This is a genomic window from Nocardioides solisilvae, assembly GCF_003194625.1.
Classification (GTDB): Bacteria; Actinomycetota; Actinomycetes; order Propionibacteriales; family Nocardioidaceae; genus Nocardioides; species Nocardioides solisilvae.
The window spans coordinates 1-224,710 of record NZ_QHKX01000003.1 but is presented as its reverse complement, the minus strand read 5'-3'; the positions used below and the strand labels follow the sequence as shown (position 1 = coordinate 224,710).

Annotated in this window: 212 protein-coding genes, 5 tRNA genes and 3 pseudogenes; 144 read left to right on the top strand and 76 right to left on the bottom strand. The window is 73.6% G+C overall.

Going from position 1 to position 224,710, the window contains the following annotated elements; all coding sequences use genetic code 11:
• The first annotated feature begins 64 nt into the window (after nt 1–64).
• The 6 genes from DNK53_RS12415 (at nt 65) to DNK53_RS12390 (ending at nt 5,570) form a co-directional block, all read left to right on the top strand.
• Nucleotides 65–496: a molybdenum cofactor biosynthesis protein MoaE gene (locus DNK53_RS12415; protein ID WP_110182656.1), complete on the top strand. Its 432-nt coding sequence runs from the start codon at nt 65–67 to the stop codon at nt 494–496.
• A gap of 101 nt (nt 497–597) precedes the next feature.
• Entirely contained in the window at nt 598–855 is a 258-nt protein-coding gene (locus DNK53_RS12410) for a hypothetical protein (RefSeq protein WP_239456510.1), read from the top strand.
• A gap of 26 nt (nt 856–881) precedes the next feature.
• Nucleotides 882–1,934, top strand: coding sequence for a YlbL family protein (locus DNK53_RS12405; protein WP_110182655.1), 1,053 nt, complete (start codon nt 882–884; stop codon nt 1,932–1,934).
• A complete protein-coding gene (locus DNK53_RS12400; RefSeq protein ID WP_204163908.1) occupies nt 1,931–2,500 on the top strand; it encodes a PPA1309 family protein in 570 nt (189 codons plus the stop codon). The genes DNK53_RS12405 and DNK53_RS12400 overlap by 4 nt, the downstream gene beginning before the upstream one ends.
• A 5-nt stretch (nt 2,501–2,505) precedes the next feature.
• On the top strand, nt 2,506–5,445 hold the full coding sequence (locus DNK53_RS12395) for a UPF0182 family membrane protein (protein ID WP_110182654.1): 2,940 nt from the start codon (nt 2,506–2,508) through the stop codon (nt 5,443–5,445).
• Nucleotides 5,446–5,496: 51 nt separating this feature from the next.
• A tRNA-Met gene (locus DNK53_RS12390) sits at nt 5,497–5,570 on the top strand.
• A gap of 117 nt (nt 5,571–5,687) precedes the next feature.
• Here the strand turns inward: DNK53_RS12390 and DNK53_RS12385 are convergent.
• A complete protein-coding gene (locus DNK53_RS12385) occupies nt 5,688–5,891 on the bottom strand; it encodes a YgaP family membrane protein (RefSeq protein WP_110182653.1) in 204 nt (67 codons plus the stop codon).
• Between the two features lie 74 nt (nt 5,892–5,965).
• Nucleotides 5,966–6,166, bottom strand: a complete 201-nt coding sequence (locus DNK53_RS12380; RefSeq protein WP_110182652.1) for a hypothetical protein — start codon at nt 6,164–6,166, stop codon at nt 5,966–5,968.
• A gap of 190 nt (nt 6,167–6,356) precedes the next feature.
• On the opposite strand from DNK53_RS12380, the gene DNK53_RS12375 reads away from it, so the two are divergent.
• The 8 genes from DNK53_RS12375 (at nt 6,357) to DNK53_RS12335 (ending at nt 12,026) form a co-directional block, all read left to right on the top strand.
• A complete protein-coding gene (locus tag DNK53_RS12375) occupies nt 6,357–6,797 on the top strand; it encodes a DUF2185 domain-containing protein (RefSeq protein ID WP_110182651.1) in 441 nt (146 codons plus the stop codon).
• A gap of 3 nt (nt 6,798–6,800) precedes the next feature.
• Nucleotides 6,801–7,457, top strand: a complete 657-nt coding sequence (locus DNK53_RS12370; protein ID WP_110182650.1) for a TetR/AcrR family transcriptional regulator — start codon at nt 6,801–6,803, stop codon at nt 7,455–7,457.
• A 78-nt stretch (nt 7,458–7,535) separates the two neighbouring features.
• Nucleotides 7,536–9,254 carry a phytoene desaturase family protein gene (locus tag DNK53_RS12365; protein WP_110182649.1) on the top strand — a complete coding sequence of 573 codons (1,719 nt, stop codon included), beginning with the start codon at nt 7,536–7,538 and terminating at the stop codon, nt 9,252–9,254.
• A gap of 103 nt (nt 9,255–9,357) precedes the next feature.
• Nucleotides 9,358–9,666, top strand: a complete 309-nt coding sequence (locus DNK53_RS12360) for a DUF6506 family protein (RefSeq protein ID WP_110182648.1) — start codon at nt 9,358–9,360, stop codon at nt 9,664–9,666.
• A 255-nt stretch (nt 9,667–9,921) separates the two neighbouring features.
• On the top strand, nt 9,922–10,311 hold the full coding sequence (gene trxA, locus DNK53_RS12350) for a thioredoxin (protein ID WP_110182646.1): 390 nt from the start codon (nt 9,922–9,924) through the stop codon (nt 10,309–10,311).
• Nucleotides 10,311–10,721: a DUF302 domain-containing protein gene (locus DNK53_RS12345; protein WP_110182645.1), complete on the top strand. Its 411-nt coding sequence runs from the start codon at nt 10,311–10,313 to the stop codon at nt 10,719–10,721. The genes trxA and DNK53_RS12345 overlap by 1 nt, the downstream gene beginning before the upstream one ends.
• Complete coding sequence (locus tag DNK53_RS12340) at nt 10,721–10,984, top strand: metal-sensitive transcriptional regulator (protein WP_110182644.1); 264 nt, start codon at nt 10,721–10,723, stop codon at nt 10,982–10,984. Before DNK53_RS12345 ends, DNK53_RS12340 begins: the two co-directional genes overlap by 1 nt.
• A gap of 73 nt (nt 10,985–11,057) precedes the next feature.
• Nucleotides 11,058–12,026: a hypothetical protein gene (locus DNK53_RS12335; RefSeq protein ID WP_162599918.1), complete on the top strand. Its 969-nt coding sequence runs from the start codon at nt 11,058–11,060 to the stop codon at nt 12,024–12,026.
• Here the strand turns inward: DNK53_RS12335 and DNK53_RS12330 are convergent.
• The gene (locus DNK53_RS12330; RefSeq protein ID WP_110182642.1) at nt 12,023–12,523 is read right to left on the bottom strand and encodes an O-acetyl-ADP-ribose deacetylase; all 501 of its coding nucleotides are present in this window, start codon (nt 12,521–12,523) and stop codon (nt 12,023–12,025) included. The two genes, DNK53_RS12335 and DNK53_RS12330, sit on opposite strands and share 4 nt — an antisense overlap.
• Nucleotides 12,524–12,556: 33 nt before the next feature.
• Between DNK53_RS12330 and DNK53_RS12325 the strand changes: the two genes are divergently transcribed.
• Nucleotides 12,557–13,630, top strand: a complete 1,074-nt coding sequence (locus DNK53_RS12325) for a spore photoproduct lyase family protein (RefSeq protein ID WP_110182641.1) — start codon at nt 12,557–12,559, stop codon at nt 13,628–13,630.
• Nucleotides 13,631–13,716: 86 nt separating this feature from the next.
• Complete coding sequence (locus DNK53_RS12320; protein WP_110182640.1) at nt 13,717–15,216, top strand: MDR family MFS transporter; 1,500 nt, start codon at nt 13,717–13,719, stop codon at nt 15,214–15,216.
• Between the two features lie 50 nt (nt 15,217–15,266).
• Here the strand turns inward: DNK53_RS12320 and DNK53_RS18105 are convergent.
• A pseudogene (locus DNK53_RS18105) lies at nt 15,267–16,676 on the bottom strand (gamma-glutamyltransferase family protein).
• A 152-nt stretch (nt 16,677–16,828) separates the two neighbouring features.
• Between DNK53_RS18105 and DNK53_RS18100 the strand changes: the two are divergent.
• Together DNK53_RS18100 and glsA are read left to right on the top strand one after the other, a co-directional pair.
• On the top strand, nt 16,829–17,029 hold the full coding sequence (locus DNK53_RS18100; RefSeq protein WP_239456570.1) for a hypothetical protein: 201 nt from the start codon (nt 16,829–16,831) through the stop codon (nt 17,027–17,029).
• Between the two features lie 249 nt (nt 17,030–17,278).
• On the top strand, nt 17,279–18,211 hold the full coding sequence (gene glsA, locus DNK53_RS12300) for a glutaminase A (RefSeq protein ID WP_110182636.1): 933 nt from the start codon (nt 17,279–17,281) through the stop codon (nt 18,209–18,211).
• A gap of 20 nt (nt 18,212–18,231) precedes the next feature.
• On the opposite strand, the gene DNK53_RS12295 is transcribed toward glsA, so the two are convergent.
• From DNK53_RS12295 to DNK53_RS12280, 4 genes are read right to left on the bottom strand one after another with little or no spacing between them, the layout of a single operon-like run.
• Entirely contained in the window at nt 18,232–19,290 is a 1,059-nt protein-coding gene (locus DNK53_RS12295) for a sulfate/molybdate ABC transporter ATP-binding protein (protein WP_110182635.1), read from the bottom strand.
• Nucleotides 19,287–20,081 carry an ABC transporter permease gene (locus DNK53_RS12290; RefSeq protein WP_110182634.1) on the bottom strand — a complete coding sequence of 265 codons (795 nt, stop codon included), beginning with the start codon at nt 20,079–20,081 and terminating at the stop codon, nt 19,287–19,289. The genes DNK53_RS12295 and DNK53_RS12290 overlap by 4 nt, the downstream gene beginning before the upstream one ends.
• The gene (gene modA, locus DNK53_RS12285) at nt 20,078–20,845 is read right to left on the bottom strand and encodes a molybdate ABC transporter substrate-binding protein (RefSeq protein ID WP_110182633.1); all 768 of its coding nucleotides are present in this window, start codon (nt 20,843–20,845) and stop codon (nt 20,078–20,080) included. Before modA ends, DNK53_RS12290 begins: the two co-directional genes overlap by 4 nt.
• Nucleotides 20,842–21,246, bottom strand: coding sequence for a TOBE domain-containing protein (locus DNK53_RS12280; RefSeq protein WP_110183131.1), 405 nt, complete (start codon nt 21,244–21,246; stop codon nt 20,842–20,844). Before DNK53_RS12280 ends, modA begins: the two co-directional genes overlap by 4 nt.
• A gap of 108 nt (nt 21,247–21,354) precedes the next feature.
• Here DNK53_RS12280 and DNK53_RS12275 point away from each other — a divergent pair, with 108 nt between their 5' ends.
• From DNK53_RS12275 to DNK53_RS12250, 6 genes are all read left to right on the top strand, one after another.
• Complete coding sequence (locus tag DNK53_RS12275) at nt 21,355–22,854, top strand: DUF3375 domain-containing protein (protein ID WP_110182632.1); 1,500 nt, start codon at nt 21,355–21,357, stop codon at nt 22,852–22,854.
• Nucleotides 22,854–23,615, top strand: a complete 762-nt coding sequence (locus tag DNK53_RS12270) for a DUF4194 domain-containing protein (protein WP_110182631.1) — start codon at nt 22,854–22,856, stop codon at nt 23,613–23,615. The genes DNK53_RS12275 and DNK53_RS12270 overlap by 1 nt, the downstream gene beginning before the upstream one ends.
• Complete coding sequence (locus DNK53_RS12265; RefSeq protein ID WP_204163906.1) at nt 23,612–27,151, top strand: ATP-binding protein; 3,540 nt, start codon at nt 23,612–23,614, stop codon at nt 27,149–27,151. The genes DNK53_RS12270 and DNK53_RS12265 overlap by 4 nt, the downstream gene beginning before the upstream one ends.
• Before the next feature lie 81 nt (nt 27,152–27,232).
• Nucleotides 27,233–27,565, top strand: coding sequence for a hypothetical protein (locus DNK53_RS12260; RefSeq protein WP_110182630.1), 333 nt, complete (start codon nt 27,233–27,235; stop codon nt 27,563–27,565).
• Nucleotides 27,566–27,652: 87 nt separating this feature from the next.
• The gene (locus DNK53_RS12255; protein WP_110182629.1) at nt 27,653–29,329 is read left to right on the top strand and encodes a long-chain-fatty-acid--CoA ligase; all 1,677 of its coding nucleotides are present in this window, start codon (nt 27,653–27,655) and stop codon (nt 29,327–29,329) included.
• 102 nt (nt 29,330–29,431) lie between these two features.
• Nucleotides 29,432–31,642: a catalase gene (locus tag DNK53_RS12250; RefSeq protein WP_110182628.1), complete on the top strand. Its 2,211-nt coding sequence runs from the start codon at nt 29,432–29,434 to the stop codon at nt 31,640–31,642.
• Between the two features lie 22 nt (nt 31,643–31,664).
• On the opposite strand, the gene DNK53_RS12245 is transcribed toward DNK53_RS12250, so the two are convergent.
• The 3 genes from DNK53_RS12245 to DNK53_RS12235 all read right to left on the bottom strand — a co-directional run bounded on the left by DNK53_RS12245 (nt 31,665) and on the right by DNK53_RS12235 (nt 34,762).
• Nucleotides 31,665–32,687 (bottom strand): response regulator, encoded by a 1,023-nt coding sequence (locus DNK53_RS12245; RefSeq protein ID WP_110182627.1) that lies wholly within the window; start codon nt 32,685–32,687, stop codon nt 31,665–31,667.
• 99 nt (nt 32,688–32,786) lie between these two features.
• Nucleotides 32,787–34,295 carry an MXAN_6640 family putative metalloprotease gene (locus tag DNK53_RS12240; RefSeq protein WP_162599916.1) on the bottom strand — a complete coding sequence of 503 codons (1,509 nt, stop codon included), beginning with the start codon at nt 34,293–34,295 and terminating at the stop codon, nt 32,787–32,789.
• Nucleotides 34,296–34,366: 71 nt separating this feature from the next.
• Nucleotides 34,367–34,762: an FAD synthase family protein gene (locus DNK53_RS12235; protein ID WP_110182625.1), complete on the bottom strand. Its 396-nt coding sequence runs from the start codon at nt 34,760–34,762 to the stop codon at nt 34,367–34,369.
• 38 nt (nt 34,763–34,800) lie between these two features.
• Between DNK53_RS12235 and DNK53_RS12230 the strand changes: the two genes are divergently transcribed.
• Nucleotides 34,801–36,135: a DUF445 domain-containing protein gene (locus DNK53_RS12230; RefSeq protein WP_110182624.1), complete on the top strand. Its 1,335-nt coding sequence runs from the start codon at nt 34,801–34,803 to the stop codon at nt 36,133–36,135.
• A gap of 48 nt (nt 36,136–36,183) precedes the next feature.
• Nucleotides 36,184–36,456, top strand: coding sequence for an RNA-binding S4 domain-containing protein (locus tag DNK53_RS12225; protein WP_204163905.1), 273 nt, complete (start codon nt 36,184–36,186; stop codon nt 36,454–36,456).
• Between the two features lie 22 nt (nt 36,457–36,478).
• Here the strand turns inward: DNK53_RS12225 and DNK53_RS12220 are convergent, their stop codons facing one another.
• The 5 genes from DNK53_RS12220 to aroA form a co-directional block, all read right to left on the bottom strand.
• Nucleotides 36,479–36,847, bottom strand: coding sequence for an FKBP-type peptidyl-prolyl cis-trans isomerase (locus tag DNK53_RS12220; RefSeq protein WP_110182622.1), 369 nt, complete (start codon nt 36,845–36,847; stop codon nt 36,479–36,481).
• 59 nt (nt 36,848–36,906) lie between these two features.
• The gene (locus tag DNK53_RS12215) at nt 36,907–37,338 is read right to left on the bottom strand and encodes a CBS domain-containing protein (protein WP_110182621.1); all 432 of its coding nucleotides are present in this window, start codon (nt 37,336–37,338) and stop codon (nt 36,907–36,909) included.
• 149 nt (nt 37,339–37,487) lie between these two features.
• Complete coding sequence (hisN, locus tag DNK53_RS12210; protein WP_110182620.1) at nt 37,488–38,372, bottom strand: histidinol-phosphatase; 885 nt, start codon at nt 38,370–38,372, stop codon at nt 37,488–37,490.
• Between the two features lie 52 nt (nt 38,373–38,424).
• Nucleotides 38,425–39,420 carry a ribosome small subunit-dependent GTPase A gene (rsgA, locus tag DNK53_RS12205; protein WP_110182619.1) on the bottom strand — a complete coding sequence of 332 codons (996 nt, stop codon included), beginning with the start codon at nt 39,418–39,420 and terminating at the stop codon, nt 38,425–38,427.
• Entirely contained in the window at nt 39,414–40,709 is a 1,296-nt protein-coding gene (aroA, locus tag DNK53_RS12200; RefSeq protein ID WP_239456509.1) for a 3-phosphoshikimate 1-carboxyvinyltransferase, read from the bottom strand. The genes rsgA and aroA overlap by 7 nt, the downstream gene beginning before the upstream one ends.
• Before the next feature lie 38 nt (nt 40,710–40,747).
• Between aroA and DNK53_RS12195 the strand changes: the two genes are divergently transcribed.
• The 4 genes from DNK53_RS12195 to rsrA all read left to right on the top strand — a co-directional run bounded on the left by DNK53_RS12195 (nt 40,748) and on the right by rsrA (nt 43,154).
• Nucleotides 40,748–41,560: an SOS response-associated peptidase gene (locus tag DNK53_RS12195; RefSeq protein ID WP_110182617.1), complete on the top strand. Its 813-nt coding sequence runs from the start codon at nt 40,748–40,750 to the stop codon at nt 41,558–41,560.
• Entirely contained in the window at nt 41,557–42,216 is a 660-nt protein-coding gene (locus DNK53_RS12190) for an alpha/beta hydrolase family protein (RefSeq protein WP_110182616.1), read from the top strand. Before DNK53_RS12195 ends, DNK53_RS12190 begins: the two co-directional genes overlap by 4 nt.
• A gap of 66 nt (nt 42,217–42,282) precedes the next feature.
• Nucleotides 42,283–42,897, top strand: coding sequence for a sigma-70 family RNA polymerase sigma factor (locus DNK53_RS12185; protein WP_110183129.1), 615 nt, complete (start codon nt 42,283–42,285; stop codon nt 42,895–42,897).
• The gene (gene rsrA / locus DNK53_RS12180; RefSeq protein ID WP_110182615.1) at nt 42,894–43,154 is read left to right on the top strand and encodes a mycothiol system anti-sigma-R factor; all 261 of its coding nucleotides are present in this window, start codon (nt 42,894–42,896) and stop codon (nt 43,152–43,154) included. The genes DNK53_RS12185 and rsrA overlap by 4 nt, the downstream gene beginning before the upstream one ends.
• A 126-nt stretch (nt 43,155–43,280) precedes the next feature.
• On the opposite strand, the gene DNK53_RS18500 is transcribed toward rsrA, so the two are convergent.
• The 4 genes from DNK53_RS18500 to DNK53_RS12165 are packed head-to-tail and all read right to left on the bottom strand — an operon-like array spanning nt 43,281 to nt 46,371.
• The gene (locus DNK53_RS18500; RefSeq protein WP_369759046.1) at nt 43,281–43,355 is read right to left on the bottom strand and encodes a 50S ribosomal protein bL37; all 75 of its coding nucleotides are present in this window, start codon (nt 43,353–43,355) and stop codon (nt 43,281–43,283) included.
• 50 nt (nt 43,356–43,405) lie between these two features.
• On the bottom strand, nt 43,406–43,810 hold the full coding sequence (locus DNK53_RS12175) for a thioesterase family protein (RefSeq protein ID WP_110182614.1): 405 nt from the start codon (nt 43,808–43,810) through the stop codon (nt 43,406–43,408).
• The gene (locus DNK53_RS12170; RefSeq protein ID WP_110182613.1) at nt 43,810–45,468 is read right to left on the bottom strand and encodes an acetolactate synthase; all 1,659 of its coding nucleotides are present in this window, start codon (nt 45,466–45,468) and stop codon (nt 43,810–43,812) included. The genes DNK53_RS12175 and DNK53_RS12170 overlap by 1 nt, the downstream gene beginning before the upstream one ends.
• A 42-nt stretch (nt 45,469–45,510) precedes the next feature.
• Nucleotides 45,511–46,371, bottom strand: a complete 861-nt coding sequence (locus tag DNK53_RS12165; protein ID WP_110182612.1) for a DUF2785 domain-containing protein — start codon at nt 46,369–46,371, stop codon at nt 45,511–45,513.
• 121 nt (nt 46,372–46,492) lie between these two features.
• Between DNK53_RS12165 and DNK53_RS12160 the strand changes: the two genes are divergently transcribed.
• Nucleotides 46,493–47,980, top strand: coding sequence for a sensor histidine kinase (locus DNK53_RS12160; RefSeq protein ID WP_204163904.1), 1,488 nt, complete (start codon nt 46,493–46,495; stop codon nt 47,978–47,980).
• Nucleotides 47,981–47,995: 15 nt separating this feature from the next.
• Here DNK53_RS12160 and DNK53_RS12155 read toward each other — a convergent pair whose 3' ends face one another.
• On the bottom strand, nt 47,996–48,247 hold the full coding sequence (locus DNK53_RS12155; protein ID WP_110182611.1) for a WhiB family transcriptional regulator: 252 nt from the start codon (nt 48,245–48,247) through the stop codon (nt 47,996–47,998).
• Nucleotides 48,248–48,432: 185 nt separating this feature from the next.
• Between DNK53_RS12155 and DNK53_RS12150 the strand changes: the two genes are divergently transcribed.
• Nucleotides 48,433–48,819 carry a hypothetical protein gene (locus tag DNK53_RS12150; protein ID WP_110182610.1) on the top strand — a complete coding sequence of 129 codons (387 nt, stop codon included), beginning with the start codon at nt 48,433–48,435 and terminating at the stop codon, nt 48,817–48,819.
• Nucleotides 48,820–48,893: 74 nt separating this feature from the next.
• On the opposite strand, the gene DNK53_RS12145 is transcribed toward DNK53_RS12150, so the two are convergent.
• From DNK53_RS12145 to sodN, 3 genes are all read right to left on the bottom strand, one after another.
• Nucleotides 48,894–49,697 (bottom strand): RNA polymerase sigma factor SigF, encoded by an 804-nt coding sequence (locus DNK53_RS12145; RefSeq protein WP_110182609.1) that lies wholly within the window; start codon nt 49,695–49,697, stop codon nt 48,894–48,896.
• Nucleotide 49,698: 1 nt separating this feature from the next.
• Entirely contained in the window at nt 49,699–50,103 is a 405-nt protein-coding gene (locus DNK53_RS12140) for an ATP-binding protein (protein ID WP_110182608.1), read from the bottom strand.
• A 95-nt stretch (nt 50,104–50,198) separates the two neighbouring features.
• The gene (gene sodN / locus DNK53_RS12135; RefSeq protein ID WP_110182607.1) at nt 50,199–50,600 is read right to left on the bottom strand and encodes a superoxide dismutase, Ni; all 402 of its coding nucleotides are present in this window, start codon (nt 50,598–50,600) and stop codon (nt 50,199–50,201) included.
• A gap of 67 nt (nt 50,601–50,667) precedes the next feature.
• Between sodN and DNK53_RS12130 the strand changes: the two genes are divergently transcribed.
• The 5 genes from DNK53_RS12130 (at nt 50,668) to gdhA (ending at nt 55,415) form a co-directional block, all read left to right on the top strand.
• A complete protein-coding gene (locus tag DNK53_RS12130; RefSeq protein ID WP_239456508.1) occupies nt 50,668–51,075 on the top strand; it encodes a S24/S26 family peptidase in 408 nt (135 codons plus the stop codon).
• Complete coding sequence (locus DNK53_RS12125) at nt 51,068–52,255, top strand: NAD(P)-dependent malic enzyme (RefSeq protein WP_110182605.1); 1,188 nt, start codon at nt 51,068–51,070, stop codon at nt 52,253–52,255. Before DNK53_RS12130 ends, DNK53_RS12125 begins: the two co-directional genes overlap by 8 nt.
• Before the next feature lie 68 nt (nt 52,256–52,323).
• On the top strand, nt 52,324–53,301 hold the full coding sequence (locus DNK53_RS12120) for a zinc-binding dehydrogenase (protein ID WP_110182604.1): 978 nt from the start codon (nt 52,324–52,326) through the stop codon (nt 53,299–53,301).
• On the top strand, nt 53,298–54,008 hold the full coding sequence (locus DNK53_RS12115) for an SDR family oxidoreductase (protein WP_110182603.1): 711 nt from the start codon (nt 53,298–53,300) through the stop codon (nt 54,006–54,008). The genes DNK53_RS12120 and DNK53_RS12115 overlap by 4 nt, the downstream gene beginning before the upstream one ends.
• 66 nt (nt 54,009–54,074) lie before the next feature.
• Nucleotides 54,075–55,415 (top strand): NADP-specific glutamate dehydrogenase, encoded by a 1,341-nt coding sequence (gdhA, locus tag DNK53_RS12110; RefSeq protein ID WP_239456558.1) that lies wholly within the window; start codon nt 54,075–54,077, stop codon nt 55,413–55,415.
• Between the two features lie 21 nt (nt 55,416–55,436).
• On the opposite strand, the gene DNK53_RS12105 is transcribed toward gdhA, so the two are convergent.
• Genes DNK53_RS12105 through DNK53_RS12100 form a run of 3 tightly spaced genes read right to left on the bottom strand, consistent with a single transcriptional unit; the run spans nt 55,437 to nt 60,064 of the window.
• The gene (locus DNK53_RS12105; protein WP_110182601.1) at nt 55,437–56,021 is read right to left on the bottom strand and encodes an acetoacetate decarboxylase family protein; all 585 of its coding nucleotides are present in this window, start codon (nt 56,019–56,021) and stop codon (nt 55,437–55,439) included.
• Nucleotides 56,022–56,056: 35 nt separating this feature from the next.
• Complete coding sequence (locus DNK53_RS17815) at nt 56,057–56,233, bottom strand: DUF6104 family protein (RefSeq protein ID WP_204163903.1); 177 nt, start codon at nt 56,231–56,233, stop codon at nt 56,057–56,059.
• 12 nt (nt 56,234–56,245) lie between these two features.
• Complete coding sequence (locus tag DNK53_RS12100) at nt 56,246–60,064, bottom strand: multifunctional oxoglutarate decarboxylase/oxoglutarate dehydrogenase thiamine pyrophosphate-binding subunit/dihydrolipoyllysine-residue succinyltransferase subunit (RefSeq protein WP_110182600.1); 3,819 nt, start codon at nt 60,062–60,064, stop codon at nt 56,246–56,248.
• 153 nt (nt 60,065–60,217) lie between these two features.
• Between DNK53_RS12100 and DNK53_RS12095 the strand changes: the two genes are divergently transcribed.
• Together DNK53_RS12095 and DNK53_RS12090 are read left to right on the top strand one after the other, a co-directional pair.
• Nucleotides 60,218–60,856 (top strand): hypothetical protein, encoded by a 639-nt coding sequence (locus tag DNK53_RS12095; protein ID WP_162599915.1) that lies wholly within the window; start codon nt 60,218–60,220, stop codon nt 60,854–60,856.
• Entirely contained in the window at nt 60,853–61,764 is a 912-nt protein-coding gene (locus DNK53_RS12090; protein WP_110182598.1) for an LCP family protein, read from the top strand. The genes DNK53_RS12095 and DNK53_RS12090 overlap by 4 nt, the downstream gene beginning before the upstream one ends.
• 73 nt (nt 61,765–61,837) lie before the next feature.
• On the opposite strand, the gene DNK53_RS12085 is transcribed toward DNK53_RS12090, so the two are convergent.
• Nucleotides 61,838–61,910: transfer RNA gene (locus DNK53_RS12085), tRNA-Arg, on the bottom strand.
• A gap of 83 nt (nt 61,911–61,993) precedes the next feature.
• Between DNK53_RS12085 and argS the strand changes: the two genes are divergently transcribed.
• The 25 genes from argS to DNK53_RS11960 all read left to right on the top strand — a co-directional run bounded on the left by argS (nt 61,994) and on the right by DNK53_RS11960 (nt 86,274).
• The gene (gene argS / locus DNK53_RS12080) at nt 61,994–63,673 is read left to right on the top strand and encodes an arginine--tRNA ligase (protein ID WP_110182597.1); all 1,680 of its coding nucleotides are present in this window, start codon (nt 61,994–61,996) and stop codon (nt 63,671–63,673) included.
• Complete coding sequence (gene lysA, locus DNK53_RS12075) at nt 63,670–65,085, top strand: diaminopimelate decarboxylase (RefSeq protein WP_110182596.1); 1,416 nt, start codon at nt 63,670–63,672, stop codon at nt 65,083–65,085. The genes argS and lysA overlap by 4 nt, the downstream gene beginning before the upstream one ends.
• A complete protein-coding gene (locus tag DNK53_RS12070) occupies nt 65,082–66,374 on the top strand; it encodes a homoserine dehydrogenase (RefSeq protein WP_110182595.1) in 1,293 nt (430 codons plus the stop codon). Before lysA ends, DNK53_RS12070 begins: the two co-directional genes overlap by 4 nt.
• On the top strand, nt 66,371–67,438 hold the full coding sequence (thrC, locus tag DNK53_RS12065) for a threonine synthase (RefSeq protein ID WP_110182594.1): 1,068 nt from the start codon (nt 66,371–66,373) through the stop codon (nt 67,436–67,438). Before DNK53_RS12070 ends, thrC begins: the two co-directional genes overlap by 4 nt.
• 2 nt (nt 67,439–67,440) lie before the next feature.
• The gene (thrB, locus tag DNK53_RS12060; RefSeq protein ID WP_110182593.1) at nt 67,441–68,346 is read left to right on the top strand and encodes a homoserine kinase; all 906 of its coding nucleotides are present in this window, start codon (nt 67,441–67,443) and stop codon (nt 68,344–68,346) included.
• A gap of 177 nt (nt 68,347–68,523) precedes the next feature.
• Nucleotides 68,524–70,554, top strand: a complete 2,031-nt coding sequence (rho, locus tag DNK53_RS12055; RefSeq protein ID WP_110182592.1) for a transcription termination factor Rho — start codon at nt 68,524–68,526, stop codon at nt 70,552–70,554.
• Nucleotides 70,555–70,693: 139 nt separating this feature from the next.
• Nucleotides 70,694–71,065, top strand: coding sequence for a response regulator transcription factor (locus DNK53_RS12050; protein ID WP_110182591.1), 372 nt, complete (start codon nt 70,694–70,696; stop codon nt 71,063–71,065).
• A 7-nt stretch (nt 71,066–71,072) separates the two neighbouring features.
• Nucleotides 71,073–72,137, top strand: coding sequence for a HEAT repeat domain-containing protein (locus DNK53_RS12045; RefSeq protein ID WP_110182590.1), 1,065 nt, complete (start codon nt 71,073–71,075; stop codon nt 72,135–72,137).
• Entirely contained in the window at nt 72,130–73,635 is a 1,506-nt protein-coding gene (locus tag DNK53_RS12040; RefSeq protein WP_204163902.1) for a glycosyltransferase family 2 protein, read from the top strand. Before DNK53_RS12045 ends, DNK53_RS12040 begins: the two co-directional genes overlap by 8 nt.
• Before the next feature lie 100 nt (nt 73,636–73,735).
• Entirely contained in the window at nt 73,736–73,951 is a 216-nt protein-coding gene (gene rpmE / locus DNK53_RS12035; protein ID WP_110182589.1) for a 50S ribosomal protein L31, read from the top strand.
• 110 nt (nt 73,952–74,061) lie between these two features.
• The gene (gene prfA, locus DNK53_RS12030) at nt 74,062–75,135 is read left to right on the top strand and encodes a peptide chain release factor 1 (RefSeq protein ID WP_110182588.1); all 1,074 of its coding nucleotides are present in this window, start codon (nt 74,062–74,064) and stop codon (nt 75,133–75,135) included.
• Complete coding sequence (gene prmC / locus DNK53_RS12025) at nt 75,132–75,992, top strand: peptide chain release factor N(5)-glutamine methyltransferase (protein WP_110182587.1); 861 nt, start codon at nt 75,132–75,134, stop codon at nt 75,990–75,992. Before prfA ends, prmC begins: the two co-directional genes overlap by 4 nt.
• Before the next feature lie 5 nt (nt 75,993–75,997).
• Nucleotides 75,998–76,669: an L-threonylcarbamoyladenylate synthase gene (locus DNK53_RS12020; RefSeq protein WP_275425756.1), complete on the top strand. Its 672-nt coding sequence runs from the start codon at nt 75,998–76,000 to the stop codon at nt 76,667–76,669.
• Nucleotides 76,669–77,805, top strand: coding sequence for a glycosyltransferase family 4 protein (locus tag DNK53_RS12015; protein WP_110182585.1), 1,137 nt, complete (start codon nt 76,669–76,671; stop codon nt 77,803–77,805). Before DNK53_RS12020 ends, DNK53_RS12015 begins: the two co-directional genes overlap by 1 nt.
• 103 nt (nt 77,806–77,908) lie before the next feature.
• Entirely contained in the window at nt 77,909–78,379 is a 471-nt protein-coding gene (locus DNK53_RS12010; RefSeq protein ID WP_110182584.1) for a hypothetical protein, read from the top strand.
• Nucleotides 78,380–78,409: 30 nt separating this feature from the next.
• The gene (locus tag DNK53_RS12005; protein ID WP_110182583.1) at nt 78,410–78,664 is read left to right on the top strand and encodes an AtpZ/AtpI family protein; all 255 of its coding nucleotides are present in this window, start codon (nt 78,410–78,412) and stop codon (nt 78,662–78,664) included.
• Nucleotides 78,665–78,695: 31 nt separating this feature from the next.
• Nucleotides 78,696–79,532, top strand: a complete 837-nt coding sequence (atpB, locus tag DNK53_RS12000) for a F0F1 ATP synthase subunit A (protein ID WP_338041027.1) — start codon at nt 78,696–78,698, stop codon at nt 79,530–79,532.
• A 94-nt stretch (nt 79,533–79,626) separates the two neighbouring features.
• Entirely contained in the window at nt 79,627–79,830 is a 204-nt protein-coding gene (locus DNK53_RS11995; protein ID WP_275425755.1) for an ATP synthase F0 subunit C, read from the top strand.
• 47 nt (nt 79,831–79,877) lie between these two features.
• Nucleotides 79,878–80,408 carry a F0F1 ATP synthase subunit B gene (locus DNK53_RS11990; RefSeq protein WP_110182581.1) on the top strand — a complete coding sequence of 177 codons (531 nt, stop codon included), beginning with the start codon at nt 79,878–79,880 and terminating at the stop codon, nt 80,406–80,408.
• Nucleotides 80,408–81,217 (top strand): F0F1 ATP synthase subunit delta, encoded by an 810-nt coding sequence (locus DNK53_RS11985; RefSeq protein WP_110182580.1) that lies wholly within the window; start codon nt 80,408–80,410, stop codon nt 81,215–81,217. The genes DNK53_RS11990 and DNK53_RS11985 overlap by 1 nt, the downstream gene beginning before the upstream one ends.
• A gap of 59 nt (nt 81,218–81,276) precedes the next feature.
• Entirely contained in the window at nt 81,277–82,917 is a 1,641-nt protein-coding gene (gene atpA, locus DNK53_RS11980; protein ID WP_110182579.1) for a F0F1 ATP synthase subunit alpha, read from the top strand.
• Between the two features lie 2 nt (nt 82,918–82,919).
• On the top strand, nt 82,920–83,852 hold the full coding sequence (locus tag DNK53_RS11975; protein WP_110182578.1) for a F0F1 ATP synthase subunit gamma: 933 nt from the start codon (nt 82,920–82,922) through the stop codon (nt 83,850–83,852).
• A 19-nt stretch (nt 83,853–83,871) separates the two neighbouring features.
• Nucleotides 83,872–85,329: a F0F1 ATP synthase subunit beta gene (gene atpD / locus DNK53_RS11970; protein ID WP_110182577.1), complete on the top strand. Its 1,458-nt coding sequence runs from the start codon at nt 83,872–83,874 to the stop codon at nt 85,327–85,329.
• Nucleotides 85,329–85,727, top strand: coding sequence for a F0F1 ATP synthase subunit epsilon (locus tag DNK53_RS11965; RefSeq protein WP_110183126.1), 399 nt, complete (start codon nt 85,329–85,331; stop codon nt 85,725–85,727). The genes atpD and DNK53_RS11965 overlap by 1 nt, the downstream gene beginning before the upstream one ends.
• A 94-nt stretch (nt 85,728–85,821) precedes the next feature.
• A complete protein-coding gene (locus tag DNK53_RS11960) occupies nt 85,822–86,274 on the top strand; it encodes a DUF2550 domain-containing protein (RefSeq protein WP_110182576.1) in 453 nt (150 codons plus the stop codon).
• Between the two features lie 15 nt (nt 86,275–86,289).
• Here DNK53_RS11960 and DNK53_RS11955 read toward each other — a convergent pair whose 3' ends face one another.
• On the bottom strand, nt 86,290–86,865 hold the full coding sequence (locus DNK53_RS11955) for a cob(I)yrinic acid a,c-diamide adenosyltransferase (RefSeq protein WP_110182575.1): 576 nt from the start codon (nt 86,863–86,865) through the stop codon (nt 86,290–86,292).
• Between the two features lie 319 nt (nt 86,866–87,184).
• Between DNK53_RS11955 and DNK53_RS11950 the strand changes: the two genes are divergently transcribed.
• From DNK53_RS11950 to DNK53_RS11940, 3 genes are all read left to right on the top strand, one after another.
• On the top strand, nt 87,185–87,496 hold the full coding sequence (locus tag DNK53_RS11950; RefSeq protein ID WP_110182574.1) for an STAS domain-containing protein: 312 nt from the start codon (nt 87,185–87,187) through the stop codon (nt 87,494–87,496).
• 96 nt (nt 87,497–87,592) lie between these two features.
• Complete coding sequence (locus tag DNK53_RS11945) at nt 87,593–89,602, top strand: protein meaA (RefSeq protein ID WP_110182573.1); 2,010 nt, start codon at nt 87,593–87,595, stop codon at nt 89,600–89,602.
• Nucleotides 89,603–89,682: 80 nt separating this feature from the next.
• Nucleotides 89,683–89,898, top strand: a complete 216-nt coding sequence (locus DNK53_RS11940) for a hypothetical protein (RefSeq protein ID WP_110182572.1) — start codon at nt 89,683–89,685, stop codon at nt 89,896–89,898.
• Nucleotides 89,899–89,949: 51 nt separating this feature from the next.
• On the opposite strand, the gene nucS is transcribed toward DNK53_RS11940, so the two are convergent.
• Nucleotides 89,950–90,642, bottom strand: a complete 693-nt coding sequence (nucS, locus tag DNK53_RS11935; RefSeq protein ID WP_110182571.1) for an endonuclease NucS — start codon at nt 90,640–90,642, stop codon at nt 89,950–89,952.
• Between the two features lie 89 nt (nt 90,643–90,731).
• On the opposite strand from nucS, the gene DNK53_RS11930 reads away from it, so the two are divergent.
• The gene (locus tag DNK53_RS11930; protein WP_110182570.1) at nt 90,732–91,916 is read left to right on the top strand and encodes a 3-hydroxyacyl-CoA dehydrogenase family protein; all 1,185 of its coding nucleotides are present in this window, start codon (nt 90,732–90,734) and stop codon (nt 91,914–91,916) included.
• A 108-nt stretch (nt 91,917–92,024) separates the two neighbouring features.
• On the opposite strand, the gene DNK53_RS11925 is transcribed toward DNK53_RS11930, so the two are convergent.
• Nucleotides 92,025–94,433, bottom strand: a complete 2,409-nt coding sequence (locus DNK53_RS11925) for a LuxR C-terminal-related transcriptional regulator (RefSeq protein ID WP_162599914.1) — start codon at nt 94,431–94,433, stop codon at nt 92,025–92,027.
• Between the two features lie 265 nt (nt 94,434–94,698).
• Here DNK53_RS11925 and DNK53_RS11920 point away from each other — a divergent pair, with 265 nt between their 5' ends.
• Together DNK53_RS11920 and DNK53_RS11915 are read left to right on the top strand one after the other, a co-directional pair.
• On the top strand, nt 94,699–95,460 hold the full coding sequence (locus DNK53_RS11920) for a hypothetical protein (protein ID WP_110182568.1): 762 nt from the start codon (nt 94,699–94,701) through the stop codon (nt 95,458–95,460).
• 1 nt (nt 95,461) lies between these two features.
• Nucleotides 95,462–96,274 (top strand): alpha/beta fold hydrolase, encoded by an 813-nt coding sequence (locus tag DNK53_RS11915; protein WP_110182567.1) that lies wholly within the window; start codon nt 95,462–95,464, stop codon nt 96,272–96,274.
• A 68-nt stretch (nt 96,275–96,342) separates the two neighbouring features.
• Here the strand turns inward: DNK53_RS11915 and DNK53_RS11910 are convergent, their stop codons facing one another.
• The 3 genes from DNK53_RS11910 to mce form a co-directional block, all read right to left on the bottom strand.
• Entirely contained in the window at nt 96,343–97,662 is a 1,320-nt protein-coding gene (locus DNK53_RS11910) for a coiled-coil domain-containing protein (RefSeq protein WP_110182566.1), read from the bottom strand.
• Nucleotides 97,663–97,824: 162 nt separating this feature from the next.
• Complete coding sequence (ccrA, locus tag DNK53_RS11905) at nt 97,825–99,165, bottom strand: crotonyl-CoA carboxylase/reductase (protein WP_110182565.1); 1,341 nt, start codon at nt 99,163–99,165, stop codon at nt 97,825–97,827.
• A 120-nt stretch (nt 99,166–99,285) separates the two neighbouring features.
• Nucleotides 99,286–99,735, bottom strand: a complete 450-nt coding sequence (gene mce, locus DNK53_RS11900; RefSeq protein ID WP_110182564.1) for a methylmalonyl-CoA epimerase — start codon at nt 99,733–99,735, stop codon at nt 99,286–99,288.
• Nucleotides 99,736–99,862: 127 nt separating this feature from the next.
• Here mce and DNK53_RS11895 point away from each other — a divergent pair, with 127 nt between their 5' ends.
• The 4 genes from DNK53_RS11895 (at nt 99,863) to DNK53_RS11885 (ending at nt 102,890) form a co-directional block, all read left to right on the top strand.
• A complete protein-coding gene (locus DNK53_RS11895) occupies nt 99,863–101,056 on the top strand; it encodes an acetyl-CoA C-acetyltransferase (RefSeq protein WP_110182563.1) in 1,194 nt (397 codons plus the stop codon).
• On the top strand, nt 101,053–102,033 hold the full coding sequence (meaB, locus tag DNK53_RS11890) for a methylmalonyl Co-A mutase-associated GTPase MeaB (RefSeq protein ID WP_110182562.1): 981 nt from the start codon (nt 101,053–101,055) through the stop codon (nt 102,031–102,033). Before DNK53_RS11895 ends, meaB begins: the two co-directional genes overlap by 4 nt.
• Before the next feature lie 151 nt (nt 102,034–102,184).
• The gene (locus DNK53_RS17555) at nt 102,185–102,352 is read left to right on the top strand and encodes a hypothetical protein (RefSeq protein WP_162599913.1); all 168 of its coding nucleotides are present in this window, start codon (nt 102,185–102,187) and stop codon (nt 102,350–102,352) included.
• Between the two features lie 25 nt (nt 102,353–102,377).
• Nucleotides 102,378–102,890, top strand: coding sequence for a PH domain-containing protein (locus DNK53_RS11885; RefSeq protein WP_110182561.1), 513 nt, complete (start codon nt 102,378–102,380; stop codon nt 102,888–102,890).
• A gap of 6 nt (nt 102,891–102,896) precedes the next feature.
• Here the strand turns inward: DNK53_RS11885 and DNK53_RS11880 are convergent, their stop codons facing one another.
• Entirely contained in the window at nt 102,897–103,637 is a 741-nt protein-coding gene (locus DNK53_RS11880; RefSeq protein WP_162599912.1) for an SDR family NAD(P)-dependent oxidoreductase, read from the bottom strand.
• Nucleotides 103,638–103,791: 154 nt separating this feature from the next.
• Here DNK53_RS11880 and DNK53_RS11875 point away from each other — a divergent pair, with 154 nt between their 5' ends.
• Complete coding sequence (locus tag DNK53_RS11875; RefSeq protein ID WP_110182559.1) at nt 103,792–105,000, top strand: acetyl-CoA hydrolase/transferase family protein; 1,209 nt, start codon at nt 103,792–103,794, stop codon at nt 104,998–105,000.
• An 8-nt stretch (nt 105,001–105,008) separates the two neighbouring features.
• Here DNK53_RS11875 and DNK53_RS11870 read toward each other — a convergent pair whose 3' ends face one another.
• On the bottom strand, nt 105,009–107,093 hold the full coding sequence (locus DNK53_RS11870) for an ATP-binding protein (RefSeq protein WP_110182558.1): 2,085 nt from the start codon (nt 107,091–107,093) through the stop codon (nt 105,009–105,011).
• 99 nt (nt 107,094–107,192) lie between these two features.
• On the opposite strand from DNK53_RS11870, the gene DNK53_RS11865 reads away from it, so the two are divergent.
• On the top strand, nt 107,193–108,152 hold the full coding sequence (locus DNK53_RS11865; RefSeq protein ID WP_110182557.1) for a co-chaperone YbbN: 960 nt from the start codon (nt 107,193–107,195) through the stop codon (nt 108,150–108,152).
• Nucleotides 108,153–108,213: 61 nt separating this feature from the next.
• Here the strand turns inward: DNK53_RS11865 and ppdK are convergent, their stop codons facing one another.
• From ppdK to DNK53_RS11835, 6 genes and pseudogenes are all read right to left on the bottom strand, one after another.
• Entirely contained in the window at nt 108,214–110,877 is a 2,664-nt protein-coding gene (ppdK, locus tag DNK53_RS11860) for a pyruvate, phosphate dikinase (RefSeq protein WP_110182556.1), read from the bottom strand.
• 59 nt (nt 110,878–110,936) lie between these two features.
• Entirely contained in the window at nt 110,937–111,713 is a 777-nt protein-coding gene (locus tag DNK53_RS11855) for an NUDIX hydrolase (protein ID WP_110182555.1), read from the bottom strand.
• 124 nt (nt 111,714–111,837) lie between these two features.
• Nucleotides 111,838–113,736, bottom strand: a pseudogene (glgB, locus tag DNK53_RS11850) (1,4-alpha-glucan branching protein GlgB); the annotation flags it as partial.
• A complete protein-coding gene (locus tag DNK53_RS11845) occupies nt 113,733–115,187 on the bottom strand; it encodes a maltokinase N-terminal cap-like domain-containing protein (RefSeq protein WP_162599911.1) in 1,455 nt (484 codons plus the stop codon). The gene DNK53_RS11845 and the pseudogene glgB, both read right to left, overlap by 4 nt.
• Nucleotides 115,184–116,908, bottom strand: a complete 1,725-nt coding sequence (gene treS / locus DNK53_RS11840; protein ID WP_239456557.1) for a maltose alpha-D-glucosyltransferase — start codon at nt 116,906–116,908, stop codon at nt 115,184–115,186. Before treS ends, DNK53_RS11845 begins: the two co-directional genes overlap by 4 nt.
• A 20-nt stretch (nt 116,909–116,928) precedes the next feature.
• Complete coding sequence (locus DNK53_RS11835) at nt 116,929–118,923, bottom strand: alpha-1,4-glucan--maltose-1-phosphate maltosyltransferase (RefSeq protein WP_110183125.1); 1,995 nt, start codon at nt 118,921–118,923, stop codon at nt 116,929–116,931.
• Between the two features lie 159 nt (nt 118,924–119,082).
• Here DNK53_RS11835 and glgP point away from each other — a divergent pair, with 159 nt between their 5' ends.
• The 4 genes from glgP (at nt 119,083) to DNK53_RS11815 (ending at nt 125,241) form a co-directional block, all read left to right on the top strand.
• Complete coding sequence (gene glgP / locus DNK53_RS11830; protein ID WP_110182552.1) at nt 119,083–121,695, top strand: alpha-glucan family phosphorylase; 2,613 nt, start codon at nt 119,083–119,085, stop codon at nt 121,693–121,695.
• 93 nt (nt 121,696–121,788) lie between these two features.
• Nucleotides 121,789–122,514, top strand: a complete 726-nt coding sequence (locus DNK53_RS11825) for a hypothetical protein (protein WP_204163901.1) — start codon at nt 121,789–121,791, stop codon at nt 122,512–122,514.
• A gap of 116 nt (nt 122,515–122,630) precedes the next feature.
• Nucleotides 122,631–124,580 carry a sensor histidine kinase gene (locus DNK53_RS11820; RefSeq protein WP_204163900.1) on the top strand — a complete coding sequence of 650 codons (1,950 nt, stop codon included), beginning with the start codon at nt 122,631–122,633 and terminating at the stop codon, nt 124,578–124,580.
• Complete coding sequence (locus DNK53_RS11815) at nt 124,573–125,241, top strand: response regulator transcription factor (protein WP_204163899.1); 669 nt, start codon at nt 124,573–124,575, stop codon at nt 125,239–125,241. The genes DNK53_RS11820 and DNK53_RS11815 overlap by 8 nt, the downstream gene beginning before the upstream one ends.
• A gap of 10 nt (nt 125,242–125,251) precedes the next feature.
• Here the strand turns inward: DNK53_RS11815 and glgX are convergent, their stop codons facing one another.
• Entirely contained in the window at nt 125,252–127,405 is a 2,154-nt protein-coding gene (gene glgX, locus DNK53_RS11810) for a glycogen debranching protein GlgX (RefSeq protein WP_110182550.1), read from the bottom strand.
• Between the two features lie 121 nt (nt 127,406–127,526).
• On the opposite strand from glgX, the gene DNK53_RS11805 reads away from it, so the two are divergent.
• From DNK53_RS11805 to DNK53_RS18385, 9 genes are all read left to right on the top strand, one after another.
• Complete coding sequence (locus DNK53_RS11805) at nt 127,527–128,306, top strand: enoyl-CoA hydratase/isomerase family protein (protein WP_110182549.1); 780 nt, start codon at nt 127,527–127,529, stop codon at nt 128,304–128,306.
• A 21-nt stretch (nt 128,307–128,327) separates the two neighbouring features.
• Nucleotides 128,328–128,672, top strand: a complete 345-nt coding sequence (locus tag DNK53_RS11800; protein WP_110182548.1) for a hypothetical protein — start codon at nt 128,328–128,330, stop codon at nt 128,670–128,672.
• Nucleotides 128,673–128,797: 125 nt separating this feature from the next.
• The gene (locus DNK53_RS11795) at nt 128,798–129,676 is read left to right on the top strand and encodes a hypothetical protein (RefSeq protein ID WP_110182547.1); all 879 of its coding nucleotides are present in this window, start codon (nt 128,798–128,800) and stop codon (nt 129,674–129,676) included.
• Between the two features lie 240 nt (nt 129,677–129,916).
• Nucleotides 129,917–131,026 (top strand): hypothetical protein, encoded by a 1,110-nt coding sequence (locus tag DNK53_RS17550; RefSeq protein WP_162599910.1) that lies wholly within the window; start codon nt 129,917–129,919, stop codon nt 131,024–131,026.
• Between the two features lie 198 nt (nt 131,027–131,224).
• The gene (locus DNK53_RS18390; protein ID WP_110182546.1) at nt 131,225–132,118 is read left to right on the top strand and encodes a hypothetical protein; all 894 of its coding nucleotides are present in this window, start codon (nt 131,225–131,227) and stop codon (nt 132,116–132,118) included.
• A 194-nt stretch (nt 132,119–132,312) separates the two neighbouring features.
• A complete protein-coding gene (locus DNK53_RS17810) occupies nt 132,313–133,416 on the top strand; it encodes an Ig-like domain-containing protein (RefSeq protein ID WP_110182545.1) in 1,104 nt (367 codons plus the stop codon).
• 163 nt (nt 133,417–133,579) lie between these two features.
• Nucleotides 133,580–134,350 (top strand): electron transfer flavoprotein subunit beta/FixA family protein, encoded by a 771-nt coding sequence (locus DNK53_RS11775; protein ID WP_239456506.1) that lies wholly within the window; start codon nt 133,580–133,582, stop codon nt 134,348–134,350.
• Nucleotides 134,351–134,364: 14 nt separating this feature from the next.
• The gene (locus DNK53_RS11770; protein WP_110182543.1) at nt 134,365–135,318 is read left to right on the top strand and encodes an electron transfer flavoprotein subunit alpha/FixB family protein; all 954 of its coding nucleotides are present in this window, start codon (nt 134,365–134,367) and stop codon (nt 135,316–135,318) included.
• Nucleotides 135,319–135,419: 101 nt separating this feature from the next.
• Entirely contained in the window at nt 135,420–138,356 is a 2,937-nt protein-coding gene (locus DNK53_RS18385) for a DEAD/DEAH box helicase family protein (protein ID WP_110182542.1), read from the top strand.
• Here the strand turns inward: DNK53_RS18385 and DNK53_RS11760 are convergent.
• Nucleotides 138,325–138,915 (bottom strand): SGNH/GDSL hydrolase family protein, encoded by a 591-nt coding sequence (locus tag DNK53_RS11760; RefSeq protein ID WP_110182541.1) that lies wholly within the window; start codon nt 138,913–138,915, stop codon nt 138,325–138,327. The two genes, DNK53_RS18385 and DNK53_RS11760, sit on opposite strands and share 32 nt — an antisense overlap.
• Before the next feature lie 7 nt (nt 138,916–138,922).
• Nucleotides 138,923–140,521, bottom strand: coding sequence for a lysyl oxidase family protein (locus DNK53_RS11755; protein ID WP_110182540.1), 1,599 nt, complete (start codon nt 140,519–140,521; stop codon nt 138,923–138,925).
• 72 nt (nt 140,522–140,593) lie between these two features.
• Between DNK53_RS11755 and DNK53_RS11750 the strand changes: the two genes are divergently transcribed.
• From DNK53_RS11750 to DNK53_RS11725, 7 genes are all read left to right on the top strand, one after another.
• Nucleotides 140,594–141,844 carry a glutamate-5-semialdehyde dehydrogenase gene (locus tag DNK53_RS11750; protein ID WP_110182539.1) on the top strand — a complete coding sequence of 417 codons (1,251 nt, stop codon included), beginning with the start codon at nt 140,594–140,596 and terminating at the stop codon, nt 141,842–141,844.
• Between the two features lie 47 nt (nt 141,845–141,891).
• Nucleotides 141,892–142,041, top strand: a complete 150-nt coding sequence (locus DNK53_RS17805; protein ID WP_204163898.1) for a hypothetical protein — start codon at nt 141,892–141,894, stop codon at nt 142,039–142,041.
• Between the two features lie 2 nt (nt 142,042–142,043).
• The gene (nadD, locus tag DNK53_RS11745) at nt 142,044–142,664 is read left to right on the top strand and encodes a nicotinate-nucleotide adenylyltransferase (RefSeq protein ID WP_275425754.1); all 621 of its coding nucleotides are present in this window, start codon (nt 142,044–142,046) and stop codon (nt 142,662–142,664) included.
• Nucleotides 142,661–143,029, top strand: a complete 369-nt coding sequence (gene rsfS / locus DNK53_RS11740) for a ribosome silencing factor (RefSeq protein WP_110182537.1) — start codon at nt 142,661–142,663, stop codon at nt 143,027–143,029. The genes nadD and rsfS overlap by 4 nt, the downstream gene beginning before the upstream one ends.
• Complete coding sequence (locus DNK53_RS11735; RefSeq protein ID WP_110182536.1) at nt 143,022–143,648, top strand: histidine phosphatase family protein; 627 nt, start codon at nt 143,022–143,024, stop codon at nt 143,646–143,648. The genes rsfS and DNK53_RS11735 overlap by 8 nt, the downstream gene beginning before the upstream one ends.
• Nucleotides 143,649–143,719: 71 nt before the next feature.
• A tRNA-Ala gene (locus DNK53_RS11730) sits at nt 143,720–143,792 on the top strand.
• A 74-nt stretch (nt 143,793–143,866) separates the two neighbouring features.
• Nucleotides 143,867–144,286, top strand: coding sequence for a hypothetical protein (locus tag DNK53_RS11725; protein WP_110182535.1), 420 nt, complete (start codon nt 143,867–143,869; stop codon nt 144,284–144,286).
• 7 nt (nt 144,287–144,293) lie between these two features.
• On the opposite strand, the gene DNK53_RS11720 is transcribed toward DNK53_RS11725, so the two are convergent.
• Together DNK53_RS11720 and DNK53_RS11715 are read right to left on the bottom strand one after the other, a co-directional pair.
• On the bottom strand, nt 144,294–144,911 hold the full coding sequence (locus DNK53_RS11720) for an FMN reductase (RefSeq protein WP_110182534.1): 618 nt from the start codon (nt 144,909–144,911) through the stop codon (nt 144,294–144,296).
• The gene (locus tag DNK53_RS11715) at nt 144,908–146,074 is read right to left on the bottom strand and encodes an LLM class flavin-dependent oxidoreductase (protein WP_110182533.1); all 1,167 of its coding nucleotides are present in this window, start codon (nt 146,072–146,074) and stop codon (nt 144,908–144,910) included. Before DNK53_RS11715 ends, DNK53_RS11720 begins: the two co-directional genes overlap by 4 nt.
• Before the next feature lie 100 nt (nt 146,075–146,174).
• Here DNK53_RS11715 and DNK53_RS11710 point away from each other — a divergent pair, with 100 nt between their 5' ends.
• On the top strand, nt 146,175–146,627 hold the full coding sequence (locus tag DNK53_RS11710) for a MarR family winged helix-turn-helix transcriptional regulator (RefSeq protein ID WP_110182532.1): 453 nt from the start codon (nt 146,175–146,177) through the stop codon (nt 146,625–146,627).
• An 18-nt stretch (nt 146,628–146,645) separates the two neighbouring features.
• On the opposite strand, the gene DNK53_RS11705 is transcribed toward DNK53_RS11710, so the two are convergent.
• Entirely contained in the window at nt 146,646–147,122 is a 477-nt protein-coding gene (locus tag DNK53_RS11705) for a (2Fe-2S)-binding protein (protein WP_110182531.1), read from the bottom strand.
• Between the two features lie 9 nt (nt 147,123–147,131).
• Nucleotides 147,132–149,375, bottom strand: a complete 2,244-nt coding sequence (locus tag DNK53_RS11700) for a molybdopterin cofactor-binding domain-containing protein (protein ID WP_239456505.1) — start codon at nt 149,373–149,375, stop codon at nt 147,132–147,134.
• Between the two features lie 276 nt (nt 149,376–149,651).
• On the opposite strand from DNK53_RS11700, the gene DNK53_RS11695 reads away from it, so the two are divergent.
• Both DNK53_RS11695 and DNK53_RS11690 read left to right on the top strand, forming a co-directional pair.
• Complete coding sequence (locus DNK53_RS11695) at nt 149,652–150,032, top strand: DUF4870 domain-containing protein (protein ID WP_204163896.1); 381 nt, start codon at nt 149,652–149,654, stop codon at nt 150,030–150,032.
• A 1-nt stretch (nt 150,033) separates the two neighbouring features.
• On the top strand, nt 150,034–151,122 hold the full coding sequence (locus DNK53_RS11690) for an FUSC family protein (protein ID WP_110182528.1): 1,089 nt from the start codon (nt 150,034–150,036) through the stop codon (nt 151,120–151,122).
• On the opposite strand, the gene leuE is transcribed toward DNK53_RS11690, so the two are convergent.
• On the bottom strand, nt 151,119–151,772 hold the full coding sequence (leuE, locus tag DNK53_RS11685; protein WP_110182527.1) for a leucine efflux protein LeuE: 654 nt from the start codon (nt 151,770–151,772) through the stop codon (nt 151,119–151,121). The genes DNK53_RS11690 and leuE overlap by 4 nt on opposite strands.
• A 150-nt stretch (nt 151,773–151,922) precedes the next feature.
• Between leuE and leuS the strand changes: the two genes are divergently transcribed.
• The 5 genes from leuS (at nt 151,923) to holA (ending at nt 159,845) form a co-directional block, all read left to right on the top strand.
• On the top strand, nt 151,923–154,430 hold the full coding sequence (gene leuS, locus DNK53_RS11680; RefSeq protein ID WP_110182526.1) for a leucine--tRNA ligase: 2,508 nt from the start codon (nt 151,923–151,925) through the stop codon (nt 154,428–154,430).
• 28 nt (nt 154,431–154,458) lie between these two features.
• Complete coding sequence (locus DNK53_RS11675; RefSeq protein ID WP_110182525.1) at nt 154,459–155,313, top strand: DegV family protein; 855 nt, start codon at nt 154,459–154,461, stop codon at nt 155,311–155,313.
• Between the two features lie 83 nt (nt 155,314–155,396).
• Complete coding sequence (locus DNK53_RS11670) at nt 155,397–156,476, top strand: helix-hairpin-helix domain-containing protein (protein WP_110183122.1); 1,080 nt, start codon at nt 155,397–155,399, stop codon at nt 156,474–156,476.
• A 98-nt stretch (nt 156,477–156,574) separates the two neighbouring features.
• On the top strand, nt 156,575–158,827 hold the full coding sequence (locus DNK53_RS11665) for a ComEC/Rec2 family competence protein (RefSeq protein WP_239456504.1): 2,253 nt from the start codon (nt 156,575–156,577) through the stop codon (nt 158,825–158,827).
• Nucleotides 158,828–158,858: 31 nt separating this feature from the next.
• Nucleotides 158,859–159,845, top strand: coding sequence for a DNA polymerase III subunit delta (gene holA / locus DNK53_RS11660; RefSeq protein WP_110182523.1), 987 nt, complete (start codon nt 158,859–158,861; stop codon nt 159,843–159,845).
• 121 nt (nt 159,846–159,966) lie between these two features.
• On the opposite strand, the gene rpsT is transcribed toward holA, so the two are convergent.
• Both rpsT and DNK53_RS11650 read right to left on the bottom strand, forming a co-directional pair.
• Complete coding sequence (gene rpsT, locus DNK53_RS11655; RefSeq protein ID WP_110182522.1) at nt 159,967–160,227, bottom strand: 30S ribosomal protein S20; 261 nt, start codon at nt 160,225–160,227, stop codon at nt 159,967–159,969.
• 129 nt (nt 160,228–160,356) lie between these two features.
• Nucleotides 160,357–161,352 carry a phosphotransferase family protein gene (locus DNK53_RS11650; RefSeq protein WP_110182521.1) on the bottom strand — a complete coding sequence of 332 codons (996 nt, stop codon included), beginning with the start codon at nt 161,350–161,352 and terminating at the stop codon, nt 160,357–160,359.
• 145 nt (nt 161,353–161,497) lie between these two features.
• On the opposite strand from DNK53_RS11650, the gene lepA reads away from it, so the two are divergent.
• From lepA to hemW, 5 genes are all read left to right on the top strand, one after another.
• Nucleotides 161,498–163,375, top strand: coding sequence for a translation elongation factor 4 (lepA, locus tag DNK53_RS11645; RefSeq protein ID WP_204163895.1), 1,878 nt, complete (start codon nt 161,498–161,500; stop codon nt 163,373–163,375).
• Nucleotides 163,376–164,251: an aminoglycoside phosphotransferase family protein gene (locus DNK53_RS11640; protein WP_110182520.1), complete on the top strand. Its 876-nt coding sequence runs from the start codon at nt 163,376–163,378 to the stop codon at nt 164,249–164,251.
• Between the two features lie 34 nt (nt 164,252–164,285).
• Complete coding sequence (locus tag DNK53_RS11635; protein ID WP_110182519.1) at nt 164,286–164,945, top strand: MOSC domain-containing protein; 660 nt, start codon at nt 164,286–164,288, stop codon at nt 164,943–164,945.
• 163 nt (nt 164,946–165,108) lie between these two features.
• Complete coding sequence (locus DNK53_RS11630) at nt 165,109–166,932, top strand: AMP-dependent synthetase/ligase (RefSeq protein WP_110182518.1); 1,824 nt, start codon at nt 165,109–165,111, stop codon at nt 166,930–166,932.
• Nucleotides 166,933–167,061: 129 nt separating this feature from the next.
• Nucleotides 167,062–168,282, top strand: a complete 1,221-nt coding sequence (hemW, locus tag DNK53_RS11625) for a radical SAM family heme chaperone HemW (RefSeq protein WP_110182517.1) — start codon at nt 167,062–167,064, stop codon at nt 168,280–168,282.
• Between the two features lie 47 nt (nt 168,283–168,329).
• Here the strand turns inward: hemW and DNK53_RS11620 are convergent, their stop codons facing one another.
• The 3 genes from DNK53_RS11620 to DNK53_RS11610 all read right to left on the bottom strand — a co-directional run bounded on the left by DNK53_RS11620 (nt 168,330) and on the right by DNK53_RS11610 (nt 170,452).
• Complete coding sequence (locus DNK53_RS11620) at nt 168,330–169,184, bottom strand: DUF3097 domain-containing protein (RefSeq protein ID WP_110182516.1); 855 nt, start codon at nt 169,182–169,184, stop codon at nt 168,330–168,332.
• A 110-nt stretch (nt 169,185–169,294) separates the two neighbouring features.
• Nucleotides 169,295–169,654, bottom strand: a complete 360-nt coding sequence (locus DNK53_RS11615) for a hypothetical protein (protein ID WP_110182515.1) — start codon at nt 169,652–169,654, stop codon at nt 169,295–169,297.
• A gap of 36 nt (nt 169,655–169,690) precedes the next feature.
• Entirely contained in the window at nt 169,691–170,452 is a 762-nt protein-coding gene (locus tag DNK53_RS11610) for an MBL fold metallo-hydrolase (RefSeq protein ID WP_110182514.1), read from the bottom strand.
• 114 nt (nt 170,453–170,566) lie between these two features.
• On the opposite strand from DNK53_RS11610, the gene hrcA reads away from it, so the two are divergent.
• From hrcA to DNK53_RS11595, 3 genes are read left to right on the top strand one after another with little or no spacing between them, the layout of a single operon-like run.
• On the top strand, nt 170,567–171,598 hold the full coding sequence (gene hrcA, locus DNK53_RS11605; RefSeq protein WP_110182513.1) for a heat-inducible transcriptional repressor HrcA: 1,032 nt from the start codon (nt 170,567–170,569) through the stop codon (nt 171,596–171,598).
• 52 nt (nt 171,599–171,650) lie between these two features.
• The gene (gene dnaJ, locus DNK53_RS11600; protein WP_110182512.1) at nt 171,651–172,820 is read left to right on the top strand and encodes a molecular chaperone DnaJ; all 1,170 of its coding nucleotides are present in this window, start codon (nt 171,651–171,653) and stop codon (nt 172,818–172,820) included.
• 14 nt (nt 172,821–172,834) lie between these two features.
• Entirely contained in the window at nt 172,835–173,572 is a 738-nt protein-coding gene (locus tag DNK53_RS11595; RefSeq protein ID WP_110182511.1) for a 16S rRNA (uracil(1498)-N(3))-methyltransferase, read from the top strand.
• A 22-nt stretch (nt 173,573–173,594) separates the two neighbouring features.
• Here DNK53_RS11595 and DNK53_RS11590 read toward each other — a convergent pair whose 3' ends face one another.
• Complete coding sequence (locus DNK53_RS11590; protein ID WP_110182510.1) at nt 173,595–174,554, bottom strand: Gmad2 immunoglobulin-like domain-containing protein; 960 nt, start codon at nt 174,552–174,554, stop codon at nt 173,595–173,597.
• A 121-nt stretch (nt 174,555–174,675) separates the two neighbouring features.
• On the opposite strand from DNK53_RS11590, the gene DNK53_RS11585 reads away from it, so the two are divergent.
• From DNK53_RS11585 to era, 10 genes are all read left to right on the top strand, one after another.
• Nucleotides 174,676–175,044 carry a histidine triad nucleotide-binding protein gene (locus tag DNK53_RS11585; protein ID WP_110182509.1) on the top strand — a complete coding sequence of 123 codons (369 nt, stop codon included), beginning with the start codon at nt 174,676–174,678 and terminating at the stop codon, nt 175,042–175,044.
• Nucleotides 175,041–176,276, top strand: a complete 1,236-nt coding sequence (locus tag DNK53_RS11580; protein WP_110182508.1) for a hypothetical protein — start codon at nt 175,041–175,043, stop codon at nt 176,274–176,276. The genes DNK53_RS11585 and DNK53_RS11580 overlap by 4 nt, the downstream gene beginning before the upstream one ends.
• A gap of 106 nt (nt 176,277–176,382) precedes the next feature.
• Nucleotides 176,383–177,393 (top strand): PhoH family protein, encoded by a 1,011-nt coding sequence (locus tag DNK53_RS11575; protein WP_110182507.1) that lies wholly within the window; start codon nt 176,383–176,385, stop codon nt 177,391–177,393.
• Entirely contained in the window at nt 177,390–177,863 is a 474-nt protein-coding gene (gene ybeY, locus DNK53_RS11570) for an rRNA maturation RNase YbeY (RefSeq protein ID WP_110182506.1), read from the top strand. Before DNK53_RS11575 ends, ybeY begins: the two co-directional genes overlap by 4 nt.
• 28 nt (nt 177,864–177,891) lie before the next feature.
• Nucleotides 177,892–179,274, top strand: a complete 1,383-nt coding sequence (locus tag DNK53_RS11565) for a hemolysin family protein (protein WP_239456503.1) — start codon at nt 177,892–177,894, stop codon at nt 179,272–179,274.
• Nucleotides 179,255–179,641, top strand: a complete 387-nt coding sequence (locus tag DNK53_RS11560; protein ID WP_110182505.1) for a cytidine deaminase — start codon at nt 179,255–179,257, stop codon at nt 179,639–179,641. The genes DNK53_RS11565 and DNK53_RS11560 overlap by 20 nt, the downstream gene beginning before the upstream one ends.
• Nucleotides 179,642–179,680: 39 nt before the next feature.
• A complete protein-coding gene (locus tag DNK53_RS11555; protein WP_239456502.1) occupies nt 179,681–181,051 on the top strand; it encodes an FAD-binding oxidoreductase in 1,371 nt (456 codons plus the stop codon).
• On the top strand, nt 181,048–182,334 hold the full coding sequence (locus tag DNK53_RS11550) for a class I SAM-dependent methyltransferase (protein WP_110182504.1): 1,287 nt from the start codon (nt 181,048–181,050) through the stop codon (nt 182,332–182,334). The genes DNK53_RS11555 and DNK53_RS11550 overlap by 4 nt, the downstream gene beginning before the upstream one ends.
• Before the next feature lie 24 nt (nt 182,335–182,358).
• Nucleotides 182,359–183,141: a siderophore-interacting protein gene (locus tag DNK53_RS11545; protein ID WP_110182503.1), complete on the top strand. Its 783-nt coding sequence runs from the start codon at nt 182,359–182,361 to the stop codon at nt 183,139–183,141.
• Nucleotides 183,138–184,079 (top strand): GTPase Era, encoded by a 942-nt coding sequence (gene era / locus DNK53_RS11540; RefSeq protein ID WP_110182502.1) that lies wholly within the window; start codon nt 183,138–183,140, stop codon nt 184,077–184,079. Before DNK53_RS11545 ends, era begins: the two co-directional genes overlap by 4 nt.
• A 13-nt stretch (nt 184,080–184,092) precedes the next feature.
• Here era and DNK53_RS11535 read toward each other — a convergent pair whose 3' ends face one another.
• Nucleotides 184,093–184,929 carry a septum formation family protein gene (locus tag DNK53_RS11535; protein WP_110182501.1) on the bottom strand — a complete coding sequence of 279 codons (837 nt, stop codon included), beginning with the start codon at nt 184,927–184,929 and terminating at the stop codon, nt 184,093–184,095.
• Complete coding sequence (locus DNK53_RS11530) at nt 184,926–185,414, bottom strand: flavodoxin family protein (RefSeq protein WP_110182500.1); 489 nt, start codon at nt 185,412–185,414, stop codon at nt 184,926–184,928. The genes DNK53_RS11535 and DNK53_RS11530 overlap by 4 nt, the downstream gene beginning before the upstream one ends.
• 191 nt (nt 185,415–185,605) lie before the next feature.
• On the opposite strand from DNK53_RS11530, the gene leuA reads away from it, so the two are divergent.
• Complete coding sequence (gene leuA, locus DNK53_RS11525) at nt 185,606–187,375, top strand: 2-isopropylmalate synthase (protein WP_110182499.1); 1,770 nt, start codon at nt 185,606–185,608, stop codon at nt 187,373–187,375.
• Here the strand turns inward: leuA and DNK53_RS11520 are convergent.
• Nucleotides 187,362–190,136 (bottom strand): sensor histidine kinase, encoded by a 2,775-nt coding sequence (locus DNK53_RS11520; protein WP_110182498.1) that lies wholly within the window; start codon nt 190,134–190,136, stop codon nt 187,362–187,364. The genes leuA and DNK53_RS11520 overlap by 14 nt on opposite strands.
• A gap of 78 nt (nt 190,137–190,214) precedes the next feature.
• Here DNK53_RS11520 and DNK53_RS11515 point away from each other — a divergent pair, with 78 nt between their 5' ends.
• Both DNK53_RS11515 and recO read left to right on the top strand, forming a co-directional pair.
• A complete protein-coding gene (locus DNK53_RS11515; protein WP_110182497.1) occupies nt 190,215–191,072 on the top strand; it encodes an alpha/beta fold hydrolase in 858 nt (285 codons plus the stop codon).
• A gap of 30 nt (nt 191,073–191,102) precedes the next feature.
• Nucleotides 191,103–191,831 (top strand): DNA repair protein RecO, encoded by a 729-nt coding sequence (recO, locus tag DNK53_RS11510; protein WP_110182496.1) that lies wholly within the window; start codon nt 191,103–191,105, stop codon nt 191,829–191,831.
• A gap of 30 nt (nt 191,832–191,861) precedes the next feature.
• Here recO and DNK53_RS11505 read toward each other — a convergent pair whose 3' ends face one another.
• The 5 genes from DNK53_RS11505 to DNK53_RS11485 are packed head-to-tail and all read right to left on the bottom strand — an operon-like array spanning nt 191,862 to nt 195,884.
• On the bottom strand, nt 191,862–192,638 hold the full coding sequence (locus DNK53_RS11505) for an isoprenyl transferase (RefSeq protein ID WP_110182495.1): 777 nt from the start codon (nt 192,636–192,638) through the stop codon (nt 191,862–191,864).
• A 10-nt stretch (nt 192,639–192,648) separates the two neighbouring features.
• Nucleotides 192,649–193,071 carry a Fur family transcriptional regulator gene (locus tag DNK53_RS11500; protein ID WP_110182494.1) on the bottom strand — a complete coding sequence of 141 codons (423 nt, stop codon included), beginning with the start codon at nt 193,069–193,071 and terminating at the stop codon, nt 192,649–192,651.
• A gap of 1 nt (nt 193,072) precedes the next feature.
• Complete coding sequence (locus DNK53_RS11495; protein WP_239456501.1) at nt 193,073–194,083, bottom strand: metal ABC transporter permease; 1,011 nt, start codon at nt 194,081–194,083, stop codon at nt 193,073–193,075.
• Nucleotides 194,080–194,907 (bottom strand): metal ABC transporter ATP-binding protein, encoded by an 828-nt coding sequence (locus DNK53_RS11490; RefSeq protein ID WP_110182493.1) that lies wholly within the window; start codon nt 194,905–194,907, stop codon nt 194,080–194,082. The genes DNK53_RS11495 and DNK53_RS11490 overlap by 4 nt, the downstream gene beginning before the upstream one ends.
• Entirely contained in the window at nt 194,901–195,884 is a 984-nt protein-coding gene (locus DNK53_RS11485; protein WP_162599909.1) for a metal ABC transporter substrate-binding protein, read from the bottom strand. Before DNK53_RS11485 ends, DNK53_RS11490 begins: the two co-directional genes overlap by 7 nt.
• A 60-nt stretch (nt 195,885–195,944) precedes the next feature.
• Here DNK53_RS11485 and DNK53_RS11480 point away from each other — a divergent pair, with 60 nt between their 5' ends.
• From DNK53_RS11480 to DNK53_RS11460, 5 genes are all read left to right on the top strand, one after another.
• Nucleotides 195,945–196,265: an antibiotic biosynthesis monooxygenase family protein gene (locus DNK53_RS11480; protein ID WP_110182491.1), complete on the top strand. Its 321-nt coding sequence runs from the start codon at nt 195,945–195,947 to the stop codon at nt 196,263–196,265.
• Nucleotides 196,266–196,314: 49 nt separating this feature from the next.
• On the top strand, nt 196,315–197,715 hold the full coding sequence (locus DNK53_RS11475) for a glycine--tRNA ligase (protein ID WP_110182490.1): 1,401 nt from the start codon (nt 196,315–196,317) through the stop codon (nt 197,713–197,715).
• 51 nt (nt 197,716–197,766) lie between these two features.
• The gene (gene dusB / locus DNK53_RS11470; protein ID WP_110183117.1) at nt 197,767–198,915 is read left to right on the top strand and encodes a tRNA dihydrouridine synthase DusB; all 1,149 of its coding nucleotides are present in this window, start codon (nt 197,767–197,769) and stop codon (nt 198,913–198,915) included.
• 182 nt (nt 198,916–199,097) lie between these two features.
• A complete protein-coding gene (locus tag DNK53_RS11465; protein WP_110182489.1) occupies nt 199,098–199,976 on the top strand; it encodes a VldE C-terminal domain-containing protein in 879 nt (292 codons plus the stop codon).
• Between the two features lie 58 nt (nt 199,977–200,034).
• Nucleotides 200,035–201,297: a deoxyguanosinetriphosphate triphosphohydrolase gene (locus DNK53_RS11460; RefSeq protein WP_110182488.1), complete on the top strand. Its 1,263-nt coding sequence runs from the start codon at nt 200,035–200,037 to the stop codon at nt 201,295–201,297.
• A 32-nt stretch (nt 201,298–201,329) separates the two neighbouring features.
• On the opposite strand, the gene DNK53_RS17800 is transcribed toward DNK53_RS11460, so the two are convergent.
• The 4 genes from DNK53_RS17800 to DNK53_RS11440 all read right to left on the bottom strand — a co-directional run bounded on the left by DNK53_RS17800 (nt 201,330) and on the right by DNK53_RS11440 (nt 203,485).
• Nucleotides 201,330–201,683, bottom strand: coding sequence for a hypothetical protein (locus DNK53_RS17800; RefSeq protein WP_204163969.1), 354 nt, complete (start codon nt 201,681–201,683; stop codon nt 201,330–201,332).
• 107 nt (nt 201,684–201,790) lie between these two features.
• Nucleotides 201,791–202,831, bottom strand: a complete 1,041-nt coding sequence (locus DNK53_RS11450; RefSeq protein ID WP_239456500.1) for a YihY/virulence factor BrkB family protein — start codon at nt 202,829–202,831, stop codon at nt 201,791–201,793.
• The gene (locus tag DNK53_RS11445; protein WP_110182486.1) at nt 202,828–203,058 is read right to left on the bottom strand and encodes a DUF3618 domain-containing protein; all 231 of its coding nucleotides are present in this window, start codon (nt 203,056–203,058) and stop codon (nt 202,828–202,830) included. Before DNK53_RS11445 ends, DNK53_RS11450 begins: the two co-directional genes overlap by 4 nt.
• Nucleotides 203,051–203,485: a phage holin family protein gene (locus DNK53_RS11440; RefSeq protein ID WP_110182485.1), complete on the bottom strand. Its 435-nt coding sequence runs from the start codon at nt 203,483–203,485 to the stop codon at nt 203,051–203,053. Before DNK53_RS11440 ends, DNK53_RS11445 begins: the two co-directional genes overlap by 8 nt.
• A gap of 51 nt (nt 203,486–203,536) precedes the next feature.
• On the opposite strand from DNK53_RS11440, the gene dnaG reads away from it, so the two are divergent.
• From dnaG to DNK53_RS11390, 10 genes are all read left to right on the top strand, one after another.
• On the top strand, nt 203,537–205,474 hold the full coding sequence (gene dnaG / locus DNK53_RS11435) for a DNA primase (protein ID WP_110182484.1): 1,938 nt from the start codon (nt 203,537–203,539) through the stop codon (nt 205,472–205,474).
• A 4-nt stretch (nt 205,475–205,478) separates the two neighbouring features.
• The gene (locus DNK53_RS11430) at nt 205,479–205,997 is read left to right on the top strand and encodes a hypothetical protein (RefSeq protein ID WP_110182483.1); all 519 of its coding nucleotides are present in this window, start codon (nt 205,479–205,481) and stop codon (nt 205,995–205,997) included.
• A gap of 72 nt (nt 205,998–206,069) precedes the next feature.
• Nucleotides 206,070–206,142 (top strand) — tRNA-Asn (locus DNK53_RS11425).
• Between the two features lie 160 nt (nt 206,143–206,302).
• A complete protein-coding gene (locus DNK53_RS11420; RefSeq protein ID WP_110182482.1) occupies nt 206,303–208,282 on the top strand; it encodes a CotH kinase family protein in 1,980 nt (659 codons plus the stop codon).
• Between the two features lie 48 nt (nt 208,283–208,330).
• Nucleotides 208,331–208,873: a hypothetical protein gene (locus tag DNK53_RS17540; RefSeq protein ID WP_162599908.1), complete on the top strand. Its 543-nt coding sequence runs from the start codon at nt 208,331–208,333 to the stop codon at nt 208,871–208,873.
• Nucleotides 208,870–209,823: an ABC transporter ATP-binding protein gene (locus DNK53_RS11410; protein ID WP_204163894.1), complete on the top strand. Its 954-nt coding sequence runs from the start codon at nt 208,870–208,872 to the stop codon at nt 209,821–209,823. Before DNK53_RS17540 ends, DNK53_RS11410 begins: the two co-directional genes overlap by 4 nt.
• Nucleotides 209,820–210,707 carry an ABC transporter permease gene (locus tag DNK53_RS11405; RefSeq protein ID WP_110182481.1) on the top strand — a complete coding sequence of 296 codons (888 nt, stop codon included), beginning with the start codon at nt 209,820–209,822 and terminating at the stop codon, nt 210,705–210,707. Before DNK53_RS11410 ends, DNK53_RS11405 begins: the two co-directional genes overlap by 4 nt.
• Entirely contained in the window at nt 210,704–211,624 is a 921-nt protein-coding gene (locus DNK53_RS11400) for an ABC transporter ATP-binding protein (RefSeq protein WP_110182480.1), read from the top strand. Before DNK53_RS11405 ends, DNK53_RS11400 begins: the two co-directional genes overlap by 4 nt.
• Complete coding sequence (locus tag DNK53_RS11395) at nt 211,621–212,328, top strand: ABC transporter permease (protein ID WP_110182479.1); 708 nt, start codon at nt 211,621–211,623, stop codon at nt 212,326–212,328. Before DNK53_RS11400 ends, DNK53_RS11395 begins: the two co-directional genes overlap by 4 nt.
• 45 nt (nt 212,329–212,373) lie before the next feature.
• Nucleotides 212,374–212,709 carry a hypothetical protein gene (locus DNK53_RS11390; RefSeq protein WP_110182478.1) on the top strand — a complete coding sequence of 112 codons (336 nt, stop codon included), beginning with the start codon at nt 212,374–212,376 and terminating at the stop codon, nt 212,707–212,709.
• Nucleotides 212,710–212,715: 6 nt separating this feature from the next.
• On the opposite strand, the gene DNK53_RS11385 is transcribed toward DNK53_RS11390, so the two are convergent.
• Complete coding sequence (locus tag DNK53_RS11385) at nt 212,716–213,603, bottom strand: SGNH/GDSL hydrolase family protein (RefSeq protein ID WP_110183115.1); 888 nt, start codon at nt 213,601–213,603, stop codon at nt 212,716–212,718.
• A gap of 78 nt (nt 213,604–213,681) precedes the next feature.
• Here DNK53_RS11385 and mptB point away from each other — a divergent pair.
• Nucleotides 213,682–215,363: pseudogene (gene mptB / locus DNK53_RS18550) on the top strand (polyprenol phosphomannose-dependent alpha 1,6 mannosyltransferase MptB).
• Here mptB and DNK53_RS11365 read toward each other — a convergent pair.
• Nucleotides 215,284–216,411, bottom strand: a complete 1,128-nt coding sequence (locus DNK53_RS11365) for a glycosyltransferase (protein ID WP_110182474.1) — start codon at nt 216,409–216,411, stop codon at nt 215,284–215,286. The pseudogene mptB and the gene DNK53_RS11365 sit on opposite strands and share 80 nt — an antisense overlap.
• A gap of 1 nt (nt 216,412) precedes the next feature.
• Nucleotides 216,413–217,534, bottom strand: a complete 1,122-nt coding sequence (locus DNK53_RS11360; protein WP_110182473.1) for a glycosyltransferase family 4 protein — start codon at nt 217,532–217,534, stop codon at nt 216,413–216,415.
• 99 nt (nt 217,535–217,633) lie between these two features.
• Between DNK53_RS11360 and DNK53_RS11355 the strand changes: the two genes are divergently transcribed.
• Nucleotides 217,634–218,350 carry a lysoplasmalogenase gene (locus DNK53_RS11355; protein ID WP_110182472.1) on the top strand — a complete coding sequence of 239 codons (717 nt, stop codon included), beginning with the start codon at nt 217,634–217,636 and terminating at the stop codon, nt 218,348–218,350.
• Here the strand turns inward: DNK53_RS11355 and DNK53_RS11350 are convergent.
• On the bottom strand, nt 218,301–219,041 hold the full coding sequence (locus tag DNK53_RS11350) for a PIG-L deacetylase family protein (RefSeq protein ID WP_110182471.1): 741 nt from the start codon (nt 219,039–219,041) through the stop codon (nt 218,301–218,303). The two genes, DNK53_RS11355 and DNK53_RS11350, sit on opposite strands and share 50 nt — an antisense overlap.
• 29 nt (nt 219,042–219,070) lie before the next feature.
• On the opposite strand from DNK53_RS11350, the gene DNK53_RS11345 reads away from it, so the two are divergent.
• Nucleotides 219,071–219,144, top strand: a tRNA-Ile gene (locus DNK53_RS11345).
• A 63-nt stretch (nt 219,145–219,207) separates the two neighbouring features.
• Here DNK53_RS11345 and DNK53_RS11340 read toward each other — a convergent pair.
• From DNK53_RS11340 to DNK53_RS11325, 4 genes are all read right to left on the bottom strand, one after another.
• Complete coding sequence (locus tag DNK53_RS11340; protein ID WP_110182470.1) at nt 219,208–219,834, bottom strand: DUF3618 domain-containing protein; 627 nt, start codon at nt 219,832–219,834, stop codon at nt 219,208–219,210.
• On the bottom strand, nt 219,810–220,265 hold the full coding sequence (locus DNK53_RS11335) for a phage holin family protein (RefSeq protein ID WP_110182469.1): 456 nt from the start codon (nt 220,263–220,265) through the stop codon (nt 219,810–219,812). Before DNK53_RS11335 ends, DNK53_RS11340 begins: the two co-directional genes overlap by 25 nt.
• Complete coding sequence (locus DNK53_RS11330; RefSeq protein ID WP_110182468.1) at nt 220,262–221,068, bottom strand: hypothetical protein; 807 nt, start codon at nt 221,066–221,068, stop codon at nt 220,262–220,264. Before DNK53_RS11330 ends, DNK53_RS11335 begins: the two co-directional genes overlap by 4 nt.
• 76 nt (nt 221,069–221,144) lie before the next feature.
• On the bottom strand, nt 221,145–222,677 hold the full coding sequence (locus DNK53_RS11325; protein ID WP_110182467.1) for a serine/threonine-protein kinase: 1,533 nt from the start codon (nt 222,675–222,677) through the stop codon (nt 221,145–221,147).
• Between the two features lie 99 nt (nt 222,678–222,776).
• On the opposite strand from DNK53_RS11325, the gene tyrS reads away from it, so the two are divergent.
• On the top strand, nt 222,777–224,042 hold the full coding sequence (gene tyrS, locus DNK53_RS11320; RefSeq protein ID WP_110182466.1) for a tyrosine--tRNA ligase: 1,266 nt from the start codon (nt 222,777–222,779) through the stop codon (nt 224,040–224,042).
• Nucleotides 224,043–224,710: the final 668 nt, after the last annotated feature.

Genomic DNA, 224,710 nt, shown 5'->3' with positions numbered 1-224,710 from the left:
CACCGGCCCCGGGCGCAGCTCCGCCGGTCTCCCGCGCGCGACCGGTGCGGCCTAGAGTGGCGACGTGAGCGCTCCCGACGTCGTACGCCTGGTCGACCTGCGGGAGACCCCGCTCGACGTCGCGGAGGTGCTGGCCGCCCTCGACGAGCCGGCGGCAGGGGGCCTGACCCTCTTCGTCGGGCGGGTGCGCGACCACGACGGCGGCAAGGGGGTGCAGCGGCTGGACTACTCGGCCCACCCCAGCGCCCTGGACCGCCTGCGCGAGGTCGCCGACCGCATCGCCGCGGAGCACGACGTGCTCGGCGTGGCGGCGGTGCACCGGGTCGGCACGCTGGAGATCGGCGACCTCGCCGTGGTGGTCGCCACGGCCGCGGCCCACCGCGACGAGGCGTTCCGTGCCTCGCGGGCGCTGATCGACACCCTCAAGGCCGAGGTGCCGGTGTGGAAGCACCAGCGGTTCGACGACGGCGACGAGGAGTGGGTCGGCACCCCCTGAGCGACCGGAGCGTCGGGGCGGACCGAGCGCCCGGGCAGCCAGGCAGCAGCCCTCCGGCGTGGCTGGGTCGCGGACGGGCGGTGGCTCCCTACGCTGGGCGGGTGGAGATCCTGTGGTGGCTGGTGCCGTCCCTCGTGGTGACGTGCGTGGCCATGCTCTGGGTCGGCTGGCTGGGGCGGGAGGGGCGCGGCGAGGTCGACCGCGAGGTGGCGCTGCAGCGGCTGGCCCGCGAGCTCTCCCGGGACCGCCCCACCCCGGCGCGGCCGGAGGCACGGCAGCGGGACCGCAGCACCGGCATCGCCGTCCGACAGGCGCGCGGTGCCCAGCCTCCGGGACGTCCCACCCGGCGCGTCTCGTAGTTGCCGGGGTTTGAGAGGCTGGGCCCATGAGTCAGCGGACCTGGGCGGGAGTCCTCGCCGTGCCGTTGCTCATCGGCCTCTGGGCCGCCGTCGTCCTCACGCCCCTGCCCTACGTCACCTACGAGCCCGGCATCACCGTCGACGTCCTCGGCGAGGAGGACGGCCGGGAGATCGTGCAGGTGGAGGGCGAGCAGACCTACCGCGACGACGGCGAGCTGCGCCTGACCACCGTCTACGTGTCCCGCCCCCAGGCCGACGTCAACCTCTTCGAGGTGGTCGAGGCCTGGTTCGACGACGACGCGGCGGTCCTGCCGTACGACGCCGTCTACGCCCCCGACACCACTCCCGAGGAGTCCGAGCGGCGGGGTGCCGCCCAGATGGTCTCCTCCCAGGACACCGCGATCGCCCTGGCGCTGCGCGAGCTCGGGCACGAGGTGTCGGAGGTGGTCGAGGTCGTCGAGGTCAGCGACACGCTGCCGGCCGCCGGTCGGCTCGAGGTCCGCGACGTGCTGCTGGAGGTGGCCGACCGGGAGGTCTCCTCGCCCCAGGACGTGGTCGCCGCCGTGGACGACGCCCGGCCGGGGGAGCCGCTGGAGTTCGTGGTCGAGCGCGACGGGCAGCGGCGGACCGTGGAGGTCACGCCTGCCGAGGTCGACGGCGACCTGCGCGTCGGCATCACCCCGGCGCCGGGCTACGCCTTCCCCTTCGACGTCTCGGTGCGGGTCGACCCGGCGATCGGCGGTCCCAGCGCGGGCCTGCTCTTCGCGCTGTCGGTCTACGACACCCTGACCCCCGGCTCGCTGACCGGGGGCGAGGTCGTCGCCGGCACCGGCACCCTCGACCCCGAGGGCGCGGTCGGGCCGATCGGCGGGATCGCCCAGAAGATCGCCGCCGCCCGCGAGACCGGTGCCGCGCTCTTCCTCGTGCCGCCCGACAACTGCGAGGAGGCCGCGGGCGCGGCCGCCGGCGACATGCGCCTCGTCCGCGCCGAGTCCCTGCGCTCCACCCTCGACGCCATCTCCGCCTGGGTCGAGGACCCGGACGCCGACCTGCCGACCTGTGAGAGGAGCGCCGAGTGAGCGACCCGACGAGCGTGACCGAGGACCCGTCGGTCCCCGACCCCGCCCTGGCCGCCGCCGTGCTGGAGATCGAGACCCACGTGGCGGAGCAGGGGTGGGACCAGCCCGCCCGGCTCTACGCGCTGGTCGAGACAGCCCGGATCGTGGAGAACGAGCCCGAGCTGGCCCGCGTCATGGGGCTGGACGAGTCGTCGGCCCAGGGGTCGCTGACCCCGGTGGAGCAGGAGCCGGGGCGCGCCGACCGGCCGCTCGAGGCGCTGCTGGAGGAGATCGCGTGGCCCCCGACCGTGGACGGCGCCGCGGTGGTGCTGGAGCGCCTCGTCCTGCCGCCGGGGCTGGATGCCGAGATTCCCGAGGACCCCGTCGAGGCCGGCGAGTTCGCGCGCAACCACCCGCTGCGCCAGGAGGTGCGCCTGGTCGCCGGCGTGACCCGCAGCGGGGGCAGCTACTGCGCCATGCGCCTGCGCGCCCACGACGACCCGCAGGCGGTCGTGCCCGGCACCGATCTGGTGCCCGGGCTGATCGCCCTGCTCAGCAGCACGTTCGAGGATGAGGAGTCCCAGTGAGTGGAATGTTCGGCCAGCCGGCCCGACCTCCGGCGCAGCCGTCGGCGGCGCCGAAGCGTTCGCGGGCGTTGGTGATCACGGCCGCGATCCTGCTGGTGCTCTTCCTCGCGCTGACGGCGTTCTCGGCGTTCTGGACCGAGAAGCTGTGGTTCGGCTCGTTCGGCTACGGCGAGGTCTTCACCACCTTGCTGTGGACGCGGGTCGGCCTCTTCGCCGTCTTCGGCCTGGTCATGGGGGGCGTCGTCGCCCTCAACATGTACCTCGCGCACCGGTTCCGGCCGGTCTTCCGCCCGAGCTCGCTGGAGCAGGACAGCCTCGACCGCTACCGGCAGGCCGTCGACCCGGTCAAGGGCTGGCTGCTGCTGGGCGTCTCGGTCGTCATCGGCCTCTTCGCCGGCGCCTCGGCGGCGGGGCAGTGGCGGCAGTACGCGCTGTGGCGCAACGGGACCGAGTTCGGCGAGACCGACCCCTTCTTCAGCCGTGACGTCGGCTTCTACGTCTTCGACCTGCCCTGGTGGCACTTCCTCACCGACTACGTGATGGCGCTGGCCATCCTCGGCCTGCTGTCGGCCGCCGTCGTGCACTACCTGTACGGCGGCATCAAGCTGCAGGTCAGCCGCGACCGGCTCAGCCCCGCGGCGCAGGGCCAGTTCTCCGCGCTGCTCGGCCTCTTCGTGCTGGCCAAGGGGGTCGACTACTGGCTCGACCGCTTCGACCTGCTCAACGAGGACGGCAGCCTCTTCACCGGCATGGGCTTCACCGACGAGAACGCGGTGCTGCCCGCCAAGAACATCCTGCTGTGGATCGCGGTCATCTGCGCGCTCCTCTTCTTCCTCAACATCTGGCGGCGCACCTGGGTGCTGCCGTCGGTGGGCGTCGCGCTGCTGGCGCTCTCGGCGATCCTCCTCGGCCTGGTCTGGCCCGGCGCGGTGCAGCGGTTCCAGGTCTCGCCGAGCGAGGCCGACCGCGAGGCGCCGTACATCGAGAAGAACATCGACGCCACCCGCAAGGCCTACGACATCGACGACGTCGAGGTGAACCGCTACACCTCCAACCCCGACCTCGAGGCCGAGCTGGCCACCCTCGACGAGGAGACCTCGTCGGTGCCGCTGGTCGACCCGCAGCTGGTGCGCCCCACCTTCGAGCAGCAGCAGCAGGTGCGCGCCTACTACTCGGTGGCCGAGGTCCTCGACGTCGACCGCTACCTGCTCGGCGGCGAGGAGCGGGCCGTCGTGCTGGGCGTCCGCGAGCTCGACCAGGAGGGCCTGGCCGACTCCGCCCGCAACTGGAACAACCTGCACACCGTCTACACCCACGGCACCGGCATGATCGCCGCCTACGCCAACCAGCGGCCCGGCGACAACCGCAACCAGGCCGGCGGGATCCAGTGGGCCGAGGGCCAGGAGGACAACCAGAGCGCCCTGACCGAGCTGGAGGAGGGCGGCTACGAGCAGCGGGTCTACTTCGGCGAGACGAGCCCGTCGTACTCCATCGTCGGCAACGCCGACGGTCGCGACGTCGAGCTGGACCTGCCGCGCGGCGAGGAGGACACCAGCCAGACGACCACCTACGACGGCAAGGGCGGCGTCGAGGTCGGCGGCCTGTTCCGGAAGGTGCTGTACGCCGTGAAGTACGGCGAGCCCAACATCCTGCTCTCCTCGCGGGTCAACGAGAACAGCAAGATCCTCTACGACCGCAACCCCCGCACCATGGTGGAGAAGGTGGCCCCGTGGCTCACGGTCGACGCCGACCCCTACCCGGTGGTGATCGACGGCCGGGTCCAGTGGATCCTCGACGGCTACACCGTCACCGACCAGTACCCGCTCTCGCAGCGTGAGTCCTTCGAGGACATGACCGACGACTCGCTCCAGCAGGCGCCGGGCTTCCAGACGCTGCCGACCGACGAGATCAATTACGCGCGGAACGCGGTGAAGGCGACCGTGGACGCCTACGACGGCACGATCCGGCTCTACGAGTGGGACACCGAGGACCCGATCCTCCAGGCGTGGCGCGGGGTCTTCCCCGACGTCGTGCGGGACCGCGAGGAGATCCCGGAGGCGCTCGAGGCGCACCTGCGCTACCCCGAGGACCTCTTCAAGGCGCAGCGGTTCCAGCTGGCCCGCTACCACGTGACGGACCCGAAGGACTGGTACGCCGAGAACAACCGCTGGGAGGTCCCGGAGGACCCCAACGCCGCCGGCAACCTGCAGCCGCCGTACCGCTTCTTCCTCAACCCGCAGCGCGCCGCCGGCGAGGACACCGGCGACGACTCGGAGGCCACGGACACCGACGACCAGGTCTGGTCGCTCTCCTCGGTCTACGTGCCGCGTGGCAAGAGCAACCTGGCCGCGTTCGTGTCGGTCAACTCCGACGCCCGGAGCCCGGAGTACGGCAAGATCCAGGCGCTCGAGCTCGCCGACGAGCGGACCAACGGCCCGACCCAGGTGGCCAACGAGATCGCCTCCGACGAGGACGTCCGCGACGAGCTCTTCTCCTTCGACCAGGGCGGGATCAACCCGCGGTACGGCAACCTGCTCACGATGCCGGTCGGCAACGGGCTGATGTACGTCCAGCCGCTGTACGCCGCGCGCGACACCTCGGAGTCGGCCTACCCGATCCTCAGCTTCGTGCTCGTCTCCTACGGCGGTCGCGTCGGCATCGACACGACCCTCCGCGGGGCGATCGCCGACGTGCTGGGTGTGGAGGACGAGGAGTCGGCCACGCCGCCGCCCGACACGGGGGAGACCCCCGAGGGCGAGGAGACCCCGCCGGAGGGCGGGTCGGTCAGCCAGCAGGTGCGCCGCCTGCTCGACCGCGCCGCCACCGCCTTCGAGGAGGCCAACGCGGCCCAGCGCGAGGGCGACACGGTGGGTTGGGCCGAGGCGCTCGACGAGGCCCAGGCGCTCGTAGAGGAGGCCGCCGAGCTCTACGAGTCGGGGAACTGACCCCCCCGATTTGGCTCCGCCCCGCGGATCACGTAATGTTCTGTTCACCGACGCGGGGTGGAGCAGCTCGGTAGCTCGCTGGGCTCATAACCCAGAGGTCGCAGGTTCAAATCCTGCCCCCGCTACAAGGACGAGAGGCCCTCACAGTCTGACTGTGAGGGCCTCTCGCACGTCCGGGGGTTGTCGGGCTGCCGCGGCACCGCGGCAGCCGCTCCACGCCGGGATCGCCGACGTGGGCCCGGTCACCGGAAGGCGCAGCCCGCGCTCACGTCGAAGCGCCGCAGGACGGTGGCGGCGGGGCAGAAGCCGGTGACGGCGGACTGCAGCAGGTTGGCACCGACGAAGCCGGTGAGCAGCAGCCACCACGGCGAGACGAGGGCGGCGAGCAGGGCGCTCAGCAGCGTCATGGTGCCCGCGAGGGCGAGGACGGCGCGGTCGAGGTTCATCCGGGGTCGGGTCCGTTCAGGTGGAGGGGAGGGTGGGAGGCGCCGGGGGAAGCGCCCCCCACCCGGTCAGGGGGTCAGCGGCCGAAGATCCGCGACATGAAGCCGCCGTTCCCGGAGCCGGCCCGGGCGGCCTTGGCCGCGGCCTGCTCAGTGGGCGTGTGCTGGCCGTCGCACCACTGGTCGCGCGGCACCGAGGCCTTGACGTTGCCGACGTGCTGGCCGCAGCCGGCCCAGGTGGTCTTGCCGCAGGTCTTGCAGGTGGTCGGTCGGCACATGCGGGTGGCTCCTTCGTGGGGGACTGCACTACTGCTACTCCCCAACTAGAACACCCCCGGGGGTATTCATCAAGTCGAGGATGCCGAGGGCATCGGGGTCCGAGGTTGACGACCCGCCCCACGGATGTGCAGGTTGTCTCCTGCCCGCGCGCACCCGCTCGCGGCACCGGGACGTCCAGGGGGTCGGGGCATGGGGTGGCTGAGGCGCAGGCCGTCCGGGGAGGACTCCGAGGCCACGGAGGAGGCGGGCGGCCAGGAGCGGCTCGACGCGATCGAGTTCATCCCGCGGGCCGGCGCGTGCGTGGCGTCCGGCAACGTCCTCTCCGGGGCCGGACGGGTGCGGTGGATGGTCCGTGAGGAGTCGAGCGCTCCCGCGGACAACGGGTGGCGCATCTTCAGCCACCTGGACACCGAGGAGTACCTCGACGACCCCGAAAACCTCCACGTCGCCGACTTCAACGCGGTCTGCATGCTCGAGCCCGCGCTCATCGGCATCTGGGACCTGCCGGTCGGCTCCGACCTGCAGCTGGTGGTCGACGAGGCCGGCATCCACGTCGTCGACACCCCCACCGGGCGAGAGGTCCCGCGCGAGGAGCTCCACGACCCGACCACGGGCCGGCGACCGCGGTGAGCCGTGGCTGACGAGCGGGCCGGCGCGGCGGCGACCGACGCCGCGGCCCGCGGGGCCCGCCGCCGCGAGCGAACCCGCGCCCTCGTCCTCGACGCGGCCGAGCGGCTCCTGGCCGACCGCTCCGGCGACGACGTGCGGGTGGAGGACGTCGCGGCGCGCGCGGGCATCTCGCCGGCGTCGGTCTACGTGCACTTCGGCACCAAGGACGGGCTGATGGCGGCCGTCGCCGAACGCGTCCTGGGGGTCGCCACCGACGCCCTGCGGTCGGCGTACGCCGCCGAGACGACGCCGCTGGAGCGGTTCGCCGGCGTCGGGGCGGCCTACCTGCGGCTGCTGCTCGACCACCCCGCGGTGCTGCGGTACCTCGCGGTGACGGGGGAGCGGGGCGCGCGGTCGCCGGTGGAGGAGGCGGTGGCGACGCGCTTCGGCGAGCTGCGCGCGGAGTTCGAGCAGAGCATCCGCGAAGCCGTCGAGACCGGCGCGATCCGCTCCGTCGACCCCGAGCAGCTCTCCTGGTTCCTCTTCGGCGCCTGGAACGGCGTCGCGGCGCTGGCCCTGCGCCGGGACGGGCTGGCGCTGGCGCCCGAGCGGGTGGAGGCGACCGTGGTGGAGGCCGGGCTCGTCCTCCTCGAGGGGCTGTTGGGGTCGCAGGACGACTGAGCGCGCCGACTGGCGCCGTACGGACCCGAGGCGGTTAACTGGAGTGCGACTCCAGAACACTCACGAGAGCGGTGCCGCATGACGCAGACGAGCACGGGCCGGACGCCGGCGCAGTCGCACGAGACCGACGGCGCCGTGCCGGACCCCGAGGTGTGGGACGTCGTGGTCATCGGGGCGGGGCCCGGCGGGCTGACCTGCGCGGCCTACCTGGCTGCCAACGGCAAGCGGGTGCTCGTGCTCGAGGCCAACCAGGTCGTCGGCGGCAGCACGCAGGTCTTCCGCCGCGCGGGCAACAAGTTCGAGTTCGACGTCGGCACCCACTACGTGGGCGAGTGCGGGCCGGGCGGCCGGATGCAGACCACGCTCCGGGGCCTGTCGCTCACCGAGCGGATCAACTGGCTGCGGCAGCGCCCCGAGGGCCACTGCCAGATCATGGTCCCCGGCACGACCTTCCAGACGCCGACCGGCTGGGACACCTACCTCGAGCGCCTCGTCGCCGCCTTCCCCGACGAGGAGGAGGGGCTGCGCCGCTGCGTCACGATCATGCGGGGCATCGCCACCAACGACCGCCGCTTCAAGCGGCCCCTCGCCCTGCTGCGCTGGGGGATCCGCCCGATCACGACCCTGATGAGGGCCTGCGGGCTCAGCGCCGACGCGCAGGCCGTGATCCTGGCCGAGAACGGCGACTACACCTGGCCGCCGCACCGCACCCCCGCGGCGTTCCACGCCGGCTTCCTCGACCACTACCTGCAGGCGGGCGCCTACTACCCGCGCGGGGGCGGCCAGGTGATCGGCGCGCACCTGACCGACGTCGTGCTGACCCACGGCGGGCGCGTCCGGACCAAGACGCGGGTCGAGAAGGTGCTGGTCGAGGACGGCCGCGCGGTCGGCGTGCGGATCGCCGGGGGCGAGGAGATCAGGTCGGACGTCGTGGTCTCGGCCGCGGACTACAAGCGGACCTGGTCCGAGCTGGTCGACGACGAGCACCTGACGCGGCGGCTGCGGCGTCGCGTGCGCAACCTCGAGATGACGCTGCCGATGTTCGCCGTCTACGTGGCCCTCGACGTCGACCTGCGCGAGCGCGACACCCCGCCGCTGGCGTGGGTCTGGCCCACCAACGACGTCGACGGCTACTACCGCGAGGTGGCGGCGGGCCGGTGCCCGGACAAGATGCCGGTCGGGATCAGCTGCCCCACCGCGAAGGACCCGGAGGGCACCCACTCCGCCCCGCCCGGCTACTCCACGCTCGAGCTGGTCAGCTGGGCACCGAAGGAGTACGCCTTCTGGCACGTCGACTCCGACCCGACCGAGGGCGCGCGCTACGGCCGCGACGAGCGCTACCTGGCCCTCAAGGAGGAGCTGACCCAGCGGGTGCTCGACACCGCCGAGCTGATGATCCCCGACATCCGCGAGCGGCTCGTCTTCTGCGAGGCCTCGACGCCGATCACCCAGGAGCGGTTCACGCTCACCAGCGACGGCAACTGCTACGGCGTGGCCCCGCTGCTGCGCAACCTCGGGCCGTTCCGTCCCCGGGTGAAGACCCACATCCCCGGCCTGTTCCTGGCCGGGAACAGCACGCAGTACCTCTTCGGGATCAACGCCACGATGCACGGCGGGATGGGGACGGCGGGGGCGATCCTCGGGCGGGACCTCTTCCAGGAGGTGCGCGACGGGGCCGTCTTCGTCGACGAGTCGCGTCTCACCCCGGTCACCGAGGACTTCGACCCGCTGCTGGCCTCGAAGCCCGGCTCGGCGATCCGGCGTTCCGTGCGCCGGCGTCCACGCACGCACGCCTGAGCCACCCCGGCGCCGGCCGCTGCTAGCGTCCCGTCCGTCCTCACCCGAGGGCGGGCGGGGGCGCCCCAGGGGCACCTCGGCCCTGCGACGACGGGGGACACACATGGCACTCGACCACTTCGGCTTCATCTTCACCGGGCGCGGCATGGACCCGCAGCAGCACCGCAGCGTGCTCGAGCAGGACGACTTCCGCACGGTCGTCGTGGGGGTCTCCACCCCCGACCAGGGCGTCGACGTGGCGCGACAGATGGTGGCCGACGGCGTGCAGCTCATCGAGCTGTGCGGCGGCTTCGGTCCGGTCTGGACCGCCCGGATCCTCGAGGCCACCGACGGGGCGGTCCCGGTCGGCGCGGTCGGCTACGGCCCCGAGTCCATCGACGGGATGGCCCGGCTCTTCCCGCCGACCGACTGAAGCAGGCGCGGCCCGGAAGTGAGGGGGGTCACCTCCGGGCCGCGGAGGCGGCCCGTGCCGACCCGGTCGGCCAGGCGGGCCCCGGCGACGGCGGCCAGCGCGGACGCGGCGGTGAGCGCGAGGACGAGCCACCAGTCGGGGCTGGCGTCCGCGCCGGCCCGGACGGCCAGCGCGGAGGCGCTCCGGAATACCAAGGGGGGTATGCTCGTTGTGCTGGCAACACCCCGTCCGGGAACGTCACGTCAGGGAGGGCCCATGGCCACCACCGACCTCGGTGCAGCGAACTTCGAGAGCACCGTCCACGACCACGACATCGTCCTCGTCGACTTCTGGGCGGGCTGGTGCGGCCCGTGCCGCATGTTCGCCCCGGTCTACGAGAAGGCCTCCGAGGCGCACCCCGACATCGTCTTCGGCAAGGTCGACACCGAGGCGGAGCAAGCGCTCGCCGCAGCGGCGCAGATCTCCTCCATCCCGACCCTCATGGCGTTCAAGGGCGGTCACCTGGTCTTCTCCCAGCCCGGCGCCCTCCCCGCCGCAGCCCTGGAGCAGGTCATCGCCGCCGTGCGCGACCTCGACGTCGAGGCGGCCCTGGCCCAGCAGTCCGGGCAGTCCGGGCAGTCCGCCGAGCAGGATCGGAGCGCCTGATGGCCGGCTACACCATCGCCACGACGCTGTCGCGGCCCTACGACGCCGCGGTCGAGGCGGTGCGCGCCGCCCTGGCGGACCAGGGGTTCGGCATCCTCACCGAGATCGACCTGAGGGCCACCCTCAAGACCAAGCTCGACGTCGACGTGGCGCCCCAGGTGATCCTGGGTGCCTGCCGCCCGCCGCTGGCCTACGAGGCGCTCACCGCCGAGCCCTCCATCGCCGCGGTCCTGCCGTGCAACGTGGTGGTCCGTGCGGTGGACGAGGCGACCACCGCGGTCGAGGCCTTCGACCCCGACGCCATGATGGGCCTCGCGGACAACGCGGCCCTGCACGCCGTGGCCGCGGACGCCAAGCAGAGGATCACCGCGGCGCTCGCGGCACTCGACGCCGCCGAGACGGAGGACTGATGGAGCTCGACCCGACCGAGATGACCCCGGTCATCAACCGCATCAAGCGCGCCCGCGGGCAGCTCGACGGCGTGCTGCGGATGCTCGAGGAGGGCCGGGACTGCGAGGACGTCGTCACCCAGCTCGCCGCGGTCTCCAAGGCGCTCGACCGCGCCGGCTTCGCCGTCGTCGCCACCGGTCTGCAGCACTGCCTGACGGCCGGTGACGGGGTGGACAGCGTCGACGTGAAGAAGATGGAGAAGCTCTTCCTGTCCCTCGCCTGAGCTGCTCCGCGCCCGTAGTCGGGGCCGCTGGACGGTGCGTCGACCCGGGCCCGGATCTGGGATGCTCGCGCCCATGACCCGACGTCCCGGACCCGGCGCCCGCGCCCGGACGGCGGGGGGCGTCGCGCTCGCCGCCGTCGTCCTCGCCGGCTGCAGCCTGCTCGGACCGCCCGACCCCGACAGTCCCGAGGGGCGGGTGGAGGTCCTGGTGGAGGCCCTGGTCGCCGCGGACCGCGACGCCCTGCTGGAGGTCCTCGACGACGAGCGGTTCTCGACGTCGACCGCGCTCCTCACCGACGAGGTGCTCGCCCAGGGCGTCTTCGCGGGTCGGGAGGTCGACGTCGAGACGACGAACCGGCACCTCGGCGCCAGGGAGTTCGCCCTGCGGCTCGAGGAGCAGGACGAGGACGAGAGGCCGTGGCTGGAGCCGGGGTTCACCTCCTCGGGCGACCCGGTGGGCCTGGTGCTGCCCACCGTCACCCTCCAGGGGCGCGGCGTGCACGCGCTGCGGGTCGGCGACCAGACCATCGAGGTGGGTCCGCTCCCGCCGGAGGGCACCTCCTTCTACCTGCCCCCGGGTGAGGTGGAGCTCGCCGCCGTGGGTGGCGAGCGGTACGTCGAGCGGGAACCCCCCGAGCGGATCGACACCCGCGAGCTGCTCGGGCGGCGCGAGCGCGACCTCGGAGGGCGGCTGACCCCTGAGGCGAGGGCGGTCGTGCGGAAGGAGGTGGCGGAGCACCTCGACCGCTGCACCGGCACGTTCCGTCGGGACCGGCCGAGCGCGTGCCCGCTCCGCAAGGCGTGGATCGGCGGGCTCGCCGAGGAGACCTGGACCGTCGACGGCGTCCCGCGGGTCGACATCCGTGCGGGCCTCGACGCCTGGTACTTCTCCACGCGCGGCCGGCTCCGGGCCACGATGCGGGGCACCTACGTCCCGCTCGGGGGCGGGCCGGCGGTCCCGGCCGCCGACGCCTTCCCCGTGCGGATCGACGGCACCGTCGAGGTGCGCGGCGGCCGGCTCGTCGTGCGGGTGCAGGGCTAGCTCGTGCGCGTGGCCGCGAGCAGGGCGTCGTACGTCCCCCGGCCGAACGCCACCATCCGCGCCTCCTCCACATGCGTGCGGGCGGACCGCAGGACCTCCAGGGCGGCGGCGATGGCGTCGTCCTTCGGCCAGCCGTAGACCCCGGCGCTCACCAGGGGGAACGCGACGCTGCGGGCGCCCAGCTCGTCGGCCACCTCCAGCGCCCGGCGGTAGCAGGAGGTGAGCAGCGAGCGGTCCCGCTCGCCGCGGGCGTGGTTCGGGCCCACCACGTGGATCACCCAGCGGGCCGGCATCCGACCCGCGGTTGTCCAGCCGGCGTCCCCGGTGGCCAGCCCGTCCGGGAACCGGCGGCGGCAGTCCTCGAGCACCTCCGGACCGCCGGCCGCGTGGATCGCCCCGTCCACACCACCACCGCCCCGCATCGCCCGGTTGGCGGCGTTGACCACCGCGTCGACGTCCTGCGCGGTGATGTCACCCTCGACGACCGTGATCTCCATGCCCCCACGCTAGGCGGGCTAGCCTCGGGCGGGATGCCCCGCACACCAGCCGAGCGGATGCTCGACGTCCGCACGATCTTCCACGAGCCGTCGGTGCCCGACCACCCGCGCGGCGCGCAGGTGCTCGCGCGCTTCCCCGACGCCGAGCGGGTCGAGGTGCCCTCCCACCAGCAGGTTCCCGGGCTCTACGGCAACCCGGGCGGGGTGCAGGACTGGATCCGCAACAAGCGCCAGGTGCTGGTGCTGGGGGAGAAGAAGAGCCTGTCGGCCCGGCCCAACGGGCGCTCGGCCGACTTCATCGCCCCCTCGACCTCCAACGGGTGCGCGATGGCCTGCGCCTACTGCTACGTGCCGCGCCGCAAGGGCTACGCCAACCCGATCACCGTCTTCGTCAACGTCGACCGGATCGCCCGCTACCTCGAGGGGCACGTGCGTCGGCAGGGGCCGAAGCCGCAGCCCAACCAGTGCGACCCCGTCGACTGGGTCTACGACGTCGGTGAGAACGGCGACTGCAGCGTCGACGCGCTGGTCAGCGACAACGTCCGCGACCTCGTCGACCTCTTCGGCCGCCTCGACGGCGCGAAGGCCAGCTTCGCCACCAAGTTCGTCAACCGCGACCTCCTGGGCTGGGAGCCGCACGGGGGCACGAGGGTCCGGTTCTCGCTCATGCCGGCCGAGCGGGCGAGGTTGCTGGACCTGCGCACCACGCCTGTGGCGGAGCGGATCGCCGCCATCGACGACTTCGTCGCCGCCGGCTACGAGGTGCACCTCAACCTCAGCCCCGTGGTGGTGCACGAGGGGTGGCAGGAGGAGTGGCGCGAGCTGCTGCGCCAGGTGGCCGACGGGGTGGGCCCCGCAGCGAGGGCCCAGCTCGCGGCCGAGATCATCTTCCTCACCCACCACGAGGGGCTGCACGAGGTCAACCTCGGCTGGCACCCGCAGGCCGAGGAGTGGCTGTGGCGTCCCGACCTGCAGGAGCCCAAGCGGAGCCAGAGCGGCCAGGACAACGTCCGCTACCGGGCGGCGTGGAAGGCGCGCTGGGTGCAGCAGCTGCGGGAGATGGTGGCCGAGGAGCTGCCGGGGTGCCGGATCCGCTACGCCTTCTGAGCCCGAGGGAACAGATCGTGGTGAGAACACGTTCCACTCCCCGGTCGTGCCCGCAGGACGGCTGACGATCCACAGGAAGAGCCTTTGTGACCGCCACCGCCCCGAGCCCAGCCGGCCCGACTCCCGCCTCGGCCCCCTCGCAGGACGACGAGCCGCACGTCGGTCGCCTGATCGCGCTGCTGGTCGGCGCGGCGTTCGTCGTGATCCTCAACGAGACGATCATGAGCGTGGCCTTGCCCCACCTCATGGTCGAGTTCGACGTCGCGGCGACCACTGCCCAGTGGATGACCACCGCGTTCATGCTCACCATGGCCGTGGTGATCCCGGTGACGGGCTACCTGATGACGCGGCTCTCCCTGCGCACCGTCTTCCTCGCGGCGATGTCGAGCTTCCTGGTCGGCACCGTGGTCGCGGCGCTCGCGCCCGTCTTTCCGGTGCTGGTCGCGGGCCGCGTCGTCCAGGCCGTCGGCACCGCCCTGATGATGCCGCTGCTCTTCACGACCGTGCTCAACGTCGTGGCCCCCGAGCGGCGCGGCCGCACCATGGGCGTCATCTCGATCGTCATCGCCGTGGCCCCCGCCGTGGGCCCGACCGTCGGCGGCGTGGTCCTCGACCAGCTGAGCTGGCGCTGGATGTTCTGGCTGGTGCTGCCGATCGCCGTGCTGGCCACCGTCTTCGGCGGGCTGTGGATCCGCAACGTCACCGAGCCGCGGGACGTGCCGCTCGACGTGCTCTCCGTCGTCCTCTCCGCCCTCGGCTTCGCCGGCCTGGTCTTCGGGCTCAGCAGCATCGGCGAGGCCGCGGAGGGCGAGCCGCTGCTGCCGATCTGGATCCCGCTCACCGTGGGCCTGCTCTCGCTCGCCGTCTTCGCGGTGCGCCAGACCCGGCTGGGCGACCGGGCGCTGCTGGACCTGCGCGCCTTCCTCACCCCGGCGTTCACCCTCGCCACGGTGCTGGTGGCGGTCAGCATGATGGCGCTCTTCGGGACGCTCATCCTGCTGCCGATCTACCTGCAGAACGTGCTGGGCAGGACCCCGCTGGAGGCCGGGCTGATGCTGCTGCCCGGAGGCCTGACCCTCGGGGCCCTCGGCCTGGTGGTCGGTGGCCTCTTCGACCGCTACGGACCGCGGCCGCTGGTGCCGCCGGGCGCGGTCGTGGCCAGCGCCGCCCTGTGGGGGATGACCACCCTCGACGCCGCCAGCTCGGTGCCGGCCGTCATCGGCTGGCACGTGCTCCTCAACGTGGGCCTGTCGTTCATGTTCTCCCCGCTGCTCACCGCCGCGCTCGGCTCGCTGCCGCAGGTGCTCTACTCGCACGGCAGCGCCATCGTCAGCACCCTCCAGCAGGTCGCCGGCGCGGCCGGCACCGCGCTCTTCATCACGGTGATGACCCGCACCGCTGCGGCCGGCGTCGAGGCCGGCGGGACCGGGGTGGCGCCGCTCCAGGACGGCATCCACGCCGCGCTGCTCTGGGGTGCCTCCATCAGCCTGGTCGCCGTCGTCGGCACGCTGCTGGTGCGCCGCCCCGAGCCGGTCCCCGCCCCGCCCGTGCCCGAGCGGGACGCGCTGGTCGACGCCGGGGTCTGACCCGCCCCCGAGGGGCTCCCACGGCTCCACAGCTACTTGCGAGGGGCGGGTCAGCGGGTGAGGGCGGTCGTGCTCTCGTGGGGGTCGGCGCCGGCCTGGACGGTGCCGTCGGGGAGACGACGGACGCTGCCGACGCCGCCCATCACGTGGTCCCAGCGGTCGACCCGGCGGACGGTGTAGCCCCGCGCCTCCAGGCCGGCGTGCAGCTCGTCGTAGAGCTCGCCCTCCAGCTCGACGGTGCGGGGCTCGGTGACGTGGGGGGTGAACGAGCTGGGGAAGTTGAGCGACCGGAACCGCGGCGCCTCGACCGCCTCCTGCAGGTCCATCCCGAAGACCAGCACGTCGAGCAGGACCTGCACGTTGGTCTGCGCCTGCACGTCGCCGCCCGGCGTCCCCATCGAGATCTGGCCGCCGTCGGCCTCGTCGACCATCACGGCGTGCGGGGTGATCCGGGGCCGCTTGCCCGGCTCGAGCCGGTTGGCGCTGTCGGGGTCGAGGCTGAACTGGGTCATCCGGTTGCCCAGCGTGAGCCCCGTGCCGGGGACCATCGGGGTCAGCGGGAAGTCGCTCGGCGTCAGCGTCACCGAGCTGCCCTCGGCATCGACGACGGCGAGGTGCGTGGTGTCCTTGCCGAGCAGCGATGCAGGGGTGTGCGGCCGGGCGGCGGTGGCGACGCGGCCGGGGTCGGGCGTGCCGTCGTACGCCGTGTCGCCGAGCTCGGCGCGTCGCCGGGCGGCGTGCTCGGGCGAGAGCAGCTGCTCGACCGGCACGTCGACGAACGCCTCGTCGGCGACGTGCTCCTCGCGGTCGGCCATCGCCAGGTCGATGGCCTGCAGCACGGTGTGCACGTACTCCTCCGATCCCCGGCCCATCGCCTCCAGGTCGACCCCCTCGAGGATCTCCAGCACCATCGGCACGACGATTCCCTGGCTCCAGGTGCGGTTGGTGCGGATCGTGTGGCCCCGGAACTCCGACTCGAGCGGCTCCTCCCACTCGCCCCGGTAGCCGGCCAGGTCCTCGGCCGTGAAGAGGCCGTCCTCCTCGTCGTGCATCTCGAGGATCGCCTCGGCGACGGGGCCGGCCTAGAAGTGGTCCCGGACGGCACGCAACCCGTCGCCGCGGTCCCCGCCGGCGGCGAGGGCCCGCTGCTCCGCCTCGCCCAGCTCCTCGAGGGTGTCGGCGAGGTCGGGCCGGACGAAGCGGTCACCGACGTGGACGGGGCGCCACCACTCCTTGCGCGTGTAGACCTCCGCGTTGTACGGCATCAGGAACTGGAAGCCGATCCGCTCGACCAGCGAGAAGTCGAGGTTGGCCGCCATCACCTCGTGCACCGGGGACCCCTCCCGGGCGAGCGCCACCGCGGGGGCCGCCAGCTCGGCGAAGCCCATGGTGCCGTGCGCGTCCAGCAGGGCCAGCAGCACGTCGGGGGAGGCCGGGAGCAGCTGGGCCCAGACGTCCATCTCGGGCACCTCCTCCCAGCCGCGCTCCGGAACCGCTCCAGGGTCGCGCCGCCGGGGCGGTGCCGGCCCCGGTGTAGCTGGAGACCTCGCCGGTGCGGCCGTCGCGGTGCAGCACCGGGGCGACGCCGGGGAACCCCGCCGCCTCTCCGAAGGTGACGTTGAGGGCGAGCAGGCCGGCCACGGCGGCGTCGGCGGCGTTGCCGCCGGCGCCCAGGACGTCGCGCATCGCCTCCGCCGCCCACGGGGTGCCGGCCACGACGGCGTACTCCTCGCCGGTCGCCAGCGGCCTGCTCACGCCCTTCGGGCTGTCGAAGGGCATCGGGTCGCGCGGCCCCTTGGGCAGCGCCCAGTAGGCGCAGCCCAGCACGAGGGCCTGGGCCAGCAGGCCCAGGCCGATCCGTCGCGACCAGCGCCTCAGGCGGGAGCGGGCGGGGTGCCGGGGTGGGCGGGGTCCGACGGCGCGCGGGCACCTCCGTGGCTGGGCCGGGCGTCCGGCACGGGCAGGGGAGGCCACTGTGCCCGATCGGCCGCCCCCGCGGCCGCCGCTCCGCACCCGCGGGACCGTCCCGTTTGCGGCGGAGGTCCGACGGGCACGTCCGGGCGTGGTCCCCGACGCGCAGGAGCTGCAGGAGCAACTCGAGGAGGAGCGCCGGCGCCTGCTCGACGACACCTCCGGCGACGTCGGCGACCCCAGCCTCGACGAGGACGACCACGACCGCTTCGCGCTCGCCGCGCACGCGGTCGACGGGACGTCGGCGGCGACCGCGGAGGCAGAGGTGGCCTTCCCGGTGCAGTCGGTGGTGAAGCCGTTCGTGTACGCCGTGGCGCTGGCCGACGACCGGGAAGCGGTGCACCGCGCCGTGGGGGTCGAGCCCACCGGCGAGCCCTTCGACGCGCTGGTCCTGGAGCTGGAGACCGGGCGCCCGCCCAACCCGATGGTCAACGCCGGGGCGCTGATGGCGGCGTCGCTGGTCGCCGGCTCCGGCGTGGGGGAGAAGGTGGAGCGGGTCCGTGCCGCCTGCTCCGCGGCGGCCGGGCGCGAGCTGGTGGTCGACGAGGAGGTCGTGCGCGCCGAGCTCGAGGAGGCCGACCGCAACCGCGCCCTCGCCCACCTGATGCGCGGTGGCGGGATGCTGCCGGTCCCCGTGGACGACGCCGTCGAGGTGCTGGCGCGGGTCTGCGCGATCTCCGTGACCACCGCCGACCTCGCCACCATGGCCGGGACGCTCGCGGCGTGGGGACGGCGCCCGGGCTCCGACGAGCGGGTGCTGCCGGCCGTCGTGGTGACCGAGGTGCTGAGCGTGATGGCCACCTGCGGGATGTACGACGGCAGCGGGCGCTGGATCCATCGGGCCGGTCTGCCCGCGAAGTCCGGCGTGAGCGGCGGCCTGCTCGCCGTGGCCCCCGGGCACCTGGGACTCGCCGCGTGGAGCCCGCGCCTCGACGAGCAGGGCAACACCGTGCGCGGCCTGCAGGCCGGGGAGGCGCTCTCGGAGGCATGGGGGCTGCACCCCTACGGGCCGCCACCGGGCTGACCGCCGGGAGACAGGGAGAGTCAGGTGCCGTAGACCGCGACCTCGTGCGCCTTGACCGCGAGGACGACCCGGCGCCCCGGGGCGAGGTCCAGGTCGGCGACGGCCCGCGGCGTCACGTCGGCCGCGAGCGCGCCCGCCCGGATCCGGACCTGCCCGCCCCGCGGCTCCAGCTCGGTGACCACCACCGACAGGGCGTTGCGCGGGCTGCCGCCGGGCTCGGCGAGGAAGACCGAGACGGCCTGCGGCTCGAAGACCGCGACGCTCGCGTCGCCGTCGCGGAGGGCGGGGCCGTGCGCCATCCCCTCGATGCGGAGCCCGTCGGGGGAGTGCAGCGCCCCGTCGCGCCAGGCGCCACGGACCAGGTTGAGGCCGGCCACCCGGGCCGCGAAGTCGCTGCGCGGCCGGGCCAGCACGTCGCCGGTGGCTCCCTGCTCCACCACCCGGCCCGCGTCGAGGACCACGACCCGGTCGGCGAGCAGCACCGCGTCGAGCACGTCGTGGGTCACCAGCAGCACCGTCCGGTCGGCGAGGACGCGACGCAGCACCTGCCGCAGCGCCGGGGTCACGCCGACGTCGAGCGCCGCCATCGGCTCGTCGAGGAGGAGCAGCGCGGGCTCGGCCGCCAGCGCCCGGGCCAGCGCGACCCGCTGGGCCTGGCCGCCGGAGAGCTGGCGGGGACGGCGGTGGGCGAGGTCCTCTGCCCCCACCGCGGCGAGCCACCGCCGGGCGGCATCCCGCGCCGTACGCCGTCCGGCCCCGGCGCTGCGCGGCCCGAAGGCCACGTTGTCGAGCGCGTCCAGGTGCGGGAAGAGCGAGGCGTCCTGGGCCAGCAGCGCGGTCCGCCGGTCGTGCGGCGGCACCTGGACCCTGCGTCGCGCCCCGGGGGCGGCGTCGGTGAGCACCCGGCCGTCGAGGACCACGCGTCCCGCGTCGGGCACCACGAGGCCGGCCGCGACGGAGAGCACGGTCGACTTCCCGGCGCCGTTGGGACCCAGCAGCGCCACCGTCTCCCCGGCTCCCACCTCCAGCTCGACCTCGACGTCGCGGGCGGGCACCCGCGCGGCCAGCTCCAGGGTCATCGGGCCCGTCCCGCCTGCCGGGTCAGGCCGACCACCAGGACCGCGACCGCCACGAGGACCAGCGAGAGCGCCACCGCCGCGTCGGCATCGGTCTCGCGGCGCAGGTAGATCTCGAGCGGCAGCGTCCGGGTCACCCCCTGCAGGCTGCCCGCGAAGGTCAGCGTCGCACCGAACTCGCCGAGCGACCGGGCGAAGGCGAGCACGGCCCCGGAGACCAGGCCCGGCAGCACCAGGGGGAGCGTCACCCGACGCAGCACCGTGGTGGGGCGGGCCCCCAGCGACGCGGCGACGACCTCGTAGCGCTGTCCCGCCGAACGCAGCGCCCCCTCGAGGCTGACCACGAGGAAGGGCAGCGCCACGAAGACCTGGGCGAGGACCACGGCGGTGGTCGAGAAGGCCACCTGCACGCCGAGCACCTCGAAGGTACGGCCGAGCAGCCCACGGCGGCCGAACGTGTAGAGCAGGGCGATCCCGCCCACCACCGGCGGCAGGACCAGCGGGAGCAGGACCAGGGCGCGCAGCAGCCCCTGGCCGCGGAAGTCGGTCCGGGCCAGGACGACCGCCATCGGCGTGCCCAGCAGCACGCAGACGACGGTGCTGGCGGTCGCGGTGCGCAGGCTCAGGCCGAGCGCGTCCCGGGACGCCTCCGAGGTGACCAGGCCCCAGAAGTCGGCCCACGGGGTCCGCAGCAGGAGCGCGACCAGGGGCAGCAGCACCACCCCGGCGCCGAGCAGGGCCGGCAGGTAGAGCCACCGCGGCACCCCGACGTGGGCGGCCGCCGGCCTCCTCACCGCCCGCCCCGCGCCGGCAGGAACCCGGCGTCGGCCAGCGCCCGCTGTCCGGTGGGTCCGGTGAGCAGCGCGACGAAGTCGGCCGCGAGCCCCGGCTCGTCGGCGCCGGCGACGGGGACCACGGGGTAGACGTTGGGGGCGACCCCCTCGTCGGCCAGCGCGATCCCCTCCACGGCGTCGCCCGCGGCCAGCACGTCGGTGGCGTAGACCAGGCCGGCGTCCGCCTCGCCGGAGGTGACCTTGGCGAGCACGTCGGTCACCGACCGCTCCTCGCTCACCGGGGACAGCGTCACCCCGGCCGCCCCGGCCAGCCGTGCCGAGGCTGCGCCGCACGGCACCTCGGGGGCGCAGAGCACCAGGGCCAGGCCGGGGCGGGCGAGGTCGGCGAGGGACCGTACGCCGGCGGGGTTGCCGGGCGGGACGGCGAGCTGCAGGCGGTTGGCGGCGAAGGGGACGGGGTCGCCGTCGGCGAGGTCGGCGTCGACCAGGCGCTGCATGGTCTCCTCGTCGGCCGTGGCCAGCACGTCGGCCGGCGCCCCCGCCTCGACCTGCGCGACCAGGTCGGAGGAGCCGGCCAGCGACAGCCGGACCCGCACGCCCTCGTGCTCGGCCTCGAAGGTCTCGGCGACCTGCTCGAACGGGCCGGCGAGCGAGGCGGCGGCGAAGACGGTGAGCTCGGTGCCGTCGCCCCCGGTGCCCCCGTCGCCGGCGGCGCCGCACCCCGCGGCCACCAGCACGACCGCGGCCACCAGCGGGGCCCTCATCCCGCGTCCCGCGGCGTCTCGACGATGACGGTCGTGGACTTGACCACCGCCACGGCGACGGAGCCGAGCTCGAGGCCGAGGTCGCGGACCGACTCGCTGCTCATCAGCGACACCACGCGGAACGGGCCGCACTGCAGCTCGACCTGCGCCATCACGTCGTCGACCTTGAGGTCGGTGACCAGGCCGACGAAGCGGTTGCGGGCCGAGCTGGCCAGGCCGTCGGGCTGCCCCGGCAGGACGGCCTGCTGCCGCGCCACCCGGGCGACGTCGTACCCGTCGACGACCTTGCGGCCGGCCTCGTCGACGTCGGCGGCGAGCAGCCCGCGCTCGATCCAGCGGCGCACGGTGTCGTCGCTGACGCCGAGGTAGCCCGCGGCTTCGCTGATCCTCATCTGCGGCATGTCGGCCACTCTAGAGCCGCATGTGCGGGAGCGCACCCCCCGCTTTCGAGCGCCGGGCGGCTCCGGTGGGATGCTGTCGCGTCGATCAGGAGCAACGAGGGAGCACGGATGAGCGAGGTCGCCGCCGAGCTGGCACGCGTCCGCGCCGACTTCCGGCAGCCCACCCTCACCCTGCTCCACCAGCGGCAGGCCCCGGTGGTGATCGCGGTCTTCCGTGCCGTCTTCGGCCGGGACAACCGCCCCGTCCCCACGGCGAGGCTGCACGCCCAGGTCGAGGACCACCTCGCCCAGCTGCGCGCCGCCGGGGACGCCGACGTCCCGACCGGCACGGGACGCGAGGTGTGCCTGCGCTGGATGCGCGGCCGGTGGCTGGTCCGGACCCTCGACGACTCCGGCCGCGAGGTCTACTCGCTCACCTCGCACGCCCAGCAGGCGCTCGAGCTCGTCAAGAGCCTGTCGCGGGACCGCTCGACCCTCAGCGAGCACCGGATCGCCACGCTGCTCAGCACCGTGCGGCGCTTCAACAGCGAAGCGAACCCCGACCGGACCTCCCGGGTCACGCTGCTCAACGCCGAGATCGCCCGGCTCACCGCCGAGCGCGACCGGCTCGTCGACGGCGCCGACATCGAGCCGGCCACCCCCGACTACATGCTGGAGGGGTTCACCGAGCTCCAGCTGCTGGTCTCCGCGCTCCCCAGCGACTTCGCGCGCGTCGAGGAGCGGTTCGCCGAGATCCGCGCCGAGATCCTGGCCTCGTTCCGGGCCGAGCCGCGCCCGGCCGGCGAGGTGATCGACGACTACCTGGCCCGGGCCGACGCGCTCATGACCGCGACCCCCGAGGGGCGCGCCTTCGAGGGGGCGTTCGCCCTGCTCCGCGACGACGAGATGGTCGGTCGGCTGCGCGAGGACCTCACGGCCCTGCTCGACCACCCGCTCGCCGACCGGCTGCTCGCCGACGCGGAGCGCGGCGAGCTGCGGGCCACCGTGCGGCTCATCCGCGAGGGGCTGGACCGGGTGCTGGCCCAGCGCTCCCGGGTCACCTCGGCGCTCAAGGAGTACATCCTCGCCCACGACGTGACCCGCGACCGGGAGCTCGAGCAGGTGCTGCGCCAGGTCGAGTCGGAGCTGGCGACCTGGATGGCCACCTCGGGCCCACGGGCCACCGTCGGCCTCCCGCTGCTGCCGGCACGCGCCGAGGTGGAGCACCTGCGCGAACGGTTCCACGACCCCGCCGACGACGTGGCGCCCGAGCGGCTCGCGGACGCCCCGCAGGCCCGGGGGAGCGGTCCCGGCTACGAGGAGCTCCTGGCGCTGGGCGGCCCGTCGCTGGGCGACCTCCGGGAGCGGCTCGACCACGCCCTGACCGCCCTCGACCCGGCGGCCTCGCTGGGCGACCTCTTCGACTCCCTCGAGCCGGCCCTGCGCCGCCCGGTGGAGGTCCTCGGCCTCCTCCACCTCGCGGCCGACCGGTCGCTCGACGCCGACGGGGGCACGGAGACCTACCGGGCGCGTCGGGCCGACGGCACGGAGCGGGTCTTCGAGGTGCCGCGCGTCCCGCTGCCCGACCCCGACCTCGACCCGACCTCGACCCCGCTGGAGGAGCGCTGATGACGACGGTGGAGACCGACGAGCCCGACGCGACGGACGTGGTGGACGTGCTCGACGACGAGGTCGAGGAGTCCGAAGGGCTCGAGGAGCTCGAAGCGCCCCACGACACCGCCTCGGTCTCGCTCTTCGAGGGCGACGAGGGCAGTCTCGAGCTGCCGGTCCGGCGTGCCCTCGTCACCCTGCTCAAGCAGCGCTTCGTCAGCGCCCGGACCCACCCGCACGTGTGGCGCGTGGTGGTGGAGCAGGAGCGGCTCGTCCGCTCCCGGCTCAACGACCTCTTCCTCGAGCTCCAGGTCGACCCCGTCCGCGAGGTGGCCTGGAAGCGCCAGGCGGTCCCGGAGACGGGCGGCCGCTTCCCGACGCTCCTGCACGACGTCGCCTGGAGCCGCGAGGAGACCATCGTCCTCGTGCACCTGCGGGACCGCTACCGGGTCGCGACGGCCGCGGGGGAGGAGCGGGTCCACGTGGACCGCGAGGACCTGGTCGAGCACGTCGCCGGCTTCCGCCCGCCGCACGCGACCGACCTGGCCGGCGACGAGAAGCGCGCCCGCAACGCGGTCGCCAGCATCAACAAGGCGGGGCTGCTGGTCGGCGCCCCGACCGACCACCGGTTCGAGGTCAGCGAGGCCATCGAGTCGCTGCTCCCGGTCGAGCGGCTGCGCGAGCTCCTCGAGGAGCTGCGTCGTACCAACGACCCCGACGCCGCCGCGCAGGCCGACCCGGCCGACGAGCCGCTCTTCGCCGAGGAGGCGCAGGCATGACCCAGGAGACCGAGCCGCGGACCGACGTCGACCTCGAGGACGACCTCGAGGACGACCTCGACGTCGACATCGAGGGGGACCTCGACGACGCGCTGGAGCGCGAGGCTGGGGCGCTCGCCGAGGAGGCGGGGCACGCCGGCGGCCTCTTCGCCCGCGAGAGCGTGGTCACGCCCTCCGACGACACCCGCCAGTGGCGGGCCGAGGTCCTGCAGCTGGTCAACTGGGGCGGCTTCTCGGGCCGCGTCGCGATCGACCTGAGCGCGGACACCACGATGATCTCCGGGGCCTCGGGCGTCGGCAAGAGCACGGTCCTCGACGCCTACACCGCGCTGATGATGCCGTCGGACACCAAGTTCAACGGCGCCTCCAACGACGCCACCGCCGGACGGGCCCGCAGCCTGGGCCAGCGCAACCTCCTCTCCTACCTGCGCGGCGCCGTCGACCTCGTCGACGACCCGCGCACGGGCCGCCCGACCGAGCGGCTGCTGCGCGGCCGCGGCAGCGACACCTGGGGCGCGGTCGCGGTCACCTTCGTCGACGACGGGGGGCGCCGGTTCACGGTGCTGCGCACCTACTACGTGCCGCGCCGCGCCACCCGCTCCAGCGAGGTCCAGATGCAGCTGGTCACCCTCGACGCGCCGCTGGACTGCGCGGCGCTGGAGGCCGCCGTCCCCGACCGGTTCCACGGCGCCACCCTGAAGAAGCTGCACCCCGGGCTCCGGGTCCACCGCACGTACGCCGAGTTCGCCGCGACCCTGCACGCGCGCCTGGGCATCGGCGCGGGCGGCGACGGTGCCAAGGCGCTGCGGCTGCTGGCCCGGATCCAGGCCGGCAACCAGGTGCGCAGCGTCGACGAGCTCTACAAGGAGATGGTCCTCGAGCGGCCCGCGACCTACGCCGCCGCCGACCGGGCGGTGGAGCACTTCGACGACCTCGAGTCCGCCTACCTCGCGATGCGCACCGAGGAGCAGAAGCAGGAGCTGCTCGCCCCGATCGTCGAGCTGGCCGCCCGCCGGGCCGCCGCCCGGGCGACCTCGGCGGAGCTCGACGCCTTCGGCGTGACGGCGCGGGGCGACACCCCGGTCCGGCTGTGGATGCTGCGCACCCATGCACGCCTGCTGGGCACGGCGGTGCAGGCCAACCGCGCCGAGCGCGCCCGGGTCTCCGACCGGCTGAAGTCGGCGACGCGCTCCGTGGCGTCGCTGGCCGCCGACCTGGAGGCCGCCAAGGAGCAGCACCGCGAGGCCGGCGGCGCCACCCTCGAGCGCCTGGCCGCGGAGGTGGAGCGGGAGGAGGCGCTGCTCGCCGAGCGCGTCTCCCGCCGCGACGCCCTGCTGGGCCGGGTCGCCGCGCTCCTCGACGACGACGTCGACGTGCCCGAGGCGCTGGCGAGCCGGGAGGGCTACCACGACCTCGTCGACCGCTCCGAGCGGTGGCTCGCGGGCCACGCCGACGAGGTCGCCGGGCTGGTCGCCGAGCGCGACCGCGTCATGGCGGCACGGTTCCCGCTGCTGGAGCGGCGCCGGGCGCTGACCGACGAGCGTTCCTCGCTGGCCGGGCGGACCGGGCGGGTCCCGGCCCACCTCCACGCGATGCGCCACGAGGTGGCCCGGGCCAGCGGGCTCGACCCGGCGGACCTGCCCTTCGTCGCCGAGCTGGTCGACGTCGCGCCGGGGGAGGAACGGTGGCGGCTGGCGGTCGAGACCGTCCTGGGTGCCTCGGCCCGCGTCATGCTCGTGCCGCTGGAGCGGCTCGAGGAGCTCTCGCGCGCCATCGACTCGGTCTCCCTGCGGGGTCGCCTGGTCTTCGAGGGCGCCGAGACCGGGCTGCCCGCCCTCCCGGCCGCCGACCCCGCCCGGGTCGCCGGCAAGCTCGTCTTCGCCGACTCGCCGTTCCGTGGCTGGGTGCAGGCGCACGTCGCCCACCCCTCCCGCGACGCCCTCTGCGTGACCGACCCCGCCGACCTCGCCCGCGGCGGGCACAGGGTGACCGCGGCGGGCCAGACCCGTCAGGGCCGCCGGGGCGCGCACGGCCGCGCCGAGCAGCGCAGCATCCTGGGCTTCGGTGCCGGCGACTCCGTGGCCGAGCTCGACCGCGAGCTCGACGAGGTGGAGGAGGCGCTCACCGACCTCGACGGCCGCCTGGCCGACGTCGAGCAGGCCACCCGGCTCCTCGACCTGCGCCGGGCCGCGCACGAGGCGCTGCGCAGCCACGGGTACGACGACCTCGACGTCCCCGCGTCCCGCGAGCGGCTCGCCGAGCTCGGGCGCCGCCGGGAGGCGGCGCTGGGGGACGACGCCGGACTCGCCGACGTGGAGGAGCGCATCCGCGACCTCGAGGCCGACCTCGAGGAGGCCAGGCGCGGGCGCTACCAGCTCGAGGAGCGGCGCGGCGCGCTCGACACCGCCCACGGCGAGATGGTGGAGGCCGAGGACCAGGTCAACGACGAGCTGGAGCGGATGGAGCGCGCCGGCACGGTCGTCCTCACCCCCGAGCAGGAGCAGCGGCTCGACGAGGAGATGGCGGCCGCCTGCGCGCCCGACGACGCCGGCGACCTCGACCGCTTCCACGAGAACGCGGGCCGCCTCCAGGCCCGGCTCCACGGCGAGGTCGCGCACGCCCAGGTCGAGGTCGAGCACGCCGAGCGCGAGCTGGCCGGCATCTTCCGCGCCTACCAGCTGCAGTGGGAGGACCCCAACCTCGGCACCACCGCCGACTCCTACGCCGACTACGCCCGGATCCTGGCCGACATCGAGGCCACCGGACTGGCGCAGCGCCGGCAGGAGTGGCGGCGCCGGCTCACCGAGTGGAGCGGTCAGGACCTCGTCCCGCTGGCGGGGGCGATGGCCTCGTCGGTCGAGGAGATCGAGGACCGCCTCGAGCCGATCAACGCGATCCTGCGGCGGCTGGAGTTCGGCGCCGAGAAGGACCGGCTGCGGATCCGGCTCCGGCGGCTGGCGCCCGCCCACGTGCAGACGTTCCTCAAGGACCTGCGCGCCCTCTCCCGGGGCTCCGCGCAGGGGTTGTCGGAGGAGGAGATGCAGGCCCGGTTCGCCGAGCTGCGCCGCTTCATGGCCCAGCTGCGGCCGACGGAGGCCGGTGCCGACGGTGCCGACCGCGACCGGTTGCTCGACGTCCGGCGACACGTGGAGATCAGCGCCGAGCGCTACGACCGCACCACCGGCGAGCTGCGCTCGACCTACCGGACGCTGGGGGAGAAGAGCGGCGGCGAGAGCCAGGAGCTGGTCGCCTTCATCGTCGGCTCCGCCCTGCGGTTCCGGCTGGGCGACGAGCTCCGCTCGCGGCCGCGGTTCGCGCCCGTGCTGCTGGACGAGGGCTTCGTCAAGGCCGACTCCGAGTTCGCCGGTCGCGCCGTCCAGGCCTGGCGCGGTCTCGGCTTCCAGCTGGTGATCGGCGTCCCGCTCGACAAGGTGACCGGCCTGGAGCCCCACATGGAGACCCTGCTGCTGGTCACCAAGGACACCGAGACCCACCTCTCGGCGGTCCACGTCATCCGGGACGCGGGGGCGCGCTGACGGTCGAGCGGTCTGGACCGTCGGGGGCCATTTCGGGTCTTTCGCCACGGGCGCCCGGGGCGGCGACCTAGCGTCTTCCACGTGTCCATCGAGCTGACGGCCGACCCGGCCCAGACCCCGGTCGTGGCGCGTCGCACCCGCGAGCGCCACGAGTTCCCCGTGCGCTCGGTGCTGCACTCCTGGGCGGGCCTGGGCGACGACGTCCGCCGGGACCTGCGGCGCTCGCTGCCCGCCCCGGTGGGCCCCGCCCTGATGCGGCTGGTCGACCCGCTGGGGATGCACGGGCACTCGGACGCCGTGGCGCTGGCCGAGGCGTTCCGCCAGCTCGACGAGGACGACGTGGAGGAGCTGAGCGGGACCATGCCGTTCCCGCTCTTCTGGGCGGTCGCGCGCCTCGCGCAGAACCTGCGCTGACCCTCCCTCGCCGACCCCGCCGCCGGGGACGGATACCGTGGGGCGACGCGGCGACCGCCGCGCAGGCACCCGGACGAGGACACCCGCATGAGCACGACACCCCGCTGGGCCGACGCGTACGGACCGGGGGTGCCGCTCCGCCTCGAGTACGGCGACACCACCGTCGTGGACCTCCTCGACGGGGCGGTGCGCGACCACGGCGACCGGGACGCCCTCGACTTCCTGGGCCGCACGACGCGCTGGGCCGACCTGGCCCGGCAGGTCGAGCGCGTCGCCGGGGGGTTGCGCGACCTGGGGGTCGGGCCGGGCGACCGCGTGGCCCTCGTGATGCCGAACTGCCCGCAGAACGTCGTGGCCTTCCTGGCGACGCTGCGGCTGGGGGCCACCGCCGTGGAGCACAACCCGCTCTACACCGCCCACGAGCTGCAGCGCCCCTTCGCCGACCACGGCGCGCGGGTGGCGGTCGTGTGGGACAAGGCGGTCCCCGTCGTGGAGGCGCTGCGCGGCTCCTGCGCGCTGGAGCACGTGGTCGCGGTCGACCTCACCGCCGAGCTGCCCTGGCCCAAGCGACTGGCGCTGCGCCTCCCGGTCGCGAAGGCGCGGAAGGCGCGCGAGCAGCTCACCGCCCCGGCCCCCGGGGCCGTGCCGTGGGGGCGGCTCGCCGGGGCCGCCCCGCTCCCGGCCGACCACCCCCGTCCCGCGCCGGACGACGTGGCGCTGCTGCTCTACACGTCGGGCACGACGGGTGCCCCGAAGGGCGTCGAGCTGCGGCACCGCAACCTCGTCGCCAACGTGACGCAGGGCCGGGCCTGGGTGCCGGGGCTGCGCCCGGGCGAGGAGACCTTCCTGGTCCCGCTGCCCCTCTTCCACGCGTACGGCGTCACGGTCAGCCTGCTGCTCGGGGTCGCGCTGGCCGCCCGTCTGGTCCTGCTGCCCAAGCCGGAGACCGACCTGGTGATGGAGGCGATCGGGCGCCGGACGCCGACCTTCCTCCCGGCCGTGCCGCCGCTGTACCGGCGGATCCTCGACGAGGCGGAGCGGCGCGGCGTCTCGCTGCAGGGCATCCGGTTCAGCCTGTCGGGGGCGATGCCGCTCTCGGCGGAGCTCGTCGAGGACTGGGAGCGCGCGACCGGCGGCCTCCTCGTCGAGGGGTACGGCCTCACCGAGACCTCCCCGGTGATCGTCGGCAACCCGATGTCCGCCGACCGCCGGCCCGGCGCGATCGGGGTGCCCTTCCCCGACACCGAGGTGCGGGTGGTCGACCGCGAGGACCCCGACCGCGAGGTGCCGCTGGGAGAGAGCGGCGAGCTGCTCGTCCGCGGGCCCCAGGTCTTCTCCGGCTACCGGGGGCTGCCCGAGGAGACGGCGGCGGCCTTCCACGACGGGTGGTTCCGCACCGGCGACGTGGTGACGATGGCGCCCGACGGCTTCCTGACGGTGGTCGACCGGGTGAAGGAGATCATCATCACCGGCGGTTTCAACGTCTACCCCTCCGAGGTGGAGGCGGTGGTCCGCGAGCTCGACGAGGTGGCGGACTGCGCGGTGGTCGGGCTGCCCACCGGCGACGGCGGCGAGCAGGTGGTCGCGGCCGTCGTGGCCGCGGAGGGCGCGGAGGTCGACCCCGACCGGGTCCGGGACCACGTGCGCCACGAGCTCACCCCTTACAAGGTGCCCCGACGGGTGGTGGTCGTCGACGAGCTGCCCACCAACCCGATGGGGAAGGTGCTGCGCCGAGAGGTCGCCGCTCGGCTCCGGGAGGGCTGAGCGCCGCGCACGCCTCGGCTCGCTGGACAGGTCGCGAAGCCTTGTGGTGCCGTCGGGGGGAGTGGGTACGGGCTGGCGTCCGCACCTACTCGGAGGAGCACCATGTCGAAGAAGGACCAGCACGTCCCCGGCGCGCCCGGCGTCGACTCCCCGTCGCTCACCGAGCCGACGGAACCCCGCGAGCCGCTGCCGCCCAAGCCCGACCAGCGCCAGCCCGCGCTCGGCACCGCGACCGGCCGCCGGGTCGGCGACGAGACGGGCGCCCGCACCCAGCAGGGCGCGTTCCTGACCACGTCGACCGGCACCCGGCTGCGCGACACCGACCACTCGCTCAAGGCCGGGGAGCGCGGCCCCACCCTGCTGCAGGACCACCACCTGCGGGAGAAGATCACCCACTTCGACCACGAGCGGATCCCCGAGCGGGTGGTGCACGCCCGCGGGGCGGGGGCGCACGGGGTCTTCGAGGGCTACGGGACCGCCGAGAGCATCACGATGGCCGGGCTGTTCGCGAAGGGGAAGCGGACCCCGGTCTTCACGCGCTTCTCCACCGTGCTGGGCTCCCGCGGCTCCGCGGACACGGTGCGTGACACCCGCGGCTTCGCCACGAAGTTCTACACCGACGAGGGGGTCTGGGACCTCGTCGGCAACAACATGCCGGTCTTCTTCATTCAGGACGGCATCAAGTTCCCCGACATCGTCCACGCCGGCAAGCCGCACCCCGACCGCGAGATCCCGCAGGCCCAGAGCGCCCACGACACCTTCTGGGACTTCGTCTCGCTCCACACCGAGGCCCAGCACCACGCCCTGTGGAACATGTCGGACCGCGGCATCCCGCGCTCCTACCGGATGATGGAGGGCTTCGGGGTCCACACCTTCCGCCTGGTCAACGCCCAGGGCGAGACGTCGCTGGTGAAGTTCCACTGGAAGCCGAAGCTGGGCGTCCACTCCCTCACCTGGGAGGAGGCGCAGATGATCAACGGGATCGACCCCGACTTCCACCGCCGCGACCTGTACGACGCCATCGAGGCGGGCGCCTTCCCGGAGTGGGAGCTGGGGGTCCAGGTCTTCCCCGACGAGCCCGACCAGATGTTCGGCGACATCGACCTGCTCGACCCGACCAAGATCGTTCCCGAGGAGCTGGCCCCGGTGCAGCCGATCGGCCGGCTGGTGCTCGACGCCAACCCGACGAACTTCTTCGCCGAGGTCGAGCAGGTGGCCTTCCACGTCGGGCACACCGTGCCGGGGATCGACTTCACCGACGACCCGCTGCTGCAGACCCGGCTCTTCTCCTACGTCGACACCCAGCTGTCGCGGCTGGGCGGGCCCAACTTCAACCAGATCCCGATCAACCGCACCCACGCACCGGTCAACGACATGCTGCGCGACGGCTTCCACCAGCACGCCGTGCACGCCGGCGTGGCGCCGTACAAGCCGAACTCGCTCGACGGGGGCTGCCCCTTCCATGCCGGGGCCGACCTCGACGACGAGCAGACGCGGGCCTTCGTGGACGCCGCGGTGACGGTGGCGGCCGCGGTCAAGACCCGCGGCAACCCCGCGACGTACGACGACCACTTCAGCCAGGCGCGCCTCTTCTGGCGGTCGATGACCCCGGTGGAGCAGGAGCACATCATCCGGGCCTACTCCTTCGAGCTCGGCAAGTGCTACGAGCAGGCGGTCAAGGAGCGCCAGCTCCAGGCCCTGGCCAACATCGACCCGGTGCTCTGCCAGGAGGTCGCGACCGCCCTCGGCCTGCCCGCACCCGCGCCGACGGAGGCGCTGGACGCCGCCGAGCCCAGCCCCGCCCTGTCGCAGGTCGGTGGCGAGTGGCCGCCGGACGGCCGGGTCGTCGGCATCCTCCTGGGCGAGGACGCCGACATGAAGGAGGTCGCGACGGTCCGCGCCGCGGTCCACGAGTCGGGGATGGTGGCCTTCCTCATCGGCCCGCACGGCGGGACCATCGACGGGATGCCGATGCAGCGCTCCCTGGCCACCGGGCGCTCGGTGGAGCTGGACGCGCTGCTGGTCGCGTCCAAACCGGCCCCCGCCCCGGACGCCCTCACCGTGCGGGACGAGAAGGCCGGGGCGCCCGCCTTCACCTCCGACCCGCGGGCGGTGATGATGGTCCAGGAGTGCTTCCGGCACTCGAAGGCCGTCGGGGCCTGGGGTGCCGGGGTGGAGCTCCTCGACGAGGCGGGCGTCTCCGGCGCGGTCGGGGTCGTGAGCGCCGACAGCGGCTCCGCGGCGCTCACGCAGCTGAGCGCCCTGATGGCCGAGCACCGGGTCTGGGGCCGGTTCGCCACGCAGGTGGGCTGAGGCGTCACGCGGGCGGTCCGGGTCAGCGCGCCAGGACCGCCCGCACCACCTCGGGCAGCCGCATCGTGAAGCCCTTCTCGACGTAGTGGACCGCGCCCAGCGCGAGGGCGCGGGCCCCGAGGCCGTCCTCGTCGAAGGCGGAGACCACCACGACCCTGCTGCCGGGCGAGGCGCGCAGGATCAGCGGCAGCGCCTGGAGCCCGTCCATCACGGGCATGGCCACGTCGAGCAGCACGACGTCGGGGGTCAGCTCGGCCGCCAGCCGCACCGCCTCGTGCCCGTCGGCGGCCTCGCCCACCACCTCGAGGTCGGGGCACGCCTGCAGCTGCACCACGAAGAGCTCGCGCAGGTCGCGGTCGTCGTCCACCACCAGGACCCGCGTGCGCGTCCCCTCCGGAGCGGAGCCGGCGAGACTGCCCGTCGTCGGGGCGTCGGATGGCGGGCTCGAGGGCGCCGAGCGGACCAGGTCGCCAGGGGCCAAGGGGCCGTCGAGCGGGCTGAGCCAGTCGTCGATGAGCCGGCGCGCGGCCGAGAGGGTCTGCTCCAGCAGTCCCACGGCCCGGTCGGTGTCCCCCTGCTCGAGCGCGTGGGCGGTGGCGGTGAGCGTCTGCACCACCGTGTCGTTGAGCTCGAGCGCCTGCCGCCGGCGGACCTCCGACTCGCGGAGCCGACCGGCGAGGAGCTCCCGCTCCAGACGGTCGTGGGCGTCGCGCAGGAAGACGGCGTGCAGCGTGTCGTCCCCCTCCGAGCGCAGGGGAGCGGTGACCACGTCGAGCAGGAGGGCGCGCCCGTCCAGGCCCGTCGCCCGGGTCGGCTCGCCGAGCGGCCCGACGGGAGGCTCCAGGTCGGCCGTGCCGAGCGCGTCGACCGTGTCGGCCGGCAGGACCTGCGAGAGGAGGCAGCCGCGGGGATCGGCCCCCAGCAGCTCGGCGGCCCGGCCGTTGGCGCGGAGCACCGTCCCGGCGGCCCCCACGACCAGGATGGCCTCGGGAGAGGCCTGCACCAGGTCCTGGAGGGTGCGGTCACCGGGGGCGAGGCGGTCCATGGCCCGAAACTAGACCGCGCCGCGCCGACCGGTCATCACGTACTTGGGTGAACTTGGGTGAACTCGGGCGAGCCCGGGTCGCCCGACCCATCAGCACACCTAGCGGATGGCTCGCGCCACGACCCGGAACCGCTGGCGGTCGTCGACGGGGGTCCCGCCGCAGGCCCAGGCGCCGGAGCGATCGCAGCCCCGGTAGCGCGTCGAGGCGTTGGCCAGGACGAGCACGACCCGGCGTACCCGGGCGCGGCGCAGGTCGACCACCCGCGAGCCCACGCCCTTGCCGTTCAGCCGGACCTCCAGGCGCGCCACGCCGCCCCCGCGCCGGAAGACGAGCAGGCTGGCGGCCGGTGCGGCCGGGCGCGGGCGCCCGGTGACGACCCGGACCCGCAGGCGTCGCCGCTTCGGCAGGTCGGCCGCGGCACGCAGCTGGACCGTGTGGGCCGCGAGGTGCGGCACCCGGACCGAGAGCCGCGTCGGTCGGCCGGTCCGGACCCGGGCCCTGGTCCCCAGGGGGGCCTTAGGGTAGGAGCGCCCCTCGGGGTAGGCACGGCGGGGGGTCAGGTTGCCCTCCACGAACCGCAGGTAGAACCGGCCCCACTGCTCGCCGCGGGACGACACGTAGGACCTCAGGCCCTGGACGGAGTACTCGTCGGGAGCCCCCGACGAGGCCTCGAGCCGCTCCCACACCCCGCGCACGGCGTCCACCCCGAACCGCTGCGCCAGCCGCTGCACGAAGATCCAGTTGCCGTAGGCGGCCAGGTCGGAGGAGAAGGAGTCCAGCGGCGTGCCCGGCCGTCCCAGCTGGCCGGACCGCAGGAACTGGCGGTTGTCGTCGATCCCGTCGGCGACCTGCTCCTCCATCCAGGTCGCCGAGGCCTCCATCCACCACAGGTCCTCGCGGACGTCGAGGTTGAACTGGATCGCGTGGAAGAACTCGTGGGCGGCGGTGACCTCGAGGCTGGCGGCGGGGGAGCGCGCGAAGCCTGCCATGTCGTTGTCGAGCACGCAGTAGGACTGCGCGCGTCCCGGGTGGCCGGGGACCCGCTCCTCGGGGACGCAGTAGCCGTAGAAGCCCTGGGCGGAGATGTTGGCGAGGTAGACGTCGAAGCGCGCGTCGCCCCCCGCCGTCCCGTCGGGTGCCGGGGCGCGGTAGCCCATCTCGTCGACCTGTCGCGTCCACACGGACTCGAACGTCGCCAGGGTGCGCTCCGCCCACTCGGGGGTGGCGCGGTCGGGTCCGCTCTCCACGAAGGTGACGCACACCCGGGCGGCGCACCGCTGCGCGGGGGGGAGCGCGGGGTCGTAGGAGGCGTAGGCGTCCTTGCCCGGCGTGGTCGGGCGGGCGAGGACGGCGTCGGCCGCCCGCCGCCCGGTGCGGTCCAGCCCGGGCCGGGCCAGGTAGACGTCGCGCAGCACCATCGTGGGCTCGGCCGCGGCGGAGCCACCGGTGCGCCGGTCGGCGGCGTCCCCGACGTCGGGAAGGCCCGGGGCGGCCGGGGCGGTCGCTGGGACCACGTGGTCCGTGGGCGCCGGGGCGGGGACCGCGGCCGGGGTCGCCGGGGCGAGCAGGGCCAGGACGGCCGTCAGCACGGCGGCGGTACGACGCAAGGATTCCCCTCGGGGCCGGGTGTGTCGGGGACAGGCTACGTGCCCGCGCCGCGACGGGTGGGCCGTCGGGGCTAGAGGTCGGCGATGTGCTCGATGATCGCCGTCGTGGAGATGGCGGGGGTGCGGGGCAGGTAGACGACCTCGCACACGTCGCCGAGGTCGTCGAACCTGCCGGCCCAGTCGTCGCCCATCACCAGGACGTCGGCCCCGTGCTCGAGGACGTAGTCGCGCTTCTGCTCGAGGCTCTCCTCGACGAAGACCTCGTCGACGACCTTGAGCGCCGCGACGATGGCCAGCCGCTCGCCCTGGCTGAAGACCGGGACCCGGCCCTTCTTGCGCTCGTTGAGGGCGTCGGCGGAGACCCCCACCACGAGGCGGTCGCCGAGGGCGGCGGCCCGCTCCAGCACCCGCAGGTGACCGACGTGGAAGACGTCGAAGGTGCCGAACGTGATGACGGTGCGTGGCATGGGCGGCATTGTGGCACGCACTGACAGGATGGGCCGCGATGAACGAGACCCCCGGGCGTCGCCCCGCCACCGACCCGCACCCCGCCCCGCCGTCCGCCCCGCCGTCCGGCCCGGCCCTGGGCATCGTCACGCCGCAGCCCGAGGCCGACGAGCGGCGCCGGGTCGGCCTGCGCCGGATGCGGACCGTGGCGGTCTCGCTGCTGGTCCTGGCCGCCGCGGTCTACGTCGCCACCCTGGGGCAGGACGGCTTCTGGGGCTTCGTCAACGCCGGCGCCGAGGCGTCGATGGTGGGCGCGATCGCCGACTGGTTCGCCGTGACCGCCCTCTTCCGGCACCCGCTCGGCATCCCGGTGCCGCACACGGCGCTGATCCCACGCCGCAAGGACGAGCTGGGTCGCAGCCTGGAGGAGTTCGTCGGGGAGAACTTCCTGCAGGAGGAGATCATCAGGGACCGGGTGGCCCACGCGGCGGTCGCCTCCCGGGTGGGCGTCTGGCTCGCCGACCCCGCGCATGCGCGCCGGGTGGTCGACGAGGTGGCGGAGGTGGCCGCGATCGGCCTGTCGAAGGTCCGGGACGAGCACGTCGCCGACCTGGTCACCCAGGCCCTGGTGCCGCGGTTCCGCGACGAGCCGGTGGCCCCGCTCGCGGGGGCGCTGCTGGCGGAGGTGGTCCGCGACGGCACCCACCACGGCCTGGTCGACCTCGGGCTGGTCGAGCTGCACCGCTGGCTGGTCCGTAACCCCGAGACGTTCACCGAGGTGCTCTCGGCGCGGGCCCCCTGGTGGACGCCGCCCCGGCTCAACGAGGCCGTCACGCACCGGGTGCACGCCGAGGCCGTGCGGTGGCTGGAGGACATCCGCGACGACCCCGCGCACCACGCCCGCGAGGCGCTCGACTCGATGCTGTCGCAGCTGGCCCAGGACCTCCTCCACGACCCGGTCACGCGGGAGCGCGCCGAGCGGCTCAAGGAGCGCCTGCTGGACCACCCCCAGGTCAGCGCCACGGCGGTCTCGCTGTGGAACTCGCTGCGCCGCGCCTTCCTGGGCTCGCTGCGCGACCCCCGGGGCGAGGTCCGCCGACGGGCCGTCGCCGAGCTGACGGCGTTCGGCTCCCGGCTCGGCGAGGACGCGGCGCTGCGGGAGCGGCTCGACCGGGGCGCCGCCGACCTGGTGGTCTTCGGCGTCGAGCGGTACGGCGCGGAGCTGACCGCCGTCATCACCCACACCGTCCAGCGCTGGGACGGCCGCGAGGCGGCGGAGCGGATCGAGCTGCACGTCGGCCGCGACCTGCAGTTCATCCGGATCAACGGCACCCTCGTCGGTGGCCTGGTGGGGGTGCTGATCCACACCGCGAGCGTGCTGCTCGGTCACTGACCTCGGCGGGCGGCCGGACACCGCGGCCGGGGTGGGAGGATGTGGCCCATGAGTGCCGAGCCGATGGACGTGCCGATCCGCGACGAGTCGATCCGGCTCGGCCAGTTCCTCAAGCTCGCCAACCTGGTCGACCACGGCGCGGAGGCCAAGCCGCTGGTGACCGGCGGCCAGGTCCTCGTCAACGGCGAGGTGGAGCTGCGCCGCGGGCGCCAGCTGGTCGTGGGCGACGTCGTCCAGCTCGTCGACGCCGGCTCCGGGGACGCCGCAGGGCAGGCCGTCCGGGTCGCCACGGGCGACGTGGCGGACGACCTGCCCTGGTAGGCGGGCTCGGGCGGGTGCCGGCTCAGCGCACCTCGAGGAGGTCCACGACGAAGATCAGGGTCTCGCCGGGAGCGATGGCGCCGGGGGCGCCGCGGTCGCCGTAGGCCAGGTGCGGCGGGATGACCAGCCGCCGGCGGCCGCCGACCTTCATCCCCTGCACCCCCTGGTCCCACCCGGAGATGACCTGGCCGATGCCGAGCCGGAACTGCAGCGGGGTGCCGCGGTTGTAGGAGGCGTCGAACTCCTCCCCGGTCGAGTGCGCGACGCCGACGTAGTGGACCGAGACGGTGTGGCCGGCAGCGGCCTCCGCCCCGTCGCCCTCGACCAGGTCGGTGACCTCCAGGTCGGTGGGCGCCTCGCCCATGTGCGGGTCGACCTCGGGCTTCTGCATGGACGTGCCTGCCTTCCGTGCCGGCCCCGGGCCGGCGGTGTCGGCCGAGCGGGGGTCGCTCAGCTCTGGTGGACGTAGCTGTCGAGCTGGTCGCGTTCGAACTCCAGCTCCTGGATCCGATTCTTCACCACGTCGCCGATGCTGATGACGCCGACCAGCCGTCCGTCGGCCAGGACCGGCACGTGCCGGATCCGCTGCTCGGTCATCACGGCCATCAGGTCGTCGACCGTGTGGTGGGCGTCGCAGGTGTGGACGTCGCTGGTCATCAGGTCGGCGACCGTGCGATCCAGCGCCCCCGGGTCGCGGTGCAGCGCCCGCACCACGTCGCGCTCGCTCACGATCCCGTCGAGGGACCCGCCGTCCCGGCTCACCACCAGCGCGCCCACGTTGTGCTCGGCGAGCAGGCCGAGCAGGTCCCGGACGCCCGCGTCCGGCGAGATCGTGAGGACCTCGTGGATCGCCTTGCCCTTGAGTACGTCATGGATGCGCATCGCTGACCTCCGTAGCGGCCTGGTGGGTTGCTCCTGCGCGACACGCTAACCGCCCGCGGCGCGCTTGGACAGGGCGGCGGCCCGGGCGTGGGCAGAGCCGCCCGGCCGGCGCCCGTGCGGCGCGGCCGACGGGCGGGGACGCAGCGGGCTCAGACCGGGGGTCGGCGGCGCAGCTCGTGCACCGACCCCGGGCCGGGACGCCGGGCGTCGGGGTCCCCGTCGTCGTCGGGCGAGGCCCCGAGGAAGGCCAGGGCGGCCTCGTGCAGGTGGCCGTTGGAGGCGATGGCGTTGCCGCCGAAGGGACCGTCGTCGCCCGCCAGCGACGTGAACCGGCCCCCGGCCTCCCGCACGATCACGTCGAGCGCTGCCATGTCGTAGAGCTCCAGCTCGGGCTCGGCGGCCAGGTCGACGGCGCCCTCGGCCAGCAGCATGTAGGACCAGAAGTCGCCGTAGGCCCGGGTCCGCCAGCAGCGGCGGGAGAGCGCGAGGAAGTCCTCGAGGCGGCCGCGGTCCTCCCAGCCCGACAGGGAGCTGTAGGAGAGGGAGGCGTCCTCGAGGCGGCGCACGTCGGAGACCTCGCAGCGGGTCGCCTTGAGCAGGGAGCGGCCGGTCCAGGCGCCGTGGCCCACCGACGCCCACCAGCGACGCTGCAGCTGCGGGGCGGAGACGACGCCCAGCACGACCTCCTCGTCGACCACGAGCGCGATCAGGGTGGCCCAGACCGGCACGCCCCGGACGAAGTTCTTGGTGCCGTCGATGGGGTCGACCACCCACCGGCGCTGGCTGTGGCCGGTGGAGCCCTGCTCCTCGCCCAGCACGGCGTCGCGGGAGCGGACCCGGGACAGGGTCCGGCGGATCCCCTCCTCGACGTCGCGGTCCGCGTCGGTGACCGGCGTGAGGTCGGGCTTGCTCATCACGTGCAGGTCGAGCGCCTTGAACCGCGCGACGGTCAGGGAGTCCGCGTCGTCGGCCAGCAGGTGGGCGAGCCTGAGGTCGTCTGTGTAGTCGGGGGAGCCTGCTCCGGGGGTGGGCATGGGGGACAGGCTATTCCCCTCCCGCGCCGGGGGCGGGCGGGCGCGTCCCGGCTCAGTCCTCGGGACGTCGCTCGCGGGCCGCGAGGAGGCGCCGGAAGGAGTCGACCCGCTCGGGCTCGGCCTCGCCCGCGGCCATGGCCTCGTCGAGCCCGCACTCCGGCTCGTCGCCGCCGTGGGTGCAGCCGCGCGGGCAGCCCTCGGTCATCTCGTCGAGGTCGGGGAACGCCTCGATGAGCCGGGTCGGGTCGACGTGGGCCAGCCCGAAGGAGCGGATGCCCGGGGTGTCGATGATCCAGCCCTCGTCGTCGGGCAGCGCGAGGAGGTAGGCGGAGGTGGAGGTGTGCCGGCCCCGCCCCGTGACCGCGTTGACGTGCCCGACCTCGCGACCGGCGTCCGGGACCAGGGCGTTGACCAGGGTGGACTTGCCGACCCCGCTGTGGCCGACCAGGACGCTGGTCCGGCCGCGCAGCCGGTCGCGGACCGCGGAGAGGTCGTCGCCGCGCCGCGTCACCACCCACGGCACCCCCAGGGAGCGGTAGGTGGAGAGCAGCACCTCGGGGTTGGCCAGGTCGGCCTTGGTGAGGCAGAGCAGCGGCGCCATCCCCGCGTCGTACGCCGCGACCAGCGCGCGGTCGATCAGCCGCGGCCGGGGCTCGGGGTCGGCGAGGGCGGCCACCACCACCAGCTGGTCGGCGTTGGCCACGACGACCCGCTCGACCGGGTCGTCGTCGTCGGCGGTGCGCCGCAGCGTGGTGGTGCGGGGCACCACCTCGACGATCCGGGCCAGCGACCCGTCCCGGCCCGAGACGTCGCCGACGACGCGGACCCGGTCGCCGACCACCACGCCCTTGCGGCCCAGCGGGCGCGACTTCATCGCCGTCACCGGGCGCCCCTCGACCAGCAGCGTGAAGCGGCCGCGGTCGACGGTGACCACGACGCCGTCGACGGCGTCGTCGTAGGTGGGCCGCTCCTTGGTGCGCGGCCGGGTCCGGCGCCGCGGGCGCTCGTAGTGCTCGTGGTCGTGCTCGCCGTAGCGGCTCCTCACCACGGGGCCGCCCCGAGGAGCCCCGCCCAGGTCGCCGCGAAGTCGGGGAAGGTCTTGCCGGTGGTGGCGACGTCCTCCACGAGCACCCCGTCGACGGCGGCGCCGAGGATCACCCCGGCGTGCGCCATCCGGTGGTCGGCGTAGGTCCGGAAGACGCCGCCGTGCAAGGGGGCGGGGACGAACGCCAGGCCGTCGGGCTGCTCGGTGACGTTGGCGCCCAGCGCCGACAGCTCGGTGGCGAGTGCGGCGATCCGGTCGGTCTCGTGGGCCCGGATGTGGGCGACGCCGTGCAGCCGCGAGGGGGAGCCCGCCAGCGCGCAGAGCGCGGCCACCGCGGGGGTCAGCTCACCGACGTCGTGGAGGTCCAGGTCGACCCCGACGAGCCGCTCGGGCCCGACGACCTCCAGGCCCTCCTCCACCCAGCCGACCTCGCAGCCCATGAGGGAGAGCACCTCGCGCAGCACGTCGCCGGCCTGGGTGGTGGCGCGCGGCCAGCCGCGGACCACCACGCGGCCGCCGGAGACGGCGGCCAGCGCGAGGAACGGCGCGGCGTTGGAGAGGTCGGGCTCGATCTCGTGGTCGGCCGCGCGGACCGGGCCGGGTCGGACCTCCCAGCGGTCGGCGTCGGAGTCGTCCACCTCGACCCCGTGGTGCCGCAGCGCGGCCACGGTCATGTCGACGTGGGGGAGCGAGGGGACGGGCTTCCCCTCGTGGACCACGACGACGCCCTCGTCGAAGCGGGCGGCGGCGAGCAGGAGCGCCGAGACGAACTGGGAGGAGCCGGAGGCGTCGAGCAGCACCTTGCCGCCGCGCACCCGGCCGGCCCCGTGGACGGTGAAGGGGAGCGCCCCGCGCCCCTCGTCGTCGAGGTCGACGCCGAGCCCGCGCAGGGCCGTGAGCACCTCGCCCACCGGCCGGACCCGCATGTGGGGGTCGCCGTCGAAGGTGGTGCTGCCGGTGGCCAGGGCCGCCACCGGCGGCACGAACCGCATGACGGTGCCGGCGAGGCCGCAGTCGACCGCCCCGCCCCCGTGCAGCGGGCCGGGCGTGACCACCCAGTCGTCGCCCGACGTGTCGACCTCCGCGCCGAGCGCGTCCAGCGCGGCGGCCATCAGCAGCGTGTCCCGGGAGCGCAGCGCCCCGCGGAGGGTGCCGGGCCCGTCGGCCAGGGCGGCGAGGACCAGGGCGCGGTTGGTGAGGGACTTGCTGCCCGGCAGGGAGACGGTGAGGTCGACCGGCCGCGCGGCGCGCGGGGCCGGCCAAGGGTCCTGGACGGGCACGGGTGTGGTCACGGGGCCACCCTAGTGGCGCTGCCTCTAGGGTGGCCTGCATGTGCGGCCGCTACGCGTCCAGCCGACGCCCCGAGGACCTGGTGGAGGAGTTCGAGGTCGCCACGTCTCGGGTGCCCGCGCCCCTGGCCGCCGACTGGAACGTCGCCCCCACCAAGGAGGTGTACGCCGTCCTGGAGAGGCCGCCGCGGAGCACCGGGAGAGACGAGGAGCCGGCCGAGCGCCAGCTGCGGGTGCTGACCTGGGGGCTCGTGCCCTCGTGGGCCAAGGACCCGTCGATCGGCAACCGGATGATCAACGCCCGCGTCGAGACGGTGGCCGAGAAGCCCGCCTTCCGCAAGGCGTTCGCCGCCCGGCGCTGCCTGCTCCCCGCCGACGGCTACTACGAGTGGTACCCCACGTCGGCGCTGACCAGGGCCGGCAAGCCGGCCAAGCAGCCCTTCTTCATCCGCCCCCGCGACCACGGGGTGCTGGCCATGGCGGGGCTCTACGAGATCTGGCGCGACCCGACCCGCGACGAGGACGACCCCGCCCGCTTCCGCTGGACCTGCACGGTCCTGACGACCGAGGCCGAGGACGACCTGGGCCACATCCACGACCGGATGCCCCTCACGGTGGACCGGGAGCGGTGGGCCGAGTGGCTCGACCCGACGGCGTCGGGCGCCGACCTCCGGGGGCTGCTGACCCCGGCGGCTCCCGGGCGGCTCGAGGCCTACCCGGTCGCCACGCTGGTGAGCAACGTGCGCAACAACGGCCCCGAGCTGGTGGAGCCGCTGCCGCTGGAGGACCTCGACCCCGACGTCGTCGACGAGGTGGAGGCGCGCCGCGTGCCGGCCGCCGGGGAGGCGTCGTGAGCGGCGTGGAGCGGATCGTCCCGACCCCCCAGGGGGAGGCGCGGCTGGTCACCCACCGGTCGCGGCACCCGGTGGCGACGCTGCTGCTGAGCCACGGGGCGGGCGGCGGGATCGAGGCCCCCGACCTGCAGGCCCTCGCCCACGCGCTGCCCCGCGCCGGGGTGAGCGTGGTGCTGCTCGAGCAGCCGTGGCGGCGGGCCGGCCGTCGGCTCGCCGGTCCGCCGGCGACGCTGGACTCCGCGCTGCAGGCCGCGTCCGACCAGCTGCGGGTCCGCACCCCGCTGGTGGTGGGCGGACGGTCCGCCGGGGCCCGGTCGGCCGCCCGCACCGCCCGCCGGCTGGGCGCCTCGGGGGTGCTGGCCCTCGCCTTCCCGCTGCACCCGCCCGGGCGACCGGAGCGCTCGCGGCTCGACGAGCTGCTCGGGGCCGGCCTGCCCACGCTCGTGGTCCAGGGGGAGCGGGACCCGTTCGGCCGCCCGGAGGAGCTGCCCGACGACCTGCCGCCGACGGTCGACGTGTGCGTGGTGCCGGGCGGGGACCACTCCTTCAAGGTGCCGGCGCGCGGGCCGCTGTCGGCCGAGGAGGCGCTGGCGGTGGTGGTCGAGGCGACGCTGGAGTGGATCGTCCGGGAGGTCGCCGGGAATGGAGCGGGGTAGGGCGACGTTGAACTCCTCGTGCTCGCCATCGTCCCCGAGTCCGAGGCCCCGCTAGTGTGGGACCCGATGACTGACTCCCTCGCCGAAGAGACCGACGCGCAGCGCACCGCGCGCTTCGAGCGCGACGCGCTGCAGCACCTCGACCAGCTGTACTCGGCCGCCATGCGGATGACCCGCAACCCCGCCGACGCCGAGGACCTCGTGCAGGAGACGTTCGCCAAGGCGTTCGCCTCGTTCCACCAGTTCCGGCCGGGGACCAACCTCAAGGCCTGGCTCTACCGGATCCTCACCAACACGTTCATCAACACCTACCGCAAGAAGCAGCGGCAGCCCCAGCAGTCGATGGCCGAGGACGTCGAGGACTGGCAGCTCGCGCGCGCCGAGTCGCACACCTCGAGCGGGCTGAAGTCCGCGGAGACCGAGGCGCTGGAGCACCTCCCCGACTCCCAGGTGAAGGACGCCCTGCAGCGGCTGCCGGAGGAGTTCCGGCTCGCGGTCTACCTCGCCGACGTGGAGGGGTTCCCCTACAAGGAGATCGCCGAGATCATGGAGACGCCGATCGGGACGGTGATGTCCCGGCTGCACCGGGGGCGCCGCCAGCTGCGCGACATGCTCTCCGACTACGTCGCGGAGAACGGCCTGACCTCCGCGGGCCGGGCCGGGAAGGGGAAGGACACATGAGCCACGAGCACGGCGAGGACTGCGCCGACTACCTCGAGCGGATCGTCTACTTCCTCGACAACGAGCTGGACGACGCCGACTGCGCCGCGGTGCAGCAGCACCTCGACGAGTGCGGGCCCTGCCTGAGCCGCTTCGACCTCCAGCGCACCGTGAAGTCCGTCGTTGCCCGGTCCTGCCGGGAGCAGGCCCCCTCGGGGCTGCGCGAGCGCGTGCTCATGCAGATCCGCGAGGTCCAGGTCCGCATCACCGAGGCCTGACCCCGGGCCCGGCGGCCCGAGCAGGGGCCCGCGGCCGGGCCGTGCACGGAGAAGCAGCGAACCCCCGGCCGGGCGGCTGGGGGTTCGTTGTCCTCCACGCCGCGGCGTGGAGCGAGCTGGGTGCGCTCAGGCGTTGGGGCGCTTGCCGTGGTTCGCGCCCTTCTTCTTGCGAGCGCGGCGCTTGCGGCCGGTCTTGCCCATGGTGTCCTCCTGCGGTCGGGTCGGCCCCTCGCTCGACGGAGGGCCGAGGGTCAGTCTCTCAAACCCGGGGCCGGCGGGGAAATCCGGGCCAGGAACCGGTCGGTGTCCACCACCGCCCGGGTGACCTCGCCCGAGCCCACCACCTTGCCGGGACGCCCCTGCTCCACGTGCCTGGCCGAGACCGAGAAGCGGTGCAGGCGACCGTCGACGTAGGTGCTGGTCGCCTCCACCTCGACGACCTGTCCGACGGGGCTCGGGGCCAGGTGCTCGACCTGGACCCGGGTGCCCACGCTGGTCGAGCCCGGCGCCAGGCCCGGCTCGAGGGCGGCGCAGGTCGCCGCCTCGAGCCAGGCCAGGAGCCGCGGCGTGCCCAGCACCGGCAGGGTGCCGCTGCCGACCGCCTCGGCCGTGTCGGCCTCGGTGACGGTGAAGCGCAGGGTCGCCGAGGTGGACATCAGATGCCGAACGTGTTGCGCGGGTAGGCGGCGTCGACGTCGGTGATGACGTTGACCAGGTAGGGCACCCCCGACGCGTAGGCCCGGTCGAGCGCGGGGCCGATCTGCCTCGGGTCCGTGACCGTCTCGCCGGCGCCCCCGAGCGCCTTGACCACCTCGTCGTACCCCGTCCGGTGGCCGAGGTCGGCGGCCACGTCGTAGCCGTAGAGCATCTGCATGGGGCCCTTCTCCAGGCCCCAGGCCGAGTTGTTGCCCATCACCATGACGACCGGGAGGTCGTGGCGGACCAGGGTGTCGACGTCCATCAGCGAGAAGCCGGCCGCGCCGTCGCCGAGCAGCAGCGTGACCTGCGCCGACGGGCGGGCCAGGCGGGCGGCGATGGCGGAGCCGAGCCCGGCGCCCAGACAGCCGTAGGGGCCGGGGTCGAGCCAGCCGCCGGGCCGCTTGGGCTCGACGAACTTGCCCGCGAAGCTGACGAAGTCGCCCCCGTCGCCGATCACCACCGAGTCGTCGGCGAGCCGGGGGACCAGCTCTCCGTAGATCCGCGCGGGGTGGATCGGGTCGGCCTCGGCGGTCAGCAGGGTCCGGTCCCGCTCCGCGGTCGCCGCGACGGTCGCCTGCAGGTCGGAGACCCACGCGGCCCAGTCGGGCCGGGTGCCCGCCCGGTCCAGGGCGGCCGCGATGCCGTCCAGCACCAGAGCCAGGTCGCCGCTCGCCGAGTCGGCGAGCTGGGCGTGGGCCGAGACCTGGCCGGGGGAGTCCGCGACGTGCACGACCTGGGCGGGGGGAGCCCCGTCCTTCCCGCCGAAGACGCCGTACCCGAGCCGGAAGTCGAGGGGCGTGCCGACGACGACGACCAGGTCGGCCGTGCCGAGCGCCTGCCCGCGCGCCTTGGTGACCAGCAGCGGGTGCCCGCCCGGCACCACGCCGCGGCCCATGCCGTTGGTCAGGGTCGGCACGCCGGCGGACTCCACCAGCCGCAGCGCGGCCTCCTCGGCGCCGTCCGCCCAGACGTCGGTGCCCAGCACCAGGACCGGCCGGCTCGCCCGCGCCAGGAGGGCGGCGATCCGGGCCACGGCGTCGGGGTCGGGCTCGACCGGGGCGGCCGGCCCGCCGGCCGGCACGGTGCCGGTGGCCGAGTTGAAGAACTCGTCCATCGGCACGTCGACGAAGACCGGGCCGCGGTGCGAGCTGCCGGCGACGCGGAACGCCTCGTCCATGCCGCCCAGCACGTCGCCCGCGGTCGGGAGGGTGCGGGCCATCTTGGCCACCGGGGCGATGATCGGCGGCTGGTCGAGCTCCTGGAGGGAGCCGGTGCCCCAGCGGTTCTGGGGGGCGCGGCCGCCGACCACGACCATGGGGGAGCCGGCGAACTGGGCCTGGGCGATCGCGCTGATGCCGTTGGTGACGCCGGGCCCCGCGGTGAGCACGGCCAGGCCGGGGACCCGGGTCAGCTTGCCGGTGGCCTCCGCGGCGAAGGCCGCGGTCTGCTCGTGCCGCACGTCGAGGAGGCGCATCGGCGGGTCGGCCTTGACCGCCCCGTCGTACATCGGGAACACGTGCGCGCCCGACAGGGTGAACATGGTCTCGACACCGTGCGCTCGGGCGGCCGCGACGGCCAGCTCGCCGGCGTGGCCGGAGATCGTCTCGTCAGTCATGTGACGCAGGTTACTCGCACGTAGGGCGGAACGCGCGACTGGTCAGGACAGGTCGTGGGCGTTGGTGCTGCGCAGGGCGTCGACCACGACGAGCAGCAGGTCCGACCGCGCGGGGGGCGGCTCGGCCGACAGCAGGAGCTGCAGGTGGAGGGCGCGGAGGAACGCCTGGCAGGCGGCCGAGCGCGCGTAGGGGTCCTCGTCGGGCCCGGCCCCGTGCAGGAGGGCGTGCGGCGAGGCGTGCACCGCGATCCGGGCGATCCACGGCTCGAGCACCCGGACGGGGACCAGGTCGCGGCGCAGCACCGCCATCGTGGCGCGGGCCAGACGGTCGGGCCCGCCGTCGGAGGTGGGTGTGCGGGTCGCGACCAGCCGGTCGGCCACCACGTCGAGGAGGACGGTCTGCTCGGGCACGTCGAGGTGGGGCGACCCGGCCAGCGCCGCCAACGCGTCGGCGCCGTGGGCGACCGCGCGGGCCCACCCGTGCCCGGGCACCCAGCCGCGCAGGTCGCGCTCCCTGACCAGCCAGGCCGCGACCCGGTCGCCCCAGCGCAGGACCTGGTCGGCCGGCAGCAGGCGCTCGGTGGTGTCGCGGGCCAGGACGTCGGCCAGGACCCGCACCGACCAGCTGCGACGGAAGACCGAGTCCGTCCCCTGCTCCCCGAGGCCGACCTCCAGCCCCGTCGCCATGCCGTCGCCGAGCCCGGCGAGGAGGTCGTCGTAGACGCCGCGGCGCAGCCAGGTGGTGAGCGCCGGGTAGGCGATCCCGTCGCGCTGCTCGGCGTCGGGGGAGCCCAGCATCGTGGTGAGCTCGGCGGTCAGGTCGTCCAGCGGCCGGTCGGTCGGCACCCCGAGGCCGTCCCGGACGACCGCGCGCCAGTACGCCCTCGTCGTCCCGCTCGACATCCCGCTCGACACCCCGACGGCACCCCCCTCGCACGGACCATCCTGCCAGCGGTGCCCCACCGGCGGTCCGGGCGGGTGGCGGGCGGCCGGGGCGGGCCCGGCGTGGGCCTAGGGTGGCGAGGTGCCCTCGCTGACCGAACTGGTGCGTGCCCACACCGACCTCGACGCCGACGACGTGGGCTGGCTGTCGCTGCTGATGGCCGACTGGCAGATCATCGCCGACCTCTCCTTCGCCGACCTGGTGCTGTGGCTGCCCGACCGGGAGGGGCGCGGGTTCTGGGCCGGGGGGCAGATGCGGCCCACCACCGGGCCGACGGCGCTCGTGGACGACGTGGTCGGCACCTTCGTCCCCGCGGGACGCCGGCGGATGCTGGACGAGGCCCTGGCCCAGGGCCGGTTGGTCCGCGAGGGCGACCCGGAGTGGCGCGACGACGTCCCGGTGCGGGTCGAGACGATCCCGGTCCGCCGGGCCGGGCGGGTGATCGCGGTGATCGCCCGCAACACCAACCTGCTGGGCGTCCGCACCCCGAGCCGCCTGGAGCTGGCCTACCTCGAGACCGCCTCCGACCTCACGCAGATGATCGCCCAGGGTCACTTCCCCCACACGGGGCAGCGCAGCGACGACGTCGACGCACCCCGCGTGGGCGACGGCTTCCTGAGGGTCGACGCCGCCGGGCGGGTGGTCTACGCCAGCCCCAACGCGCTCTCGGTCTACCGCCGGCTCGGCCTGACCGGCGACCTCGCAGGGGTGGTCCTGGCCGACCTGACCCGCAGCCTGGTGCCGCCCCGTCGCCGACCCGACGAGGAGACGCTGAGCGCCGTGCTCGGCGGCCGGGCGCACCGGGACACGGAGGTCGTCACCGACGACGTCTCGGTCGTCGTCAGGTCGGTGCCGCTGCGCCGGCGCGGGCAGCACATCGGGGCCCTGGTGCTGTTGCGCGACGTCACGGCCCTGCGGCGGCGCGAGCGCGAGCTGGTCACCAAGGACGCGACGATCCGGGAGATCCACCACCGGGTGAAGAACAACCTGCAGACCGTGGCGGCCCTGCTCCGGCTCCAGGCGCGGCGGATCGGCCAGCCCGAGGCGCGCCAGGCCCTGGAGGAGGCGGTACGCCGGGTGGGCTCGATCGCGATCGTCCACGAGACGCTCAGCCAGACGGTCGAGGAGGACGTCGACTTCGACGAGATCGCGGACCGGCTGGGCCGCATGGTGACCGACGTGAGCCTCGCCGGCGAGCGGGTGCGGGTGAGGCGGGTCGGTTCCTTCGGACGCCTGGACTCCGAGCAGGCGACGCCGCTCGCCATGGTGCTCACCGAGGTGCTGCAGAACGCCGTGGAGCACGGCTTCGGCGAGGAGGCCGACGGGGCCGATGGCTCGATCGTCGTGGAGGCCCGCGCCGGCGCCGGCCGGCTCCACCTGGTCGTCACCGACGACGGCGTGGGCCTGCCCCCCGACTTCGACCTGGACGTCTCGACCAACCTCGGCCTGTCGATCGTGCGGACCCTCGTGGAGTCCGAGCTCGGCGGGCGGCTCTCCTTGGGCCCCGGCCCGACGGGGGGCACCCGGGTGGCGGTGGAGGTCCCGCTCGACCAGGTGGGCGGGGCCTGACGCGTGCGGCCGGGGTCAGGCCGTGCGGACCCGGGCCCGCGCGTTGCGTCGCTTCAGGGCGCGGCGCTCGTCCTCGCTGAGCCCACCCCAGACGCCGTGGTCCTGGCCGGCCTCGAGGGCCCACGCCAGGCAGGGCTCGCGGACCTCGCACCGACGGCACACCTGCTTGGCCTCCTCGATCTGGAGGATCGCCGGGCCCGTGTTGCCGATCGGGAAGAACAGCTCGGGGTCCTCGTCGAGACAGGCAGAGCGGTGGCGCCAATCCATGGCTGAGGGTTCCTCGTTCCTGGGGTCGGGTGGCGACGGGCCACGGCGGGCGGTCGCGGGCAGAGAGCGGGGCGGTGTCGCACGACTGGGAACGCCGTGACAAGCGCGTCACCAAGACTCGCAAGAGATCTGCCCGCGCACAACCCCTTCGGGGCGTCACATCGGTCACAACTACAGTGAAGAGAGTGAAGATCTCCCTCCCGGTGCCCGTCCCCCTGGCCCTCGCCCTGCTCCTGGTCGTCGTCGAGGCCGCGGTGATGGGCGTGCTGGCGGTGCTGGAGCTGTTCTCGCTCGACGGGGACCGGCTGGCGATGGGCCTCACCACGACGCTGTTCTTCGCCGGGTACGCCGTCGCCCTGCTCGCGTGCGCCCGCGCCACGTGGCGCCGGGAGACGTGGGGCCGGAGCCCGCTCGTGCTGGCGCAGCTGATCCAGCTCGGGGTGGCGTGGAGCTGGTTCGGCGGGAACCCGGAGCTGTCGACCGTGCTCGCCGTCGTGGCCGCGGCCGTGCTGGCCGGGATCTTCGCGCCAGCCAGCCTGCGGGCGCTGGAGCCCTCGGACGAGCACGCCTGAGACCGCCCGAGCCGGGTGCCCGGTCCTGCGTGCCGGGCCCTGCGTGCCGGGTCCTGCGTGCCGGTCCTGAGGGCCTAGTCCTGCTCGAGGGAGGAACGCAGCTGGTCCAGGGTCCGGTTGAGCAGGCGGGAGACGTGCATCTGCGAGACGCCGATCTCGCTGGCGATCTGCGACTGGGTCATGTTGCGGAAGAAGCGGAGCAGCAGGATCTTCTTCTCCCGGGCGCCGAGGCCGGCGAGCAGCGGCTTGATGGACTCGCGGATCTCCACGTGCTCGAGGTTGGTGTCGTCGGAGCCGAGGGCGTCGAGGATCGAGGGGCTGCTCTCGTCGTGCTCGTCGCCCGCGTCCAGCGAGAGGGTGGAGTAGGCGTTCGACGACTCGATGCCCTCGACGATCTCCTCGACGGTGCACCCGATGGCGTCCGCCAGCTCGCGCGGGGTGGGGGAGCGGCCGAGCGACTGGCTCAGCTCGGCGGTGGTCGTGCCGATCTGCATCCGCAGCTCCTGGAGCCGGCGGGGCACCCGGATCGCCCAGCCCTTGTCCCGGAAGTGGCGCTTGATCTCCCCGATGATCGTGGGCGTGGCGTAGGTCGAGAACTCGACCCCGCGGTCGGTCTCGAAGCGGTCGACGGCCTTGATCAGGCCGATCGTGCCGACCTGGACGAGGTCCTCGTACGGCTCGCCGCGGTTGCGGAAGCGTCGGGCGCAGTGCTCGACGAGCGCCAGGTGGAGGTGGACGAGGTCGTCGCGGGCGCCGGCCGCCTCGGGCGACTGGTCGTCGGCGCCGTGCAGCCGGGCGAAGAGCTCCGCGCTGCGTCGACGGGTCGCGTCGAGCGCGTCGGGTGCTGCCTCGTCGGAGTCCCCCTTCTCCTCGGCCATCTCAGAGGTCGGGCTCGCCCACGCTCGAGGCCATCGAGAGCCGCACCGTCAGCTGGCCGTCGTCGGAGTAGACCTCGGTCTCGCCGGCCAGGGTGCTGAGCACCTGCCAGGCGAAGGAGTCGGTGTCGGACTCCGGGGGGTGCGACGACTGGACCGAGATCTCGATCGCCATCGCGTGCGGGTCGAGGAAGAACCGGCAGGTGAGGTCGGAGTCGGGGTCGGCCTCGGGCAGGACCATGGCGCTGGCCTCGCCGATCGCGATGCGGAGGTCCTCGATGTCGTCCAGGGTGAAGTCGAGTCGCGCGGCGAGGCCGGCGGTGGTCGTGCGCAGCACGGAGGCGTAGGCGCCGTCGGCGGGGAGGCGGAGCTCGACCTCGGCCTTGCGAGCGGTGCTGCTGTCACTCATCGTCGTGTCTCTCGTCCTGATCCGTCGAACCGTGCCCAGACCCTAGTGGGGCGCCCGTCCCTCGGACGAAGCGCCCCACCGGGTGTCCAGACCGGTCAGGCCTTCTTGGTCTCCCAGAAGATGTCGGCGATCTCGTCGATCTTCGCGAGCAGCTCGTCGGCCTTGGCGGCGTCGAGCTCGCCCTTGGTGCCGGCGGCGCCGGCCAGCTTGGTGGCCTCGTTGACGAGGGTGTGGAGCTGGGGGTACTTCTCGAAGTGCGGGGGCTTGAAGTAGTCGGTCCACAGCACCCACAGGTGGTGCTTGACGAGCTCGGAACGCTGCTCCTTGATGAGGATGGCGCGGGTGCGGAAGTCGGGGTCGTCGTTGTCGGCGACCTTGGCGATGAGCGCCTTGATCGACTCCGCCTCGATGCGGGCCTGCGCGGGGTCGTAGACACCGCAGGGCAGGTCGCAGTGGGCGGACGCGTCCACGGTGGGGGCGATGAAGCGGGAGAGCATCAGACGTTCCTCTCGGTTCGTGCAGCGTGTGGTGCAGCCGTCTTGGTCGACTGCGACACTACTCCGCGTGAGCGGCACCGGTCAGGGGGGAGGTACCCCGTCCGCAAGGAGCCATGCGGTCGGGCTGGCCCGGGTGCGCGGCGGCTCGATGGAGCCGGTGCTGCGTCCCGGCGACCGGGTCCTGGTCCGCTACGGCGTCCCGCCCCGGGCCGGCGACCTCGTCCTGGCCACCCTGGCCGACGGGACGCTGGCCGTGAAGCGGGCCGACTCGCGCCGGGCCCTGCGGGACGGGTCGCCGGGGTGGTGGCTGCTCAGCGAGGACCAGGAGGTGGGGGTCGACTCCCGGCACCGGGGCCCGGTCCCCGAGGCCGCCGTCCACGGCGTCGTCCGGGCCCGCGTCTGGCCGCGGCCGCGGCTCTTCGGACGCCGTCGTCGGCCCGCGGAGGGGGCGTGGAAGAATCGGCGGCATGGTTGACGCACCGAATCCGGCCCACCCGTTCCTCGGCGATCCGGTGTTCGACCTCCACGTAGGCGGCAAGCTCGAGACCGTCTCCACGGTCGAGCTCGACGGCCCCGACGCCCTGTCCCTGGCCTACACCCCCGGGGTGGCCCGCGTCTGCGAGGCGATCGCCGAGGACCCCTCGATGACCCAGCACTACACGTGGGTCCCCAACACCGTCGCGGTCGTCACCGACGGCACCGCCGTCCTGGGCCTGGGCGACATCGGCCCCGCCGCGGCGATGCCCGTGATGGAGGGCAAGGCCGTGCTCTTCAAGCAGTTCGGCGGCGTGGACGCCGTCCCGATCTGCCTGGCCACCACCGACGTCGAGGAGATCATCGAGACCGTCGCGCGGCTCGCGCCGAGCTTCGGCGGGATCAACCTCGAGGACATCTCCGCCCCGCGCTGCTTCGAGATCGAGGACCGGCTCAAGGAGCTGCTCGACATCCCCGTCTTCCACGACGACCAGCACGGGACGGCCGTGGTCGCCCTCGCCTCCCTCAAGAACGCGCTGCGCCTGACCGGGCGGACCCCGCAGGGGACGCGGGTCGTGATCTCCGGGGCCGGCGCGGCGGGCGTCGCGGTGGCCCGGATCCTCCTCGAGGCGGGGATCGAGGACCTCGCCATCGTCGACCGGCAGGGGGTGCTCAACTCCGAGCGCGCCGACCTGACCCCGGTCAAGGCCGCGCTCGCCCGCGACACCGCCGACCGGTTCGGGCGCAGCGGCAGCCTCGCTCAGGTGATGCAGGGCGCCGACGTCTACATCGGCGTCTCCGGCGGCACGGTCCCGGAGGAGGTCGTGGCCACGATGGCCGACGACGCCATCATCTTCGGGCTCGCCAACCCGCACCCCGAGGTCCACCCCGACGTCGCCCACCGCCACGCGCGGGTCGTGGCCACCGGGCGCTCCGACTTCCCCAACCAGATCAACAACGTGCTCGCCTTCCCGGGCATCTTCCGCGGCGCGTTCGACGTGCACGCCACGGCGATCACCGAGGGCATGAAGCTGGCGGCGGCGGACGCCCTCGCCGACCTGGTCGGCGACGACCTGGCGCCCGACCTGGTGATCCCCTCGCCGTTCGACCCCCGGGTCGGGCCCGCGGTGCGGGCCGCGGTCGCCGAGGCGGCCCGGCGCGACGGCGTCGCCCGACGCTGACCGGGGTGCCCCGTCTGCCCCGTGGGCTGGCGACGGGGTGCGGGTGAGCGCGGGTTAACCTCGGGGACATGTTCGCCGTCTACGCCAGCTCGTTCGCCCCGCGCGACTCCGCCGACCCGCTCGCCGGCCTCGTCGTGGGGGAGCGGCCCGACCCCGTCGCCCCCGAGGGGTGGACCACGGTGACCGTCAAGGCGGCGTCGCTGAACCACCACGACCTCTGGTCGCTGCAGGGCGTGGGGCTGCGCGAGGAGGCGCTGCCGATGATCCTGGGCTGCGACGCGGCCGGCCTCGACGAGGACGGCAACGAGGTCGTGGTGCACGCCGTCATCAGCGACCCCGACTGGGCGGGCGACGAGACGCTGGACCCGCGCCGGTCGCTGCTCTCGGAGCGCCACCAGGGCACCTTCGCCGACAAGGTCGTGGTGCCGCGGCGCAACGTCGTGCCCAAGCCCGAGTCGCTGTCGTTCGCGGAGGCCGCCTGCCTGCCCACCGCCTGGCTCACGGCGTACCGGATGCTCTTCACCCAGGGCGACCTCAAGGCCGGCGACTCGGTGCTGGTGCAGGGTGCCGGCGGTGGCGTGGCCACGGCCCTCATCATCCTGGCGCGCGCGGCCGGCCTCCGGGTCCTGGCGACGTCCCGCGACGAGGCGAAGCGCGCCCGCGCCCTGGAGATCGGGGCGCACGAGGTCTTCGAGTCGGGTGCCCGGCTGCCCGCCAAGGTCGACGCCGTCATGGAGACGGTCGGCCGGGCCACCTGGTCGCACTCCGTCCGGGCGCTGCGCCCGGGCGGCCGGATCGTGATCAGCGGCACCACGAGCGGGCCGCAGCTGGACGACGCCGAGCTGACCCGCATCTTCTTCCTGCAGCTGCAGGTGATCGGCTCCACGATGGGCACGAGGGCCGAGCTCGCCTCGCTCGTGCAGATGCTGGACGCGACCGGCACCAGGCCGCTCGTCGACCGGACCGTCCCGATGGAGGACGCCCGGGACGCGTTCGAGGCGATGCGCCGGGGCGACCTCTTCGGCAAGGTCGTGCTGACGCGATGACGGCTCCGCGCACCCACCTCGTCACCGGTGCGGGCTCGGGCATCGGCCGGGCGCTCGCCCGGCGGCTGGCCGCGCGCGGGGACCGGCTCGTCCTCCTGGCCCGCACCCACTCGCGCGCCGACGAGATCCAGGCCGACCTGCCCGGGCACGCCTGCCACGTGGTGGACCTGGCGCAGCCCGACGCCGTCGTGACCGCCGGGACGCTGCTGGCGGAGACCGAGCGGTTCGACTCGGTCGTCCACTGCGCCGGGGTGGTCCACCTCGGCCCCGTCGCCACGCTCAACCACGACGCCTGGCAGGAGCAGATCCAGGTCAACCTGACGGCCCCCGCCCGGTTGACCCGCGCGGTCCTGCCCGCCCTGCGCGCGGCCCGGGGGACCCTCGTGCTGGTCAACTCCACCGCGATCATGTCGGCCAACCCCGGCTGGTCGGCGTACGCCGCCTCCAAGGCCGGGCTGCGCGCCTTCGCCGACGCCGTGCGCGCCGAGGAGGCCGAGCACGGCGTCCGCGTCACCTCCGTCTACCCCAGCCGGACCGCCACCCCCATGCAGGCGCGCGTGCACCGTCAGGAGGGCAGGGCCTACGACGAGGGAGTCTTCGTCAGCCCCGAGTCGGTCGCCGAGACCATCTGCCACGTGATCGACCTCCCGGCCGACTCGACCATCCCGGACCTCACCGTCCGCACCGCGCCGCGCCCGTCGGCCTGACCGCACGCCCGAGGGCGTCCCCCTCGGGGCGCGCTCCCAAGGAAACAGAGAGACACCGTGAGCCAACTGCACCCCGCCCTCCAGCCCGTCTACGCCGAGGTCCTGCACCGCAACCAGGGCGAGCTGGAGTTCCACCAGGCCGTCCACGAGGTGCTCGAGAGCCTCAGCCCGGTGGTCGAGAAGCGCCCCGAGTACGTCGAGGCCTCGATCATCGAGCGGATCTGCGAGCCCGAGCGGCAGATCATCTTCCGGGTGCCGTGGGTCGACGACCAGGGCACGGTCCGGATCAACCGCGGCTTCCGCGTGGAGTTCAACTCCGCCCTCGGTCCCTACAAGGGCGGGCTCCGCTTCCACCCGAGCGTCTACCTCGGGATCGTGAAGTTCCTCGGCTTCGAGCAGATCTTCAAGAACGCCCTCACGGGGATGCCGATCGGCGGCGGCAAGGGTGGCTCCGACTTCGACCCCAAGGGTCGCTCGGAGGGCGAGATCATGCGCTTCTGCCAGTCCTTCATGACCGAGCTCTACCGTCACCTGGGCGAGTACACCGACGTCCCTGCCGGTGACACGGGCGTGGGGGGCCGGGAGATCGGCTACCTCTTCGGCCAGTACAAGCGGATCACCAACCGCTACGAGTCCGGCGTGCTGACGGGCAAGGGGATCACCTGGGGCGGCTCGCGGGCGCGCACCGAGGCGACCGGCTATGGCACCGTCTTCTTCGTCGACGAGATGCTGCGGGCCCGCGGCTCCTCCTTCGACGGCAAGCGCGTGGTCGTCTCCGGCTCCGGCAACGTCGCGATCTACGCCGTGCAGAAGGTTCACCAGCTCGGCGGCACCGTCGTCGCGGTCTCCGACTCCGGCGGCTACGTCGTCGACGAGGCGGGCATCGACCTCGACCTGCTGCGCGAGGTCAAGGAGGTGCGACGCGAGCGGGTCAGCGAGTACGCCGAGCTGCGCGGCAACGGCGCCCGGCACATCGCCGGTGGCTCCATCTGGGACGTGCCGTGCGACGTCGCCCTGCCCTGCGCGACCCAGAACGAGCTCCCGGAGGAGGCCGCCCGCACGCTCGTGGCGAACGGCGTCCAGGTCGTCGCGGAGGGCGCCAACATGCCCACGACGCCGGGCGCCGTGGCGCTGCTGCGCCAGGCCGGCGTGCTCTTCGCCCCCGGCAAGGCCGCCAACGCCGGCGGTGTGGCCACGAGCGCGCTGGAGATGCAGCAGAACGCCTCCCGCGACCGGTGGACCTTCGAGCACACCGAGGAGCGGCTGGCCGACATCATGGCCGGCATCCACCTCCAGTGCGTCACCACCGCCGACGAGTACGGCGTCCCGGGGGACTACGTGGCCGGGGCCAACATCTCCGGCTTCTGCCAGGTCGCCGACGCGATGCTGGCGATGGGCGTCATCTGACCCCGGTGAACCCACCAGCCGTCACTCGAAGGTGACGGCGAAGTCCCGGAGCCGGAACGACAGGAACGGGTGCCGGCCGGCGAGCCAGCCGAGGGGGCCCCGCGCGTCGAACGACCAGTGCGCCAGGGCGGGGAGGCCACGGGCGCTGCCCTGCACGGTGGCCACGCGGGTGCCTGCTGCCAGGGTCGGCTGCCGGGTGCTGCCCCGCAGCGGTCCGCGCAGCGCGAGCGCCGAGGTGTCGAGGAACTCGGCCGTCGCCAGCGGCTGGCCGCCGCCGTCGGCGGCGCTCCAGAAGGTCCGGTCGACCAGGCCGAGCCCGCCGGGGGCGTGGGTGAAGGTCGCCATCTCCTTCGGCAGGTCCCAGAGCGCGCGCCCGCCCTCCCGCGAGGTCTCCGAGTCCACCCAGAGGTCCCGGACCCGCAGGGCCAGCCCGCCCTCGTCGGCCCGCCGGGCGACGAGCAGCTCGGAGTAGTCGAGCGTCCCGCCGGGCCGGTACTCCACGAAGGCGACCGCGAAGACGCCCGCCCGCTCCCCGGGGGGCTCGGCTCGGAAGAGCGAGCCCCACAGGTGGCCGCGCAGGTGCCAGGGGGGTGACGGGAACGCCATCCGGCTCTCCTCCAGTCGTCGGAGCGGTGCTCCGGTCAGTCCTCGGGGTCGTCCTCGCGGGCCAGCCAGGTGGCGAACCGCTCCACCGCCGTCTCGAACTCGGGGTGCACGTCGGTGAACTGCTGCAGCCGGTCGGCGACCCACGCCAGGGTGACCTCCTCGTCACCCCGGCGTCGCTCGAGCTCCTCGATCCCGCGGTCGGTGAAGTACATCGCCGGGGCCGCTCAGTAGTCGGTCGCCCGGGCCGAGGCCGGGGCGAACGCCTCCGCCAGGAGGCCCTTCTGCTCCTCGGTGTGGCGCTTCAGCGTGCCCACCGACGGCGAGGCGGACGCCGGGCGGGTGACCGGCTGCACCTCGACCCCCAGCTCGGACCACACGTTGAGCGCGTAGTGCGGCCACGGGCCCATGTTGCGCGGCTCGTCCTGCACCCAGCGGACCGTCTTGAGGTGGGGGTAGCGCGAGAGCTCCGCCCGGATCTCCTCGACCGGCCGCGGGTAGAGCTGCTCCACCCGGCCGATCGCGAACTTCCCGCCGTCCTCCCGCTTGCGCCGCTCCACCACGAGATCCCAGGTGATCCGGCCCGAGCACAGCAGCAGCGTCTCGACCTGCGAGGCGTCGACCTCGTCGTCGCCGATGAACGGCCGGAAGGTGCCCTCGGTGAAGTCGCTCGGCTGGGACGCCGCCTCCTTGCGCTTGAGCATCGACTTGGGCGTGAAGACGACCAGGGGACGGTGCTCCTCGCCGAGGGAGTGGCGGCGCAGCAGGTGGAAGTGGGAGGCCGGGGTGGAGGGCTGGGCCACCACCATCGCGTCCTCGGCGCACATGGTGAGGAAGCGCTCGATCCGGGCCGAGGAGTGGTCCGGGCCCTGGCCCTCGTAGCCGTGGGGGAGCAGGAGCACGACGCCCGACTGCTGCTGCCACTTGGTCTCGCCCGCGGAGATGAACTCGTCGATCACCGTCTGCGCGCCGTTGACGAAGTCGCCGAACTGCGCCTCCCAGAGGACCAGCGCGTCGGGGCGGGCCACCGAGTAGCCGTACTCGAAGCCGAGCGCGGCGTACTCCGACAGCAGCGAGTCGTAGACGTAGAACTTCGCCTGGTCCTCGCTGAGGTTGGTCAGCGGGGTCCACTCGTCGGCGTTCTTGCGGTCGATGATCGTGGCGAACCGCTGGACGAACGTGCCGCGACGCGAGTCCTGGCCGGCCAGCCGCACCGGGCGGCCGTCCATGAGCAGGGAGCCGAACGCGAGGATCTCGCCGGTGCCCCAGTCGATCGGGCCGTCGGTGATCGCCGCCGCCCGGCGCTGCAGCTGGGGCATCACCTTCGGGTGGACGGTGAACCCCTCGGGGGGCGTGATGTAGGCGTCGGAGATCCGCTTGAGGACCTCGGCGCTGATCGCGGTCGAGCGCGTCCCGGCCGACTTCTCGGGGTAGTCGGGCACGGTCGTCCACTCGGACGGCTGCGCCGTCGCCTCGCGGACCTCCGTGAAGACGCGCTCCAGCTGCTGCTGGTAGTCGCGCAGGACCTGCTCGGCCTCCTCCAGCGTGATGTCGCCGCGGCCGATCAGGGACTCGGTGTAGAGCTTGCGCACCGACCGCTTCTGCTCGATCAGGTCGTACATCAGCGGCTGGGTGTACGACGGGTCGTCGCCCTCGTTGTGCCCGCGCCGGCGGTAGCAGACCAGGTCGATGACGACGTCCTTGTTGAACGCCTGGCGGTACTCGAAGGCCAGCCGGGCGACCCGGATGCAGGCCTCGGGGTCGTCGCCGTTGACGTGGAAGATCGGCGCCTGCACCATCCGGGCCACGTCGGTCGCGTAGAGCGAGGAGCGCGACGAGCCGGGGGAGGTGGTGAAGCCGACCTGGTTGTTGACGACCACGTGCACGGTGCCACCGGTGCGGTAGCCGCGCAGCTGGGAGAGGTTGAGCGTCTCCGCCACCACGCCCTGGCCGGCGAAGGCCGCGTCGCCGTGGATCAGCAGCGGGAGCACGGGGTACTCCGCGCCGCGGTCCAGCACGTCCTGCTTGGCGCGCGCGATGCCCTCCAGCACCGGGTCGACCGCCTCGAGGTGCGACGGGTTGGCCGCCACCGACACCTTGACGGTGTCGCCGCGACCCGAGACGAACTCGCCCTCGGCGCCGAGGTGGTACTTCACGTCGCCGGAGCCCTGGACCGTGCGCGGGTCGATGTTGCCCTCGAACTCGCGGAAGATCTGGGAGTAGCTCTTGCCGACGATGTTGGCCAGCACGTTGAGGCGGCCGCGGTGCGCCATGCCGATGGTGACCTCGTCGAGGCCGGCCTCGGCGGCAGCCTCGCACACCTCGTCGACCAGCGGGATGGTGGTCTCGCCACCCTCGAGGGAGAAGCGCTTCTGGCCGACGAACTTGGTCTGCAGGAAGGTCTCGAACGCCTCGGCCTGGTTGAGCTTGAGCAGGATCCGCAGCTGCTCCTCGCGGGGCGTCTTGGTGTGCGGCTGCTCCACGCGCTGCTGGATCCAGCGGCGCTGCTCCGGGTCCATGATGTGCATGTACTCGATGCCGATGGTGCGGCAGTAGGAGTCGCGCAGGATCCCGAGGATGTCGCGCAGCTTCATGAAGCGCCGGCCCTCGCCACCGAACGAGCCGGTGGCGAACTCGCGGTCGAGGTCCCACAGCGTCAGCCCGTGGGACTCGATCTGCAGGTCGGGGTGCGAGCGCTGGCGGTACTCCAGCGGGTCGGTGTCGGCCATCATGTGGCCGCGCACGCGGTAGGCGTGGATCAGCTCGAGGATCCTGGCCTGCTTGCTGATGTCCTCGTCGTGGCTGGTGGCGATGTCCGCGGACCAGCGCACGGGCTCGTAGGGGATCCGCAACGAGCGGAAGATCTCGTCGTAGAAGCCGTCCTCGCCCAGCAGCAGCGCGTGCAGCCGCTTGAGGAACTCGCCCGACTGCGCGCCCTGGATCACCCGGTGGTCGTAGGTCGACGTCAGCGTCATGACCTTGCTGATGGCGTTGCGCGCGATCGCCTCGGCCGACGCGCCCTGCCACTCTGCGGGGTACTCCATCGCGCCGACGCCGATGATCGCGCCCTGGCCCTTCATCAGCCGCGGCACCGAGTGCACCGTGCCGATGCCGCCCGGGTTGGTCAGCGAGATGGTGGTGCCCTGGAAGTCCGCCACGCCGAGCTTGCCGTCGCGGGCCTTGCGGACGATCTCCTCGTACGCCGTCCAGAAGCCCGCGAAGTCCATCGTCTCGGCGGCCTTGATCGACGGCACGAGCAGCTGGCGGCTGCCGTCCTTCTTCGGGACGTCGATGGCCAGGCCGAGGTTCACGTGCGCCGGGGTGATCAGGTTGGGCTTGCCGTCGACCACGTCGTAGCCGACGTTCATCTCGGGCATGGCCTTGACCGCCTGCACCATGGCGTAGCCGATGAGGTGGGTGAAGGAGACCTTGCCGCCGCGGGCGCGGGCGAGGTGGTTGTTGATGACCGTGCGGTTGTCCCACAGCAGCTTGACCGGCACCGAGCGCACGGAGGTGGCCGTGGGCACGGTGAGCGAGACGTCCATGTTCTGCGCGGTGCGCGCCGGGGCGCCGCGGAGCACGGTGTAGGTGGGCTCGTCGCTGGCCTCGGCCGGCGCCGAGGGGCGCGCGTCCTTGGCGACCGGCTCGGCGGTGCCCGCGGCGGGCTCGGCCGCGGCGGCGGCGGGGCGGGGCTTCGCCTTCGGCGTGGGGGTGCTCTGCTCGGCCTTCGGCTGCGGGGCCTGCTCCTGCTTCGCTGCGGGCTGCGACGTGGCCGACTGCGCCTGCGGCTGGGACTGCGGCTGCGACTGGGCCGGAGCGGCGACCTTCGCCGGGGCCGGGGTGGCGGCCTTCGCGGGCGCCTGCTCGGCGCCGTTGGCGCCGGATCCGCCGCCGTGCTCCTTGAAGTAGTCGACCCACGCGGGGCCGACGCTGGCCGGGTCCTTCTGGTACTGCTCGTACATCTCCTCGACCAGCCACTCGTTGGCGCCGAAGCCGGCGTCCGCGGAGGAGCTGGAGGGCTGGTCAGGGGTGGGGGACTGCGGCACGGCTTGGTTCGCCTCTTCCGGGTCAGCGCGCGGTTATGGGATGAGTCGCCGTCAAGGCTAGACCCCCCGCTCCACAAATGCAGTGGCAAGGGTGGTCTTTGGGGCAGGGTGTCCCCGACGCCGTACCCGTCCCCCCGCCGGAGAACCCCTGCCGTGGCCCGTCCCGTCCCTCGTCCTGCTCGTCCCGCCGCCCGCGCGCTGCTCGTGCCGACCCTCGCGACCGCCCTGCTGCTGGGCGCCTGCTCCGGCGACCCGGGGGAGCCGGCCGGCGACCCGCCGGAGGTCGCCGCGTCGTCCCCCGGCCCCGACCCGGCCGGCTCCGCCGAGCCCGCGCCGGTGCCCACCAGGCACCTCGTCGGCCAGGTCGTCGGACGGCTTCCCGCGCCCGCGCGCAAGCGGCTCGTCCGACGGGTCGGCCTCGTCGTCGACGGCTGGCTGGACGCCGGCTTCACCGACGGACCGTTCCCGCGCGAGGTGACGGGGGCGTGGTCCGGCTTCACCCCGGGGGCGGCCCGACGGGCCCGCGCCGACCGGGGACTCACGACGCTCGGCGACCTCGCCGGACGGATCGACGGGGTGCGGGTGACCAAGCGGGCGGTCCGCTACGTCGTGCTGGCGCCCGACGGCCGGGCGGTGGGGGCGACGGCCAGGCTCACCCTCGACCTGCACACCTCCGGCGAGGTGGAGCGCAAGGTCCGGCTCCGGGGCCGGCTGCTGCTCACGCCCGTGCGCACCCGAGGGGGCACCCGGTGGCGGATCTTCGGCCACGACCTGACCCGGGAGCGGACATGAGGTGGCCCGCCAGGAGGTGGCGCGTCCTGCGCCCCCTCGTCCTCGGCGTCGTCCTCGCCGTCCTCGGGCTGGTCGTGCCCGACGCGTCCGTCGCGCCCACCCGGCTCGAGCTGGTGGAGGTGCGCCGCTCCCAGGGCGTCGACCTGAGTCCCGAGGTCACCTGGATCCTCGCGCTCGGCTCGGACGCGCGTCCCGGCCAGGAGATGACGCGCACCCGCGCCGACGCGATCCAGCTGGTCGGGATCAACACCCGCACCGGAGCCGCCGCGGCGATCGGCGTGCCGCGCGACGCGTGGGTGCCGGTCCCCGGCCACGGCCGGACCCGGGTCAACGCCGGGCTGGTGCACGGCGGCCCGCAGCTGATGGCGCGGACCGTGCAGGGGCTGACGGGGGTCGAGCCCGACTACGTCATGGTCACCCGGTTCCCGTTCTTCGAGCAGATGGTCGACGACATCGGGGGGATCACGGTGCACAACCCGCGCCGGTTCGCCGACCCCGACCTGAAGCGCGAGGGCTTCGCGCGCGGCCGGATCCGGCTCGGCGGCTACGACGCGATGGCGTTCAGCCGGATCCGCAAGGGGCTCCCCGACGGGGACTTCGGACGCTCCGCCAACCAGCAGCGCACCCTGCGCGGCATCCACGCGCGGATCGTGCAGGCCAAGGACCGGCCCGGCTTCCTCGAGCGGGGCGTGATGACCGTGCTGCGGCACACCCGCACCGACGCCTCGCCGGCCGAGCTCTTCCGGATCGCCCAGGCGGTCGCCGCGGTGCGCCCCCGGGCGGTGACCACCTGCGTGGTGCCGGGCCGGCTCGGCTTCGCGGGCTCGGCCAGCGTCGTCTTCCCCGACGTCGCCACGGCGCGGCGCTGGGGCGCCGACGCCCGGCGGGACGCCACGCTGCGCTGCTGAGCGGGGCGTTCGGCACCGGGTCCCGGGACGCGACGAGGCCCCGACCGCGTGCGGTCGGGGCCTCGTCGTGCTGCGCCTCCGGCAGGATTCGAACCTGCGGCACCTGGTACCGGAAACCAGTGCTCTATCCCCTGAGCTACGGAGGCAGTGCGTCGGGACGACGCGAGCAGGGAGACTACCTGTCGAACCTGCCGGAGTGGAAACCGGGACCCGCGGATAGGCTTGACGGGTGACCCCGGACCAGCTCTCCACGACCATCGTCAGCGCCCTCGAGTCCCTCGTGGCCGAGGGCGCGGTGACGTTGCCCGACGGCGTCCCGGGGTCGGTCACGGTCGAGCGCCCCCGGCAGCAGGGGCACGGCGACTACGCCACCAACGTCGCGCTGCAGCTGGGCAAGAAGGCCGGGACCAACCCCCGCGCCCTGGGCGAGCTGCTGGCCGCCCGGCTGCGCGAGGCCGACGGAGTGGGCGCCGTCGAGGTGGCGGGCCCGGGCTTCCTCAACATCACCGTGGAGGCCGGCGCCCAGGGCCGCGTCGCGGCCGACGTGGTCGCGGCCGGGGCGTCGTACGGCACCACCCGGACGCTCGCCGGCCAGCGGATCAACGTGGAGTTCATCTCCGCCAACCCGACCGGTCCCCTCCACCTCGGGCACACCCGATGGGCGGTGCTCGGCGACGCCATCGGCCGGGTGCTCCAGGCCGCCGGGGCGGATGTCACCCGCGAGTTCTACGTCAACGACCGCGGCGTCCAGATGAACCACTTCGCCGCCTCGATCGTCGCCGCCGCCCTCGGCGAGCCGACGCCCGAGGACGGCTACGCCGGCGCCTACGTCCAGGACCTCGCCAAGGCCGTCGAGGCCGCCAGCCCGGGGATCTTCGACCTGCCGGCTGACGAGCGGCTCGCCGCCGTCCGGGCGAAGGGCTACGAGCTGCAGCTGGCCGAGCAGCAGCAGCAGCTCGAGCTCTTCAACACCCACTTCGACGTCTGGTTCTCCGAGACCAGCCTGCACGACGGGGGAGAGGTCCCCGAGACGCTCGCCCGCCTCAAGGGCCTGGGCCACGTCTTCGAGGAGGGCGGCGCGCTCTGGATGCGCACCACCGACTTCGGCGACGACAAGGACCGCGTGCTCATCAAGTCCGACGGCGAGCTGACCTACTTCGCCTCCGACACCGCCTACTACCTCAACAAGCGGGCGCGGGGCTTCGACCACTGCATCTACCTGCTCGGCGCCGACCACCACGGCTACGTCGGCCGGCTCAGGGCGATGGCGGCCTGCGTCGGGGACGACCCCGCGCTGACCCTGGACGTGATGATCGGCCAGCTCGTCAAGATCCTCCGCGACGGCGAGGAGCTGCGGCTCTCCAAGCGGGCCGGCACCATCGTCACGCTCACCGAGCTGGTCGAGGAGATCGGGGTCGACGCGCTGCGCTACTCGCTGGCGCGCTACCCGGCCGACAGCCCGCTGACCCTGGACGTCGCCGAGATCACCAAGGCGTCGGCCGACAACCCGGTCTACTACGTCCAGTACGGCCACGCCCGGACCTGCCGGATGATGGAGAACGCCGGCCAGCTCGGGATGTCCCTGCCCGAGGACCCCGCGGTCGGCTTCGACCCCGCCCTGCTCTCCCACGAGCTCGAGGGTCGCCTGCTGCGTGCGCTCGCGGAGTTCCCGCGGGTGGTGGCCAGCGCCGCGGAGCTGCGCGAGCCGCATCGGGTCGCCCGCTACCTCGAGGACATGACCTCGGTCTTCAACAAGTGGTACGACACCCGCGAGTGCCGGATGCTCCCGCAGGGCGACGAGCAGCCCGGCCCGGTCAACCGGGCCCGGCTCGTGCTCGTGGCCGCCACCCGCACGGTGCTGGCCAACGGCCTGGGTCTGCTCGGCGTCTCCGCCCCGGAGCGGATGTGAGCACCACCCACGAGGCCGGGTGGGCGCACGCCCCCGGCGCCCTCCGCGGTCCGTCCTGGCTCCGGGAGCCCGCCGACCCCAACGCGCTGGTGCCCCACCTGTGGTCCCGCACGGCCCGCAAGGTCGACGGCGTCCTGCAGGTCGGCGGCATCCCCGTCACCGAGCTGGCCGCGCAGCACGGCACCCCGGCCTACGTCCTGGACGAGGACGACTTCCGGGCCCGCGCCCGGGCGTTCCGCGAGGCGTTCTCCGACTTCGACGTCTTCTACGCCGGCAAGGCCTTCCTCAGCACCGCCGTGGCGCGCTGGGTGGCCGAGGAGGGGCTGCACCTCGACGTCTGCAGCGCCGGCGAGCTGCTGGTCGCCGAGCGGGCCGGCTTCGACATGGCCCGGGTCGGCTACCACGGCAACAACAAGTCGGAGGCCGAGCTCGCGCGGGCCGTCCGGCTCGGCGTGGGCCGCATCATCGTCGACTCCTTCGACGAGGTGGAGCGCCTGACCCGCCTCACCGCCGAGGGCCCCGACCGGCCCGACCGCCTCGTCCGGGTGATGGTCCGGGTGACCGCCGGTGTCGAGGCCCACACCCACGAGTACATCGCGACCGCCCACGAGGACCAGAAGTTCGGCTTCTCCATCACCTCGGGCGACGCGCTCGAGGCGGTACGCCGGGTGCAGGAGGCGCCGGCGCTGGAGCTCCGCGGGCTGCACTCGCACATCGGGAGCCAGATCTTCGACTCCTCCGGCTTCGAGGTCGCCGCCCGCCGGGTGCTGGCGCTGCACGCCCGGGTCCGCGACGAGCTGGGCGTCGTGATGCCGGAGACCGACCTCGGGGGCGGGTTCGGGATCGCCTACACCACCCAGGACGACCCGGCGGAGCCCGCGCGGCTGGCCGCGGAGATGCGGGCGATCGTCGAGCACGAGTGCCGGGCGCTCGGCCTCGACGTGCCGCGGCTCTCGATCGAGCCGGGCCGCGCGATCGTCGGCCCGTCGATGTGCACGATCTACACGGTCGGCACGGTCAAGGAGGTGGCGCTGGACGGCGGCGCCCGGCGCACCTACGTGAGCGTCGACGGCGGGATGAGCGACAACATCCGCACCGCGCTCTACGACGCCGACTACTCCTGCACGCTGGCCGGCCGCGACTCCGGCGCTGCCGGGCGGCTCTCCCGGGTCGTGGGCAAGCACTGCGAGGCGGGCGACGTCGTGGTGAAGGACGAGTTCCTCCCCGCCGACGTCGCCCCCGGCGACCTGCTGGCGGTCCCGGCGACCGGCGCCTACTGCCGCTCCCTGGCCTCCAACTACAACCATGCCCTGCGGCCCCCCGTGGTCGCGGTCCGAGACGGCGCCTCGCGCGTCGTCGTACGACGTGAGACTGAGGAAGACCTGTTGGCGACCGACGTGGGTGACGAATGAGCGACAAACGGCTGAAGGTGGCACTCCTGGGCTTCGGCTCGGTGGGTGCCCAGGTCTTCCGCCTCCTGACCGAGCACGCCGACGACCTGGCGGCGCGGGTGGGCGTTCCCCTCGAGCTCGTCGGCGTCGCGGTGCGCCGCCTCGAGGCGCCTCGCGACGTCGAGGTGCCCGCGGGCCTGCTGACCACGGACGCCGAGGGCCTCGTCTCCCGCGACGACGTCGACCTCGTCGTCGAGGTGATCGGCGGCATCGAGCCCGCCCGCTCCCTGATCCTGCGGGCGCTCGAGAACGGCGCGTCCGTCGTCACCGCCAACAAGGCCCTGCTGGCCGAGGACGGTCCCACGCTCTTCGAGGCGGCGGCCAAGGCCGACCGCGACCTCTACTACGAGGCCTCGGTGGCCGCGGCGATCCCGATCCTCCGGCCGCTGCGCGAGTCGCTCTCCGGCGACCGCGTCACCCGGGTGCTGGGCATCGTCAACGGCACGACCAACTTCATCCTCGACAAGATGGACACCTCCGGCGCGGGCTTCTCCGAGGCGCTGGAGGAGGCCCAGGAGCTCGGGTACGCCGAGGCGGACCCGACGGCCGACGTCGAGGGGTTCGACGCCGCGGCCAAGGCCGCGATCCTGGCCAGCCTGGCCTTCCACACGCGCGTCACCGCCGCCGACGTGCACCGGGAGGGGATCACCGAGGTGACCGCCGCCGACGTGGCCTCGGCCCGCGACATGGGCGCCGTGGTCAAGCTGCTGGCGATCGCGGAGCTGGCCGACGACCAGGTCTCCGTGCGGGTTCACCCCGCGATGATCCCCAGGTCCCACCCGCTCGCGAGCGTGCGCGAGGCCTACAACGCGGTCTTCGTCGAGTCCGAGGCCGCCGGGCAGCTCATGTTCTACGGTCCGGGCGCCGGCGGCGCCCCCACCGCGTCCGCCGTCCTGGGCGACCTGGTGACGGTCGCGCGCAACCGGCTGGCCGGCACCACGGGCGCCGGGGAGTCGGCGTACGCCGAGCGGGCCGTGCGCCCGATGGGGGAGACCCGCACCCGCTACCACGTCGCCATCGACGTGGAGGACCGCGCCGGCGTCCTGGCGGACGTCGCCCACGCCTTCGCCGAGCACGACGTCTCCATCCAGACGGTGCGGCAGGAGGGGCGCGGGGCGGACGCCCAGCTCGTCGTGGTCTCCCACCAGGCCACCGACGCACAGCTGGCGGCGACCGTGGAGCAGCTGAGGCAGATGACGATCGTCCGCGAGGTCACCTCGGTGATGCGGGTGGAAGGAGACGCGGAGTGAGTGCCCACCAGTGGCGAGGCGTGATCGAGGAGTACCGCGACCTCCTGGACATCCCCGAGGGCACGCCGGCGGTCACCCTCGGCGAGGGCGGGACGGCGCTGGTCGACTCCCAGTGGCTCTCCGGCCTCACCGGCGGCCGGGTCTGGCTCAAGGTCGAGGGCGACAACCCCACCGGCTCCTTCAAGGACCGCGGGATGACCACCGCGATCTCCGTGGCGCGGCACGAGGGCGCCGAGGCGGTCGTCTGCGCGTCGACCGGCAACACCTCGGCCTCGATGGCCGCCTACGCCGCCAAGGCGGGGCTCAAGCCGCTGGTGCTGGTGCCCGAGGGCAAGATCTCCGCGGGCAAGATGGCCCAGGCGATCATGCACGGCGCGCAGGTGATCATGGTGCGCGGCAACTTCGACGACTGCCTGCGGCTCTCCCGCGGGCTGGCCGACGCCTACCCGGTCGCCCTCGTCAACTCGGTCAACCCCGTCCGGCTCGAGGGCCAGAAGACCGCCGCCTTCGAGGTGGTCGACCGCCTCGGTGACGCCCCCGACGTCCACCTCCTCCCGGTCGGCAACGCCGGCAACATCTCGGCGTACTGGCTGGGCTACCGGCAGTACGCCGACCTCGGGCAGAGCACCCGCAAGCCCGTGATGCGAGCCTTCCAGGCCGAGGGCGCCGCCCCGCTCGTCACCGGCGAGCCGTTCCCGCACCCCGAGACGCGCGCGACCGCGATCCGCATCGGCAACCCGGCCTCCTGGAAGCTCGCCGTGGCCGCCGCCGAGGAGTCGGGTGGCCGCTTCGCCTCGGTCACCGACGAGCAGATCCTCTCGGCCCAGCGCGAGCTGGCACGGCGCGACGGCGTCTTCGTCGAGCCCGCCTCCGCGGCGGGGGTCGCCGGCATGCTCCAGGAGCTGGAGCAGGGCGAGTCGTACGCCGGCCAGACGGTGGTCGTCACCGTCACCGGCCACGGGCTCAAGGACACCGACACCGCGCTCGAGGGGATCGGCCCCGTCGTCGACACGGTCGTCGACGCGCAGGTGGAGGCGGCGGCCGTCGCGGCCGGGCTGGCCTGAGCGTGGCGACCTTCGTGGCGGGGCCCGTGCGGGTCACCGTGCCCGCGACCTCGGCCAACCTCGGTCCCGGCTTCGACACCCTGGGCCTCGCCCTGGCGCTGCGTGACGAGCTGGTGGCCGAGGTGACCTCCGGCGGCCTCGACGTGACGGTCGAGGGCGAGGGCAGCGACGGCGTGCCGCTCGACGAGCGCCACCTGGTGGTCCGGGCGATGCGGGCCGGCTTCGCGGCCATGGACGCCGAGCCCCCGGGGCTGGCCCTCGCCTGCCGCAACGCGATCCCGCACGCCCGCGGGCTGGGTTCGTCCTCGGCCGCGATCGTCGGCGGGCTGGTCCTGGCCCGGGCGCTGGTCGCCGGGGGCGCGCTGCTGCTCGACGACGAGGTGCTGCTGGCGATCGCCGCCGACCTGGAGGGGCACCCCGACAACGTCGCGCCCGCGCTGCACGGCGGGTTCACCATCTCCGGGCGCCACGAGGACCGCTGGTTCAGCGTGCAGGCGACCGTGGACCCGCGCCTCACCACCGTCGCGTTCGTCCCGCCCGAGCCGGTCTCCACCGAGGCGGCCCGGGGCCTGCTGCCCGCCCAGGTGCCGCACGCGGACGCGGCGCGGAACGCCGGGCGGGCCGCCCTCCTCGTCGCGGCGCTCGCCGGACGACCCGAGAGCCTGCTGGTCGCGACCGAGGACCTGCTCCACCAGGAGCAGCGGGAGCCGGCGATGCCGGCGACGCTCGCGCTCGTCCACGCGCTCCGCGACACGGGGGTCCCGGCGGTGGTCTCCGGCGCAGGCCCCACGGTGCTGGCCCTCACCGACGCCGCCTCGGTCCCCGGCCTCCTCCGGCGGGCCCCTCGCGGGTGGCGGGCGGAGCACCTCGAGGTCTCCGGCCAGGGAGCCTTGGTCGTCGAGGGCTGACCCGGTGCTACCGTGAGCCCGCGCCACTCGGCGTACGCACCGGTCCTGGTGGTCGAACGCCGGCGGTGCAGCACTCCTCCCGGCTCGTCCCTGGCCCGCGGGCCCTGGATCGTCCGGGGCGGGACTCCTCGACACGCCCGCGGCTGGGCCGCGCGGCACTGACACGGCAGGACTGACGTGAGCGAAACCCCGGACCCGACCGGAACCACCGACGCGGCCCCGAGCGGCGCCGCGCCCCGCAAGCGTGCGGGCAGCCTCAACGGCATGCTGCTGGCAGACCTCAAGGCGATGGCCCAGCAGCTCGGGATCCCCGGCGCCAGCGGGATGCGCAAGGCCCAGCTGGTCGAGGCGATCAAGGGACTGGGGACGCCCACCGGCCGGAAGTCCGGAGCGCCCGCGAACGGTGCGCCGGAGGCGGCCGAGCAGGCGCCGCGGCAGGCCCGGCAGGCAGAGCGAGCCCCCGAGCAGGCGGCCGACCAGGCGTCCGACCAGGCGTCCGACCAGGCGTCCGAGCGAGCCCCGCAGCAGCGCCAGCAGGACGGGGAGCGGGAGGCCACCGAGGGCGAGGGCAACCGCGTGGTCACCACCACCCGGCGGGAGCGCACCCGTCAGCGCCAGCGTGCCGCCGGCGGCCAGGACGCGGGGGAGCAGCACGAGAAGAAGGGCCAGGAGGCTCGGGAGCCGGCGCAGCAGGACAGGCAGCAGGACAAGCAGGACAAGCAGGACAAGCAGGACAAGCAGGCTCAGCAGGAGAAGGGCGACCGGCAGGGCCGCCAGCATGACAGGCAGGGCCAGCAGGACAGGCAGGGTCAGCAGGACCGGCAGGACCGGCAGGGTCAGGACCGGCAGGGCCGGCAGCAGGACCGGCAGGACCGGCAGGACCAGCAGGACAGGCAGGGCCGCCAGGACCAGCAGGACCGGCGCAGCCGCGCCGACGCCGACGAGCACGACGACCACGGGGACGAGGAGGGCGGCAGCCGGCGGAACCGCCGCCGCCGTGGCCGGGACCGGGAGCGGCAGCCGGCCGGGCGCGCGGGTCGGGGCGAGCCGGACACCACGATCCTCGAGGACGACGTGCTGGTCCCTGCGGCCGGCATCCTGGACGTCCTGGAGAACTACGCCTTCGTGCGGACCAGCGGCTACCTGCCCGGCACCGACGACGTCTACCTGTCGCTCGCGATGGTGCGCAAGTACGGCCTGCGCCGGGGCGACGCCGTCGTGGGCCAGGTGCGCCAGCCCCGCGAGGGGGAGCGGCGCGAGAAGTTCAACCCCATGGTGCGGATCGACACCGTCAACGGGACCGACCCCGAGGCGTCCCGCGAGCGGCCCGACTTCGCCTCCTCCACCCCGGTCCACCCCACGGAGCGGCTGCGGCTCGAGACCGGGCCCGACGACCTGGTGGGCCGGACGGTCGACCTCCTCGCGCCGCTGGGCAAGGGCCAGCGCGGCCTGGTGGTCGCACCCCCCGAGGCCGGCCGCACCACCGTCGTGCAGGCGGTCGCGGCGTCCGTGAGCGCCAACCACCCTGAGTGCCACCTCATGGTCGTGCTGGTCGACGAGCGGCCGGAGGAGGTGACCGACTTCCAGCGGGCCGTCCGCGGCGAGGTGATCGCCTCCACCTTCGACCGGCCGGCGGCCGACCACACGACGCTGGCCGAGCTCGCCGTGGAGCGTGCGAAGCGGCTCGTCGAGCTCGGGCACGACGTGGTCCTGCTCCTGGACAGCCTGACCCGCCTCGGCCGGGCCTACGACGCGACGGCGCCCTCGGGCGGCCGGACCCTGGCGGCCGGCGTCGACGCCGCCTCGCTGCACCCGCCGAAGCGCCTCTTCGGCGCGGCGCGCAACGTGGAGGACGGCGGCTCGCTCACCATCCTCGCGACGGCGGTGGACAGCGGCTCCCCGGTCGACGACGTCCTCCTGGACGAGTTCCGGGGTACCGCCAGCATGACGCTTCGCCTCGTGCTCGACCCGGCGGGGCAGGGCCCCGTCCCCGCGGTCGACGTGGCGCGCTCCGGCACCCGGCACGAGGAGCTCCTGCTCGGGGGGGAGGAGCTCACGATCGTGCGCACGCTCCGCCGCTCCCTCGCCGGGATGGAGGCGCGCGAGGCGCGTGAGCTGCTGGTCGACCGGCTGCGCGGGACCCAGAGCAACATCGAGCTCCTCACGTGGGTGCAGAAGTCGGGACCGGACCTGGCGAAGCGGTCCTGACCCGAGCGCCATACCTATATCCATACCCTTTATTGAGTAACGTGGGGCGCGGTGCGCCCCACGTTGCCGTTTCCGCCCGGCGCGGAGCCGCAACACCTACGCTGGGAGCACAGTCCCAGCAGGAGGAACACGAAGACCCATGGCACGCATCCTTGTCGCCGACGACGACGTCGACATCCGAGAGCTCGTGGAGTTCAAGCTCTCCACCCTGGGCCACGACGTGGTCGCCGTCGCCGACGGCGCCTCCGCGGTCGACGAGGTGCAGCGCCAGCGTCCCGACCTGGCCGTGCTGGACGTCATGATGCCGGGCATGTCCGGCCTCGACGCGGTCCGCGTGATCCGCAACGACCCCTCGCTCTCCGACCTGCCGGTCATCCTGCTCACGGCGCGGGCCCAGGAGTCCGACGTCGAGACCGGGTTCGACTCCGGGGCCGACGACTACATCACCAAGCCCTTCAGCCCCCGCGAGCTGGCCTCGCGCGTCCAGGCACTGCTGACGCGGGCCCGATGACCTTCGCATGACCCTCGAGCGGCTCGCATGGGTCGCGGCGCTGGCCTGCGGGGTGCTCTGCCTCGCGGTGGTGGTCCTGCTCGTCGTCGTCCGCCTGATCCGGGACCGGCGCGAGGAGCGGCGGCTCCGCACCCGTGCGCCTGTCTGGAACCAGGTGCTGCTGCTGACCCTCGGTGACCCCGAGGAGGTCGAGGCCGCGACGCTGGCCCTGCTGCGCACCAGCCGGAGCCAGCGGACCGCCGTCTTCGACGACGCCTTCGCGCTGGTGCCCAAGCTCAAGGGGGACGCCCGGGACCGGCTCCGCCAGCTGATGCGCGACTGGGGGTCGCTGCACGACGCCCAGCGGCTGGCGGCCAGCGGCTCCGTGGTCCGGCGTTGCCGCGGGATGTACCAGCTGGGGATCCTCGCCGACCCGGCGAGCCTGCCCCGGCTGCTGCGCGGGCTGCAGGACACCGAGTTCGCCGGCCGTCGCAGCGCGATGCTGGCGCTGGCGTCCTACCAGGGCGACGAGGTGGTGCAGGCGCTGCTCGACGCGGCGGCCGGCGAGGTCCGGCTCCGCCACGACTTCCTGGCCACCGTCGACCGCATCGGCGGATCCGCCGTGCCCGTCCTGGAGAAGGCGCTGGCCGGGGACGGTTCCGAGTCGCCGGTCGACCAGCGTCGCCAGTTCCTCGCGGCCGAGGCCCTCGGCCTCGTCGGCGGGCACTCGGCGGTGCCGACCCTCCAGGCGGCCCTCGGCTCCGGCTCCGACGAGCTCGTCGTCGCCTGCGCGAACGCCCTGGGCGACCTCGGCTCGCACACCTCGGTGATGTCGCTGGCCGAGCTGCTGGACCACGACTCCACCGAGGTCCGACGCACCGCGGCCGAGGCCCTCGGGATGATCGGCGGCCCGGGCAGCGTGGCCTTCCTGGCCGCCGGCCTGCGCGACCCCCAGGTCGAGGTGGCGCGGGCGGCCGCCCAGGCGCTGGAGCGCTGCGGCCACGCCGGGCGTCGCACCCTCGAGGCGAGCGCGGCCCACCCCGTCGTCCGGGAGACCCTGGCCCTGCGCAGGCTGGTGACGGCCGGTGGCTGACCTGGTCCCCCTGGTGGAGTCGGTGGTCCTGTGGTCGGCGGCGCTCTTCGCGGCCTACTCGGTGCTGATCAACGCCAGCTTCGTGCTGCTCACCGTGCTCGCGCTGGTCGACCTCAGCGCCCACCGCCGCCGCCTGGCGTACGCCGGCTACGACGAGTGGTTCCTGGACCCGCACGCCCGGGGGGTCTCGGTGCTGATGCCGGCCCACGACGAGGCGCAGACGATCGTCACGTCGGTGATGGCGATGACCTCCCTGCGCTACCCCGACTTCGAGGTCGTGGTCGTCGACGACGGCTCGACCGACGACACCTCGGCCCGGCTCATCGAGGCCTTCGCCATGCAGGAGGTGCCGCTGGTCCCCTCCGGCGACATCGAGACCCGCGGCGAGGTGCTCTCCACCTGGGTGAGCACCCAGGGTCGGCGCAATCTCGCGCTCGTGGTCAAGACCAACGGGGGCAAGGCCGACGCCCTCAACGTGGGCATCAACTACGCCCGCAAGGAGCTGGTCTGCATGGTCGACGCCGACTCGCTCCTGGACCCCGACGCGCTGCTCAACGTCGCCCGGCCCTTCGCCGACGACCCGGGGCACGTCGTCGCCGCGGGGGGAGTGGTGCGGGTCGCCAACGGCTCCCGCGTGGACCGGGGCCGCGTCATCGACATCAAGATGCCCCGCACCTGGCTCTCGCGGATCCAGGTCGTGGAGTACCTCCGGGCGTTCCTCGTCGGCCGCTCCGGCTGGAGCCGCGCGGGTGGCCTGCTCGTCATCTCGGGGGCCTTCGGCGCCTTCCGCCGGGACGTGCTGCTCGAGGTGGACGGGCTCTCGGTCGACACCATCGGCGAGGACGCCGAGCTCGTGGTGCGGCTGCACCGGCACCTGGGCGACACCGACCGGCACGCCGGGGTGGTCTTCGTGCCCGAGCCGGTGGCGTGGACGGAGGCGCCGACCACCCGCGCCGTGCTCCGCAAGCAGCGTCGCCGATGGCACCGCGGGCTCGCCGAGATCATGTGGCGCCACAAGAGGATGCTGCTGCGGCCGCGCTACGGCGTGGTGGGGGTGATCGCGATGCCGTGGTTCGTGGTCTTCGAGCTCCTGGCGCCGGTGGTGGAGGTGCTGGGGCTGCTCCTCATGGTGTTCCTGGGCGGGTCGCTGGTGGCCGAGGCGTGGTGGGCGCCCGGCTGGGACGTGGTCAACCTGCCCGTCGTGGTCCTGCTGCTCACGGCCTCGATCCTGTTCGCGGTGCTCGTCACGCTGATCGCGCTGCTGGCCGAGGAGCTGACCTTCCGTCGCTACCGCGGGATGCCCGACCTCGCGAGGGCCGTCTGGGCGGCGGTGGAGGAGAACTTCGGCTACCGCCAGCTCAACGCCTTCTGGCGGCTGGGCGGGCTGCTCGAGGCGGTGCGGCGCACGCGGCACGACTGGGGCCGGATGGAGCGCACCGGTTTCGGCGACCTCGACGAGGCGCGACGACGGCGGGACGAGACCTCGGGAACACCCTGATTTCCGCCTGCGTTGCAGCGGGTGGCACACTGGTGTGTCGGTTCCGGTTCACGTGCCTGCACCAGGCGGCACGACCCGGCGACCTCGAGAGGACACGGACATGCAGAAGGACATCCACCCGGAGTACGTCGAGACCCAGGTCACCTGCACCTGCGGCGCGTCGTTCACCACCCGCAGCACTGCCACGTCGGGGCGCATGCACGCCGACGTCTGCTCGCAGTGCCACCCGTTCTACACCGGCAAGCAGAAGATCCTCGACACCGGTGGCCGCGTGGCCCGGTTCGAGGCCCGCTACGCCAAGGCTGCCAAGAAGTAGCCGCTCCACGGACGCCGGTCCCCACCTGGGTGTGGGTGACCGGCGTTCGTGATTTCCGCAGCCCGGGCCGCCGCCCGGGCCGCCACGCAGACGCGACCGAGGAGGAGCCGGTGTTCGAGGCCGTCGAGGGCCTGGTGCGGGAGCACGCCGAGCTGGAGCAGCGGCTGGGCGCCCCCGAGACCCACGCAGACCAGCGCCTGGCCAAGACGCTCAACCAGCGCTACGCCGAGCTCTCGTCGGTGCTCGCCGCCTGGCGGGAGTGGCAGGGGCTGGGCGACGACGTCGAGGCCGCCCGCGAGCTCGCCGGGCAGGACCCCGAGTTCGCGGCCGAGGCGGAGGCGCTGCTCGAGCGCCGGGGCGTCGCGGAGGAGCGGCTGCGGCGGCTGCTGGTCCCGCGCGACCCGGCCGACGCCAAGGACGCGATCCTCGAGGTGAAGTCGGGGGAGGGCGGCGAGGAGTCCGCGCTCTTCGCGGGCGACCTGCTGCGGATGTACACCCGCTTCGCGGAGCAGCGCGGCTGGCGGACCGAGGTCCTCGACGCCAACGAGTCGGACCTCGGGGGCTACAAGTCCGTGACGGTCGCCGTGAAGGCCAAGGGGACGCCGGAGCCGGGCGAGGCGCCGTACGGGATGCTCAAGTTCGAGGGCGGCGTCCACCGGGTGCAGCGGATCCCCGTGACCGAGTCCCAGGGCCGGGTGCACACCTCCGCGGCCGGGGTCCTCGTGCTTCCGGAGGCCGAGCAGGTCGACGTGGTGGTCGACGACAACGACCTCCGCGTCGACGTCTTCCGCAGCTCGGGCCCCGGCGGCCAGAGCGTCAACACCACCGACTCCGCCGTGCGGATCACCCACGTCCCCACCGGCATCGTCGTGAGCTGCCAGAACGAGAAGTCGCAGCTGCAGAACAAGGAGCAGGCGATGCGCATCCTGCGGGCCCGGCTGCTGGCCGCGGCGCAGGCCGACGCCGACGCCGAGGCCAGCGAGGCCCGGCGCAGCCAGGTGCGCACCGTCGACCGGTCGGAGCGGATCCGCACCTACAACTTCCCCGAGAACCGGATCAGCGACCACCGCACCGGCTACAAGGCTCACAACCTCGACCAGGTCCTCGACGGAGACCTGGGACCGGTCCTGGCCAGCTGCCTGGACGCGGACCTCGCCGCGCGGCTCGACGAGCTGGAGCAATGAGCGCGCACGCGGCGCGGGACCTGCGACGGTCGGGGGCGGCGCGGCTGCGGGAGGCTGGGGTGGCCAGTCCCGACCGGGACGCCGACGAGCTCCTGGCCCACGCGGCGGGGGTCCCGCTGGGGCGGCTGGTCCTCCTGGACGAGGTGCCGGCCGCGGTGGCCGCGGCGTACGACGCCCTGGTGGCGCGCCGGTGCGCCCGCGAGCCGCTGCAGCACCTCACCGGGTCCGCCGGCTTCCGCCACGTCGAGCTGGCCGTCGGGCCCGGCGTCTTCGTGCCCCGCCCGGAGACCGAGCTGCTCGCGGGCTGGGCGATCGAGGAGGCCGGACGGACGGCGGCGTCCGGGAGGGCGCCGGTGGTGGTCGACCTCTGCACCGGCTCGGGGGCGATCGCCCGGGCGGTGGCCGACGAGGTGCCGGCCGCACGGGTGCACGCCGTCGAGCTCGACCCGGCGGCGCACGCGTGGGCCGCCCGCAACCTCGCCGGGACCTCGGTCGACCTCAGGCTGGGCGACATGGCCGACGCCTTCGAGGAGCTGGCCGGCACGGTCGACGTGGTGGTCTGCAACCCGCCGTACATCCCGCTCGAGGCGTGGGAGTCGGTGTCGGTGGAGGCGCGCGACCACGACCCCCACCTGGCCCTCTTCTCCGGGCAGGACGGCCTCGACGCCATGCGCGTGCTCGAGCGGCGGGCGGCGCGGCTGCTGGCGCCCGGCGGGGCCGTCGGGGCCGAGCACGCGGACGCCCAGGGCGAGAGCGCCCCCGCGGTCTTCGTCGCGGCGGGACGGTGGCGCGAGGTGCGCGACCACCACGACCTGGCCGGTCGCCCGCGCTTCGTGACGGCGCGACTGGCACGATGACCACCATGCGACTCCCGACCTCCACCTACGCCGAGCGGGAGGCGGCCGTCGAGGCCGCCAGCCTGGCCGTCCGCCAGGGCGAGCTCGTCGTGATCCCCACCGACACCGTCTACGGCGTGGGGGCCGACGCCTTCGACGCGGGCGCCGTGCGCGCGCTGCTCGCGGCCAAGGGGCGCGGACGGGAGAAGCCGCCCCCGGTCCTGGTCAGCAGCGCCACCACGCTGGAGGCGCTCGCCACGCGGGTGCCGCGCTACGCCCACCTGCTCGTCGAGGCGTTCTGGCCGGGTCCGCTGACGCTCGTGTGCCACCAGCAGCCCTCGCTCCAGTGGGACCTGGGGGAGACCCGCGGCACCGTCGCGGTGCGGATGCCGGACGACCCCGTCGCCCTCGCCGTCCTTGAGCGCACCGGCCCGCTCGCCGTGAGCTCGGCCAACCTCACCGGCGAGCCGCCCGCCCGCGACGCCGACGAGGCCGAGCGGATGCTCGGCGGGCGGGTCGAGGTGGTCGTCGACGGCGGTCCGTCGCGGGGCGGCGAGCCCTCGACGATCGTCGACGCCACCGGCACCCGTCCCGCGGTGCTCCGCTGGGGGGCGCTCGACGCCGCGGCGCTGGACGAGGTGCTCGAGCCGCTCGGCCTCTCCGTCGGCACGGTCGCCGACGACGCGGACGGGGACTGATGCGCGAGTACCTCCTGGTCTTCCTCGTCGCGGCGGCGAGCACCTACCTGCTCACCGTCATCGCCCGCGAGATCGCGCTGCGCACCGGCGCCGTGGCGGCCGTGCGCGACCGCGACGTGCACGACGAGCCGATCCCGTACCTCGGGGGGCTCGCCATGCTCGGCGGCCTGGTCGCGGCGTACGCCGTGGCGCGCGAGCTGCCCTTCCTCTCCCGCAGCGACCCCTTCGTCTTCCGCGACGTCGCGGTGGTGCTCGGGGCCGGGGCGCTGATCTGCGCCGTGGGGGTGCTCGACGACATCTTCGACATCGACGCCCTCACGAAGTTCGGCGGCCAGGTGCTGGCCGCCGGGCTGCTCGTCTTCTTCGACGTGAAGTTCTACTTCTTCCCCGACAGCGGGGGAGGGCAGCTCGCGCTGGACCCGGCCCAGGGCGCGATCCTCACGGTGGTGGTGGTCGTCGCCACGGTCAACGCCGTGAACTTCGTCGACGGCCTCGACGGGCTGGCGTCGGGGGTGGTCGGCATCGGCGCCTGCGCCTTCTTCCTCTTCTGCTACCAGCTCTCCGACCTCAACGGCGTCACGCTGGCGACGACCGGCGCCCTCCTCAGCGCCGCGCTGGCCGGTGCCTGCGCGGGCTTCCTGCCGCACAACTTCCACCCCGCCCGCCTCTTCATGGGGGACAGCGGGTCGATGCTGCTGGGGCTCGTGCTCTCCGCGAGCGCGCTGGCGCTCACGGGGCAGTTCCAGGGCTCGGCCATCTCCTTCGGCCGGGAGGGCGCAGCCGCCGGCTGGGTGGTCATGCTGCCCCTGCTCCTCCCCGTCTCCCTGCTGCTGGTGCCGATGGCCGACCTGGTGCTGGCGGTGGTCCGCCGGACGAGGGCGGGTCGCTCGCCCTTCGCGCCCGACAAGCAGCACCTGCACCACCGCCTCCTGGAGATCGGGCACTCCCAGCGCAGGGCGGTCTTCATCATGTGGACGTGGGCGGCCCTCATCGGCTTCGGGGGAGTGGTGACGAGCCTGTTCACCGGCCCGCAGGTCTGGATCGGGCTCGCCGTGGCGACGGTGCTCGCGGTCGCCCTGACGTTCCTGCTCCCACGCGTGAGCGCTCCCGGCCACCCCGCGCCGGAACAGCCCTGAGGTCGCCCGGTTTCGAGGGCGGGGCCCCCTTGTGATAGTTTTCACGAGCGCCGGCGGCACGCCGCGGGCCTGCCCCCCGCCCTCCACAGGAACGGCCGCCACCATGACGACCGAGACGATGCAGGACCACCGGGACCCCGGTCTCGGCGTCCTGCTGCAGGCGGCTCTCGCGGCCTGCGCGCTTGGGCTCCTGGTGGTCGCCGTGGCCGCCGCCGCAGGGGGCCGCGAGGCCGCCCTCGGGGCTGCCACCGGCGCCGGCTCGGTGCTCACCGTGCTCGTGCTCGGCTCCTTCGTGGTCCACGTCGTCGCCCACGCGATGCCCTCGGCGTCGCTGCTGGTGGCGCTGCTGACCTACGGCCTGCAGCTGGTGGTCCTCACCGCGGTCCTCACCTCCTTCGACCGCTCCGGCGCGCTGGGGGAGACCCTGCACCCGCAGTGGCTCGTGGGAGGTGTCGTGACCGTCGTCGTGGCCTGGGTCTGCGCCCAGGTCTGGCTCGGCTCCAGGGCGCGCGTGCTGCTCTACGACGTGCGCCCCGCGCTGCCGTCCGGCCGGGAGGAGGCGGGTGCGAGGTGACCGTCCACGACTGCTATTGTCCGGAGCGCGATGGCTCAGCACGACACCCCCGAGGGCCGCGCCGACGACGCGGGCGAACCGCCGAGCCAGGACCCCTGGCGGGCGTTCAGCTACGTGCTCACCGGCGTGGCGTTCTACGGACTCGTCGGATGGGGGCTGGACCAGTGGTGGGGAACCACCTACCTGGTGGGGATCGGCATCGTCGTGGGAGCGGTTCTCGGCCTCTACCTGACCTGGCGGGTCTTCGCCACGCCCGGCTCACCGGGCGACCAGGACACGAAGTGAAATCAGCAGCGCGGCAGACACAGGAGACAGCGTGAGTGCACTCGCGATGAGCGCGATCCCGACCGAGGGGTTCACCCCTCCCGGTCCGGGCGACTTCAACCTCCCCCCGGTGGGGTACACCAGCGAGACCGCTCCGACCTTCGAGTTCCTCGGGCAGACGATGTACCTCGGCGTCACCAAGCCGATGCTGCAGCTCGCGCTCTCCGTGGTCGTGATCTTCGCGTTCTTCTACTACGCCTCGCGCAAGCGGGCGATGGTGCCCGGCAAGCTCCAGTTCGTCGGTGAGAGCGCCTACGGCTTCGTCCGCAACGGCCTGGGCCGCGACATCATCGGCAGCCACGACTTCATGCGGTTCGTCCCGTACCTGGTGGCGCTCTTCTTCTTCATCCTCGTCAACAACTACTTCGGGCTCATCCCGGGGCTCCAGTTCCCGACGTTCTCGCGGGCCGGCATGGCCTACGCGCTGGCGGCGCTCAGCTGGGTGGTCTACAACGCGGTCGGCATCCGCAAGCACGGGTTCGCCGGCTACTTCAAGCTGCAGACCGTGCCGGGTGGCGTGAAGGGCCCGGTTCTGGCGCTCCTCGTCCCCCTGGAGTTCTTCTCCAACATCCTGGTCCGCCCGGTCACGCTGGCGCTGCGTCTCTTCGCCAACATGTTCGCCGGGCACATGCTGCTCATCCTCTTCGCCCTCGGTGGCGAGTACCTGCTCCTCCACACCAGCGGCTTCACCCCCGTGGCCGGCGTGCTCTCGTTCGTCATGTTCATGATGGTCTGCGTGCTCGAGATGCTGGTGATGGCCCTGCAGGCCTACGTCTTCGTCCTCCTCACCTCGATGTACATCTCCGGGGCCCTGGCAGACGAGCACTGACGTCGGCCCGGCTCGCGCCGGTCGACCTCCGTACCAACCGCAAGCGCAACACCCACCAAGAAACCCGCTCAGGGACCAACGAAAGGAAGAAGCCGTGGAAGGCTCTCTCAACATGCTCGGTTACGGCCTCGCGACCGTGGGTCCGGGCCTCGCCGTCGGCCTCATCTTCGCTGCCTACATCAACGGCGTGGCGCGCCAGCCCGAGGCGCAGGGTCGCCTCCAGCCGATCGCCATCCTGGGCTTCGCGCTCGCCGAGGCGCTCGCCATCATCGGCATCGCCCTCGCCTTCGTCCTCTGACGCAGGCCAGGCCGACCACCGACTGATCCGACTAGAAGGACCTGCCCATGCAGAATGAGAGCATCCGGGCGGCAGGGGAGCTCAACCCCCTGATCCCGCACCCGGTCGAGATGGTTCTCGCGCTCGTCTTCTTCGCCATCCTGTTCCTCCTGGTGAAGAAGTTCATCGTGCCCGCCTTCGAGCAGGCGTACTCCGAGCGCACTGCCGCCATCGAGGGCGGCCTGGCCGCTGCCGAGACCAAGCAGGCCGAGGCGGACGCCAAGCTGGCCGAGCTCGAGAAGCAGCTGGCCGACGCCCGTCACGAGGCCGCGCGGATCCGCGAGGAGGCGCGCGAGCAGGGCGCCGCCATCGTGGCCGAGATGCGTGAGCAGGCCCAGGCCGAGGCCACGCGCATCGTCGAGCACGGCAAGACCCAGATCGAGGCGGAGCGCCAGCAGGCGGTCACCTCGCTCCGGGCGGAGGTCGGGACCCTGGCCACCGGGCTCGCCGGTCGGATCGTCGGCGAGAGCCTGGACGACGAGGAGCGGCAGCGGCGGGTCGTCGACCGCTTCCTCGCCGAGCTGGAAGGCGCCAGCTGATGTCCTTCCGTGGTGCCTCCGCCGAGGCCTACGCCTCGCTGACCGGGGCGCTCTCGAGCGCCCTGGCCGGCGCGGCGAACGCCGACCAGGTCGGTCACGACCTGTTCGGCGTGGCCGAGGTGCTGCGCAGCGAGCCGGGCCTTCGCCGGGTGGCGACCGACGTGTCGGTCGACCGGTCGGCGAAGTCCGGGCTCGTGCGGCAGCTCTTCAGCGGCAAGCTCTCCGACGCGGCGCTTCGCCTCACCGAGGCCGCCGTGGGCCACCGGTGGACCCAGCCGCGCGACCTGCCCCTGGTGCTCGAGGAGCTCGGGGTGCGCGCGGTCGTCCAGTCCGCCGGCAGCGACTCCGGTCGCCTCGCCGACGAGCTGTTCTCGCTCTCCGAGGTCCTCGGCGCCAACCCGGAGCTGCGCGACGCGCTCTCCGACCCGGCCCGCAGCACCGCGGACAAGCGGGCGCTGCTCCGGGGTCTGCTGGAGGGACGGGCCCTGCCCGCCACCGTGACCCTGGCCGAGCAGGCGCTCTCCGGGACCCACCGGACCGTGGTCGTCGCCCTCGACACCTACCAGTCGCTGGCCGCCTCGATCCACGGCCAGAAGGTCGCGACCGTCCGGGTGGCCCAGCCGCTCGCGCCGGCCGACCAGGAGCGTCTCGCCGCCGCCCTGCGCCGGCAGTACGACCGTGAGATCCACCTGAACGTCGTCGTCGACCCCGAGGTCATCGGCGGCATCCGCGTCGAGATCGGTGACGACGTCATCGACGGCACGGTGGCCAGCAAGCTGGACGACGCCCGTCGTGCCCTCGCCGGCTGAGCCGGTCCAGCAGCACCACACCCCCAAGAACTTCAGCACCCGAAAGTAAGGATGAGGAAATGACGGAGCTTTCGATCCGTCCGGACGAGATCCGGGACGCGCTGCAGCGCTTCGTGTCGGACTACAAGCCCGAGACGGCCAGCCGCGAAGAGGTCGGCACCGTGGCCGAGGCCGCGGACGGCATCGCCCGCGTGAGCGGCCTGCCCTCCGTCATGGCCAACGAGCTGCTCGAGTTCGAGGACGGCACGCTGGGCATCGCCCTGAACCTGGACACCCGCGAGATCGGTGTCGTCGTCCTGGGTGACTTCGACAAGATCGAGGAGGGCCAGCAGGTCCGCCGCACCGGCGAGATCCTCTCGGTCCCCGTGGGCGAGGGCTACCTGGGCCGGGTCGTCGACCCGCTCGGCAAGCCGATCGACGGCCTCGGCGACATCGAGACGAGCGACCGACGGGCCCTGGAGCTCCAGGCGCCCACCGTGGTCCAGCGCAAGTCGGTCCACGAGCCGCTCGCCACCGGCATCAAGGCCATCGACGCGATGACCCCGATCGGCCGCGGCCAGCGCCAGCTGATCATCGGCGACCGCGCGACGGGCAAGACCACCATCGCGATCGACACGATCATCAACCAGAAGCAGAACTGGGAGTCCGGCGACCCGGACAAGCAGGTCCGCTGCATCTACGTCGCGATCGGCCAGAAGGGCTCGACCATCGCCTCCGTGCGTGGCGCCCTCGAGGAGGCCGGCGCGCTGGAGTACACGACCATCGTGGCCTCCCCGGCGTCCGACTCGGCCGGCTTCAAGTACCTCGCGCCATACACCGGCTCGGCCATCGGCCAGCACTGGATGTACGAGGGCAAGCACGTCCTCATCGTGTTCGACGACCTGACCAAGCAGGCCGAGGCCTACCGGGCCGTCTCCCTGCTGCTGCGCCGCCCGCCGGGCCGCGAGGCCTACCCGGGCGACGTCTTCTACCTGCACTCCCGGCTCCTCGAGCGCTGCGCGAAGCTCTCCGACGAGATGGGCAAGGGCTCGATGACTGGCCTGCCGATCATCGAGACGAAGGCCAACGACGTCTCGGCGTTCATCCCGACCAACGTCATCTCGATCACCGACGGCCAGATCTTCCTGCAGTCCGACCTGTTCGCGGCCAACCAGCGTCCGGCCATCGACGTCGGCGTCTCGGTCTCCCGCGTGGGCGGCTCGGCGATGACGAAGGCGATGAAGGCCGTGACCGGCTCGCTGAAGGTCGACCTGGCGCAGTTCCGCGCCATGGAGGCGTTCGCGATGTTCGCCTCCGACCTCGACGCCGCCTCCCGCCAGCAGCTCGACCGCGGTCAGCGCCTCATGGCGCTGCTCAAGCAGCCGCAGTACTCGCCGTACCCGCTCGAGGAGATGACCGTCTCCCTGTGGACCGGCACCTCGGGTCGCCTGGACAAGGTGCCCACCGAGGACGTGCTCCGCTTCGAGAACGAGTTCCTCGACTACCTGCGCCGCTCGCACGAGGGCATCCTCGCGGGCATCCGCGAGTCGCAGAAGTTCGAGGACTCGACCGAGTCCGAGCTGGAGAAGGCGTACGACTCCTTCCTCGACCAGTTCGAGACCTCCGACGGCCAGTCGATCAAGGCCGGCAAGGAGGAGCACGTCGCCCTCGAGGACGAGGACGTCGAGCAGGAGCAGATCGTCAAGCAGAAGCGGGGCTGACCATGGCTCTCTCGGTACGTGAGTACCGCGCGCGGATCAAGTCGACGGAGTCGATGAAGAAGATCACGCGTGCCATGGAGCTCATTGCCGCGTCTCGCATCATCAAGGCGCAGCAGCGGGCCCAGGCGGCCGCGCCGTACGCCCGTGAGCTGACCCGTGCGGTCTCGGCGGTGGCGACGTTCTCCAACGTCGACCACCCGCTGACCACCGAGCCCGAGAACCCGCAGCGGGCCGCGGTCCTGGTCGTGACCAGCGACCGCGGCCTCGCCGGGGCCTACTCCTCCAACGTGCTCAAGGAGGCCGAGCGCCTCGTCGAGAAGCTGCGCGAGGAGGGCAAGGAGGTCGACCTCTACGTCACCGGCCGCAAGGCGGAGGGCTACTTCAAGTTCCGCCAGCGGGCCGTGGTCCAGGCGTGGACCGGGTTCTCCGACCAGCCGACCTACGACGTGGCGGCCGACATCGGCGCCACGCTCATCTCGGCGTTCCTGAACGACGACGACACCGAGGCCGACGAGGACACCCCGCCCGGGGTGGACGAGGTCCACGTGGTCTTCACCCGGTTCAGGTCGATGCTGGTGCAGGAGCCGCAGGCCGTCCGCCTGCTGCCCCTGGAGGTCGTGGAGGGCACCGAGGCTCCGGAGCCGGGCGACCTGCTCCCGCTCTACGAGTTCGAGCCGTCGGCCTCCGAGGTGCTCGACGCCCTGCTGCCGCGCTACGTCCAGAGCCGCATCTTCTTCGCCCTCCTGCAGGCGGCCGCCTCCGAGCTGGCCGCCCGTCAGAAGGCGATGAAGGCGGCGACCGACAACGCCGACGAGCTCATCAAGAAGTACAAGCGAATCGCCAACCAGGCCCGCCAGGCTGGCATTACCCAGGAAATCAGCGAGATCGTCGGTGGCGTCAACGCCCTCGCCGACGCGAACGCCGGCCAAGAGTGATTGCGGAGAAGTGAGAGACATGACTGCCACTGTGGAAGAGACGAAGGCCTCCGGCGCCGCCGGCGGTGTCGGCCGTATCACGCGCGTCATCGGCCCGGTCGTGGACATCGAGTTCCCGACCGACGCGATGCCGGCGATCTACAACGCCCTCAAGGTCGACCTGACCCTGGGCGGCGAGACCCAGACCATCACCCTTGAGGTCGCCCAGCACATCGGCGACGGCATGGTCCGTGCGATCTCGATGAAGCCCACCGACGGCCTCGTCCGCGGTGCCCAGGTGACCGACACCGGCGAGCCGATCACGGTGCCCGTCGGCGACGTCACCCTCGGCAAGGTGTTCAACACCACCGGTGACTGCCTCAACCTCGCCGAGGGCGAGACCCTGCAGGTCAACGAGCGCTGGGGCATCCACCGCAAGGCGCCGTCCTTCGACCAGCTCGAGTCGAAGACGCAGATGTTCGAGACCGGCATCAAGGTCATCGACCTGCTGACCCCCTACGTGCAGGGCGGCAAGATCGGCCTGTTCGGCGGCGCCGGCGTGGGCAAGACCGTGCTCATCCAGGAGATGATCGCGCGAGTCGCCAAGGACCACGGCGGTGTGTCGGTGTTCGCCGGCGTCGGCGAGCGCACCCGTGAGGGCAACGACCTCATCGTCGAGATGGAGGAGGCCGGCGTCATCGGCCAGACCGCCCTGGTGTTCGGCCAGATGGACGAGCCGCCGGGCACCCGGCTGCGCGTCGCGCTGGCCGCGCTGACGATGGCGGAGTACTTCCGCGACGTGCAGCAGCAGGACGTGCTGCTGTTCATCGACAACATCTTCCGGTTCACCCAGGCCGGGTCCGAGGTCTCCACCCTGCTGGGCCGGATGCCGTCGGCCGTGGGCTACCAGCCCAACCTGGCGGACGAGATGGGTCAGCTCCAGGAGCGGATCACCTCGACGCGCGGCCACTCGATCACCTCGATGCAGGCGATCTACGTGCCCGCCGACGACTACACCGACCCGGCGCCGGCGACCACCTTCGCCCACCTGGACGCCACGACCGAGCTCTCCCGCGAGATCGCGTCGCTCGGCATCTACCCGGCCGTTGACCCCCTGACGTCGACCTCGCGGATCCTCGACCCGCAGTACATCGGCCAGGACCACTACAACGCCGCGATCCGCGTCAAGCAGATCCTCCAGCGCAACAAGGAGCTGCAGGACATCATCGCGATCCTGGGTGTCGACGAGCTGTCCGAGGAGGACAAGATCATCGTCTCCCGGGCCCGCCGGATCCAGCGGTTCCTGTCGCAGAACACCTACGTGGCCAAGCAGTTCACGGGCATCGAGGGCTCCACCGTCCCGGTCAAGGACACCATCGAGGCGTTCAACAAGATCGCGGACGGCGAGTACGACCACGTCGCCGAGCAGGCGTTCTTCATGTGCGGCGGTCTCGACGACGTCGAGGCCAAGTGGGCCGAGATCCAGAAGAACCTGTGATGGCGTCCGACTCGTTGCTCCAGGTCGAGCTGGTCGCCGCCGACCGTCTCGTGTGGTCGGGCCAGGCCAAGATGGTCATCGCCCGCACCACCGAGGGGGACGTCGGCATCCTGCCGCACCACGCGCCGATGCTCTCGGTGATCATCGAGGGCGTCGTGGACGTGCAGACCGCCGAGGGCGAGACCTGGGTGGCTGCCGTCGACGCCGGCTTCCTCTCGGTCGCCGACAACCGGGTCTCGATCCTCTCGGAGCGGGCCGAGATGTCCCACGAGATCGACCTCGAGAAGGCCCGGGCGGAGTACGACCGTGCCAAGCAGGCCGGCGAGAACGACGACGAGGCCGCCGAGGCCCTGCGTCGCGCCGAGGCGCGGATCCGCGCCGTGGAGAGGGCTTCCTGACGACGCGCTGAACCACACCAGTAGGGTGAGCACACGGGTGGACCGTGGGCTCACCCTGCTGCATTTCTGGGGGCCTGTTCCGTGAGGAGGTGGGATGCCGGTCTGGCTCGTCGTGCTCGACGTCCTCGGGGTCCTCCTGGTCCTGCTGCTCTGCTACGGCGTGGCGCTCATCGTGCGCCGCCGTGCGCTGTCCCGCCACGGCGGGACCTTCGAGCTGAGCCACCGGGCCCATGCCGAACGTCCGGGGCGTGGCTGGGTCCTCGGCCTGGGGCGTTACACCGGGGACTCCCTGGAGTGGTTCCGCATCTTCTCGCTGTCGCCGCGCCCGTCCCGGGTCTGGGACCGGGAGAAGGTCAGCTACGCGGGTCAGCGTCCCGCGGAAGGGCCCGAGCAGCTCTCGCTGTACGCGGGCCACGTGGTCGTCTCCTGCGTGACCCCCGAGGGCACGGTCGAGCTGGCGATGAGCAGGTCCTCGCTCACCGGGTTCCAGGCCTGGCTCGAGGCCGGCCCGCCCGGCACGAACTGGGACCTGCGCCCCGTCCGCTGAGCGCCGGCCCCCGGCTCAGTCGCGCTCGCCGCCGGGCACCCACAGGACGTCGCCGCGCTCGGTGTTGGCGCGCCGGGCGAGGATGAAGAGCAGGTCGGAGAGCCGGTTGAGGTAGGTGATCGCCAGCTTGTTCATCGTCTCCTCGTGCTCGGCCCAGGCGGCCCACGCGGAGCGCTCGGCCCGGCGGACCACGGTGCGGGCGACGTGGAGGTGTGCCGCACCCGGGGTGCCGCCGTTGAGGATGAACGAGCGGAGGGCCGGCAGGTCGGCGTTGTACTCGTCGCACCACGCCTCGAGCCGGTCGACGTAGGACTGCTCGATCCGGAGCGGGGGGTACTCCGGGTCGGGGACCACCGGGGTGCAGAAGTCGGCGCCCACGTCGAAGAGGTCGTTCTGGATCCGGGTCAGCACGCGGTCCACCTCGCCGTCGAGCCCGCCGACGGCCAGCGCGACGCCGATGGCGGCGTTCGCCTCGTCCACGTCGGCGTACGCCGCCAGGCGCAGGTCGGTCTTCGACGTCTCGCTCATGTCGCCGAGCCGGGTGGTGCCGGCGTCGCCGGTGCGGGTGTAGATCCGGGTGAGGTTGACCATGGGCCGAGCCTAGCCCGGCCCGTCCCCGCGGCGGCGGGGCGCCCGGGGCGGGGTGCACCGCGGGCTGGGCGTCCCTCTGGTCACGGAGTCCCCACGAGACCCATCTGTCACATTACCGGCGGGTCCTTCCGACCGGCGTCCGATAATCGGCCTGCTGGTCGCCGCGCCAGGAAATGGTGGTGGTTGAGAACCAACCTTCTGGGGTAGTAACACGTCTAACAGGTCAGTGTGCGTCGCAACGGGGCGACGGACAGGACCAGCGGAGGCGTCGGGGGACGGCTCCGACATCCGGCGGTCGGGCGCCGGGAAGGGGGCAGCGATGGAGATCCTCGCCGACGGAGCGACGCTGGTGCTGAGGGGCGACTTCGACGTGCGCAGCACCCTCGAGGTGCGCAGCGCGGTCTACGCGCACCTGGAGGTGCACCGGGACGCCGACGTCGTGGTCGACCTGAGCGAGGTGAGCGCCGTCGACGTCACGGCCCTGCGACTCCTCGCCGTCGCGACCCGTCAGGCCGTCCGGGACGGGCACCACCTCACCCTGCGCGGCTGTGGTCCCGCGGTCCGCCGGATGCTGCACCTGTCCCGCCTGATCCGCGTCGTGGAGGTCGAGCGCCAGGCGGCCATCGCCTGACCTGCGCCCCCGGGCGCGCGGCGTGGCACGGGTGAGTGCTGTTTCCCACAGCGAGACCATGCGCTGCCCGGACGTCCTGCCTCTAGCATCCTCCCTATGACTGAGCCCCAGCACGCCAAGGACCGCCCCTGGGTGATGCGCACGTACGCCGGCCACTCGACGGCCGCGGCGTCCAACGCGCTCTACCGCAACAACCTCGCGAAGGGGCAGACGGGCCTCTCGGTCGCCTTCGACCTCCCGACCCAGACGGGCTACGACCCGGACTCCCCGCTCAGCAGGGGAGAGGTCGGCAAGGTCGGCGTCCCGGTGCCGCACCTCGGGGAGATGCGCCGTCTCTTCGACCAGATCCCGCTCACCGAGATGAACACCTCGATGACGATCAACGCCACCGCGATGTGGCTCCTGGCGCTCTACCAGGTGGTCGCGGAGGAGCAGAACCCCGGGCTCGACCCGACCGAGGTGGCGGCCCAGCTCGCCGGGACCACCCAGAACGACATCATCAAGGAGTACCTGTCCCGGGGGACCTACGTCTTCGGCCCGGAGCACTCGCTGCGGCTGACCGCCGACATGATCGCCTACACGGTCAACAACATCCCCAAGTGGAACCCGATCAACATCTGCAGCTACCACCTGCAGGAGGCCGGGGCCACGCCGGCCCAGGAGCTGGCCTACGCGCTGTGCACCGCCATCGCGGTCCTCGACTCGGTCCGCGACGCGGGCCAGGTCTCGGAGGACGACTTCGAGAAGGTCGTCGGACGCATCTCGTTCTTCGTCAACGCCGGGGTGCGCTTCGTCGAGGAGACCTGCAAGATGCGGGCCTTCGTGCAGCTGTGGGACGAGATCACGCGCGAGCGCTACGGCGTGCAGGACCCCAAGATGCGACGGTTCCGCTACGGCGTCCAGGTGAACTCCCTCGGCCTCACCGAGGCGCAGCCCGAGAACAACGTGCAGCGGATCGTGCTGGAGATGCTCGGGGTCACCCTCTCCAAGAACGCCCGTGCCCGCGCAGTCCAGCTGCCGGCCTGGAACGAGGCGCTGGGGCTCCCGCGCCCCTGGGACCAGCAGTGGTCCCTGCGGCTCCAGCAGGTGCTGGCGTTCGAGTCCGACCTGCTCGAGTACGAGGACATCTTCGACGGCAGCCACGTGATCGAGGCGAAGGTCGCCGAGCTCGTCGCGGGTGCCCGCGAGGAGATGGACCGCGTGCAGGCCATGGGCGGCGCCGTCGCCGCGGTGGAGTCGGGCTACATGAAGTCGGCCCTGGTCTCCGCGCACGCCGCGCGCCGGGCCCGGATCGAGGCCGGCGACGAGGTCATCGTCGGGGTCAACAAGTTCGAGACCACCGAGCCCTCGCCCCTGACCGCGGACCTCGACGCGGCCATCCAGACCGCCGACCCGGCTGCCGAGCAGGCCGCCAGGGAGAGCGTGGAGGCGTGGAAGGCGCAGCGGGACGAGGCCGAGGTCGCGGAGGCGCTCAAGCGCTTGGCCGACGACGCCAAGACCGAGAAGAACCTGATGGAGGCCACCTTGGCGGCGGCCCGCGCGGGCGCGACGACGGGGGAGTGGGCCGGGACGCTGCGCGAGGTGTTCGGCGAGTTCCGGGCGCCCACCGGCGTCCAGGGCGCCGTCGGCGTCGCCGAGGCAGGCACCGAGCTCAGCGCCGTCCGGGACCGGGTGCGCGCGACCGGCGAGGAGCTGGGCGGCAGGCTGCGGCTCCTCGTCGGCAAGCCCGGCCTCGACGGCCACAGCAACGGGGCCGAGCAGGTCGCGGTGCGGGCCCGGGACGCCGGCTTCGAGGTCGTGTACCAGGGGATCCGGCTGACCCCCGAGCAGATCGTCGCCGCCGCGGTGGCCGAGGACGTGCACTGCGTGGGCCTCTCCATCCTGTCGGGCTCCCACATGGAGCTCGTCCCCGCGGTCCTCGACGGCCTGCGGGAGGCCGGCCTGGACGACCTGCCGGTCATCGTGGGCGGGATCATCCCCGACTCCGACGGGAAGGCGCTGCTCGAGCGGGGCGTGGCCGCCGTCTACACGCCGAAGGACTTCGGCCTCACGGAGATCATGTCGGGGATCGTGGACGTCATCCGGCGGGCCCACGGTCTCGACTGACCCCCCGTCCGCTCCGCCCACGTGCCCGGGTCGTGGATCACACAGGTAAGGCTTGCCTCACCTGTGCTACGGTCGGGCGCGTGGGCAAGGGGAAGAAGCAGAAGGCGGACGTCGCCAAGCTGCCGAAGAAGAAGTGCTGCGAGTCGAAGTCGCGGTGCGGTCGCTGTCCCCTGAGGATGCTCAAGGAGGGCACCCTGCCCGACGGCTACACCGTCCACAAGCGCAGGCTGGTGAAGGTGGCCGACAAGCCGGTCAAGGCCGACAAGCCGGACAAGAAGGCGACGAAGGCCGCCTGACCTCAGGCTCCTCGAGAGCCGGTCCCGGCGACCAGCGGCAGGGCCGGCGGCTCAGAACAGCCGGTGCTCCGAGTCGTCCATCCCGCGCAGGGCGTCGTAGTCGACGACGGCGCAGGCGATCCCGCGGTCGGTCGCGAGCACCCGCGCCTGGGGCTTGATCTCCTGGGCGGCGAAGATCCCCCGGACCGGCCCCTTCGCCGACAACAGGGGGTCGCGGTTGAGCAGCTCGAGGTAGCGGGTGAGCTGCTCGACCCCGTCGATGTCGCCGCGGCGCTTCACCTCGACGGCGACGCTCACGCCGTCGCGGTCCCGGCACATCAGGTCCACGGGACCGATGGCCGTCGGGTACTCGCGGCGGACGAGCGTGAGGCCCTCGGCGAGGGACGCAGGGTGCTCGGCGAGGAGCTCCTGCAGGTGCTTCTCGACGCCGTCCTTCTGCAGGCCCGGGTCGATCCCCAGCTCGTGCCGCGACTCGTGGTGGACCTCGTCGATGAGGATCCGCAGGGTGTCGCCGTTCTTCCCGGTCACGGTCCACTCGACGCGCTCGACGCCCTCCACCTCCACGGTGCCCTCCCGGACCGTGCAGGGCGGCGACATCCAGTTGAGCGGCTTGTAGGAGCCGCCGTCGCTGTGCACCAGGACCGAGCCGTCGGACTTCAGCATGAGCACGCGGGTCGCCATCGGGAGGTGCGCGGTCAGCCGACCGGCGTAGTCGACCTGGCAGGTGGCAACGACGAGTCTCACGGAGAGGCAATCTACCGCCCGCGCCGACGGTCCCCGTCCATCAGGTGGTCCTCCCGTACCAGCGGGTAGGTGCGTGTCATCATGCCGCCATGACTGAGACCGCACCCTCCCACGAGCAGATCAGCAGCACCCTGGTCCTGCCCTACCTGAACCACGCCCTGCGCATGTACGCCGAGGGCTACGCGTCCCGCGCGGACATCGACGCGGCCATGCGCTTCGGGTGCGGCTACCCGGTGGGTCCGCTCACCACGGTCGAGGAGCAGGGTCTGGAGTCCGTCCGCGACCGCCTGGCGGCCCTGTTCGCCCGCACGGGTGACGAGCTGCACCGCCCCGCCGACCTGCTGGAGGCGCGGGTCGCGGCCGGCGCCACCACCGTCGAGGAGGGCGGCGACTCGGCCGGGGCCGCCGAGCCGCAGCTGCGCCACGAGATCGGGACCGTCGGCGTCGTCGGAACCGGGACCATGGCCTCGGGCATCGTCGAGGTCTTCGCCAAGAGTGGCTACGACGTGGTCTTCGTCGGCCGCAGCCAGGAGAAGCTGGACGGCGTCGTCGCGCTGATCACCAAGTCGCTGGACAAGGCGATCTCCCGCGGCAAGCTGGACGAGGCCACCAAGGCCGAGGTGCTGGCCCGCCTGACCGGGGCGACCAGCCGTGACGCCCTCGCCGACGTCGACCTGGTGGTCGAGGCGATCGCCGAGGACCTCGCGGTCAAGACCGAGCTCTTCGCCGACCTCGACCGCATCTGCAAGGCGGGCGCCGTCCTCGCCACGACCACCTCCTCGCTGCCCATCTCGGCGTGCGCGTCCGCGACCTCGCGCCCCGAGTCGGTCATCGGGATGCACTTCTTCAACCCCGCCCCCGTCATGAAGCTGGTCGAGGTCGTCACCACCGAGCTGACGGACCCCGCCGTCGACGAGACCGTGCGGGCGCTGTGCGCGAAGGTGGGCAAGGTCGCCGTCTCGTGCGGCGACCGGGCCGGCTTCATCGTCAACGCCCTGCTGTTCCCCTACCTCAACGACGCGGTCAGGATGCTGGAGTCGGGCGTGGCCGACATGGCCACCATCGACGCCGCGATCAAGGAGCAGGCCGGCTTCCCGATGGGCCCCTTCGAGCTGCTGGACGTGGTCGGCAACGACGTCTCCCTGGCCATCCAGAAGGAGCTGCACGCGGAGTTCAAGCACGCGGGGTTCGCCCCGGCGCCGATGCTCGAGCAGGTCGTCGCGGAGGGCCGGCTCGGCCGCAAGACCAAGCGCGGGTTCCACGACTACTCCTGACCCGCAGGACGCGCCACGGGGCGGGGCGGCCGTGCTCCCTCGGAGCCGGTGGCCGCGCCCCGTGGCGCGTCGGGCACCGATCTCGCCCGGGGCGGACCGCCGGGGCCGTCAGCGCGCGTCGACCACCATCGCGGCGAGGCGCGCCCGGGTGTTGATCTCCAGCTTGCGGTAGATGTGGGACAGGTGGGTGTCCACGGTGCGGGGGGAGACGAAGAGCTCCTCGGCGATCTGCCGGCTGGTCAGGCCGTCGGCGACGCGGTCGGCCACCTGTCGCTCCGCACGGGTCAGCTGGTCCAGCGGGGAGGGGCCCTCGGCCGCGGCACCGGGCTGGACCAGCGCGGTCATCAGCTGGGTGACCTCGGCGAGGCCCGCGGCCGTCAGGTGACCGTCGTCCACCCAGCCCTGGGGCACCACGCGCCCGGGGGTGGGCCGGCAGCGGGCGGCCAGCCCCCAGACGGCCGCGTTGCGCGCCGCGCGGATCTCCGCGGCCGCGGCGGCGAGGTGGCGCGACTCCCGCTGGTCGAGCTCCTCGGCCACGCGCGCGAGGCAGTCGAGGACGTCGGCGGCGCGCAACGGCATCGGCATCGTCGTCGCGCGCTCCAGCGCGGCGAGGAACGTGTGGGCACCCTGGGCGTGGTCGTGCTGGGCCATCAGGGCGTGGGCGAGGATCATGCGTGCCTCGACGCCGTCCCGCGCCAGCATGCTGCTGTCGGCGAGCACGACGACGTCGGCGGCCAGGCCCGCGGCGTGCGCCGCGTCGCCCGCCTCGAGCAGGTCGCGGGCGTCCTGGACCAGGACCGGCAGCCGGACCGCCCACGGAAGGGTCTCGCGGTCGACCGTGCTCACCGGGGCGTCGGGGTCCACCTGGCGCAGCAGCGTCTCGGCGAGCAGCCGGACCCGGTCCTCGGCGAGGTGCCGGGACTCCGCGACCGCGGTGCGCGCCGCCGCCTCGGCCTCGGCGAGACGCCCCTGCTCGAGGGCGACGCGGCCCAGCAGCGTCCGGGCGGAGAGGCTGATCCACCGCTCCTCGTTGCCGTCGTGGGTCGGGATGATCTCCGCGGCCGAGGCGACCGCCGCGGCGAGCTCGCCGCGCGACACGAGGACGTCGACGAGGGTGCGCGTGGCCTGGCGGGCGATCGCGCGACCCGTGTCGTCCAGCTCCATCGCCCGCCGGGCCTCGGCCTCCGCCCGGGCGAAGTCGCCGGCGTCGAGGTGCATCTCGGCCCGGATCGAGGCGGTCCGGGCCAGCTCGAGGGCCGGCTCGTCGGCCGCCCGGGCGTGCTCGTCCGCGCGGTCGAGGAGCCAGAGGCCCTCGTAGGTGCCGCGCACCTCGGAGGCGGCGATCCCGGCGCGACGGGCGACCTGCGCGCCGATCGCCCCCGGGCCGTCCCCGCTGACCAGGACGCCCTCCAGGATCTCGACCGCCTCGCGGGCCCGCATGGCCGTGTACAGGGAGGAGAAGACCCGGTTGGCCAGCGCGTACCCGAGGTCGCGGGAGCCGGGGTCGGCCGCGGCGGCCGCGATCGCGGCCCGCATCGCCGGGAGGTCGGGGAGCCACGGGGCGTCCCCGGCGCCGACGTTGGTGTGCCGGGGGGCGACCCGGTCGGCCCAGCCGATCAGCGCCCGCTGGGTCACCGAGGCGTCGCCGTGCAGGACGCCCAGCTCGGCCCCGTGCTGGCGGATGGGGGAGAGCATGTCGAAACGGCCGTCGGGCAGCACCTCGACGAGGCTCGCGCGGGCGAGCCCGGCCGCGAGCCTCGCCGCGGCCGGCCGCTCCACCCCGGCGACCGCCGCCAGCACGTCGATGGTGACCGGGAACGACACCTGGGCGAGCCGGCGGAAGCAGCGCTGCTGGTCGGGCGGCAGCAGCTCGTACGACGCCTGCACGGCGCTCGCCAGCGAGGCCACCGGTGCGGCGTTGGCCACCCCCAGCAGGGCGATCTGGACCGCGGTCTGCTCGATGATGAGGGGGAGCCCCCCGGTGGCCCGGAGCAGCCGACGCACGGCGGTGTCGTGCGCGCCCAGGTCCTGGGCGCGTCCCCCGGCGGCGGCGACCCGGTTGGCCAGGAGGTCGAAGGCGGGGCCGGCCAGCGGGTCGCGGGGCCCGGGGACGGGCAAGGGTCCCAGCCGCAGCACGCGCTCGAGCGGCTGGCCCGACATCCCGCGGGCGGTGACGGCGAGCCGCACTCCGCTGGTCGCCTCCACCATCTGCTGCAGGCTGCGTCCGACGTCCTCCTGGTCCACCTCGAGACCGTCGACCACGAGCACCGTGTCCGTCCCGTCGAGCGCGCGACGCAGCGCCCCCTCGAAGCTGTCCCCGGGAGCCGCCTCGGCGTCGAGCTGGCGCAGGCAGGCCGCGAGAACCTCCTCGGAGCGCCGCAGGCCGGCCGCGTTGACCCACGCGATGTCGCTGCGGTCCTTGAGCACGTGCCGGACGAGCAGGGTCTTCCCGCACCCGGGGGGACCCACGACGCTGACCCAGCGCGAGGACGCGAGGGCACGCTCGAGGGTCCCCACGGCCTTCTCCCGGCCCAAGCACGGTGTCAGCACACCGTGAATCTATCGGTATCCGGGGCCCGATTACGTAGGACTACGGATGTGCGGGCACCGGCGGGCGCGAGAGGGTGGGGACACGCTCAGGGGAGCCGGCCCGATCGGGGGACGGGCCGGACCCCCTGGGGCTCCCGGCCCGCCGCTCCGGCCGGGTCCAGCGGTCGTGGCCGGCCGCCTGCTGGGCCGTCGCCGCAGGGCTCCGCCTTCGCCGCCCGCGTACGCTGGGCGCATGGAGATCGTGCTGCTGGTGCTGGTCGTGGCCGGCGCCCTGGGCCTCGTCGCGGCGGGCTCCCGGGCCTCCCGCCGACGGCAGGAGGAGAAGGCCGCCGCCGAGCTGGCGCCGGTCCGTCGGCTGGTGGACGAGGACGTCACCGCCCTGGGGGTGGAGCTGCAGGAGCTCGACCTCGACGTGAGCGGGCGCGAGCTCGACGCCGGGGCGCGCTCCGACTACCAGCGGGCCCTGGACGCCTACGAGTCGGCGAAGACGGCCAGCGAGCAGCTGCGCGCCCCCGACGAGGTGCGGCACGTGACCGAGATCCTCGAGGACGGCCGCTACGCCATGGCGTGCGTCCGCGCGCGAGTGGAGGGCGAGCCGCTCCCCACCCGCCGACCGCCGTGCTTCTTCGACCCGCGGCACGGGCTCTCGGTCGCCGACGTGGCCTGGACCCCGCCGGGTGGTGCCTCGCGCGACGTCCCCGCCTGCGCCCTGGACGCCGAGCGCGTCCGGGTCGGCGCGGAGCCCGACGTCCGCAAGGTCATGGTCGGCACCCAGCGAGTGCCCTACTGGCAGGGCGGTCGCGCCTACCAGCCCTACGCGATGGGCTACTACGGCGGCTTCGGCCCGATGCAGTGGATGTTCATGGGGATGCTCTTCAGCGGCGGCCTCGAGGGCATCGGCGAGGGCCTCGGCGCGCTGGGCGAGGGCGTCGGCGACATGTTCGGCGGCATCGGCGAGGGCCTCGGCGACATGTTCGACGGCTTCGACTTCTGACGTGACCCCCGACGCGCTGCGGGACGGCCCCGCCCTGCACACCACCGTCCTGGGCGACTCCGGCGCCCCCGTCTTCTTCTGCCACGGGCTCTTCGGCCAGGGGCGCAACTGGACCCAGGTGGGCAAGCGGCTCGCCGAGGCGGGGCGACGGGTGACCCTCGTCGACCTGCCGAACCACGGCAGGTCGGGGTGGACGGCCGAGATCGACCTGGTCGACGACGCCGACCGGGTGGCGGAGCTCCTGCGGGAGGGACCGCCGGCCGCTCTGGTCGGCCACTCGATGGGGGGCAAGGTCGCGATGCTCACCGCGCTGCGTCACCCCGAGCTGGTGGAGCGGCTCGTCGTGGTCGACATCGCGCCCGCGACCTACCGCAGGGTGGGGGAGTTCGCCGGCTTCATCTCCGCCATGCAGGCCCTCGACCTCGACGCCCTCACCCGCCGCGAGGAGGCCGACGAGCAGCTGGCGGCGGCCGTGCCCGACCCCGCGGTCCGGGGGTTCCTCCTGCAGAACCTGCGCCGGGAGGGGGACCGCTGGCGCTGGCAGGTCAACCTGGACCTGCTGGAGGAGGGGCTTGGCGTGATCGGCGGGTGGCCCGAGGAGGCGTCCGAGCTGCCGCCGTACGAGGGCCCCGTGCTGTGGATCGCGGGTGCCACGTCCCACTACGTGCGTGACGAGCAGGCCCCGCAGATGGAGCGGTACTTCCCGCGGGTGCGACGGGTGACCGTCAAGAACGCCGGACACTGGGTGCACTCCGAGCAGCCCGCGGTCTTCCTCGAGGTGCTCAGCCGGTTCCTCGAGGTCGACGCGGGCTGAAGGGGGCCCCGCCAGGAGGCTGCGCGCCCCGGGGACCAGGCGCGGTGGCCCCCCGGGGCGTCAGGGCGTCAGGCGTCGTCGGCTGCGAAGCCGGCGACCACGTCGCGGAGGGCGCCGAGCTGGGCGGTGATGGCGTCCCGCCGCTTCGACATCCGGTCGACCTCGGCCCGGATCGCGGCAAGCTCGCGCTCGGCCTCGGCGTGACCGCTGGCGGCGATGGACTCCGCTTGGGTCTTGGCCGAGGTGACGATCTGCTGCGCCTCGCGGCGGGCGCGGGCGAGCATGGCGTCGGCCTCGGTCTGGGCCTGCTGACGCTGGCTGGTGGCCTGGGTGATGGCCTCGCGGGCCCGCTTCTCCGCGGCGGTCGCGCGGTCCTCGGCCTCCTTCACGAGGCGGGAGGTCTCCGCCGTCGCGTTGGAGTGGTGCTCCGCCGCCTCGCGGGCCAGCCGCTCCTTCTCGACGGCCAGCGTCCGCCTGGCCTCCTGGACCTCGCGGTCCGCGGCGGCGCGGGCCTGCTCGGCCTCCCGCTTGGCCGTGGTGCGGAGGTCGTTGGTCTCCTGCTGGGCGGCGAGGCGCAGCTGCTCCGCCTCGCGCTGGGCCGCGGCGCGCAGGTCCTCGGCCTCGCTGCGGGCCAGGGACCGCTCCTGCTCGGCGTCGGCGAGGATCCGGCTCCGGCTCTCCTCGAGCTCCTTGAGCTGGACGATGCGCATGTCCTCGGCCTCCCGGGCCGCCTCGGCCTTGATCGCGCGCCCGTCCCGGTGGGCCTGCTCGCGGATCTCCTGGGCGTCCCGCTCGGCGGCGGCCCGCACGTCGGCGGCCTCGTCCTCGGCGAGCTTGAGCATGGAGGCGGCCCGGCCACCCAGCCCGGCGTACGTCGGGTTCTCCATCTCCGAGAGCGCCGTGCGGGTCTGCGCCAGCTCGGCCTCCAGCGCCTTCAGCCGCTGCTCGGCGGCGGCACGGGCCGCGGTCGCCTCCGTGCACTCGGCAGCCAGCGCCTGCAGGGCGCGGTCCACCGCCACCTTGTCGTAGCCGCCGCGCCGCACCTGCGGCAGCGTCGGGACGGAGCCGCCCGCTCCGGTGGGGGAGGTGGTGGGCGCGGCACCGGCGGCACCGGCGGCGCTGGGGGAGGTGGTGGGCGCGGCACTGGCGGCGCTGGAGGCACTGGCGGCACCGGCGCCGGGCGTCCGCGGGGCCGTCGTGGGGCGCGGCCCTCCGGCCGGGGCCTTCGCCGAGACGGGGGAGACGGCCGGCTGGACCTGCGTGCGCTCGGTCGCGGGGACCGGCTCGGGACTCTTGGCCACCGCCTCCATCTTCTGGGTGGGGGCGTTGTCGGCGACGTCGTCGGAGTCGTCCTGGTCGAAGATGGACAGGCCCTCGTCACGGCTCATGCAGGGCACCCTCTCTGGGTCTGGTGGGTGTGTGGTGCTGGGTTCCAGTGTGACCGATCCCGGCAACAGGACACACCCCGGCTCGCGGACTCCGGGTGGCGAAGTCGGGGCGGACCGGGGTGTGTCGGGGGTGCTGCTGGTGACGCGCTGGCTGGTGCGGGATCAGACGCCGCGGAAGCGGTTGATCTCGTTGATGTAGCGGGCTCGCGTCTCCTCGTCGCGAACGCCCATGCCCTCCTGCGGGGCGAGGCAGAGGACGCCGACCTTGCCCTGGTGGGCGTTGCGGTGGACGTCGAGCGCTGCCTGGCCGACCTCCTCGAGGCTGTACGTCTTCGAGAGGGTCGGGTGGATCTTGCCCTTGGCGATCAGGCGGTTGGCCTCCCACGACTCGCGGTAGTTGGCGAAGTGCGAGGAGATGATGCGCTTGAGGTTCATCCACAGGTACCGGTTGTCGTACTCGTGCATGTAGCCGGTGGTCGACGCGCAGGTGGTGATGGTGCCGCCCTTGCGGGTGACGAAGACGCTGGCCCCGAAGGTCTCCCGGCCGGGGTGCTCGAAGACGATGTCGATGTCCTCACCGCCGGTGAGCTCGCGGATCTTGGCGCCGAAGCGCTTCCACTCCCGCGGGTTCTGCTCGGTCCCCTCCTCGTTCCAGAACTTGTAGTCCTCCTCGGAGCGGTTGATGATCAGCTCGGCGCCCATGGAGCGCGCGATCTTGGCCTTCTCCTCGTTGGAGACCACGCAGATCGGGGTGGCACCGCCGTTGAGGGCGTACTGGGTCGCGTAGCCGCCGAGGCCGCCGGACGCACCCCAGATCAGGACGTTGTCGCCCTGCTTCATGGCCCCGCCGTTCTTGGAGACCAGCTGGCGGTAGGCGGTGGAGTTCACCAGGCCGGGGGACGCCGCCTCCTCCCAGGTCAGGTGGGCCGGCTTCGGCATGAGCTGGTTGGCCTTGACCAGGGCCACGTGCGCGAGCCCGCCGAAGTTGGTCTCGAAGCCCCAGATCCGCTGCTCGGGGTCCATCATCGTGTCGTCGTGGCCCTCGGGGCCCTCGAGCTCGACGGAGAGGCAGTGCGCCACGACCTCGGTGCCGGGCTTCCACTTGGTCACCCCGGGGCCGGTCTTGAGGACGACGCCGGCCAGGTCGGAGCCGACCACGTGGTAGGGGAGGTCGTGCCGCTTGGTCAGCTCCGAGACGCGCCCGTACCGCTCGAGGAAGCCGAAGGTGGAGACGGGCTCGAAGATCGAGGTCCACACCGTGTTGTAGTTGATGGCGCTCGCCATCACGGCGACCAGGGCCTCGCCCGGGCCGAGCTCGGGGAGGGCGACGTCCTCGACGTGCAGGGACTTGCGGGGGTCCTTGTCGCGGGTCGCGATGCCCTCGAACATGTCGACCTCGTCCTTGTGGACGGTCGCGGCCCGGTAGGACTCGGGCAGCTCGAGGTGGGCGAAGTCCTCCGTCGCCGTGTCACCGGCGAGGATGGCATCGAGGATGTTCTGCACTGTTCGTCTCCTAAGACCTGGGTGCTCGGGGGGATTGCGCGAAGATTACCCGCCGGTAACAGCGATGGCGCTCTTTGTGCGGCACGTCATAGCCGCGAGTCGGCGGGGCGGGGCGTCGGCTCAGTGTGCGTCGGTCGCGGGCTCGACGAGCTCGACGAGCACCCCGCCGGCGTCCTTGGGGTGCACGAAGTTGATCCGCGAGCCGGCCGTGCCGCGCTTGGGGGCGTCATACAGCAGGCGGACGCCGCGGCTGCGGAGGATCTCGCTCACGGCGTCGACGTCGACGACCCGGTAGGCGAGCTGCTGCAGGCCCGGGCCCGAGCGGGCGAGGAACTTCGCGATCGTGGAGCTGTCGTCCAGCGGGGCGAGCAGCTGGATCGCGGATCCCGAGTCGCCGACCGCGACCATCGCCTCGCGCACCCCCTGCTCCTCGTTCGTCTCCTCGTGGGCCACGTGCATGCCGAAGGTGTCGCGGTAGAACGCGACGGCCTCGTCGAGGTCGGGCACGGCGATGCCGACGTGGTCGATGGCGGTGAAGAGGTGGTCCGGGATCTCCAGGGGTGCGCTCATGGGCATATGTTCGCGCCTCGTCCCGAGGGACGGACGGGGGGTCCACATCAGGGACAGCCGGGAGGGGGTCCGGGCCTGGGGTTAGGCTCGGCGGGATCCCACACGCCAGCACAGGAGGCATCCCAGCATGTCGAGCAACACTTCCGTCATCGTCGCCGGGGCGCGCACCCCGATCGGCCGCCTCCTCGGTGGCCTGAAGGACCAGTCCGCGGCCGACCTGGGCGGCGTCGCGATCAAGGGCGCGCTGGACAAGGCCGGCGTCTCGGGCGAGCAGGTCGACTACGTGATCATGGGTCACGTGATCCAGGCCGGCACCGGCCAGATCAGCGCCCGCCAGGCCGCGGTCAAGGGCGGTGTGCCGATGGGCGTCCCCGCCCTCACCATCAACAAGGTCTGCCTCTCGGGCATCAACGCCATCGCGCTGGCCGACCAGCTGATCCGCGCCGGCGAGCACGAGATCGTCGTGGCCGGCGGCATGGAGTCGATGACCCAGGCCCCCCACCTCCTGCTGAAGTCGCGCGAGGGCTTCAAGTACGGCGACACCAACCTGGTCGACTCGATGGCGTACGACGCCCTCTTCGACCAGTTCACCAGCCAGGCGATGGGCCTGCTGACCGAGGAGTGCAACGCCGCGGCCGCCAACCTGACCCGCGAGGAGCAGGACACCTTCGCCGCACGCAGCCACCGACTGGCGGCCGAGGCGCAGAAGAACGGCGTCTTCGACGACGAGATCGTGCCCGTCACCATCAAGTCCCGTCGTGGCGAGACCGTCGTCGACACCGACGAGGGCGTCCGGGCCGAGACCACCGTGGAGTCCCTCGGGGCGCTGCGCCCGGCGTTCTCCAAGGAGGGCACCATCACCGCCGGCTCCGCCTCCCAGATCTCCGACGGCGCCTGCGCCGTCGTCGTGATGAGCAAGGCCAAGGCCGAGGAGCTGGGCCTCACCTGGCTCGCCGAGATCGGCGCCTCGGGCCAGGTCGCCGGTCCCGACTCCACCCTGCAGCTCCAGCCCGCCGCTGCCGTGGCGAAGGCGGCGGAGAAGGAGGGCATCTCCGTCCAGGACATCGACCTCTTCGAGCTCAACGAGGCGTTCGCCGCCGTCGGCATCTCGTCGGCCCGCGAGCTCGGCATCGACGAGGAGAAGGTCAACGTCAACGGCGGCGCCATCGCGCTCGGCCACCCGGTCGGCATGTCCGGCGCGCGGATCGTGCTGCACCTGGCGCTCGAGCTCCAGCGCCGGGGCGGCGGCACCGGCGCGGCCGCGCTCTGCGGCGGCGGCGGTCAGGGCGACGCGCTGATCATCCGGGTCCCGCAGGCGTGACCCCGACGACCGGGGACCGGCGCCGCACGACGTCGGTCCCCGATCTCGTCCGGGACGCCCGCGAGGGCCACCTCCGCTCCGTCGCGCGCCTGGTCTCCCTGGTCGAGGACGAGTCCCCGCTGCTGCGGGAGGCCATGGCGGCGCTGACGCCGTACGCCGGGCACGCCCACGTGGTGGGCATCACCGGCTCGCCCGGGGTCGGCAAGTCCACCTCCACCAACGCGCTGGTCGGCGAGCTGCGCCGGGCCGGTCGCACGGTCGCGGTGCTGGCGGTCGACCCGTCCTCGCCGTTCTCGGGCGGCGCCCTGCTCGGGGACCGCGTGCGGATGCAGGACCACGCCACCGACCCGGGCGTCTTCATCCGCTCCATGGCGTCCCGCGGCCACCTCGGCGGGCTGTCGTGGACGACGCCGCAGGCCGTCCGCGTGCTCGACGCGGCCGGTTTCGACGTCGTCCTCGTGGAGACCGTCGGCGTCGGCCAGAGCGAGGTCGAGGTGGCCGGCCTCGCCGACACCACCGTCGTGCTGCTGGCCCCCGGGATGGGGGACGGCATCCAGGCCGCCAAGGCGGGCATCCTGGAGATCGGCGACGTCTACGTGGTCAACAAGGCCGACCGGGACGGCGCCGACCAGGTCCGCCGTGACCTGCGAGGCATGCTGGCGATGGCCGACCGGCGCGAGGAGGACTGGCGGCCGCCGATCGTGCGCACCGTCGCCCGGGCGGGGGAGGGAGTCCCCGAGGTGGTCGCCCGGCTCGACGAGCACCACGCGTGGGCGCGTCGCACCGGTGTCCTCGACGCGCGGCGCCGGCGCCGGGCACGGCGCGAGGTCGAGTCGATCGCCGTGGCGGCCCTGCGCGGCCGCTGGGCCGGCCTGCACGGGCACGCCTCCCTGGACCGGCTGGCCGACGAGGTGGCGAGCCACCGCACCGACCCGTACGCCGCCGCCGACCGGTTGCTGGCCGGGCTCGACGAGTGACCCGGGACGCCGTGCTCTCGACATCGACCTCCAGGGGGAGTCCACGGCGCCGGACCCGGCCGGGCCGTCGGCCGCGCGCCTCCCCGCGCGAGGGCCCACCAACTGGTAGCAATGGGTCGTTCTGTGACCTGAACCGGACGGAGTCTCGGCAGTGAACCCCAAGAAGACGTTGCTCCTCCTGCTCGTGGTCTTCCTCGGGTTCTGGATGTTCACCGACCCCGCGGGCCTCGCGGATGCGGCGGAGGCGACCGCCACCACCGCGTGGGACCTGCTGGTCTCGCTGTTCGAGGCGATCATCGACTTCTTCAAGGCCCTGTGATGGGTCGTCGACCCACGGCTCCCTGATGGGGTTCCTCACCGACCCCGACATCGGCCAGTACCTGCTGCGGGACGAGGGGGAGGTGGTGGTCGACGAGGTGCGCCACCACTGGACCGCCTACGTCCGCGCCGGCCTCGAGATCCTCGTGGCCGCCGGTCTGCTGGCCCTCAGCCCCTTCGTCCCGATCGACCTGGCCTGGCTGCCGATGGTGGTGGGCGGGGCCGTGGCGCTGCACGGGGTGTGGCTCGGGCTGGGGGAGCACATGGACCGCTTCGTGATCACGAACATGCGGGTCTTCCGGGTGCACGGCGTCCTGTCCCGGCAGCACGCGACGATGCCGCTCTCGCGGATCCTCGACATCACCGTGAGCAAGCCCTTCGTCGGGCGGGTCCTCGGCTACGGGCACTTCTGCTTCGAGTCCGCGGCGCAGGAGCAGGGCCTGCGGGACATCCGGTTCGTGGGTCGGCCCAACGAGCGCGACCAGGCGATCCAGCGGGTGGTCCAGCGCTCGGGCCTGCGCGGGCCCCGGGTCAACTGAACCGGATCAGTAGCGGGGCTCGACCTCGAGCGTCTGCCCGCTGATCGACTGGCCGCCGCTGCTGGCCAGGAAGAGGGCCACGGTCGCGACCTGCTCGGCGGCGGCCGTGGAGGTCGTCCGGCGACGGGTGAGCACCGACCCCTCGTCGGGGCGCACCACCTGGAGGGACTGCCTCGGCTGGACGGGCACGCTCGGGCGGGTGCCGCAGAGGACCGTGTTGACCCGAGCGCCCAGGCGCGACCAGGCCCGGCCCGTGCGGGCGGTGTGACCCTCCAGCTCCGCCCGGGCGTCGGCGGGCGTCTGGGTGAGCTCGAGCCAGCGCTGGGAGGCGCTCGTGTGGATCACGGCCCCGCCTCCGGGGGCGGAGGAGGAGTACAGCCGCTGCCGGAGCTGGTGGGTCAGCCGGAGGGGGCCGACGAAGCCCAGCCGCGCGGAGTGCGCCATGAACTCCCGCTCGTGCTCCTCGAGAGTGTTGTCGAGGCGGGCCCCGGCGGCGTTGACGAGGACGTCGACGGCGCCGACGCGGTCGACGAAGGAGTCGATCGCGTCGCTGCTGGTCAGCCGGAGCTGGTGGTACTCGAAGCGGCTGAGGTCGGCGTCGTAGAGGGAGGGCAGGATCTTGCAGCCGGTCACGGAGACGCGCGCGCCGGCGTCGAGGAAGGCCTGCGCCACGGTGAGCCCGACGCCCCTGGTGCCGCCTGTCACCAGGACGTGTCGAGAGGTGAAGTCAAAGCCGATGTCGATCACGACATCCCCTCCAGGAAGTCCAGGACGCACGGCTGTCGAGCAGGGCCGTGCGGGTGCGGCAGGACCCGTCCTGCGGCAGTGGACGGGCTGCCTGTTTCTACCATTCGGCGCGGGTTGCTGGGAAGGGCAGGTCCAGACCTGATGGAATGCCGGGGTGACCCTCTCCGAGCTCCTCGCCACCCTGCCCGACAACCCCCGCGTCGTGGTGACCGGCAACCACGCGACGCCCTGGCACGTGCTGGGCCTCGTGGACGCCGCCCTGGACCGCTACCGCCTGTGGGCGCTCAACGGCCAGCCGGGGCTGCCCGACCGCGAGGGGGTCGAGCTGGAGACCTCGTTCGTGGGCCCCGGGCAGCGTCGGAGCCCTCGCCTTCGCTACGTGCCGTCCCGGCTCTCGCTCGTCCCGACCCTGTTCCACCGGCTCCAGGTCCCGGACCTCGTCGTGGTGCACACCACCCCGCCCCGGGACGGCTTCGTCTCGCTCGGCGTCGAGGTCAACGTGCTCCCGGCGGCGATCGAGGCCGCCCGGGCGCACGGCGGCAAGGTCGTGGCGCAGGTCAACGCGGAGATGCCATGGACCCACGGTGACGCGCTCGTCCCGGTGGACCACGTCGACCTCGTGGTGCCGGCGGACGGGGCGCTCCCCACCGCTCCCAGCCACCCGATCGACGACGACTCCGCGCACATCGGCTCGCTGGTCGCCGAGCGGGTGGGCGACGGCTCGACCCTGCAGGCCGGGATCGGCGCCGTCCCCGACGCCACGCTGCGCGGACTCACCGGTCGCACGGGACTGCGGATCTGGACGGAGATGTTCTCCGACAGCGTGCTGGCCCTGGAGCAGGCGGGAGCCCTCGACCCGTCGGTCCCGATCCGCTCGTCCTTCCTCTTCGGCTCGGCCGAGCTGCTCGCCTGGGTCCACGACAACCCCCGGGTCGAGATGCTGCGCACCGAGACCACCAACGACCCCGCCCGGATCGCGCGCAACCACGGGATGACGAGCGTCAACACCGCCCTCCAGGTCGACCTCTTCGGACAGGCGAACGCGTCGCGGATCAACGCCCGGATCCACTCGGGGTTCGGGGGCCAGACCGACTTCATCGTGGGGGCCCTGCACAGCCCCGGCGGCCAGGCCCTCATCGCGCTGCGCTCCTGGCACCCGAAGGCCGACCTGTCCACCATCGTGCCGATGGTGGAGGAGCCGCTGACCTCGTTCCAGATGAGCGCGGTGGTCACGGAGCAGGGAGTCGCCGACGTGTTCGGGCACGACCAGCGGGAGCAGGCCGCCAACCTGATCACCCGCGCGGCGCACCCCTCGGTCCGCGACGAGCTCTGGGAGGAGGCCGCGGAGCTGGGACTGGCCTGAGAAGCGGCTCAGTCGCGCGGGGCGGGCAGCCTGAGCACGAACGTGCTGCCCGCCCCGTCGGGCCCGTCCCTGACGTCGATCGTCCCGCCGTGCCGCTCGACCACCCGCTGGCAGATCGACAGGCCCAACCCCGTGCCGGCGTAGCCGTTCCCGGCGACCCGGAAGAAGCTGTCGAAGACCCGGGCGCGGTCGGCGGGGGCGATGCCGATGCCGTTGTCCTCCACCCGCACCTCGACCACGTCCTCGCCCTCGGGGCGCCGGGAGACGACCCGGACCCGGGGCTGCACGTCGGGCGCGACGTACTTGACCGCGTTGCCGACGAGGTTGTCCAGGACCTGGCGCAGCAGCACCGGGTCGGCCCACACGACGTCGTCGCAGTCGAGCTCGATCGTCGGCGCCGGTCGATCGTCCTCGGAGGGCTTCTCGTGGAGTGCCACGACCTCGCACGCCAGGTCGCAGAGGCGCACCCGCTCGGGGCGCAGGGCCCGGTCGCGGGCCAGCGTGTAGCTGAGCAGCTCGCCGATCAACGTCCGCATGTGGGTCGCCGCCCCCTGGACCCGGGCGAGCAGCCGGAGCCCCTCCTCGGAGTCCAGGGTCGTGCCGGCCGCGAACCTCGACTCGAGCACCTCGCTCCACCCCTCGATCACCGTCAGCGGGTTCTTGAGGTCGTGGGCGACCTCGCCGGCGAACGCCGCCAGCGCCGTGCTGTGCGCCCGCTCGTCGGTGACGTCGTGCGCGGTGACCAGGACCTGGCGCGGGGTCCCGGGCGGGACGGGCATCAGCTGCGCGGTCACCCGGATCACCCGGTCGGGGGCGTTCTCGGCCGGGCGGACCACCATGTCCTCGTCGCGCACGCTCTCCCCGGCCAGCGCCCGGACGTGGTGCAGCCGGTCCGGGGTGAGCCGCGCGCCGTCCATGTCGTAGAAGCCGCCGAGCGGGACCTGCCCGGCGTCGGCGAGGTCGGGGACGGCGGTCAGGCCGAGCATCCGGGTGGCGGCGCGGTTCATCATGACGACCCGTCCGGTCTCGTCGACCAGGGCGATCCCGTCCCCGACGGTGGTGAGCACGCGGTCGAGGAGCCGCGCCCGCTCGGCCGCGCGGTGCTCGGCCGTCGCGAGCTCGGTCCGGGTCAGCGAGAGCAGCAGCGTGGTGGCGAAGACGATGGCGAGGAAGGTCTGGGTGACGAACGCGGCGAGGACGGGGTCCTCGATCGCCGCGTAGCTGCCGATCCCGGCCAGCGTCAGCCCGATGCTGGTCACCCCGAGCCCGAGGGCGAAGAGGGCGGCGAACGCCGGCCCGAACCGGGTGGCCGCCCAGACGGCCGGCAGGAACAGGGTGAAGGACAGGGGGAGCTCGGGGAGCAGCCCGAAGGAGAAGACGTAGATCGCGACGGTCGTGGCGCCGAGCGCCACGAGCTCGGCGGGCCGCCGGGCGTGCTCGAGGGCGCCGTAGAAGGGCTTCTCCTCCGGGGGGTCGCCGGCCGGACGCAGCGCGTCGAGGTGGCGCGCGAGCACGAGCAGCAGGGTGACGACGATCGTGCAGATCGAGACGGTGTTGCGCATCCAGCGGTGGAGGTAGACGAACCAGCTCCCCTCGGTCACCAGGGCGGAGCCGAGCTCCTGCACGGAGGCCTGCAGCAGGCCGGCCACCGTGGCGGCGCCGACGAGCGCGACGACCGTCGACGTCTGGGAGAGGGGACGCAGCGACCCGTCCTTGCGGCGCAGCGACGTCCAGCCGTCGACGAGGACGCGGAAGAGGACCGCCATGCCGAGGGTGGAGAGCACCCGGAACGGGACCAGCTCCCACGGTGGCCCGGAGACCAGCGCCGAGACCAGCGCCGCGACGACGAGCGCCGCGACGTCGGCCACCCGGGTGCGGGCGGTCGACGTGAGCAGCCAGAACGCCGCGATCCCCGAGGGGGGCCACACGAGCGCGAGCTGCGTGCCCGACACGTTGGTCCGCAGCGCGAGCTGACCGGCCAGGACGAACGCGACACCCAGCAGCAGGCACCGCAGGACCACCTCGACCGCCGTGAGGGGGCCGATGAGCACGGCGCGTCGCGGACGCACGGGCGTGTCGGCGACGGCGGGCATGTCCCGAGTATCGACCAGGTCGCTGTCCCCGCGCTCGTACGCGCCCGAAAACGTCGACCGGGGTCCCGCGGGCGTGGGAGCGTCCGCGATGATGAAGCCATGACGCAGCAGCCGTTCTCCCGTCCCGGTGCCATCGACCTGTCGGCGCTCAGGCGCCCGGCCCCGCCCACCCGCCCGGCCGCCCCGGCCGGCGCGGCCGGCGCGCAGGGAGGTGTCGGTCCCGGCGCTCCGCAGGCCGGCGGGTCGGCCTACGCCGTCGACGTCGACCAGGCGAACTTCCAGGGCGTCCTCGAGGCCTCGATGACCGCGCCGGTGCTGCTGGTCTTCTTCTCGCGCACGCGGATGCCCGAGAGCGGCCAGCTCGCCGACGACCTGCGCACCCTCTCCGACGAGCTCGACGGACGGTTCCTCGTCGGGCTCGTCGACGTCGACGCGGTGCCCGAGATCGCGCAGGCCATGCAGATCCCGTCGATCCCGCTGGTCGTCGCCGTCGTCGACGGGCGTCCGATGCCGCTCTTCCAGGACGTCGTCCCGCTCGCGGAGTTGCGCGCGGCCCTGGACCAGGTCGCCCAGCAGCTGGTCGCCCAGGGCATCACCGACCGGCACCAGCCCCGGAGCGCGGCCGGCCCCGACGACGAGCCGCAGGACGACCCGCGCTACGCCGCGGCCCAGGACGCGCTGGGGGAGGGCGACATCGAGCGCGCGGTCGCGGAGTACCAGAAGCTCGTCGACGCCAACCCGGCCGACGTCGAGGCGGCCGCCGGACTCGCCATGGCGAAGGTCCTGCACCGCACGCAGGGCGTGGACCTGAACGCCGCTCGCGCGGCCGCCGCCCAGGCTCCCGACGACGTCGACGCCCAGACGATGGTGGCCGACCTCGACATGCTCGGCGGCCACGTGGAGGACGCGTTCGGGCGGCTCGTCGAGCTCGTCCGGCGCACGGCGGGCGCCGACCGGGACCGGGCGCGCGACCACCTGCTCGGCCTCTTCGCGGCGGTCGGCAACGACGACCCGCGGGTGCTGCGCGGCCGGCAGAACCTGGCCTCCGCGCTCTTCTGAGTCCAGCGGGGCCCGGCGGGACCGTCCTGTCCCGCCGGGCCCACCGGACGCGGGGGCCCCGTCAGTCCCGGTCGAGCGCGGCGCGGCCGGCCTCGAGCCGGGCGACCGGGACCCGGAACGGCGAGCAGGAGACGTAGTCGAGGCCGGCGGAGTCGAAGAAGTGGATCGAGGCGGGGTCGCCGCCGTGCTCCCCGCACACCCCGACCTTGAGGTCGGGCTTGGTGGCGCGGCCCTTCTCGGTGCCCATCCGAACCATCCCGCCGACGCCGAGCGTGTCGAGGGACTCGAAGGGCGAGACGTCGAAGATCCCGTGCTCGAAGTACTGGGAGAAGAACTTCGCCTCGACGTCGTCGCGGGAGAAGCCCCAGGCCATCTGGGTGAGGTCGTTGGTGCCGAAGGAGAAGAACTCCGCGGAGCGGGCGATCCGGTCGGCCAGGAAGGCGGCGCGGGGCAGCTCGATCATGGTGCCCACCTTGAAGTCGACCTCCACGCCGCGGGCCTGCTGCACCTCGTCGGCCACCTTGAGGATCTCCCGCTTGACGACGTCGAGCTCGCGGACGCTCGCGACCAGAGGCACCATGATCTCGGGCAGGGGGTGCCCGCCGGCGTCGATCCGGTCCGCGGCCGCCTCGAGGATCGCCCGGGCCTGCATGACGAAGAGCCCGGGCACCTGGATGCCGAGCCGCACCCCGCGCAGCCCGAGCATCGGGTTCTGCTCGTGCAGGCGCCGGACGTGCGCCAGCAGCCGCTCGTCGCGCTCGGAGGCCTCGCCCCGCGCCTCGGCGAGCGCGACCTTGACGGACAGGTCGGTGTAGTCCGGGAGGAACTCGTGGAGCGGGGGGTCGATCAGGCGGATGGTGACGGGCAGCCCGTCCATCGCCTCCAGGATCCCGACGAAGTCCTCCCGCTGGTGGGGGAGCAGGGCGTCGAGGGCGGCCTGCCGCGACTCGTCGTCCTCGGCCACGATCAGGTCCTCGACGAGGCTGCGCCGGTCCCCGAGGAACATGTGCTCGGTCCGGCAGAGCCCGATGCCCTCGGCGCCGAAGCGTCGGGCGCGGGCGGCGTCCTCGGCCGTGTCGGCGTTCGCCCTGACCCCCAGACGGCGCCGGGAGTCGGCGTGGGCCATGACCTCCGAGACCGCGGCCACGACGTCCTCGTCGACCTCCTCGCCCTCGAAGTGGCGCACCACGTGGGACGGGGTCACCGCCACCTCGCCGAGGAAGACCTCGCCGGTGGCGCCGTCGATGGAGAGCGTGTCGCCCTCGCGGATCACGCCCCCGTCGCGGACGCGCGCCTCGCGCGCCTCGGCGTCGACGTCGAGGCTCTCGGCGCCGCAGACGCAGGTGCGACCCATCCCGCGGGCCACGACCGCGGCGTGGCTGGTCTTGCCGCCCCGACTCGTGAGGATGCCCTGGGCGACCACCATGCCCGAGAGGTCGTCGGGATTGGTCTCCTTGCGCAGCAGGATGACCGGCTCGCCGCGCCCGGCCCACTCCACGGCCGTGGCGGAGTCGAAGACCACCCGACCGACGGCGGCGCCGGGGGAGGCGTTCATCCCCACGGCCACGAGCGTGCGCTCCCCGGAGTCGTCGAACCGTGGGAACATGAGGCTGGCCAGCTGGTCGCCGGTGACCCGGTGCAGCTGCTCGTCGGCGTCGATCATCCCCTCGTCGCGCATGTGGCGGGCGATCCGGAAGGCGGCCTCCGGGGTCCGCTTCCCGACGCGGGTCTGGAGCATCCAGAGCTTGCCGTCCTCGACGGTGAACTCGATGTCGCACATGTCGCGGTAGTGGCGCTCGAGCGTGGCCATGATCTCGAGGAGCTCGTCGTGCGAGCGCCGGTCGAGCTCGGCGAAGTCGGCCAGCGACACGGTGTTGCGGATGCCGGCGACCACGTCCTCGCCCTGCGCGTTCTGCAGGTAGTCGCCGTAGACCCCCTGGTTGCCCGAGGCGGGGTCGCGCGTGAAGGCCACCCCGGATCCCGAGTGCATGCCGAAGTTGCCGAAGACCATCGCCTGCACGTTGACCGCCGTGCCGAGGTCCTCGGGGATCCGCTCCTGGCGTCGGTAGAGCCGCGCCCGGTCGGTGTTCCAGGAGTCGAAGACGGCCCGGATCGCCAGCTCCAGCTGCTCGCGCGGGTCCTGCGGGAAGTCGGCGCCGGTGTGCTCCCGGACGATCTCCTTGAACCTGGTCGCCAGGGCGGCGAGGTCGTCGGCGTCCAGGTCGAGGTCGGACTCCGTCCCCCGGGCCGTCTTGGCCTCGTCCAGGGCTCGGGAGAAGTGCTGCGCGTCGACGTGCAGCACCGTCGCGCCGAACATCTGCACGAGGCGCCGGTAGGAGTCCTGGGCGAACCGCGGGTTGCCGCTGCGCGCCGCCAGGCCGTGCACCGACTCGTCGTTCAGCCCGATGTTGAGGACCGTCTCCATCATCCCGGGCATGGAGAACTTCGCCCCCGACCGCACGCTGACCAGCAGCGGGTCGTCGGCGTCGCCGAGGCGCCGTCCCATGGTCCGCTCGAGGACCTCGAGGTGCTCGGAGACCTCCTCGCGCAGCCCGTCGGGGGTGCCGCCGGCACCGAGGTAGGCGCGGCAGGCCTCGGTGGAGATCGTGAACCCGGGCGGCACCGGCAGCCCCAGGTTGGTCATCTCCGCGAGGTTGGCACCCTTGCCGCCCAGCAGGTCCTTCTGGTCCTTGTTGCCCTGGCCGAAGTTCGTCACCCATCCCATGGGTCCATGTAACACCCCCCGGGCGGGCCGTGGGGCCCCGGGTGAGCGTGCGGGTCGACTCAGCGACCGGACTCGGTGTAGCCCGGGCCGTCCGCGAGCGCCGCGAGGGCGGCCTCCACCCGGCGGGCGGTGAAGTCGGCCGCGTGCCGGCGGACCTCGTCGGGCGCGCAGAACTGCACGCCGGCGATCTCGCGCTCCTCGCGGACCACCGTCTCCAGGACCGACTCCTCGACGACACCGCCGTCGAAGACCAGGCAGAGGGCGTCGTCCCAGCCGCCCCAGGACGGCAGCCAGTCCGTCAGCAGCAACCGGCCGGGGGCGACGACGAGGCCCAGCTCCTCCTCGACCTCGCGACCCACCGCCAGCTGGGGCGACTCGCCGACCTCCACGACCCCGCCCGGCAGGTCCCAGTCCCGCTTGTAGGTGAGCCGGCACATCAGCACCCGGCCGGACGGGTCCCTCAGGAGCAGCTGGCTGATCGCGCGCTTGCGCGGCAGGAACGAGTTGAGCAGGGCGCGGAAGCCGGCGGGCTCGCCGACCGGTGCGTCGGCGACCACCCGGGCGTAGACGACCAGGTCGCGGGCGGCGCCCCCCGGGTCGGGGACCCCGCGCATCACGCCCTCGCGGTGCATCCCGGCCCACGTGGCGAGGCGCTGGCCGACGGCGTCGTCGGGGGAGACCCAGGCCTCCACGCGGGCGTGCACGCGCAACGCCTCCTCGACCACGGCGCTGACCCGTCCGACGGCGACGCGGAACTCCTCGGTCGCCAGCTCGACCGACCAGGTGACGCGGGCGACGCCCTCGCCGACGGTGCGCACGACTGGTTCGGGGGTCACGGCGCTCACCCTAGCCGCGACCCCCTGACCGTCCGGTTCAGCGCGGGGCCTGCCCGCCGGTCCCCGTCGCCGCGTCCGGGGTGCCGGCCGCCGCGTCCGGGGTGCCGGCCGTCGCGTCCGCGGTGCCGGCTGCCGGTGGCGCGAGCGGCTCGGGCGCGGGAGCGGGGCGGAGCCAGACCGTCCCCAGCGGGGGGAGGGTCAGCGTGGTGCTCGCGGGCTGGTCGTGCCACGGCTCGGCGACGGCCTCGACCTGCCCGAGGTTGCCCACGCCGGAGCCGCTGTAGGCGTCGGCGTCGGTGTTGAGCACCTCGTGCCAGGTGCCGGCGCGGGGCAGCCCGAGGCGGTACCCCTCGTGCGGGACGGCGGAGAAGTTGGTCACGCAGACCAGCTCGGGGGCGTCGGGCGCCCGGCGCACGAAGGCGAAGACGTTCCGCCCGGCGTCGTGGGACTCGAGCCACCCGAAGCCGTGGGGGTCGTTGTCGAGGCCGTGCAGCGCCGGCGTCTCGCGGTAGACCCGGTTGAGGTCGCGCACGAGGTCCTGCACGCCGCGGTGCTCGGGGTGGTCCAGCAGCCACCAGTCCAGCTCGCGGGCCTCTGCCCACTCGGCCTCCTGGCCGAACTCCGTGCCCATGAAGACCAGCTGCTTGCCCGGGTGGGCCCACATGTAGGCGAGGTAGGCGCGCAGGTTGGCCAGCTGGCGCCACCGGTCGCCCGGCATCTTGCGCAGCAGCGACCCCTTGCCGTGCACGACCTCGTCGTGGCTGATCGGCAGGACGTAGTTCTCCGACCACGCGTAGACCAGGGGGAAGGTCATCTCGCCGTGGTGGTGGGCGCGGTGCACGGGGTCGCGCTCGACGTAGGCCAGGGTGTCGTGCATCCAGCCCATGTTCCACTTGAAGCCGAAGCCGAGACCGTCGTCGGAGGTCGGCCGCGTGACGCCCGGCCAGGAGGTGGACTCCTCCGCGACGGTGAACGCGCCGGGGACGCGCTTGTAGACGGTGGCGTTCATCTCCTGCAGGAAGTTGACCGCCTCGAGGTTCTCGCGGCCCCCGTGCACGTTGGGGCTCCACTGGCCGGGCTCGCGGGAGTAGTCGAGGTAGAGCATCGAGGCGACCGCGTCGACCCGCAGGGCGTCGACGTGGAACTCCTCGAGCCAGTAGAGCGCGTTGGCGACCAGGAAGTTGCGGACCTCGCGACGCCCGAAGTCGAAGACGTAGGTGCCCCAGTCGGGGTGCTCGCCGCGCTGCGGGTTCGGGTCCTCGTAGAGCGGCGTCCCGTCGAAGCGGGCGAGGGCGAAGTCGTCCTTGGGGAAGTGGGCGGGGACCCAGTCCACGATCACGCCCACCCCTGCCTGGTGGAGGCGGTCGACCAGGAGCCGGAACCCGTCGGGGTCGCCGAAGCGCGAGGTCGGGGCGAAGTACGACGTCACCTGGTAGCCCCACGAGCCGCCGAAGGGGTGCTCCATCACCGGCATCAGCTCGACGTGGGTGAAGCCGAGGTCCTGGACGTAGGGGACGAGCGCGTCCGCGATCTCCTCCCAGGTGTAGGTCCGGCCGTCGGGGTGCCGCCGCCAGGAGGCGAGGTGCATCTCGTAGACCGACATCGGCCCGTTGACCGGCTGGCGCCGCGTCCGTGCCGTCATCCACTCCTGGTCGCCCCACTCGTGGGCCGAGCCGAAGACCACCGAGGCGGTCTCGGGCGGGACCTGGGTGTGGAAGGCCATCGGGTCGGCCTTGTCGCGCCAGACGCCGTCGGCGCCGCGGATCCGGAACTTGTAGCGGGCGCCGCCCGCCACGTCGGCGACGTGGGCGTGCCAGACGCCGGAGGTGCCGATCGGGTCCAGCGGCGACCTCGCGCCGTCCCAGTCGTTGAAGTCGCCGACGACCTGGACCTCCTGCGCGTGGGGGGCCCAGACGGCGAAGGAGGTGCCGGTGGCGTCGGGGTGGGCGCCGAGCACCTGCCACAGCTCCTCGTGGCGCCCCTCGTTGATCAGGTGGATGTCGAGCTCTCCGGGTGCGGTCATGCGCTCGCTCCGCTCGTGTCGGGGTCGGTCGGGTCGGGGCGGCCCTCGTCCGCGGCGGGACGGGCCATCATCTCGGCCAGCTGGGCCAGTCCGTGCAGCGGCACCTCGGCCCAGCCGGGACGGTTGCGCGCCTCGTACGCCGCCTCGTAGGCCGCCTTGTCGGCGACGTAGGCGGCCAGCAGCGCGCGGTCGCCGGCGGCGAGGCCGTCGGCGTACGCGTCGAGGAAGGCCTGCTGGTTGCGGGTCGACCACTCCTTGGCGCGGTAGGCGCGCTGCTCGCGGCCCTCGTCGCCCGGGTGGTTCATCGCCGCGACCCGGGGCGCGTAGTCGAAGGAGCGCAGCATGCCCGCCACGTCGCGCCACACGGAGTCGGGCTGCAGCCGCTCGGCCAGCGGTCGGGCCGGCTCGCCCTCGAAGTCCACGATCTTCCAGCCGCGGACGGTGCGCAGGGTCTGCCCCAGGTGGAGGTCGCCGTGGACCTGCTGGACCCGCAGCCCGGGCAGGTCGCGCAGGGCGTCGTACGTCGCGCGGACGAACTGCTCGTGCGCCGCCAGGCCGGGGGCCGCTGCCAGCGCCTCGTCGAGCCGGGCGTGCAGCCGGGCGGCGAGGGCCTCGAGCTCCTCGGGACCGCGCTCCTCGACCGGGAAGTGCTCGGCCAGCACCTCGTGGGTCTCGCGGAGCGCCACGCCCAGCCGGGCGGCCTCGCCGGCGAAGTCGCCGCCCACCTCGTCGGGGTGCAGGTCGCCCTCCGCGAAGAGGTCGCGGACGCTCACCAGCGCGAGCTCCCAGCCGTCGCTCGCGGTCCGCAGGTACTGCTGGAGCATCGCCAGCTGGATGACCGCGTCGGCCTCGGTGTCGACGACGTCGAGCCAGCCGTAGAGCGCGGCGACGTGGTCGGAGCCGGCCCGGGTGAGCACCTCGTGGATGGCGATGTCGGGGTTGACGCCCGGGGTCACCTTGCGGAAGACCTTCATCACCGCGTCCTCGCCGAACCGGACCGAGGAGTTGGACTGCTCGCCCGTGAAGAGGGTCGAGTGGGCCTCCACGTCGAGCTCGTGACCGGGCAGGCCGTGGAAGAGCAGCGGCCCCTCGGGCCGCTCGCCGCGGGTCACCCGGTCGAAGGCCGCGAGCCAGCGGCCCATCGCCTCGCGGTCGTGCAGCGCGTCGTAGACGTGCTGCAGCCGGCCGGGCTCGTCGGGGTGCTCCCAGGTGCCGACGTGCGCGTGGCCCAGGCGCTCCTGCGGGTGGTCGTAGGCGGCCAGGGGGACCTGGTAGAGGTCGGGCTCGCCGCCGTCGGCGTAGGCGACCTCCACCAGCAGGATCTCCACGCGTGGCTCCTCGCCCGGCAGGACGCCGGCCACCCGGGTGCGGGAGACGCTGAACTCGCGTCCCTTGCCGGCGAACCAGCGGGCCTCGGCCAGCAGCCCGGCCAGGTCCTCGTGCGCGCTCATGCGGTGCCCTCCTCGCTGGGGACGGTCAGGACGAACCAGTAGAAGCCGTAGCCGCCCATGGTCAGCAGGTAGGGCATCTCGCCGACCGGCGGGAACGGCACGCCACCGAGCAGCTCCACCGGCGTCATGCCCTCCCAGCGCCGCAGGTCGAGCTCGACCGGCTGGGGGAAGCGGGACAGGTTGTTGACGCAGACCAGGACCTCGCGGTGGCCGTCCTCGGTGACGTGCTCGCGCGCGTAGGAGAGGACCGCCGGGTTGGAGCCGCCGAGGTCGGTGAAGTCGCCGAGACCGAACGCCGGGTGCTGGCGGCGGGCGTGGATCATCCGCCGGGTCCACTGCAGCAGCGACGAGGAGTTGGACAACTGCGACTCGACGTTGACCGACTGGTAGCCGTAGACCGGGTCCTGCACGGTCGGCAGGTGCAGCTTGCCGGGGTTGGCCGAGGAGAAGCCCGCGTTGCGGTCCGGGGTCCACTGCATCGGGGTGCGGACGCCGTCCCGGTCGCCGAGCCAGATGTTGTCGCCCATCCCGATCTCGTCGCCGTAGTAGAGGACGGGGGAGCCCGGCAGCGACAGCAGGAGCGCGGTGAAGAGCTCGATCTGGTTGATGTCGTTGTCCAGCAGCGGTGCGAGCCGACGGCGGATGCCGATGTTGGCCTTCATGCGGGGGTCCTTGGCGTACTCGTCCCACATGTAGTCGCGGTCCTCGTCGGTGACCATCTCCAGCGTGAGCTCGTCGTGGTTGCGCAGGAAGATGCCCCACTGGCAGTTCGCCGGGATCTCGGGCGTCTGCTCCAGGATCTCCGAGATCGGGAAGCGGGACTCCCGCCGGACCGCCATGAAGATGCGCGGCATCACCGGGAAGTGGAAGGCCATGTGGCACTCGTCGCCGCCGACGTCGGGGTCGCCGAAGTACTCCACCACGTCGGAGGGCCACTGGTTGGCCTCGCACAGCAGGACCCGGCCCGGGTAGTGCTCGTCGACGAAGCGGCGGCACTCGCGGAGGAACTCGTGGGTCTCGGGGAGGTTCTCGCCGTTGGTGCCGGGCCGCTCGTAGAGGTAGGGGACGGCGTCGAGCCGGAAGCCGTCGAGGCCCATGTCGAGCCAGAAGCCCATCGCGTCGAGCATCGCCTGGCGCACGGCCGGGTTGTCGAAGTTGAGGTCGGGCTGGTGGTGGAAGAACCGGTGCCAGTAGTACTGCCCGCGGACCGGGTCGAAGGTCCAGTTGGACGGCTCGGTGTCGACGAAGATGATCCGCGCGTCCTGGTAGAGCTCGTCGGTGTCGGACCAGACGTAGAAGTCGCCGTAGGGGCCGTCGGGGTCGGACCGGCTGGCCTGGAACCACGGGTGCTGGTCGCTCGTGTGGTTCATGACGAAGTCGATGATCACGCGGATGTCCCGCTTGTGGCACTCGTCGAGGAAGTCGTGGAAGTCCTCGACCGTGCCGCACTCGGGGAGGATGTTGTTGTAGTCCGCGACGTCGTACCCGCCGTCGCGCAGCGGCGAGGTGAAGAACGGCGGCACCCAGAGGCAGTCCACCCCGAGCCACTGGAGGTAGTCCAGCTTCTCGATGAGCCCGCGGAAGTCGCCGGTGCCGTCCCCGTCGGAGTCGCGGAAGGAGCGCACCAGCACCTCGTAGAAGACCGCGCGCTTGAACCAGTCGGGCTGGTCGGCGGTGTTGCTGGTGTCCTCGAAGTCGTTGGTCGCTCCGCGCTCCTCGATCGCGTCGGTCGAGATCTCCGTCAACGGGGGCTCCTCACGTGGATGATGTGCGCGGGCTCGTGGCCCGGGTCCAGGCGGACGTAGTTGTGCTGGTGCCAGCTCCACTCCTCGCCGGTGACCTCGTCGTGGGCGATGAACGAGTCGTGCCAGCCCAGGCCCAGCGCCGGCATGTCCAGGTGGACCATGGTCTCGCGGGTGGCGTGCGGGTCGAGGTTGATCACCACGAGCACGGTGTCGCCGCCGGGGCCGCCGCCGTGCTCCTCGGGCCGGTGCTTGCTGAACACCAGCACGTGGTCGTCGTCGGAGGCGTGCACGGTGAGGTTGCGCAGCAGCTGGAGCGCGGGGTGCCTGCGGCGCAGCTCGTTGAGGCGGGTGAGGTACGGCGCCAGGGTGCGGCCCTCGGCGGCCGCGCCGTCCCAGTCGCGGATCCTGACCTGGTACTTCTCCGAGTCGAGGTACTCCTCGGAGCCCGGGCGGACGGCGACGTGCTCGTAGAGCTCGTAGCCGGCGTACACCCCCCACGACGGAGACCCGGTGGCCGCCAGCGCGGCCCGCACCTTGAACGCCGCCGGCCCGCCGTACTGCAGGTAGGCGTGCAGGATGTCGGGGGTGTTGACGAAGAAGTTCGGGCGCATCAGGTGGTCGGACTCCGACGAGACCTCGCGCAGGTAGTCCTCGATCTCGCGCTTGTGGGTGCGCCACGTGAAGTAGGTGTAGGACTGGTGGAAGCCGACCGCGCCGAGGCCGTGCATCATCGCCGGCAGCGTGAACGCCTCCGACAGGAAGACGACGTCGGGGTCGGTGCGGCGCACCTCCTTGAGCAGCCACTCCCAGAAGGCGAGCGGCTTGGTGTGCGGGTTGTCGACCCGGAAGATCCGCACCCCGTGAGCCATCCAGTGCCGCACGACCCGGAGCACCTCGCGGCAGATGCCGACGGTGTCGTTGTCGAAGTTGACCGGGTAGATGTCCTGGTACTTCTTGGGCGGGTTCTCGGCGTAGGCGATGGTGCCGTCGGCGCGCGTGGTGAACCACTCGGGGTGCTCCTTCACCCACGGGTGGTCGGGGGCGGCCTGGAGCGCCAGGTCGAGGGCGACCTCGAGGCCGAGGGCGCGGGCCCGGGCGACGAAGGCGTCGAAGTCGTCCAGCGTCCCGAGGTCGGGGTGGACGGCGTCGTGGCCGCCGTGCCGGCTGCCGATCGCCCAGGGGGAGCCGGGGTCGTCGGGACCGGGGGTCAGCGTGTTGTTGGGGCCCTTGCGGTTGACCTCGCCGATCGGGTGGATCGGCGGCAGGTAGATGACGTCGAAGCCCATCTCGGCCACCGCGTCGAGCCGCTCGGCCGCTGTGCGGAAGGTGCCGCTGGTGACCTTGCCGGTCTCCTCGTCGCGGGTGGCGCCCTCGGAGCGGGGGAAGAACTCGTACCAGCTGCCGTAGAGGGCGCGCTCGCGGTCGACCCACAGGGGGTAGGGGCCCTCGACGGTGAGCAGGTCGCGCAGGGGGTGGGCCAGCAGCACCCCGGCGAGCTCGGGGGACTGCAGCACCGCGAGGCGCGCCTCGACGGGGCGCGCGGTGTCCTCGGCCGCGGTGGCAGCCGCGCGGACGAGCTTCTGCTCGGCCGCGGTGAGCGGGTCACCGGCGAGCACGCGCTCGAGCAGCAGCCGGCCCTCGGTGAACATCAGCTCGACGTCGACGCCGGCCGGGATCTTGATGCCGGCGTCGTGCTGCCAGGTGGCCAGCGGGTCGGACCAGGAGTGCACCTCGAAGCCCCACGAGCCCTCGGCGTCGGGGACGACGTGGGCCGAGTAGAGCGTCTTCTCGTCGGGGTCGGGGCGCATCCGCACGGGGGGTCGGCGACTCCCGTCGGGCGCGACCAGGACCACCTCGGCGCCCAGCTGGTCGTGCCCCTCGCGGAACACGGAGGCCCGTACGGGCAGGGGTTCGCCCACCGTCGCCTTCGCGGGCTGGCGCCCGAGGTCGACGACCGGATGCACGTCCATGACAGGGATTCGACCGACCATGTTCTCCACACTCGCGAACCGGGAGGCCACGTGCAAGCCGCACGTGGCCGTGACACCCCGACGTGGCGCAGGACACCTCGCCGGGTCTGCCCCACGTACCCCGGCGGGCGTCCCGGGCATGCGTTGGATCGATCAAACAAAATGCCCTAACGTCGTGGCATGCGCGCGATCCGTCGATTCACCGTCCGCCCCGTGCTGCCCGAGCCCCTCGCCGACCTGGGGGTGCTGGCCGGCAACCTGCGCTGGTCCTGGCACCCCGAGACGCAGGACGTCTTCGCCTCGGTCGACGCGACGCTGTGGGAGCAGGTCGGCCACGACCCCGTCCGGCTCCTCGGCGCGGTCGGCCGGGAGCGGCTCGAGGAGCTCGCCGACGACGCGGCGTTCACCGCGCGGCTGTCAGGGGCCCGCCGCGACCTCGACGCCTACCTGACCGAGGACCGCTGGTTCCAGCGCCGCCACGGCGCCGGCGCCGCTGCCGGCGAGCAGGAGGGCGAGGGCGCGCCGCGCTCGATCGCCTACTTCTCGCCGGAGTACGGCATCACAGCGGTGCTCCCGCAGTACTCGGGCGGCCTCGGGATCCTGGCCGGCGACCACCTCAAGGCTGCCTCCGACCTGGGCATCCCGCTCACCGGCGTCGGACTGCTCTACCGGCACGGCTACTTCAAACAGTCCCTGTCGCGCGACGGCTGGCAGCAGGAGACCTACCCGGTGCTCGACCCCGACGAGCTGCCGCTGACGCCGCTGCGCGAGGCCGACGGGAGCCGCACCCTGGTCTCCCTCGACTTGCCCGACGGCCCGCTGCTCGCCCGCGTGCTGGTGGCCCAGGTCGGCCGGGTCCCGCTGCTGCTGCTCGACTCCGACATCGAGGAGAACCCGCAGCACTACCGCGACGTCACCGACCGGCTCTACGGCGGCAACTCCGAGCACCGGCTGCGCCAGGAGCTGCTGCTCGGGGTCGGCGGGGTGCGCGCGCTCCGGGCGTGGTCGCGCGTCACGGGTGCGCCCGAGCCCGACGTCTTCCACACCAACGAGGGCCACGCCGGCTTCCTCGGCGTCGAGCGGATCCGCGAGCTCACGGCCGACGACCACGGGCCCCGCCTCGACTTCGACACGGCGCTGGAGGTCTCCCGAGCCGGCACGGTCTTCACCACCCACACCCCGGTGCCCGCCGGCATCGACCGCTTCCCGCGGACCCTGGTCGAGCAGTACTTCGGCGGCGGCGCCTCGCCCACGCCCGGCGTCCCGGTCGAGCGCGTCCTGGCGCTCGGCGCCGAGGACTACGAGGGCGGCGACGCGGGGGTCTTCAACATGGCGGTCATGGGCTTCCGCCTCGCCCAGCGCGCCAACGGCGTCTCCCAGCTGCACGGCCACGTCTCCCGCGGGATGTTCAACGGCCTGTGGCCCGCCTTCGACGAGGCCGAGGTGCCGATCGGCTCGATCACCAACGGCGTCCACGGCCCCACGTGGATCGCCCGGGAGGTCGTCGAGCTCGCCGCCGAGCTGGGGGCCGACGTCGACGGCGACGACACCGACGCCCTCTGGCCGCTGGTCGACCGGGTGCCGGACCGCCGCCTGTGGGACCTCAAGCGCACCCTGCGCGAGCGGCTGGTCGCCGACGCCCGGGGGCGGCTGGCGCGCTCCTCGGCCAAGCGCGGGATGACGCCCGCCGAGACCACGTGGATCGAGGACGCCCTCGACCCCGACGTGCTGACGATCGGCTTCGCGCGCCGCGTGCCGTCGTACAAGCGGCTCACGCTGATGCTGCGCGACCCCGAGCGGCTCAAGCGGCTGCTGCTGCACCCGGAGCGGCCCGTGCAGCTGGTCATCGCCGGCAAGTCGCACCCCGCCGACGACGGGGGCAAGCGGCTGATCCAGGAGATGGTCCGGTTCGCCGACGACCCCGAGGTCCGGCACCGCATCGTCTTCCTGCCCAACTACGACATCGCGATGGCGCAGCCGCTCTACCCGGGCTGCGACGTGTGGCTCAACAACCCGCTGCGTCCCTACGAGGCCTGCGGCACGTCGGGGATGAAGGCGGCGCTCAACGGCGGCCTCAACCTCTCCATCCTCGACGGCTGGTGGGACGAGTGGTTCGACGGCGGCAACGGATGGGCTATCCCGTCGGCCGACGGGGTCGAGGACCAGGACCGGCGCGACGACCTCGAGGCTGCCTCGCTCTACGACCTGATCGAGCACGAGGTCGCGCCGCGGTTCTACGACGTGGACGCCGACGGGGTGCCCACCCGGTGGCTGGAGATGGTCCGGCACACGCTCAAGTCGCTCGGTCCCAAGGTGCTGGCGACCCGTCAGGTCCGCGACTACGTCCACGAGCTCTACGCCCCGGCCGCTGACCGGGCGCGGATGCTCAACTCCGACTGGGCCGGCGCGCGGGACCTCGCCGGCTGGAAGCGTCAGGTGCGGGAGCAGTGGCACGGAGTGCACGTGGAGCACGTCGAGTCCGTCGACCACGGGGACACTGCCGAGGTGGGCGGGTCCTTCTCGGTGCACGCCTACGTGGCGCTCGGCGCCCTCCGACCCGAGGACGTCGAGGTGCAGGCCGTGCACGGGCGTCCGGGGCACGACGACGAGCTCACCGACTCGCGGACCACCCCGATGGAGCTGGTGGAGTCCTACGAGGACGGGCGTCACCGGTTCGACACCACGCTCGCCCTCGACCACGCGGGACCGTTCGGCTACACCGTGCGGGTGGTGCCGCGGCACCGCGCGCTCGCCTCCGTCGCCGAGCTCGGCCTGGTCGCCCTGCCGGGCTGATCCCGGAAGGTCGGGACAGCCGCCCCTGGAGGTCGGGACGCCGGGCGCGCCAGCGTGCTCCCTGTACGCACCACACGACAGGGGGAAGCCCGCATGAGCAGCAACAGCACCATCACCACGACCGCCACCACCGGCCGACGGGACGAGGGGACCACCCGCCGCGGTCACGACCGCACGCGGGAGTCGCGCGCCTGGGCGCTGACGGGGGTCGCCGCCGGGGTGGCCGGCATCGTCGGCATCCAGGCGTCCGCGACGGTCGACGCGGTCTACGACGAGCGCAACCAGGGGGACGCGGTCGCGATCACCGAGCGGCTCTCGGAGCAGGTCCCCAACCTGCTCGTCTTCCACACCGCCACGACGCTGTGCACGGTCCTGGTCCTGGTCTTCGCGCTGGGCCTGCGCCGCCGTCTGGCGGGCCAGACCCGGGCGGGGAGCCTGCTGCCGGACGTGAGCGCCGCGGGGCTGCTGCTGGTCTCGGTGGCCGGCCTGATCGGCTCCGGGCTCGACACGGAGTTCATCTTCGGCCTCGCCGAGCCGGACCGGATGGTGCCCGAGTCGGCCGCCTTCTACGGGCACTGGGTCGGGACGATGAACTGGCTCTGGCTGGGCGCGGGAGTCACGGGCGTGGCGCTGGCCGCGGCCGCCCTGCGCCAGGCTGCCGCGCCCCGCTGGATCGGCTGGGTCGGCGCGGTCCTGGGCGGGCTGACGCTCCTGCTCGGTCTCTCGCCGCTGCAGTACATGGCGGGCTTCACCGGTCCGGTGATGCTGCTGGTGGTCGCGCTCGGGTTCGCCTTCGGGGACCGCGCGACCGGTCGCTGACCGGGGCGCCGAGGAGCTCGCGGGCGGGACGGACGGCGCAAGGGATGTCGCGGACCACGGATCCTCACTACATTGCTCCCGCCATGGGGACGACCGACGCACGGACGCGGCCACGGGTGGCCGCGTCCGTCGCGGTCGTCTCGTGGGGCCTGGCCCTGCTCGCGCTCAGCCTGCTCGCCTCGGTGCGACCCGCGCTGGACGAGAACCTCTGGTTCCTCCTGGTCGACGTCTCGGTGGCCTGCGTCTACGGCACGGTCGCGGCGGTGGTGCTGAGCCGCCGGCCGCACCCGGTGGGATGGATCGTCGCCCTCGCCGCCGTCGGCGGGGGAGCGGCCGCCCTCGGCTACGCCCTGGAGGCGTGGTGGCAGGAGAACCGCGGCGACGGACCCCCGGGCTGGCTGGACGCGGTCAACTCGACCGCCTGGGTGCCGGGCACGCTGGCGATCTTCCTGGTCGTCCCGTGGCTGGTCCGGGACCACCCCCTCGGCCGGGCCCGGGCCGGCGTCGCGGCCGGGGCCCTGGTCTGCGGCCTCACCGCCGCCGGCTCGGCCCTGGTCGTCGACCCGCTGGTGGGGATCGGCCTGGTGCTGTCGGTGCCGCTGGGGCTGCTCGCCGCGCTCGCGGTCGAGCTGCGCCGCCGGCGAGGGCCCGCGGCCGAGCGCAACGGGCTGGGATGGCTCGCGGTCGGGACGCTGCTGATGGCGCTCTCCTTCGTGCCGCTGCTGGTGCCCCTGGGCCTGCCGCTCTGGGTGACGCCGGTGCTCCACCTCGCCTCGCAGGTGTTCTTCCCGGCCGCGATCCTGGTCGCGGTGCTCCGGGGCCGGATGTGGGGGCTCGACCTGGCGGTGAGCCGCGCGGTCCTCGCCGGGGCCATGACCCTCGCCCTCCTCGTCCTCTACCTGGTGGTGGTCGCGCTGGTCGGCACGGTGCTCCCGGGCCGCGGGTCGGCGCAGGTCGTGGCCGCCGGCGTGGTCGCGGTGGCCGTCCAGCCCCTGCGGCTGCGGCTGGAGCGACGGGTGCGGCGGCTGGTGCACGGGGCGGGCGCGGACCCGGCGCGGGTGGTCAGCCGGCTGGGGTCGCAGCTGGACCGCGGGGGGAGCGTCGACGGCCTGCTGGCCGACGTCGCCGAGGACCTCGGGCGGTCGATGCGGCTGGAGTCGGTGACGGTGCTCGGGGTGCCGGCCGCCGGGTCCGTCGCAGCGGAGGACGCCCCCGGCCCCGAGCTGGCCGCCTGGGGCGTGCCGACGCGTGACCCGCACGTGGTGCCGCTGCGGCACCGCGGTCGGCAGGTCGGCTCCCTGGCGGTGACCGCGCCGCCCGGGGAGGCCCTGGGTGCCCAGGGCGAGCGCACGCTCGGCGAGCTCTCACCGGTCGTGGCGGCGGCCGTGGCGGTGCGCGCGGCGGAGCAGGACGTGGCCGACCTCCGGCGCAGGCTGGCGTTGGCCCGGGTCGCCGAGCGTCGCCTGATCCGGCGCGAGGTGCACGACGGGCTGGGGCCCTCGCTCGCCGGCCTGCGGCTCGGCCTCCAAGGGGTGCGCAACCTGCTCGACACCGACCCGGACGGTGCGCGCGAGCTGCTCGACGTGCTGGGTGCCGAGCTGGACGAGCGGGTGGTCGCAGTCCGCGAGCTCTCGCACCAGCTGCTCCCGCCGGTGCTGGTCGAGCTCGGGCTGGAGGCCGCGCTGGCGGAGCTCGCCGCCCGCGAGGAGACCGGTCCCACGATCCACCTGGACCTCGCCGACACGTCCTGGCTGGACCTCGGGGCGGCAGCGGCCGTGCACGCGATCGTCGCCGAGGCGGTCACCAACGTGCGCCGGCACGCGGGCGCCACGCGCTGCCTGGTCAGCACCTGGGTCGAGGACGGCGCCCTGGTGGTGACCGTCCGCGACGACGGTCGGGGGGTGCCGGACGGGGCCCGGCACGGGGTGGGCACCCAGGCGATGACCGAGCGGGCCGAGGAGCAGGGCGGACGGGTCGAGGTCCTGGCGGCCCCCGGAGGTGGGACCCTGGTGCGGGCGGTGCTCCCGACGGGGCGGTCGCAGGAGCAGGAGGCGGGTCGTGGCTGAGGGTGCGGAGGTGGTCCGGGTGGCGGTCGTGGACGACCACCCGGTGTTCCGCCTGGGCATGGTGGGTCTGCTGGGCTCCCTCCCGGGGTTCGAGGTGGTGGGCCAGGCGGCGTCGGCGCTGGAGGCGCTGGCGCTCCTCGGCTCCGGCCAGGAGCCGTCGGCCGACGTGGTGCTGATGGACCTGCACCTGGGCGAGGGGTCCGGGATCGAGGTGACCCGGGACCTGGTGCGCCGGCACCCGGGACTGCGGGTGCTCGTGGTCACCATGCAGGAGGACGACGAGTCGGTGGCGGCCGCGGTCCGGGCCGGCGCCCGCGGCTACCTGGTCAAGGGGGCGACGCCCGAGGAGGTGGAGCGGGCGGTCCGGGCGGTGGCCAACGGCGAGGTGATCCTCGGTCCGTCCGTCGCCGCCCGCGCGATGGCGACGCTGCTCACGGGGCGGACCGCCGCGCGGGTGTCCTTCCCCGAGCTCACCGACCGCGAGCGCGAGGTGCTCGACCTGGTCGCCCGCGGCTTCGACAACGCCACCATCTCGCGCCGTCTGGTCCTGAGTCCCAAGACGGTGCGCAACCACGTGTCGAACGTGCTGGCCAAGATCGGCGCGCCGGACCGTGCGGCCGCGATGCTGCGGGCTCGCGAGCAGGGGCTGGGCGGGGACTGAGACCCGTCGCTCAGGCCTGGCGCAGCACCAGGGTCGAGCGCGCCTCGAGCTCCAGCACGTCGCCGGCGAGCACCGTCGTCCCGACCGGGTGGGCCTCGTCGGTGGAGAGCACCACCTCGCCGCGCTGCACCCACTCGTTCTCGGGGAGGATGATCCGCACCGGGTCGGGCTGGCTGTTGAGCCAGACCATGAACGACCGGTCCCGCAGCTGCTCCCCGCGCGGGCCGGGGGAGCGCAGCGGGTCGCCGGAGACGAACATCCCGACCACCTTGATCGAGTGGTCGTGCCAGTCGGCCGTGGTCATCTCCCGGCCGTCGGGGTGCAGCCAGGCCAGGTCCTTGGGGCCGCCCTTGATCGCGGGGCGCCCCTCGAACCAGTGGCGCTGGCGCAGCGCGGGGTGGTCGCGGCGCAGCCGCAGGGCGGTCTTGGTGTGCTCGTAGACGTCGAGCCAGGCGTCGTCGGGGCGCCAGTCGACCCAGGACAGCTCGTTGTCGTGGACGTAGGCGTTGTTGTTGCCGCGCTGGGTGCGGCCCCGCTCGTCGCCCATGGTCAGCATCGGGACGCCCGCGCTGAAGCAGAGGGTCGTCATGAGGTTCTTGGCCTGCCGTCGCCGCAGGGCGACGACCGCGCGGTCGTCGGTCTCGCCCTCGGTGCCGCAGTTCCACGACCGGTTGTTGTCGGTGCCGTCCCGGTTCTGCTCCCCGTTGGCCTCGTTGTGCTTGCGGTCGTAGGAGACCAGGTCGCGCAGGGTGAAGCCGTCGTGCGCGGTGACGAAGTTGACCGACGCGTACGGCGAGCGTCCGTCGTCGGCGTACAGGTCGCTGGAGCCCGCCAGCCGGGTCGCCATCGTCCGGATGCCGTCGCCGTGCCCGCGCCAGAAGTCGCGCACCGTGTCGCGGAACTGGTCGTTCCACTCGATCCACGGGGGCGGGAAGCGGCCGACCATGTAGCCGTCCATGGAGGCGTCCCACGGCTCGGCGATGAGCTTGACGTGGCGCAGCAGCGGGTCCTGGCCGATGGCGGTCAGCAGGTGGCTGCCCATGTCGACCGCCTGCTGGGTGCGGGTGATCGCCGAGGTGAGGTCGAAGCGGAAGCCGTCGACGTGCATCTCGGTCACCCAGTAGCGCAGGGAGTCCAGCACCATCCGCAGCGACTGGGTGCGGGTGGTGTCGACGGTGTTGCCGCAGCCGGTCACGTCCCAGTAGGTGTCGGGGACCACCGGGTCGCCGTGCCCGTCGAGCACCCGCTGGTAGTAGCCGAGGTCGTCGAGTCCGCGGAAGCTCAGGGTGGGTCCGAGCGGGCCGCCCTCGGCGGTGTGGTTGTAGACCACGTCGAGGATGACCTCGAGGCCGGCGCGGTGCAGCGTCTTGACCATCTCCTTGAACTCGGTGACCTGCTGGCCCCGGTCGCCGCTGGCGGAGTAGCCGTTGTGCGGGGAGAAGTAGTTGAGCGTGTTGTAGCCCCAGTAGTTGACCTGGCCGCGCTCGGCGACGCCGGGCTCGGAGGCGAACTGGTGGACGGGCAGCAGCTCGACGGCGGTGACGCCGAGGTCGCGCAGGTAGTCGGTGACCGCCGGCGTCGCGAGGCCGGCGTACGTGCCGCGGAGCTCCTCGGGGACCCGGTCGTGCAGCGCCGTCATCCCCTTGACGTGGAGCTCGTAGATGACGGTGTCGCGCCACCGGCGCCGCATCGGGACGTCGCCCTCCCAGTCGAAGTCGTCGTGCACCACGACGCTGCGGGGCACGTGGGGCGCGGAGTCGAGCGTGCTGGGCGCCGTGGGGTCGGCGAAGTCGTGGCCATGGACGGCCGGGTGGTGCCGGACGTCGCCCGAGACCGCCTGCGCGTAGGGGTCGACCAGGAGCTTGAGGGGGTTGAACCGCAGGCCCCGGTCGGGCTGCCACGGGCCCTCCACCCGGTAGCCGTAGCGGGTGCCGCGGGGCAGGCCCGGGACCTCGCCGTGCCAGATGCCGAGCGACTGCTCGAGCAGCTCGACCCGGTGCTCCACGTCGTCCTCGTCGAAGAGGCAGAGCCACACGCGGTCGGCGCGGGGGCAGTAGACGGCGAAGTTGGTCGCCTCCGGCGTCCACGTCGCGCCGAGGGGCCAGTTGCGCCCCGGCCAGACGTCGACCTGCTCGTCCTGGTGGTCCCACATTCCCGGTGTCATCGCCGTCCATTGTGGCCGATGGGGGCCGCCCGGCGGACGCGACCGGGGAAGGTGGCACGATCACGACCGGGTGCGGCACCGGGCCCGCACGCAGACGTCAGACGAGTGAGTGGAGAGACAGATGGGTGAGTTCGTCAACCTCGAGGTGACCGACGGCGTCGGGACGATCCGGCTCGACCGGCCCAAGATGAACGCCCTCAACATGGCCGTGCAGGAGGAGATCCGCGCGGCTGCCCAGGAGGCGACCGACCGCGACGACGTGAAGGCCGTGGTGATCTGGGGCGGGGAGCGTGTCTTCGCGGCGGGCGCCGACGTCAAGGAGATGGCCGACATGTCGCACACCGACATGGTCAAGCGCTCCGGCGGCCTGCAGTCGGCGATCTCGGCCGTGGCGCGGATCCCCAAGCCCGTCGTGGCGGCCGTCAACGGCTACGCCCTCGGCGGCGGGTGCGAGCTGGCCCTGTGCGCCGACGTCCGGTTCGCCGCCGTGGACGCCGTCCTCGGCCAGCCGGAGATCCTGCTCGGGATCATCCCCGGCGCGGGCGGCACGCAGCGCCTCTCGCGGCTGGTGGGCCCGTCGAAGGCCAAGGACCTGATCTTCACCGGTCGCTTCGTCAAGGCCGACGAGGCGCTGGCGATCGGGCTGGTCGACCGGGTGGTGCCGGCCGACCGCGTGTACGCCGAGGCGACGGCCTGGGCGGCACAGTTCAGCAAGGCCGCCACGTACGCGCTCCGCGCGGCCAAGGAGAGCGTCGACCGCGGTCTCGAGGTCGACCTGGAGACCGGGCTCGAGATCGAGCGGCAGCAGTTCGCCGCCCTCTTCGCGACCGAGGACCGTAGCCTCGGCATGGGGTCGTTCGTTGAGCGTGGACCGGGCAAGGCCGAGTTCGTCGGCCGCTGACCACGTGAGGGGGACCCGCCGGTGACGACCCACGAGCGGAACTCCGTGCGGGCCGCGGGCCTCCGGGTCCGCGCCGGCGCCGCCCACCTGGTGTGGTGGGCGTGCGTCGCCTGCGCGGTGCTGCTGTCCACCGGCGTCCTGCTCGTCGCCCTGGAGGCGGACCCCGGGCTGGCGCCGGTGGACCTGGTCCTGCGGGCGGGGGAGGTGCTGGACCTCGGGGTCCTCGACCGCGACGACGGGGCGTGGCGGGTCTCCGGCGGGGACGCGGCGATGAGCGGCACCCTGCTCAACTGGGGCACGGCGGCGCTGGCGTGGCTGGCCCTGGGCTACCTGCTGGACCGTCTGGTCGGCCCCCGACGGGCGTGAGACGGCCGCGCCACGCGGGTGCCGGATTGCTGCAACAGGTTCTAGGGCCGGGGTTAGAGTCCTCCGTGGCGGGCGCCGCACCGGCCCCGCCACGACGTTCCTGATTCCTTGGAGGGATTCACCACATGCGCAACTCCGTTCTCCGCCGCGTGGCCGCCACCGGCGCCTCGCTCGCCGTGGCCTCGGTCGGCCTCGCCGCCTTCGCCCCGTCCGCCACCGCCGCCAGCGGCGAGATGACCTTCAACTGCAAGCTGCTCAACGGCTTCTCGTCGGCCGACTTCACCACCGTCGCCGACACCGACCTGCCCGCCTCGGTGCAGCTGGGCAGCAGCACGCCGGTCAACTTCACCGCCACGATCACGATCCCCGAGGCGACCGCCAACCTCGCCCGCAACTTCGGCTCCACCGTCGAGGGCAAGGCGGCCATCGCCACCACGATCAACGACGCCGCCGCCCCGGCGTCGGTGACCCTGCCGGCGACCAGCACCGGCACCTCCGGCCCGCTCGTCCTGAGCGTCGCGGGCACCGCGGACGCCGCGTACGTCGCGGACTCCGCCGGCAAGAAGACCGTGAAGCTCACCGGCTACAACGCCGACCTGGTCTTCAAGAACGCCGCCGGCACCGCCACCCCCGTCGACGCCAAGTGCACCGCGGCGCCCACCGCCGACACCACCGTGGACACCTTCGACGTCATCGACCCCAACGCCCCGGCGGTCCAGGCGACGGAGACCACCGCGACCACGAAGTACAAGAAGAAGCAGGCCAAGCTGGTCGCGAAGGTCGAGGTCCTCAACGAGGACGGCTCCGCCGCCGCGGGCGACGTCAAGATGGTCCTCAAGAAGGGCAAGAAGAAGGCCAAGGCCTCCGTCACCCTCAACAAGAAGGGCAAGGGCAAGAACGCCTTCACCAAGGTCGCCCCGGGCAAGTACAAGCTCGTCGTGAAGTACAAGGGCAGCGAGACCTCCAAGAAGTCGAAGGAGACCCTCACCGTCAAGGTGAAGTGATCCTCGGGCGCCACGGCGCCCCGCTCCCGCAGCGCCCCCGGCGCTGAGCGGAACCCCCAGGTCCCCGTCCCGGCTCGTCCGGGGCGGGGACCTGTCGTCATCGACCGGTCCAGACCCCTGTCCCGCGGCAGCGGCGGTGCGTGCACGAGGGCGGCGAACGTGGCTACAGTCCCCCCGGAAGTTACGGGAGGGTAACCACGCCGCTCCCGACCGCCGATGCCTTGGGAGGGCACGACCACCATGCACAGCTCCGTACTCCGCCGCACGCTCGCCGCCGGCGCCTCGCTCGCCGTGGCCGGCGCCGGCATCGCCGCGCTCGGCTCCTCCGCGACCGCCCAGAGCGCGTCCCTGTCCTACGACTGCCTGCTCCTCGGCTCGATCGAGTCGACCTTCACGACTGTCGCTGACACCGACCTGCCGGCGCAGGTCACCGTCGGCTCGACGACGCCCGTCCAGGTGACCGCGACCATCACCGTCCCCGAGGGCACCGCCAACGCGGCCCGCGGCCTCGGGACGAGCGTCTCCGGCACCGCCACCATCAACGCCACCATCGGCGGCGTCGCCACCCCGGCCACGGTGACCGTCCCGGCCACGAGCACGGGCGCCTCCGGCCCACTGGTGCTGAACGTGTCCGGAGCGCTCGACGCGCCGTACGTCGCCGACGCGGCAGGGAACAAGATCGTGGAGGCGGACAGCTACACCGCGAACCTGACCTTTACCGGTGGTGCCTTCGACCCCTTCAACGTCGGCGTGACGTGTGAGTCGCCCGACAGCCAGGACACCACTGTCGACACGTTCACCGTCGTGGAGTCCGAGACCCCGACCGAGGAGCCGTCGCCGTCGGAGTCGCCGTCCCCGAGCGCGTCGCCGTCGGAGTCGCCGTCCCCGAGCGCGTCGCCGTCAGAGTCGCCGTCGGAGTCGCCGACCGCGTCCGCCTCGCCGTCCACGTCGCCGTCTGCGTCCGCTTCGCCGACCGTGAGCCCGTCGCCTAGCGCCAGCACGTCGCCGTCCGCCTCCCCGACCGCGTCCCCGACCGCGACCGTCGCCCCGACGCCGGCCGTGCAGAAGACCACGACCACGCTCTCCACGATCGTGAAGAAGCGGCAGGGCAAGCTCGTGGCGAAGGTCAAGGTCGTCGGCGCCGACGGCAAGCCCGTCGCGGGTGACGTGAAGCTCGTGCTCAAGCAGGGCAAGGAGAAGAGCAAGGCGAAGGTCACTCTGAACACGTTCGGCAAGGGCAAGAACGCCTTCACCGGGATCGGCGTCGGCAAGTACCAGGTCACCGCCAAGTACCAGGGCGGTGCGACCGCGAAGAAGTCGCGCGACAACGCCACCGTCAAGGTGAAGTGACCCGACGGTCCCGACGGTCCTGACGAGGCCCCTCCTCCGCCCTCACGGCGGGGGAGGGGCCTCACCCATTTGAGGTATTGGTGTCCGTGTCGTGAGAAGGGGGTGCGGAACGAGGGGGGTGTGTGGCTAGCCTCACAGGCTGAGTTACGGATGCGTAACCTACGTAGCCGTAAAGCATTTTCTAGGGGAGGGAAACCCATGAAGAAGAACGTCCTGAAGCGCCACGTGGCGCTCGGCGCGAGTGCCGCCGTCGCCCTGGCCGGGATGGCCGCCTTCGCGCCTGCGGCGAACGCCGCGAGCGGCCAGATCACGTTCAACTGTGCGCTGCTGGGCGGCCTGGTGAACTCCGACTTCATCACCGTCGCCGACACCGACCTGCCGGCCACCCTCGAGCAGGGCTCGACCGTGCCGGTCGGCTTCACCGCCACCATCACCGTGCCGGCCGCGACCGCCGACGTCGCGCGCAACCTCGGCAGCACGGTCCGCGGCACCACCACCGTCGCGACCACCATCGACGGCGCCCCGGCCCCGGCTTCCGCCGACATCCCCAGCACCCCGCTGGGCGCCGCCGGTCAGCCGCTGGTCCTCGAGGTGAGCGGCTCCGGTGCCGACTACACCGCCGCCACCACCGGTTCCAAGACCGTCGCCGTCGCGAGCTACCGCGCCGACCTGCTCTTCAACAACGGCACCAACGACACCGCCGTCGACGTGGTCTGCAACGCGGCCCCCGGCGCCGTGACCACCGTGGACACCTTCGAGGTCGTCGCCCCCGAGCCCGAGCCGACCGAGGAGCCGACCCCCACCGAGGAGCCGACCCCCACCGAGGAGCCGACCCCCACCGAGGAGCCGACCCCCACCGAGGAGCCGACCCCGACCGAGGAGCCGAGCCCCACCGCCGAGCCGAGCCCCACCGCCGAGCCGAGCCCCACGGCGGAGCCGACCCCCACCGAGACGCCGACGCCGACGGCCACGCCCACGCCGACCCAGACGCCGAGCCCCACCACCGGCCCCACGCCCAACCCGATCGGTGACTTCCTGGCCAAGCTGCTGAAGGCGCTCAAGAAGATCGGCTGCAAGATCTTCAGGTGCTGATGCCCTGAGTCCTGGCACCACCGAGGCCCCCGTTCGCGCTCCGGCGCGGACGGGGGCCTCATCGATTTGGGGGAAAGATCGGTCCCTGGGCGAGACGGGACTCGTCATCGAGGTCACATGTGGCTAGTGTCACAGCAGAGTTACGGCTGGGTAACCTACGACGCCGTAGCCGCATTCACTGGGAGGGAAACCACATGCGGAACAGTTCCATCCGGCGCCCCATGGCGCTGCTCGTCACCACGGCCCTGACGGCCGCCGGCCTGGCCGCCCTTGCACCCACCGCCCACGCGGAGAGCGTCGCGCTGAAGTTCGACTGCGGCACCGTCCTCGGCAACCGGGTCTTTACCAACGTGAGCGACACCGACCTGCCCGACACGGTGCCCTTCGGCAAGGTCCTGCCCGTCAAGGTGACCTCTCGGGTGACGGTGCCCTCCGCCACCGTCGACACGCTGCGCGGCTTCGGCGCCGTCACGGTCGAGGGTTCGTCGGTCAGCCAGTCGACGCTCAACGGCGCCCCGCTGACCACCAACATCACCGTGCCCGTGACCCCGGTCGGCGCACAGGGCACCGACCTCGTGGTCAACGCTGCCGGTCAGGGCGCCGACTTCTCCGCCACCACGCTGGGCGACAACGTCTACAAGATGGTCGAGTACACCTCGACGCTCGTCTACCGCAACGCGTCCGGTGGCACGACCATCGGCAGCGGTTCCGCCACGCGTTGCCTTCCCCAGGCCGGCCAGGACCTCACCATTGACACGATCAAGGTCGTCCAGGCCACCACGACCACCGCGCTGGCCGTGTCGGGCCGCACCGCCACCGCCACGATCGGCTCCAACGGTGGCACCCCCGCCGGCTCCGTCGACTTCGCAGTGAACGGCCAGACCATCAGTGGCACCGTCTCGGGCGGCAAGGCCACCGCCACCCTGCCCGAGCTCCCGGTGGGCGCCTACACGGTGACGGCGAGCTTCAAGCCGGCCAACGCCCAGGGCTACGCCGCCAGCAGCGGCACCGCGTCCTACCAGGGCACCGTGACCCCGCAGCCGACCCCGACGGCGGAGCCCACCCCGACGGTCACCCCCACGCCGACGGTCACGCCGACCCCGACGGTCACCCCCACGCCGACGGTCACGCCGACCCCGACGGTCACCCCGACCCCGACGGTCACGCCGACCCCGACGGTCACCCCCACGCCGACGGCGTCCCCGACCGCGACCCCGACGCCCAACCCGATCGGCGACCTGTTCGCCGGGCTCTTCGCGGCCTTCAAGAAGCTGGCCTGCAAGATCTTCAGGTGCTGACCTGACCGTCACCTGACAGTCCGACGTCGCCCTGCCGGGGCGGTGTGAGAGACCCCACCGTGGACCGAGTTCCACGGTGGGGTCTCGCAGTTGTAACCTCGCGATCACATTCGAGTGCACAGGAGGGGCCCCCGGGCCACACACCATGAACATTGTTGTCTGTGTGAAGTACGTCCCCGACGCAACTGCCGACCGCCAGTTCGAGTCCGACAAGACCGTCGACCGGGTCGGTGTCGACGGCCTGCTGTCCGAGCTCGACGAGTACGCCGTGGAGCAGGCGCTCCAGATCAAGGAGAAGGCCGGCGACGGCGTCGAGGTGACCGCGCTCTGCGTCGGCCCCGACAAGGCCGTCGACGCCGTTCGCAAGGCGCTGCAGATGGGTGCCGACAAGGGCGTCCACGTCGTCGACGACGCCATTGCCGGCTCCGACGCCGTCGCCACCTCGCTGGTGCTCGCGAAGGCCGTCGAGAAGATCGGCCCCGCCGACCTCGTCATGTGCGGCATGGCCTCCACCGACGGTGCCATGAGCGTCGTCCCGGCGATGCTCGCCGAGCGCCTCGGCCTGCCGCAGGTGACCCAGGCCTCCGTCGTGGAGACCCAGGGCGACCAGGTCCGGATCAAGCGCGACGGCGACTCGGCGACCGAGGTCATCGGCGGCACCATGCCGCTCGTGCTCTCCGTGACCGACCAGTCCGGCGAGGCGCGCTACCCGTCGTTCAAGGGCATCATGGCGGCCAAGAAGAAGCCGCTCGAGACCCTGTCGCTGAGCGACCTCGGCGTCGACGCCTCCGAGGTCGGCCTCGAGGCCGCCTGGACCGCCGTCGAGGAGACCACCGCCCGCCCGCCGCGCACCGCCGGCGAGATCGTCAAGGACGAGGACGGCTCCGGCGCCAAGGCGCTCGCCGACTTCCTCGCCTCGAAGAAGTTCATCTGAGGAGCGTCTGAGCCATGTCTGAAGTTCTCGTTGTCGTCGACCACGTCGACGGTGCGGTCAAGAAGCCGACGTACGAGCTGCTGACCATCGCCGCGCGCCTCGGTGAGCCCTCCGCCGTCTTCATCGGCGGCGCCGACAAGGCGGCCGAGGTCGCCGAGGCCGTCAAGAAGTACGGCGCGGAGAAGGTCTACGTCGTCGACGACGCGCAGATCAAGGGCTACCTGGTGGCCCCCAAGGCCGAGGCCCTGCAGCAGCTGGTCGAGAAGACCTCGCCTGCCGCGGTGCTCATCCCCTCCACGGTCGAGGGCAAGGAGGTGGCGGCCCGCCTGGCGATCAAGATCCAGTCCGGCCTCATCACCGACGCCGTCGACGTCCAGGAGGGCCCGGTCACGACCCAGTCGGTCTTCGCCGGCAACTACACGGTGACGGCCAAGGTCACCAAGGGCACCCCGATCATCACGGTGAAGCCCAACTCGGCCGCGCCCGAGGAGAAGGCCGGCGCCGGCGCCGTCGAGGAGTTCGCCGCGACCGTCTCCGACGCCGCGAAGACGGCGCAGATCGTGGCCTCGCAGCCGCGGCAGGCGACCGGACGTCCCGAGCTGACCGAGGCCGCGATCGTCGTCTCGGGCGGCCGTGGCACCGGTGGCAACTTCGAGCCGGTGGAGAACTTCGCCGACTCGCTCGGTGCCGCCGTCGGCGCCTCGCGCGCCGCCGTCGACTCCGGCTGGAAGCCGCACACCTTCCAGGTGGGCCAGACCGGCAAGACCGTCTCGCCGCAGCTCTACGTGGCGGCCGGCATCTCCGGTGCGATCCAGCACCGCGCCGGCATGCAGACCTCCAAGACCATCGTCGCGGTCAACAAGGACGAGGAGGCCCCCCTCTTCGAGCTCGTGGACTTCGGCGTCGTGGGCGACCTGCACTCCGTGCTCCCCGCCGCGACCGAGGAGATCAACAAGCGCAAGGGCTGAGGCCCGCGTCGCGAGACGCAGCCCGGCCTCGACGCCCCGCCACCCCCACGGGTGGCGGGGCGTCGTGCTGTCCCGGCCAGCCGTCCCACTACGGTCTGCCCATGACCCCGCCACCCCCGCTGCGCACCCACCAGCGCCGGGCGCTGGCGGCGCTCGAGGACGCGTGGTCGTCGGGGCGTCGGCGGGCCTGGGTGGTGCTCCCGCCCGGAGCCGGCAAGACCCGGGTGGGGCTGGAGACCGCGAGCGCCCACCTGGCCGCCGGGGACGTGAGCCACGTCGTCGTGCTCAGCCCCAACACGGCGATCCAGGCTCAGTGGGTGCGGGCCGCCCGTGAGCACGGGCTGGCGGTCGGAGCCGTCCGCGAGCTGGAGGGCGACCTCTCCTCCCTGACCTACCAGTCGCTCGCCGTCTTCGACGCCGACGACGAGGTGACCGACGACCCCTCCGTCGTGGAGGACGCGTCCGGTGCGGGACCGGACGGCGCGCCGACCCTCCTGGACCGGCTCCACCCACACGGGCAGGCCCTCGTCGGGCAGCTGGCCGACCAGCGCGGCCTGCTGCTGGTCCTCGACGAGTGCCACCACCTGCTCGAGGTGTGGGGCCGGCTCCTGGGCGAGGTGCTCGCGCTGCTGCCCGAGGCCCGGGTCCTCGGCCTCACGGCGACCCCGCCCGAGGCGCTGCGCGGCGAGCAGGCCGCGCTGGTGCGCGACCTCTTCGGCGAGACGGTCTTCTCGGCGAGCGTCCCCTCGGTGGTCCGCGAGGGGGACCTGGCGCCGTTCGCCGAGCTGGTGTGGTTGACCACCCCGACGGTCCACGAGGAGCAGTGGCTGCGGGAGGAGGGGCTGAGGTTCGCCGAGCTCACCACCCACCTGACGGACCCGACGTTCGGCTCCCTGCCCTTCCTCTCCTGGATCGACCTGCGGGCGGTGGTGCCGGTCCCCGAGGTGCTCAGCTGGGCCGCCCTGGCCCGGTCCGAGCCCGACCTGGCCCGCGCGGTGCTCCGCCTGCACCACGCCGGCCTCGTCCGGCTGCCCACGGGGGCCCGGCTCCTGGAGGAGCACCGTCGACCGCCGACGGTGGAGGACTGGGTGCTGCTGCTCCAGGACTGGCTCGGCAAGCAGGTCGCCCCCAGCGACGACCCGAGGGACGTCGAGGCGCTCGAGGTGGTGCGGCGGGCCCTGCCGTCGGTGGGCCACCAGTGGACCCGCCACGGGGTCCGGCGCGGGCGCTCGGGCGTCGACCGGGTGCTCGCCCGCTCCGAGGCCAAGACCACGGCCACCGTGGAGATCGTGGCCACCGAGGCGGCCGAGCTGGGGTCGCGGCTGCGCATGCTGGTGCTGTGCGACCACGAGCGGGCCTCCGCCACGCTGCCCACGGGGCTGCACGGGGTGCTGCCCCAGCAGTCCGGCTCCGCCGTGGCCACCCTGGCCGCCCTGGTGGGCGACCCGACCACCCGCGACCTCGCGCCGCTCCTGGTCACGGGGTCCACGGTCGCCGGGGAGCGGAGCACCGTCGAACGGCTGCGCGACCACGTCGCCGAGGCCTCGCCCGACCTGGCCGCGGACCTCGAGGTCGTGCCGCTGGAGGGCACCGACCTCTTCGCCCTCGGCGGGCGCTGGTCCAGCCGTGGCTGGGTGGTCCACGTGACGTCCTTCTTCGAGATGGGCGGGTGCCAGGTCCTCGTGGGCACCCGGGGCCTGCTCGGGGAGGGGTGGGACGCCCGGCGGGTCACCGGTCTGGTGGACCTCACCGCCGCCACCACCCTCACGGCGGTGGTGCAGACCCGCGGACGGGCGCTGCGCACCGACCCGACGTGGCCGGAGAAGGTGGCCGTCAACTGGTCGGTGATCTGCGTCTCCGAGGAGCACCCCACCGGGGACCGGGACTGGGCCAGGCTCGTCCGCAAGCACGAGGGCTTCCACGGGGTCGACGAGGACGGTGACGTGGTCGACGGCGTGGGCCACCTCGACTCCACGTTCTCCGCCTGGGCGCCGCCGCCCGTCGCCTCGTTCGCCGACCTCAACGCCAGGATGCGGGAGCGGGCCGGGCAGCGGGAGGCGGTGGCTCGGCGCTGGCGGGTCGGGACGCCGTACCGCGACGAGGTGGTCCCGACGCTGCGGGTGCTCCCCGCTCCGGCTGCGGCGCTCGGCGCCGACGCGTCGGGGCCTGCGGCCCTGGCGTCCGACGCAGCCGTCGTCAGGCTGCCGGCGCCGGATCCCGCCACGCTCGTCCCGACACCCGAGGGGATCGAGCTGCGGCGGGTGCCGGCCCCCGCGGCCGGACCGGACGGGAGCACCGCAGCCGGGGCCCGTCCCTCGCCGCTGCTCCCGCTGGGCGTCCTCGGCCTCCTGCACGGCGGGGTGGGCGTGCCGGTCGTCCTCGCGGAGGGGGCCGGCGGGCCGGTCACCACGCTCGCCGCCACCGGCCTGGGCGCGCTGGGCCTCGGCGGTGCCGCGGCGCTGGGCGTGCTGGGGCGTCGGCGCCACCGCGAGCTCGACGCCTGGGCGCGCCGGCAGCTCGCGGACGCGGCGGTGCCCTCGGTGCACCGGGTGGCCTGCGCGGTCGCCCAGGCCCTGCGGTCGACGGGTCAGGTGCGGCAGGGGCCCGCCGACGTGGTCGTCGAGGTGCACCCCGGGGGAGAGCACCGCTGCCGCCTCGCGGAGGCCACCGCGGAGGAGGGCGCCCTCTTCGCGGAGGCGCTCGACGAGGTGCTGGCCCCGCTCGGCACCCCTCGCTACGTCGTGGCGAGGCACGTGGTGCGTCCCGGGGCCGCGCCGGTCGGCCGCGCGGTGACCCGCAGGTCCGCCCTGCTGCGGCTGCGGTCGCTGCGCGCCGAGGAGACCGTGTGGCACGCCGTCCCGACGACGCTCGGCACCCACGCCGGCAAGGCGCAGCAGTTCGCCCGGGCCTGGGACCACTGGGTCGGCGGCGACCGGCTCCTCTACACGGGCTCCCCGGAGGGCGCGGGCGTGCTGGCGGCCCACCACGGGGCAGACCCGTTCGGGGTCACGACGGTCCTGCGACGCCACTGGGGCTGACGGGGACGGGCCCGAGTAGCGCCGACACGGCGGCGGCGACGGCCGGCAGCAGCACGTCGTACGCCGCGGGGGTGAGGTGGACGCCGTCGGCCAGGAAGGCGTCTGGGCCGAGCGGCGCGAGGAGGCCGGGTGGGGCGACCACCCGGCCGTCCGAGGCGAGCACGACGCGGGAGAGCCGAGCCCGGTAGTGCGCGACGACCGCCTCGGTCCGGTCCCGCTCCCGGGTCAGCCGGGCCTCGTCCACGCCCGGGGGTGCCAGCAGGACGACCGGGCAGGGCAGGTCCGCGACCGCCGCGGCGAGGAGGCTCGCGCACTCCTCGAGCGGCACCTGCTTCCAGGGGGCCGCGTCGTTGGTCCCCACCGAGACCACGGCGGCGTCGTACCGGCCCCCCACCGCGTCGGCCCGCGCCGCGGCGACCTGGCCCGCGAGGTCGCGGGAGGAGGCCCCGCCGCGCGCCCGGTTGACCACGCCCGCCCCGAGGGCCGGCACCCGGGGGCCGAGCCGGGCCAGGTGGCTGTCCCCGAGCAGCAGCACGCGCGGCGCCGTCCCCGACCTCACCCGGTGCTCACCCGCCGAAGCCGTGGGGCATCGTCTCGTCGACCAGGCCCACGGGCGGCACCTTCACGATGCGCGCGCCCGGCCGGCCGCCGAGGTGGATCCGGCGCAGGCTCACGTTGTCGGTCGTGTCGTGCTCGACGAGGTTCCCGGACGGGTTCGCCTCGACGGAGATCCAGTACCAGCCGTTGGGCAGCCCCTCGACCTTGAACGCCTGACCGGCGCGGTACTGGGCGTAGGTGTCGCCGGAGCCGGAGGCCAGCACCTCCCGGACCGCGAGCGAGCCGGGGGTGCCGCAGGCGGTGGAGAGGTCGGTGCCCTCGGGCTTCCAGTCCGCTCCCGGCACGGTGTAGTCGATCGCGTCGGTGTTGGCCAGGCAGAAGGAGACCTTGCCGGAGGTGGCCGCGACCGAGCGGTCGGCGTGCAGCAGCCGGTAGCGGGCGAAGTCCTGGAAGTGCCAGTGCTGGTGGTTGGCGCGGTGGAACCTCATCTCGCCCACCAGCTGGTGGCCCACCTGCTCGCCCTCGGCGTCGAAGAAGTACTGGTAGGCGTCCATCACGTCCTGCTGGCCGCGGCGAAAGCCGTCGACCACGAGCGGGGAGTCCCCGGCGTTCCAGACCGTCGCCGAGAAGCGCAGGTGGGTGCTGCGGCCGTTCAGCTCGATGCCGTGCGCCGGGAGCGAGCGCAGGTCGGGCCGCGGGCCGGCGGCGCTCCCCGCGGCGTCGGTCGCCGGCGGCGCGGCCGCCGGGGGAGCGGGGGGTGCGGACGGGGTGGCAGGCCGTGCCGTCGGGGCGTCGTGCTCGTGCTGTGCCCCGGACGGGTGCTCGTGGTCCGACCGCTGGACGCGCAGCACCGAGGCGAGGCGCCGGGACTCCTGGGGCAGGCCGAAGGCGTCGGCCCAGCGCGGGTTGACGCCGATCCGCACGTCGTAGCGTCCGGGGGCCAGCCGCAGCGGCTTGGTGTCGAAGGCGAGCTGGGCGGCCCACCCCGCCTGGACGCCCTGCACGGAGCCGACCGTGAACGGGTTCCACGGGCAGCCGAACGGGTAGGGCGAGGTGGCCGGGGCGTCGGGCCGGGCCCGCTCGGCCCCGTTGCCGAAGCAGGCGTCCATCCGCCGGGTCTGCACGAGGCGGCCCCGGCGGTCGCGGATCTCCACCCGCAGGAAGTGGGTGAGCCCCTGGAAGGTCCGCTGCAGGCCCGGCGGGACCGTGCCCGAGAGGTCGCCGGCGGTCCAGGTCCCGGTGATCGGCTCGTCCCAGTCCGTCCGGCGGGTCCGGACCTCGAGCGGGGCCGAGCCGGCCACCGCCCGCACGCCCCAGTCGACCCAGACCCGGTGGCGGGGGCCCTCGGCGGTCGCCTCCAGGAGGCGGGGCGCCCACAGGGTGAAAGGCGCCGCCGCGTCGGCGGACGCCACCGGTCCGGGCCAGTGGCCCGCGGCGTCGCCGCCGGCCGGGTCGCCGCCGGCCGCGCCGGCGCCGGCCGCCGGCAGTGCCGAGGCCAGCAGGGTCGCGGCCGCCGCGGCCAGGCCGGCCGCCGTGGCGGCGCGACGCCGTCCGCCGGCCGCGCTCCGGGTCGGCCCGGTCCTGCGCGCGCGTGCGATGGTCTTCATGGTGGTCCCCCGTCCCGGCCCCAAGGTGGGACCCGCATCCGTCATCATCCCGCCGCACCTAGGCTTGGCGCCATGACCGACACCCACGAGTTCCGGACGGTGGCGCTGCGCGCCCGCGAGGCGAGCCACGCCCTGGCGCTGGCGACCCGGGAGGCCAAGGACCGCGCGCTGCACGCGATGGCGGACGCCCTCGGGGCCCGTGCGGCGGAGGTGCTGGCCGCCAACGCGACCGACGTCGAGCGGGCCCGCGCCACGGGCACCCCGGCCAACATCGTGGACCGGCTGACGCTCGACGACGCGCGCCTGGCCGCGATGGCCCAGGGCCTGCGCGACGTCGCCGGGCTCCCCGACCCCGTCGGCGAAGTGGTGCGCGGGTCGACGCTGGCCAACGGCCTCGAGCTGCGCCAGGTGCGGGTGCCGTTCGGCGTGGTGGGGATGGTCTACGAGGCGCGCCCCAACGTCACCGCCGACGCGGCGGGCATCTGCCTGAAGTCGGGCAACGCGGTCCTGCTGCGCGGCTCCTCCAGCGCCCGCTCCTCCAACGCCGCCGTCGTCGAGGTGCTCCGGGACGCGGTCGCCTCGGCCGGCCTGCCCGCCGACGCCGTCCAGCTCGTGCCGGGGGAGAGCCACGACAGCGTCAAGGTCCTGATGAGGGCGCGCGGGCTCGTCGACGTGCTGATCCCGCGCGGCGGGGCAGGCCTGATCCGCTCGGTGGTGGAGGAGTCGACGGTTCCCGTGATCGAGACCGGGACCGGGAACTGCCACGTCTACGTCGACGCCGCCGCCGACCTCGACCGCGCCCTCGCGATCGTCCTGAACTCCAAGACCCACCGCACCAGCGTCTGCAACGCGGCCGAGTCGCTACTGGTCCACGAGGACGTCGCCGGGGAGTTCCTGCCCCGGGTGGTGGAGGCGCTGCAGTCCGCCGGGGTCACCATCCACGGCGACCCGGTGTTCGCCGACTTCGACGGGGTCGAGCCGGCCACCGACGAGGACCACGCCGCCGAGTACCTCTCGCTCGACATCTCCGCCCGGGTCGTCGGGTCCCTCGACGAGGCGGTGGAGCACATCCGTCGCTTCTCGACCGGCCACAGCGACGCGATCGTGACCGAGGACCAGCGCGCGGCCCGGCGCTTCGTCGCCACCGTCGACTCCGCGGCCGTCCTGGTCAACGCCTCCACCCGGTTCACCGACGGCGGGGAGTTCGGGTTCGGTGCCGAGATCGGGATCAGCACCCAGAAGCTGCACGCCCGCGGCCCGATGGGGCTGCCCGAGATGACGTCCACCAAGTACGTCGTCACGGGCGACGGGCACGTCCGCTGACGGTCCCGCCCGGGGCGGCCCGCGCCGCTGCCGCTAGGATCGACGGCATGGCGCACAACGACCTCATCCTCGCCGCGGCCGAGTCCCACACGTGGGAGGGCGTCAACCCCTGGGCCGTGGGTGTCATCACCCTCCTGATCCTGCTCGGGCTGCTGGGCGCCCTGGTCGCCTTCGGCGCGGGACGCGAGCACAGCTGAGCGTGCGCGGCCCACGTCGGGTCGGCGTGATGGGTGGGACCTTCGACCCCATCCACCACGGCCACCTCGTGGCTGCCTCCGAGGTGCAGGCGTGGCACGACCTCGACGAGGTCGTCTTCGTCCCCACCGGCGACCCCTGGCAGAAGTCCGAGCGGGCCGTCTCCCCGGCCGAGCACCGCTACCTCATGACGGTGATCGCCACCGCCTCCAACCCGCGGTTCCGGGTCTCGCGGGTGGACATCGACCGCGAGGGCCCGACGTACACGATCGACACCCTCCGGGACCTGCGCCGCGAGCTCCCCGACACCGACCTCTACTTCATCACCGGCGCCGACGCGCTCGCCGACATCTTCACCTGGCGTGACGCCGAGGAGCTCTTCGAGCTCGCCAGCTTCGTCGGGTGCACGCGGCCCGGCTACGAGATGGACGCCAAGACGCTGGCGGCGATCCCGTCCGACCGGGTGGAGATGGTGGAGATCCCCGCCCTGGCGATCTCCTCCACCGACTGCCGCCGGCGCACCGTGCGGGGTGAGCCGGTCTGGTACCTCGTGCCCGACGGGGTCGTGCAGTACATCGCCAAGCACCACCTCTACACCCCCCAGCCCCACCAGGAGACCTCGTGACCGCCACCGACCACGCGCTCGAGCTGGCCCGCACCGCCGCCGCGGCGGCCGCGGACAAGCTCGCCACCCAGGTCGTCGCCTTCGACGTCAGCGAGCAGCTGGCGATCACCGACGTCTTCCTCATCGCCTCGGCCAGCAACGACCGGCAGGTCCGCGCCGTGGTCGACGAGGTCGAGGACAAGCTGCGCGAGGCCGGCGCGAAGCCGATCCGGCGCGAGGGCGAGCGCGACGGCCGGTGGGTGCTGCTCGACTACGGCGACCTCGTCGTCCACGTCCAGCACGAGGAGGAGCGCCAGTTCTACGCCCTCGAGCGGTTGTGGCGCGACTGCCCGTCGATCGACCTGGGCGACCTCGACGGTGCCTGAGCCGCGCAGCCTCCTGCTGCTGCGCCACGGCCGTACCGCCTGGAACGCCGAGAAGCGGATCCAGGGCCAGCTCGACGTCCCCCTGGACCCGACGGGGGAGGCGCAGGCGAAGACGGTCGCCGAGGTGCTCGCCGGGTTCTCGCCGTCGTTCGTCCGTTCGTCCGACCTCTCCCGCGCCCGCGCCACCGCCGAGGTGGTGGCGGCCGCCGCGGGGCTGGAGGTCGAGCCCGACCCGCGCCTGCGCGAGTTCGACCTGGGGGAACGGAGCGGCTGGTCCCACGAGGAGTACCGCGCGCGCCATCCCGAGGAGTTCGCCCGCTTCCGGGTCGGGGAGTACGACGCGGCGCCCGGCGGCGAGCCCGTCCCGGTGCTCCTGGCCCGGACCCTCCCGGCGCTCGACGAGGCCATGGGGGCGGTCCCCGAGGGCGGGCTCGGCGTCGTGGTCTCCCACGGTGCGGCGCTGCGCGTCTCGGTGGCCGAGTGGCTCGGCCTGCCGCGCGGGGCGGGCCTGTCGTTCGCCCCCCTGGGCAACTGCCACTGGGCGCTTCTCCAGGCCGCGGTCGAGGGGGACGCCCCGGCCTCGGGCCGCCGCCTGCTGGCCTGGAACCGACACGCCTGACCCCCGATTTCGCATCCGGGGAGGCATTGGCTAACATTCTGCGAGTTGCCACCGCCCGCGGTGGAAACGATGGGGCTGTGGCGCAGCTGGTAGCGCATCTGCATGGCATGCAGAGGGTCAGGGGTTCGAGTCCCCTCAGCTCCACCGAAGCAGGAGGAAGAGGCCGGGTCACCACCCGGCCTCTTCCGCATTTCACCGCCGGCCGCCACACTTCCGGGATGGACCACGCCGTCGCCGACCGCCTCGTCCGCGCGCTCGCCGAGCACGACCGGGCCGGCCTCCTGGAGCTCCTCGCGCCCGACGTCGACTTCCGGGGGCTGACCCCGGGGCGTGCCTGGGAGGCGTCGTCCGCGCCGGAGGTGGTGTCGGTCCTCCTCGACCACTGGTTCGAGGACAAGGACGAGGTGGAGGCCGTGCTGCGCGTGGAGCACGGCGACGACGTGGAGGGCCTGCGACGGGTCGCCTACCGGTTCGCGCTGGTGAACCCCTCGGGCTCGTTCACGGCCGAGCAGCAGGCCTACCACCGCGTCGAGGGCGGCCGCCTCACCTACCTGCGGGTGCTCTGCTCCGGGTTCCGGCCCCGCGAGGCCGCCGAGGCCCGCCCCCCGGGGTCGGGGGACGGGCCTCGGACGGCCTGAGCGGCGGTCAGGAGCCGCTGGCCCGCCGCAGCAGCTCGTCGAACGGCGTGGGGTGGGCGAACTCGTCCTCGACCGTGCGGCGCGCCGGTCCTGCCGCGTCCACGCCCGAGACCTTGCCCATGAGGGCGGCGAGCTCACCGGCTGCCCGCGCGACCCGACGGTCCAGGCCCTCGTCGCCGAAGTCGTCGGTGGCGGCGAAGACGCCGGTCGGCACGACCACCGCGTGCAGGTAGGAGAAGAGCGGGCGCAGGGCGTGGTCCAGCACGAGCGAGTGCCGTGCCGTCCCGGCGGTCGCGCCCACCAGGACGGGCTTGCCGTCGAGGAGGCCCGGCTCCAGCACGTCGAAGAAGGTCTTGAAGAGGCCGGAGTAGGAGGCCGAGAAGACGGGGGTCACCGCGACGAGGCCGTCGGCCCGGCGTACGGCGTCGACGGCGCGCGACAGCTCGGGGCCGGGGAAGCCGGTGAGCAGGTGGTCGGTGAGCTGGTGGGCGAGGTCGCGGAGCTCCACCACCGTGACCGCGACCTCCTCCAGCGCCTCGGCGGTGGCGGCGGCCAGGCTGTCGGCGAGCAGCCGGGTCGACGACGGGGTCGAGAGACCTGCGGAGACCACGACGAGCGACGTCATGCGCGCACCTCCTCGTGCTGCGGCTGGGCGGCGTCCTCGGCGCGGTGGCCGGTGGCGGCGTCTGCCGCGGCGTACACCGTCGAGTCCTTGGCACCGCCGGCGGCGGCCACCATCGAGGCGTGCGTCGGCGCGTCGGGGACGTGGGCGGGGCGGCCCTCCGCGAACCCCTTGCGGAGCTCGGGGAGGATCTCGCCGAGCAGGTCCAGCTGCTCCAGGACCGTCTTGAGCGGCAACCCGGCGTGGTCGATGAGGAAGAGCTGGCGCTGGTAGTCGCCCACGTAGTCGCGGAAGCCCAGCGTCCGCTCCAGCACCTGCTGCGGCGAGCCGACGGTCAGCGGTGTGGCCTCGGTGAAGTCCTCCAGCGAGGGGCCGTGGCCGTAGACCGGGGCGTTGTCGAAGTAGGGCCGGAACTCGTTCCACGCGTCCTGGCTGTTCTTGCGCATGAAGAACTGGCCGCCGAGGCCGACGATCGCGGTGTCGGCCGGGCCGTGGCCGTGGTGCTCCCACCGCTGCCGGTAGAGGCGGACCATCTGCTCGGTGTGCGAGGCGGGCCAGAAGATGTGGTTGTGGAAGAAGCCGTCGCCGTAGAAGGCGGCCTGCTCGGCGATCTCGGGGGAGCGGATCGAGCCGTGCCAGACGAAGGGCGGGACGCCGTCGAGCGGCCGCGGCGTCGAGGTGTAGCCCTGCAGCGGGGTGCGGAAGCGTCCCTGCCAGCTCACGACGTCCTCGCGCCAGAGCCGGTGCAGCAGCGCGTAGTTCTCGATCGCCAGGTTGATCCCCTGGCGGATGTCCTTGCCGAACCACGGGTAGACGGGGCCGGTGTTGCCGCGGCCCATCATGAGGTCGACGCGGCCGCCGGAGAGGTGCTGGAGCTTGGCGTAGTTCTCCGCGATCAGCACCGGGTCGGTCGTGGTGATCAGGGTGGTGGCGGTGGAGAGGAGGATCCGCTCCGTCTGGGCGCCGATCCACGCCAGCGTCGTGGTGGGGGCCGACGAGATGAAGGGCGGGTTGTGGTGCTCGCCGGTGGCGAAGACGTCGAGGCCGACCTCCTCGGCCTTCTTCGCGATCTCGACCGTGGCCCGGATCCGCTCCTGCTCGGTCGGCGTGCGTCCGCTGGTGGGGTCGGTGGTGACGTCACCGACGGTGAAGATGCCGATCTGCATGGTGGCCTCCGGGGCTTGGGTGGGCGGGACCGCCGGGGAGCGGTCGCTGGCACTGGTCCCAACATAGGTGAAGCATCAACTATTCCGCTACCGTGGGGGCATGACCTCCGACGCACCCTGGCTCTCCGACGCCCAGCAGCGCGCGTGGCGGGGCTGGCTCGCCCTCGGCTCGCGGCTGCCGGCCGCGCTGCACCGACAGCTCCAGGCGGAGTCGGGCCTGTCGCTGCAGGACTTCGAGGTGCTCGTGCACCTCTCGGAAGCGGCGGGGAGCAGGGCCCGGGTGCTCGACCTGGCCAGGGCGCTGGAGTGGGAGCGGAGTCGGCTCTCGCACCACGTGACGCGGATGGAGCGACGCGGTCTGGTCGCGCGCGAGGAGTGCTCGGAGGACGGCCGCGGTGCCTTCGTCGTGCTCGTCGACGCCGGCCGGGCAGCCCTGGAGGCCGCGGCGCCCACGCACGCGCACTGGGTCAAGGAGGTGGTCTTCGGCGGCCTGTCCGCCGAGGACGTGGCCGCGCTCGAGCGGATCACCGGGACGATCCTGTCCCGGATCTAGCGCCTGGGCGGCGTCGGCTCACATGCGGGCGGCCCCCGCACGGATCGCCTCGCGGATCCGCGGGTAGGTGCCGCACCGGCAGATGTTGCGGATCCCGTCGAGGTCGGCGTCGGTGATGGCGCGGCCCTCGGCGGCCACCCGCCGGACCAGCGCGACGGCCGTCATGATCTGGCCCGGCTGGCAGTAGCCGCACTGCGCGACGTCCTGCTCGAGCCAGGCCTCCTGCATCGGGTGCAGGTCACGCCCGACGGTGTCGGGCAGGCCCTCGATCGTGGTCACCTCGTCGTCGGGCCTGACGGCGCCGACCGGGATGGCGCAGGGGTTCACCGCCTTGCCGTTGAGGTGGCTCGTGCAGGCCTTGCAGACGTTGATCCCGCAGCCGTACTTGGGCCCGGTCACGCCGAGCAGGTCGCGGAGCACCCAGAGCAGACGGACGTCGTCCTCGACCTCGACGGTGACCTGCTCACCGTTGAGCCGGAAGGTGTGCTGGGGCATGGGTGCTCCTCACTGGGCCCAGGTCAGGCCGTCGGTGGGCGAGGCGGGGACCGGCGGGACGGCCGGCTTCGGCTCGAAGGACAGGGTGTCGTGGTTGATCGGGAAGTCGGTCGGCATGGTGCCGGTCGCGCGCCCGTAGGCGCAGGCGACCGCGGCCATCGAGGCGGCGACCCCCAGCTCCCCGGCGCCCCCCGGCTCCGACCCGGTCGAGGGCATCACGACGACCTGGACCTCGGGCGGGGTGTTCCACTGCCGGGTGTAGAAGTAGTTGTCCCAGCTGGCCTCGAGGAAGTGCCCGTCGACCAGGTGCAGGCTCGAGGTGAGCGTCAGCGCGATGCCGTCCATGAGGCAGCCGAGCATCTGGGCCTCGAGCCCCTTCGGGTTGACGACGCGGCCGACGTCCACGGCCACCACCGCCTTCGTCACCCTCGGGCCGGCCACCCCGTCGCGGATCCGTCGCTGCGTGGTCTCGGGGCGGGTGTCGAGCTCGACGAGGACGGCGTTCATCGAGTGGTACTCGCCGTGGAAGGCGATCCCCTGGGCGACCCCGTCGGGCAGCTTCCGGCCCCAGCCGCCGACCTCGGCCACCTTGTCGAGGACGGCGCGGGCCCGGGCGTCGCGCAGGAACGCGCGGCGGAACTGGTAGGAGTCCTTCCCCATTCGCCTGGCCAGCTGGTCGACCACGAGCTCGCGGGCGCACGTCATGTCGGGGGAGTAGACGTTGCGCATGCTGCCGGTGTTGAAGCCCCGGCCGGTCTCGCGCAGCTGGCGGGTGCTGGCGCCGAAGTCGTAGGGCATGTTCTGGGAGAGCTGGAAGAACGTCTGGGAGAAGGCCACGTCCCCGACCGGCAGGCTCGCCGCCATCGCCGTGATCACCTCGCCGAGCCCGTGTCCGAGGTCGGTGGTGACGCTGGTGTGCAGCTGGCGGAAGCTGAGCACGCTGCCCGCGAGGTGGGTGGCCCGGACCCGGGAGCGCGCCATCGGGTGGGTGCGGCCCTGCCGGGAGTCGTCGGCGCGGTGCCACATGAGGCGCACCGGCTTGCCGAAGAGCTTCGACGCCTCCGCGGCCTCGAGGGCGGCGTCGAAGAAGAGCTTGCGGCCGAAGGAGCCGCCGCCCTCCGTGACGTGCACGGTCACCGCGCCGGGGGAGAGGCCCAGCCGGGCGGCGATCGCCTTCTTGGCCACGATCGGGGACTTGAGGGAGGACCAGACCTCGGCGCGGTCGGGGCGGACGTCGGCGACCGCGCAGTTGGTCTCCAGCGCGCTGTTGCTGCGGAAGCGGAAGGTGAAGGTGGCGTCCACGTGGGGGACGAGCGGCTTCAGCCCCATGGGAGCCTCGGCCCGTCGCAGCTCCTCGAGCACGTCGTCGTCGGACCTGCCCTCCACGGTCCCCGCCTTCCACGAGACCTCCAGGGCCCGCACGGCGTCGATGCACTGGCCGAAGGTCCGGGCCCGCACGGCCACCCCCGTGGAGACCACCCCGACGTCGGAGACGCCCGGCATCGCGCGGACCGCGTCGAGGTTGCCCACCGCGCGCACCTTGCCGTTGATGGTGGGCGCCCGGCAGATCATCGTCGGCCACGCGTCGGGGACCTGCAGGTCCATCGCGAACTGCTTGCGCCCCGTGACGGCGGCCAGGGCGTCCACGCGGTTGCGTGGCGTGCCGATCACGGTGAACTCGGCGTCGTCCTTGAGGGTGACCCCGACGCGCAGGACCTCCAGGCTGGCGGCCCGCTCCGCGAGCGCGCCGATCCCGATGCTGAGTCCGCCTCCCGTGACGACCCCGTCGACGAGGCGGAGCCGCCCGACGTCGACCCCGAGCTCCACCGCACCGGCCCGCAGCAGCCGCGAGCGCGCCACCGCGGCGGCGACCCGGATGGGGGTGTAGGTGGAGATCGTCGTGTTGGAGGCGCCCGTGAGCTGGTTGAAGACCAGCTCGGGCCGGGCGTCGGCCAGGCCGACCCGGACCCGGTCGAGCGGGACCCCGAGCTCCTCGGCGATCAGCATGGCCGAGGAGGTGGTGATGCCCTGCCCGACCTCGGCGCGCGGCAGCGCGAAGGAGACGGTGCCGTCGGCGTGCACCTCGACCGTGACCAGGCCCGAGGTCGGCAGGGCCGCGACGGTCATCAGGTCGTTGAGGTCGAGGATCTCGGTGATCTCGGCGGAGGGGATCCCGGACGTCGCCGTGCTGGCCTGCGCCGGTCGGCCCACGAGCCCCAGCTCGGCCGCGGCCACGAGCGTCGGCGCCGCCACGACGTACCCGACGAAGTGACGACGGGGCAGCGAGCCCCCGCTCGTCGGCCGGGCGGAACCTGCGGGAGGGCGGGGTGTGTCGGCGGTCACAGCCCACACCCGACCAGAACTCCGTCCGGAACGCCAGTCCGGGTGGCCGGACGTCCCAGCACCCGGGCCGACCCGGAACCGCCTCGGGGTTTCCCCCGGGACCACCCCGGCCGGGGAACGACCACGCCCCCTCCGATGGTTGAGTGGGGTGTGGGCGGTCGCCGACCGCCCGGGAAGGAGCACCCGATGAACGACCCCTACGCCGCCCCGCGGACGCCGATCTCGCCAGCGCAGGAGCGCACCTGGGGGGCCGGCGCGCACGCCGTGCCGCTCGTGGCCATGGTGCTCTCGGCGGGCCTGCTGGGCTTCGTCGGCTCCCTGGTCATCTACGTGATGTACAAGGACCGCGGACCCTTCGTCCGCGCCCACGCGGCCAACTCGTTGAACGTGCAGATCGTCACGGGGATCGTGCTGCTGGTCTCGTTCCCGCTGATGCTGCTGCTCGTCGGCTTCCTCACCTACGGCCTGGCGCTGGTCTTCGCCTTCGTCATGCACCTGGTGGGGGCGATCAAGGCCAACCGCGGGGAGTGGTGGAACCCGCCGCTGACCCCCCGCTTCGTCCGCTGAGGTGCGGCGACGGCACGGCGCCCTGCGCGAGCTCCTGACCGCGGACCGGACGGTCCACGCGGTCAAGGTGGCGGTGGCGGCCGCCCTGGCCTGGCTGCTGGTGGTGCCCTGGGGAGGCGTCGCCGACGAGTACCCCTACTACGCCCCGCTGGGCGCCGTCGCCTCCATCACCGGCACCTTCTCGGGCTCGCTGCGCACCACCCTCAGCAACGTGGGCGCCATCGCGCTCGGGGCCGTGCCTGCCGTCCTCGCGCTGCTGCTGCCCGGGCCCGAGGTCGCCGCGCTCGCCGTGGTCGTCCTCGTCGGGGCCTGGCTCGCGGGCTCGGACCGGCTGGGCCCCAGCACGAGCTGGATCCCCATCTCGGGGCTCTTCATCCTGGTCATCGGCCACGACGACCCCTGGACCTTCGCGGGCGCCTACCTCGGCCTGGTCGCGCTGGGCGCCCTCGTCGGGCTCCTCGTGGACACCATGTGGCCGGCGCTGCCGCTCGCCGGAGCCCAGCGCTCCCTGGACCGGCTGCGCGGGATGCTCGTCGACCAGCTCGTCGACCTCGCCGACGGGCTGGAGGCCGACCCGTTGCCCTCGGCCGCCGACTGGGCCGAGCGCGGCTGGCCCGTCCAGCGCCACTCCCACGAGATGCAGCGGGTCCTCGAGCAGGTGCGCGAGGCCCGGCAGGTGAACTGGCGCGCCTCCCGCTGGCAGGAGACCGCGGGGCGGCAGGACCGCCACGCGCGAGCCCTGGAACAGCTCGCGTTCCTCACCGAGGACGTCTACCGCCTCCTCGCCCGCACCGAGCAGTCCGACCTGGCGCACGACCAGGTCGCCCTGGGCCCCGGGCTCCGGCCCGTGGCGGCGCGGGCGCTGCGGGCCACCGCCCGCCTGCTGGCCGACCTCACCGACGACGCCGCGTCGCCCGACGGGTGGCGGACGGCACGGGACGCGGTCGAGGAGCTCGCGACCGAGGTGCGCCGCATCCGGTCAGGGTCGGACGCGGAGTTCTTCGCCGCGGGATCGCTGGTGACGGCGCTGCGCCGCACCCTCGACTCGGTCCGGCCGGTCCCGCCGGAGGACGCCGCCGCGGGAGCCTAGTGCGCCGTCGCGGTGGCCAGCTTGACCGCGAACCCGAGGAAGACCGCCCCCATCGCCGACGTGCCGGCCGCCGAGAGCGCCCGCCGCCGGCGTACGGCGGAGGCGAGGCGCGCGCCGCTGAGGATCAGCGCGCTGAGGTAGAGGAAGCTCGCGATCTCGAGCAGGCTGCCGAGCACGAGGAACGACAGCGCCGGGTGCGGGTAGGTCGGGTCGACGAACTGCACGAAGAAGGCGACGAAGAAGAGGATCGCCTTGGGGTTGACGAGGGAGACGACCAGGGCGCGCCGGAAGGGCCGCTCGACGGCGACGCTGGTGTCGACCAGCTCGGAGTCGTCGATCTCGCGTCGCCGGCGCCACAGGGCCCAGGCGGCCCGCAGCATGCCGAGCGCCATCCACCCCAGGTAGCCGGCGCCCAGCAGCTTGACCACGGAGAAGAGCGCGTCGTGGGTGCGCAGCACCGAGGCCACGCCCGCCGCCGAGAGCACCATGAGGACCGCGTCGCCCAGGAAGACCCCGCAGGCCGCGGCGTAGCCGGCGCGCACGCCCCGCCGTGCCGAGACCGAGAGCACGTAGAGCGAGTTCGGCCCCGGCAGCAGCACGATGACCACCAGGCCGACCAGGTACGCCTGCAGGTCCGTCACTCCAGCCACGAGCGGATTGTGCCACCTGCGGGGGGTAGGATGAGCGCGTGCGTGCCACCCTCCTCCTTGGCCAGCCGCGCTGATCCCCCCGACAGTCGCGGCCACCCTCCTTGTCCGGAGGGTTTTTTTGTGCCTCGCAGGAGCCGACCAGGAGAGACCATGAGCGACCAGCCGAAGACCCCCGGGACCGACCACGACGAGCGCGAGACGTCGTACGACGTCACCGCCGTCGAGAGCAAGTGGCAGCGGGTCCTCGAGGAGCTCCAGCCCTTCCGCGCCGACGACGAGGCGGTGCTGTCCGGGCGCAAGGAGAAGCGCTACGCGCTCACGATGTTCCCCTACCCGAGCGGCGACCTGCACATGGGCCACGCCGAGGTCACCGCGCTGCACGACGTGATCGCCCGCTACTGGTGGCAGCGCGGCTACGAGGTGCTCAACCCGATGGGCTGGGACTCCTTCGGCCTGCCGGCCGAGAACGCGGCGATCAGGAACGACGCCCACCCGGCCGACTACACCTACGGCAACATCGACACCCAGCTGGAGTCCTTCCGCCGGTACGGCGTGAGCTTCGACTGGTCGCGCCGGTTCAACACCTCCGACCCCGAGTACTACCGCTGGACCCAGTGGCTCTTCCTCAGGCTGCACGAGAAGGGCCTGGCCTACCGCAAGAACTCGCCCGTCAACTGGTGCCCGCAGGACCAGACGGTGCTGGCCAACGAGCAGGTCGTCGACGGCGCCTGCGAGCGGTGTGGCGCCGAGGTGACCAAGCGCGAGCTGACCCAGTGGTACTTCCGCACCACCGCCTACGCCCAGGAGCTGCTGGACAGCCTCGACGACCTGCAGCCGACCTGGTCGAGCAAGGTCGTCAACGCGCAGCGCAACTGGATCGGCCGCTCCGAGGGCGCGCACGTCGACTTCGTCGTGGAGGGCCGCGAGGAGCCGCTGACCGTCTACACCACGCGCCCCGACACCCTCTTCGGCGCCACCTTCATGGTGGTCGCCGCCGACGCCCCCCTGGCCGCCGAGCTGGTCACCCCCGAGCAGCAGGAGGCGCTGGACGCCTACCTCGTCGAGGTCCGCAAGGAGACGGAGATCGCCCGACTGGCGACCGACCGGCCGAAGACCGGCGTCTTCCTGGGGGTGCACGCCACCAACCCGCTGACCGGCACCCGGATCCCGGTGTACGCCGCCGACTACGTGCTCGCCGACTACGGCACGGGCGCCATCATGGCGGTGCCGGGCCAGGACCAGCGGGACTGGGAGTTCGCCCAGGTCTTCGACCTGCCGATCATCCGCACCGTGCAGCCGCCCGAGGGGTTCGACGGCGAGGCCTACACGGGCGACGGGCCGGCGATCAACTCCGCCAACGACGAGATCGACCTGTCGGGCATGGGGGTGGACGAGGCCAAGCGCACCGCCATCACCTACCTGGAGGGGCGCGGCCTGGGCCGGGGCACCGTCAACTACCGGCTCCGCGACTGGCTGCTGTCGCGGCAGCGCTACTGGGGCGCACCCATCCCGATCGTCCACTGCCCCGAGCACGGCGAGGTGCCCGTCCCCGAGGACCAGCTGCCCCTGCTGCTGCCCGACCTGCGGGGCGCCGACCTGAAGCCGAAGGGCACCTCGCCGCTGGGCGCCGCGACCGACTGGGTCGAGACGACGTGCCCCACCTGCGGGGGACCGGCCCGGCGGGACACCGACACGATGGACACCTTCGTCGACTCGTCGTGGTACTTCCTGCGCTACGTCTCCCCGCACGACGAGACCCAGGCCTTCGACACCCGGCTGGCCAACGCGTGGGGGCCGATCGACCTGTACGTCGGCGGCGACGAGCACGCGGTGCTGCACCTCCTCTACGCCCGCTTCTTCACCAAGGCGCTGCGCGACATGGGCCTGGTCGCGTGGGACGAGCCCTTCTCGGCGTACCTGTCGCAGGGCAAGGTGATCAACGGCGGCCGCAAGATGAGCAAGTCGCTCGGCAACGGGGTCAACCTCGGCGAGCAGCTGGAGCTCTTCGGCGTCGACGCGGTCCGGCTGACCCTGGTCTTCGCCAGTCCGCCCGAGGACAACATCGACTGGGCGGACGTCTCGCCGGCCGGTGCGCTGAAGTTCCTGCAGCGGGCCTGGCGGCTGAGCGGAGACGTCACCAGTGCCCCGGGGACCGACCCCGCCGACGGGGACCGGGCGCTGCGCCAGGTCACCCACCGCACCGTGCGGGACGCCGAGTCGCTGGTCGAGTCGCACCGGTTCAACGTCGTCGTGGCGCGCACCATGGAGCTGGTCAACGCCACCCGCAAGGCCATCGACTCCGGACCGGGCGCCGCCGACCCGGCGGTGCGCGAGGCCGTCGAGGCCGTCGCGGTGCTGCTCTCCCTCGTGGCGCCGTACGTGGCGGAGGAGATGTGGGAGCGGCTGGGCCACGAGCCGAGCGTCGCCCGCGCCGGCTGGCCGACGGTGGAGGAGTCGCTGCTGGTCCAGGAGTCGGTGACGGCCGTCGTGCAGGTCCGCGGGAAGGTCCGCGCCCGGCTGGAGGTCGCTCCCGACATCTCCGAGGCCGACCTCGAGGCCGCCGCGCTCGCCGACGAGGCCGTCCAGCGGGCGCTGGAGGGGGCCGAGGTCCGCAAGGTGGTCGTCCGCGCGCCCAAGCTGGTGAACATCGTCGTCTGACGAGGTGCGGCTTCGCTAGCCTGACCACGTGCCCGGGACCGTGATCGTCACCGACTCGACCGCCAGTCTGCCGCCCGAGGTGGCCGCCGCGAGGGGGATCGTCGTGGTCCCCCTGCAGGTGGTGATCGGGGCCAAGGTGCTGGACGAGGGCGCCGAGGGCGCGACGCCCGAGTTCGTGGCGCAGGCCCTGCGCGACTTCGTGCCCGTCTCCACCTCGCGGCCCGCACCGGCGGCGATGCTGGAGGTCTACGAGAAGCTGGCCGCCGACGGGGCGCAGAGCGTCCTGTCGGTCCACCTCTCCGGCGAGATGAGCGGGACGCTCGAGTCGGCCCAGCTGGCGGCGCGGGAGGCCTCGGTCGAGGTCGTGGTGGTGGACAGCCGGCAGGTCGCGGCGGCGACGGGCTTTGCTGCCCTGGCCGCCGCCGACGTGCTCGACGCCGGCGGCGACGTGCACGCGGCGGCCGACGCGGCGCGGGCCCTGGCCGCTGCCTCGCACTCGTGGTTCTACGTCGACACCCTGGAGTACCTGCGCCGGGGCGGGCGGATCGGCGCCGCGGCGGCGCTGCTGGGAGGCGCCCTCGCGGTGAAGCCGCTGCTCGAGATCCGGGACGGCAGGGTGGCCTCGCTCGAGCGGGTGCGCACGGCGGGCCGGGCGCTGCAGCGGCTGGAGGACCTCGTGGTCAGCACCGCCGGCGACCGAGAGGTCGACCTGTGCGTCGCCCACCTGGCCAACCCCGAGCGGGCGCACCACCTGACCACGCGCCTGCGGGAGCGGCTGGGCGACCGGCTGACGGGCCAGGTGTGGTGCACCGAGCTCGGCGCGGTGCTCGGCGCCCACGTGGGGCCGGGCATGGTGGCCGCCGCGATCGCCCCGCGCCTGTGAGCGACGCCCGCGCCGCCTGAGTTCTCCACAGGTCCGGGGCTGCCGTCCGACGCGTGCCGCCGGAGTTCCGTACGGTCGCCGTCATGCGCTCCCGCCGTCCCAGCCCCGAGCACGAGCAGGCCGTGGCCCGTCGACTGGCGCTGCTGTCGGCCGAGCTGGCGGCCGTGCGGGCGGAGCTGCCGCCCGACGTGGGTGACCGCGAGGTCGTGGGGTCGCCCGGTCCCGGTCCCGGTCCCGGTCCCGTGGGCTGGGCCGACGTCGAGCCGACCCGGGTGCGTCCCTCCGGCGGGCCGGGGGAGGAGTGGCTCCGCGAGCAGGCGCAAGGTTCGGAGCCGGACCCGTGGGCCGACCCTCTCGACGACCCCGCCCGTCCTGCGCGTCCTGCCGGTCCCGCGCCGGGCGCCCTGCCCGTGCCCGGGCGGCACGCGGCGAGGAGGGCGCTCGCGGGCCCGTGGCTCCCCGTCCGGGGCCGGGTGACCCTGCAGCCCAGCCACCTCGTGGTGGTCGCCGCGCTGGTCGCCGTCGGGCTCGCCTGGACGACGTGGTGGGTGGTCGCCGGGCAGCCGCGCACCGCGGCGGTGCCCCCGCGGGCCGTCCCCTCGCCCGTGGCGGGGGCGGTGGAGCCCGTCGCCCCCGTCGCCCCGCCCGTCGCCCCGCCCGTCCCCGGGGGAGAGGCGGCGCCCGGCCCCGGGAGCGCCACCGGCCCGGCGGGCGGTCAGGAGGTGGTGGTCGACGTGGCCGGGCGGGTGCGCAGGCCGGGGCTGGTGGTGCTGCCCCCCGGGTCGCGGGTCGCCGACGCCCTCGAGGAGGCCGGCGGGGCCAGGGCGGGCGTCGACCTCACGAGCCTCAACCTGGCCCGGGTCCTCGTGGACGGCGAGCAGCTGCTCGTCGGGGTCCGGGTGCCGGCCGGCCCGGCGCTCGCCTCCCCGGGCACGTCGCTGCCGGGCCACGCGGGCGCCGGTGCGCCGGCCGGCCTGGTCAACCTCAACACGGCCGACGAGGCGCTGCTCGACACCCTGCCGGGCGTCGGCCCGGTGACCGCGGCGGCGATCGTGGCCTGGCGCACCGAGCACGGTGGCTTCACCGCGGTGGACGAGCTGCTCGAGGTCAACGGGATCGGGGAGGTGACCCTGGCGGAGCTCGCCCCGCTGGTCACCGTGTGAGTCCGGGGCCTGGGTCGAGGCCGGGACAGGGGGCGGGGCGGGCTCGCGGGTCCGGTGGCGACGCCGCCCGCCCCGACCTGCGCACGAGCGCCCTCGGGGTGGCCGCGTGGGCCGGGGGACTGGTCGGGCTGCGCGCCACCGACGCCGGCGTCGCCGCTGGGATCGCGCTGCTCGCGGTGCTGCTGGTCGCCTCCCTCCGGGCCCCGGGAGCGCGCCCGACCCGGACGGCCGCGGTGCTGGTCGCCGCGGCGGTCCTCGTCTCGGCCTGGGCCCGGGCGGAGCAGACCGGCACGGGGCCCGTGCCGGAGCTGGCCGGCGAGCGGGCGACGGTCGACGTGGTGCTGCAGGTGACGTCCGACCCCCGTCCGCTCGCGGGGGCGTACGGCGAGCAGGTGGTGGTGCGCGGGACGGTGCGGCACGTCGCGGGCCGGGGCGGCGCCTGGCAGGTGCGCAGCCCCGTGGTCGTCCTGGGCGGCCCGGGGTGGCGGCCGGTGCGGCTCGGCTCGACGGTGCGGACCCGAGGTCGCCTCCTGCCTGGCGACGGTGACGCGAGCGCGCTGCTCCGCCCGACCGGAGCCGGGCCCGCGCTGGTCGAGGGGCCCGACGCGTGGTGGCGCGGCGCCGCCGCGGTGCGGGCCGGACTGCGCACGGCCGTGGCCACCCGTCCCGAGGACCAGCGGGTGCTGGTGCCCTCGCTGGTCGTCGGCGACGACGCCGGGCTCGACCCGGGCCTCGCCGCCGACTTCCGGACCACCGGGCTCACCCACCTGCTCGCGGTGAGCGGGACCAACCTCACGCTCATGGTGGGCTTCCTCCTCCTCGCGGGCCGGTGGCTGGGGGTGCGGGGTCGCGGCAGGTACGTCGTGGGCGTCCTGGGGATCGTCGGCTTCGTGCTGCTCGCGCGCACCGAGCCCAGCGTCGTGCGGGCGGCCGCCATGGGGTCGATCGCCTTGCTCGCCTTCACCAGCAACGGGCGCGACCGGGGGATCCGCACGTTGGGGGCCGCGGTCGTGGCGCTGCTCCTGTGGGACCCCCGGCTGGCGGTCTCGGTCGGCTTCGCCCTCTCCGTGCTCGCGACCGCGGGCATCCTCCTGCTGGCGCCGCAGTGGCGCGACGCTGCCCGTCGCTGGCTGCCCCGAGGGGTCGCCGAGGCCGTCGCGGTCCCGGCCGCGGCCCAGCTGGCCTGCACCCCCGTGGTCGCCGCGATCTCGGGCGAGGTGAGCCTGGTCGCGGTGCTGGCCAACCTGCTGGTGGCACCCGCGGTCGCGCCCGCCACGGTGCTGGGGCTGGTGGGTGGCGTGTGCGCGGTGGGGTGGCCGGCGCTGGGTCAGCTGGTCGCGCTGCCGGCGGGCTGGGCCGCGGGCTGGATCATCGCGGTGGCCCGCTGGGGTGCCGCCCTGCCCACCCCTGCGGTGGACTGGGGGACGGGGCCGTGGGCGCTGGCGGGGCTGACGGTGCTGTGCGGGTTGCTGGCGGTCGCGGCTCCGCGCGTGCTGCGCCGGCCGGTGGCCACCACGCTGCTCTGCGTGGCCGGGCTGGCGGTGGTCGTGATCCGGCCCCCGTCGCCGGGCTGGCCGGCGTCGGGCTGGGTGCTCGCGGCGTGCGACGTGGGGCAGGGGGACGCGCTGGCCGTCCGGGTGGCACCGGGGGCGGCGATCGTCGTGGACGCCGGGCCGGAGCCCGCCGCGGTGGACCGGTGCCTGTCCCGGCTGGGCGTCGAGGAGGTCCCGCTGCTGGTCCTCACCCACTTCCACGCCGACCACGTGGGGGGCCTGGACGGCGTGCTGGGCGGTCGTGCGGTCGGCGAGGTCCGGGTCTCGCCCCTCGCCGACCCGGCCGACGGTGCGCGCGAGGTGCTCGGCCGTCTCGCCCGCGACGGTCTGGTGCCCGGCCACGGGCCGGGGGACGGTGCCCCGGTGCGCGTCGGCGAGGCCACGGTCCAGCAGCTCTGGCCCCCCGCCGACGGGGCGGGACCAGCCGCACCCGGTGGGGCCAACGACGCCAGCCTCGTGCTCCTCGTCGAGGTCCGGGGCGTCCGGGCCCTCCTCACCGGCGACGTCGAGCCGGGGGCACAGGGGCGGCTGGCCCGGCTCCTGCCGCCGGGCCTGACGGTGGACGTGCTCAAGGTGCCGCACCACGGCAGCCCCCACCAGGACGAGCGGCTGCTCGCCTCCCTGCGGCCGCGCGTCGCCCTGGTGCCCGTGGGGGCGGACAACACCTACGGTCACCCGGCGCCGGCCGTGGTGGCACTGCTCGAGGGGGTGGGCGCGCGGGTGCTGCGCACCGACACCTCGGGCGACGTGCTGGTGCTCGAGCGCGACGGCGTCCTGCACACCGCCGCCCGCCGGTGACGTCGGCGCGGTGTGGCAGGCTGTCCGCACCATGGCTCAGGGTCCCACCGCTTCGCAGGTCCTCGGCCGCGTCACGCTCGTGACCGGCAAGGAGGAGTTCCTCAACGAGCGCGCCGTGGGCGCGGTCCGGCGCGCGGTGCTGGCGCACGACGACGAGGCCGAGGTCGCCGAGGTCGCCGCCTCCGCGCTGACCGCGGCCGCCCTCGACGAGATGTGCTCGCCCTCCCTCTTCTCCGCGACGCGCTGCGCCGTCGTCCGCGCGCTCGAGGAGCTCCCCGACGAGCTGTACGACCACGTCCTCGCGCGGGCCGTGGACCCGGTGGAGGACGTCGCGCTCGTGCTCATGCACGGCGGCGGTCCCCGCGGCAGCGGGCTCCTCACCAAGCTCCGCAAGCTGCCGTGCGTCACCGAGGTGAAGGCGGCCGAGGTCAAGTACGCGAGCGGGTTCCAGGAGTTCGCCCGCGGGGAGTTCGCCCAGCTCGGGGCCCGGGTCAGCCCCGACGCCCTCGAGCTCCTGGTGCTCGCGGTCGGCCACGACCTGCGTTCGCTCGCCGCCGCGGCCCACCAGCTCACCAGCGACTTCCCGGGCGAGCAGGTCACCCTCGAGCTCGTGAAGCGCTACTTCGGCGGACGGGCCGAGGCGAAGTCGTTCGCCGTCGCCGACGCGGCGATGGCGGGGGACGCGGCCCAGGCCCTGGAGGAGCTGAGGTGGGCGCTGGACGGCGGCACGCCGGGCGTCCTGGTCACCTCGGCGGTCGGCCAGTCGGTGCGGGGGGTGGCCAGGTTCCTGGGGGCGGCCCGCGGTCTGCGGGACGCCGATCTCGCGCGTGAGCTCGGCGTGCCCCCGTGGAAGGTGAAGACGGTGCGGAGCCAGGCGCGCAGCTGGGACGACCGGGGGATCGCGCTGGCGCTGCAGGCGGTCGCGCAGGCCGACGCCGACATCAAGGGGGCGGCCCACGACGCCAGCTACACCCTGGAGCGCCTGGTCCTCACGGTCACCGCCCTGCGCTCCCGCTGAGGGGCCGTCGGCAGCCGACGGTCGCGGCCGCCGACGCGGGTGGGGCCGGAAATGCCGCGAGGCGCCGCACCCGGAGGGGTGCGGCGCCTCAGGAGCTGCGTGGCTCGAGCGACGGGGTCGCTCAGAGAGCGGCGGCCTTCTTGGCGATCGCCGACTTGCGGTTGGCGGCCTGGTTCTTGTGGATGACGCCCTTGGAGACGGCCTTGTCGAGCTTGCGGGACGCCTCGCGGCCGAGGGTGACCGCGTTGTCCTTGTCGCCGGCCTCGGCGGCCTCGCGGAACTTGCGGACCGCGGTCTTCAGACCGGTCTTGACCGCCTTGTTGCGCTCGTGGCGCTTCTCGTTCTGCTTGTTGCGCTTGATCTGGGACTTGATGTTCGCCACTGAAGAACCTTCGGTCTCGGTCTGGTCAGGAAAGAAGAATGGGTGAGTCGGCTGCCTGGCAACCCCAGAGAGGGTCGGGCGCCGGACATGCGGGCACGAGATTACCAGTGGGCGCGGCGACCACCCAAATCACTCGTCCCGGGACTCGTCCCGGCCGGTACCGCCGGCCACCGCCCAACCACGCCGCTCGGCCAGCCACTGCCAGCAGACCTCGCCCTGCCAGGCCTGGTGCGCCCGCAGCCACGGGGAGGTGGGCGGGACGGCCTCGCCGCCCATCCGGAGGAAGAACCCGGTCACCAGCGCGAGGAACGAGTCGACGTGCTCGGCCGGCACGTCGCGCAGCAGGGGGCGGGTCGCGATCACCCCCTCCACGTCGAGGCCGTCGCCGCGCGGACCGACGAGTGCGAGCAGGGAGTCCAGCCACGAGGCTCCGCGCACAGGCCAGTTCCAGTCGCAGATCCACGCCCGGCCCTCGGGGTCCACGAGCACGTTGTCGGCCCGGACGTCGGTGTGCACGAGGGTGTCGCCGTCGGTGGCGGCGGCGTGCGCTGCTGCGAGGGCCTGCGCCTCGTCGAGGTGGGGCAGGTCGGGCCGGCGCTCCCGCACCACGTCCCAGTGCGCGGGCCAGTCGGCCGTCTCCACCACGAAGGGGTCGAGCGCGAGGGCCGGGGGGACCGGGGTGGTGACGGCCGCGACGGACTCCAGGGCGTCCAGCGTCGCGTCCAGGTGGGCCGGTGTCCACGGGCGGGGCGGGTTGACTCCCTCCTGGTGCTCGAGGACCAGCACGACCCAGTCGTCGTCGAGGAGGGCCACGAGGCGTGGGGCCGGGATGCCGTCGGGGAGCGCGGCCAGCTTGCGCGCCTCCTCCCGGTAGGAGTCGGCGAAGACGCGCTGCGCCTTCGGCGAGGCGGCCTTGACGAAGTGGCGCGACCCGTCGGCGCAGACGAGCACCGACGCGAAGCCCGGCGTGAACCCCGCGTCCTGCGAGAGCGCCTCGACCACGGGCGAGCCGCAGCGACGCTCGACCCACGCGCGGACCCCGGGCGGCAGGAACTGCCAGTGCAGGCGCCGCGCGGTCGCGTCGGGCGGGGCGGGGTAGGGGCCCGGGGCGGGGAGGGCGGTCACGGACGCATCCTCCCGCGCGCCGTCCCGGTGGGGCCCACGGGGTCGTCGTCCGGCGGACCCGGCGTCGCGGCACGAATCCCGGGCGGGCGAGGCCTCGTGGAACAATGGCACGACCCGCACCGCACGACGTACCCGAAAGTCATCCGTGTCCCTGAAGAGCGCCCCGAAGCCCGGACAGACCGACCCGTCGATCATCCGGAACTTCTGCATCATCGCCCACATCGACCACGGCAAGTCGACCCTTGCCGACCGGATGCTGCAGCTGACCGGGGTGGTGGACGAGCGGGCGGCCCGCGCGCAGTACCTCGACCGGATGGACATCGAGCGCGAGCGCGGCATCACGATCAAGAGCCAGGCCGTGCGGATGCCCTGGACCGTGCCGGGTGGCAACGAGCAGGGGGCGGAGCCGGGCACCTACGTGCTCAACATGATCGACACCCCCGGCCACGTCGACTTCACCTACGAGGTCTCGCGCTCGCTGGAGGCCTGCGAGGCGGCCGTCCTGCTGGTCGACGCCGCGCAGGGCATCGAGGCGCAGACGCTGGCCAACCTCTACCTGGCGATGGGTGCCGACCTGCACATCATCCCCGTGCTCAACAAGATCGACCTGCCGAGCGCCAACCCGGAGAAGTACGCCGCGGAGCTGGCCGGTCTGGTCGGCTGCGAGCCCGAGGACGTCCTCCAGGTCAGCGCGAAGACCGGCCTGGGCGTCGAGGCGCTCCTCAACGAGATCGTCAAGCAGACCCCACCGCCCGAGGGCGTCGCCGACGCCCCGGCCCGGGCCCTGATCTTCGACTCTGTCTACGACACCTACCGCGGCGTGATCACCTACGTCAGGGTGGTCGACGGCGAGCTCACGCACCGTGACCGGATCAAGATGATGTCGACCGGTGCCACGCACGAGCTCCTCGAGCTCGGCGTGATCAGCCCCGAGCAGGTGAAGGCGGACAAGATCGGGGTCGGCGAGGTCGGCTACCTGATCACCGGGGTGAAGGACGTCCGCCAGTCCCGGGTCGGCGACACGGTCACCACGCAGCACCACGGGGCCGAGGAGTCCCTCGGCGGCTACAAGCACCCCAACCCGATGGTCTACGCCGGCCTCTACCCGATCGACGGCGACCAGTTCGGCGACCTGCGGGAGGCCCTGGAGAAGCTCCAGCTCAACGACGCGGCGCTGACCTACGAGCCCGAGACCTCCGGCGCGCTGGGCTTCGGCTTCCGTTGCGGCTTCCTCGGCCTGCTCCACATGGAGATCACCCGGGACCGGCTCGAGCGCGAGTTCGACCTCGACCTGATCTCGACCGCGCCCAACGTGGTCTACGAGGTGCAGATGGAGGACGGCTCCGAGGTCGTGGTGACCAACCCGAGCGAGTACCCCGAGGGCAAGATCGCTGAGGTCCGGGAGCCTGTCGTCAAGGCGACCATCCTCAGCCCGAGCGACTACATCGGGACGATCATGGAGCTGTGCCAGCAGAAGCGGGGCAGCCTGCAGGGGATGGACTACCTCTCCGAGGACCGCGTCGAGATGCGCTACACCCTGCCGATGGGTGAGATCGTCTTCGACTTCTTCGACCAGCTGAAGTCGCGCACCAAGGGCTACGCCTCGCTGGACTACGAGCGCTCCGGCGAGCAGGCCGCCGACCTGGTCAAGGTCGACATCCTGCTCCAGGGCGAGCCGGTCGACGCGTTCTCGGCCATCGTGCACCGCGAGGCGGCGTACGGGTACGGCGTGATGATGGCCGCCAAGCTCAAGGAGCTGATCCCGCGCCAGCAGTTCGAGGTGCCGATCCAGGCCGCCATCGGGGCCCGGGTGATCGCGCGGGAGAACATCCGCGCCATCCGCAAGGACGTGCTCGCCAAGTGCTATGGCGGAGACATCAGCCGCAAGCGCAAGCTGCTGGAGAAGCAGAAGGCGGGCAAGAAGCGGATGAAGAACATCGGCACCGTCGAGGTCCCGCCGGAGGCGTTCGTCGCCGCGCTCGCGACCTCCCAGCCGTCCACCGACAAGGCGGGCAAGAAGTAGGTGCCGGCCGGCCGCCCCGACGGTCCCTCCCGGCGGGTCCCCGAGCTCTGCGAGGAGTGGCGGCTGGCCCCGGACGGCGACGCGCGCTTGCCCGGTGACGCGTCCTCGGCGCTCGTCCTGCCGGTCGTCGCCGACGGCGGTGCGCGGGCGGTCCTCAAGGTCGTGGCCCGCTCCGTCGACGCCGAGCGCGAGGCGCTGGCCCTGCAGACCTGGCACGGCGCCGGGGCGGTCCGCCTGCTGCGGGCGGACCCCGGTCGCCGCGCCCTGTTGCTCGAGCGCGCCGGCGAGGGACTGCGCGACCACTGGGACGTCGAGGCGTGCGAGGTGATCGGCTCGCTCTACGGCACGCTGCACGTGCCGGCACCGGCTCGCGTCCCGCGGCTGGCGGTCGCGTTGCGCCGGGACGGCGAGCGGCTGGCGGGCCTGCCGCGTGCGGCTCCGCTGCCCCGCCGGCTGGTGGAGCAGGCCGTCGCGCTCGGCCGGCAGCTGGCCGCGGAGGCGGAGGACGGCAGCGGTCCGGACCGCCTGCTCCACGGTGCCCTCCACTTCGACCACGTGCTGGCGGCCGGGCGCGAGCCCTGGCTGGTCGTCTCGCCCACCGCCGTCGCCGGGGACCCGCACGCCGAGCCGGCGCCGCTGCTCTGGCACCGCTGGGCCGAGCTCGCGGGAGACGTCCGGGGCGGCCTGCGCCGCCGCTTCCACGCCGTGGTGGACGCCGCCGGCCTGGACGAGGACCGGGCCCGGGACTGGGTCGTCGTGCGGACGCTGCACCGGGCGCTGCGGCTGCTCGAGGAGGACGCGACGGCGACCGGCGCCGCGGGGACCCGGGACCGGCTGACGGCGTGCGTCACGGTCGCCAAGGCCGTCCAGGAGTGAGGACGTCGCGGCCGGCAGCGCCTAGGGTGCCGGGGTGAGCGCGCAGGTCATCGCCGTCAACGTCGGCCGCCCCGAGGGCGGGCCGTGGACCGGTCGCGTCGGCCGGACCGCGATCCGCAAGCACCCCCAGGCCGGGCCCGTGGGCGTGCGCCGGACCGGGTTGGACGGGGACTCGGTCTGCGACCTCACGTTCCACGGCGGGCCCGACCGTGCCGTGTACGCGTTCGCGCGCGAGGACCTCGACCACTGGCAGTCCGTGCTCGACCGCCCGCTGCGCGACGGCCTCTTCGGGGAGAACCTCACGACCTCCGGCCTCGAGGTCACCGAGGCGCGGCTGGGGGAGCGGTGGCGGGTGGGGACGGCCCTGGTCGAGGTGGCCTCGGTGCGCACCGCCTGCCGGGTCTTCACCAGCTGGCTGGGCCGTCACGGGCTGGAGGAGGGCGGCTGGGTGCGACGCTTCACCGAGCACGGTCACCCGGGCGCCTACCTGCGCGTGCTCGAGGAGGGCGTCGTCGAGCGTGGGGACGCGGTCGAGGTGGTCCACCGGCCCGCCCACGACGTCACTGTGGGGCTGGCCTTCCGCGCCGTGACCACCGAGCGCGCCCTGCTCCCGCGGCTGCTGGAGGTCGACGGGCTCGCGGAGCACCTGCGCGAGAAGGCGGAGGCGTACGCCGCCTCGGCCGCCCGCCGCTGAGGTCGTGCAGGGGCCGGAAACCCTTGCCGCAGGCGAGATCCGCCCGAATTCCGGGGCAAAGGCGAGAAGTGCTACCGGCGAGTCACCTAGTGATCTAGGTTACCTCCAAGCAGTCAGCACGGCGGCCGGCAACGAGGGGCGCCACAACCGAAGCGCAGGAGACATGCCCAACACCAACGACACCAGCTTCCTGGCGACGATGCACCCCAACGTGGCCGTCCAGTTCTACGACCGGGTCGCGAAGTCACCGGACCGCGAGGCGTTCCGCTACCCGACGAAGTCCGAGTCGTGGGAGTCGGTGACCTGGGCGCAGGCCGGCGAGATCGTCCGGAACCTGGCCGGCGGGCTCCTCTCCCTCGGGCTCCAGCCGGAGATGCGGGTCGGCATCGCCTCGAGCACGCGCTACGAGTGGGTCCTCGCGGACCTCGCGATCATGTGCGCCGCGGGCGCCACCACCACGGTCTACCCGACCACCAACGAGGAGGACACGGCCTACATCCTGTCCGACTCCGAGAGCCGGGTGGTCTTCGCCGAGGACGACGAGCAGATCGCCAAGCTGGTCAACCGCAAGTCCGAGCTGCCCTACGTCGCCAAGGTCGTCACCTTCGAGGGTCGCACCGACGGTGACTGGGTCATCAACCTCGACGACCTCTCCGCGCTCGGCGAGGCCTACCTCGCCGCCAACCCCGGGGTGCTGGAGGCCAAGGCCGAGGCCATCCGCCCCGACCAGCTCGCCACCCTGATCTACACCTCCGGCACCACCGGCCGCCCGAAGGGCGTGCGGCTGCGGCACGAGTCCTGGGTCTACGAGGGCAGCGCCATCCAGTCGCTGGGCATCCTCAGCGAGGACGACCTGCAGTTCCTCTGGCTGCCGATGGCCCACTCGTTCGGCAAGGTGCTGCTCTCGACCCAGATGGCCTGCGGCTTCCCGACCGCGATCGACGGCCGGGTCGACAAGATCGTCGAGAACCTCGGCATCGTGAAGCCCACCTTCATGGGCGCGGCCCCCCGCATCTTCGAGAAGGCGCACGGTCGGATCGTCACGATGCAGGCAGCCGAGGGCGGCGCCAAGGAGAAGATCTTCAAGAAGGCGTTCGAGGTCGGCATCGAGGTCGAGCGCCTCAAGGAGGAGGGCCGCTCGGTGCCCTTCGGCCTGGGCCTGAAGCACAAGGTCCTCGACAAGATCGTCTTCGCCAAGATCCGTGACCGCTTCGGCGGACGCGTGCGCTTCTTCATCTCGGGCGCGGCCGCGCTCAACCAGGACATCGCCGAGTGGTTCGGCGCCGCGGGTATCCAGATCCTCGAGGGCTACGGCCTGACCGAGTCCTCGGCCGGCACGTTCGTCAACCGCCCGTCGAGCAACAAGTTCGGCACCGTCGGCCCGCCGATGCCCGGCACCGAGGTCAAGCTGGGCGAGAACGACGAGGTCCTGATCAAGGGTCCCGGCGTGATGGAGGGCTACCACAACCTCCCCGAGGAGACCGCCAAGTCGCTCGACCCCGACGGCTGGCTGCACACCGGCGACAAGGGCTCCATCGACGAGGCGGGTCGTCTCCGGATCACCGGCCGGATCAAGGAGCTCTTCAAGACCTCCGGCGGCAAGTACATCGCCCCGCCGGCGATCGAGTCCAAGTTCAAGGCCGTCTGCCCCTACGCCAGCCAGTTCATGGTCTTCGGCAACGAGCGCAACTACTGCGTCGCGCTGGTCACCCTCGACCCCGACGCGATGGCGACCTGGGCCGAGGAGAACGGCATGGCCGGCGCCTCGTACACCGAGATCGTCCGCAGCCAGCAGGTCAAGGACATGGTCCAGGGCTACGTCGACGACATGAACTCGCAGCTCAACCGCTGGGAGACCATCAAGAGGTGGGAGCTGCTCGACCACGACCTGACCATCGAGTCCGGTGAGCTCACCCCGTCGATGAAGGTCAAGCGCAACGTCGTCGAGAGCAACTACAACGACCTGATCGAGAAGATGTACGCCTGACGGCCTCGTCCGGCCCCCGGGCCGGTAGGGCGTCGTGAGCAGGGCCCCGCGGTGGACCGCGGGGCCCTGTCGCGTCCCCGGCGGGCACCGCGGTGGGCCAGGCGTGGACCGGCGTGGTGGGATGGGGGCGTGCCCTCAGCCCTGCCCGACGGGGAGCCCGCCCCCGAGGACGGCTCGCTGCCCGCCTCGGCCCTGGTGGGCGCGACGAGCCGCCCGCTCGCCGTCTACCTCCACGTCCCCTTCTGCCGCGTCCGGTGCGGCTACTGCGACTTCAACACCTACACCCCGTCGGAGCTGGGGGACGTCGGCGACACGTCGATGGCGTCGTACGCCGATCAGGCGGTCGCCGAGGTGCGGCTGGCCCGCCGGGTGCTCGGCGAGGCCGCGCGCGAGGTGCGCACCGTCTTCGTGGGCGGCGGCACGCCGACCCTGCTGCCGCCGGCCGACCTCGTCGCGATGCTGGGAGCCGTCCGCTCCGAGCTCGGGCTCGCGCCCGACGCCGAGGTGACGACCGAGGCCAATCCCGACAGCGTCACGCGCGACGGGCTGGCCCGGCTCCGGGAGGCGGGCTTCACCCGGATCTCGTTCGGGATGCAGTCGGCGGTCCCGCACGTGCTGGCCACGCTCGACCGCACCCACGACCCCGCCCGCGTGCCGCTCGCCGTCGAGTGGGCCCGGGCGGCCGGCTTCGACGAGGTCAGCCTGGACCTGATCTACGGCACCCCGGGGGAGTCGCAGGCCGACTGGGAGACGTCGCTGGACGCCGCGCTGGCGTCGTCCCCGGACCACGTCTCCGCCTACTCGCTCATCGTCGAGCCGGGGACGGCCCTGGCCCGGCGGGTGCGGCGCGGCGAGCTGCCCGTGCCGGACGACGACGACCTGGCCGACAAGTACCTGTTGGCCGACGAGCGCCTGGTCGCCGCCGGGATGGAGTGGTACGAGGTGTCCAACTGGGCGCGGCGTCCGCAGAGCCGCTGCCTGCACAACCTGCTCTACTGGCGCGGTGCCGACTGGTGGGGCGTCGGCCCGGGCGCCCACTCCCACGTCGGGGGCGTGCGGTGGTGGAACGTCAAGCACCCGGCCGCGTACGCCGCCCGGCTCGCCGCGGGCGCGAGCCCGGCGCACGGGCGCGAGGTCCTCTCCGACGAGGACCGCCACGTCGAGCGGGTGCTGCTCGAGCTGCGGCTGCGGGAGGGGCTGCCGCTCGTGGCGCTCTCCGAGCGGGAGCGCGCCGGCGTCCCGGGCGTGGTCGCCCGCGGCCTCGTGCTGCAGGAGGGGGACCGGCTCGTGCTGACCCGGGAGGGCCGGCTGCTGGCCGACGGGGTCGTGCGCGAGCTCCTGGCCGACTGACCCGACGCGATCCGGACGGCCGGTGAGGCCGTGCCCGGGCGCGCTCGTCAGGGGGCGGTGACGAAGTCGATCAGCTCCTCGACCCGCCCGAGCAGGGCCGGGTCGAGGTCCTGGAACCCGCGCACGCCGCCCAGCACGTGCTTCCACGCCCGGGCGATGTCCGCCTGGTCCCGGTGCGGCCAGCCGAGCTGCTGGCAGGTGCCCTTCTTCCAGTCGATGGAGCGCGGCACGTCGGGCCAGCGCTGGAAGCCGAGCCGCTCGGGCTTGACCGCCTGCCAGATGTCGATGAAGGGGTGGCCCACGACCAGCACGTGCTTGCCGACCGGCGAGCGCATGATGCCCTGGGCGATGCGGCTCTCCTTGGAGCCGGGGACGAGGTGGTCGACCAGCACCCCGACGCGTCGCTCGGGACCGGGACGGAAGTCCTTGAGGTGGTCGGCCAGGTCGTCGACGCCGCCGAGGTACTCCACGACGACGCCCTCGATCCGCAGGTCGTCGCCCCACACCTTCTCGACGAGCTCGGCGTCGTGGCGGCCCTCGACGAAGATCCGGCTCTGCCGGGCGACCCGGGCCTTGGCGCCGTGCACGGCCACCGAACCCGACGCCGTGCGGGTGGCCTTGGCCGGGGCGGCCCGCTGGACCGGGGGAGTGAGCACCACCGGGGCGCCCTCGAGCAGGAAGCCTGGCCCCAGCGGGAAGGTCCGCCGCTTCAGTCGCCGGTCCTCGAGCGTGACGGTGCGCAGGTCACGGTCGATCGCGACGATCTCCCCGCACCACTCGGTCGTCACCTCCTCGACGACGAGGCCCACCTCGGCGGGGCGCTCCTGGGCGCGGCCGCGCTTCGGGGCGCGCCAGTCGGTCGAGAGGACGTCGGAGCCGTAGCGGTCGGAGGGGGAAGGCACCCGGACACGCTAGGACGTGGCGGGGACGACCCGGGTGAGGACGCGCGGGACCGGTCCGGATCGGCCTCGGATCCGGACCGGGTCGACGCCGGTCGGTCCGCCGGCGGGTCTCAGCTGGAGATCCCCGCCTGGCCCTCGTCGCCGCCCTCGCGCGCCTCCGCGGAGTCCGAGCCCCGTGCCGCCTGCCCGTCGTCGTCCTGGGCGGTGTCGTCCTGGTCGGTGCCGCCCTCCTCGCGCATCCCGAGCTCCTCGGACGACTTCGTGGCGGGGTCCTCGGGGTCGAGGGGCTCGGCCAGCGGGTTGTCGTCACCCGGGCGCAGGTCCTCGGGGAGCTGGTCGTCGGAGATGCCGGCGACCGTGCGCTCGTCGGGGGCGGCGTCGCCCGCGCCGTGGTCGGCGTCCGCCGGGCTCGTCGTGCTCTGCGCCCGCGGAGGCTCGGGGGCCTGGGGAGTGGGGTCCTGGTCGCTCATGGGGGAGCGGTACCCGGGGGTGGGCGGGGTCACACCTCAGACGAGGGGGAGGAGCTTCTGCGCCCGGGGCAGCTGGGCGTAGGCGCGCGGCACCGCGGCGGCCACGTGCTCGGGTGGGAACGGCCACGTCGCCGCGGCCAGCGCGTCGGCCTCGGGCACGCCGCGGCCCACGAGGTCCCTCAGGGTCTCCGCGACCGTCCCGACGTCGGCACGCTGGCGCTCGACGAAGTCGCGGTCCACCGGGGCGCCGTGCCCGGGGACGACGACGGTCCCGGGCGAGACGAGCCCGAGGACCAGGTCGAGCGCGACGGGCCACTCCATCGGCCAGGAGTCCTCGCCGTACCAAGGCGGGGTCGCCTCCTCGACGAGGTCTCCCGCGACGAGCACGTCGGCGTCGGGCACCCGGACGACGAGGTCGCCCGAGGTGTGCGCGCGGCCGGGGTGGAAGAGCTCGACCGCACGGTCGCCGAGGTCGAGGACGTGGACGGAGGAGAAGGTCCGGGTGACCCCGGGCACGGCGGCGTCCTCGTGGGCCACCACCTCGAGACCGGGGTACGCCGCCGCGAGGGCGCCGTTGCCGCCGACGTGGTCGAAGTGGTCGTGCGTGCACGCCACGGCGGTGACGGTGACGAGGCCGAGGCGGCGCAGGTCCTCCAGCAGTTCGCGGCCCGCCTGCTCCGACTCGCGGGTGTCGACGACGAGCGCGCCGCGCTCACCGCCCACGACCGTGACGTTGACGTCGTGGGCGGCGTAGCGTGCCACCCAGACCCGGTCGGCGACCTCCACGAGCTCCGGCATGCCGTCGAGCCTAGCCCGGCTCGCAGGGCCTAGTAGACTTGGCACTCGTGGGTCCGGAGTGCCAGCACCCGGATCGCCAGCCCAGGGAGAGCCCCAGCAGAGGACGGAGGAGCCGTGTCGGAGGATCGCAAGCTCGCCGTCCTGCGCGCGATCGTCGAGGACTACGTCGCCACCGAGGAGCCGGTCGGCTCGAAGGCGCTCGTCGAGCGGCACGGGCTGGGGGTCTCCCCGGCGACGGTCCGCAACGACATGGCGGCGCTCGAGGACGAGGGGTTCATCCACCAGCCGCACACGAGCGCGGGCCGGGTGCCGACCGACAAGGGCTACCGGCTCTTCGTCGACCGGCTGAGCACCGTCAAGCCGATGTCGACCGCCGAGCGGCGCGCCATCTCCTCCTTCCTCGACGGGGCCGTCGACCTCGACGACGTCGTCCAGCGCTCCGTGCGGACGCTGTCCCAGCTGACCCGCCAGGTCGCCGTCGTGCAGTACCCGACGCTGTCGCGCAGCACCGTGCGGCACGTCGAGGTCGTGCTCCTGGCGCCCGGGCGCCTGCTCGTGGTGCTGATCCTCTCCACCGGGCGGGTGGAGCAGCGCCTCGTCGAGCTCCCCCGGGAGTCCTGCGACGTCGACGACGAGCAGCTCCTCGACCTGCGCCAGCGGATCGGCCGGGTCGCCGCCGGACGACGCATCGCCGACGCCTCGACCGCGCTCGGCGTCCTCGTCGAGGAGGTCCCCGAGCAGGACGTCGCGCTCACCGCGGCGGTCGTCGAGGCGCTCACCGAGGCCATGTCGGACCACCGCCGCGACGAGCGCGTCGCGGTCGGCGGCGCCGCCAACCTCGCGCGCTTCGGCCAGGACTTCGACACCACCGTGCGGCCGCTGCTGGAGGCGCTGGAGGAGCAGGTCGTGCTGCTGCGGCTGCTGGGGGAGGCGGCCGACGCCGGGGCCGTGACCGTCCGCATCGGCCACGAGGGGCCCTACACCGAGCTCGCGGGCACGAGCGTCGTGGCGACCGGCTACGGCCCGGCCCAGGACGCGCTCGCCAGCCTCGGCATCGTCGGTCCCACGCGCATGGACTACCCCGGCACCATGGCCGCGGTCCGGGCCGTCGCCCGCTACGTCTCCCGCATCCTCGACGAGGCCTGAGGCGTCCGGCACCCCCACACGTCACCACCCCACTCCGATCCGAAGGACCAAGTTGAGCCAGGACCTCTACGAGCTGCTCGGCGTCCCCCGCGACGCCGACGCGGACACGATCAAGAAGGCCTACCGGCGGCTGGCGCGCCAGCTGCACCCCGACGTCAACCCCGACCCCGAGACGCAGGAGCGCTTCAAGGAGGTCACGACCGCCTACGAGGTGCTGTCGGACCCCCAGAAGCGCGCCCACTACGACCGGGGCGGCGACCCGTTCGGTGGCGCCGGGGGCTTCGGCCAGGGGGCGGGCTTCTCCTTCACCGACATCATGGACGCCTTCTTCGGCGGCGCCGCGCCAGGTGGCGCGCCGGGCGGCGGTCGGGGACCCCGGCCGCGCACCCGGCGCGGCCAGGACGCGCTGATCGCGCTGGAGGTCGAGCTGGCGGAGGCGGCGTTCGGCGTCACCCGGGAGCTGAAGGTCGACACCGCGGTCGTCTGCTCCGCCTGCCACGGCGAGGGGGCCGCCCCCGGCACCCACCCGCAGACCTGCGAGACCTGCCGCGGGGCCGGCGAGGTCGCCCAGGTGCAGCGCTCCTTCCTCGGCGAGATCCGCACCCTGCGCCCGTGCGCCGCGTGCCGCGGCTTCGGCACGGTCATCGCCGACCCCTGCCGCGAGTGCGCCGGGGACGGCCGGGTGCGGTCCCGCCGCACGCTCACCGTCAAGATCCCCCCGGGCGTCGACGACGGCACCCGCGTCCAGCTCGCCCACGAGGGCGAGGTCGGCCCCGGCGGCGGCCCGCCCGGCGACCTCTACGTCGAGATCCGGGTGGCGCAGCACCCGACCTTCATCCGGCACGGCAACGACCTGCACTGCACGGTGGCGGTCCCGATGACCGCCGCCGCGCTCGGCACGACCCTCACCCTGGACCTCCTCGAGGCCGACCTGGACGACGACGACGAGCGCGAGCGCTCGACCGAGATCGAGGTCCGCCCGGGCACGCAGTCCGGCACCGAGCAGGTCCTCCGGGGTCGCGGCGTGCCCGGGCTGCGCGGCGGGCGGGGCGATCTCGTCGTCACCCTGGTCGTCGAGACGCCGACCCGGCTCGACCACCGCCAGGAGGAGCTGCTGCGCGAGCTGGCCGAGCTGCGCGGCGAGGAGTCGCCCGAGGGCACCGTGCGGTCGTCGTCCAAGTCGGTCTTCGGCCGGCTGCGCGACGCGTTCAACGGCAGCTGAGCGGGGACGTCGCCGTGTCGTTGCCCGTGCACTGGGTGCCGTCCCTGACGGACGCCCGCCCGGGCGCCGTGGTGCAGGTGGAGGGGGACGAGGCGCACCACGCCGTGGCCGTACGGCGGCTGCGGGTCGGCGAGCGGCTGGCCCTGACCGACGGCCTGGGCACCCGCGTCGTCGGCGAGGTCGCCGTCACCGGCAAGCGCCGGCTGGAGGTGCGCGTCGTCGACGTCGAGCGCCACGAGCGACCGGCGCCCTCGTTCACGGTCGTCCAGGCGCTGCCGAAGGGGGACCGCGGCGAGCTGGCCGTGGAGGTGCTCACCGAGGTGGGCGTGGACCGCGTGGTCCCGTGGGGCGCGGCGCGCAGCGTGGCCGTCTGGAAGGGCGAGCGCGCCGTGCGGGCCCACGGCAAGTGGGCGGCGACCGCCCGGGAGGCGGCCAAGCAGTCGCGACGCTCCTGGTTTCCCGAGGTGTCCTCGCTGGCGTCGACGGCCGAGGTCGCGGACCTGGTCGCCGGCGCCGACCTCGCGGTGGTGCTGCACGAGGACGCCGCGGCCACGGTCTCCGGCCTCGAGGTGCCCGACGGGCGGGTCGTCGTCGTCGTGGGGCCCGAGGGCGGGCTGACCGACGAGGAGGTGGCCGTCCTCGAGGAGGCGGGTGCCCGGACGCTGCGGCTCGGCACCGAGGTGCTGCGCACCTCCACGGCCGGCGTGGTCGCGGTGGGGGCGCTGATGGCGCGGACCGCGCGGTGGGCCTGACCGCCCGACGCAGGTCGCCGGGTCAGCGCACCTCGACCTCCTTGGTGTCGACCGTCGGACCGGGGCCCTCGCCGCCGGAGGGGTCGCCGGTCGAGGCGACGAACGTGTAGCGCCCGGGTTCCAGGCCGGAGACGTCGATCTCGTCGGTCTCCCACGGGTACAGGCGGTCCATCCACCCCTCGGCCGTGGCGAAGCCCTCCAGGACGACCTCCGACCCCCGGCGCAGCTCCCACGGCACGGTGGCCTCGAAGGCGCTCGCCACCCCGCGCGCGCGGAAGGAGCCCTCGAGGACCGAGCCCTGCTCGGGGGCCGTCACGCTGACCAGCGCCAGCACGTCGAGCGGGTCGGCCTGCCGGACCCCCTCGCGCGTGTCGACGCCGAGCAGCGTCGTCGGCACGCCGCCGAGCGTCACGACGACGGGGACCCGCTCCTGCACGGCTGCCTGCGCCGTGTGGACGAGCTGCTGCACCGCGAGGCGGGCCCGGCGACGTGACGTGCCGGGTGCCGGCGTCGTCCACGCGTCGTCCCGCAGCTCGACCACCACGCGCCCGGCGTCCCGGTCGTGCACGACGGACTCCACGGAGCCCGCCGGGAGCAGGGAGCGGTAGTCGGGGTCGAGGGCCTCGCCGGAGGTGAGCAGGTCGACCGCCCCGGCGAGCGCGTCGGGCCCGGGGGCCCGGCGGAACTCCCGGAAGAGGCGCGGACCCCGAGGGGTCGACCCCACCCAGTAGACCGCCACGGTGCGGTCGCCGGTGGCCGCCGTCGGGGCGGCCGAGGGCGAGGGGGAGCCGGGAGCGCCCGCGGACGACGAGGGCTCCCCGGCGCTGGACCCCGCGTCCGCGGGGGAGGTGTCGGGGGTGCTCGCGGTCGTCGGGGTGTCGACGTCGTCGCCCGGGTCGGCCGCCTCGGTGCAGCCCGAGAGGGCCAGGGTGCCGCCCATCAGGGCGGCGAGGACGCTGGTGCGGAAGGTGGGGGCGCGCATGGTCGTCACGCTAGTGGGACGCGCGGGCCCAGCTCCGGGTTCACCCCCCCCGGCGCGTCCGGCGTGAGACCACCTGCCGGGATGCGAGACACGGGTCGCGGTTGCGTGCGATTCTTCGGCCATGAGCTCTTCGAGTGATCCCGGCCACACGGGCGACTGCCTGTTCTGCCGGCTGGTGGCCGGTGACGTGCCGGCCGAGGTGGTGGAGGCCACCGACCGGTCGGTCGCCTTCCGCGACGTCAACCCGCAGGCGCCCACCCACGTGCTGGTGGTGCCGAGGGCCCACCACGCCAACGCGGTCGAGCTGGCGACCGGCGACCCCGAGGCGCTCGCCGACGTGGTGCGCCTCGCCGACTCCGTCGCGGAGGCGGAGGGGCTGGCCGGGGACTACCGCCTCGTCTTCAACACCGGGGCCGGTGCCGGCCAGACGGTCTTCCACACCCATCTCCACGTCCTCGGCGGACGTCCGTTCACCTGGCCGCCGGGATGACCCGCCGGGCCGCGCGCCCCGCCCGCCGCGGGAGCCGCCTCGCCGCCCTGGCGGCCGCGACGCTCTCGCTGGCCCTGCTGGGTGCCTGCTCGCAGGACGCCGAGGAGGCCGGCGCCACCGACGAGCTCGTGGAGCCGTCCGCGTCCGCCGGGTCCTCCGACGCAGGTGCGGGCAAGGACCACCACGACGCCGAGGCCGTGGGCGGCAAGAAGCTGCGCCCGGGCGAGCGCCGGGTGACGGTGTCGATGGACGAGGCCTACACCCCGGCCTCCCCGACGAGCACCGGGACCGACGACTACCGCTGCTTCCTCATCGACCCCCAGCTGGAGAAGCCGGCGTTCCTCACCGGCACCCACGTGCTCCCCGGCAACCCCGAGGTCGTGCACCACGTGATCCTGTTCAAGGTCGAGCCCGACGAGGTCGAGCGCGCCGAGGAGCTCGACGCGGGGGAGGAGGGTCCGGGGTGGACCTGCTTCGGCGGGTCGGGCCTGCAGACCGCGCCGGGCGAGGCGCTCACCGACTCCGACTGGCTGGCCGCGTGGGCGCCCGGCGGCGAGGAGACGGTGACGAAGCCCGGCCACGGGGTGCGCCTCGACAAGGGCAGCCGCGTGATCATGCAGGTCCACTACAACCTGCTGGCCGGCCCGCAGCCCGACGTGAGCGCCACCCAGCTGCGGCTCAGCTCCCGCGGCAAGGGGATGACCGGTCTCGAGACCCTGCTGCTGCCCGCGCCGGTCGAGATGCCGTGCCGAGAGGGGCACGACGACAGCCGGCTCTGCGACCGGGAGGCCTCGCTGCTCGACCTGCGCGGTCGGATCGGCCCCGACGGCGACAAGACGGCCAACCTCCTCCACCAGCTCTGCGGCATGGGCTGGGAGCCCGGCGAGCACACCGAGTGCCTGCGGACCTTCAACGAGCCGATGACCATCCACGGCGTGGCCGGCCACATGCACCTGCTGGGCAAGGAGATCAAGATCGAGCTCAACCCGGGCACTCCCCGGGCCAGGACGGTGATGGACATCCCCGTCTGGGACTTCGACGACCAGGGCGGGATCCCGATCGACCCCGTCAGGCTGCGCCCCGGCGACCAGGTGAAGGTGAGCTGCCGGCACTCCCAGGAGCTGCGCGACCGGCTCCCGGCCTTCGAGGGCCAGCCCGACCGGTACGTCGTGTGGGGCGACGGCACGACCGACGAGATGTGCCTCGGGATGCTCACCGTCAGCAAGCCCTGACCCACCGGTGGCAGGCCCCGGCGAAAGTCGCTGGGGCCCGCCACCGGCAGCGGCGTAGCATGGGCGGGCCAGCCGCCGTCCCAGAAAGGCCGCCCCCCGGGGATCCATGACTGACTCACCCCTCATCACCAAGCACACCGTCGTGGTGCCGAACAGCATCAACATGGTCAGCCTGCTGGGGCCCGGAGACGAGCACCTCGCCAAGATCGAGGAGTCGTTCGACGCCGAGGTGCACGTCCGGGGCAACCGGATCACCTTCCACGGGGACGCCTCCGAGATCGCGCTGGCCGAGCGCCTGCTCGACGAGGTCGTGGCGATCCTGCGCACGGGCCAGGGCGTCGGCGTGGAGACGATCGAGCGGATCGTCTCGATGCTGCGGCAGGAGACCACCGAGCGGCCGGCCGACGTGCTGTCCCTCAACATCCTCTCCAACCGGGGTCGGACGATCCGGCCGAAGACGCTGAACCAGAAGCGGTACGTCGACTCCATCGACAAGCACACGATCACCTTCGGGATCGGACCCGCCGGCACGGGCAAGACCTACCTGGCCATGGCCAAGGCGGTGCAGGCCCTGCAGACCAAGGCGGTCACGCGGATCATCCTGACCCGGCCCGCGGTCGAGGCGGGGGAGCGGCTCGGCTACCTGCCCGGCACGCTCAGCGAGAAGATCGACCCCTACCTGCGGCCGCTCTACGACGCCCTCCACGACATGATCGACCCCGAGACGATCCCGAAGCTGCTCGCGGCCGGGACCATCGAGGTGGCGCCGCTGGCCTACATGCGCGGACGCACCCTCAACGACGCCTTCATCATCCTCGACGAGGCGCAGAACACCTCGCCCGAGCAGATGAAGATGTTCCTCACCCGGCTCGGGTTCGGCTCCAAGATCGTCGTCACGGGCGACGTGACCCAAGTGGACCTGCCCGGCGGCGTGAAGTCGGGGCTCAAGGTCGTCGAGAGCATCCTGACCGGCGTCGAGGACGTCGTCTTCAACCGCCTCACCAGCCACGACGTCGTCCGGCACCGGCTGGTCGGCAAGATCGTGGCCGCCTACGACGAGTTCGACGCGCGCCAGGACGGCGCGGCCAGGTCCACCACCAAGGAGCGGCGTCAGTGACCATCGAGGTGCTCAACGAGTCGGGTCACGCGCTGGACGTGCGTCGCCTGGCGGGGCTCAGCAGGTTCGTGATGGACAGCATGCGCGTCCACCCGATGGCCGAGCTCTGCATCAAGGCGGTCGACGAGGAGACCATCGCCGAGCTCAACGGCAGGTGGATGGAGAAGGAGGGCCCGACCGACGTGCTCGCCTTCCCGATGGACGAGCTGCGCCCCGGCCTGGTCGACGAGGAGCCCGAGGAGGGCGTCCTCGGCGATCTCGTGCTCTGCCCGGCCGTGGCCGAGCGGCAGGGGGAGACGGCGGGCCACGGGACCGAGGCCGAGATCGAGCTCCTCACCGTCCACGGCATCCTCCACCTGCTCGGCTACGACCACGCCGAGCCCGAGGAGCACAAGGTGATGTTCGACCTCCAGGCCCAGCTCCTGGCACGCTGGCGCAGCGCGCCCGACGCCGCGCCCGACGCCGGGTGAGCGGCGGACGACGGGCCGGGGCCCCTCGGTGAGCGAGCTCTGGTGGGTGGTCGGCGCCGCCGTGATGGTCCTGCTGGCCGGGCTCTTCTCGGCGGCCGACGCGGCGCTCAGCGGCTTCTCGCGGGCGCGGGCCGAGGAGCTCCAGGCCGACGGCCGTGCGGGGGCGCGCCGGGTGCTGGAGGTGCTCGACGACTCGCCGCGCTACCTCAACACCGTCCTGCTCCTGCGGCTGCTCTTCGAGGTCGCCTCCATCGTGGTGGTCACGCTGCTGCTGCACGACGCCTGGGACGGCGCCTGGTGGCCCACGCTGCTCACCGCCCTGGCGGCGATGCTGCTGGTCTCCTTCGTCGTGATCGGGGTCGCGCCCCGCACCCTCGGCCGGCAGCACCACACGTCGGTGGGGCTGGCGCTGGCCGGGCCGGTCGTCATGGTCACGCGGGTGCTGGGGCCGCTCCCGCAGCTGCTCATCCTGCTGGGCAACGCGATCACCCCCGGGCGAGGCTTCCGGCGCGGCCCGTTCTCCACCGAGACCGAGCTGCGCGAGCTGGTCGACCTGGCCGAGGCCTCCGCCGTGATCGAGGAGGGGGAGCGGAAGATGATCCACTCCGTCTTCCAGCTGGGCGACACGATCGTCCGCGAGGTGATGGTGCCGCGTCCCGACATCGTCTACCTGGAGCGGCACAAGAACCTCCGCCAGGCCATGTCGCTGTTCCTGCGCACGGGCTACTCCCGGGTGCCGGTGGTCGACGAGAACCTCGACGACATCGTGGGGATGGCCTACTTCAAGGACATCGCGCGGCGGGACTTCGAGGACCCGGAGGCCGAGACGGTCCAGCGCGTCGACGAGCTGATGCGCCCGGTCCACCACGTGCCCGACTCGAAGCCCGTCGACGCCCTGCTGACGGAGATGCAGGCGTCGCGGCAGCACATCGCCGTGGTGGTCGACGAGTACGGCGGCACCGCGGGGCTGGTGACCATCGAGGACGTCCTGGAGGAGATCGTCGGCGAGATCACCGACGAGTACGACACCGCCGAGGTGCCGGTCGAGGTCACGGCCGCCGGCACGCGGGTCTCCTCCCGGTTCCCGGTCGACGACCTGGGCGAGGTCTTCGGGATCCACGTGATCGACGACGACGTCGACACGGTGCGGGGCCTCATGGCCAAGCACCTCGGCAAGGTGCCGATCCCCGGCTCCACGGTCGAGGTGCACGGCCTGCGGTTCGAGGCCGAGGGCCCCTCCGGACGGCGGAACCAGGTCGGCACCGTGCTGGTCAGCGTGGTCGCCGACCGCCAGACCGGCCACGGCGCCGAGCCTGCCGGGGACGACGAGCACGCCGTGGACGGCACGGACGACGAGACGGCCCCGAGGGCCGGGACGGAGGCGGGAACCGATGAGCGCGAGCACGGGTGAGGCAGGCGGCCTCGCGGCCGAGGACGCCAAGCTGGTGACGCTGGCCCGGGCGACTCGGGCCCGCGTCGGCGCGGCCCAGGGTGCGGCCGTGCGGGACAGCGACGGGCGCACCTACGCCGCGGCCAGCGTCGAGCTGGAGTCGCTGCGGCTGGGCGCCGTGCAGGTCGCCGTGGCGATGGCGCACTCGTCGGGCTCCCGGGGGCTCGAGGCAGCGGTGCTCCTGGGTGCCGACGAGCTGTCGCCGGAGGACCGCGCCGTGCTGGTCGAGTTCGCCTCCCCGGAGGTCGTGGTCCACCTCGGCGACGCGCGGGGCACGCTGACCTCCAGCGGGACGGCGGGCGAGCCGGGTCGGGAGCAGCGGGGCTGACGCTCGCGCCCGACCCGCGTCCTGCCCTAGCGTGGTCGGGTGGGCCCGGACGTGGCGTCCCGCGAGGGGCGTCGGCACGAGGCCGCCGTCGCCCGGCTGCGGGCGTCCTGGGCGGCCCTGCCGCCCGGTGCGCCGGTGCGGCTCGCCAAGCGCACGGGCAACCTCTTCCGTCCGCGGACCGCCGGGGCGCACGGCCTCGACGTCTCCGGGCTCGCCGGGGTGCTGGGCGTGGATCCCGTGCGGCGCACCGCGCAGGTCCAGGGGATGTGCACCTACCAGCGCCTGGTCGCGGCCACCCTCGAGCACGACCTGGCACCGCTCGTCGTCCCGCAGCTGCGCACCATCACGGTCGGTGGGGCGGTGAGCGGGCTGGGGATCGAGTCCACCAGCTTCCGCCACGGGCTGCCGCACGAGTCCGTCCTGGAGATGGACGTGCTCACGGGGTCCGGGACGGTGGTGACGGTCCAGCCCGGCGACGACCTCTTCGACGCCTTCCCGAACTCCTACGGCTCCCTCGGCTACGCCGTCCGCCTCGAGGTGGAGCTGGAGCCCGTCGGACGGTACGTCGCCCTCAGGCACCTGCGCCTGCGCGACCCCGAGGAGCTGGGCAGGGTCGTGGAGCACGTGGTGGCGCACCACGAGTGGCGGGGCACCCGGGTCGACGGCATGGACGGGATGGCCCTCGCGCCCGACGACCTGCGCCTCACGCTGGCCACCCACGGCGCGGACCCCGGTCCCACCTCGGACTACACCCGGGACCGGATCTACCACCGGTCCGTCCGCAGCCGCGACGAGGACCTGCTCACCACCCACGACTACCTCTGGCGCTGGGACACCGACTGGTTCTGGTGCTCGGCCGCCTTCGGCCTGGAGCGGCCCTGGGTGCGCCGGGCGTGGCCCCGGCGCCTGCGACGCTCCGACGTGTACCACCGGCTCGTGGCGCTGGACCGCCGGTACGGCGTCGTCGACAGGCTGGACCGCCGGGCGGGGCGCCCGGCGCGGGAGCGCGTCGTCCAGGACGTCGAGGTCCCGCTTGACCGGTGCGGCGACTTCCTGCGGTGGTTCGACCGGGAGGTGGGCCTGCGGCCGGTCTGGCTCTGCCCCCTGCGCCTGCGCGGGGGCCGGACGTGGCCGACCTACCCGCTGCGACCCGGGACGACGTACGTCAACCTCGGCTTCTGGGGCACCGTCCCCGTCGGCCCCGGGGCCGCCGACTCGCCGCTGAACCGTGCGGTGGAGCGACGCGTCGCCGAGCTGGGCGGCCACAAGTCGCTGTACTCCGAGGCGTTCTACGACCGCGAGACGTTCGACCGGTCGTACGGCGGCGAGGCGCTGGCCGCGGTGAAGGCCAGGTACGACCCCGACGACCGGTTCCCCTCCCTCCACGACAAGGCGGTGCGACGACGATGAGCGTGACCCCGACCCGGACCCGGAGCAGGCCCGTCGCGGCGGTGATCGGGTCCCTGATGCGTGACGGCGTCCCCGTGCGGCTCAGCGCCTGGGACGGCAGCACGACCGGGCCCCCCGACTCCCCGGTCGGGCTGCGCCTGCGCACGGAGCGCGGGCTCTCCTACCTCGTCACCGCTCCCGGGGACCTGGGACTGGCCCGCGCCTACGTGGCGGGCGACCTCGAGCCCGAGGGGGTCCATCCCGGGGACCCCTACGCCCTGCTCGCCCGGCTCATGGACCGCACCCGCTTCCGGGTGCCGGGCCCGACGGGGACCGTGGCGCTGCTCCGCTCGCTGGGCCTCTCCCACCTGGTGCCTCCCGAGCCGCCGCCGGAGGAGCACCTGCCGCGGTGGCGGCGTGCGGTCGAGGGGGTGCGGCACACCCGGACGCGGGACGCCGGGGTGATCGAGCGCCACTACGACGTCTCCAACCGCTTCTACGAGCGGGTGCTGGGCCCCTCGATGACCTACACCTGCGCGCTCTTCCCCGACGCCGACGCCACGCTCGAGGAGGCACAGGCGGCGAAGCACGAGCTGGTCGTGCGCAAGCTGGACCTGCGCCCTGGGCAGCGGTTGCTGGACGTCGGCTGCGGCTGGGGCGCGATGGCCCGGCACGCGGCCCGCGAGCACGGCGTCCGCGTCCTCGCGGTGACCCTGTCGGCCGAGCAGGCGGCCTGGGCGCGTGCGGACGTGGAGCGGGAGGGCCTGGGGGACCTCGTGGAGGTGCGGCACCAGGACTACCGCGAGGTGGTGGACGGCGGCTTCGACGCGGTGTGCTCGATCGGCCTGACCGAGCACGTGGGGGTCCGCCGCTACCCGGCGTACTTCCGGCATCTCAGGGACCGGCTGCGACCCGGCGGCCGCCTGCTCAACCATTCCATCACCCGGCCCCACAACGCGAGGACCGAGACCGGCGCGTTCATCGACCGCTACGTCTTTCCCGACGGGGAGCTCACGGGCGTGGGGCGGATCGTCACCGAGGCCCAGGACGCCGGCCTCGAGCTGCTGCACGTGGAGAACCTGCGGGACCACTACGCCCTCACGCTGCGCGACTGGTGCGCCAACCTCGTGACCCACTGGGACGACTGCGTCGCCGAGGCCGGGATCGGGACGGCCCGGGTGTGGGGGCTCTACATGGCGGGCTCCCGGCTCGGGTTCGAGCGCAACACCGTCGAGCTGCACCAGGTGCTGCTCGCCCGCACCGAGCCGGGGAGCCCGGGGCCGGGGCTGGGGTCGCACTGGTGAGAGGCCGGTGTCTAGCCTTGACCCGTGAGCACCCGCGCCGAGCAGCACACCGCCGAGGTGGTGCGGCGCGAGCAGCTCTCGCCGCACCTGGTCCGGCTGGTCCTCGGGGGACCGGGGCTGACCGGCTTCACCAGCACGGGGATCCCCGACGAGTGGGTCGGCCTGGTGGTGCCCGGCCAGTTCCAGAGCCGCTACTACACGGTCCGGTCCTGGACGGGGTCGGAGCTCACGCTCGACGTCGTGGTCCACGAGACGGGCCTCGTCACCGAGTGGGCGGCGGGCGGGTGCGTGGGCGACACGGTCACGGTGACCGAGCCCAAGGGGTCGTTCGCGATGCCCGACGACGCCTCGTGGCTGCTGCTCGTCGGCGACCTCACCGCCCTGCCCGCGATGGCACGGATCTGCGAGTCGGTCACCGTGCCGACGCGCGTCTGGGCCGAGGTGCCGGACGACCCGGCCGTCCTCGGCGGCCACCTGCCCGACGGCTCCGCGACGACCTGGTTGACGCCGCCCGCGCCGGGCGCCTCGGCGCTCGCCGCCGCGGTCGAGCAGATCGAGTGGCCCGAGGGTGAGGGCTACTTCTGGATGGCGGGGGAGTCCGCCCAGATGCGGGCGGTCCGCAAGCACCTGATGCGGGTGCGGGGGCTTCCCCACCACGCGTACGACGTGATGGGCTACTGGCGCGGCAACGCCGTCCGCCAGCCGCGGGCCGTGGACCCCGGACCGCTCTACCGAGCCGGCAAGGCGGCCGGCAGGACCGACGACGAGATCTGGGCGGCCTACGACGCCGCCCGGGAGGACCGATGACCGAGACCGACGCGTCGAGCGCCCCCGTCCACCGCAGCGGCTTCGTGTCGTTCGTCGGCCGTCCGAACGCCGGGAAGTCGACGCTGACCAACGCGCTGGTGGGCAGCAAGGTGGTGATCACGTCGTCCAAGCCGCAGACCACGCGGACGGTGGTGCGCGGGATCGTGCACCGCCCGGACGCGCAGCTCATCCTCGTGGACACCCCCGGCCTGCACCGGCCCCGGACCCTCCTGGGGGAGCGGCTCAACGACCTGGTCCGCACCACTTGGGCGGAGGTGGACGTGGTGGCCGTCTGCTTCCCGGCGAACGAGAAGATCGGCCCCGGCGACCGCTACATCGTCGGTGAGCTCGGCAAGGTGCGTCGCAAGGTCAAGGTCGCCGTCGCCACCAAGACCGACCTGGCCACGCCCGAGCAGCTCGGCGAGCACCTGCTCGCGATCCAGGCGCTCGGCGAGGAGACCGGGACCGAGTGGGCCGAGATCGTCCCCGTCTCCGCGGCCGCCGGCAGCCAGGTGGACCTGCTCGCCGACCTGCTGGTGGCGCTGCTGCCCGAGGGTCCCCAGCTGTACCCCGACGGCGACCTCACGGACGCTCCCGAGGAGGTCCTGGTGGCCGAGCTGATCCGCGAGGCCGCCCTCGAGGGGGTGCGCGACGAGCTGCCCCACTCGATCGCGGTGACCGTGGAGGAGATGCGCCTGCGCGAGGACCGGCCGGAGGAGAAGCCGCTGCTCGACGTGCACGCCAACCTCTACGTCGAGCGCGACTCCCAGAAGGGGATCGTCATCGGCCACAAGGGGTCCCGGCTGCGGGAGGTCGGCAAGACGGCCCGGCTCCAGATCGAGGCGCTGCTCGGCACCCCCGTCTACCTCGACCTGCACGTCAAGATCGCCAAGGACTGGCAGCGGGACCCGCGTCAGCTGCGCAAGCTGGGCTTCTGAGCCCCCCCGGGGCTCAGTCGGTGACGGCGGTCCAGCACAGGCCGTGGCGTCGTCCGGCCTGCCACTGCTCGCGCGTGGGTCGTTCCTCGGTCCAGGAGAAGTCGAGCGGGTCGTCGGCCCAGGCGCGGGCCGCCTCCGTGCAGGGCTCGCGCATGCGGTCGGCGGTGTCCCGGATCTCGGGGTAGGCGCCGTCCCCGAGGTCCACGCTCGCCACCGCCCGCCAGGTGTGCCGCTGGCCGCACGTCACCCGACGGAAGCCCGCGGTGCCCGGCTCGGCGGTGCCGCAGGTCGAGAAGGCGTCGCGGCGGTCGGGGTCGTCGAGGATGCCGCGGAGCGCGGGCGGCGCCGGGAGCGGCAGCAGCGACCTGCGCGCGCCGGGCGCGACGACGTCGCAGCGGAACCACCGGGCTCCGCGCTCGCCGTCGGCCACGTTGGGCGTGAACCACACGGTGGTCAGCATGGTGAGGCGGAAGGACTCCTCGGTGCCACCCAGGTGCTCGCGCAGCCGTCGGAGGCAGGCCTCGGCCACCTGGCTCCGGACGCGCGGCGAGTCGATCCGGAGGGGGCGCTGGCGCCGGCCGGGGCGCAGGTCGAGCCGGCCGACGTGGAAGGTGACGGAGGTGTGCTTGCGCCGGCACGGCACGGCCGCCCGGTCCGACACCGAGGCCAGGGCGTCGCGGTGGCGCAACCGGTAGCAGGCGCCGGCCCGGGGGGCCGGGGGGCGCGGCTCGTCCGACGCGGTCGGGGCGGTGGTCGGCGCGCCCACGTCGGGCGAGGGCCCGTCGTCGCCGGAGCACGCGGCGAGCAGCAGCGCCAGCGCGCAGGCGGCCGCCGACAGGAGGGGTCTCATGCCTGCTCCACCAGGGCAGCCACGGTGGCGCCCAGCTCGTAGGCCGCCTCGCGCTCCCGCTCGCCGACGTCCCCCAGGACCTCCAGCACGGGGGTGGCCTGCCGCCACGGGAGGGCCTGGACCAGGGAGAGCACCGACCGCGTCGCCCCGGTGGTGTCGTACCGGCCGTGCACCCACAGGCCGAAGGGCCGGCGTCCGGTCCCGGCGGGACCTGCCTGGCCGTCGTCGGTGAGCGCCCCGCCCGCCTCGAGGAAGATCGTGTCGAAGAAGTGCTTGAGCGCCCCGGACATGTATCCGAAGTTGGCCGGGGTCCCGAGCAGGTAGCCGTCGGCGGCCAGCACGTCGGCGGCCGTGGCCTCCAGCGCCGGCCGCGCCACGACCTCGACCCCCTCCAGCGCGTCGTCCCGCGTGCCGGCGAGCACGGCGTCGGTGAGGGCGCGGACGGTCGTCGTGGGGGAGTGGTGCACCACCAGGAGCCGGGCCATGGTCCGACCCTACGGTCCGGCGTCGTCCACGGACGAGGAACGCCCTCCAGCCGGGCATGGGCTAGACTCCTGGCGTCATGACTTTCCTGCTCCTCCTTCGCTGCCGCAACGAGGCCTGACCCACCGGCCCCCTCGTTGCGGAGTGCGTGCTGCGTGCCGGTCGCCACAGCCCCAGCGACGACGGAGGAACCATGACCCACCTGAGCAACACGAGCAACGCCCAGCGCCCCACCCCGATGCCGTTCCAGCGGTACACGCCGTTCGTGCCGGTCGACGTGCCGGACCGGACCTGGCCGGCCCGCAAGATCACGCGCGCCCCCCGCTGGCTCTCCACCGACCTGCGGGACGGCAACCAGGCGCTGATCGACCCCATGACGCCGACCCGCAAGCTGGCGATGTTCGAGCTGCTGGTCCGGATGGGCTACAAGGAGATCGAGGTCGGCTTCCCGAGCGCGAGCCAGACGGACTTCGACTTCGTCCGCCAGCTGGTGGAGGAGGACCGGATCCCCGACGACGTGCAGGTCTCGGTGCTCACCCAGGCCCGGGACGACCTGATCGAGCGGACGGTCCAGTCGCTCGTGGGGGCCGACCGGGCGACGGTGCACCTCTACAACGCGACCGCACCGCTCTTCCAGCGGGTCGTCTTCGGCGTCACCCCCGACGAGTGCCGCACGATCGCCACCCGGGGGACCGAGATGGTGGTCAAGTACGCCGAGGAGCTGCTCGGCGACATGGTGGGGTCGGGCCGCTTCGGCTACCAGTACAGCCCCGAGATCTTCACCCAGTCCGACACCGACTTCGCCCTCGACGTCTGCGAGGCAGTCTCCGACGTGTGGCAGCCCGAGGCCGGCCGCGAGATCGTGCTCAACCTGCCCGCCACCGTGGAGATGTCCACGCCCAACACCTATGCCGACCAGATCGAGTACTTCAGCCGCGGCCTGACGCGTCGCGAGCACAGCGCCGTCAGCCTGCACCCGCACAACGACCGGGGCACGGCCGTGGCGGCCGCCGAGCTGGGCCTGATGGCCGGGGCGGACCGGGTCGAGGGCTGCCTCTTCGGCCACGGCGAGCGGACCGGCAACGTCGACCTGGTCACCCTGGCGATGAACCTGTTCAGCCAGGGGATCGACCCGCAGGTCGACCTCTCCGACATCGACGAGGTCCGGCGCACGGTCGAGTACTGCACCAACCTGCCCGTGCACCCGCGCCACCCCTACGCGGGAGACCTGGTCTACACGGCGTTCTCGGGCTCCCACCAGGACGCCATCAAGAAGGGCCTGGAGGACCTCGAGCGGCGGGCGGCCGAGCAGGGCGTCCCCGTCGACGAGATGCCCTGGGAGGCGCCGTACCTGCCCATCGACCCCAAGGACGTGGGCCGCAGCTACGAGGCCGTGATCCGGGTCAACAGCCAGTCGGGCAAGGGCGGCGTCGCCTACCTGCTCAAGGCCGAGCACAAGCTGGAGCTGCCGCGCCGCGCCCAGATCGAGTTCAGCCGGGTGATCCAGCAGCGGACCGACGCCGAGGGCGGCGAGGTCACCCCCGAGGAGATCTGGTCGGTCTTCCGGCAGGAGTACCTGGACCGCGAGACCCCGCTGTCGCTCAACTCCGTGCACACCTCCTCCGCTGCGGGCGAGAAGGACCAGCTGACCGTGAACGTCTACGTGGACGGCCAGCTGCAGACCCTCTCCGGGGTCGGCAACGGACCGATCAACGCCTTCACCAACGCCCTCAACGAGCTGGTCGCCGAGGAGCAGGCGCGGGGGAACCCCGCCTACGCCGAGCGGGGCGACGTGCGCGTCCTCGACTACCACGAGCACGCGCTCTCGGCCGGCGGCGACGCGATCGCGGCGGCCTACGTGGAGTGCGCCGTGGGCGACCAGGTCCTGTGGGGCGTGGGGCTCGACGCCAACATCGTCACCGCCTCGCTCAAGGCCGTGATCAGCGCCGTCAACCGGGCCTGACGGGCAGGCGCACCGTCACGGTGGTGCCCTGGAGGTGCTCGGACTCCAGGGTCACCGTGCCGCCGTGCGAGGTGATGATGGCGTGGGCGATGGAGAGCCCGAGGCCGGTGCCCTGGATGTGCCTCGCCTGTGCCGTCGAGCTCCGCCAGAAGCGGGTGAAGAGGCTGCCCTGCTCCTCGCGGGGGATGCCCAGGCCGGTGTCCCGCACGGTCACCACGGCGGTGTCCTCCGCCACCTCGAGGGTGCAGGTCACCTCGCCTCGTGGCTCGGTGAACTTCAGCGCGTTGCCCAGCACGTTGCCGAGCGCCCGCTCCAGCTGGGCCCAGTCACCCTCCACCAGGACGGGCTCCCCGGGCGTGTTGAAGCACAGCTGCAGCCGGTGGGAGGCCTCGGAGGCGGTGGCGGAGTGCTCCAGCGAGTGGACGAGGTCGACGAGGTCGATCCGCGAGCGCTCCCACCCGGGTGTCTCCTCGCGGAGGTCGTTGAGCGCCAGGAGGTTGTCCACGAGGGTCACCAGCCGGGCGGCGTTGCGGTTGATCGCGTCGACCACGGGGACCTGCTCGGGGGGCACGTCGCCGAAGTCCCCGTCCTGCAGGAGCTCGGTGTAGCCGACGATGCTGGCCACCGGCGTGCGCAGCTCGTGGCTGACGGTGGAGACGAACTCGTCCTTCGCGACGTCGAGGTGGCGCAGCCGCTCGACGACCGTCCGCTCCTTCTCCAGCGCGGTCGCGAGCATCTCCTGCGTCTCGCGCGACTCGGAGACGTCGCGGCCCACGCACAGGTAGCCGATCAGCGACCCGCCGTGGTCCGTCACCCGGGTGAGCGACATCGCGACCAGGACGTGGCTGCCGTCGCCCCGGCGCCAGGTCCAGTCCTGCGCCGCGCCGTCGAGCAGGTGCGCGAGGAGGGTCTCGAACGTGGGGGAGGAGCCCCGGTCGTGCGCCCACGTGGAGAGTTCCCCGGCCTCGAGCAGGTCGACGAGCGGCGTGCTGACCCGCTCCAAGGCCCGCGCCGCCAGCAGGCGCTCGGCCCCCGGGCTGAAGAACGTGATCCGCCCCGTCAGGTCCGTCCCGACCAGTGCGGTGTCGAGGGCGGCGGCGAGGAGGTGCTGGGTCAGCCCCGCGGCGTCGAGCTCGGCGGTGATGTCGAGGCCCGTCATGACGACGTAGGAGGGGTTGCCCTCGTGGTCGGGGGCGATGGCGCTGGTCCACGCGATCCGGCGCTCCCGGTGGTCGGCGTCGAGCAGGACGCCCTCGACGCTCGTCGGGATGTCGGGGTGGCCGCTGCCCGAGAACATCCGCTGCGTGACCTCGCGGTGCTCCGGCAGGACCAGCACGTCCCAGACCCGGCGTGCCACGAGCGCGTCGGTCTCCACCCCCAGCAGCCGGCCCAGCGCAGGGTTGACCCGCAGCAGGGTGCCCTCCAGGTCGCTGACCACGATGAGGCAGGCGGTGGTGGCGAGCGTGATGTCGGTGAGGCGCCGCTCGGCGTCGAGGTCGGCCCGGGCCTCCCGCTCGCTGGTGAGGTCGAGCAGCTGGGCGTTGAACATCGGCTCGTCGTCGGAGCCCGAGAGGCGGGTGACGCTGAGCAGCACCTGCCGCTCGGGACGGTGCTGCATCCGGCCCTCGCCCCGCCACCCGGTCCCCTCCGCGGTGGTCACCTCGGCCGCGATCACGTCGAGCGGGGTCTCGGTGTCGAGCAGCTCGGCCAGGGGGCGCCCCACCACCTCGTCGCGGTCCAGGCCGAGCAGCGTGGTGGTCTGCTGGTTGGCGTCGTAGACCCGGAGGCGTCCGTGCTCGAGCCGCAGCACGAGCATCGCCACCAGCGACTCGGAGAAGTTGCGCCGGAACAGGTCGCTGCTCGCCCGCAGGCGCTCCGTCAGCCGCACGGACTGCTCGACGTTGACCGCCAGCGGCACGCAGACGAGCGCCAGGCAGATCAGGAAGGTCTGCACGAGCGACGTCGCCCCCAACCGGTCGCCCGGCGCGACGTCGCCCATCGCGAAGGGTCCGAGGCCCCGCGTGGTGCAGGCCGACGCCACGACCGCGACGACCACGACCTCCACGGCCACCACGCGCAGCCCGAACCGGAACGCGCCCCAGACGAGGAACGGGATCGGCAGGAACGTGAGGGCCAGCGTGTCGCTGAGCCCGAAGACCCCCAGCGAGGTGACCGTGACGGCGGCGGTCTGCAGGACCAGCTCCCACAGCCGCACCGGCAGCAGCGGGCGGCGCAGGCTCATCAGCACCGGCGCGATCACGAGGATCGAGGCGCCGTGCGAGGGCAGGATGGTCAGCAGGTAGTAGCGGGTGCTCTCGTCGGCGCCTGCGACGGGCAGCAGCGCGGCGCCCGTCGCGGCGCCGACGGCGCTCGCCAGGGCGGCCGCACCGAAGAGGCGCAGGAAGTCCGCCTGGGTGGCCAGGACCGCGAGGCCGCCGGGGCGCAGCCTCATGACGAACGCGAAGACGACGGCCTCGGCGACGACGAGCGAGCTGAGGACGACGGCCATGACGGGGGGCCTGCCGTCCAGGAGGTTGGCGGCCGCGTTGGCGGCGAGGACCGCCGGGAGCGTCCACCACCACCAGCGGCGCGGCGTCACCGTGACGAGCGTGGCCGCGATCCCCACCGGCGGCCACCAGGTGACCACCTGGGAGTCGCCGGCGGAGGAGACCGCCAGCGTCAGCCACCCCGTCGCCCACACGAGCAGCACGAGTCCGAGCACGGCCCAGCGCCGCTCGAGCTCCCGGACGCGCGTAGGCATGGCCCACAGTGTTCCAGCAGAGCCCCTCGTTCGCGGGCATTCGGCTGGAGACAGCCCCGGGGTCGCTAGATTGCGTGCATGTTGGTCTCAGAACGGATCGGTCAGCTCTTCCTGGGGTCCGGGGACCGTCTCGAGTTCACCGAGTACGGCGGCGGCGAGCGCTGGGTGCTGCTGCTGCACGGCGAGCTGCTCACCCGCCGGATGCACCAGCCGCTCGCCCGCAGGCTCGCCGCCGAGGGGTTGCACGTCGTCACGCTGGACCTGCTGGGGCACGGCCGCTCCGACCGGCCCGGGGACCCGCTGGCCTACTCCGTGCCGTCGTTCGCCGACCACGTGGTGGCCCTGCTCGACCACCTCGGGGCCGAGCAGGCGCTGCTCGGCGGGGTCTCGCTGGGCGCCAACGTCGCCCTCGAGGCGGCGGTCCGGGCGCCGGAGCGCGTCCGCGGCCTCCTGCTGGAGTCCCCGGTGCTGGACAACGGCTTCGCCGCCGCCCTGACCTGCCTGGCCCCGCTGATGGTCGGGGCGCGCACGCTCCCGGTCGCCTTCTCGGGGTTGCGGCGGGCCTCCCGCGCGGTGCCGCGCGGGATCGTGCCGTTCTGGGCCGGGGTCGCCCTGGACGTGGTCAACCAGCGCGCCGACGCCGTCGCCGCGATGCTGCACGGCGTGCTCTTCGGTCGCCTGGCGCCCGACTCCGCGGCGCGCCGGACGATCGAGGTGCCGGCGCTCGTGCTGGGCCACCGCGGCGACCTCGCGCGGCCGTGGTCCGACGTGCGGATGCTGGCCGACGAGCTGCCGCGGGCCCGCGCCGTGCGGACCCGGGGCCCCTGGGAGTGGCGGCTCGACCCGGCCCGCCTCGACGGCGAGGCCGTCTCCTTCGCCCTGGACGTGTGGGACGCCCGCGGGACGCGCCGGCGCCGCCGGCGCAGCAGCCGCTGATCCGCGGGGCTCGTCCGGCACAATGGGACGGTGCCCCTCTACCGCGACGAGGCGGTCGTGCTGCGCACCCACAAGCTGGGGGAGGCCGACCGGATCATCACCCTGCTGACCCGTCAGCACGGTCTCGTGCGCGCGGTCGCCAAGGGGGTGCGGCGCACCACCTCGCGCTGGGGCTCGCGGCTCGAGCCCTTCACCCACGTCGACCTGCAGCTGGCCGAGGGGCGCTCGCTCGACGTGGTCACCCAGGCGGAGACGCTCACCCCGTTCCAGTCCCGGCTCGGCCTCGACTACGACCGCTACACCGCGGGGACCGTGATGCTGGAGACGGCCGAGCGGTTGGTGGTCGAGGAGCGGGAGCCGGCCGTGCAGCAGTTCCTCCTGCTGGTCGGGGGGCTCCGCGCGATGGTGGCGGGGGAGCACGCCCCCGGCCAGGTTCTCGACTCCTACCTCCTGCGCTCCCTGGCGGTGGCCGGCTGGGCGCCGTCGTTCGACCACTGCGTGCGCTGCGGGACCGAGGGGCCGCACCGCTTCTTCAGCCCGGGGGCGGGGGGCTCCCTGTGCACGCTGTGCAAGGTCCCGGGCTCGGCCTCGCCCGCCATGGAGACGCTGCGCGTCCTCGGCGCCCTGCTCACGGGGGACTGGCCGGTCGTGCACGCCGCGCAGGACCGCCACCTGCGCGAGGCCAGCGGGCTGGTCTCGGCCTACCTCGCCTGGCACGTCGAGCGCGGACTGCGGTCGCTGGAGCACGTCGAGCGCTGAGGCGTGCGGGGTACGGCGTACGGCGTGCGGTCAGGCCGAGCCGTACCGGCGGTCGCGCCGCGCGTACTCCTCGACGGCCGCCCAGAGATGGGTGCGGTCGACGTCGGGCCACAGGACGTCGGAGAAGACGAACTCGCTGTAGGCGGACTGCCAGGTCATGTAGTTGGACAGGCGCTGCTCCCCGGAGGTGCGCCAGACCAGGTCGGCATCGGACCACTCCGGCACGTAGAGGTGCCTGGCCAGGGTGCGCTCGTCGATCCGCCGCGGGTCGATCCGGCCGGCGGCCGCCTCCTCGGCGATCCGACGCACGGCGTCCACGATCTCGGAGCGCCCGCCGTAGTTGACGCACATCGTCAGGGTGAGCACGTCGTTGTCCCGGGTCAGCTCCTCGGCGACCTGCAGCTCCTTGACCACCGACCGCCAGAGCCGCGGGGCCCGCCCGGCCCAGCGGACCCGCACGCCGAGCTCGTGCATCTCGTCGCGACGCCGCCTGATCACGTCCCGGTTGAAGCCCATGAGGAAGCGGACCTCCTCGGGCGACCGGGACCAGTTCTCGGTGGAGAAGGCGTAGGCCGAGACCGCCTTCACCCCGATCTCGATGGCACCTTCCACGACGTCGAAGAGCGAGCTCTCGCCCTGCTCGTGGCCGCGGGTGCGGGGGAGGCCGCGCTCCTTGGCCCAGCGGCCGTTGCCGTCCATCACGATCGCCACGTGCCGGGGCACCAGCTCGGCCGGGACGGCCGGGGGGCGGGCCCCCGACGGGTGGGGGGTCGGGGGGCGGACCTCGCGCCTGGCACCTTGTCGCACGGGCGCGAGCCTAGCCGTCGGCACGGTCGTGGGGACCGTCGTGGGGGACGTCGTGCGAGCCGAGGCAGGCGGGGCAGGTCCCGAAGATCTCGAGCTCGTGGCTGACCTGGGCGTAGCCGTGCTCCCGGGCGATCGCGCGGGTCCAGCGCTCCACCGCGGGACCCTCGACCTCCACGGTGGCACCGCAGGCCCGGCAGACCAGGTGGTGGTGGTGGGTGGCGGAGCAGCGTCGGTAGAGCGACTCCCCGTCCTCGTTGCGCAGCACGTCGACCTCGCCCGCGTCGGCCAGCGCCGACAGCGTGCGGTAGACGGTGGCCAGCCCCACCTTGTCGTCGCGCGAGCACAGCAGGTCGTGGATCTGCTGGGCGGAGCGGAAGTCGTCGAACGCGGAGAGGGCCTCGGAGACGGCGCGGCGCTGCCGGGTCGGACGCATCTCAGTGCTCGTCGTAGTGGGAGTCGTGGGGCGCGTGCCGGTGGCCGTCGTGCAAGTAGTCCACGTGGTCGCCGTGGGCGACGGCGCGGTGCCCGCAGCCCTCGCCGTGCTGGTGCGTGTGCTCCGGCACGGGCAGGTGGACGTCGTCGGCCGGCTCGTCGGCGAAGGGCAGGCGGAGCCGCTGCCGCCGCCGCAGCAGCGCGCCGACCGGCCAGGTCACCACGAAGAGGACGAGGCTGAGCAGCACGATCGAGGCGCCCGGGGCGACGTCCGCGCCGTAGGAGGCGAGCGCGGCGACCACCAGCCCGCCGACCGAGGCGACCAGACCCAGGCCCATCGAGAGGAGGAGCGTGGTGCGGAAGGACCGGGTCAGCTGCTGGGCCGTGGCGACCGGGACGACCATGAGGGCGGAGACGAGGAGGAGGCCGACGGTGCGCATGGCGGCGGTCACCGAGACCGCGGCCAGGACCGCGACCAGGAGGTTGTAGAAGCGGACGTCGAGCCCCACCACCTTGGCGAACTCGTGGTCCTGCGCCACGGCGAAGAGCTGGGGACCGAGGCCGACGCAGAGCGCCGCGAGGACCACCGACAGCCCCATCGTGAAGGCGACGTCCCCGGGGGAGATGCTGAGGATGGAGCCGAAGAGGTACTGCTGCAGCTTCGCGGTGCTCTCGCCGCCGACGCCGGCGACGAAGATGCCGCCGGCCAGGCCGCCGTAGAAGAGGAGCGCCAGGGCGAGGTCGCCGTTGGCGTGCCCCCGCTCGCGGATCACCTCGATCGCGACCGCCCCCAGGACGGCCGCCACGACGGCCGTCCAGGTGGGCGCGAGGCCGGTGACGAGGCCGATCGCGACACCCGTCACCGCGACGTGCCCGAGGCCGTCGCCCATCAGGGCCATCCGGCGCTGCACCAGGTAGGTGCCGACCGCGGGGACGGCCATGCCGGTGAAGAGCGCCGCGAGCAGGGCGCGCTGCATGAAGGGCAGCGAGAAGAGGTCCAGGAGGTCGGTCACCGCGCGTCCTCCTCGGGCGGGTCGAGGGGAGAGGCGACGACCGGGACGTGGTCGATCCGCGGGTCGCCGTGGTGGTGGTGGGTGTGCGCCTCCCCGAGGTGGGAGGAGTGCACCTCGTGGTCGGCCAGCGGCGCCCCGTCGTAGACGACGCGGCCGTGCCGCATCACCACGGCCCGGTCGATCAGGGGGGCCATGGGGCCGAGCTCGTGCGCCACCAGGACGATCGTCGCGCCGCGCTCGGAGAGGGTGGCCAGGGCCCGGGCGAGCGCCTCCTGGTTGGGCAGGTCCACGCCCGCGGTGGGCTCGTCGAGCAGGAAGAGGTCGGGCTCGCCGGCCAGCGCCCGGGCGATCAGGGCGCGCTGCTGCTGCCCGCCCGAGAGGGTGCTGATCCCGGCCTGCGCCATCCCCTCGAGCCCGACCACCTCCATCGCGTCGTGGATGATGCGGCGATCGTGGGCGGAGAGGGGCCGGAAGAGGCGGCGCCGGCTGAGCCGCCCGGAGCCGACCACCTCCCAGACCGAGGCCGGGACGCCGGAGCTGGCGCCGGCCCGCTGGGGCACGAACCCGATCCGGTGCCAGTCGTGGAACCGGGGCAGGGGAGTGTCGAACAGCGTCGCGCTGCCGCCGGCGAGGGGACGCAGGCCCGTCATCGCGCGCACCAGGGTGGACTTCCCCGAGCCGTTGGCCCCCATGAGGGCGACGAACTCGCCGGCCTCGACGGTGAGGTCGGCGCCGCGGACCACCGGGCGCCCGTCGATGACCACGGAGGCGTTCCGCAGCGCGACGGGCACGCCGTCGGCCGGGCTGGAGGGTCGCCTCAGCATCCGTTGGCCCGGACCAGGGCAGCGAGGTTGTCGCGCATGAGGGAAAGGTAGTCGGACTCCTCACCGGCTGCCGCCGGTCCCTCGACCGGGTCGAGCGTGTCCGTCGTGACGCCGGCGTCGCGGGCGAGCGACTCCGCCAGGGCGGAGGTGCCCAGGGTCTCGCTGAAGACGGTGGTGATGCCGTCGGTCCCGATCAGCTCCTGGAGGTGCTGCAGGTCCGCGGGGGTCGGCTCGGCGTCGGGGGAGAGGCCCGCGATCGGCTCGAAGGTGAGCCCGTAGCGGGCCAGGTAGCCGAAGGCGTCGTGGCTGACGACGACCGTGCTGCGCTCGCAGTCGGCCAGGCCGGCGGCGTACTCGCCGTCGAGCGTCGTCAGCTCGTCGCGGAGCCGAGCGGCGGCGGTCTCGTAGTCGGTGGCGTGCTCGGGGTCGACGTCCGCGAGCCCGTCGGCGACGGCATCACCCAGGTCGGCCATCCGCAGCGGGTCCAGCCAGAAGTGCGGGTCCTCGTCGCCGTGGTCGTGCCCCTCGTGCCCGTCCTCGTCGTGCCCGTCCTCGTCGTGCCAGTCCTCCTCGTGCCCGTCCTCGTCGTGGTCGTGGTCCCCGTGCCCGTGCTCGGCGGCCGGCAGCAGGTCCACGACGTCGGCGACCTCGAGCAGGCTGCCGCGTGCGTTCTGCCGGGCGCTCGCGGCCACCTCCGGCTGCAGCGACTCGCTGAGCACGACCAGGTCGGCCTCGGCGAGGTCGGCCGTCTTCTCGATGGACATCCCGGCGTCGTGCGCCTCCTGGCCGGGGCGGGTCAGCGAGACGACCTCGGCGTGCTCGCCCGCGACCTGCTCGGCGACCCAGGCGAGCGGGTAGAAGCCGGCGGCCACGGTGACCCGGCCGTCGTCCGCGGGGTCCTCGGCGAGGGCGGAGCAGCCGGGGAGAAGCAGGGCGGCGGCGATCGCCGCGGAGGTCAGGAGGGGGCGCGGTGACATGAGAACCATTCTCACCCTTTCGAGAACGGTTCTCAAATCGGGACGCCGTAGGCTGGGGGGGTGATCGTGGTGAACAGGTTCCGGGTGCCGGTGGGGGAGCAGGAGGGCTTCCGGGTCGAGGTGCAGACGGCGCTGGAGACCCTGGCCGGCCGTCCGGGGTTCGTGGCCGGCGACGTCGGGCGCAACCTGGACGACCCGGGTCTGTGGGTGCTCAGCACCCGGTGGCGCGACGTCGGCTCCTACCGCCGCGCGCTCTCGTCCTACGAGGTGAAGATGACGGCGGTGCCGCTGCTCAGCCGGGCCGTGGACGAGCCCAGCGCCTACGAGCCGGTGGTGCCGGGAGCCGCCCTCAACGAGCAGCGGAGCCGATCGATACCCTGAGCGTTCGAGGCCGGCAGCCAGCCGGCCGTGTCGCACCAGGAGTCCCCGCGTGGCCAAGCCGCCCCCCTCTGCCCTCGACAACGTCGTCTCGCTCGCCAAGCGGCGGGGATTCGTCTTCCCGTGCGGCGAGATCTACGGCGGCACCCGGTCCGCCTGGGACTACGGACCGCTGGGCGTCGAGCTGAAGGAGAACATCAAGCGCCAGTGGTGGCGGGCGATGGTGACCCGCCGCGACGACGTCGTGGGCCTCGACTCCAGCGTCATCCTGCCGACCCGCACGTGGGAGGCCTCGGGCCACCTCAGCACCTTCAGCGACCCGCTGACCGAGTGCCAGTCCTGCCACAAGCGGTTCCGCGAGGACCACCTCCAGGAGGACTTCGCCGCCAAGAAGGGCCTGGACGACCCCGACTCGGTCGACATCAACGAGTCGGTCGCCTGCCCCAACTGCGGCACCCGCGGCGCGTGGACCGAGCCGCGCGCCTTCAACATGATGCTCAAGACCTACCTCGGCGTGATCGAGGACGAGTCCGGCCTGCACTTCCTGCGCCCCGAGACCGCGCAGGGCATCTTCCTCAACTTCGCCAACGTCGTCACCGCCAGCCGGCAGAAGCCGCCGTTCGGCATCGCCCAGGTCGGCAAGAGCTTCCGCAACGAGATCACCCCGGGCAACTTCATCTTCCGGACCCGCGAGTTCGAGCAGATGGAGATGGAGTTCTTCGTCAAGCCCGGCGAGGACGAGGAGTGGTTCCGCTACTGGATCGAGGAGCGGACCAAGTGGTACGTCGACCTCGGCATCGAGCGCGACAACCTGCGGCACTACGCCCACGCGGAGGAGAAGCTCTCCCACTACTCCAAGGGCACCACCGACATCGAGTACCGGTTCGGCTTCGCCGGCAGCGAGTGGGGCGAGCTCGAGGGCATCGCCAACCGCACCGACTTCGACCTGCGGCAGCACAGCGAGTTCTCCGGCAAGGACCTCTCCTACTACGACCAGGCGAACGACGAGCGGTACCTGCCCTACGTCATCGAGCCGGCGGCGGGCCTCACCCGCAGCCTCATGGCCTTCCTGGTCGACGCCTACACCGAGGACGAGGCGCCCAACACCAAGGGCGGGGTCGACAAGCGCACCGTGCTCAAGCTCGACCCGCGCCTGGCACCGGTCAAGGTGGCGGTGCTCCCGCTCAGCCGCAACGCCGACCTCAGCCCCAAGGCCAAGGCGCTGGCCGCCGAGCTGCGCGAGCACTGGAACGTCGAGTTCGACGACTCCGGTGCGATCGGCCGCCGCTACCGTCGCCAGGACGAGATCGGCACGCCCTACTGCGTGACCGTCGACTTCGACACCCTCGAGGACGACGCGGTCACCGTGCGCGAGCGCGACTCGATGAGCCAGGAGCGGATCAGCCTCGACGGGATCAGCCGCTACTTCGGCGAGCGCCTGCTCGGCTGCTGATCCCCGCTCGGAGATTCTTGCTGGGTGGGTGGGGCGGGGACAATGGGCGACATGTCCAGCCCTGCCCTGCCCACCGAGCTCGTCCTGGGTGACCTGCGGATCGGGACGCCCGTGGTGCTCGCCCCGATGGCGGGCATCACCAACGCCGCCTACCGTCGCCTCTGCGCCGAGCAGGGGGCGGGTCTCTACGTCTGCGAGATGATCACCTCCCGCGGGCTGGTCGAGCGCGACGAGACCACGCTGAAGATGCTGGTCTTCGACGAGCTCGAGACGGTCCGCTCGGTGCAGCTCTACGGCACCGACCCGGCGTACGTCGGCAAGGCCGCCGAGATCCTCTGCGCCGAGCACGGCGTCCAGCACGTCGACCTCAACTTCGGCTGCCCGGTGCCCAAGGTCACCCGCAAGGGCGGCGGCGGGGCGCTGCCGTGGAAGCGGGGGCTGCTCGCCGAGATCCTGGAGGCGGCCGTCGCCGCGACGGCGCCGTACGGCGTCCCCGTCACGATGAAGACCCGCAAGGGGCTCGACGAGGAGCACCTCACCTACCTCGACGCCGGGCGGATCGCCCAGGAGAGCGGGGTCGAGGCGATCGCCCTGCACGGCCGGACGGTCGAGCAGGCCTACTCCGGCGCGGCCGACTGGGACGCCATCGCCCGCCTCGTGGAGCACGTGGACATCCCGGTGCTCGGCAACGGCGACGTCTGGGAGGCGGCGGACGCCGTGCGGATGGTCGAGCAGACCGGGGCCGCGGGGGTGGTCGTCGGTCGCGGCTGCCTGGGCCGCCCGTGGCTCTTCCGCGACCTCGCGGCGGCCTTCTCCGCGGAGCCGCAGCCCACGACGCTGCCCACCCTCGGCGAGGTCCGCGTGATGATGCGCCGCCACGCGGAGCTGCTCTGCCGGCACATGGGCGAGGAGCGGGGCTGCAAGGAGTTCCGCAAGCACGTGAGCTGGTACCTCAAGGGCTTCCGGGCCGGAGGCCCGCTGCGTCACGCCCTGGCCCTCGTGGAGTCGCTGGCCGGGCTCGACGCGCTGCTCGCCGAGCTCGACGGCGACGAGCCGTACCCCCTCGCCGAGCTGGGGGCACCGCGCGGCCGGCAGGGGTCGCCGCGCAAGCGCGTCGCCCTGCCCGAGGGCTGGCTCGACGACACGGACGGGCGTGGCGGCCGGGTGCGCGAGGACGCCGACGAGGCCACGGGGGGCTGACGGGCGCCCGGCTGCCGGGTCGCCGACGTCCGGTTTCCGGGCGGGTGAGCGGTGACACCCTGAGACGGGCAGTTGAAATGTCTAGATCCGTCCGACAGTGTGCTTGACTCGACGACCGCGTCACCCGGGCACGACCTGCCCGGGGGCGCACCCCCAGTCAGCAACCGCAAAGGACCAACGCAGTGGCAAAGCACCGCCACGCGCGGGAGACCAATGCCCGCAGCCCCCTGGCCCGCGCCGCCCTCGTGGCAGCGCCGGTGGCCTTCCTGACGACCGCCACCGCCGTCACCCTCGGCGTGGTCTCCCAGGACCCCCAGCCCTCCCGCGACCTCCTGGCCGGCGCGTCGGTCGCCGACGTCGCCCTCCCGGAGCGCTCCGCCCCGGTCAGCCGCAGCCGCAGCCGGGTCGACCCCCGGGCCGCCCAGAAGCGCCAGGAGCGGGCTGCCGAGTCGCGCGAGGCCGAGCGCAAGGAGCGCCGCGCGACGCAGCTCGCCGTGCGGCAGGCGGACACCCGCCTGTGGACCACCGAGGACCTGAATCTCTGGACCGCCGCCGACGGCACGGCCGAGAAGACCGGGGTGCTCGACTCCGGTGAGCGCGTCCTGGTGACCGGGCGGGAGCGCGACGGGCGCGTCGAGGTCGTGGTCGGCGGGGAGCCCCGCTGGGTCACGGCCGGCTACCTCGACGAGGACGAGCCCCTCGCCGGGATCAGCGGCGACTGCTCCAACGGCACGTCGGTGCCCGCGGGCGTCGACCCCAGCATCACGCAGGTGCACCGCGCGGTCTGCGCGCGGTTCCCGCAGATCACCTCCTACGGCACCTTCCGCAGCGACGGCGAGCACGGCCAGGGGCGCGCCATCGACATCATGGTCAGCGGCTCGCTCGGCTGGGAGATCGCGGAGTACCTCCGCGCCAACTACGCCGAGCTCGGGATCGAGTACCTCATCTACGCCCAGAAGATCTGGTCGGTGGACCGCGGCGGCGAGGGCTGGCGCGGCATGTCGGACCGCGGTTCCGCGACGGCGAACCACTACGACCACGTGCACGTCACGGTCTACTAGGCCTGCAACCGGGCCTGCGGCCGGCCGCTGTCGGCGCGGGCGGGTAGCCTCCGTCCCGATGGACGACCTGTACGACGACGCCGCTCGCGAGCGCCTCGTCCCCGAGCCGCCGAAGCGCGTGGACGCGCCCGTCCGGCAGGCCTTCGAGCGCGACCGCGCCCGGGTCGTGCACGCCTCGGCCTCGCGACGGCTGGCGGCCAAGACCCAGGTGATGGGCCCGCAGACCGACGACTTCGTGCGCAACCGGCTGACCCACAGCCTCGAGGTCGCCCAGGTCGCGCGCGACCTCGCCCGAGCCCTGGGCTGCCATCCCGACCTCGCCGAGACCGCGGCGCTGGCCCACGACCTCGGCCACCCGCCGTTCGGCCACAACGGCGAGCGCGTGCTGGCCGAGCTCAGCGGGGCGTGCGGGGGCTTCGAGGGGAACGCCCAGACGCTGCGGCTGCTCACCCGGATCGAGGCGAAGACGTTCGACGACCACGGGCGCAGCGTGGGTCTCAACCTGACCCGCGCGACGCTCGACGCCTGCACCAAGTACCCCTGGCCCCGGGCCGCCGCCAGCCCGCCCGAGGGGGTGCACGGCGACGGGACGCCCCGGGTGGTGGTGAAGTTCGGCGTCTACGAGGACGACCTGCCGGTCTTCGACTGGATGCGTCGCGGGGTCGACGGTCCCGCCCGCTGCTTGGAGGCGCAGGTCATGGACCTGGCCGACGACGTCGCCTACTCGGTGCACGACGTGGAGGACGGCGTGGTCGCCGGACGCGTCGACCTGACCCGGCTTGACCGCGAGGCCCTGTGGCAGACGGTCCGCGACTGGTACACCCCCGAGGCCGACGACGACCTCCTCGACGACGTGCTGGCCGGTCTGCGTGCGGTGGAGAGCTGGCCGACCGCGGCCTACGATCACGGCCGCCGCGGGCTGGCCTCCCTCAAGAACCTCACCAGCGACCTGATCGGGCGGTTCTGCGGGGCCGTCCAGGAGGCCACCTTCGCGGCGTCGGAGGGCCCACTGGTGCGGTACGGCGCCGACCTCGTGGTGCCCGAGCGGACCCGGCTGGAGATCGCGGTGCTCAAGGGCATCGCCGCCCACTACGTGATGAGCGCCGACGACCGCGTCGCGCTCATGGTGCGCCAGCGGGAGCTGCTGGCGGATCTGGTGGAGGGCCTGCTGTCACGGGGCCCCGACGCGCTCGACCGCCCCTTCGCCGAGGACTGGGAAGGGGCGGTCGACGAGGCGGGACGCCTCAGGGTCGTGGTGGACCAGGTGGCCTCCCTCACCGACGCGAGCGCCGTCTCGAGGCACGCCGCCCTCACGGGCTGACGCTCCCCGCGACCGGAGCCGGCTCGGCTCGGTCAGGGCAGGTCGCCCTTGGGGTAGGGGTCCTCCTGGCGCGCCGTGCTCTCCGGGTTGAGCTGCTCGACGAGGTCGTCCCGGTCGGAGGTGCCTCCCGCGGAGCTGCTGTGCGAGCCGCCGCCCGGCTTCACCTTCTCGGCGGCGGCACCGGCGGCCTCCGTCACCTTCTCCTTGACCACGGGTGCCTTCTCCTTGGCGAGGTCGGCGGCCTGGTGCGCGCCGGCCTGCACCTTGGGGTTCTGCTTCACCGTGTTGAAGCCGCCGCGGATCTGCTCGTAGCGCTCCCGCCCGGCCTTGGCGCCGAGCACGTAGCCGGCACCGGCAGCCAGGAGCAGCATGGTCTTCCTCATCATCGTGTCCACCTTTCGTCGTGGTCGTCAGTCGTGGTCGTGAGTCGTGGTCGTGAGTCGTGGTCGTGAGTCGTGGTCGTCAGTCCTGCGGGCGACCGTCGGGCCTCCCGTCAGCGCGAGGAGGTCTCCCCGGCCTCCGGTGCCGTGTGCGGGTCGTCGTGGGGGTCCTCCCGGGAGGCGAGCCGGATGCTGCGGCCCTCGTCGATCTGCTTCTGCTCCTTGTCGGCGGCCTTGTCGGCGTTGCGGTCGTCGCGCAGGGGGAGCTGCAGGTCGACCTCGGCCGGGACGCCCTCCTCCAGCTCCCGTCCGCGCTCCAGCTCGGAGTCGATCTCGGCGCCCAGGAGCAGGGCGAGGTTCATGATCCAGAGGAACAGCAGGGCGATGATCACGCCGGCCAACGAGCCGTAGGTCTTGTTGTAGCTGGCGAAGTTGGCCACGTAGAAGGTGAAGCCGACCGAGGCGAGCACCCCCGCCACCACGGCGACGACCGCGCCGGGGGAGAGCCAGCGGATCTTGGGCTGCTTCACGTTGGGGGTGAAGTAGTACAGGAGCGCGATGAGGACCATCACCACGAGGGCCAGCACCGGCCACTTGGCGATGCCCCAGACCGTGACGGCGGTGCTGCCGAGCCCGATGACGTCGCCGATGGCGCGGGCCACGTCGCCGGAGACGATGAGCATCACCAGGACCATCGCGAGCAGGGTGAGGCAGACCGCCGTGAGCAGGAGCATCTGGGGGCGGAGCTTCCAGAACGGCCGCCCCTCGGGGATCTCGTAGATCCGGTTCATCGCGCGGGAGAAGGCGCCGACGTACCCCGACGCCGTCCAGAGGGCGCCGCCGAGACCGGCGAGCAGGGCGATCCCGGCGCCCTGGGAGGTGGCCAGGTCGCGCAGGGTGGGCTCGATCGTCCCGAGCATGTCGTTGGAGACCAGCGGCGCGAGGACCTCGAGCAGGGTGTCGACCGACTTCTCGGGGTCCTGCCCCACGACCCCGAGGAGGGCGGTGACGGCGATGGCCGCCGGGAAGATCGAGAGGACGGCGTAGTAGGTCAGGGCGGCCGCGAGGTCGGTGCACTGGTCGTCGGTGAACTCGTGCACCGCCCGCTTGACGACGTACTTGAGGGAGCGCCCGTCCAGCTTCTTGAGGCTCACCGGCGGCGCCGCCACACCACGAGGACGACCAGGGTCGCCACCAGGGCACCGGCGACGGCCAGGTGTTGAGGCTCGACGCGGTCGCGGACCTGCTTCTTCACGTCGAGCCGGGTGCCGAGCTGGTCGAGGGTGTGCGCCAGCTCGAGCCGCTTGCGCTCGATGTCGGCCTCGAGCTGCTCGGGAGAGGGGGCGGTGTCCGGGGTGGTCCGTGCGTCCTGCTCAGCCATGGTGTCCTCCCTTGACGGTCTCGATGTCGGACTTCAGCCCCTCCAGCGCCCGCTCGGGCTTGGGCGGCCCGGCGGCGGCGACCTTCTTCTTGCCGACCAGGCCGGCCACGGCGGCGCCGGCGAGGAGCACGACGGCGACGACGAGGGCGGCCGCCCAGGTCGGGAGGACGAGCGCCAGGGCCGCGACCGCCGCGGCCAGCAGCACGCCGAAGCCGAAGAAGGCCAGGAGGCCGGCAGCGCTGAACATCCCGAGGCCGATGCCGGCCTGCTTGCCCTTGGCGGCCATCTCGGCCTGGGCGAGGCGCAGCTCCGAGCGGATCAGGTCTGGCACCTGCTGGGTGAGGTCGTGGACGAGCGCGCCCACCGTGGGCTCGCTCGACGCCCCGGCGCTCACGCCGGGAGGTGGGGGAGTGTGGGGTGCGGTCATGCGTCCCCCGTGCCCCGGCCCCCAGCGGGACAAACCCCGTAGACTCCGCCCGTGGCCGGCCGGATCCGAGAAGACGACATCGCGCAGGTGCGCGACAAGGCCCGGATCGACGACGTGGTCGCCTCCTACGTGACGCTGCGCAAGGCCGGCGGCGGCTCGCTCAAGGGGCTGTGCCCCTTCCACGACGAGAAGTCGCCCTCCTTCCACGTCACCCCCTCCCGCGGCTTCTTCCACTGCTTCGGCTGCCAGGAGGGCGGCGACGTCATCAGCTTCCTGATGAAGATCGACGGGCTCGGCTTCTCCGAGGCCGTCGAGCAGCTCGCCGACAAGTACGGCGTCGCGCTGCGCCGCGAGGACGGCGACGGTCCGGCGCCGCAGCGGCCCCGGGGTCCGGCCCGCGGCCGGCTCCTGGAGGCGCACAAGGTCGCCCAGGAGTTCTACGCCGACCAGCTGGCCGGGGCGGACGCCCTCGCGGCCCGGCAGTTCCTCTCCCAGCGCGGCTTCGACCAGGCCGCCGCCGAGCTGTTCGGCGTCGGGTTCTCCCCGCGTGGCGGCGAGGAGCTGACGCGCCTGCTGCGGCAGCGCGGCTTCTCCGAGGAGGAGATGACGACCTCGGGGCTGGTCGCGGTGGGCCGGTCGGCCTACGACCGGTTCCGGGGTCGGCTGATGTGGCCGATCCGGGAGGCCAACGGCGACACGATCGGCTTCGGCGCGCGCCGGATCTTCGACGACGACCGGATCGAGGCGAAGTACCTCAACACCTCGGAGACGCCGATCTACAGGAAGAGCCAGGTGCTCTACGGGCTCGACCTGGCGCGCCGCGAGATCGCGCGGAGCTCCCAGGCGGTCGTGGTCGAGGGCTACACCGACGTGATGGCGTGCCACCTCTCCGGGGTGGGCACCGCCGTGGCGACCTGCGGCACCGCCTTCGGCGACGACCACGCGCGGGTCCTGCGCCGGTTCCTGCACGACCACGAGGAGTTCCGCGGCGAGGTGATCTTCACCTTCGACGGCGACGCCGCCGGCCAGAAGGCGGCCCTGCGCGCCTTCGGCGGCGACCAGAACTTCGTCTCCCAGACCTACGTCGCGGTGGAGCCCTCGGGGCTCGACCCGTGCGACCTGCGCGTGCAGCAAGGGGACGCGGCCGTCCGCGAGCTCGTCGCCCGCCGCCAGCCGCTCTACCGCTTCGTGCTGGGCAACGTGCTCTCCCGCTACGACCTCGACCGGGCCGACGGCCGGGTGGACGCGCTGCGCGAGGCGGCCGGGCTGGTCTCCAGCATCAGGGACAAGTCCAAGGTCGAGGCGTTCACCCGCGAGCTCGCCTCGATGATCGGCGTGGACGTGGACGACGCGCGGGCCGAGGTCCGGCGGGCCGCGGCGCGCGCCGCCGGCGGCGACCGCGACCGGGGTGCCCGCCGCGGCGACCGTGGTGCCGACCGGGGCACGGACCGCGGCAGGGAGGAGGGCGGGCGTGGCGGCGCCCCCGCCGCGCGCCCCCGCCAGGAGCTCCCCGACCTGCGCGACCCCCGCTTCTCCATCGAGCGGGAGACCCTCAAGCTCGTCCTGCAGCACCCCGAGGCGGCGGCGCGCGCCGTCGGCCCGGTCCTGCCCGACGACTTCAGCCACCCGACGTACCGCCACGTGTGGGAGGCGGTCGTCGCCGGCGGGGGGCCGGCTCGCGGGGCGGGGGACCCCGGCTGGGCGGCCCGCGTGCGGGGGGCGGTCGAGAACCCCCTGGTCTCCTCCGCGATCAGCGAGCTGGGGGTGGAGCCCGTCCGGTCGATGGGCGAGCCGGGGGAGTCCTACGTCAACGCCCACGTCCATCGGCTGCGCGAGCTGACCGCGATGCGTCGCATCGCCGACCTGAAGTCGCGGCTGCAGCGGACCAACCCGGTCGACCAGGCGGTCGAGTACAACCGGATGTTCGGCGAGCTGGTCGCCCTGGAGCAGCACCGGCGCGACCTGCGCGAGAAGGCCGTGGGAGCCTGAGCGCGTGAGGCTTCCCGCGATCCGGTTCCGTCGTCCCCGCCCGCCCGCCCACCTGGTCGTGGCCCCGGGGGAGCGGGCGCTGGCCTGGAGCGGCGCCTCCGACGGGCGGGTGGCCGCCGGTTCGCGCGAGGCCTTCTACGTCGCCGGCCCCGACGCCGACGTCCTGAGGCTTCCGTGGGAGCAGGTCGAGGCCGCCGACTGGGACGGCGACGCCGAGACGCTGCGGGTCGTCGAGGTCGGTGCCTGGGGCGAGCCCCGCCGGGCCCACGAGCTGGTCCTGGACGAGCCGCGCCCGCTGGTCGAGCTCGTGCGCGAGCGGGTGACGGCCAGCGTGGTGCTGCAGCGCCACGTGCCGGTCGCGGGGCGCCGGGGGGTGCGGGTGATCGCCCGGAGGGCCCCGGGCGGGTCGGCCCTGCACTGGGTCTACGAGTTCGACGAGGGGGTCGACCCCGAGTCTCCCGAGGTCCGGTCCGCGGCGGCGGCCGCGCTCGCCCAGCTGCAGGCCGAGGTGGGCCTCGACTAGGCGCAGGGGTGGATTCGCCCGCCCGGAGTCTCCTTGCTAGTCTTCTCTGGCGCCGCTCGCGAGAGCGGCCGATCCCCTGTAGCTCAACTGGCAGAGCATTCGGCTGTTAACCGGAGGGTTGTTGGTTCGAGTCCAACCGGGGGAGCCGGAGAAGGGCCCCCGACCTGCCCAGCAGGTCGGGGGCCCTTCGTCTTGTCCCGGGGTCGTCCCCACGGGCCGTGTCGTTTGCCTTGACCGGGCAGCGCGGGGCAGTGTGTTGCCCGATCGCCGGCGGACATGAGGTCTGCGGCGTCGAGGGAGGCAACATGCTCGGGCAGCGCACGGCACGACGAGTCTGGGTGGCCTCCGTGGCCCTCGCCCTGGGGCTGCCCGCGGGGGCGGCCGCGGCGCAGGGCGACGACGCCCCCGGCACCGGTGGGGCACGGGCCGACGCGACCTGGGCCGTGCCGGCCCCCCCGACGCAGCTCGTGGTCGACACCGAGGGTGCGGCGCCCGTGGTGAGCAAGGACGACTACCTGGACGCGACGCTCCAGCTGGCCGGGACGTCGTACGACGTGGAGATCAAGGGGCGCGGCAACTCGACGTGGAAGTGGCCGAAGAAGCCCTACAAGGTGAAGTTCTCCGAGCCCGCCGGCCTGCTCGGGATGCCCGCCCACGACGAGTGGGTGCTCCTGGCCAACTACGCGGACCGCAGTGCGCTGCGCAACCACCTCGCCTTCCAGCTCGGCCGCCGCACGCGCCTGCCCTGGACCCCCGACACGCGGTTCGTCGACGTGGTCCTCAACGGGGAGCCCGCGGGCCTGTACCTCCTCACCGAGCAGGTGGAGCAGGGCGTCGGCCGGGTCGAGCTGCCCGAGGGCGGCTACCTCCTCGAGGTCGACCAGCGGTTCCGGGCGAGCGGTGACCCCGGCTTCCGCACCCGGCGGCGGACCCCCATCTCGTTCAAGGACCCCGACGAGCTCGAGCGCAAGCAGCGCCGGCAGGTCAAGAAGGCGATGAACGAGTTCGAGGACGTGCTCTACGGCCCGGAGTTCGCCGACCCCGTCCGTGGCTACGCCCCGCGCGTCGACGTGGTCTCGTTCGTCGACTGGTACGTCCTGGCGGAGCTCTTCCACAACCAGGACTCCAACTTCTACTCCAGCGTCAACGTGACCTGGACCCCGGGCGGGCTCGTCGCCATGGGCCCGCCGTGGGACTACGACCAGAGCGCCGGCACCCGGTGGGAGGGCGCCATCCCGCCCCAGGGCTGGCACACCCGTCTCGGACGGCACTGGATCGCCCGGATGATGGAGGACCCGGCCTTCTCCCGCCAGGTCAAGGAGCGATTCCTCGAGCTGCGGCCGCTGGTCGACGAGATGGTGGCCCAGGTGCCCGCCGCGGCCCGCGTCGTGCAGCCCGCCGCCGAGGCCGACTGGGCGCGGTGGCACACGACGGGCGCCGCCCGGCCGGGCGCCGTCCACGCCGACTCCTTCGCCGGCGAGGTCGAGTTCCTCCGCCGCTGGCTGGCGGAGCGGATCGAGTGGGTGGTCGCGCCCGAGGTCGCCTTCGACCGCGCCAGCGGGCCGGTGCCCGAGGTCGCGCAGGTGGTCGACGTGCCGGTCCGCCTGCTCGCCGGGTCCGGGCCCGCCACGGTGGAGTACGCCGTCGCGGGCGGGTCAGCCACCGCCGGCCAGGACTACGAGGTCACTGCGGGGACGCTGGAGTTCGCAGCCGGGGAGACGGTCCGGACGTTCCCCGTGCGGATCCTCGACGACGACCTGCCCGAGGGGCAGGAGAAGCTCCACCTGGCCCTGCGCGCCTCCACCGGCGCCCGGCTCGGGGACCCCGAGCGCCTCACCCTCCTCCTGGGTGCCAGCGACCAGCGGCCCGACGCGCAGGTGCGGTCCGGCGGCGGGCGGTACGCCGGCGTCGGCGTCCACGACGCCGCCGGGCGCGGGCAGACGGTCCGCCTGCGGGTCGCTCGCGGGGGCAGCCGCTCCCTCGCGGTCCGCGTGGCCAACGCCCACGACGTCCCCGGCACCTACCGGCTGCAGGGCCGGGTCGAGGGGCGCGGGGTCGCCGTGCGCTGGCTGCGCGGCGGGGACGACGTGACGAAGAAGGTGCGCTCCACCCGAGGGCTGAAGGTTCGCGTGCGCGCGGGCGGGGCGACCCGCCTCCGGGCCGTGGTGCGCGTCCGCCCCGGAGCCCGTGCCGGGCGGAGCGCGACGGTCCTGCTCAGCGCGGTCTGGCGGGGCCGGCCGGTCGCGGTCGACACCGTCCGGGCCAAGGTACGGGTCGGTCGCTGACGCGGGCAGTAGGGTCTGCCCGACGACCGCACCACGAGGGGAGAGACGATGGACGGCCTGGCCGCCTTGGGGTTCCTGGCGATCTTCTTCCTGGGCCCGCCGTTCCTGGTCGGGCTCGCCGTGGGCTGGGCCGCCCGCGGCCGCAAGGAGAAGGCGTCGACCCAGCTCGCGCTGCACGAGGCGCACCGTCTCGACGGGCTCGTGGAGCAGATCCGGCACGACGCCTACGAGCACATGACGCTGGACTCGAGGCTCGCGCCGATCATCGTCGACACGATCCGCAGCAGCGACCTGGAGCGCCAGCGCCGGGTCGCGCGGTCCAAGGCCGTGCCGCCGCCGTACGGCGCCGACGCCTACCGCGAGACCCCCTACGGCCAGACTCCCCACGGTCAGACCCCGTACGGCCAGACCCCGTACGGCCAGACCCCGTACGGCCAGGCCCCCTACAGCCAGGCCCCTCCCGGCGGTCCCGGTCCCGGTCCCGGTCCCGGTCCCGGTCCCGGTCCCGGTGCCGAGTCGCCGGACCCGCGGCCGGAGCCCGGCGCCCCGCGGCCCGCCCCGCCGTACCCGCCCGCGGACGGGGAGCGGTGACCGCGGCAGCACCCGCGGCCGGCCCGACGACCGCGGTGGTCCGGACCGAGGGCCTGACCAAGCACTACGGTGCCGTCCGGGCGCTGGAGCAGCTGAGCGTGGAGATCGGCACGGGGGTCACCGGCCTCGTCGGAGCCAACGGCGCCGGCAAGTCGACGCTGATCAAGCTGCTGCTCGGCCTGGTCGCGCCCACCGCGGGGCGCGCCGAGGTGCTGGGGCACGACGTGGTCACCGCGGGGCGCGAGGTCCGCGCCGCCGTCGGCTACCTTCCCGAGCACGACTGCCTCCCGCCCGACGTGAGCGCCAGCGATTTCGTGGTCCACCTGGCGATGATGTCGGGGCTCCCGCGGGTCTCGGCCCGCGAGCGGGCCGCCGAGGTGCTCCGCCACGTCGGGCTGGCCGAGGAGCGCTACCGCCCGATGGGCACCTACTCCACCGGCATGAAGCAGAAGGCCAAGCTGGCCCAGGCTCTGGTGCACGACCCCCGCCTCGTCCTGCTGGACGAGCCGACCAACGGTCTGGACCCCGCGGCCCGGGACGAGATGCTCGGCCTGGTGGAGCGGATCGGCCGGGACTTCGGCATCGCCGTGCTGGTCACCTCCCACCTGCTCGGCGAGCTCGAGCGGGTCAGCGACCACGTCGTGGTGCTGGACGGCGGACGGCTGCTGCGCGCCTCGCGGACCGACGACTTCCTGGACGCCACCGGCGCCCTGCTCGTGGAGGTGCTCGGCGAGGACGCCCAGCGCCGCATGGGGGAGGCCCTGGCCTCCCACGGCCTGGTGGTGCGCCCGCGACGCCAGCTGCTCGCCATCGACGCCGCCCACGGCCGCCCCGACCTGCACGACCTCGTCCGCGACGTCGCCTGCGACCTCGGGGTGGGGCTGGTCCGGGTGCAGGCCGACCACCACCGCATCGAGGACGTCTTCGGGACCAGGGGGGCCGCGTCGTGACCGCCTCGGGGACGCCGTCGCGCGGCGTCATCCACGACCTCGGCTACCGCCCCTACCAGGGCCCCCGGCTGGGCGAGGGCGCGATCGCCCGGGCCCTGGTGGTCACCGGGCTGCGCAACGCCTTCGGCCTGGGCCGTTCCGGCAAGTCCAAGGTGCTGCCGTTCGTGCTGCTGGCCTTCAACCTGCTCCCGGCGGTGGTCGTCGCGGGGATCCTGGTCTTCGTGGGGCTCGAGGAGCTGCCGATCGGCTACGCGCGCTACGCCTCCACGACGCAGGTGCTGCTCGGCATCTTCGTCGCCGCGCAGGCGCCCGTCCTCTTCTCCCGGGACCTGCGCCACGGCAGCATCACGCTCTACCTGGCCCGGCCGCTGCGGGCCGGGACCTACGCCCTGGCCCGGGCCGGGTCGCTGCTCCTGGCCACCCTGGTCTTCCTGCTCTCCCCGGTGCTGATCCTCTACGTCGTGGCCCTGCTCGGGGAGCTCGACGTCGTGGAGCAGACCAAGGACGCCGCCCTCGCGGTCGTCCTCGCCCTGCTGCTGGCGCTCTCCCTCACGGGCGTGGCCGGGCTGATCGCGGCCTGCTCCACGCGGCGCGGCTTCGCCGTGGTCGGCACGATCGCCGTCCTGCTGGTCGGCAACGGCCTCGTGAGCGCCGTCCAAAGCGTGGCCTCCTTCGAGGGTGCCGACGGCGTCGGTGAGGTCGCCGGGCTGTTCACGCCCTACTCGCTCTACCGCGGGCTCCTCGACGCCTGGGTGGAGGGCGGCGGGGTCACCCCGCCGAGCGGCGTGGGCATGGAGGTCGCCTACGTGCTGGTCCTCGTCGGTCTCTCCGCCGCCTGCCTGGCCGGTCTCGTCGTGCGGTACCGCAGGGTGGCGGGCCGATGAGCACCCTGGTCCTCGACGGCGTCTCCCGGTGGTTCGGCAACGTCGTGGCCGTCAACGGCGTCAGCATGTCGATCGGCCCGGGGATCACCGGGCTGCTGGGGCCCAACGGAGCCGGGAAGACGACGCTGATCGCCCTCATGTCCGGCTTCCTCTCCCCGTCGGCGGGCACGGCGACCCTCGACGGCGCGCCGCTGTGGCGCAACACCGACGTCTACCGGACCCTGGGGCTGGTGCCCGAGCGGGAGCTGGGCTTCGGCTACCTGACGGGGCGACAGCTGGTCCGGGCCAGCGCCGAGCTCCACGGCCTCGCCGACCCCGGTGCGGCCGCCGAGCGCGCGCTCGAGGTGGTGGAGATGACGGAGCCGGCGGCCAGGCGCATCGACACCTACTCCAAGGGGATGCGGCAGCGGGTCAAGCTCGCCTCGGCCCTGGTGCACGACCCCGCCGTCCTGCTCCTGGACGAGCCGTTCAACGGGGTGGACCCGCGCCAGCGGATGCACCTCATGGACCTGCTGCGCCGGATGGGGGCCGAGGGGCGGACCGTGCTCTTCAGCTCCCACATCCTCGAGGAGGTGGAGCAGGTGGCCCGCCAGATCGAGGTCGTGGTCTCCGGCCGGCACGCCGCGTCGGGGGACTTCGGCCAGATCCGGCGGCTCATGACCGACCGTCCCGTCCAGTACGTCGTGGTGAGCGACGCCGACCGCCGGCTCGCCGCCGCGCTGGTCGCGGAGGAGTCCGTGGTCGGGGTCGCCCTGCGGGCCCGCGGCGGCCTGGACGTCTCGGTCGCCGACTTCGGCACCTTCGCCGTGCGGCTGCCCCGGCTCGCCCGCGAGCACGAGGTGCGGATCCGCGAGCTGGTGCCGACCGACGACTCGCTCGAGAGCGTCTTCGCCTACCTCGTCGGAGGCCGCCCGTGAACCCCACGCTCGTCCGCCTGGCCTCCCACGCGCTGCTCGGCCGCCGGCGTGGACTCGTGCTGCTCGCGGTGCCCGTGGTGCTGGTCCTGCTGTCGGTGATGATGCGGCTGCTGACCAGCGAGGGCGTCGGGCAGGAGGCGGTGCTCAACCTCGGCTACACCCTCGCCCTGCCGCTGGTCGCCCTGCTGGCGGCGTCGGCCGTCCTCGGCCCTGAGGTGGACGACGGCTCGATCGTCCACCTCCTGGCGAAGCCGGTGAACCGGCACGTCGTGGCGTTCAGCAAGTTCGTGGTCGCGTGGACCGCCGCGCTGGTGCTCGGGGCGCTCCCGCTGACCCTGTGCTCCTTCGTCATGGATGCCTCCGACCCGGAGCAGGCGCTTGCCTGGGGGGTGGGCGGCGCGGTGGCGGCGACGGCGTACACGGGCCTCTTCATGGCCCTGGCGGCGCTCACCCGGCACGCGGTGGTCGTCGGACTGCTGGTCGTCCTGCTCTGGGAGGGCCTGCTCGGCAACCTCTTCACGGGCGTCCGGTGGGTCTCGCTGGGAACCTGGGGGCGGGACGTGGCCCATGCGCTGGACGAGGCCCTCTACGACCCCGGCGTCGGGCTGGGGTACGCCCTCGGGGCGGCCGCGGTCCTCGCGACGGGGGCGGTGTGGCTGGCCGGCGACCGGCTGCGCTCCTTCACGCTCCGCGGCGACGAGTGAGGGGAGCCGGGAGCGACCGGTTCGAACACATGTTCTAATGGCTCCATGGCGCGCGGCGGGTACGGGACGGGCAGCGGCATCCCGCTGCGCGACCGGGTGCGGGCCGGGAGCGGCCCGACCCCCGAGCTCGCTTCGGCTCCCGCCGCCGTGGCCGGGACGGACACGTCGGCCCACCCCTCCGCGCCGCAGTCCCCGGCCCGTCACTGCTGGGTGACCGTCCCGATCGACGGGCCACAGGCGCGCCCCGGCCTGCTGCTCGAGTGGCGACAGGTCGAGCGTGGCCGCTGGGAGGGCAGGGTGGTGTACGCCGCGGAGCTGCGGCCCGGCCGCTGGTCGCTGGTGGAGGAGTGGGTGCCGGCCGAGCTGCTGGCGCCGCCGTGACCTGGCTCAGGTGCCCGACCCCGTGCGGCGCTCGTCCTCCACCACGTGCAGGCGGGTCGGCACGTGGTGGCCGAACGGGAGCGGCCCGTGGTGGCCTAGCGCGGCGACCACGCTCGGCAGGAGGGCCTTGGCGGTCCTCCGGTAGCCGGCCTCGGAGGGGTGGAAACGGTCGATCGCGAACATCGCGTCCGGCTGGGCGAGGAAGAACGGACCGACCACGTCGGACAGCGAGACCGCCCAGGCACCCGAGGAGAGCGCCACCTCGCGCTGCGCGTGGGCCAGCTGTCGGGAGGCGAGGCTGCCCAGGCTCCGCAGCGGTTGGGGCACCGCCCGCAGGGTGCCGAGGTCGGGGCAGGTCCCGACCACGACCCCGGCGCCGAGGCCGTGCAGTGCCTCGATCGCCTCGCCGAGCTGTGCCCGCGACGTCGCCACCCGGACCCGGTGGGTCACGTCGTTGCCGCCGACCACCACGACGGCCACGTCGGGGCGGTAGCCCGGGGGCAGGTCCGCCAGCTGGGCACGCAGCATCGAGGTCTCGGCGCCGACGCGCGCCGCCGTGTGGAGGCGCACCGTGCGTCGGGTGCGCCGGGCGAGTCGGCGCGCCAGCTGCCCGCCCAGCGTGTGCTGCGGGTCCTCCGCACCCAGGCCGGCGGCGATCGAGTCGCCGAGCAGGAGCAGGTCGACGGGGTCGCCGTACTTCCTCTTGTAGACGCCGTCCGAGCGCGGCGCCTCCTCGCCGAGGGGCTTGCCGATCACGGTGCGGGCCGACCGCGCCTGGGCGCGCAGCAGCTCGCGGAAGGTCACCGCCGTCCCGCCGAGCAGCGCGAGGGCGCAGCCGAGGGGCACGCCCGCACGGCGCAGTCGGGAGGGCCCCTGGTCTGGTCCGGGAGGCATGGTCACCACCTCAGCCGCTCCCCGTGACCGGGCCGTGACGGGCCCGCGACTGGCACGTGACGGGCCGGTGGCCGCCCGGTGTCGCGCCGGGGCCCGTCGGGCCACGGGCGGCCGACGGACCCGGGGCTTGGTCCGCCGGTGGTCGAGCGTTCACCGTGCGCTCACCCGGTGCCCCGGCCCGGGTCCTACGGTCGGCGGGTGAGCGCACGGTGGATCGGTGGGACCGGTGGGACCGGGGGGACCGCGGGCAGGACGCCCGGGGCGCGAGGACACCTGGCCCGCGGCGTGCTCGGCTACGCGCTGGTCGCGGTCGCCGGACTGGTCGTCTCGGTGGTGCCCGGGTCGAGCTGGGTGGCGACGTCGGGTCCGCTCGAGGTGCTCCGAGGGACGACGGCGGGCCGGATGCTCGGCGTCGCCGTCGCGGTCCTGGGCCTGGCGCTGGCCTCGACCGCCTGGCTGGCGCTGGTGCGGACCTGTCGCGACCGGGGGCCGGACCCGGGCGTGCGCCTGCTTGCCGTGCGCCAAGCCACGGTGCTGTGGACGCTGCCGCTCCTGCTGGCCCCGCCCATGTTCTCCCGGGACGGGTGGAGCTACGCCGCCCAGGGGGTGATGACCCGGCTCGGCGTCTCGCCCTACGTGTGGACCCCCTCGATCCTCGACGGGCCGGTCGTCGAGGCGGTCGACCCCCGCTGGATGACCACCCTCACCCCTTACGGGCCCGTGCCCCTGGTGTGGGGGTCGTGGGTGGCGGGGTGGACCCACGAGCCGTGGGCGCTGGTCGTCGGCCACCGACTGCTCGCCCTGCTGGGCGTCCTGCTCCTCGCGTGGGCGGTCCCCCGGATGGCGCGCTGGGCGGACCGGGACCCCGCGCTCGTCTCCGCGCTGGTGCTGCCGAGTCCCTTGATGCTGGCCCACGGTGTCGCGGGCTGCACAACGACGTCCTCATGGTCGCCGTGGCGTGCGTCGCCCTCGTGGTCGCGGTGGAGCGGCGGAGCTGGGTGCTGGGAGCGGTGCTCGTCGGCGTCGCGGCCGCGGTCAAGCTCCCCGCCGCGCTGGTGGGACTCGGCGTGGCCCTGGCGACCGTGCGGCGCCACGCGACGACCACCGCCCTGCTCCGCCGGCTCGCCGGGGTCGCGGCCGTGGCCGTCGGCACGCTCGTCGGGCTGGGGGCGCTGGCCGGTCTCGGGGTGGGCTGGCTGCACGCCCTCGGGGTGCCCGGCACGGTCCGGACGCCGCTCTCCCTGCCCACCCAGCTCGGCCGGCTCGGCAACCTCCTGGGTGGTCTGGTCCTGCCGGGGGACGACCTCGACCTGGTACCGGTGGTGCGTGCGGCGGCGACGGTGGCGGCCCTGGGCGAGCCCGGATGGCTGGCCCTGCGCACCCCGCGCGGTGTCCCGGCCGAGGCGACCCGCGCGGTGGCCTGGGCGGTGCTGTGGCTGGTGGTGCTCTCGCCGGTGGTCCACCACTGGTACGTGCTCTGGTTCCTCCCGCTGCTCGCCGCCACCGCCCTCGGCCGGCGCGGCGACTCCGCCCTGTTGCACGTGGGGTGGCTCGGGGGACTGGTGGCGCCCTTGGACTCCTCGTTGGCGGGGGCCGGCTCGGTGATCGCGGTCGCGGTCGCGCTCGTGGCCGTGGGGTCGGTGCTGCAGGTCCTCCAGGTCCGGCGGGACGACGACCGCGTCAGGCGGTCCGCGAGGGTGCGACCCCGGCCAGCCCCGCGTGCAGGTCGAGCATCGAGAGCACGCTCCGGGACCAGCTGAACTGCTCGGCGCGTCGTCGCGCGGCCCGCCGCCGCGCGGCGACCGGACGGTCCAGGACCCGCAGCACGGCGTCGCCGAGGAGCACCGGGTCCGCGGGTGCCCAGGCGCCTGAGGCCCCGTCGACGAGCTCGCGGGCCCCGCCCTCCGCGGCGGTCACCACCGGGGTGCCGGAGGCGAGCGCCTCCAGCACGGCCAGCCCGAAGGTCTCGCCCGGGCAGACCGACAGCGCCACGTCGGCGGCGGCCAGCGCCCGGCTGAGCGCACCACGGCCGGCCAGGTGACCGTGGAAGGTGACGGGTGCGCCCGCCGCCATCGCCTCCAACCGGCGGCGCCAGGGGCCGTCGCCGTAGACGTCGAGGAGCACGGGGACGCCGCGCCGGTGCAGCGCGAGGGCGGTGGCGACGGCGAGGTCGGGGGACTTCTCGCGGCTCAGCCGTCCGGCGTGGACGAGCCGGACGGGTTCCCCGGGGCCTTCGCCCCCGGGCGTGGCCGGCGGCCGGAACGTGTCGAGGTCGACGCCCAGCGGGACCCGGTGCACGGGGGTGCCGGCAGCGCGCGCGGGAGCGTCGAACTCGGCCGCGGCGAAGCGCGAGGTGACCACGACGCCGTCGAAGCGTCGTACCAGGGCTCGGTTGAGCGTCGCGGTGGAGGCGCCGAAGGAGAAGGGCCACCCGGTGCGGAGCCCGAGCATGGCGTCGAGCCGCTCGTGCGAGAGCAGCAGGGCGGGGACTCCGTGCTGGCGGGCCCACGCGGCGACGGGCAGCATCGTGGACTTGTCGGAGACCTCCAGGGAGGTGGGCGCGAACTCCTGCAGCACCTCCACCACCCGCCGGGGCTCGACGATGACCCGGTAGCCACCGCCCACCCGGGGTCCCCGCAGCTGGACGACGGTGCCGGCCTCGGTCTCGTACCGCCGGTCGCGGTGGCCGGGGACGACCAGCAGCCGGGCGGCGCCCGAGCGGACGTAGCCCGTCCCGAGCGCGCGGAGCGCCGTCTTCATCCCTCCCGAGGAGGGACCGACGAAGTTGGCGAGCTGGGCGATCCTCACCTCAGGCGGCGACCGGCAGGGCCGTGCCCAGCAGGGTCGCGTAGTGGCGGTCGACGAGCTCGTCGACCACGCTGGCCCAGCTGCGTCGCCGCACGTCGGCCAGGGCGGCCGACGCCAGCTCCGCCCTCAGCTCGGGGTCGCGGACCAGGGTCTCGACCGTGCGGCGCAGCGACGCGGGGTCGCGAGGGTCGTGGAGCAGCCCGGTGCGACCGTGGTCGACGAGGTCGAGGGGGCCTCCCGCCGCCGGGGCGACCACAGGGACCCCGCTCGCCTGGGCCTCCTGGACGGTCTGGCAGAACGTCTCGGCCTCGCCGGTGTGGACGAAGACGTCGAGGGAGGCGAAGGCCTTCGCCAGGCCGGTGCCCGACAGCATCCCGGTGAACCGCGCCTGCGGCAGCCGGCGGCGCAGCGACTCCTTCGCCGGCCCGTCACCCACCACCAGCATCCGGGTGCCAGGTAGGTCGGCCAGCTCGGCCAGCCGACCCACCTGCTTCTCGGCGGCCAGCCGGCCCACGTAGCCGACGACGACCGGGCCGCGGCCGTGGGAGGTCCAGCGTTCGTGCAGCTCGGCGTCGCGCTGCTCCGGGCCGAAGAGGTCGAGGGAGACGCCGCGCCGCCACAGGTGCAGGTCCGGCACGCCGAGCCGCTCGAGCTGGGTGCGGGAGGCCGAGGAGGGCACGAGCGTGCGGTCCGCCCGCCGGTGCAGCCGACCCACCCAGCGCTCGATCGCCGCCTCGGCCCGCAGCCCGTAGCGGCGCGAGAAGCCGGCGACGTCGGTCTGGTAGACGGCCAGCGTGGGCACCCCGAGCCGCTCGGCGGCCCGCAGCCCGACCGCCCCGAGCGCGATGGGGGAGGCGAGGTGCACCAGGTCGGGGCGGAAGCGGGTCAGCGCGCGCTCCACCGCGGGGTCCGGGAGGCCGACCGGGAAGGTGCGGTAGCCCGGGAGCGCCACGGAGCGGACCCGCACGACCTCCACCGAGCGGTAGCGGGCCAGTCCGGGAGCCGGAGCGACGACGAGGACCTCGTGCCCGCGCTCGAGGAGCCGGTCCACGGTGTGGCGCACGGTGTTCGTGACGCCGTTGACCTGGGGGAAGAAGGACTCGGTGACGATGGCGACTCGCATGGCCCCGACGCTCCTCGCGCGCGGTGAACGACCCGTGTCACGGCGCCGGAGGTCGGGTGAACCGTGCGCGGACCTTCAGCGCCGGTACGCTCCGGCGCCATGGCCCGTCCCGAAGCCCCGTCCCTCCCCGTCGCGCCGGCCGCGGGCTTCGCCGCGGTCTCGGCGGTCCACCTCGTGGCCCAGGCGGTAGGGCAGGAGCAGCTCGCCGACGTCACCAAGACCCTCCTCGTGCCGGCTCTGGCGGTCGTGCTCCTGGTCGGTCTGGGCCGCGCCGGGCGGCCCGCGTGGGCACCGCTCGCCCTCCTCGCGCTCCTCTTCTCCTGGCTCGGTGACGTGGCGCTGCTCGGGTCTGGCGGCTGGTTCCTCGTCGGCGTGGGGCTCTTCGGCGTCGCGCAGGTCGCCTACGCCCTGACCTTCCGTCGCGCGGGCGACGCCTCCCGGACGGCCGGACGACCCGCCCTCGCGGCGCCGTACGTCGTGTGGTGGGCGGGGCTGCTGCTCTTCTTCCTCGTCGACCGCGGCGCGGACCTGTTCGTCGCCGCTGTGGCGGGGTACGGCGTCGCGCTCGCTTCGATGGCGTGGCTGGACCACCGCGTCGGACGCGGCGCCGCGACCGGGGCCGCCCTCTTCGTGCTCTCCGACTCCCTGATCGGGCTCGGCGGCGCCGGCCTGGAGCTCCCGGCGCACGGGTTCTGGGTGATGCTCACCTACTTGGCGGCACAGTGGCTGATCGTGCGGGGACTGCTCCTCGCCGCCGGGAGGGATGTCAGTCGCCCCATCCCATCAGGAAGACCTCGAACGGCGCCGCGAACGTGACCCCGAGGGACTGCCCGGCGGGCCTCGCCATCCCCTCGAGGAACTCCCGGGCGTCCCAGTCCTCCCAGCCGAGGCCGTCGATGTAGGCCCGGTGCGCCTCGAGCGAGGCGACACCGGCGTCGAAGGTCTCCGTGGTGTCGACCGCGTGCTCCGCCGCGGGCGAGCCGAAGGCCCACACTTCGCGCACGCCGCCCCAGGGCTGCAGGCCCTCGGCGACCTGCTCGGGGAAGACCCAGCGGTTGCCGGCGTCGCGCACGGCGTCGACGACGGCCCGGCCCGTGGCGACGTGGTCGGCCTGGTTCAGGTTGCGGCCGCCCCAGGTGTCGCGGAAGTTGCCGGTGACCACGATCTCCGGCTGGTGCCGGCGGACGACGGCCGCGATCGCGCGTCGCAGCGGCACGCCGTACTCCAGCACCCCGTCGGGCAGGCCGAGGAACTCCACCTGCTCGACGCCGACCAGGCGGGCCGACTCCACCTGCTCGGCCTCCCGCACCGCGCGGCAGTCCTCGGGCGGCAGGCCGTCGATGCCCGCCTCGCCGCTGGTCACCATGCAGTAGACGACGTCCTTGCCCTGGCCGGTCCAGCGCGCCACCGCGGCGGCAGCGCCGAACTCCATGTCGTCGGGGTGCGCGACCACGCACAGCATCCGGTCCCAGTCCTCGCGCAGGGGACTCGTCTCTCGTCGCTCCATCTCCCGAGGATAGGCTCGGCGCCGCACGAGGGGCGGTAGCTCAGCCGGTCAGAGCAGAGGACTCATAATCCTTGGGTCGTGGGTTCGAGCCCCACCCGCCCTACGCCGCGGGCAGACGAACGGCCGGCCGGGCCCGTGCCCGACCGGCCGTCCGTGGCTGGTGTGCTCAGCTGCCGGGCGCCTGGTCCTTGACCTTCTGCGCCGACGTCTGGCCCTCCTCCTTCACGTGGGCGACCGACTCCTGGGCGGTCGCCTTCACCTCTTCGGCCGCCTGCTGGGCCGTCTCCTTGAGGTTCTGGCCGACCTCCTGGCCCACCGCCTTGGCATGCTCGAGCAGCGGCTGCCCGTGCTCCTTGGCCGCCTCGGTGGCCTGCCGCGCGAGCCGGGTCTCCTTCTCGCTGGCGGGCAGGAGCGCGGAGATGACCATGCCGGCGCCGAAGGCGGCCAGGCCGGCCGCCAGCGGGTTGCCCGTGGTCGTCGACTGCACGGTGCCGACGGTGCTGTGGGCGGTCCCGGCGAGGGACTCCCGCGCGCTGTCGACGGAGCCGCTCATGCGGTCGGTGACCGACGGGCCGCTGCTGCTGCCCGAGCCGGAGCCGGGGAGCGAGGGCGCGGCGCCCATGACCTTGTCGCGGAACGAGCCGAGCCGCCCCTTGACGGCCTGGGTGCGGCGCTCCACGACGCGCTGCGGGCTGACCTTGTCCCCGAGCTCGTCCAGGTCGCGCGAGAGCGCCATCCTGGTCCGCTCGATCTCGGCCTCCTTGGTGCTCAGCTCTTCTGTTCCTTCGCCCATTGGACGTCCTCCTTCAGGCTCGCCTGCGTGTTGGGCAGGTCCGGGTTGGCTTCCTTGATCTCCTGCTTCCCGCGCAGGGCCAGCACGGCGGCGACCGCGGCCCAGAGCAGGCCGACGATCAGGGCGGCCAGCTCCGCGGGCATCCAGTTGTCGAGCAGGTGGGTCAGCGCGAGGGAGAGGAAGATCAGGGTGAGGAGACCGGCCACGCCGGCCCCTCCGAACATCCCCGCTCCCTTGCCGAGCTTGCTGACCTCCTGCTTCATCTCCGTGCGCGCGAGGTCCATCTCCTGGCGGACCAGGGTGCTGAGGTCCCTGCTCACGTCGCCGATGATGTCGCCCAAGGACCGGGTCCCGTCCGTGGTCCCCGTCGCGGCGCTGCTGCCCGTGGGCGGCGGCGTGGGCGTGGCGGGCGGCAGGTCGGGGTGCGTCATGGCCGCGCCCCCGGACCGCCGAGGCCGGTGCCGGTCACCGGTCCCGGCGGGGTGGCCGGCGGGGGCGTGGGCGGCAGGCCGAGGCCGGACTCCGCGTCGGGAGGCGTCGCCACGCCCGGCGAGCCGTACGTCGGCGTACCGGTCGCCCCGGTCGTCGGGTACGCCGTGCCCGGCACGTCGGCCGGCACGCCGCTGGAGTAGCCCGTCTCCGGCACACCGGCCCGGTGGGTGCCCGTGGCCTGGTAGCCGGTGGACCCGGCCGACTCCGCGTCCTTGGCCGCCTTCGCGCCGCGCGCCACCCGGCCCGCGACCACGCCGGCCGCCAGGGCGCCGAGCAGGAAGGTGCCGGGCTTGCGCCGGGCGAAGCCGCGCACGTCCTCGAGCAGGTCCTGGGGATCGCGGTCCTGCAGCCGGGACGAGATGTCCCGGGCGCGCTGGGCGACCTCCTGGGCGAGGTCGGCGGCCATGCCGCTTCCCTGCTCGGCCATCGAGCCGAGGTCGTCGCCGAACGTGCGGAGCGTCTCCGCCAGCCGGTCCTTCTGGACGCGCGACTGGTCGTCCACCTGCGTGGTGGCCTCGGAGAGCAGCGTGCTGAACTGGTTCTTGGCCTCGGCGGCCACGTGGCCGGCCTCGTCCTTGGCGGTGCCGGCGACCTGCTTGCCCTGCTCGCCGGCGGTGCCGGCGACCTGCTGTGCCTGTTCCTTGAGCCCGGAGTCGGTGGAGCCCTCCGCTCCCGTGCGGGAGGTCTCCTCGTGGCCCGGACTGTCGAAGCCCGGGGTCCCGGGGAACTGTCCTGTCGTCATGCTGCCTCCTTGGTGGGGGGCCACGTCCGTACCCACCTCCGGAGACCTCACGCACGTCCTGTCCGGCCCGCGCGCGTCAGGACTCCCCGGCCACCTGGAAACCGTCCTCGTCGGGCTCGAGCAGCAGGGTGACGGTGTCGGTGGTCCGGCCGCCGGCCGCCAGGTCGTAGCGGACCCGGTAGGTCACGGTGCTGCGCTCCGGGTCGGCGGTGACGTCCAGCAGCGTGACGTCGCTGATCGTGCTCCAGAACCCGCTGTAGCTGTCGAAGCCGCCGCTGCGCCTCTGGAACGCCGGCGTCAGCTGCTGCCACGTGGCCTGCGGGTCCGTGGTGACGGTGTCCAGGTAGCCGCTCACGAAGGCCTCCATCGCGGCGGCGTCGGGGACCGACGGGCTCGGGGAGGGGGTGGACGAGGGGGTGGGCGAGGGGGTGGACGAGGGGCTCTGGGTCGGCGTCGGGTCGGCGGGGGCGCTGGACGACCCGGAGCCGGCCGAGGGGGAGCCGCCCGACTCCGTGCCGGGCGAGTCCCGCCCGTCCCGCAGCCCGAGCCAGAACCCGCCGGCGACCATGGCCAGCACCAGGGCTCCGGCGAGCGCCCAGAGGAGGGGGGCGCTGGTCGACGCCGGCGCCTGGGCCGAGGCCCCGCCCGCCGTGCCGCCCGCCGTGCCGCCCGTGCCGTCCGCCGTGCCGCCCGACGAGGACGCGGCGGGGGTCGGCCCCCCGGCCACCGGCGGGAACGCCGAGGTCCGCTCGGTGGGCAGGACCGCGGTGGGCGTCCCGGCCGGCCCCTCCGGGTGGGCGGGCGGAGCGGGCGCGACCTCGCGGGACGCGGGGTCGCCGAGGAAGTCGCGGACCCGGGCGGCGTCCCAGCGGTCCCCGGGGTCGGTCGCCATCGTGTGCTCGAGGACGGGTGAGAGCCAGCCGGCGTCCGCCAGCCGCGGGGGCTCCTCGTGCACGATCTGGTAGAGCGCGCCGAGGACGTTGTCGCCCACGTCGTACGGCGGCCGGCCGGCGAGCGCGTGGTAGAGCGTGGCGCCGAGGGCCCACACGTCGCTGGCGGAGGTGGCCGAGGAGCCGGAGGCGACCTCGGGGGACAGGTAGGCGGGGGAGCCCGTGACGAGGCCCGTCTGGGTCAGGGACGCGTCGGCCTCCGCGCGGGCGATCCCGAAGTCGGTGAGCTTCGCCTGGCCCTCGTCGGTGACCAGGATGTTGGAGGGCTTGACGTCGCGGTGCACGATCCCGTGGTCGTGCGCGGCGCTCAGGGCGTCGGCGACCTGGCCGACCACCGAGGCCGCGGACTCGAGGTCGAGGGGGCCGTCGCGCCGGATCCGGGTGGCGAGGCTGTCGCCCTGCACGTGCTCCATCACCAGCCAGTGCTCGTCGCCCTCCGCCACGAGGTCGAAGACCGCCACCACGTGGGGGTGGCTCAGGGCGGCTGCCAGCCTGGCCTCCCGCTCCGCCCGCTCGAGGTCGGGCGCGGAGCCGCCGGGCACGACCCCCACCCGCTTCATCGCCACGGCGCGGCCGAGCACGGTGTCGCGGCCGAGCCAGACGGTCCCCATGCCGCCGCGACCGATCTCGCGTTCCCTGACGTACTTGCCTGCGCTCACCGCACCACCCTAGGCGGCGCGTGGGACGACGGGCCGGTCTGGCAAGGTGGTGCACGCCGGCGCGACGGTGCCGGCGTACGAACACGAGAGGGACCTGGCGTGCCGACCGACAACATCCTGGACGAGCTCGAGTGGCGCGGACTGATCGCGCACTCCACGGACCTCGACGCGCTGCGCGAGGCCTTCGGGCAGGGCGCCGTCCGCTTCTACGTCGGCTTCGACCCCACGGCGCCCAGCCTGCACATGGGGCACCTGGTCCAGATCCTCACCGCCCGGCGCCTGCAGCAGGCGGGGCACACGCCGTACGCGCTGGTGGGGGGCGCGACCGGGATGATCGGCGACCCGAAGGAGGCGGGCGAGCGCAGCCTCAACTCCCTGGACACCGTCAAGGAGTGGGTGCAGCGGGTCCGCGGCCAGATCGAGCCGTTCCTGGACTTCGAGGGGGCCAACGCCGCCACCATGGTGAACAACTACGACTGGACGGCCTCGCTCTCGACCATCGACTTCCTGCGCGACATCGGCAAGCACTTCCCGGTCAACCGGATGCTGGCCCGGGACGTGGTGCGGTCCCGCCTCGAGGCGGGCATCAGCTACACCGAGTTCAGCTACGTCCTCCTGCAGTCGATGGACTACCTCAACCTCTTCCGGGACCACGGGGTGACGCTGCAGTTCGGCGGCTCGGACCAGTGGGGCAACCTCACGGCCGGCGTCGACCTGATCCGCCGCACCGAGGGCGCGCGGGTCCACGCGATCGCCACGCCCCTGATGACCAAGTCCGACGGCACGAAGTACGGCAAGACCGAGGGCGGCGCCCTGTGGCTGGACCCGTCGATGCTGTCGCCGTACGCGTTCCACCAGTTCTGGCTCAACGTCGAGGACGAGAAGGTCGAGGAGCTCCTCAAGGTCTTCACGTTCCTCTCCCGCGAGGAGATCGAGGAGCTGGCGCAGCAGACCCGCGAGAAGCCGTTCCTCCGCGCCGGGCAGAAGGCGCTGGCCGACCACGTGACGACGCTCGTCCACGGGGAGGCGGAGACCGAGGCGGCGAAGTCGGCGGCGCAGGCCCTCTTCGGCGGAGGCGACCTGGCGGGACTCCCCGAGAGCACCCTCGGTGGTGCGCTGCGGGAGGCGGGGAGCGTCAGGGTCAGCGCCGGCGAGGTGCCGTCCGTGGTGGACCTGCTCGTGTCGACGGGTCTGGCGTCGAGCAAGGGCGATGCCCGCCGCACGGTGGGGGAGGGCGGTGCCTACCTGAACAACGAGCGGGTGACGGACCCCGACCTGGTGCCGGGGCCGGACGACCTCGTGGGCGGGGTTTGGCTCGTGCTGCGCCGGGGAAAGAAGAAGGTCGCGGGCGTCGAGGTCGCGTGAGTGTCGCTGCAGGAGGCCCCAGAAGGCGTCTGACCTGCGGAAACGCCACTGTGCGCGCCGTCACAGCGATTCGATTTGCCTCGTCGGGTCTCCTCCCTTAATGTTTTCCCTCGTTGCCCGGTGACGCCGGGGAGCAAGGCCAGAAGGCCGGGCTCCCGATCCCGGGTCGACCATCTCTCTCCCACCTCTCGACGAGGTCGACGAGTGCGCGCTGAAGCGGCCTCCGAGACCAGCTCGGTGGGGCGGGGAGGGGAAAGGCGGCAGGAAAACCCGGATTTGCACCGGGGAGGACAAGCCGCTAAGTTTCACCAGCCGAATGCGAGAGCCCGCAAGGGGAAAAGCATTTCGGAGGCGGAATCGGAATAGCCCGGAATTGCACCGGGAAGGAAGATCCGCTAAAGTTCGGAAGGCCGAGGAAAAGCCCGCGAGGGAAAGAGTCGGCCCAGCGGATCGGGAAAGCCCGGAATTGCACCGGAAAAGAAAGTCCGCTAACGTTAGGCCAAGCGCCGGAGCGAAAGTCCACCAGGGCCGTAGCACGGAAGCGTCTGATACTTGAGAACTCAACAGTGTGTCATAGTCGACGAATTAGTTTGTTATGCCCCGTCAACATGATGTGGTTTGTCGTGTTGGTGGTTTCTTTGGTTGACAATAATTTCTGACGATTGATC

What these genes read in the sequence shown, in the direction of transcription:
- DNK53_RS12345 (WP_110182645.1), top strand. Translation starts at nt 10,311, where the DNA reads ATGGCCGGCTACACCATCGCCACGACGCTGTCGCGGCCCTACGACGCC.
- DNK53_RS12375 (WP_110182651.1), top strand. Translation starts at nt 6,357, where the DNA reads ATGGGGTGGCTGAGGCGCAGGCCGTCCGGGGAGGACTCCGAGGCCACG.
- DNK53_RS11575 (WP_110182507.1), top strand. Translation starts at nt 176,383, where the DNA reads ATGACTGACTCACCCCTCATCACCAAGCACACCGTCGTGGTGCCGAAC.
- DNK53_RS11870 (WP_110182558.1), bottom strand. Translation starts at nt 107,093, where the DNA reads ATGCCCGCCGTCGCCGACACGCCCGTGCGTCCGCGACGCGCCGTGCTC.
- DNK53_RS12235 (WP_110182625.1), bottom strand. Translation starts at nt 34,762, where the DNA reads ATGCCACGCACCGTCATCACGTTCGGCACCTTCGACGTCTTCCACGTC.
- sodN (WP_110182607.1), bottom strand. Translation starts at nt 50,600, where the DNA reads ATGCTCTCCCGCTTCATCGCCCCCACCGTGGACGCGTCCGCCCACTGC.
- DNK53_RS11955 (WP_110182575.1), bottom strand. Translation starts at nt 86,865, where the DNA reads ATGGTCAACCTCACCCGGATCTACACCCGCACCGGCGACGCCGGCACC.
- DNK53_RS17550 (WP_162599910.1), top strand. Translation starts at nt 129,917, where the DNA reads ATGCACAGCTCCGTACTCCGCCGCACGCTCGCCGCCGGCGCCTCGCTC.
- DNK53_RS12120 (WP_110182604.1), top strand. Translation starts at nt 52,324, where the DNA reads ATGTTCGCCGTCTACGCCAGCTCGTTCGCCCCGCGCGACTCCGCCGAC.
- DNK53_RS11965 (WP_110183126.1), top strand. Translation starts at nt 85,329, where the DNA reads ATGGCGTCCGACTCGTTGCTCCAGGTCGAGCTGGTCGCCGCCGACCGT.
- holA (WP_110182523.1), top strand. Translation starts at nt 158,859, where the DNA reads ATGGCTCAGGGTCCCACCGCTTCGCAGGTCCTCGGCCGCGTCACGCTC.
- DNK53_RS11615 (WP_110182515.1), bottom strand. Translation starts at nt 169,654, where the DNA reads ATGAGCGACCAGGACCCCACTCCCCAGGCCCCCGAGCCTCCGCGGGCG.
- DNK53_RS12220 (WP_110182622.1), bottom strand. Translation starts at nt 36,847, where the DNA reads ATGCAGAAGCCCGAGGTCGACCCGCACATGGGCGAGGCGCCCACCGAC.
- DNK53_RS11535 (WP_110182501.1), bottom strand. Translation starts at nt 184,929, where the DNA reads ATGAGACCCCTCCTGTCGGCGGCCGCCTGCGCGCTGGCGCTGCTGCTC.
- rsrA (WP_110182615.1), top strand. Translation starts at nt 42,894, where the DNA reads ATGAGCCACGAGCACGGCGAGGACTGCGCCGACTACCTCGAGCGGATC.
- glgX (WP_110182550.1), bottom strand. Translation starts at nt 127,405, where the DNA reads ATGACACCGGGAATGTGGGACCACCAGGACGAGCAGGTCGACGTCTGG.
- ppdK (WP_110182556.1), bottom strand. Translation starts at nt 110,877, where the DNA reads ATGGGATGGGTGACGAACTTCGGCCAGGGCAACAAGGACCAGAAGGAC.
- DNK53_RS12015 (WP_110182585.1), top strand. Translation starts at nt 76,669, where the DNA reads ATGCGCGAGTACCTCCTGGTCTTCCTCGTCGCGGCGGCGAGCACCTAC.
- DNK53_RS11530 (WP_110182500.1), bottom strand. Translation starts at nt 185,414, where the DNA reads ATGGCCCGGCTCCTGGTGGTGCACCACTCCCCCACGACGACCGTCCGC.
- DNK53_RS11960 (WP_110182576.1), top strand. Translation starts at nt 85,822, where the DNA reads ATGCCGGTCTGGCTCGTCGTGCTCGACGTCCTCGGGGTCCTCCTGGTC.
- DNK53_RS11335 (WP_110182469.1), bottom strand. Translation starts at nt 220,265, where the DNA reads ATGACGCACCCCGACCTGCCGCCCGCCACGCCCACGCCGCCGCCCACG.
- DNK53_RS17540 (WP_162599908.1), top strand. Translation starts at nt 208,331, where the DNA reads ATGGACGGCCTGGCCGCCTTGGGGTTCCTGGCGATCTTCTTCCTGGGC.
- DNK53_RS11705 (WP_110182531.1), bottom strand. Translation starts at nt 147,122, where the DNA reads ATGCCCCAGCACACCTTCCGGCTCAACGGTGAGCAGGTCACCGTCGAG.
- DNK53_RS11770 (WP_110182543.1), top strand. Translation starts at nt 134,365, where the DNA reads ATGTCTGAAGTTCTCGTTGTCGTCGACCACGTCGACGGTGCGGTCAAG.
- DNK53_RS11515 (WP_110182497.1), top strand. Translation starts at nt 190,215, where the DNA reads ATGTTGGTCTCAGAACGGATCGGTCAGCTCTTCCTGGGGTCCGGGGAC.
- DNK53_RS11750 (WP_110182539.1), top strand. Translation starts at nt 140,594, where the DNA reads ATGACCGACACCCACGAGTTCCGGACGGTGGCGCTGCGCGCCCGCGAG.
- DNK53_RS12275 (WP_110182632.1), top strand. Translation starts at nt 21,355, where the DNA reads ATGAGCGAGGTCGCCGCCGAGCTGGCACGCGTCCGCGCCGACTTCCGG.
- DNK53_RS11725 (WP_110182535.1), top strand. Translation starts at nt 143,867, where the DNA reads ATGGACCACGCCGTCGCCGACCGCCTCGTCCGCGCGCTCGCCGAGCAC.
- DNK53_RS17800 (WP_204163969.1), bottom strand. Translation starts at nt 201,683, where the DNA reads ATGATGAGGAAGACCATGCTGCTCCTGGCTGCCGGTGCCGGCTACGTG.
- rpmE (WP_110182589.1), top strand. Translation starts at nt 73,736, where the DNA reads ATGCAGAAGGACATCCACCCGGAGTACGTCGAGACCCAGGTCACCTGC.
- DNK53_RS12155 (WP_110182611.1), bottom strand. Translation starts at nt 48,247, where the DNA reads ATGGATTGGCGCCACCGCTCTGCCTGTCTCGACGAGGACCCCGAGCTG.
- DNK53_RS12105 (WP_110182601.1), bottom strand. Translation starts at nt 56,021, where the DNA reads ATGGCGTTCCCGTCACCCCCCTGGCACCTGCGCGGCCACCTGTGGGGC.
- atpA (WP_110182579.1), top strand. Translation starts at nt 81,277, where the DNA reads ATGACGGAGCTTTCGATCCGTCCGGACGAGATCCGGGACGCGCTGCAG.
- DNK53_RS11440 (WP_110182485.1), bottom strand. Translation starts at nt 203,485, where the DNA reads ATGACCGCACCCCACACTCCCCCACCTCCCGGCGTGAGCGCCGGGGCG.
- DNK53_RS12325 (WP_110182641.1), top strand. Translation starts at nt 12,557, where the DNA reads ATGCCCCGCACACCAGCCGAGCGGATGCTCGACGTCCGCACGATCTTC.
- DNK53_RS18385 (WP_110182542.1), top strand. Translation starts at nt 135,420, where the DNA reads ATGACCCCGCCACCCCCGCTGCGCACCCACCAGCGCCGGGCGCTGGCG.
- hisN (WP_110182620.1), bottom strand. Translation starts at nt 38,372, where the DNA reads ATGCCCACCCCCGGAGCAGGCTCCCCCGACTACACAGACGACCTCAGG.
- DNK53_RS12170 (WP_110182613.1), bottom strand. Translation starts at nt 45,468, where the DNA reads ATGACTGACGAGACGATCTCCGGCCACGCCGGCGAGCTGGCCGTCGCG.
- DNK53_RS11420 (WP_110182482.1), top strand. Translation starts at nt 206,303, where the DNA reads ATGCTCGGGCAGCGCACGGCACGACGAGTCTGGGTGGCCTCCGTGGCC.
- DNK53_RS12335 (WP_162599918.1), top strand. Translation starts at nt 11,058, where the DNA reads ATGACCCGACGTCCCGGACCCGGCGCCCGCGCCCGGACGGCGGGGGGC.
- DNK53_RS11585 (WP_110182509.1), top strand. Translation starts at nt 174,676, where the DNA reads ATGAGCTCTTCGAGTGATCCCGGCCACACGGGCGACTGCCTGTTCTGC.
- DNK53_RS17810 (WP_110182545.1), top strand. Translation starts at nt 132,313, where the DNA reads ATGCGGAACAGTTCCATCCGGCGCCCCATGGCGCTGCTCGTCACCACG.
- DNK53_RS12175 (WP_110182614.1), bottom strand. Translation starts at nt 43,810, where the DNA reads ATGTCCACCTCGGCGACCCTGCGCTTCACCGTCACCGAGGCCGACACG.
- DNK53_RS12225 (WP_204163905.1), top strand. Translation starts at nt 36,184, where the DNA reads ATGAGTGCCGAGCCGATGGACGTGCCGATCCGCGACGAGTCGATCCGG.
- DNK53_RS12295 (WP_110182635.1), bottom strand. Translation starts at nt 19,290, where the DNA reads ATGACCCTGGAGCTGGCCGCGCGGGTGCCCGCCCGCGACGTCGAGGTC.
- era (WP_110182502.1), top strand. Translation starts at nt 183,138, where the DNA reads ATGACCGAGACCGACGCGTCGAGCGCCCCCGTCCACCGCAGCGGCTTC.
- DNK53_RS12230 (WP_110182624.1), top strand. Translation starts at nt 34,801, where the DNA reads ATGAACGAGACCCCCGGGCGTCGCCCCGCCACCGACCCGCACCCCGCC.
- DNK53_RS11580 (WP_110182508.1), top strand. Translation starts at nt 175,041, where the DNA reads ATGACCCGCCGGGCCGCGCGCCCCGCCCGCCGCGGGAGCCGCCTCGCC.
- DNK53_RS11895 (WP_110182563.1), top strand. Translation starts at nt 99,863, where the DNA reads ATGTCGAGCAACACTTCCGTCATCGTCGCCGGGGCGCGCACCCCGATC.
- glgP (WP_110182552.1), top strand. Translation starts at nt 119,083, where the DNA reads ATGCGCGCGATCCGTCGATTCACCGTCCGCCCCGTGCTGCCCGAGCCC.
- DNK53_RS12380 (WP_110182652.1), bottom strand. Translation starts at nt 6,166, where the DNA reads ATGTGCCGACCGACCACCTGCAAGACCTGCGGCAAGACCACCTGGGCC.
- DNK53_RS12215 (WP_110182621.1), bottom strand. Translation starts at nt 37,338, where the DNA reads ATGCGCATCCATGACGTACTCAAGGGCAAGGCGATCCACGAGGTCCTC.
- DNK53_RS11460 (WP_110182488.1), top strand. Translation starts at nt 200,035, where the DNA reads ATGGACGACCTGTACGACGACGCCGCTCGCGAGCGCCTCGTCCCCGAG.
- DNK53_RS12330 (WP_110182642.1), bottom strand. Translation starts at nt 12,523, where the DNA reads ATGGAGATCACGGTCGTCGAGGGTGACATCACCGCGCAGGACGTCGAC.
- DNK53_RS11950 (WP_110182574.1), top strand. Translation starts at nt 87,185, where the DNA reads ATGGAGATCCTCGCCGACGGAGCGACGCTGGTGCTGAGGGGCGACTTC.
- DNK53_RS11500 (WP_110182494.1), bottom strand. Translation starts at nt 193,071, where the DNA reads ATGCGTCCGACCCGGCAGCGCCGCGCCGTCTCCGAGGCCCTCTCCGCG.
- DNK53_RS11560 (WP_110182505.1), top strand. Translation starts at nt 179,255, where the DNA reads ATGAGCGCGAGCACGGGTGAGGCAGGCGGCCTCGCGGCCGAGGACGCC.
- DNK53_RS11400 (WP_110182480.1), top strand. Translation starts at nt 210,704, where the DNA reads ATGAGCACCCTGGTCCTCGACGGCGTCTCCCGGTGGTTCGGCAACGTC.
- DNK53_RS11990 (WP_110182581.1), top strand. Translation starts at nt 79,878, where the DNA reads ATGCAGAATGAGAGCATCCGGGCGGCAGGGGAGCTCAACCCCCTGATC.
- DNK53_RS11490 (WP_110182493.1), bottom strand. Translation starts at nt 194,907, where the DNA reads ATGCTGAGGCGACCCTCCAGCCCGGCCGACGGCGTGCCCGTCGCGCTG.
- DNK53_RS11985 (WP_110182580.1), top strand. Translation starts at nt 80,408, where the DNA reads ATGTCCTTCCGTGGTGCCTCCGCCGAGGCCTACGCCTCGCTGACCGGG.
- DNK53_RS12070 (WP_110182595.1), top strand. Translation starts at nt 65,082, where the DNA reads ATGAGCGACAAACGGCTGAAGGTGGCACTCCTGGGCTTCGGCTCGGTG.
- DNK53_RS11930 (WP_110182570.1), top strand. Translation starts at nt 90,732, where the DNA reads ATGACTGAGACCGCACCCTCCCACGAGCAGATCAGCAGCACCCTGGTC.
- DNK53_RS17805 (WP_204163898.1), top strand. Translation starts at nt 141,892, where the DNA reads ATGGCGCACAACGACCTCATCCTCGCCGCGGCCGAGTCCCACACGTGG.
- DNK53_RS12385 (WP_110182653.1), bottom strand. Translation starts at nt 5,891, where the DNA reads ATGAACCTCGACCGCGCCGTCCTCGCCCTCGCGGGCACCATGACGCTG.
- DNK53_RS11755 (WP_110182540.1), bottom strand. Translation starts at nt 140,521, where the DNA reads ATGAAGACCATCGCACGCGCGCGCAGGACCGGGCCGACCCGGAGCGCG.
- DNK53_RS11945 (WP_110182573.1), top strand. Translation starts at nt 87,593, where the DNA reads ATGACTGAGCCCCAGCACGCCAAGGACCGCCCCTGGGTGATGCGCACG.
- DNK53_RS11520 (WP_110182498.1), bottom strand. Translation starts at nt 190,136, where the DNA reads ATGCCTACGCGCGTCCGGGAGCTCGAGCGGCGCTGGGCCGTGCTCGGA.
- DNK53_RS11670 (WP_110183122.1), top strand. Translation starts at nt 155,397, where the DNA reads ATGCGCTCCCGCCGTCCCAGCCCCGAGCACGAGCAGGCCGTGGCCCGT.
- DNK53_RS12245 (WP_110182627.1), bottom strand. Translation starts at nt 32,687, where the DNA reads ATGGACCGCCTCGCCCCCGGTGACCGCACCCTCCAGGACCTGGTGCAG.
- DNK53_RS11610 (WP_110182514.1), bottom strand. Translation starts at nt 170,452, where the DNA reads ATGCCGGAGCTCGTGGAGGTCGCCGACCGGGTCTGGGTGGCACGCTAC.
- DNK53_RS11485 (WP_162599909.1), bottom strand. Translation starts at nt 195,884, where the DNA reads ATGTCACCGCGCCCCCTCCTGACCTCCGCGGCGATCGCCGCCGCCCTG.
- DNK53_RS11340 (WP_110182470.1), bottom strand. Translation starts at nt 219,834, where the DNA reads ATGGGCGAAGGAACAGAAGAGCTGAGCACCAAGGAGGCCGAGATCGAG.
- DNK53_RS12090 (WP_110182598.1), top strand. Translation starts at nt 60,853, where the DNA reads ATGAGGTGGCCCGCCAGGAGGTGGCGCGTCCTGCGCCCCCTCGTCCTC.
- DNK53_RS12010 (WP_110182584.1), top strand. Translation starts at nt 77,909, where the DNA reads ATGACGACCGAGACGATGCAGGACCACCGGGACCCCGGTCTCGGCGTC.
- DNK53_RS11920 (WP_110182568.1), top strand. Translation starts at nt 94,699, where the DNA reads ATGGAGATCGTGCTGCTGGTGCTGGTCGTGGCCGGCGCCCTGGGCCTC.
- atpD (WP_110182577.1), top strand. Translation starts at nt 83,872, where the DNA reads ATGACTGCCACTGTGGAAGAGACGAAGGCCTCCGGCGCCGCCGGCGGT.
- DNK53_RS11445 (WP_110182486.1), bottom strand. Translation starts at nt 203,058, where the DNA reads ATGGCTGAGCAGGACGCACGGACCACCCCGGACACCGCCCCCTCTCCC.
- leuS (WP_110182526.1), top strand. Translation starts at nt 151,923, where the DNA reads ATGAGCGACCAGCCGAAGACCCCCGGGACCGACCACGACGAGCGCGAG.
- DNK53_RS12195 (WP_110182617.1), top strand. Translation starts at nt 40,748, where the DNA reads ATGTGCGGCCGCTACGCGTCCAGCCGACGCCCCGAGGACCTGGTGGAG.
- DNK53_RS11720 (WP_110182534.1), bottom strand. Translation starts at nt 144,911, where the DNA reads ATGACGTCGCTCGTCGTGGTCTCCGCAGGTCTCTCGACCCCGTCGTCG.
- DNK53_RS12115 (WP_110182603.1), top strand. Translation starts at nt 53,298, where the DNA reads ATGACGGCTCCGCGCACCCACCTCGTCACCGGTGCGGGCTCGGGCATC.
- DNK53_RS12265 (WP_204163906.1), top strand. Translation starts at nt 23,612, where the DNA reads ATGACCCAGGAGACCGAGCCGCGGACCGACGTCGACCTCGAGGACGAC.
- DNK53_RS12360 (WP_110182648.1), top strand. Translation starts at nt 9,358, where the DNA reads ATGGCACTCGACCACTTCGGCTTCATCTTCACCGGGCGCGGCATGGAC.
- DNK53_RS11910 (WP_110182566.1), bottom strand. Translation starts at nt 97,662, where the DNA reads ATGAGCCGTGACGAGGGCCTGTCCATCTTCGACCAGGACGACTCCGAC.
- DNK53_RS12185 (WP_110183129.1), top strand. Translation starts at nt 42,283, where the DNA reads ATGACTGACTCCCTCGCCGAAGAGACCGACGCGCAGCGCACCGCGCGC.
- mce (WP_110182564.1), bottom strand. Translation starts at nt 99,735, where the DNA reads ATGAGCGCACCCCTGGAGATCCCGGACCACCTCTTCACCGCCATCGAC.
- DNK53_RS17815 (WP_204163903.1), bottom strand. Translation starts at nt 56,233, where the DNA reads ATGTACTTCACCGACCGCGGGATCGAGGAGCTCGAGCGACGCCGGGGT.
- DNK53_RS18390 (WP_110182546.1), top strand. Translation starts at nt 131,225, where the DNA reads ATGAAGAAGAACGTCCTGAAGCGCCACGTGGCGCTCGGCGCGAGTGCC.
- DNK53_RS11975 (WP_110182578.1), top strand. Translation starts at nt 82,920, where the DNA reads ATGGCTCTCTCGGTACGTGAGTACCGCGCGCGGATCAAGTCGACGGAG.
- DNK53_RS11350 (WP_110182471.1), bottom strand. Translation starts at nt 219,041, where the DNA reads ATGGAGCGACGAGAGACGAGTCCCCTGCGCGAGGACTGGGACCGGATG.
- DNK53_RS12365 (WP_110182649.1), top strand. Translation starts at nt 7,536, where the DNA reads ATGACGCAGACGAGCACGGGCCGGACGCCGGCGCAGTCGCACGAGACC.
- DNK53_RS11550 (WP_110182504.1), top strand. Translation starts at nt 181,048, where the DNA reads ATGAGCGTGACCCCGACCCGGACCCGGAGCAGGCCCGTCGCGGCGGTG.
- prmC (WP_110182587.1), top strand. Translation starts at nt 75,132, where the DNA reads ATGAGCGCGCACGCGGCGCGGGACCTGCGACGGTCGGGGGCGGCGCGG.
- DNK53_RS11805 (WP_110182549.1), top strand. Translation starts at nt 127,527, where the DNA reads ATGGGTGAGTTCGTCAACCTCGAGGTGACCGACGGCGTCGGGACGATC.
- DNK53_RS12140 (WP_110182608.1), bottom strand. Translation starts at nt 50,103, where the DNA reads ATGAGTGACAGCAGCACCGCTCGCAAGGCCGAGGTCGAGCTCCGCCTC.
- modA (WP_110182633.1), bottom strand. Translation starts at nt 20,845, where the DNA reads ATGAGGGCCCCGCTGGTGGCCGCGGTCGTGCTGGTGGCCGCGGGGTGC.
- DNK53_RS11330 (WP_110182468.1), bottom strand. Translation starts at nt 221,068, where the DNA reads ATGACGACAGGACAGTTCCCCGGGACCCCGGGCTTCGACAGTCCGGGC.
- DNK53_RS11825 (WP_204163901.1), top strand. Translation starts at nt 121,789, where the DNA reads ATGAGCAGCAACAGCACCATCACCACGACCGCCACCACCGGCCGACGG.
- DNK53_RS12250 (WP_110182628.1), top strand. Translation starts at nt 29,432, where the DNA reads ATGTCGAAGAAGGACCAGCACGTCCCCGGCGCGCCCGGCGTCGACTCC.
- DNK53_RS12145 (WP_110182609.1), bottom strand. Translation starts at nt 49,697, where the DNA reads ATGGCCGAGGAGAAGGGGGACTCCGACGAGGCAGCACCCGACGCGCTC.
- DNK53_RS12005 (WP_110182583.1), top strand. Translation starts at nt 78,410, where the DNA reads ATGGCTCAGCACGACACCCCCGAGGGCCGCGCCGACGACGCGGGCGAA.
- DNK53_RS11360 (WP_110182473.1), bottom strand. Translation starts at nt 217,534, where the DNA reads ATGCGAGTCGCCATCGTCACCGAGTCCTTCTTCCCCCAGGTCAACGGC.
- DNK53_RS12020 (WP_275425756.1), top strand. Translation starts at nt 75,998, where the DNA reads ATGCGACTCCCGACCTCCACCTACGCCGAGCGGGAGGCGGCCGTCGAG.
- DNK53_RS11695 (WP_204163896.1), top strand. Translation starts at nt 149,652, where the DNA reads ATGAACGACCCCTACGCCGCCCCGCGGACGCCGATCTCGCCAGCGCAG.
- DNK53_RS11355 (WP_110182472.1), top strand. Translation starts at nt 217,634, where the DNA reads ATGGCCCGTCCCGAAGCCCCGTCCCTCCCCGTCGCGCCGGCCGCGGGC.
- DNK53_RS12255 (WP_110182629.1), top strand. Translation starts at nt 27,653, where the DNA reads ATGAGCACGACACCCCGCTGGGCCGACGCGTACGGACCGGGGGTGCCG.
- DNK53_RS11835 (WP_110183125.1), bottom strand. Translation starts at nt 118,923, where the DNA reads ATGGTCGGTCGAATCCCTGTCATGGACGTGCATCCGGTCGTCGACCTC.
- DNK53_RS11885 (WP_110182561.1), top strand. Translation starts at nt 102,378, where the DNA reads ATGGGGTTCCTCACCGACCCCGACATCGGCCAGTACCTGCTGCGGGAC.
- DNK53_RS12405 (WP_110182655.1), top strand. Translation starts at nt 882, where the DNA reads ATGAGTCAGCGGACCTGGGCGGGAGTCCTCGCCGTGCCGTTGCTCATC.
- DNK53_RS11590 (WP_110182510.1), bottom strand. Translation starts at nt 174,554, where the DNA reads ATGCGCGCCCCCACCTTCCGCACCAGCGTCCTCGCCGCCCTGATGGGC.
- DNK53_RS12165 (WP_110182612.1), bottom strand. Translation starts at nt 46,371, where the DNA reads ATGTCGAGCGGGACGACGAGGGCGTACTGGCGCGCGGTCGTCCGGGAC.
- DNK53_RS12125 (WP_110182605.1), top strand. Translation starts at nt 51,068, where the DNA reads ATGGTTGACGCACCGAATCCGGCCCACCCGTTCCTCGGCGATCCGGTG.
- DNK53_RS11795 (WP_110182547.1), top strand. Translation starts at nt 128,798, where the DNA reads ATGCGCAACTCCGTTCTCCGCCGCGTGGCCGCCACCGGCGCCTCGCTC.
- DNK53_RS12050 (WP_110182591.1), top strand. Translation starts at nt 70,694, where the DNA reads ATGGCACGCATCCTTGTCGCCGACGACGACGTCGACATCCGAGAGCTC.
- DNK53_RS11865 (WP_110182557.1), top strand. Translation starts at nt 107,193, where the DNA reads ATGACGCAGCAGCCGTTCTCCCGTCCCGGTGCCATCGACCTGTCGGCG.
- DNK53_RS11710 (WP_110182532.1), top strand. Translation starts at nt 146,175, where the DNA reads ATGACCTCCGACGCACCCTGGCTCTCCGACGCCCAGCAGCGCGCGTGG.
- DNK53_RS12045 (WP_110182590.1), top strand. Translation starts at nt 71,073, where the DNA reads ATGACCCTCGAGCGGCTCGCATGGGTCGCGGCGCTGGCCTGCGGGGTG.
- DNK53_RS11630 (WP_110182518.1), top strand. Translation starts at nt 165,109, where the DNA reads ATGCCCAACACCAACGACACCAGCTTCCTGGCGACGATGCACCCCAAC.
- DNK53_RS11385 (WP_110183115.1), bottom strand. Translation starts at nt 213,603, where the DNA reads ATGCCTCCCGGACCAGACCAGGGGCCCTCCCGACTGCGCCGTGCGGGC.
- DNK53_RS12395 (WP_110182654.1), top strand. Translation starts at nt 2,506, where the DNA reads ATGTTCGGCCAGCCGGCCCGACCTCCGGCGCAGCCGTCGGCGGCGCCG.
- trxA (WP_110182646.1), top strand. Translation starts at nt 9,922, where the DNA reads ATGGCCACCACCGACCTCGGTGCAGCGAACTTCGAGAGCACCGTCCAC.
- DNK53_RS11390 (WP_110182478.1), top strand. Translation starts at nt 212,374, where the DNA reads ATGGCGCGCGGCGGGTACGGGACGGGCAGCGGCATCCCGCTGCGCGAC.
- leuA (WP_110182499.1), top strand. Translation starts at nt 185,606, where the DNA reads ATGACCCACCTGAGCAACACGAGCAACGCCCAGCGCCCCACCCCGATG.
- DNK53_RS12340 (WP_110182644.1), top strand. Translation starts at nt 10,721, where the DNA reads ATGGAGCTCGACCCGACCGAGATGACCCCGGTCATCAACCGCATCAAG.
- DNK53_RS11845 (WP_162599911.1), bottom strand. Translation starts at nt 115,187, where the DNA reads ATGAGCGCGCACGAGGACCTGGCCGGGCTGCTGGCCGAGGCCCGCTGG.
- DNK53_RS12270 (WP_110182631.1), top strand. Translation starts at nt 22,854, where the DNA reads ATGACGACGGTGGAGACCGACGAGCCCGACGCGACGGACGTGGTGGAC.
- DNK53_RS11715 (WP_110182533.1), bottom strand. Translation starts at nt 146,074, where the DNA reads ATGCAGATCGGCATCTTCACCGTCGGTGACGTCACCACCGACCCCACC.
- DNK53_RS12280 (WP_110183131.1), bottom strand. Translation starts at nt 21,246, where the DNA reads ATGCCGCAGATGAGGATCAGCGAAGCCGCGGGCTACCTCGGCGTCAGC.
- dusB (WP_110183117.1), top strand. Translation starts at nt 197,767, where the DNA reads ATGTCCAGCCCTGCCCTGCCCACCGAGCTCGTCCTGGGTGACCTGCGG.